Annotated in this window: 198 protein-coding genes, 5 tRNA genes, 1 other RNA gene and 2 pseudogenes (1 of these 206 cut by a window edge); 75 read left to right on the top strand and 131 right to left on the bottom strand. The window is 51.4% G+C overall.

What is annotated here, in order from left to right:
* The 4 genes from OGV75_RS08560 to OGV75_RS08545 form a co-directional block, all read left to right on the top strand.
* Positions 1-360, top strand: the 3' portion of a protein-coding gene (locus OGV75_RS08560) for a fimbrial protein (RefSeq protein WP_094168806.1). It extends 141 nt beyond the left edge of the window; 360 of the gene's 501 nt are visible here — the last part of the coding sequence; its start codon lies off the left edge, out of view; the stop codon is at positions 358-360.
* Positions 361-440: 80 nt separating this feature from the next.
* A complete protein-coding gene (locus OGV75_RS08555; protein WP_052951267.1) occupies positions 441-1,466 on the top strand; it encodes a fimbrial protein in 1,026 nt (341 codons plus the stop codon).
* Between the two features lie 39 nt (positions 1,467-1,505).
* A complete protein-coding gene (locus OGV75_RS08550; protein WP_286480545.1) occupies positions 1,506-2,021 on the top strand; it encodes a fimbrial protein in 516 nt (171 codons plus the stop codon).
* Between the two features lie 253 nt (positions 2,022-2,274).
* Positions 2,275-2,910: a helix-turn-helix transcriptional regulator gene (locus OGV75_RS08545; RefSeq protein WP_046276147.1), complete on the top strand. Its 636-nt coding sequence runs from the start codon at positions 2,275-2,277 to the stop codon at positions 2,908-2,910.
* Between the two features lie 47 nt (positions 2,911-2,957).
* On the opposite strand, the gene eno is transcribed toward OGV75_RS08545, so the two are convergent.
* From eno to rlmD, 5 genes are all read right to left on the bottom strand, one after another.
* Positions 2,958-4,256, bottom strand: a complete 1,299-nt coding sequence (gene eno, locus OGV75_RS08540; RefSeq protein ID WP_003034129.1) for a phosphopyruvate hydratase — start codon at positions 4,254-4,256, stop codon at positions 2,958-2,960.
* 87 nt (positions 4,257-4,343) lie between these two features.
* Complete coding sequence (gene pyrG, locus OGV75_RS08535) at positions 4,344-5,981, bottom strand: glutamine hydrolyzing CTP synthase (RefSeq protein ID WP_016154233.1); 1,638 nt, start codon at positions 5,979-5,981, stop codon at positions 4,344-4,346.
* 224 nt (positions 5,982-6,205) lie between these two features.
* Entirely contained in the window at positions 6,206-6,997 is a 792-nt protein-coding gene (gene mazG, locus OGV75_RS08530; protein ID WP_016154234.1) for a nucleoside triphosphate pyrophosphohydrolase, read from the bottom strand.
* A gap of 130 nt (positions 6,998-7,127) precedes the next feature.
* Positions 7,128-9,362 carry a GTP diphosphokinase gene (gene relA, locus OGV75_RS08525; RefSeq protein WP_016154235.1) on the bottom strand — a complete coding sequence of 745 codons (2,235 nt, stop codon included), beginning with the start codon at positions 9,360-9,362 and terminating at the stop codon, positions 7,128-7,130.
* A gap of 100 nt (positions 9,363-9,462) precedes the next feature.
* Positions 9,463-10,761 carry a 23S rRNA (uracil(1939)-C(5))-methyltransferase RlmD gene (gene rlmD / locus OGV75_RS08520; RefSeq protein WP_047357899.1) on the bottom strand — a complete coding sequence of 433 codons (1,299 nt, stop codon included), beginning with the start codon at positions 10,759-10,761 and terminating at the stop codon, positions 9,463-9,465.
* Between the two features lie 57 nt (positions 10,762-10,818).
* Here rlmD and barA point away from each other — a divergent pair, with 57 nt between their 5' ends.
* Positions 10,819-13,566: a two-component sensor histidine kinase BarA gene (barA, locus tag OGV75_RS08515; RefSeq protein ID WP_286480544.1), complete on the top strand. Its 2,748-nt coding sequence runs from the start codon at positions 10,819-10,821 to the stop codon at positions 13,564-13,566.
* Positions 13,567-13,625: 59 nt separating this feature from the next.
* On the opposite strand, the gene OGV75_RS08510 is transcribed toward barA, so the two are convergent.
* From OGV75_RS08510 to syd, 8 genes are all read right to left on the bottom strand, one after another.
* A complete protein-coding gene (locus OGV75_RS08510; protein ID WP_094168804.1) occupies positions 13,626-14,768 on the bottom strand; it encodes a glycerate kinase in 1,143 nt (380 codons plus the stop codon).
* 82 nt (positions 14,769-14,850) lie between these two features.
* Positions 14,851-16,191, bottom strand: coding sequence for a glucarate dehydratase (gene gudD, locus OGV75_RS08505; RefSeq protein ID WP_016154239.1), 1,341 nt, complete (start codon positions 16,189-16,191; stop codon positions 14,851-14,853).
* Positions 16,192-16,211: 20 nt separating this feature from the next.
* Complete coding sequence (locus OGV75_RS08500) at positions 16,212-17,552, bottom strand: enolase C-terminal domain-like protein (RefSeq protein ID WP_286480543.1); 1,341 nt, start codon at positions 17,550-17,552, stop codon at positions 16,212-16,214.
* 2 nt (positions 17,553-17,554) lie between these two features.
* Positions 17,555-18,907: a galactarate/glucarate/glycerate transporter GudP gene (gene gudP, locus OGV75_RS08495; RefSeq protein ID WP_016154241.1), complete on the bottom strand. Its 1,353-nt coding sequence runs from the start codon at positions 18,905-18,907 to the stop codon at positions 17,555-17,557.
* A gap of 365 nt (positions 18,908-19,272) precedes the next feature.
* The gene (locus OGV75_RS08490) at positions 19,273-19,722 is read right to left on the bottom strand and encodes a flavodoxin (protein ID WP_047499385.1); all 450 of its coding nucleotides are present in this window, start codon (positions 19,720-19,722) and stop codon (positions 19,273-19,275) included.
* A 19-nt stretch (positions 19,723-19,741) separates the two neighbouring features.
* Positions 19,742-20,524 carry a tRNA pseudouridine(65) synthase TruC gene (truC, locus tag OGV75_RS08485; protein WP_003825671.1) on the bottom strand — a complete coding sequence of 261 codons (783 nt, stop codon included), beginning with the start codon at positions 20,522-20,524 and terminating at the stop codon, positions 19,742-19,744.
* Entirely contained in the window at positions 20,524-20,853 is a 330-nt protein-coding gene (locus tag OGV75_RS08480) for a YqcC family protein (RefSeq protein WP_016154244.1), read from the bottom strand. Before OGV75_RS08480 ends, truC begins: the two co-directional genes overlap by 1 nt.
* Before the next feature lie 631 nt (positions 20,854-21,484).
* Positions 21,485-22,030: a SecY-interacting protein gene (syd, locus tag OGV75_RS08475; RefSeq protein WP_094760831.1), complete on the bottom strand. Its 546-nt coding sequence runs from the start codon at positions 22,028-22,030 to the stop codon at positions 21,485-21,487.
* 68 nt (positions 22,031-22,098) lie between these two features.
* Between syd and queF the strand changes: the two genes are divergently transcribed.
* The 5 genes from queF to xni all read left to right on the top strand — a co-directional run bounded on the left by queF (position 22,099) and on the right by xni (position 28,591).
* Positions 22,099-22,947, top strand: coding sequence for an NADPH-dependent 7-cyano-7-deazaguanine reductase QueF (queF, locus tag OGV75_RS08470; RefSeq protein ID WP_016154246.1), 849 nt, complete (start codon positions 22,099-22,101; stop codon positions 22,945-22,947).
* 113 nt (positions 22,948-23,060) lie between these two features.
* Positions 23,061-24,425 (top strand): nucleotide 5'-monophosphate nucleosidase PpnN, encoded by a 1,365-nt coding sequence (ppnN, locus tag OGV75_RS08465; protein WP_003840366.1) that lies wholly within the window; start codon positions 23,061-23,063, stop codon positions 24,423-24,425.
* Positions 24,426-24,987: 562 nt separating this feature from the next.
* Positions 24,988-26,277 carry an HAAAP family serine/threonine permease gene (locus OGV75_RS08460; protein ID WP_016154247.1) on the top strand — a complete coding sequence of 430 codons (1,290 nt, stop codon included), beginning with the start codon at positions 24,988-24,990 and terminating at the stop codon, positions 26,275-26,277.
* A 53-nt stretch (positions 26,278-26,330) separates the two neighbouring features.
* Entirely contained in the window at positions 26,331-27,698 is a 1,368-nt protein-coding gene (locus OGV75_RS08455; RefSeq protein WP_016154248.1) for an L-serine ammonia-lyase, read from the top strand.
* Between the two features lie 137 nt (positions 27,699-27,835).
* Positions 27,836-28,591 carry a flap endonuclease Xni gene (gene xni, locus OGV75_RS08450; protein ID WP_181598923.1) on the top strand — a complete coding sequence of 252 codons (756 nt, stop codon included), beginning with the start codon at positions 27,836-27,838 and terminating at the stop codon, positions 28,589-28,591.
* A gap of 91 nt (positions 28,592-28,682) precedes the next feature.
* Here xni and fucO read toward each other — a convergent pair whose 3' ends face one another.
* The 7 genes from fucO to OGV75_RS08415 all read right to left on the bottom strand — a co-directional run bounded on the left by fucO (position 28,683) and on the right by OGV75_RS08415 (position 36,857).
* A complete protein-coding gene (fucO, locus tag OGV75_RS08445; protein ID WP_016154250.1) occupies positions 28,683-29,831 on the bottom strand; it encodes a lactaldehyde reductase in 1,149 nt (382 codons plus the stop codon).
* Between the two features lie 27 nt (positions 29,832-29,858).
* Positions 29,859-30,506 carry an L-fuculose-phosphate aldolase gene (fucA, locus tag OGV75_RS08440; protein WP_003034062.1) on the bottom strand — a complete coding sequence of 216 codons (648 nt, stop codon included), beginning with the start codon at positions 30,504-30,506 and terminating at the stop codon, positions 29,859-29,861.
* Between the two features lie 141 nt (positions 30,507-30,647).
* Entirely contained in the window at positions 30,648-31,646 is a 999-nt protein-coding gene (locus OGV75_RS08435) for a LacI family DNA-binding transcriptional regulator (protein ID WP_016154251.1), read from the bottom strand.
* Between the two features lie 66 nt (positions 31,647-31,712).
* Positions 31,713-33,293: an FGGY-family carbohydrate kinase gene (locus OGV75_RS08430; protein WP_286480541.1), complete on the bottom strand. Its 1,581-nt coding sequence runs from the start codon at positions 33,291-33,293 to the stop codon at positions 31,713-31,715.
* Positions 33,294-33,346: 53 nt separating this feature from the next.
* A complete protein-coding gene (locus OGV75_RS08425) occupies positions 33,347-34,297 on the bottom strand; it encodes an ABC transporter substrate-binding protein (protein WP_016157361.1) in 951 nt (316 codons plus the stop codon).
* 73 nt (positions 34,298-34,370) lie between these two features.
* Positions 34,371-35,354, bottom strand: a complete 984-nt coding sequence (locus OGV75_RS08420; RefSeq protein WP_003034055.1) for an ABC transporter permease — start codon at positions 35,352-35,354, stop codon at positions 34,371-34,373.
* Positions 35,355-35,357: 3 nt separating this feature from the next.
* Positions 35,358-36,857: a sugar ABC transporter ATP-binding protein gene (locus OGV75_RS08415; protein ID WP_016157362.1), complete on the bottom strand. Its 1,500-nt coding sequence runs from the start codon at positions 36,855-36,857 to the stop codon at positions 35,358-35,360.
* A gap of 463 nt (positions 36,858-37,320) precedes the next feature.
* Between OGV75_RS08415 and fucI the strand changes: the two genes are divergently transcribed.
* The 4 genes from fucI to fucR all read left to right on the top strand — a co-directional run bounded on the left by fucI (position 37,321) and on the right by fucR (position 41,824).
* Positions 37,321-39,096 carry an L-fucose isomerase gene (gene fucI, locus OGV75_RS08410; RefSeq protein ID WP_047357907.1) on the top strand — a complete coding sequence of 592 codons (1,776 nt, stop codon included), beginning with the start codon at positions 37,321-37,323 and terminating at the stop codon, positions 39,094-39,096.
* A 99-nt stretch (positions 39,097-39,195) separates the two neighbouring features.
* Positions 39,196-40,614 (top strand): L-fuculokinase, encoded by a 1,419-nt coding sequence (gene fucK, locus OGV75_RS08405; protein WP_286480540.1) that lies wholly within the window; start codon positions 39,196-39,198, stop codon positions 40,612-40,614.
* A 1-nt stretch (position 40,615) separates the two neighbouring features.
* Positions 40,616-41,038: an L-fucose mutarotase gene (gene fucU, locus OGV75_RS08400; protein ID WP_153646933.1), complete on the top strand. Its 423-nt coding sequence runs from the start codon at positions 40,616-40,618 to the stop codon at positions 41,036-41,038.
* A 57-nt stretch (positions 41,039-41,095) separates the two neighbouring features.
* Positions 41,096-41,824, top strand: a complete 729-nt coding sequence (fucR, locus tag OGV75_RS08395) for an L-fucose operon activator (RefSeq protein ID WP_094760837.1) — start codon at positions 41,096-41,098, stop codon at positions 41,822-41,824.
* Positions 41,825-41,859: 35 nt separating this feature from the next.
* Here fucR and rlmM read toward each other — a convergent pair whose 3' ends face one another.
* From rlmM to OGV75_RS08375, 4 genes are all read right to left on the bottom strand, one after another.
* Positions 41,860-42,960, bottom strand: coding sequence for a 23S rRNA (cytidine(2498)-2'-O)-methyltransferase RlmM (gene rlmM, locus OGV75_RS08390; protein ID WP_003034040.1), 1,101 nt, complete (start codon positions 42,958-42,960; stop codon positions 41,860-41,862).
* The gene (locus OGV75_RS08385) at positions 42,953-43,348 is read right to left on the bottom strand and encodes a DUF423 domain-containing protein (protein WP_003034037.1); all 396 of its coding nucleotides are present in this window, start codon (positions 43,346-43,348) and stop codon (positions 42,953-42,955) included. The genes rlmM and OGV75_RS08385 overlap by 8 nt, the downstream gene beginning before the upstream one ends.
* 18 nt (positions 43,349-43,366) lie before the next feature.
* Positions 43,367-44,284, bottom strand: coding sequence for a glycine cleavage system transcriptional regulator GcvA (gcvA, locus tag OGV75_RS08380; RefSeq protein ID WP_016154260.1), 918 nt, complete (start codon positions 44,282-44,284; stop codon positions 43,367-43,369).
* Between the two features lie 363 nt (positions 44,285-44,647).
* Complete coding sequence (locus tag OGV75_RS08375) at positions 44,648-44,875, bottom strand: YgdI/YgdR family lipoprotein (protein WP_016154261.1); 228 nt, start codon at positions 44,873-44,875, stop codon at positions 44,648-44,650.
* A 191-nt stretch (positions 44,876-45,066) separates the two neighbouring features.
* Here OGV75_RS08375 and csdA point away from each other — a divergent pair, with 191 nt between their 5' ends.
* Both csdA and csdE read left to right on the top strand, forming a co-directional pair.
* A complete protein-coding gene (gene csdA / locus OGV75_RS08370; RefSeq protein ID WP_200011415.1) occupies positions 45,067-46,272 on the top strand; it encodes a cysteine desulfurase CsdA in 1,206 nt (401 codons plus the stop codon).
* Positions 46,272-46,715 (top strand): cysteine desulfurase sulfur acceptor subunit CsdE, encoded by a 444-nt coding sequence (gene csdE, locus OGV75_RS08365; protein WP_047357912.1) that lies wholly within the window; start codon positions 46,272-46,274, stop codon positions 46,713-46,715. Before csdA ends, csdE begins: the two co-directional genes overlap by 1 nt.
* Positions 46,716-46,762: 47 nt before the next feature.
* On the opposite strand, the gene tcdA is transcribed toward csdE, so the two are convergent.
* Together tcdA and mltA are read right to left on the bottom strand one after the other, a co-directional pair.
* The gene (gene tcdA, locus OGV75_RS08360; protein WP_286480538.1) at positions 46,763-47,569 is read right to left on the bottom strand and encodes a tRNA cyclic N6-threonylcarbamoyladenosine(37) synthase TcdA; all 807 of its coding nucleotides are present in this window, start codon (positions 47,567-47,569) and stop codon (positions 46,763-46,765) included.
* Between the two features lie 39 nt (positions 47,570-47,608).
* Positions 47,609-48,706 (bottom strand): murein transglycosylase A, encoded by a 1,098-nt coding sequence (mltA, locus tag OGV75_RS08355; protein ID WP_019077597.1) that lies wholly within the window; start codon positions 48,704-48,706, stop codon positions 47,609-47,611.
* A 205-nt stretch (positions 48,707-48,911) separates the two neighbouring features.
* Here mltA and OGV75_RS08350 point away from each other — a divergent pair.
* The 3 genes from OGV75_RS08350 (at position 48,912) to OGV75_RS08340 (ending at position 49,210) form a co-directional block, all read left to right on the top strand.
* Positions 48,912-48,988 (top strand) — tRNA-Met (locus tag OGV75_RS08350).
* Between the two features lie 34 nt (positions 48,989-49,022).
* Positions 49,023-49,099: transfer RNA gene (locus OGV75_RS08345), tRNA-Met, on the top strand.
* Between the two features lie 34 nt (positions 49,100-49,133).
* A tRNA-Met gene (locus OGV75_RS08340) sits at positions 49,134-49,210 on the top strand.
* Positions 49,211-49,284: 74 nt separating this feature from the next.
* Here the strand turns inward: OGV75_RS08340 and amiC are convergent.
* The gene (gene amiC, locus OGV75_RS08335) at positions 49,285-50,538 is read right to left on the bottom strand and encodes an N-acetylmuramoyl-L-alanine amidase AmiC (protein WP_016154266.1); all 1,254 of its coding nucleotides are present in this window, start codon (positions 50,536-50,538) and stop codon (positions 49,285-49,287) included.
* Between the two features lie 235 nt (positions 50,539-50,773).
* On the opposite strand from amiC, the gene argA reads away from it, so the two are divergent.
* Positions 50,774-52,105 carry an amino-acid N-acetyltransferase gene (gene argA, locus OGV75_RS08330; protein ID WP_008785703.1) on the top strand — a complete coding sequence of 444 codons (1,332 nt, stop codon included), beginning with the start codon at positions 50,774-50,776 and terminating at the stop codon, positions 52,103-52,105.
* A 46-nt stretch (positions 52,106-52,151) separates the two neighbouring features.
* On the opposite strand, the gene recD is transcribed toward argA, so the two are convergent.
* The 12 genes from recD to rppH form a co-directional block, all read right to left on the bottom strand.
* Positions 52,152-53,972, bottom strand: a complete 1,821-nt coding sequence (gene recD, locus OGV75_RS08325) for an exodeoxyribonuclease V subunit alpha (RefSeq protein ID WP_210591866.1) — start codon at positions 53,970-53,972, stop codon at positions 52,152-52,154.
* A complete protein-coding gene (recB, locus tag OGV75_RS08320) occupies positions 53,969-57,514 on the bottom strand; it encodes an exodeoxyribonuclease V subunit beta (protein WP_210591864.1) in 3,546 nt (1,181 codons plus the stop codon). The genes recD and recB overlap by 4 nt, the downstream gene beginning before the upstream one ends.
* Entirely contained in the window at positions 57,507-60,395 is a 2,889-nt protein-coding gene (gene ptrA, locus OGV75_RS08315) for a pitrilysin (RefSeq protein WP_286480537.1), read from the bottom strand. The genes recB and ptrA overlap by 8 nt, the downstream gene beginning before the upstream one ends.
* Before the next feature lie 179 nt (positions 60,396-60,574).
* Positions 60,575-63,943 carry an exodeoxyribonuclease V subunit gamma gene (gene recC, locus OGV75_RS08310; RefSeq protein WP_286480536.1) on the bottom strand — a complete coding sequence of 1,123 codons (3,369 nt, stop codon included), beginning with the start codon at positions 63,941-63,943 and terminating at the stop codon, positions 60,575-60,577.
* Positions 63,944-63,955: 12 nt separating this feature from the next.
* Entirely contained in the window at positions 63,956-64,279 is a 324-nt protein-coding gene (locus OGV75_RS08305; RefSeq protein WP_047359086.1) for a prepilin-type N-terminal cleavage/methylation domain-containing protein, read from the bottom strand.
* A complete protein-coding gene (locus OGV75_RS08300) occupies positions 64,264-64,671 on the bottom strand; it encodes a DUF2509 family protein (RefSeq protein WP_047359085.1) in 408 nt (135 codons plus the stop codon). Before OGV75_RS08300 ends, OGV75_RS08305 begins: the two co-directional genes overlap by 16 nt.
* Entirely contained in the window at positions 64,668-65,231 is a 564-nt protein-coding gene (locus tag OGV75_RS08295) for a prepilin peptidase-dependent protein (protein ID WP_047359084.1), read from the bottom strand. The genes OGV75_RS08300 and OGV75_RS08295 overlap by 4 nt, the downstream gene beginning before the upstream one ends.
* Positions 65,222-65,692, bottom strand: a complete 471-nt coding sequence (locus OGV75_RS08290; protein ID WP_286480535.1) for a prepilin peptidase-dependent protein — start codon at positions 65,690-65,692, stop codon at positions 65,222-65,224. The genes OGV75_RS08295 and OGV75_RS08290 overlap by 10 nt, the downstream gene beginning before the upstream one ends.
* 183 nt (positions 65,693-65,875) lie before the next feature.
* Entirely contained in the window at positions 65,876-66,670 is a 795-nt protein-coding gene (gene thyA, locus OGV75_RS08285) for a thymidylate synthase (protein ID WP_003033990.1), read from the bottom strand.
* A 6-nt stretch (positions 66,671-66,676) separates the two neighbouring features.
* The gene (lgt, locus tag OGV75_RS08280) at positions 66,677-67,552 is read right to left on the bottom strand and encodes a prolipoprotein diacylglyceryl transferase (protein WP_016157378.1); all 876 of its coding nucleotides are present in this window, start codon (positions 67,550-67,552) and stop codon (positions 66,677-66,679) included.
* 164 nt (positions 67,553-67,716) lie between these two features.
* Positions 67,717-69,963: a phosphoenolpyruvate--protein phosphotransferase gene (gene ptsP / locus OGV75_RS08275; protein ID WP_016157379.1), complete on the bottom strand. Its 2,247-nt coding sequence runs from the start codon at positions 69,961-69,963 to the stop codon at positions 67,717-67,719.
* A 12-nt stretch (positions 69,964-69,975) separates the two neighbouring features.
* Positions 69,976-70,506 (bottom strand): RNA pyrophosphohydrolase, encoded by a 531-nt coding sequence (gene rppH / locus OGV75_RS08270; RefSeq protein ID WP_003825602.1) that lies wholly within the window; start codon positions 70,504-70,506, stop codon positions 69,976-69,978.
* A gap of 684 nt (positions 70,507-71,190) precedes the next feature.
* On the opposite strand from rppH, the gene mutH reads away from it, so the two are divergent.
* From mutH to OGV75_RS08250, 4 genes are all read left to right on the top strand, one after another.
* Positions 71,191-71,886, top strand: a complete 696-nt coding sequence (gene mutH / locus OGV75_RS08265) for a DNA mismatch repair endonuclease MutH (protein WP_286480534.1) — start codon at positions 71,191-71,193, stop codon at positions 71,884-71,886.
* Positions 71,887-71,962: 76 nt separating this feature from the next.
* On the top strand, positions 71,963-72,676 hold the full coding sequence (locus tag OGV75_RS08260) for a TerC family protein (RefSeq protein ID WP_016154277.1): 714 nt from the start codon (positions 71,963-71,965) through the stop codon (positions 72,674-72,676).
* Positions 72,677-72,820: 144 nt separating this feature from the next.
* Positions 72,821-73,039 (top strand): lipoprotein YgdR, encoded by a 219-nt coding sequence (gene ygdR / locus OGV75_RS08255; protein ID WP_000758660.1) that lies wholly within the window; start codon positions 72,821-72,823, stop codon positions 73,037-73,039.
* Between the two features lie 106 nt (positions 73,040-73,145).
* Positions 73,146-74,186, top strand: a complete 1,041-nt coding sequence (locus tag OGV75_RS08250) for an NADP(H)-dependent aldo-keto reductase (protein WP_185654455.1) — start codon at positions 73,146-73,148, stop codon at positions 74,184-74,186.
* Between the two features lie 100 nt (positions 74,187-74,286).
* Here the strand turns inward: OGV75_RS08250 and lplT are convergent, their stop codons facing one another.
* Together lplT and aas are read right to left on the bottom strand one after the other, a co-directional pair.
* On the bottom strand, positions 74,287-75,492 hold the full coding sequence (lplT, locus tag OGV75_RS08245; RefSeq protein WP_200011427.1) for a lysophospholipid transporter LplT: 1,206 nt from the start codon (positions 75,490-75,492) through the stop codon (positions 74,287-74,289).
* On the bottom strand, positions 75,485-77,644 hold the full coding sequence (aas, locus tag OGV75_RS08240) for a bifunctional acyl-ACP--phospholipid O-acyltransferase/long-chain-fatty-acid--ACP ligase (protein WP_049041916.1): 2,160 nt from the start codon (positions 77,642-77,644) through the stop codon (positions 75,485-75,487). The genes lplT and aas overlap by 8 nt, the downstream gene beginning before the upstream one ends.
* A gap of 599 nt (positions 77,645-78,243) precedes the next feature.
* Here aas and galR point away from each other — a divergent pair.
* Positions 78,244-79,272, top strand: a complete 1,029-nt coding sequence (gene galR / locus OGV75_RS08235; protein WP_016157382.1) for an HTH-type transcriptional regulator GalR — start codon at positions 78,244-78,246, stop codon at positions 79,270-79,272.
* Positions 79,273-79,285: 13 nt separating this feature from the next.
* Positions 79,286-80,296 (top strand): LacI family DNA-binding transcriptional regulator, encoded by a 1,011-nt coding sequence (locus OGV75_RS08230; RefSeq protein WP_008785715.1) that lies wholly within the window; start codon positions 79,286-79,288, stop codon positions 80,294-80,296.
* Between the two features lie 51 nt (positions 80,297-80,347).
* On the opposite strand, the gene lysA is transcribed toward OGV75_RS08230, so the two are convergent.
* On the bottom strand, positions 80,348-81,604 hold the full coding sequence (gene lysA / locus OGV75_RS08225) for a diaminopimelate decarboxylase (protein WP_200083907.1): 1,257 nt from the start codon (positions 81,602-81,604) through the stop codon (positions 80,348-80,350).
* A 118-nt stretch (positions 81,605-81,722) separates the two neighbouring features.
* On the opposite strand from lysA, the gene OGV75_RS08220 reads away from it, so the two are divergent.
* Entirely contained in the window at positions 81,723-82,658 is a 936-nt protein-coding gene (locus tag OGV75_RS08220; protein WP_016157385.1) for a LysR family transcriptional regulator, read from the top strand.
* Here the strand turns inward: OGV75_RS08220 and OGV75_RS08215 are convergent.
* Positions 82,630-83,337: an aspartate/glutamate racemase gene (locus OGV75_RS08215; protein WP_213239340.1), complete on the bottom strand. Its 708-nt coding sequence runs from the start codon at positions 83,335-83,337 to the stop codon at positions 82,630-82,632. The two genes, OGV75_RS08220 and OGV75_RS08215, sit on opposite strands and share 29 nt — an antisense overlap.
* 137 nt (positions 83,338-83,474) lie before the next feature.
* Here OGV75_RS08215 and OGV75_RS08210 point away from each other — a divergent pair, with 137 nt between their 5' ends.
* Positions 83,475-83,801 (top strand): cupin domain-containing protein, encoded by a 327-nt coding sequence (locus OGV75_RS08210; RefSeq protein ID WP_286480533.1) that lies wholly within the window; start codon positions 83,475-83,477, stop codon positions 83,799-83,801.
* A 144-nt stretch (positions 83,802-83,945) separates the two neighbouring features.
* Here OGV75_RS08210 and kduD read toward each other — a convergent pair whose 3' ends face one another.
* The 4 genes from kduD to OGV75_RS08190 all read right to left on the bottom strand — a co-directional run bounded on the left by kduD (position 83,946) and on the right by OGV75_RS08190 (position 88,251).
* Positions 83,946-84,707: a 2-dehydro-3-deoxy-D-gluconate 5-dehydrogenase KduD gene (gene kduD, locus OGV75_RS08205; RefSeq protein WP_016154286.1), complete on the bottom strand. Its 762-nt coding sequence runs from the start codon at positions 84,705-84,707 to the stop codon at positions 83,946-83,948.
* A gap of 57 nt (positions 84,708-84,764) precedes the next feature.
* A complete protein-coding gene (gene kduI, locus OGV75_RS08200; RefSeq protein WP_016154287.1) occupies positions 84,765-85,601 on the bottom strand; it encodes a 5-dehydro-4-deoxy-D-glucuronate isomerase in 837 nt (278 codons plus the stop codon).
* A gap of 484 nt (positions 85,602-86,085) precedes the next feature.
* A complete protein-coding gene (locus OGV75_RS08195) occupies positions 86,086-87,264 on the bottom strand; it encodes an acetyl-CoA C-acetyltransferase (protein ID WP_016154288.1) in 1,179 nt (392 codons plus the stop codon).
* A gap of 102 nt (positions 87,265-87,366) precedes the next feature.
* The gene (locus OGV75_RS08190) at positions 87,367-88,251 is read right to left on the bottom strand and encodes a LysR family transcriptional regulator (protein ID WP_047357807.1); all 885 of its coding nucleotides are present in this window, start codon (positions 88,249-88,251) and stop codon (positions 87,367-87,369) included.
* Positions 88,252-88,352: 101 nt separating this feature from the next.
* On the opposite strand from OGV75_RS08190, the gene OGV75_RS08185 reads away from it, so the two are divergent.
* Both OGV75_RS08185 and OGV75_RS08180 read left to right on the top strand, forming a co-directional pair.
* The gene (locus OGV75_RS08185) at positions 88,353-88,808 is read left to right on the top strand and encodes a multidrug/biocide efflux PACE transporter (RefSeq protein WP_016154290.1); all 456 of its coding nucleotides are present in this window, start codon (positions 88,353-88,355) and stop codon (positions 88,806-88,808) included.
* A 142-nt stretch (positions 88,809-88,950) separates the two neighbouring features.
* A complete protein-coding gene (locus OGV75_RS08180; protein WP_029139645.1) occupies positions 88,951-90,180 on the top strand; it encodes an amino acid permease in 1,230 nt (409 codons plus the stop codon).
* Positions 90,181-90,233: 53 nt separating this feature from the next.
* Here the strand turns inward: OGV75_RS08180 and rcnR are convergent, their stop codons facing one another.
* The gene (gene rcnR / locus OGV75_RS08175) at positions 90,234-90,506 is read right to left on the bottom strand and encodes a Ni(II)/Co(II)-binding transcriptional repressor RcnR (protein ID WP_016154292.1); all 273 of its coding nucleotides are present in this window, start codon (positions 90,504-90,506) and stop codon (positions 90,234-90,236) included.
* 120 nt (positions 90,507-90,626) lie between these two features.
* Between rcnR and OGV75_RS08170 the strand changes: the two genes are divergently transcribed.
* The gene (locus tag OGV75_RS08170) at positions 90,627-91,514 is read left to right on the top strand and encodes a nickel/cobalt efflux protein RcnA (RefSeq protein ID WP_200011429.1); all 888 of its coding nucleotides are present in this window, start codon (positions 90,627-90,629) and stop codon (positions 91,512-91,514) included.
* A gap of 45 nt (positions 91,515-91,559) precedes the next feature.
* Here OGV75_RS08170 and OGV75_RS08165 read toward each other — a convergent pair whose 3' ends face one another.
* The 7 genes from OGV75_RS08165 to OGV75_RS08135 form a co-directional block, all read right to left on the bottom strand.
* Entirely contained in the window at positions 91,560-92,942 is a 1,383-nt protein-coding gene (locus tag OGV75_RS08165) for an amidohydrolase family protein (protein ID WP_080859174.1), read from the bottom strand.
* Between the two features lie 12 nt (positions 92,943-92,954).
* Complete coding sequence (locus OGV75_RS08160; protein WP_047499340.1) at positions 92,955-93,905, bottom strand: carbamate kinase family protein; 951 nt, start codon at positions 93,903-93,905, stop codon at positions 92,955-92,957.
* Between the two features lie 26 nt (positions 93,906-93,931).
* Positions 93,932-95,482 carry a permease family protein gene (locus tag OGV75_RS08155; protein ID WP_172860673.1) on the bottom strand — a complete coding sequence of 517 codons (1,551 nt, stop codon included), beginning with the start codon at positions 95,480-95,482 and terminating at the stop codon, positions 93,932-93,934.
* Between the two features lie 116 nt (positions 95,483-95,598).
* Positions 95,599-97,017 carry a YlbE family protein gene (locus tag OGV75_RS08150; RefSeq protein WP_286480529.1) on the bottom strand — a complete coding sequence of 473 codons (1,419 nt, stop codon included), beginning with the start codon at positions 97,015-97,017 and terminating at the stop codon, positions 95,599-95,601.
* A complete protein-coding gene (gene fdrA, locus OGV75_RS08145; protein ID WP_016157393.1) occupies positions 97,017-98,564 on the bottom strand; it encodes an acyl-CoA synthetase FdrA in 1,548 nt (515 codons plus the stop codon). The genes OGV75_RS08150 and fdrA overlap by 1 nt, the downstream gene beginning before the upstream one ends.
* Positions 98,542-99,387 (bottom strand): oxamate carbamoyltransferase subunit AllH family protein, encoded by an 846-nt coding sequence (locus OGV75_RS08140; protein WP_502873970.1) that lies wholly within the window; start codon positions 99,385-99,387, stop codon positions 98,542-98,544. The genes fdrA and OGV75_RS08140 overlap by 23 nt, the downstream gene beginning before the upstream one ends.
* A 69-nt stretch (positions 99,388-99,456) precedes the next feature.
* Positions 99,457-100,062: an ankyrin repeat domain-containing protein gene (locus OGV75_RS08135; RefSeq protein ID WP_016157395.1), complete on the bottom strand. Its 606-nt coding sequence runs from the start codon at positions 100,060-100,062 to the stop codon at positions 99,457-99,459.
* 391 nt (positions 100,063-100,453) lie between these two features.
* On the opposite strand from OGV75_RS08135, the gene OGV75_RS08130 reads away from it, so the two are divergent.
* The gene (locus OGV75_RS08130) at positions 100,454-101,383 is read left to right on the top strand and encodes a LysR substrate-binding domain-containing protein (RefSeq protein WP_046276120.1); all 930 of its coding nucleotides are present in this window, start codon (positions 100,454-100,456) and stop codon (positions 101,381-101,383) included.
* A 42-nt stretch (positions 101,384-101,425) separates the two neighbouring features.
* Here the strand turns inward: OGV75_RS08130 and OGV75_RS08125 are convergent, their stop codons facing one another.
* From OGV75_RS08125 to pgaA, 6 genes are all read right to left on the bottom strand, one after another.
* Complete coding sequence (locus OGV75_RS08125) at positions 101,426-101,698, bottom strand: GNAT family N-acetyltransferase (RefSeq protein ID WP_016157396.1); 273 nt, start codon at positions 101,696-101,698, stop codon at positions 101,426-101,428.
* A gap of 11 nt (positions 101,699-101,709) precedes the next feature.
* Complete coding sequence (yjdI, locus tag OGV75_RS08120; protein ID WP_016154303.1) at positions 101,710-101,940, bottom strand: 4Fe-4S mono-cluster protein YjdI; 231 nt, start codon at positions 101,938-101,940, stop codon at positions 101,710-101,712.
* 82 nt (positions 101,941-102,022) lie between these two features.
* The gene (pgaD, locus tag OGV75_RS08115) at positions 102,023-102,529 is read right to left on the bottom strand and encodes a poly-beta-1,6-N-acetyl-D-glucosamine biosynthesis protein PgaD (RefSeq protein ID WP_016154304.1); all 507 of its coding nucleotides are present in this window, start codon (positions 102,527-102,529) and stop codon (positions 102,023-102,025) included.
* Complete coding sequence (gene pgaC / locus OGV75_RS08110; protein ID WP_016154305.1) at positions 102,526-103,860, bottom strand: poly-beta-1,6-N-acetyl-D-glucosamine synthase; 1,335 nt, start codon at positions 103,858-103,860, stop codon at positions 102,526-102,528. The genes pgaD and pgaC overlap by 4 nt, the downstream gene beginning before the upstream one ends.
* Positions 103,857-105,878, bottom strand: coding sequence for a poly-beta-1,6-N-acetyl-D-glucosamine N-deacetylase PgaB (pgaB, locus tag OGV75_RS08105; RefSeq protein ID WP_101700194.1), 2,022 nt, complete (start codon positions 105,876-105,878; stop codon positions 103,857-103,859). Before pgaB ends, pgaC begins: the two co-directional genes overlap by 4 nt.
* A gap of 9 nt (positions 105,879-105,887) precedes the next feature.
* Complete coding sequence (pgaA, locus tag OGV75_RS08100; RefSeq protein ID WP_353622579.1) at positions 105,888-108,350, bottom strand: poly-beta-1,6 N-acetyl-D-glucosamine export porin PgaA; 2,463 nt, start codon at positions 108,348-108,350, stop codon at positions 105,888-105,890.
* Positions 108,351-109,299: 949 nt separating this feature from the next.
* Here pgaA and OGV75_RS08095 point away from each other — a divergent pair.
* Positions 109,300-109,836, top strand: coding sequence for a GNAT family N-acetyltransferase (locus OGV75_RS08095; RefSeq protein WP_047414402.1), 537 nt, complete (start codon positions 109,300-109,302; stop codon positions 109,834-109,836).
* A 228-nt stretch (positions 109,837-110,064) separates the two neighbouring features.
* On the opposite strand, the gene vexE is transcribed toward OGV75_RS08095, so the two are convergent.
* From vexE to actS, 17 genes are all read right to left on the bottom strand, one after another.
* On the bottom strand, positions 110,065-112,047 hold the full coding sequence (gene vexE / locus OGV75_RS08090) for a Vi polysaccharide transport protein VexE (protein ID WP_286480528.1): 1,983 nt from the start codon (positions 112,045-112,047) through the stop codon (positions 110,065-110,067).
* Positions 112,048-112,066: 19 nt separating this feature from the next.
* On the bottom strand, positions 112,067-113,371 hold the full coding sequence (gene vexD / locus OGV75_RS08085) for a Vi polysaccharide ABC transporter inner membrane protein VexD (RefSeq protein WP_080859181.1): 1,305 nt from the start codon (positions 113,369-113,371) through the stop codon (positions 112,067-112,069).
* 22 nt (positions 113,372-113,393) lie between these two features.
* The gene (gene vexC, locus OGV75_RS08080) at positions 113,394-114,089 is read right to left on the bottom strand and encodes a Vi polysaccharide ABC transporter ATP-binding protein VexC (protein WP_046276114.1); all 696 of its coding nucleotides are present in this window, start codon (positions 114,087-114,089) and stop codon (positions 113,394-113,396) included.
* Positions 114,090-114,114: 25 nt separating this feature from the next.
* Positions 114,115-114,909 (bottom strand): Vi polysaccharide ABC transporter inner membrane protein VexB, encoded by a 795-nt coding sequence (gene vexB, locus OGV75_RS08075; protein WP_016157404.1) that lies wholly within the window; start codon positions 114,907-114,909, stop codon positions 114,115-114,117.
* Between the two features lie 9 nt (positions 114,910-114,918).
* Positions 114,919-115,986, bottom strand: a complete 1,068-nt coding sequence (gene vexA, locus OGV75_RS08070; protein ID WP_047414406.1) for a Vi polysaccharide ABC transporter protein VexA — start codon at positions 115,984-115,986, stop codon at positions 114,919-114,921.
* Positions 115,987-116,031: 45 nt separating this feature from the next.
* Positions 116,032-117,768 carry a Vi polysaccharide biosynthesis glycosyltransferase TviE gene (gene tviE, locus OGV75_RS08065; protein WP_016154314.1) on the bottom strand — a complete coding sequence of 579 codons (1,737 nt, stop codon included), beginning with the start codon at positions 117,766-117,768 and terminating at the stop codon, positions 116,032-116,034.
* Positions 117,768-120,263: a Vi polysaccharide biosynthesis protein TviD gene (gene tviD, locus OGV75_RS08060; RefSeq protein ID WP_095716010.1), complete on the bottom strand. Its 2,496-nt coding sequence runs from the start codon at positions 120,261-120,263 to the stop codon at positions 117,768-117,770. The genes tviE and tviD overlap by 1 nt, the downstream gene beginning before the upstream one ends.
* 29 nt (positions 120,264-120,292) lie before the next feature.
* Positions 120,293-121,333 carry a Vi polysaccharide biosynthesis UDP-N-acetylglucosaminuronic acid C-4 epimerase TviC gene (gene tviC / locus OGV75_RS08055; protein ID WP_080859185.1) on the bottom strand — a complete coding sequence of 347 codons (1,041 nt, stop codon included), beginning with the start codon at positions 121,331-121,333 and terminating at the stop codon, positions 120,293-120,295.
* Positions 121,334-121,335: 2 nt separating this feature from the next.
* On the bottom strand, positions 121,336-122,613 hold the full coding sequence (gene tviB / locus OGV75_RS08050; protein WP_286480527.1) for a Vi polysaccharide biosynthesis UDP-N-acetylglucosamine C-6 dehydrogenase TviB: 1,278 nt from the start codon (positions 122,611-122,613) through the stop codon (positions 121,336-121,338).
* Positions 122,614-122,870: 257 nt separating this feature from the next.
* A complete protein-coding gene (locus OGV75_RS08045; RefSeq protein WP_019077624.1) occupies positions 122,871-123,398 on the bottom strand; it encodes a hypothetical protein in 528 nt (175 codons plus the stop codon).
* 1,683 nt (positions 123,399-125,081) lie between these two features.
* Positions 125,082-126,059, bottom strand: a complete 978-nt coding sequence (locus OGV75_RS08040; RefSeq protein WP_053287154.1) for a hypothetical protein — start codon at positions 126,057-126,059, stop codon at positions 125,082-125,084.
* A gap of 75 nt (positions 126,060-126,134) precedes the next feature.
* On the bottom strand, positions 126,135-126,626 hold the full coding sequence (locus OGV75_RS08035) for a peptidase M16 family protein (RefSeq protein WP_000898380.1): 492 nt from the start codon (positions 126,624-126,626) through the stop codon (positions 126,135-126,137).
* 300 nt (positions 126,627-126,926) lie between these two features.
* Complete coding sequence (locus OGV75_RS08030) at positions 126,927-127,655, bottom strand: Rha family transcriptional regulator (RefSeq protein WP_000082601.1); 729 nt, start codon at positions 127,653-127,655, stop codon at positions 126,927-126,929.
* Between the two features lie 937 nt (positions 127,656-128,592).
* On the bottom strand, positions 128,593-129,246 hold the full coding sequence (locus OGV75_RS08025) for a DUF4145 domain-containing protein (protein WP_286480525.1): 654 nt from the start codon (positions 129,244-129,246) through the stop codon (positions 128,593-128,595).
* Positions 129,230-130,870 (bottom strand): site-specific integrase, encoded by a 1,641-nt coding sequence (locus OGV75_RS08020; RefSeq protein ID WP_286480523.1) that lies wholly within the window; start codon positions 130,868-130,870, stop codon positions 129,230-129,232. The genes OGV75_RS08025 and OGV75_RS08020 overlap by 17 nt, the downstream gene beginning before the upstream one ends.
* Before the next feature lie 134 nt (positions 130,871-131,004).
* Positions 131,005-131,078: transfer RNA gene (locus OGV75_RS08015), tRNA-Gly, on the bottom strand.
* Positions 131,079-131,157: 79 nt separating this feature from the next.
* Positions 131,158-131,916: an amidase activator ActS gene (gene actS / locus OGV75_RS08010; RefSeq protein ID WP_046274955.1), complete on the bottom strand. Its 759-nt coding sequence runs from the start codon at positions 131,914-131,916 to the stop codon at positions 131,158-131,160.
* A 166-nt stretch (positions 131,917-132,082) separates the two neighbouring features.
* Here actS and idi point away from each other — a divergent pair, with 166 nt between their 5' ends.
* Positions 132,083-132,631 carry an isopentenyl-diphosphate Delta-isomerase gene (gene idi, locus OGV75_RS08005; protein WP_047357819.1) on the top strand — a complete coding sequence of 183 codons (549 nt, stop codon included), beginning with the start codon at positions 132,083-132,085 and terminating at the stop codon, positions 132,629-132,631.
* A gap of 85 nt (positions 132,632-132,716) precedes the next feature.
* Here idi and lysS read toward each other — a convergent pair whose 3' ends face one another.
* The 5 genes from lysS to xerD form a co-directional block, all read right to left on the bottom strand.
* Complete coding sequence (gene lysS, locus OGV75_RS08000; protein WP_005123357.1) at positions 132,717-134,234, bottom strand: lysine--tRNA ligase; 1,518 nt, start codon at positions 134,232-134,234, stop codon at positions 132,717-132,719.
* Positions 134,235-134,243: 9 nt separating this feature from the next.
* Positions 134,244-135,342, bottom strand: a protein-coding gene (gene prfB / locus OGV75_RS07995) for a peptide chain release factor 2 (protein WP_100250065.1) whose coding sequence is annotated in 2 segments (ribosomal slippage) — positions 134,244-135,266 and positions 135,268-135,342 — 1,098 coding nt in all. Because the reading frame shifts where the segments join, the coding sequence is not laid out codon by codon here.
* A gap of 217 nt (positions 135,343-135,559) precedes the next feature.
* Positions 135,560-137,293 (bottom strand): single-stranded-DNA-specific exonuclease RecJ, encoded by a 1,734-nt coding sequence (gene recJ, locus OGV75_RS07990; protein ID WP_016157413.1) that lies wholly within the window; start codon positions 137,291-137,293, stop codon positions 135,560-135,562.
* Positions 137,294-137,298: 5 nt separating this feature from the next.
* Positions 137,299-138,012 (bottom strand): bifunctional protein-disulfide isomerase/oxidoreductase DsbC, encoded by a 714-nt coding sequence (gene dsbC, locus OGV75_RS07985; protein ID WP_016154345.1) that lies wholly within the window; start codon positions 138,010-138,012, stop codon positions 137,299-137,301.
* Between the two features lie 23 nt (positions 138,013-138,035).
* Positions 138,036-138,932, bottom strand: coding sequence for a site-specific tyrosine recombinase XerD (gene xerD, locus OGV75_RS07980; protein WP_046274931.1), 897 nt, complete (start codon positions 138,930-138,932; stop codon positions 138,036-138,038).
* A 113-nt stretch (positions 138,933-139,045) separates the two neighbouring features.
* Between xerD and fldB the strand changes: the two genes are divergently transcribed.
* A complete protein-coding gene (fldB, locus tag OGV75_RS07975) occupies positions 139,046-139,567 on the top strand; it encodes a flavodoxin FldB (protein ID WP_016154347.1) in 522 nt (173 codons plus the stop codon).
* Positions 139,568-139,667: 100 nt separating this feature from the next.
* Here fldB and OGV75_RS07970 read toward each other — a convergent pair whose 3' ends face one another.
* Together OGV75_RS07970 and sdhE are read right to left on the bottom strand one after the other, a co-directional pair.
* Entirely contained in the window at positions 139,668-140,075 is a 408-nt protein-coding gene (locus tag OGV75_RS07970; protein ID WP_016154348.1) for a protein YgfX, read from the bottom strand.
* Positions 140,056-140,322 (bottom strand): FAD assembly factor SdhE, encoded by a 267-nt coding sequence (gene sdhE, locus OGV75_RS07965; RefSeq protein ID WP_016154349.1) that lies wholly within the window; start codon positions 140,320-140,322, stop codon positions 140,056-140,058. The genes OGV75_RS07970 and sdhE overlap by 20 nt, the downstream gene beginning before the upstream one ends.
* A gap of 257 nt (positions 140,323-140,579) precedes the next feature.
* Between sdhE and ygfZ the strand changes: the two genes are divergently transcribed.
* Entirely contained in the window at positions 140,580-141,560 is a 981-nt protein-coding gene (gene ygfZ / locus OGV75_RS07960; RefSeq protein WP_213239308.1) for a tRNA-modifying protein YgfZ, read from the top strand.
* 79 nt (positions 141,561-141,639) lie between these two features.
* Here the strand turns inward: ygfZ and trhA are convergent, their stop codons facing one another.
* Complete coding sequence (gene trhA / locus OGV75_RS07955; RefSeq protein ID WP_016154351.1) at positions 141,640-142,299, bottom strand: PAQR family membrane homeostasis protein TrhA; 660 nt, start codon at positions 142,297-142,299, stop codon at positions 141,640-141,642.
* 163 nt (positions 142,300-142,462) lie between these two features.
* Positions 142,463-142,774, bottom strand: a complete 312-nt coding sequence (gene yqfB / locus OGV75_RS07950; protein ID WP_016154352.1) for a N(4)-acetylcytidine aminohydrolase — start codon at positions 142,772-142,774, stop codon at positions 142,463-142,465.
* Positions 142,775-142,826: 52 nt separating this feature from the next.
* Between yqfB and OGV75_RS07945 the strand changes: the two genes are divergently transcribed.
* A complete protein-coding gene (locus OGV75_RS07945) occupies positions 142,827-143,555 on the top strand; it encodes a MurR/RpiR family transcriptional regulator (protein ID WP_008785744.1) in 729 nt (242 codons plus the stop codon).
* A gap of 120 nt (positions 143,556-143,675) precedes the next feature.
* The gene (gene bglA / locus OGV75_RS07940) at positions 143,676-145,109 is read left to right on the top strand and encodes a 6-phospho-beta-glucosidase BglA (RefSeq protein WP_286480520.1); all 1,434 of its coding nucleotides are present in this window, start codon (positions 143,676-143,678) and stop codon (positions 145,107-145,109) included.
* 94 nt (positions 145,110-145,203) lie between these two features.
* On the opposite strand, the pseudogene OGV75_RS07935 reads toward bglA, so the two are convergent.
* The 8 genes and pseudogenes from OGV75_RS07935 to OGV75_RS07900 all read right to left on the bottom strand — a co-directional run bounded on the left by OGV75_RS07935 (position 145,204) and on the right by OGV75_RS07900 (position 155,467).
* A pseudogene (locus tag OGV75_RS07935) lies at positions 145,204-145,948 on the bottom strand (SDR family oxidoreductase).
* Between the two features lie 61 nt (positions 145,949-146,009).
* Positions 146,010-148,883 (bottom strand): aminomethyl-transferring glycine dehydrogenase, encoded by a 2,874-nt coding sequence (gene gcvP / locus OGV75_RS07930; RefSeq protein ID WP_019077632.1) that lies wholly within the window; start codon positions 148,881-148,883, stop codon positions 146,010-146,012.
* A gap of 176 nt (positions 148,884-149,059) precedes the next feature.
* On the bottom strand, positions 149,060-149,449 hold the full coding sequence (gene gcvH, locus OGV75_RS07925; RefSeq protein WP_003026965.1) for a glycine cleavage system protein GcvH: 390 nt from the start codon (positions 149,447-149,449) through the stop codon (positions 149,060-149,062).
* Positions 149,450-149,474: 25 nt separating this feature from the next.
* A complete protein-coding gene (gene gcvT / locus OGV75_RS07920; RefSeq protein WP_016157417.1) occupies positions 149,475-150,569 on the bottom strand; it encodes a glycine cleavage system aminomethyltransferase GcvT in 1,095 nt (364 codons plus the stop codon).
* 452 nt (positions 150,570-151,021) lie between these two features.
* Positions 151,022-152,224, bottom strand: a complete 1,203-nt coding sequence (gene ubiI / locus OGV75_RS07915) for an FAD-dependent 2-octaprenylphenol hydroxylase (RefSeq protein ID WP_286480518.1) — start codon at positions 152,222-152,224, stop codon at positions 151,022-151,024.
* A gap of 139 nt (positions 152,225-152,363) precedes the next feature.
* The gene (gene ubiH / locus OGV75_RS07910) at positions 152,364-153,542 is read right to left on the bottom strand and encodes a 2-octaprenyl-6-methoxyphenyl hydroxylase (protein WP_019077635.1); all 1,179 of its coding nucleotides are present in this window, start codon (positions 153,540-153,542) and stop codon (positions 152,364-152,366) included.
* Positions 153,539-154,864, bottom strand: a complete 1,326-nt coding sequence (gene pepP / locus OGV75_RS07905) for a Xaa-Pro aminopeptidase (protein WP_200100935.1) — start codon at positions 154,862-154,864, stop codon at positions 153,539-153,541. The genes ubiH and pepP overlap by 4 nt, the downstream gene beginning before the upstream one ends.
* A gap of 24 nt (positions 154,865-154,888) precedes the next feature.
* Entirely contained in the window at positions 154,889-155,467 is a 579-nt protein-coding gene (locus OGV75_RS07900) for a YecA/YgfB family protein (protein WP_181626961.1), read from the bottom strand.
* 167 nt (positions 155,468-155,634) lie between these two features.
* Between OGV75_RS07900 and zapA the strand changes: the two genes are divergently transcribed.
* The 3 genes from zapA (at position 155,635) to OGV75_RS07885 (ending at position 156,805) form a co-directional block, all read left to right on the top strand.
* Positions 155,635-155,964 carry a cell division protein ZapA gene (gene zapA, locus OGV75_RS07895; protein WP_003026980.1) on the top strand — a complete coding sequence of 110 codons (330 nt, stop codon included), beginning with the start codon at positions 155,635-155,637 and terminating at the stop codon, positions 155,962-155,964.
* A 41-nt stretch (positions 155,965-156,005) separates the two neighbouring features.
* Positions 156,006-156,189: non-coding RNA, 6S RNA (gene ssrS, locus OGV75_RS07890), on the top strand.
* Positions 156,190-156,208: 19 nt separating this feature from the next.
* On the top strand, positions 156,209-156,805 hold the full coding sequence (locus OGV75_RS07885; RefSeq protein ID WP_142418196.1) for a 5-formyltetrahydrofolate cyclo-ligase: 597 nt from the start codon (positions 156,209-156,211) through the stop codon (positions 156,803-156,805).
* Positions 156,806-157,186: 381 nt separating this feature from the next.
* Here OGV75_RS07885 and serA read toward each other — a convergent pair whose 3' ends face one another.
* Both serA and rpiA read right to left on the bottom strand, forming a co-directional pair.
* Entirely contained in the window at positions 157,187-158,419 is a 1,233-nt protein-coding gene (gene serA / locus OGV75_RS07880; RefSeq protein WP_016154363.1) for a phosphoglycerate dehydrogenase, read from the bottom strand.
* A 271-nt stretch (positions 158,420-158,690) separates the two neighbouring features.
* Entirely contained in the window at positions 158,691-159,350 is a 660-nt protein-coding gene (gene rpiA, locus OGV75_RS07875) for a ribose-5-phosphate isomerase RpiA (protein ID WP_016154364.1), read from the bottom strand.
* Between the two features lie 170 nt (positions 159,351-159,520).
* Between rpiA and argP the strand changes: the two genes are divergently transcribed.
* The 5 genes from argP (at position 159,521) to scpC (ending at position 166,060) form a co-directional block, all read left to right on the top strand.
* Positions 159,521-160,414, top strand: coding sequence for a DNA-binding transcriptional regulator ArgP (gene argP, locus OGV75_RS07870; protein ID WP_003825477.1), 894 nt, complete (start codon positions 159,521-159,523; stop codon positions 160,412-160,414).
* A gap of 226 nt (positions 160,415-160,640) precedes the next feature.
* Complete coding sequence (scpA, locus tag OGV75_RS07865) at positions 160,641-162,785, top strand: methylmalonyl-CoA mutase (protein WP_181629876.1); 2,145 nt, start codon at positions 160,641-160,643, stop codon at positions 162,783-162,785.
* Positions 162,778-163,770, top strand: a complete 993-nt coding sequence (gene meaB, locus OGV75_RS07860; protein WP_181629874.1) for a methylmalonyl Co-A mutase-associated GTPase MeaB — start codon at positions 162,778-162,780, stop codon at positions 163,768-163,770. The genes scpA and meaB overlap by 8 nt, the downstream gene beginning before the upstream one ends.
* A gap of 13 nt (positions 163,771-163,783) precedes the next feature.
* Positions 163,784-164,569: a methylmalonyl-CoA decarboxylase gene (gene scpB / locus OGV75_RS07855; RefSeq protein ID WP_016154367.1), complete on the top strand. Its 786-nt coding sequence runs from the start codon at positions 163,784-163,786 to the stop codon at positions 164,567-164,569.
* Between the two features lie 24 nt (positions 164,570-164,593).
* A complete protein-coding gene (gene scpC / locus OGV75_RS07850) occupies positions 164,594-166,060 on the top strand; it encodes a succinyl-CoA:acetate CoA-transferase ScpC (protein ID WP_046274940.1) in 1,467 nt (488 codons plus the stop codon).
* On the opposite strand, the gene srsR is transcribed toward scpC, so the two are convergent.
* From srsR to argO, 3 genes are all read right to left on the bottom strand, one after another.
* Entirely contained in the window at positions 166,057-166,953 is an 897-nt protein-coding gene (gene srsR, locus OGV75_RS07845) for a LysR family transcriptional regulator SrsR (protein WP_286480515.1), read from the bottom strand. The two genes, scpC and srsR, sit on opposite strands and share 4 nt — an antisense overlap.
* A gap of 186 nt (positions 166,954-167,139) precedes the next feature.
* Complete coding sequence (locus OGV75_RS07840; protein WP_029139653.1) at positions 167,140-167,862, bottom strand: oxidative stress defense protein; 723 nt, start codon at positions 167,860-167,862, stop codon at positions 167,140-167,142.
* Between the two features lie 93 nt (positions 167,863-167,955).
* Positions 167,956-168,591 (bottom strand): arginine exporter ArgO, encoded by a 636-nt coding sequence (gene argO, locus OGV75_RS07835; RefSeq protein WP_286480514.1) that lies wholly within the window; start codon positions 168,589-168,591, stop codon positions 167,956-167,958.
* A 200-nt stretch (positions 168,592-168,791) separates the two neighbouring features.
* Between argO and dctP the strand changes: the two genes are divergently transcribed.
* Entirely contained in the window at positions 168,792-169,838 is a 1,047-nt protein-coding gene (gene dctP, locus OGV75_RS07830) for a TRAP transporter substrate-binding protein DctP (RefSeq protein ID WP_286480513.1), read from the top strand.
* Positions 169,839-169,879: 41 nt separating this feature from the next.
* On the opposite strand, the gene OGV75_RS07825 is transcribed toward dctP, so the two are convergent.
* The 11 genes from OGV75_RS07825 to tkt form a co-directional block, all read right to left on the bottom strand.
* On the bottom strand, positions 169,880-170,740 hold the full coding sequence (locus OGV75_RS07825; protein WP_019077645.1) for a small-conductance mechanosensitive channel MscS: 861 nt from the start codon (positions 170,738-170,740) through the stop codon (positions 169,880-169,882).
* Positions 170,741-170,931: 191 nt separating this feature from the next.
* Positions 170,932-172,011 carry a class II fructose-bisphosphate aldolase gene (gene fbaA, locus OGV75_RS07820; RefSeq protein WP_003027029.1) on the bottom strand — a complete coding sequence of 360 codons (1,080 nt, stop codon included), beginning with the start codon at positions 172,009-172,011 and terminating at the stop codon, positions 170,932-170,934.
* Between the two features lie 88 nt (positions 172,012-172,099).
* Positions 172,100-173,263: a phosphoglycerate kinase gene (gene pgk / locus OGV75_RS07815; RefSeq protein WP_003027032.1), complete on the bottom strand. Its 1,164-nt coding sequence runs from the start codon at positions 173,261-173,263 to the stop codon at positions 172,100-172,102.
* A gap of 39 nt (positions 173,264-173,302) precedes the next feature.
* The gene (epd, locus tag OGV75_RS07810; RefSeq protein WP_016154379.1) at positions 173,303-174,331 is read right to left on the bottom strand and encodes an erythrose-4-phosphate dehydrogenase; all 1,029 of its coding nucleotides are present in this window, start codon (positions 174,329-174,331) and stop codon (positions 173,303-173,305) included.
* A gap of 287 nt (positions 174,332-174,618) precedes the next feature.
* Entirely contained in the window at positions 174,619-175,329 is a 711-nt protein-coding gene (locus tag OGV75_RS07805) for a nucleoside/nucleotide kinase family protein (protein ID WP_151222340.1), read from the bottom strand.
* Entirely contained in the window at positions 175,326-175,835 is a 510-nt protein-coding gene (locus OGV75_RS07800; RefSeq protein ID WP_016154381.1) for an MltR family transcriptional regulator, read from the bottom strand. The genes OGV75_RS07805 and OGV75_RS07800 overlap by 4 nt, the downstream gene beginning before the upstream one ends.
* Before the next feature lie 15 nt (positions 175,836-175,850).
* Complete coding sequence (gene glpX / locus OGV75_RS07795) at positions 175,851-176,822, bottom strand: class II fructose-bisphosphatase (RefSeq protein ID WP_286480512.1); 972 nt, start codon at positions 176,820-176,822, stop codon at positions 175,851-175,853.
* On the bottom strand, positions 176,819-178,096 hold the full coding sequence (locus tag OGV75_RS07790) for a zinc-binding dehydrogenase (RefSeq protein WP_286480511.1): 1,278 nt from the start codon (positions 178,094-178,096) through the stop codon (positions 176,819-176,821). Before OGV75_RS07790 ends, glpX begins: the two co-directional genes overlap by 4 nt.
* 24 nt (positions 178,097-178,120) lie before the next feature.
* Complete coding sequence (locus OGV75_RS07785) at positions 178,121-179,500, bottom strand: PTS mannitol transporter subunit IIBC (protein ID WP_016154384.1); 1,380 nt, start codon at positions 179,498-179,500, stop codon at positions 178,121-178,123.
* Between the two features lie 27 nt (positions 179,501-179,527).
* The gene (gene cmtB, locus OGV75_RS07780; protein ID WP_047414452.1) at positions 179,528-179,971 is read right to left on the bottom strand and encodes a PTS mannitol transporter subunit IIA; all 444 of its coding nucleotides are present in this window, start codon (positions 179,969-179,971) and stop codon (positions 179,528-179,530) included.
* A gap of 316 nt (positions 179,972-180,287) precedes the next feature.
* Positions 180,288-182,279, bottom strand: coding sequence for a transketolase (gene tkt / locus OGV75_RS07775; RefSeq protein ID WP_016154386.1), 1,992 nt, complete (start codon positions 182,277-182,279; stop codon positions 180,288-180,290).
* Positions 182,280-182,558: 279 nt separating this feature from the next.
* Here tkt and loiP point away from each other — a divergent pair, with 279 nt between their 5' ends.
* Positions 182,559-183,317 carry a metalloprotease LoiP gene (gene loiP / locus OGV75_RS07770; RefSeq protein WP_016154387.1) on the top strand — a complete coding sequence of 253 codons (759 nt, stop codon included), beginning with the start codon at positions 182,559-182,561 and terminating at the stop codon, positions 183,315-183,317.
* A 111-nt stretch (positions 183,318-183,428) separates the two neighbouring features.
* Here the strand turns inward: loiP and speB are convergent, their stop codons facing one another.
* The 4 genes from speB to yqgG form a co-directional block, all read right to left on the bottom strand.
* Positions 183,429-184,349: an agmatinase gene (gene speB, locus OGV75_RS07765; RefSeq protein ID WP_016154388.1), complete on the bottom strand. Its 921-nt coding sequence runs from the start codon at positions 184,347-184,349 to the stop codon at positions 183,429-183,431.
* Positions 184,350-184,491: 142 nt separating this feature from the next.
* Complete coding sequence (speA, locus tag OGV75_RS07760) at positions 184,492-186,468, bottom strand: biosynthetic arginine decarboxylase (RefSeq protein WP_016154389.1); 1,977 nt, start codon at positions 186,466-186,468, stop codon at positions 184,492-184,494.
* A gap of 8 nt (positions 186,469-186,476) precedes the next feature.
* Positions 186,477-186,608: an acid stress response protein YqgB gene (gene yqgB, locus OGV75_RS07755; protein ID WP_049041971.1), complete on the bottom strand. Its 132-nt coding sequence runs from the start codon at positions 186,606-186,608 to the stop codon at positions 186,477-186,479.
* Positions 186,609-186,699: 91 nt separating this feature from the next.
* Complete coding sequence (gene yqgG, locus OGV75_RS07750) at positions 186,700-186,837, bottom strand: small protein YqgG (protein WP_269149342.1); 138 nt, start codon at positions 186,835-186,837, stop codon at positions 186,700-186,702.
* Between the two features lie 538 nt (positions 186,838-187,375).
* Here yqgG and metK point away from each other — a divergent pair.
* The 8 genes from metK (at position 187,376) to ruvX (ending at position 194,622) form a co-directional block, all read left to right on the top strand.
* Positions 187,376-188,530, top strand: coding sequence for a methionine adenosyltransferase (gene metK / locus OGV75_RS07745; RefSeq protein WP_003027071.1), 1,155 nt, complete (start codon positions 187,376-187,378; stop codon positions 188,528-188,530).
* A gap of 397 nt (positions 188,531-188,927) precedes the next feature.
* The gene (gene galP / locus OGV75_RS07740) at positions 188,928-190,322 is read left to right on the top strand and encodes a galactose/proton symporter (protein ID WP_016154390.1); all 1,395 of its coding nucleotides are present in this window, start codon (positions 188,928-188,930) and stop codon (positions 190,320-190,322) included.
* Between the two features lie 77 nt (positions 190,323-190,399).
* Positions 190,400-190,897, top strand: a complete 498-nt coding sequence (locus tag OGV75_RS07735) for a SprT family zinc-dependent metalloprotease (RefSeq protein WP_286480510.1) — start codon at positions 190,400-190,402, stop codon at positions 190,895-190,897.
* 94 nt (positions 190,898-190,991) lie between these two features.
* Positions 190,992-191,699 (top strand): deoxyribonuclease I, encoded by a 708-nt coding sequence (gene endA / locus OGV75_RS07730; RefSeq protein WP_016154392.1) that lies wholly within the window; start codon positions 190,992-190,994, stop codon positions 191,697-191,699.
* A gap of 75 nt (positions 191,700-191,774) precedes the next feature.
* Complete coding sequence (gene rsmE, locus OGV75_RS07725; protein WP_080859198.1) at positions 191,775-192,506, top strand: 16S rRNA (uracil(1498)-N(3))-methyltransferase; 732 nt, start codon at positions 191,775-191,777, stop codon at positions 192,504-192,506.
* A 12-nt stretch (positions 192,507-192,518) separates the two neighbouring features.
* Positions 192,519-193,466: a glutathione synthase gene (gshB, locus tag OGV75_RS07720; protein WP_016154394.1), complete on the top strand. Its 948-nt coding sequence runs from the start codon at positions 192,519-192,521 to the stop codon at positions 193,464-193,466.
* A gap of 176 nt (positions 193,467-193,642) precedes the next feature.
* Positions 193,643-194,206, top strand: a complete 564-nt coding sequence (locus OGV75_RS07715) for a YqgE/AlgH family protein (RefSeq protein ID WP_016154395.1) — start codon at positions 193,643-193,645, stop codon at positions 194,204-194,206.
* Positions 194,206-194,622 (top strand): Holliday junction resolvase RuvX, encoded by a 417-nt coding sequence (ruvX, locus tag OGV75_RS07710; protein ID WP_016154396.1) that lies wholly within the window; start codon positions 194,206-194,208, stop codon positions 194,620-194,622. Before OGV75_RS07715 ends, ruvX begins: the two co-directional genes overlap by 1 nt.
* Here the strand turns inward: ruvX and OGV75_RS07705 are convergent.
* On the bottom strand, positions 194,619-195,599 hold the full coding sequence (locus tag OGV75_RS07705) for a type IV pilus twitching motility protein PilT (protein WP_047357838.1): 981 nt from the start codon (positions 195,597-195,599) through the stop codon (positions 194,619-194,621). The two genes, ruvX and OGV75_RS07705, sit on opposite strands and share 4 nt — an antisense overlap.
* Positions 195,600-195,616: 17 nt before the next feature.
* Here OGV75_RS07705 and OGV75_RS07700 point away from each other — a divergent pair, with 17 nt between their 5' ends.
* From OGV75_RS07700 to OGV75_RS07665, 8 genes are all read left to right on the top strand, one after another.
* On the top strand, positions 195,617-196,321 hold the full coding sequence (locus OGV75_RS07700; RefSeq protein ID WP_016154400.1) for a YggS family pyridoxal phosphate-dependent enzyme: 705 nt from the start codon (positions 195,617-195,619) through the stop codon (positions 196,319-196,321).
* An 18-nt stretch (positions 196,322-196,339) separates the two neighbouring features.
* On the top strand, positions 196,340-196,906 hold the full coding sequence (locus tag OGV75_RS07695; RefSeq protein WP_016154401.1) for a YggT family protein: 567 nt from the start codon (positions 196,340-196,342) through the stop codon (positions 196,904-196,906).
* Positions 196,903-197,193, top strand: a complete 291-nt coding sequence (gene yggU / locus OGV75_RS07690; RefSeq protein WP_005123286.1) for a DUF167 family protein YggU — start codon at positions 196,903-196,905, stop codon at positions 197,191-197,193. Before OGV75_RS07695 ends, yggU begins: the two co-directional genes overlap by 4 nt.
* A gap of 7 nt (positions 197,194-197,200) precedes the next feature.
* Positions 197,201-197,794, top strand: a complete 594-nt coding sequence (locus OGV75_RS07685; protein WP_016154402.1) for an XTP/dITP diphosphatase — start codon at positions 197,201-197,203, stop codon at positions 197,792-197,794.
* Positions 197,787-198,923: a radical SAM family heme chaperone HemW gene (gene hemW / locus OGV75_RS07680; RefSeq protein ID WP_286480508.1), complete on the top strand. Its 1,137-nt coding sequence runs from the start codon at positions 197,787-197,789 to the stop codon at positions 198,921-198,923. Before OGV75_RS07685 ends, hemW begins: the two co-directional genes overlap by 8 nt.
* A gap of 313 nt (positions 198,924-199,236) precedes the next feature.
* Positions 199,237-200,223: a TRAP transporter substrate-binding protein gene (locus OGV75_RS07675; protein WP_047357840.1), complete on the top strand. Its 987-nt coding sequence runs from the start codon at positions 199,237-199,239 to the stop codon at positions 200,221-200,223.
* Positions 200,224-200,267: 44 nt separating this feature from the next.
* Positions 200,268-200,771: a TRAP transporter small permease gene (locus OGV75_RS07670; protein ID WP_016157445.1), complete on the top strand. Its 504-nt coding sequence runs from the start codon at positions 200,268-200,270 to the stop codon at positions 200,769-200,771.
* On the top strand, positions 200,771-202,072 hold the full coding sequence (locus OGV75_RS07665) for a TRAP transporter large permease (RefSeq protein WP_016157446.1): 1,302 nt from the start codon (positions 200,771-200,773) through the stop codon (positions 202,070-202,072). Before OGV75_RS07670 ends, OGV75_RS07665 begins: the two co-directional genes overlap by 1 nt.
* A 63-nt stretch (positions 202,073-202,135) precedes the next feature.
* On the opposite strand, the gene ansB is transcribed toward OGV75_RS07665, so the two are convergent.
* From ansB to trmB, 4 genes are all read right to left on the bottom strand, one after another.
* On the bottom strand, positions 202,136-203,182 hold the full coding sequence (ansB, locus tag OGV75_RS07660; RefSeq protein ID WP_016154404.1) for an L-asparaginase 2: 1,047 nt from the start codon (positions 203,180-203,182) through the stop codon (positions 202,136-202,138).
* Between the two features lie 188 nt (positions 203,183-203,370).
* Complete coding sequence (locus OGV75_RS07655) at positions 203,371-204,090, bottom strand: YggN family protein (protein ID WP_016157447.1); 720 nt, start codon at positions 204,088-204,090, stop codon at positions 203,371-203,373.
* Positions 204,091-204,139: 49 nt separating this feature from the next.
* A complete protein-coding gene (locus OGV75_RS07650) occupies positions 204,140-204,466 on the bottom strand; it encodes a YggL family protein (protein ID WP_016154406.1) in 327 nt (108 codons plus the stop codon).
* The gene (trmB, locus tag OGV75_RS07645; RefSeq protein WP_016154407.1) at positions 204,466-205,185 is read right to left on the bottom strand and encodes a tRNA (guanosine(46)-N7)-methyltransferase TrmB; all 720 of its coding nucleotides are present in this window, start codon (positions 205,183-205,185) and stop codon (positions 204,466-204,468) included. Before trmB ends, OGV75_RS07650 begins: the two co-directional genes overlap by 1 nt.
* 160 nt (positions 205,186-205,345) lie before the next feature.
* On the opposite strand from trmB, the gene mutY reads away from it, so the two are divergent.
* The 4 genes from mutY to OGV75_RS07625 all read left to right on the top strand — a co-directional run bounded on the left by mutY (position 205,346) and on the right by OGV75_RS07625 (position 209,348).
* Positions 205,346-206,398: an A/G-specific adenine glycosylase gene (mutY, locus tag OGV75_RS07640; RefSeq protein ID WP_286480507.1), complete on the top strand. Its 1,053-nt coding sequence runs from the start codon at positions 205,346-205,348 to the stop codon at positions 206,396-206,398.
* A gap of 27 nt (positions 206,399-206,425) precedes the next feature.
* On the top strand, positions 206,426-206,701 hold the full coding sequence (locus tag OGV75_RS07635; RefSeq protein ID WP_016154409.1) for an oxidative damage protection protein: 276 nt from the start codon (positions 206,426-206,428) through the stop codon (positions 206,699-206,701).
* 94 nt (positions 206,702-206,795) lie between these two features.
* Complete coding sequence (gene mltC, locus OGV75_RS07630; protein WP_131346839.1) at positions 206,796-207,881, top strand: membrane-bound lytic murein transglycosylase MltC; 1,086 nt, start codon at positions 206,796-206,798, stop codon at positions 207,879-207,881.
* 210 nt (positions 207,882-208,091) lie between these two features.
* The gene (locus tag OGV75_RS07625) at positions 208,092-209,348 is read left to right on the top strand and encodes a nucleoside permease (RefSeq protein WP_016157449.1); all 1,257 of its coding nucleotides are present in this window, start codon (positions 208,092-208,094) and stop codon (positions 209,346-209,348) included.
* 55 nt (positions 209,349-209,403) lie between these two features.
* Here OGV75_RS07625 and OGV75_RS07620 read toward each other — a convergent pair whose 3' ends face one another.
* Complete coding sequence (locus OGV75_RS07620; protein ID WP_286480506.1) at positions 209,404-211,539, bottom strand: ornithine decarboxylase; 2,136 nt, start codon at positions 211,537-211,539, stop codon at positions 209,404-209,406.
* 468 nt (positions 211,540-212,007) lie between these two features.
* Here OGV75_RS07620 and OGV75_RS07615 point away from each other — a divergent pair, with 468 nt between their 5' ends.
* The 7 genes from OGV75_RS07615 to OGV75_RS07585 all read left to right on the top strand — a co-directional run bounded on the left by OGV75_RS07615 (position 212,008) and on the right by OGV75_RS07585 (position 219,235).
* Positions 212,008-212,715: a DUF554 domain-containing protein gene (locus OGV75_RS07615; protein ID WP_016157451.1), complete on the top strand. Its 708-nt coding sequence runs from the start codon at positions 212,008-212,010 to the stop codon at positions 212,713-212,715.
* Positions 212,716-212,820: 105 nt separating this feature from the next.
* Positions 212,821-212,896, top strand: a tRNA-Phe gene (locus tag OGV75_RS07610).
* 409 nt (positions 212,897-213,305) lie between these two features.
* Positions 213,306-215,078 (top strand): S-type pyocin domain-containing protein, encoded by a 1,773-nt coding sequence (locus OGV75_RS07605; protein ID WP_286480505.1) that lies wholly within the window; start codon positions 213,306-213,308, stop codon positions 215,076-215,078.
* The gene (locus tag OGV75_RS07600) at positions 215,078-215,545 is read left to right on the top strand and encodes a DUF6392 family protein (RefSeq protein WP_047358704.1); all 468 of its coding nucleotides are present in this window, start codon (positions 215,078-215,080) and stop codon (positions 215,543-215,545) included. Before OGV75_RS07605 ends, OGV75_RS07600 begins: the two co-directional genes overlap by 1 nt.
* Positions 215,546-215,706: 161 nt before the next feature.
* Positions 215,707-216,854, top strand: a protein-coding gene (locus tag OGV75_RS07595; RefSeq protein ID WP_286480503.1) for an IS3 family transposase whose coding sequence is annotated in 2 segments (ribosomal slippage) — positions 215,707-215,944 and positions 215,944-216,854 — 1,149 coding nt in all. Because the reading frame shifts where the segments join, the coding sequence is not laid out codon by codon here.
* Between the two features lie 924 nt (positions 216,855-217,778).
* Positions 217,779-218,042 (top strand): FaeA/PapI family transcriptional regulator, encoded by a 264-nt coding sequence (locus tag OGV75_RS07590; RefSeq protein WP_072058784.1) that lies wholly within the window; start codon positions 217,779-217,781, stop codon positions 218,040-218,042.
* A 254-nt stretch (positions 218,043-218,296) separates the two neighbouring features.
* On the top strand, positions 218,297-219,235 hold the full coding sequence (locus OGV75_RS07585; protein WP_181546946.1) for a hypothetical protein: 939 nt from the start codon (positions 218,297-218,299) through the stop codon (positions 219,233-219,235).
* A 238-nt stretch (positions 219,236-219,473) separates the two neighbouring features.
* On the opposite strand, the pseudogene OGV75_RS07580 reads toward OGV75_RS07585, so the two are convergent.
* The 10 genes and pseudogenes from OGV75_RS07580 to OGV75_RS07535 form a co-directional block, all read right to left on the bottom strand.
* A pseudogene (locus OGV75_RS07580) lies at positions 219,474-219,856 on the bottom strand (transposase); the annotation flags it as partial.
* Between the two features lie 374 nt (positions 219,857-220,230).
* A complete protein-coding gene (locus OGV75_RS07575; protein ID WP_286480502.1) occupies positions 220,231-221,736 on the bottom strand; it encodes a hypothetical protein in 1,506 nt (501 codons plus the stop codon).
* Positions 221,737-221,762: 26 nt separating this feature from the next.
* Positions 221,763-222,383 (bottom strand): C10 family peptidase, encoded by a 621-nt coding sequence (locus OGV75_RS07570; protein ID WP_286480501.1) that lies wholly within the window; start codon positions 222,381-222,383, stop codon positions 221,763-221,765.
* 846 nt (positions 222,384-223,229) lie between these two features.
* Positions 223,230-223,622: a FaeA/PapI family transcriptional regulator gene (locus OGV75_RS07565; protein WP_286480500.1), complete on the bottom strand. Its 393-nt coding sequence runs from the start codon at positions 223,620-223,622 to the stop codon at positions 223,230-223,232.
* A gap of 173 nt (positions 223,623-223,795) precedes the next feature.
* A complete protein-coding gene (locus OGV75_RS07560) occupies positions 223,796-224,272 on the bottom strand; it encodes a FidL-like protein (RefSeq protein ID WP_053389974.1) in 477 nt (158 codons plus the stop codon).
* A 323-nt stretch (positions 224,273-224,595) separates the two neighbouring features.
* Positions 224,596-225,153 (bottom strand): M949_RS01915 family surface polysaccharide biosynthesis protein, encoded by a 558-nt coding sequence (locus tag OGV75_RS07555; protein WP_200014494.1) that lies wholly within the window; start codon positions 225,151-225,153, stop codon positions 224,596-224,598.
* Positions 225,154-225,300: 147 nt separating this feature from the next.
* Positions 225,301-225,795 (bottom strand): hypothetical protein, encoded by a 495-nt coding sequence (locus tag OGV75_RS07550; RefSeq protein WP_200014487.1) that lies wholly within the window; start codon positions 225,793-225,795, stop codon positions 225,301-225,303.
* Positions 225,796-227,622, bottom strand: coding sequence for a TIGR02594 family protein (locus OGV75_RS07545; RefSeq protein ID WP_200014485.1), 1,827 nt, complete (start codon positions 227,620-227,622; stop codon positions 225,796-225,798).
* A 12-nt stretch (positions 227,623-227,634) separates the two neighbouring features.
* A complete protein-coding gene (locus OGV75_RS07540) occupies positions 227,635-228,048 on the bottom strand; it encodes a DUF4431 domain-containing protein (protein ID WP_233598424.1) in 414 nt (137 codons plus the stop codon).
* A 2-nt stretch (positions 228,049-228,050) separates the two neighbouring features.
* Positions 228,051-230,686 (bottom strand): type VI secretion system Vgr family protein (locus tag OGV75_RS07535; protein WP_286480497.1); only part of this gene is annotated, 2,636 nt, incomplete at its 5' end.

The following is a 230,686-nucleotide window of genomic DNA, read 5'->3' as shown; positions in this document are numbered from 1 at the left end:
GGCCAGCTCCGCTTAAATGAAATGCGCGCCGACGGAAATGCTTCCGCGTGGAAATCCTTTGAGGTGAGGCTTTTCAAATGCCCGGCAGGAACGACATCGGTGGACGTGACGTTCAACGGACAGCCGGCCGTAGAAGATCCCACGCTGTATGCCAGTACGGGGACCGCCGCCAACGCCGCCGTGCAAATGGCCCAGGACACAAACAAGGCGCAGGTGCAGGGAAACGGCAGCAGCATGAACGTCCTGGTTGACGCTCAGCGCAAGGCGACCTTTTTACTGGCTGGTCGGGTGATTGTCTCTGACACTACCCTCCCCGGTACGTTTAATTCCCTGGTACAAATGAATTTTACTTACCGATAAACAAAACCACCCTGCTTAGAGCCAGGCTCTGAATGGGTTGCTGAGAATAGTCACCTGAAATAGCGGCGAGGGTATGCGTTATGTTACAGATACAGAAGAATCATATATTCGTCCTGGTACTTGGGTTAACCGGTGCGTTTACTGCCTCTGTTGAAGCGGCCAGCTGTGTAAATTCCGGCGGGTATTATACGTTCTCAGGAGCGTTAAATTATCAACGTGACGACGCCACCATGAATGTTTTCAGTAATAAATTTGGATCTATTGGCAGCGAAGTATGGGGGCTGGGTTGCTTCGGGGATCCTGACGCCGACAGAGATGTGTACTTGCGTTTACAGGTTAATTCAGCCCCCGTTGCAGGTTATACCGATGTCTATCCCACGAATGTTGACGGAATTGGCGTTCGTTATAATTTTGCCCTGAATACAGGCTCATTGTCTTTTTGCCCGGTGCAATTTGACGATCATATTTCAAACTCAACCCGGACTTATACCTGCCATATACTTAAAAAGGACACGCAGGGTTTATCCATGGGTGCATCATTGCAATTTGTGAAAACCAGGCCCAATGTCTCCTCAGGAGCAATAACGACAATACCGTCTGTAACCTCAAGCTATTCGTTAAATAATCAAAGCGGACAGTGGGATTTAAATCCCATCTGGTCAGGTGCGGGGTCAGTGGTGGTGACGGTCCAGGCATGCGCAATAAATAACGCGAGTATCGCTGTCCCCCTGGATCCGGTATTAGCGGATAGTTTTAGCGGTGCAGGATCCACCAAAGGCGATCGGACTTTCACAATAGACCTTAACTGTGATGCGGGCACCCGGATTAACGCATCGTTAAGCGGGACGCAAAGTACTGAAACCGCCAATGACAGTATCCTGGCATTATCAGGAGCTGGGATGTCAGGGGTTGCGAGCGGAATCGGGATCCAGCTGCTTTATGGGGGCGCGCCCCTGAAGCTGAATAACAACATCGTGCTGAAAACCTCAGCAGGCGGGCAGGAATTCCCTCCGGGAGCCTTCACCGCACGCTATTTTCAGACGAAAGACAACGTGACCGCAGGCAGCGCTAACGCCACTGCGACGCTCAATATTACTTATCAGTAGGCGACTCGGCCATCAGAATTATACAAGGAGAGGCATAAAATGAATATTCAAAAAAGATTCATTCATCTGGCGCTGGCGGGGCTGTATCTGAGAGCGACAATCCATATTGCCGGGGCCGAACCGGTCAATATTAATATTACCGGGAAAGTTATTGCGTCCCCGTGTGTCGTAGCCAGTGGCAGCAATATCAATGTTAATTTGGGAGACATCCCGGCTGCAGATATTGCAGCGGCAGGTACAACCTCTACCCCGGTAAATTTTACCATTAACCTTGCCAGTTGCCCGGTGGGAACCACCAGCGTGGTCGTGACATTTACCGGAACGGAAGATCCCGACTTTCCGGTACGCTATAAAAATACCGGAACGGCGAACGTTGCGATAGAACTGATCCAGGTCAGCACCGGTTACCTGAAAGGAAATAATACGAATATTACTCAATCAGTCCTGGCCGATCGTACCGTTACATACAATTTACGTGCCCGGGCCTATTCCAAAGGCAATGTGATGCCGGGGACGATCGCTGGTATCGTTCAGGCCAACTTTACTTACAATTAAGTTACTATTTTGCAATTCACAATGACTTATCAGTAAACCGAACTATTTCTGTGTAAAGGATATTTATCATGGTGCAACAAATGAATTATTCTATCCTGGCGCTTTGTCCCCTGTATCCAGCGATCTTTTTACTGACTGGTATCTGCCCCCTTCCCAATACGTTTAATTCTTTGGTGCAAATGAATTTGAATTACTAAAAAAACCACCCTAATTATTATTAATAAATGCCTCTACTGGCTCTGGTATATTTAATATGAAAATACTCATACAGGACCCTTACGAATTTTATCGCGAAGGATTGAAACATTTTTTTATAGAGATATTCCTTGGAAGAACCGCCAATAAAATTGGCTTTTTAACATCCTACTCCCAACAAAACTTTGATAAGGCAGATATCGTCGTTATTTCTCTGGCTCCGGGAGAGCATCTCATGTGTTTTCCTGAACTGCAGAACAGGACAACAGGCATTATTATTGGCTTAACCGATGAAGTGATTGACTCCCCTTCCGATCTGCCCTTTTGCATTGCCCGGATCATTTTTATTCACCGACAGGACTCACTGTCGACAGTTAAAGAGAAAGTATTAACTGCCTGGCGGGAATCAAGAAAAAAGCAAATACAGCCAGGGAAAACATTATGTTTTCATTGTCCACATAAAGTCCTGACCAGACAGCAAAGGCGCATTATGTCCTTTATCTGTCAGGGCATAACGACATCTGAGATTGCCCGCAATATGTCAATCTCAGAGAAAACGCTCTATGTGCATAAATACATCATCCGCAAAAAGTTTAATCTGCGAACGAATCATGCGCTATTTTGCTTTCTTCAGAAACTTGCAGGTAAAAACAGCCAGCAGATTTATCTGCGTCAAATTCCGCTGAACGCATAAAAAAACCCGCCGCAGCGGGTTTTTACGTTAAGAGTTAAAGAACAGGATTACGCCTGACCTTTGATCTCTTTACGACCGTTGTACGGCGCTTGTTCACCCAGAGCTTCTTCGATACGAATCAGCTGGTTGTACTTAGCAACGCGGTCAGAACGGCTCATAGAACCGGTTTTGATCTGGCCTGCAGCGGTACCAACAGCCAGGTCAGCGATGGTAGCGTCTTCAGTTTCGCCAGAACGGTGAGAGATGACAGCGGTGTAGCCAGCGTCTTTCGCCATTTTGATCGCAGCCAGAGTTTCGGTCAGAGAACCGATCTGGTTGAATTTGATCAGGATGGAGTTAACGATGCCTTTTTCGATGCCTTCTTTCAGGATCTTGGTGTTGGTTACGAACAGATCGTCACCAACCAGCTGGATTTTGTCGCCCAGAACTTTAGTCTGGTATGCGAAACCGTCCCAGTCAGACTCGTCCAGACCATCTTCGATGGACACGATCGGGTACTGTTTGGTCAGTTCTTCCAGGAAGTGAGTGAATTCTTCGGAGGTGAATGCTTTGTTGCCTTCGCCAGCCAGAACGTATTTACCGTCTTTGTAGAATTCAGAAGCTGCACAGTCCATCGCCAGGGTGATGTCTTTGCCCAGCTCGTAGCCAGCTGCTTTAACCGCTTCAGCGATTACAGCCAGAGCTTCAGCGTTGGAACCCAGGTTCGGCGCGTAGCCGCCTTCGTCACCTACTGCAGTGTTCATACCTTTAGCTTTCAGAACTTTAGCCAGGTTATGGAACACTTCAGAACCCATACGTACGGCTTCTTTCAGGGTTTTAGCGCCAACCGGCTGAATCATGAACTCCTGGATGTCAACGTTGTTGTCAGCGTGCTCACCACCGTTGATGATGTTCATCATCGGAACCGGCATGGAGTATTTGCCCGGAGTACCGTTCAGTTCAGCGATGTGTGCATACAGCGGCAGGCCTTTAGCAGCAGCTGCTGCTTTGGCGTTCGCCAGGGACACAGCCAGGATGGCGTTTGCACCGAAGTTGGATTTGTTTTCAGTACCGTCCAGATCGATCATGATCTTGTCGATGCCAGCCTGATCTTTAGCATCTTTACCCAGCAGAGCCTGAGCAATTGGGCCGTTAACAGCTGCAACAGCTTTCAGTACGCCTTTACCCATGAAACGGGATTTGTCGCCGTCGCGCAGTTCCAGTGCTTCGCGGGAACCAGTAGAAGCACCTGACGGAGCTGCTGCCATACCAACGAAACCACCTTCCAGGTGTACTTCGGCTTCAACAGTCGGGTTACCACGGGAGTCGATGATTTCACGACCGATGATTTTAACGATTTTGGACATTAGATTTTCCTCAGTACAAGTTAAACTAAAACTCCAGACAAACAATGCACCCGGATGGGTGCATTGCCGTTCTAACTTTTTTACTTCTTACTTCGCCTGACGCTTCTGATGTTCACTGGCGGCTTTCACAAAGCCGGCAAACAGCGGGTGCCCATCACGTGGCGTGGAAGTAAATTCCGGGTGGAACTGACAGGCCACGAACCACGGATGATTCGGTACCTCAATGATCTCGACCAACTGATCATCACCGGAACGGCCTGCAATACGCAGACCCGCAGCTTCAATCTGTTTCAACAGCATATTGTTGACTTCGTAACGGTGGCGATGGCGTTCAACAATTGTCGGCGCGCCGTACAGCTGACGAACCAGGCTATCGTCGCTCAACTGACACTGCTGGGCGCCAAGGCGCATTGTGCCGCCCAGATCGCTCTTCTCGGTACGGACTTCAACGTTGCCGTCTTCATCGCGCCATTCGGTAATCAGGGCCACCACCGGGTACTTACAGTCTGGCACAAATTCCGTGGAGTTGGCGTTATCCATACCCACTACGTTACGTGCAAATTCAATCAACGCAACCTGCATACCCAGGCAAATACCCAGATAAGGAACATTGTTTTCACGCGCAAAGCGCGCTGTCGCGATCTTACCTTCAACACCACGGTAGCCGAAGCCGCCAGGGATCAGGATTGCATCAAGACCTTTCAGGATCTCAACGCCGCGCGTTTCGACATCTTGCGAATCAATCAGCTTAATGTTGACGGTGACACGATTCTTCAGACCACCGTGCTTCAATGCTTCGATAACTGACTTATAGGCATCCGGCAGTTCAATATACTTGCCGACCATACCGATAGTCACTTCGCCTGCCGGATTCGCTTCTTCGTAGATAACCTGTTCCCATTCTGACAGATTAGCTTCCGGACAGTTCAAGCTGAATCGTTTACAAATATAATCGTCAAGGCCCTGGGATTTCAACAGGCCTGGAATTTTATAGATGGAATCGACATCTTTCATTGAAATAACGGCTTTTTCTGGCACGTTACAGAACAATGCAATTTTTGCACGTTCGTTGGCCGGAACCGCGCGATCGGAACGACAGATCAGAATGTCAGGCTGGATACCAATAGACAGCAACTCTTTTACCGAGTGCTGAGTCGGTTTAGTTTTGACTTCACCGGCAGCGGCCAGGTAAGGAACCAGAGTCAGGTGCATGAACAGCGCGTGTTCACGACCGATATCTACCGCTAATTGGCGAATCGCTTCCAGGAATGGCAGGGATTCGATATCACCGACCGTACCGCCGATTTCAACCAGAACGACGTCATGACCTTCGCCACCGGCAAGGACACGCTCTTTAATCGCGTTGGTGATGTGCGGGATAACCTGTACGGTTGCACCCAGATAGTCACCACGGCGCTCTTTGCGCAGGACATCGGAGTAAATTCGACCGGTAGTGAAGTTATTGCGGCGAGTCATTTTGGTACGAATGAAACGCTCATAGTGACCCAGGTCCAGGTCGGTTTCAGCGCCGTCTTCAGTAACGAACACTTCCCCGTGTTGGATTGGACTCATAGTACCTGGATCGACGTTGATATACGGATCCAGTTTCATCATGGTCACGTTGAGGCCACGAGCCTCAAGAATGGCTGCCAGGGAGGCTGCGGCAATGCCTTTACCCAGAGAGGATACGACCCCGCCGGTCACAAAAATATAGTTCGTTGTCATGCTGGACCTGAGAAGTTAGGGTGAAACGATGGAATTACCAAGACGGGAAAGTAGTATACCCGAACATGACGAGCGCCACAAACTTTCATTATTCCTCCTCTTCACCAGGCTCACATAAACATCGGGAGTGAGAAAATAGCCCCTTTGGGGTAAATGTTTTTGACGTAAATCAAGCGCTTGTTATTTAAAAAATCACACAAATCGCCCTTGACCGACGAAATCCCTTAGAGATCAATTTCCTGCCGTTTTACCTGTTGCCAGACTTCTTCCATAGTTTCCAGATCAACACCAGTCATTTCCAGACCCCGGGCCGCTACAATTCGCTCAACCTCACGAAAACGGCGCTCAAATTTCTCGTTCGCTTTTTGCAATGCGGTCTCTGCTTTAGTGCCTAAATGCCGAGCCATATTGACCGTAGCAAACAGCAGGTCGCCCATTTCCTCCTCCAGTTTAGCCTGGTCGACAACAGCCTGCTTCGCCTCAAACATGACTTCATCGATCTCTTCGTAAACCTTGTCGACAACCGGTCCTAATGTTTTCCAGTCGAAGCCAACATTAGAGCAGCGTTTCTGGATTTTTTGGGCGCGCATTAACGCCGGTAAACTACGGGGAATATCGTCGAGTGCGGAATGCTGCGCCTTCTGGGCGCGTTCTTCGCTTTTGATCTGCTCCCAGCGGGTCAACACCTCAGTGCTGTTACTGGCAGAAACATCAGCAAAAACATGTGGGTGGCGACGCTCAAGCTTATCGCTGATGGCGGCGCAAATATCATTGAAATCGAAACGTCCTTCTTCCTGCGCCATCTGGGCGTAAAACACCACCTGGAACAGCAAGTCACCCAGCTCTCCACGCAGGTCGTCGAAGTCTTCCCGCGCAATTGCGTCCAGCACTTCATAGGTTTCTTCGAGGGTGTAAGGGGCAATAGTGGCGAATGTCTGCTCTTTGTCCCAGGGACAACCGTTTTCCGGGTCGCGCAGGCGCTGCATAATACCGAGCAGTCGGTCGATTTGGTTCATTGGAATATCCTGAAATTTCAATACGCGAAGCCCGATAAGACGACAGCCGATATCCGGCAACATGGCAATGCCTGATGGCAACGCTAACGCGCCTCACCAGGCATGCAAACTTATCTGGCCTATTAAATAATTAATTACCGTGCAGACGACGTGCGTCGATCACATCCGGCACCTGGTTCAACTTGCCGAGCACGCGCCCGAGCACCTGCAAGTTATAGATTTCGATGGTCATATCGATGGTAGCCAGCTGCTGTTTGGTATCACTCCGGCTGGCAACCCCCAGCACGTTCACCTTCTCGTTGGCAAGAATCGTGGTGATATCACGTAATAAGCCGCTGCGATCGTTAGCCTGGACGCGAACCACCAGCGAATATCCTGCCGAGTAGCTTTCGCCCCAAACCGCATCAACAATACGTTCCGGCGCATGGGAGCGCAGCTCGGTCAACTGTTCGCAATCCGCCCGGTGCACGGAAATACCGCGGCCCTGAGTGATAAACCCGACAATTTCATCGCCTGGAATCGGCTGGCAGCAGCGCGCGATGTGGTGCATCAGGTTACCCACCCCTTCCACCACCACGCGACCGTCGTCTTTACGGCGACTCTGCGGCGCCTGCGTTTTCTGCTGAAGCTGTTTCAGCGCGGCGGCATCCTGTTCGGCTGCGCTTGGCTTATTAAACTGCGCCTGCAGGAAGTTCACCATCTGGTTGAGGCGAATATCCCCCCCACCAATCGCCGCCAGCAGCTCATCCAGCTCATTGAAGCTGTAGCGCGGCAGCAGGTGCTTTTCCGCTTCTTTCAGGCTAATGCCTAAATGCGCCAGCTCATCGTCGAGGATCTGGCGGCCAGCAAGGATGTTTTTGTCGCGGTCCTGTTTACGGAACCAGGCGTGGATCTTCGAACGCCCCCGACTGGTGGTGACATAGCCGAGGTTAGGGTTCAGCCAGTCGCGGCTTGGGTTAGGCTGTTTCTGGGTGATAATTTCAATTTGATCGCCCATCTGCAACTGGTAGGTAAACGGTACGATGCGCCCGCCAATTTTCGCGCCAATGCAACGATGCCCCACATCACTGTGAATATGATAAGCAAAATCGAGCGGTGTGGAGCCTGCAGGTAAGTCCACAACGTCGCCTTTTGGCGTAAAGACGTACACTCGGTCATCAAAGACCTGGCTACGGACTTCATCCAGCATTTCACCAGAGTCCGCCATCTCTTCCTGCCAGGCGATCAGCTTACGCAGCCATGCAATACGATCTTCATGACCAGAACGCGCTACGCCTGAAGCGGTGCCCTCTTTGTACTTCCAGTGTGCCGCAACGCCCAGTTCGGCATCTTCGTGCATCTGTTTCGTACGGATCTGAATTTCAATGGTTTTCCCGCCCGGTCCCAGCACAACCGTATGAATTGACTGATAGCCGTTGGGTTTCGGGTTAGCGACATAGTCATCGAACTCATCCGGCAGATGGCGATAGTGAGTATGCACTATCCCGAGCGCGGCATAGCAGTCCTGTAAACGCTCCGCCACGATACGCACCGCGCGCACGTCGAAAAGTTCATCGAAGGCCAGCTGCTTTTTCTGCATTTTGCGCCAGATGCTGTAGATGTGTTTCGGACGTCCGTACACTTCGGCTTTGACGCCTTCCGTTTTCATCTCTGAGCGCAAATGACCGACGAACTCATCAATGTAATGCTCGCGATCGATGCGACGTTCGTGCAGCAGCTTGGCAATACGTTTGTATTCAGCCGGGTGCAGGTAACGGAAGCAGTAATCTTCCAGTTCCCATTTTAATTGCCCGATACCCAAACGGTTGGCCAGCGGCGCATAGATATTGGTGCACTCTTTTGCCGCCAGAACGCGTTCATCTTCCGGTGCGTCCTTCACTTCACGCAGATGTGCAATTCGTTCGGCCAGCTTGATGACCACACAGCGGAAATCATCCACCATAGCCAGCAGCATGCGGCGAACGTTATCGACCTGTTCGGAAGAGACTGAATCGGTATGAGTGGCCTTAAGCTGGCGTATTGCCGCCATATCCCGCACGCCGTGGATAAGATGAACAATGGATTTGCCCACGCTCTCGCGCAGGATGTCTTCACTGACCACGTTGGCATCTGCCAGAGGGAACAGCATTGCTGCGCGCAGCGTGTCGATATCCATGCTCAACATGGAGAGTATTTCAACCATCTCCACGCCACGCCATAACAGCAGATCCGCATCCGGATGCCCCTGTGTCTGCTGCTGGCAGTACGCCCAGGTTTCGGCTAAGCGTTCACACGACTGCTGGCTGGAGATCCCCAGACTCGCGATCCATTTCTTTGGATCAAACTCACCAGCTTTATTTATATGTGCACTTCTTACCGCAACCATTGTCCTCTCCTTAAGGGGCCTGGCCTGTCGAAGTCGACAAGCCATACCCATTGTCTTTCACGCTGCATTACCACCCGAAATCCAATGGGTACAAAATTTATTACATACGCTCAAACAGGACCATTGATTCCAGGTGTCCAGTGTGCGGGAACATATCGAGCATCGCCAGTCGCCGTATGACATATCCCGCGTCGAGCAAAGCATCGCTGTCACGAGCCAGCGTTGCCGGGTTACAGGATACATAAACAACGCGTATAGGTTCTAATTTTATAATATGTTGCATCACACCTGCAGCCCCCGCACGCGCAGGATCGAGCAATACTTTGTCGAATCCGTTTTTCGCCCACGGCTGCCGGGTAACATCTTCCTCAAGGTTTTCATGAAAGAATGTCACATTGTGTAATCCGTTATTCAGCGCGTTTTCCCGGCCTTTTTCCACCAGCGCCGGTACCCCTTCCACCCCCACCACGTTTGCAGCCCGGGTTGCCAACGGCAGGGTAAAATTACCCATTCCACAGAACAGATCGAGTACGCGATCTTCAGGTTGCACATCCAGCCATTCGAGCGCACGGGCCACCATTTGTTGGTTTACCCCTTCATTGACCTGAATAAAATCACGCGGGCTGAAGGTTAACCGTAGTCCATTTGAGTCATACCAGGGCGACTCTTCTGATATTGATTCCAGTATCTCGCTTTGCGGGGCCAGAAACAAAGACAGCCCCTGAGAATGCGAAAAGCATTCCAGTTTTTCTTTATCCTGAACACTTAATGGCGCCGTGTGGCGCAAAATCATCAGGGTTCCGCTCCCCGCCTGCACCAGCTCGACATGACCAAGATGGCGTAACCCTTGCAGACTTTCCAGACACGCCCGGATGTGGGGCAAGAGCGCTTCAAGCTGGGGCACCAAAATAGGGCATTGTTTAACATCGATAATGTCGCTGGATGCGGATTTGCGAAACCCCATCTGCAATTTTTGTTCTTTTGGCCGATAGTTCAGGCTCAACCTGGCGCGACGACGATAGCCCCACGGGGTATCAGCTATAACATCCGACACTTCACATTTCATTAAACGCGACAACGCCGCGCTTTTGCTACGCTGCTGCAACGAGATGCTGGCATGCTGCTGCTGGCAGCCGCCGCACACGCCAAAATGCGGGCAACGTGGCACTTCACGCTGCGGACTGTCGTTTAAACGTCGTTTTACTTGCGCGCGGGCGAACTGTTTTTTATCTTCGGTAATCACCACCTCGGCGCTTTCCTGAGGTAGCAATTCCGGTATAAACAACGCCTTTCCGTTATGGCGAGCAACGCCCTGGCCGAAAGGATCAAGGTCATTGACGGTAACGGTTATGATCTGACGCGTCGTCACGCGTCGTTTTGCAGAGTAGAATTGCGCCATCGACGAGATATATCTCTATTTAACAGTGTGACCCTAATTGTCCCATAACGGAACTCCATGACCAACTACAGCCTGCGCGCACGCATGATGATTCTGATCCTGGCCCCGACCGTCCTGATTGGTTTGCTGCTCAGTATCTTTTTTGTTGTGCATCGCTATAACGACTTGCAGCGTCAACTGGAAGATGCTGGCGCCAGCATCATTGAGCCACTCGCGGTCTCCAGCGAATATGGCATGAATCTGCAAAACAGAGAATCCATCGGCCAACTTATCAGCGTGCTGCATCGTCGCCATTCCGATATCGTGCGGGCAATTTCTGTCTATGACGAGAATAACCGGCTGTTTGTCACATCCAATTTTCATCTCGATCCGTCTGAAATGCAGCTGGCAACCGGTTCACCATTTCCCCGTAAGCTGAGCGTCACCCGGCTCGGGGATATCATGATCCTGCGAACGCCAATTATATCGGAAAGCTATTCGCCGGATGAATCTGCCGTCAGCGACGCCAAAAATACGGAAAATATGCTGGGGTATGTAGCGCTTGAGCTGGACCTCAAGTCAGTACGATTGCAGCAGTATAAAGAGATCTTTATCTCCAGCGTAATGATGCTGTTTTGTATCGGTATTGCGTTAATTTTTGGCTGGCGTCTGATGCGCGACGTGACTGGCCCGATTCGCAATATGGTGAATACCGTTGACCGAATACGTAGAGGCCAGCTCGACAGCCGCGTCGAAGGTTTCATGTTGGGCGAGCTGGATATGCTCAAAAATGGCATCAACTCGATGGCGATGTCACTTGCGGCCTACCATGAAGAGATGCAGCACAACATCGACCAGGCCACCTCTGACCTGCGCGAAACGTTGGAGCAGATGGAAATCCAGAACGTCGAACTGGATCTGGCGAAGAAACGCGCCCAGGAAGCGGCGCGTATTAAGTCTGAGTTTCTGGCTAACATGTCGCATGAGCTGCGTACGCCGCTGAATGGCGTGATTGGCTTCACCCGCCTGACGCTTAAAACCGAGCTCAACACGACGCAGCGCGATCACCTGAATACGATTGAACGCTCGGCCAACAATCTGTTGGCCATCATCAATGATGTGCTCGACTTCTCCAAACTTGAGGCGGGCAAACTGATTCTGGAAAGCATCCCATTCCCGCTACGTAGCACGCTGGATGACGTCGTCACGCTGTTAGCGCACTCATCCCATGATAAAGGGCTTGAGCTGACGCTAAATATTAAGAATGACGTGCCGGACAACGTCATCGGGGACCCGCTGCGCTTACAGCAGGTAATCACTAATCTGGTTGGCAATGCCATCAAATTTACCGAAGGCGGCAATATCGACATTCTGGTCGAGAAACGCGCCCTCAGTAACACGAAAGTGCAAATTGAAGTGCAAATCCGCGATACCGGAATTGGCATCCCTGAGCGCGATCAGTCACGCCTGTTCCAGGCCTTCCGCCAGGCCGATGCCAGTATTTCCCGCCGCCACGGCGGGACAGGACTGGGCCTGGTCATTACGCAAAAGCTGGTCAATGAAATGGGCGGGGATATCTCCTTCCACAGCCAGCCGAACCGGGGCTCCACGTTCTGGTTCCATATCAGCCTCGATCTCAACCCTAACGTTCTCGTGGATCGCTCAACCACGCACTGTCTGGCCGGAAAGCGGCTGGCCTACGTTGAACCTAACGCCACAGCCGCGCAATGCACGTTAGATATCTTGAGTGAAACGCCGCTGGAAGTGATTTACAGCCCTTCATTCTCCGGGCTGCCGAAGGATCACTACGATATTCTGCTGCTTGGCATACCGGTCACTTTACGCGAACCGCTCACTATGCAGCATGAGCGGCTGGCAAGCGCAGCGGCGATGACCGACTTTTTGTTACTGGCTCTGCCTTGCCATGCGCAGATCAACGCTGAGAAATTAAAGCAGGGCGGCGCGGCGGCGTGCCTGTTGAAACCTCTTACCTCAACCCGCTTACTGCCAGCGTTGACAGAGTATTGTCAACTGAACCACAGCGCGGCTCCGCTACTGTTAGACGAGAGCAAAATTGCGATGACCGTCATGGCGGTGGACGACAACCCGGCGAACCTCAAGCTGATTGGCGCACTGCTGGAAGATAAAGTGCAGCACGTCGTGCTCTGCGACAGCGGACATCAGGCAGTAGATCGCGCCAAACAGATGCAGTTTGATCTCATCCTGATGGATATTCAGATGCCAGACATGGACGGTATTCGCGCCTGCGAACTGATCCACCAGCTTCCTCATCAACAACAGACGCCGGTCATTGCGGTCACCGCGCATGCCATGGCTGGGCAAAAAGAGAAGCTGCTCAGCGCCGGGATGAACGATTACCTGGCGAAGCCTATCGAAGAAGATAAGCTGCATAATCTGCTGTTACGCTACAAACCCGGCGCGAGCTCATCGCTGAGGGCGCTCGCTGTTGAACCGGTCGTCAATCCGAATACCACACTCGACTGGCAACTGGCGTTAAGGCAAGCCGCCGGTAAAAACGATCTGGCGCGGGATATGCTGCAAATGCTGCTCGATTTTCTGCCCGAAGTGCGTAACAAAATTGAAGAACAGCTGGTAGGTGAAAACCATGAAGGACTGGTGGATATGATCCATAAACTGCATGGCAGTTGCGGTTATAGCGGCGTTCCCCGCATGAAAAACCTGTGTCAGCTGATTGAGCAGCAATTACGTAGCGGGAGCAAAGAAGAAGAGCTGGAGCCTGAGTTTTTAGAGCTTCTGGATGAAATGGATAACGTTGCGCGCGAAGCGAAGAGGTTGTTAGGGTAAAGATCTGATTGCCGGATGACGACGCTCACGCGTCTTATCCGGCCTTCATGCCACATCATTCAACGTAATTGCTGACCCGCTTTCAGGGTCGCGGCCACGTTTCGCGCCGTCATTCGTACGTTCTCACTCGCGTTCTTCAGCGCCTCTTCCAGTGTGCAAACGGTATAAATAACGCTAAAAACCGCATCCAGCCCATGTTCATGTACAACACCGACATCAGCCGTCAGGCTGCCGGCAATGCCAATAACCGGTTTGTTGTAACGCTTTGCCACCTTCGCCACGCCAACCGGAACCTTACCGTGAATGGTCTGGCTGTCGATACGTCCTTCACCCGTGACCACTAAATCCGCATCCGCAACGCAGTCGTCGAGGTGTAACGCATCCGTCACGACCTCAATACCGCAGCGTAACTGCGCACCGCAAAACGCATACAGTGCCGCCCCCATACCACCAGCCGCGCCACCACCCGCCAGTTCCAGCACGTTGACGTCCAGATCGCGGGCAATGAGTTGCGCATAATGCGTGAGCGCCCGATCAAGACGAAGAATCATCTCCGGCGTCGCCCCCTTTTGCGGACCGAAGACCGCAGAGGCCCCCTCTTCACCGGTCAACGGATTAGTCACATCGCAGGCCACTTCAATACGGCACGCGGCAAGACGCGGGTCTAGCTGAGAAATATCAATCCGGGCGAGTGATTCAAGGCCAGTCCCGCCATGAGCAATATCGTTATTTTGCGCATCCAGTAATTTTGCTCCCAGCGCTTGCACCATCCCGGCACCGCCATCATTGGTGGCGCTGCCGCCAATCCCGATAATGATATGTTCAACGCCCGCGTCCAGCGCATGACGGATTAGCTCCCCGGTTCCCCAGGAGGTCGTTTTCAGCGGATCGCGTAAACCTGCGGGAACCTGCTCCAGTCCGCTGGCGGCCGCCATTTCGATAAACGCCGAACGCTCATCCCCGGATAAACCATAAAATGCCTGAATCGTTTTACCCAGAGGGCCGGTAACATCAACATGCACAAGGTGGCCTTGCGTTGCGGCAACCATCGCTTCGACCGTTCCCTCACCGCCATCCGCGACCGGGATCTTCACGTAATTCGCCTCAGGCCAGATCTCACGAAATCCCAGCTCAATAGCCGTTGCCACTTCAAGCGCACTCAAACTTTCCTTATAGGAATCCGGTGCGATTACTATTTTCATAAAGCATCCTTACGCATGTTGACTGTGTTAAGCATACACCAGGAGAAAAACCGCCCCTTTTGTGGGAGCGGTCCCAGTTCGCTTAGCGTACCATGCACGGACGCTTATTATCAAACGTCCAGTTCGGGATCAGATACTGCATTCCCATGGCATCATCGCGCGCTCCCAGTCCATGTTGCTGATACAGCTCATGAGCTTTCATAACCTGATCCATATCCAGCTCCACGCCCAGACCCGGCTTCGCCGGTACCTGCACCATGCCGCCTTTGATTTCAAACGGCTCTTTGGTCAGGCGTTGATTGCCTTCCTGCCAGATCCAGTGGGTATCGATAGCGGTAATTTTGCCCGGCGCCGCCGCCGCAACATGAGTAAACATCGCCAGCGAAATATCAAAGTGGTTGTTAGAGTGCGAGCCCCAGGTCAGCCCAAACTCATGACACATCTGCGCAACGCGGACAGAACCCTGCATAGTCCAGAAGTGCGGATCCGCCAGCGGGATATCCACGGACTGCAACGACAGCGTATGTCCCATCTGACGCCAGTCGGTGGCGATCATATTAGTGGCGGTCGGCAGACCGGTAGCACGACGGAATTCCGCCATGACTTCACGGCCTGAGAACCCCTGCTCGGCACCGCACGGATCTTCCGCATAAGCCAGCGATCCTTTCAGGTACTTACCAATTTTAATCGCTTCATTCAGCGACCACGCACCATTGGGATCGAGCGTGACGCGTGCCTGTGGAAAGCGTTTCGCCAGCGCCACAATAGATTCCGCTTCTTCTTCCCCGGCCAACACCCCGCCTTTCAGTTTGAAATCGTTGAAACCATATTTCTCATATGCGGCTTCCGCCAGGCGCACCACTGCATCCGGGGTCATCGCCTCTTCATGACGCAGGCGATACCAGTCGCATTTCTCATCCGGCTGGCTCTGATACGGCAGCGGCGTCGCGTTACGGTTACCGACGAAGAACAGATAACCCAGCATTTCAACTTCGCTACGCTGCTGACCGTCGCCCAGCAGAGATGCGACGTTAACGCCCAGATGCTGACCCAGCAGATCCAACATGGCCGCTTCGATCCCGGTAACCACATGAATAGTGGTACGTAAATCGAAGGTCTGCAAACCACGGCCACCGGCATCACGATCGGCAAAGGTATTGCGGACCGCATTCAGTACGTTTTTGTATTCACCTAACGTTTTGCCCACCACCAGCGGAATGGCATCTTCCAGGGTCTGACGAATTTTTTCGCCGCCGGGAATCTCACCCACGCCGGTATGACCGGAGTTATCTTTGATAATCACAATATTACGTGTGAAGAACGGGGCATGTGCGCCGCTCAGATTCATCAGCATGCTGTCATGGCCCGCAACCGGGATCACCTGCATCGCGGTTACGACTGGGGTAGTAAATTGTGCGCTCATAATTAAGTCCTTATTCAAAATTAGTGGCGGCCGAAAACGGGACGTTTACGGTCAAAAGTCCATCCAGGGATCAGATACTGCATCGGGCCTGCGTCATTACGCGCGCCGCCGGGCAGCGCCTTATAGGCTTCATGCGCTTTCTGTACCTGATCCCAGTCCAGTTCCACGCCCAGGCCGGGCGAGTCGGGTACCGCAATTTTTCCGTGTTTAATCTCCAGCGGATTTTTGGTCAGGCGGCAATCGCCCTCCTGCCAGATCCAGTGGGTGTCGATCGCCGTTGGGTTGCCCGGCGCAGCGGCACCGACGTGGGTGAACATCGCCAGGGAAATATCAAAATGATTGTTAGAGTGGCAGCCCCAGGTCAGTCCCCAGTCATCGCATAGCTGTGCCACGCGTACCGCGCCGGAAAGGGTCCAGAAGTGCGGATCGGCCAGTGGAATATCTACCGAGTTGAGCATCACCGCATGGCCCATCTCACGCCAGTTGGTGGCTATCATATTCGTTGCTACCGGCAGACCGGTTGCACGGCGGAACTCGGCCATCACTTCGCGGCCAGAAAAGCCCTGTTCTGCGCCGCACGGATCTTCGGCGTAAGTCAGAACATCGTTCAGCCCTTTACACAAGGAGATAGCTTCATCCAGTAGCCAGGCACCGTTAGGGTCGACCGTAATACGCGCATCCGGGAAACATTGTTTCAACGCGCGAGCGGTGTCGATTTCCTGCTCGCCAGGCAGCACACCGCCTTTGAGTTTGAAATCTTTAAAGCCGTAGCGATCCTGCGAAGCCTGAGCCAGACGCACCACCGCCTCACTGTTCATCGCCTGCTGGTGACGCAGGTGATACCACTCATGGTTACCCGGCGTGCTGTCCAGATACGGCAGATCGGTTTTGCTGCGATCTCCCACGTAGAACAGATAGCCGAGCACGATGACCGCATCGCGCTGCTTGCCTGGCCCTAACAGTTCGCAGACCGGCACGTTCAGCGCCTTGCCCAGCAGGTCGAGCAGTGCGGCTTCCAGCGCGGCCACCGCATTAACCCGCAGTTCAAAGGTCCAGGCACCTTTACCAAAGGTGTCAAAATCAGCGGCCTGGTTGCCTTTATGCACCTGCTGAACCACTTTATTCAGGCGCGCGACTTCCTGGCCCAACACTTGTGGAATCGCGTCCACCAGCGTCTGATAAATCACTTCGCCGCCCGGTGCTTCACCGACGCCGGTATTTCCGGCGTTATCGGTGAGCACGACGATATTGCGGGTAAAGTATGCGTTATGCGCCCCGCCAATATTGAGCAGCATGCTGTCATGACCGGCCACCGGAATGACCTTCATATCGGTAATAATGGGACTCGATTGTGTTGTCATCATCATTGCCCTGCGACAGGTTTCAGTTCGATACGTTTAATATCACCCACCAGCACCAGATAGCTCACTACAGCAATCAGCGCATGCACCCCGACGTAAATCAACGCACCGTTAAACGAGCCAGTGGTACCTACGATGTAGCCGATAGCAATTGGCGTAACGATACCGGAGATGTTGCCAAACATATTGAACAGACCGCCGCTCAAACCGCTGATCTCTTTTGGCGCAGTATCGGCCATCACCGCCCATCCCAACGCACCGATGCCTTTGCCGAAGAAGGCCAGCGCCATAAAGCCGATGATCATCCACTCCACGTTGACGTAGTTACAGAACACCATCACCATCGACAACAGCATACCCAGTACGATTGGCGTTTTACGGGCGATATTCAGCGAACCGGTACGGCGCATCAGCCAGTCGGAAATAATGCCGCCGAGCACGCCGCCTGCAAATCCGCAAATGGCCGGGACCGAGGCAACAAAACCAGCTTTCAAAATCGACATACCGCGTGCCTGTACCAGATAAACCGGGAACCAGGTGATAAAGAAATAGGTCAGCGCGTTTATGCAGTATTGGCCGATATAAATACCGATCATCATCCGTGAGCCCAGCAGTTGCTTGATCTGCCCCCACTTCACGCTGAACGGCACTTTGGCTTTGGCTGCCGCCTGATCCATATTGATCAGCGCTCCGCCTTCGGCAATGTAGTCCAGCTCTTTTTGGTTTACGCCCGGATGCTGGTTCGGTTCATGAATCACCTTCAGCCAGATAAAGCTGATAACAATCCCGAGACCGCCCATAAAGAAGAACACATGCGACCAGCCCACTTCGTGGGTCAACCAGCCCATGATTGGCGCGAAGATCACGGTGGCAAAGTACTGCGCCGAGTTAAAAATAGCGACCGCCGTGCCCCTTTCCTGCGCCGGGAACCACGCCGCCACAATACGACTGTTGCCGGGGAAGGATGGCGCTTCGGCTAACCCCACGAGGAAGCGCAGGGTAAACAGCGCAACGATAATGCCGAAGCCGCTGAAGATATCGACGAAGCCCTGCAGCAGGGTAAACATGGACCAGATAAAAATGGACCAGAAGTAAACACGTTTTGAACCGAAGCGGTCGAGCAGCCAGCCGCCGGGGATCTGACCGATAACATAGGCCCATGAAAAAGCGGAGAATACATACCCCATCCCTACCGCATCCAGACCAATATCTTTGGCCATCTCCGAGCCGGCGATGGATAAGGTGGCGCGATCGCCGTAGTTGAAGGATGTGACGATAAACAGCATCACCACTATCCAGTAGCGAGCGTTAGTGCGTTTTTCCGCGCTGCTCGCCGCCTGACTTAATGAACTCATTGTTGCACTCCTGAATCTTGGCTTTCGCCAGTTCATTCTGTACAGCACCTGTAGGGTGATCAGAATGAGAGGTTAGTGTGTGGCAGTTTTGGTACAGCTCAGGGCCGTTTTATTCTGACTCGCTGCCTTTTCGGGAACTGACGGGAAAAGTATATGAAGGAGTGCCTCTTACCCTCACCGTGCAAAAACACAACATTGCGGGAGGTGAATGAGGTTGTTTATGGCATAAGCCTAAGGGAATGGAAGATGCTTCACGAAATTGGCGTTTGGTGGGCGATTTGTTGCCGGGTAGCAACGCCTTACCCGGCCTACGATCCAAAAGAGAGTAACAGGCCCGTGCAAGCAAAGTGCTGCCGGGCAAAAGGTTATTTAAGCAAGGTTCCCCAGTTTTCTACCCACGGATTGGATTCGCTTTCCGGTTCAGGATGCTCGCTGGCGTCTATCAGCAGCATTTCCCCAACACGGTGGGCGCTTTGTTCCTGCAACAGTGCATCGAACTGCTTGCCGCCATTGCAGAAATTAACATAGCTACTGTCACCCAGCGCAATTACCCCGTAATGCAGATTTGGCTGGAAACCGAGATTATCTTTGATCCCCTGAAACAGCGGCACGATGCTATCCGGCAGATCGCCCTGCCCGGTCGTTGAGGTCACCACCAGCACATATTTTTCCTGATATGCCTGCCAGTCGCTGAGCTCGGGATCTTCGAACACCGTGGCTTTATGACCCTGCGCCGTCAAAATAGCTTCGGCCTCTTCGGCAACCAGCAACGCGTTTCCGTACATCGTGCCGACAAAAATTCCAATTTCCGCCATAACCGTAATCTCCTGGGACTTAAGAATCTATCTGCTCATCCTGACCTGACAGCCCGCTGAACTCAACCCTTTCATTCTCAGGGAGAAGTCCACGCCAGCCAAACTGTGATAGCGCCTGCATCCAGACATCATCCAGCCCGGCGCGAATAACCAGCGGTTCGCCGGTAAAAGGATGAGTCAGCGCAAGCTGGCTGGCATGAAGCATCAAACGCTGACAGCCAAAGTGCTCAGCGGCGCTGCGGTTTTGCCGCAAATCACCGTGCTTACTGTCACCGATAATCGGATGGCGTAAGTGCGCCAGATGGCGTCTGAGCTGGTGTTTTCGACCGGTTTTAGGATCCAGTTCCACCAATCCGTAACGGGTCGTCGGATAACGTCCGGTCGCTACCGGCATCTCAACCGTCGCCAAACCGCGATAATGGGTGACGGCAGGCTGCGGGCCTTTATCATCACGGGCAAATTTATCGGCGATCTTATCCAGTTCTTCGACCAGCGGGTAATCCAGCACGGCATCATCCATCAGCCAACCACGCACAATCGCATGATAGCGTTTCTGAATTTGATGATGTTCAAATTGCTGGGACAGCAACCGCCCGGCTTCGCTGGACAGTCCCATAAGCAGTACTCCAGAAGTCGGTCTGTCGAGTCGGTGGGCGGTAAAAACGTGCTGACCAATCTGGTCGCGTACCGTTTGCATCACCACCACTTTCTCATCCCGGTCGAGCCAACTGCGGTGAACCAACCAGCCCGAAGGTTTGTTAACTGCGACCAGCCATTCGTCCTGATACAGAATCTCCAGCATCAGGCGTTATCACTTGTAAACAGTGCATCCAACTCCTGCAATGCCGTCAGGAGAATTTCGCGTTGCGGGTGATCGGCTGCCAACGCCATTTCGTAATACGGTGCGACGGCAAAAGCCTGCGGAAGCGGCTGAGCGTTATCAATCAGCGTATGCATGCGGGGAATCAATACCCATTGCAGCCACTCAACCGGCTCCATGGTATCCATACAAAAAGGCTGCGTGCTGGTAAACAGATGCTCTGCAGGTTCATCCAACCGCCAGTGATTATGTTCACGCAGTAGCGCTTCAAGCGCGTGTAACTGCTGGCGCACACGGTCATGAGTCGTCATGAAATTAACCTCAATGATGAAAAATCTGGCGCGAAGAATAGCACTAGTGAAGGGAAATAAAAAAAGGGAGCACTGTAAAAACAGTGCTCCCGGTTCGTTTCGCAGCGTTCCAGCTACTTTTAGTGCTCCCTGCTCATCCGTGACAACTTTTCCTGTGGTCTTGCGACCTTGTTCATCCTGAACTAGTGCATCCTGCTCACATCACCCCGATGTGAAAACTTCATCCTGAAGTGTCCTGGCCATCCTGACCCGCCGAACATCCTGACCGGCTCTCATTCTCCATCCTGGAGGTGTCCCTTAACGCATCCAGCGCTTTCCGCTTTGCTTCATCCTGAAGCCTGTCCATGTAACACCGTCCTGGTGTGTCCTGCCGAAGAGCCATCATCCTGATGTTCTCTTCGTTGTGCGACTCCTTGTCGACAGATATAGAATCGCCTGTTTCGCCTTGTCTTACAAGATGCTTACAGACACTCCCTTAAGATTATTTTCGTATGAAAGTTGACAATAAAACATTAACTTTATGAATAATAAGGGATAATTATTTTATCCGTTCATTAAGTCTTTACTTATTACCTGGCAATGTCCTACAGGGTTTGTAAGAGATCTCTCACAAGGCTCAGGGCAATCTGGATTACAGAACTGGCTTAAGCTGAGTGAGAAATTCCGCAAGTGAGTCCGCCAGCACCGTTCGTTTACGGGTTCCCAGCGTTTCTTTGCACACTTCACCGGAGAGATTGCACACCGAAATGACGTCAAGTTCATTGTCCTGGGTGGCAATAAAAAGCGTAGGCGACAGCTTGAGGCGCTTTTGCGTAACCAAGTGACCAATCAGGTTTTCCTGAACGCGCCTGAAGTCGTCTTCGCTCCAGGTTTGCAGCAGCGTTAGTTTTTCATCCGCAAACTGCGTGTGCATGTCCCCGGCAAACTGGGTGGTGTAAAAAGCGTGAACGGCTGGTTGTATCACGATATCAAAGGCGCGTTCAACCGCATTGAGGTTTTTTTCGCCGACAAAAGGCTGAGGTTGCCAGAATACCGCATCGTCTGTGGAAGAAATGATGCACGGAGAAGGTACGCCATACAGCTCTTCGCTGAGGGGCCAGCTGTTGTTTTTTTCGTACCATGCGTCGCAATAACGTGTCGTAAAGGCTGTCAACGCCTGCGCTGTCAATTCGTCCACTGATTTCTCTCTTCACAAAAGCCAGGATACACTTGTCGCATAGTGTATCTGGTTTATGACGGTGAAACATGTCCTCTTATGAAAATCATCAGGCGCTTGACGGCCTGACTCTTGGTAAATCAACAGATTACCGTGACAATTACGATGCCAGCCTGCTGCAGGGCGTTCCACGCAGCCTGAACCGCGACCCGCTGGATTTACAGGCCGATAATCTGCCTTTTCACGGTGCCGATATCTGGACGCTATATGAACTGTCATGGCTGAATGCCAACGGTTTACCGCAGGTAGCGGTCGGTCATGTAGAACTGGATTATACCAGCGTAAATCTGATCGAATCGAAAAGCTTTAAGCTTTACCTGAACAGTTTTAACCAGACGCGTTTTGATTCCTGGGATGCGGTACGCCAGACGCTGGAAAACGATCTGCGCGCTTGTGCTCAGGGTGATGTCAGCGTAGCGCTGTACCGTCTTGACGAACTGGAAGGACAACCGATAGCCCACTTTAACGGCACCTGTATCGACAATCAGGATATCGTCATCGATAACTACCAGTTCAGCACAGAGTATCTGGAAAATGCCGTTGGCGGTGAAAAAGCGGTGGAAGAGACGCTGGTCAGCCATCTGCTGAAGTCTAACTGCTTGATCACCCACCAGCCGGACTGGGGCTCCATACAGATTCAGTATCGCGGACGAAAAATCGATCGCGAGAAGCTGCTGCGTTATTTGGTCTCCTTCCGTCACCATAATGAGTTTCACGAGCAGTGCGTGGAACGCATTTTCAATGACATTCTGCGCTTCTGCCAACCGGAGAAACTGAGCGTTTACGCGCGCTACACGCGACGTGGCGGCCTGGACATTAACCCATGGCGCACCAACACAGATTTCACCCCAGCAACGGGGCGTCTGGTACGTCAGTAATCTTTTTTCTCAATTTTGCGTGCCGGATTCCGCGCGCAAGGTTGTGAAAGGTCATAAGCCAGGGCTATTGTAATCAACAGGGAATGACGTGTTGCGTCCCATAAGGAGTTTACTTGATTACACATATTAGCCCGCTTGGCTCAATGGACATGTTGTCGCAGCTGGAAGTCGATATGCTTAAACGCACGGCCAGCAGCGACCTGTATCAACTGTTTCGTAACTGTTCGCTTGCCGTTCTGAACTCCGGCAGTTTGACCGACAACAGCAAAGAGCTGCTGTCACGCTTTGAAAGTTTCGACATTAACGTGCTGCGCCGCGAACGGGGCGTGAAGCTGGAACTGATCAACCCGCCTGAAGATGCGTTTGTTGATGGACGCATTATTCGCGCACTGCAGGCCAACCTGTTTGCCGTGCTGCGCGACATTCTGTTCGTCAATGGCCAGATCCATAACGCCGGTCGCTTTCAGCATCTGGATCTCGAAAGCTCGGTGCATATTACCAACCTGGTATTCTCGATCCTGCGCAATGCCCGGGCGCTACACGTGGGTGAAGCGCCGAACATGGTCGTCTGCTGGGGGGGTCACTCCATCAACGAAAATGAGTACCTGTACGCCCGTCGCGTTGGTACCCAGTTGGGCCTGCGCGAACTGAACATCTGTACCGGCTGTGGTCCGGGGGCGATGGAAGCGCCAATGAAAGGCGCTGCGGTCGGTCACGCCCAGCAACGATACAAAGACAGCCGCTTTATCGGTATGACCGAACCGTCAATCATTGCCGCTGAGCCGCCTAACCCGCTGGTTAACGAACTGATCATCATGCCGGACATTGAAAAACGTCTGGAAGCGTTCGTGCGTATCGCCCACGGTATAATCATCTTCCCAGGCGGCGTAGGGACAGCAGAAGAGCTGCTGTATCTGCTGGGGATCCTGATGAACCCGGCCAACAAAGATCAGGTTTTACCGCTGATCCTGACTGGACCAAAAGAGAGCGCCGATTACTTCCGCGTGCTGGACGAATTTATCGTGCACACACTGGGGGAAGATGCGCGTCGCCACTATCGCATTATCATAGACGATGCAGCAGAAGTGGCTCGTCTGATGAAAAAAGCGATGCCGCTGGTGAAAGAGAACCGCCGTGACACCGGTGATGCCTACAGCTTTAACTGGTCTATTCGTATTGCGCCTGATTTACAGATGCCATTCGAGCCGTCCCATGAAAACATGGCTAACCTGAAGCTGTACCCGGATCAACCCGTGGAAGTACTGGCGGCAGACCTGCGCCGTGCGTTCTCAGGGATTGTAGCCGGTAACGTGAAGGAAGTCGGGATCCGCGCCATCGAAGAGTTTGGCCCGTACAAAATCCACGGTGACCGCGAAATGATGCGCCGCATGGACGATCTCCTGCAGGGCTTTGTTGCACAGCATCGTATGAAGTTACCTGGCTCCGCGTATATCCCTTGCTACGAGATTTGCGCCTAACCTCCAACAGCCGCCAGCAGACGCTATCGCGGTGACAGTTTTGTCCATATCAAAGCCGGGTTTGGCGCATCAGCCTCCCGGCTTTTTTTAGTGATACCAGTCACATAGCTCAGACAATCATATAAATACCGATGATGTTTCATTAAAAATAGCGCGCTACGCAAACGATTACCTTTAAAACCCAACCGTGATTTATCTTAGGAAATTATTATTAGTCGCCAAAATCCTCTAAAAACAACAGTTTTTACAGCGTAACGCTCGTATCTTCGCGCCTTCGCTTTCATGATATATGTCGTTAATGTTAGCCTTCGCGCCCGTAAATTCGCTTTGACTATTTTTTAACAGATTAATGGTCCAAATTTATCCACATAAAAGGTGGATTATTGCATTTGGGATCGCGATCACTGATACATTCATTACTAAAATGTATCTTTCCGCCCGCAAATTATTACGGCGAAAAATTATATAAAAAATCGCTCAACGAATTTCGATTTACAGTCGGGTATTTTCTCATTGGATTGATCCCAAACCCGACTTTTTAAGCTTCCTCCAGGAGAAATAGATGGAAAACACTCAAACCAGCACTATCGTTACGGGCCAGACCCGCAGCGCATGGCGCAAGACAGATACCATGTGGATGCTGGGCCTTTACGGCACGGCGATTGGCGCGGGTGTATTGTTCCTGCCGATTAACGCAGGCGTAGGCGGTATGATTCCGCTGATCATCATGGCGATCCTTGCTTTCCCAATGACCTTCTTTGCACACCGCGGCCTGACTCGCTTCGTGCTGTCCGGTAAAAATCCGGGTGAAGACATTACTGAAGTTGTAGAAGAACACTTTGGTGTAGGCGCAGGTAAACTGATTACCCTGCTCTACTTCTTCGCTATCTACCCAATTCTGTTGGTCTACAGCGTAGCAATCACCAACACCGTCGAAAGCTTCCTGACCCACCAGCTGGCAATTACGCCGCCGCCGCGCGCAATCCTGTCTCTGATCCTGATTGTCGGCATGATGACCATCGTGCGTTTCGGTGAGCAGATGATCGTGAAGGCGATGAGCATCCTGGTATTCCCGTTTGTTGCCGCCCTGATGCTGCTGGCGCTGTACCTGATCCCTCAGTGGAGCGGTGCAGTTCTGGAAACCCTGTCCTTTGACTCTGCAGCAACCACCGGCAACGGACTGCTGTTGACCCTGTGGCTGGCAATTCCGGTAATGGTGTTCTCCTTCAACCACTCACCGATCATCTCCTCCTTCGCCGTGGCGAAGCGTGAAGAATACGGTGATGAAGCTGAGAAGAAATGCTCTAAGATTCTGGCATTCGCTCACATCATGATGGTGCTGACCGTTATGTTCTTCGTCTTCAGCTGCGTATTTAGCCTGACCCCAGCGGATCTGGCCGCAGCGAAAGAGCAGAACATCTCTATCCTGTCTTACCTGGCAAACCACTTTAACGCGCCGATCATTGCCTGGATGGCACCGATCATCGCGATTATCGCTATCACCAAATCCTTCCTCGGCCACTACCTGGGCGCACGTGAAGGTTTCAACGGTATGGTGATTAAGTCTCTGCGCGGCAAAGGCAAAACCATCGAAATCAACAAACTGAACAAAATCACTGCGCTGTTCATGCTGGTAACCACCTGGATTGTGGCGACGCTGAACCCAAGTATCCTCGGTATGATTGAAACCCTGGGTGGCCCAATCATCGCGATGATTCTGTTCCTGATGCCGATGTATGCAATTCAGAAAGTACCGGCAATGCGTAAATACAGCGGCCATATCAGCAACGTCTTCGTTGTGATTATGGGCCTGATCGCTATCTCCGCTATTTTCTACTCTCTGTTCAGTTAATTCCCCTGCGCCGCTCCTCGGGGCGGCGCACCTCGATACACAATGGACGCCTCATGATTAGCGTATTCGATATTTTCAAAATCGGCATTGGCCCTTCCAGCTCCCACACTGTTGGCCCGATGAAAGCAGGCAAACAATTCACGGATGACCTGATTGCACGCGGAATTCTCACTGACGTAACCCGCGTAGTGGTTGATGTCTATGGCTCTTTGTCTCTGACGGGGAAAGGTCACCATACCGACATCGCTATTATTATGGGCCTGGCGGGTAATCTGCCGGATACCGTAGACATTGATGCCATCCCGGCCTTTATCCAGGATGTGAATACTCATGGACGTTTGCTGCTGGCGGACGGTCAACATGAGGTCGAGTTCCCGGTCGACAAGTGCATGAATTTCCATGCGGACAATCTGTCTCTGCACGAAAACGGGATGCGTATTACCGCACTGGCGGGCGAAAAAGCCATTTATAGCCAGACTTACTATTCCATTGGCGGTGGGTTCATCGTTGATGAAGAACATTTTGGTTTACCGAACAACTCTCCGGTAAACGTGCCGTATCCGTATAAATCTGCGGCTGATTTGCAACGTCATTGCCAGGAAACCGGCCTGTCGCTTTCCGGTCTGATGATGCAAAACGAACTGGCGCTGCACAGCAAAGAAGAGCTGGAACAACACTTCGCCAACGTCTGGGACGTCATGCGCAGCGGGATTGAGCGCGGCATCACCACCGAAGGTGTATTGCCGGGCAAACTGCGCGTTCCACGTCGCGCGGCGGCGCTGCGCCGTATGCTGGTCAGCAGCGACAAAACCACCACTGATCCGATGGCGGTTGTTGACTGGATCAACATGTTCGCGCTGGCCGTGAACGAAGAAAACGCTGCCGGTGGACGCGTGGTTACGGCGCCAACTAATGGCGCATGCGGGATTGTTCCTGCCGTGCTGGCGTACTACGACAAGTTTATCCGCGAAGTGAACGCTAACTCGCTGGCACGCTACATGCTGGTCGCGAGCGCCATTGGTTCACTGTACAAGATGAACGCCTCCATCTCTGGCGCCGAAGTGGGCTGTCAGGGTGAAGTCGGCGTTGCCTGCTCCATGGCTGCGGCCGGTCTGGCTGAACTGCTGGGCGGTAGCCCAATGCAGGTGTGCATCGCGGCGGAAATCGGTATGGAACATAACCTGGGTCTGACCTGCGATCCGGTTGCCGGCCAGGTGCAGGTACCGTGCATTGAGCGTAACGCCATTGCTTCGGTTAAAGCAGTGAACGCCGCACGTATGGCGCTGCGCCGTACCAGCGAACCGCGCGTGTGCCTTGATAAAGTCATCGAGACCATGTACGAAACCGGTAAAGACATGAACGCCAAATACCGTGAAACATCTCGCGGCGGTCTGGCGATGAAGATTGTCACCTGCGATTAAGTCCCACCACGTTTCAGGATCTGTAGGCCGGATGAGGCGCTCGCCGCCATCCGGTCTACGGATAACGCTATTTCGCAACACTCGCCTCCCCTCGCCGTGAATGTTACCCTACAAACTTATTTGTTAGGGAGAACACCGTGGCCGTCCACCTGCTCATTGTCGATGCACTGAACCTTATCCGCCGCATTCACGCCGTACAGGGCTCACCCTGCGTAGAGACGTGCCAGCACGCGCTCGATCAGTTGATTGTGCACAGTCAGCCTACGCACGCCGTGGCGGTATTCGATGATGAAGCGCGCAACAGCGGCTGGCGTCACCAACGGTTGCCTGACTACAAAGCAGGTCGCCCCCCGATGCCTGATGAATTGCACCGGGAAATGCCCGCCTTACGCGCCGCTTTTGAACAGCGCGGCGTCTGCTGTTGGGTCTCCAGCGGGAATGAAGCCGATGATTTAGCCGCAACCCTAGCGGTTAAAGTGAGCCAGGCGGGACATCAGGCTACCATCGTCTCAACCGATAAAGGCTATTGTCAGTTGCTCTCCCCGACGCTACGTATTCGTGACTACTTCCAGAAGCGCTGGCTGGATGCACCGTTTATTGAGAAAGAGTTTGGCGTGCTGCCGCAGCAGTTGCCTGATTACTGGGGACTGGCCGGGATCAGCAGTTCGAAAGTACCGGGGGTTGCAGGTATTGGTCCCAAAAGCGCCACGCAGCTGCTCGTACAGTTTCAACATCTGGAAGGCATTTACGCGCATCTTGATGAAGTACCAGACAAGTGGCGCAAGAAACTAGAGATGCACCAGGAGATGGCGTTTCTGTGTCGCGATATCGCACGGCTGCAAACGGACTTACATATCGACGGAAACCTGCAGCAATTACGGTTGGTGCGATAGCTCTGTTGCCGAATGGCGCTGTGCTTATCTGGCCTACACGTCGAACACCCCGGTAGGCCGGATAAGGCTTTCACGCCGTCACGCTGAAAAATTACCAGGCGGTGTGGTACAGCTCAACGATATCCCCAAGATTCGCTTCACGGGGATTTCCCCCGGTACAAACATCGTCCAATGCCGCCTGTGCCAGCGCAGGAATATCCTCTTTACGTACGCCAACATCGCGTAAATGCAGTGGGATCCCTACATCGCGGTTAAGGGCGAAGACGGCATCTACTGCCGCTTTACGTGCCTCTGCCAGCGTCAGTCCTTCAACCTTAACTCCCATCACCCGGGCGATATCGCGGAATTTTTCCCCGGTGAATTCGGCGTTATAGCGCATCACGTGCGGCAGCAAAATGGCATTTGCTACGCCGTGCGGCGTGTTATAAAACGCGCCTAACGGGTGTGCCATTCCATGCACTAATCCCAGACCAACGTTGGAAAAGCCCATCCCGGCCACGTACTGGCCCAGCGCCATCGCTTCCCCAGCCTGGGTATCGCCCGCAACGGAACCACGTAATGCCCCGGCTATCATTTCAATGGCTTTAATGTGCAGCGCATCGGTAAGCGCCCATGCCGCCCGCGTGATGTACCCCTCAATAGCATGGGTCAGGGCATCCACTCCGGTGGCGGCTTTTAGCGCCGCTGGCATGCCGTCCATCATGTCTGCATCGATGAACGCTACCTGTGGGATGTCATGGGGATCGACACAAACAAACTTACGCCGATTTTCTTCGTCAGTAATCACGTAGTTAATGGTCACTTCCGCTGCCGTTCCCGCGGTGGTGGGGATAGCCATAACCGGCACGCTCGGGTTGCGCGTTGGCGATAACCCTTCAAGGCTGCGTACATCCGCAAACTCAGGGTTATTATTGATAATGCCAATCGCTTTACAGGTATCCTGAGGGGAGCCTCCGCCGATGGCGATCAGATAGTCTGCGCCGCTTTGCTGAAAGACACCCAACCCTTCCTGCACCACCGCAATGGTTGGGTTAGGAATAACGCCTGAATAGATTTCCCATGCCAGACCTGCAGCATCCATTCGGGAAGTCACCTTATCGACAACGCCGCACTGCACCAGATTTTTATCAGTCACAATCAACGCCTTGCGATAACCACGACGGATGACTTCATCGGTTAATGCACCAACAGCTCCCCGGCCAAACCATGCCGTTTCGTTCAGAATCATTCTGTTCGCCATCGTATTTCTCCTTTTCGCTATGCGAAATTACTCTTCAATGCGTAATCCGTAAGATTTGAATTTCTCCAGCACAATGGCGATCTCCTCGTCATCCAGCACCGGCACCGGGTCGACAATCGCCAGCGTGCTCAGATAAAGGCGGGCCAGAACTTCCACTTCATGCGCCAACCACAGTGCTTTTTCCAAATTCGCTTCACAAGCAATCAACCCATGGTGCTGTAAAAGCGTTGCCTTACGGTTTTTCAGGGCGACGCTCACATGCTCTGACAGCTCTCGTGTACCAAACGTCGCATAAGGCGCACACGGAATAGAGTTCCCCCCTGCCGCCGCAATCATGTAGTGAATTGCCGGGATAGGGCGATTAAGAATAGAAACGGCCGTGCAATGTACGGCATGGTTATGGACAACCGCATTGGCATCCGGACGCGTCTGGTATGCCGCCAGGTGAAAACGCCATTCACTGGAGGGTAATTGTCCTTTATCATATTTCCCGTCGTTATCTACATACACGATCATATTTTCAGTAAGTCTTTCGTAAGGAATACCGCTGGGCGTGATCAGCATCCCATTTTCATAACGCGCACTCACATTTCCCGCCGTCCCCTGATTCAATCCAAGGCTGGTCATTTCAAGGCAGGTTTCAATGATTTCTCGTGACAAACGCATTCTTTCCATAATGATTCTCCGGGTACAGTTTCCCCTCGTCTTTATTGCGAAAAATGCAGCCGCAGAATAAGACGGGTCAGGTTTCAGATACTGGCAGCCACTGAACATATATATTCATGTTCAGTAGGCCGATTTATTTATAGCGGCGTATTAAGGTTGTCTTACGCGCTTAATAAGCTTCATCTCAACTTTTACAGTTTCTTTAATTGGCTGGTCATCAATAGCACTCATCATCATATCGAACGCTTTTTCCGCCCAAACATTTTCATCCTGCTGCATTGACCAGACATTATTGGCGAGGAATCCCAGCATTGGGTGTTCATCGAATGTCCCAATATTAATTTCAGGTGGAATTGTGCCAAAACGATTACGAATAGCGTTAATGGCCCCCTCCAGTACGGGTAATGATGAGGCAATAAATGCCTGTGGGCAGCCCTGTTCGCCGATCAACTCATCCATCAGTCGATAACCCCCCTCGGGCGTGTTGTCCGGCCCTTCGCGCACCCAATCGCTATGCAAAATACCATTATTGTTCAATGCATTAAGATAACCTTGCAAACGGTCGCCGATGCTGGGTAATCCGGTATCTCCCACCAAAAACCAGATCGGCGACTTTCCAGCGTCAAACAAACTTTGCGTCAATTTTTCGCCGCCCAAAATGTTATGGCTTTCTACCAGAGCGTTATCGGTATACTTAAAATCACGGTCAAGTAACACCATCGGTTTTCTGACCTGACGTAAATGGTGCTGCTGATTCTCTAATGTTGAGGGAACAATAAAAAGGCCATCGACATTGCGAGCTATTAACGCTTTGGTCAGTTTATTTTCGTAATCAACATCGTCATAGGTACAGCTAATCGTTAGCTGATAACCGGAACGACGACAGCGTTGCTCAAGTTTTTCTGCGAGTGTGGCAAAAAACACGTTGGAAATATTGGGCACAATCAATCCCAACGTATCCGTTTTATTCAATTTCAGGCTGCGTGCTGAATGGTTAATGACGTAACCATAGCGCTCGACATATTCATTTATACGCGTTTGGGTTTTGACACTGATTCGATATTGCTCTGCTTTCCCGTTCAGCACCAGTCGTACGGTCGTAACCGATAAATTCAGATCGCTGGCTATCTGTTCTACTGTTTTAGCCATTTATATGCCCCAGTTCACATCCAAAAACGTCAATCTACAATCATAAAAGTATTTTAAACTTTTGTCTTACTGCATAAGTTGGTTAATCGCCTGCTGCTGATCCCACATCATCAGATAAGCCTGATATTTGCGGTCATAGAAGTTCCGCCGTGCCGGGTTAGCCTTAATCACCTCGCCTGATCGAACCATCGCCTGGCATGCAGATGGAATATTTTCCCACGCGCCGCAGGCAACCGCGCCGGTGATGGCCGCACCTAACGTCACTGCATCCTCTTCCTGCATCAGATGAATATCGCATCCGGTGGCATCGGCATATTCTCGCAACCACAGTGGGTTATGCGTTGCGCCGCCGCACAGCGTCAGTCGGGAAATGGTGTGACCGTTTTCGCGCATCACTTCCATAATATGCCGCGTACCGCAGGCGATCGCCTGTAATGTCGCCAGGTACAGACGAGCAACCTGCATCTCGCCTCGCTCAAGAGTCAAACCGCAAACACTCCCCCGGGCATCGGGTCGCGCGCGCGGTGAACGATTACCGTGATGATCGGCCAGCACATGCAAATAACGACCTGGCTCTAACTCCAGCTCCTCAAGTGCGGCAACCCATTCATTAACTAAAACGATGGGATGGCAACCCCGCGCCTCAGCCTTGTGAAATAGCGCCGCGCTGGCTCCTGACTCCTGAAGCGTCCAGTCGACTAACGCCCCAGCAGCACTTTGCCCCCCTTCTGTCAGCCAGTAGCCTGGCAGCATGGCTGACCAGTACGGCCCCCATACACCAGGTGTATGAATCTCCTGCTCGCTGCACAGCATATGGCAATTTGACGTTCCGCTGATCAACGCCAACGTCCCCTCAGGCTCAACACCGGCAAGCGCTACTCCGCCCGCATGGGCATCAATCATTCCGCTGGCGACGACCACTGCAGTCGTCAGCCCCAGCGCCTGGGCCGCATCGGCGCTAAGCGTTCCAACGGCAGCGCCTGGCGGCAGGATCCGCGACGGGATTTTGCCCAACAAATCCGTTAACTCAACAGCGTCAAGCAGGGAGTGGCTAAAGCGTTGTTCATGTGCCAGATAGTTCCATTTACAGGTCAGCGTGCACAGACCAGCAACATCACAGGCGGTAGCTTTAGAGACCAGAAAGTCCGCCAGATCGTAGAAGCGATACGCACTCTGCCAGGTGGCTGGAAAATGGTTTTTCAACCACAGTACTTTAGGAAGCTCCATTTCGATGCTGACTTCACCGCCAACGTAGCGCAAAGCCGGATCCTGCGTGGCGTTTATACGTTGCGTCTCCTGCGCCGCACGATGATCCATCCACATGATGATGTTATGGTCTGATGGTTCGCCAGGTGAAACCGCCAGACCCCGCCCCTGCTCATCCAGTGCTACCAATGAACAGGTGGCATCAAATCCCAATGCGCGAATCTCCTCAATGCGAACCCCGGATGACGACACCGCCTCCTTCACTGCATGGCAAACCTGCTGCCAGATTTCTGCAGATGACTGCTCAACCCGCTCAGGACCGGGTCGAAACTGCGAGATGGCGTATGTCGCAAAAGCCAGCCGTTTGCCACTGGCATCAAAGACACCAGCCCTGACGCTGGCGGAACCGACATCCACACCGAGGAAATATCCACTGCCCATAGTAACTCCCTGACGCTGGCGAATGATGGGGCGAGCACTTCGCCCCAACGGGGTTATTTTTTACCGAATGGGTGTAACAGCTTGTCAATTTCCGGGGTGTCAATGTTCTTCGCATTAACGAATTTAACCGGAATATCAATTTCTTTCGGTACAGACTGACCCGATACCGCTGCATTTAGTGTCTTGATACCCTGGTAGCCAATCTGATAAGCGTCCTGCACGACAAAGCCCTGAATGACCCCAGACTTCAGGAAAGCAATGATTGCCTCGGTGCTATCAAAACCAATCACTTTCACTTTGCCTTTCAGGTTTTGACTATCAATGGCGTTTGCTACGCCCAGCGTTGAGCCTTCATTGGTGCCATAAATCCCTGCAATATCAGGGTTGGCCTGGATCATATCGATGGTTTTATCCATCGCTTTTTGCGGATCGCCATCGCTGTACTGGACCGGTAGCACCTGGATTTCCGGGTATTTCTCCTTCATGCGGGCAATAAACCCTTCCGAACGCTCAATCGCTGAGGAGGTCCCCGCTACGTGCGCAATAATGCCCACTTTACCTTTGCTGCCCACTTCCGCTGCCAGTGCATCCGCCGCTTCAGCACCGGCTTTACGGTTATTCGTGGCGACAAAGCTCACCGGGATATCGGAATTCACGCCGGAGTCAAACGTCACAACTTTAATGCCGCGTGAATTTGCGGTCTCAACTAATGGCGCCAGCGCATTGGCATCTAACGCTGCCAGCAATAGCCCATTGGGTTTTTGCGCCATCGCGTTTTCAACTAGCTGAATCTGCTCGGCAATCTGAGTTTCATCCGCCGGGCCAACATAGCTGGTTTTATCACCCGACTCTTTTGCTGCCGCTTCCGTCCCCATTTTTACGGTTTGCCAGAATTCATGCTGGAAACCTTTACTGACCACCGGAAGGTTCATATCTTTAGCCAATACGCTGGATGTCATACAGGCCAGCAGGGATAACGCATAGACAAAATTCCTGGTTCTCATTGTTTTACTCCGTTCTGAGTGAGTCACCCTAAACGTCAGGGTTATGATGCCCCGTGACTTCCGGGAGCGTAAATCAACGAATTTTTTTGCGTAATGTATCGAGATAAACCGCAGCAATGACCACCACGCCCATGGCCACCATTTGCCAGAACTGGGAAACCCCCATCAGGTTCAGACCGTTTTTCAACACGCTCATAATGAATGCGCCGATGATAGTCCCGCCGATGGTGCCAATTCCTCCCATCAGGCTCGTACCGCCAATAACAACCGCCGCGATGGCTTCCAGTTCATAACCCACACCAACCGTTGGCTGACCAGAGTTCAGACGTGAGGCCAGAATAACCCCGGCGATCCCGGTCAGCAGACCACAAAAGGCGTAGACGAAAATTTTGACGCGTTGAACTTTAATACCGGAAAGATGTGCGGCCACCTCATTGCTACCTACAGCGTAAACATAGCGACCAATCACCGTTTTCTTCAGGATGTAGGCGGCGATTAGCGCCACCACCACCAGGTAAAAAACGGGATAAGGCAACACATCGAACAAACGTCCCTGGGCCAGCATTTTGAAGGTGGGGTAATCAGCGAAATAAATCGCACGACCATCTGTCATCACCATATTGATGCCTCTGACGGACATCATCAGGCCCAGCGTGGCGATAAAAGGTGGGATAGTCATTTTGGTGACCAGCAGACCATTGATATAGCCGCATAATCCACCGGCCAGCACCCCGGCCAGAATACATACGGGCAGAGGCAATCCCAGCGTGGCGCTGATGCCTACCGCAACACCCGAAAAGGCCACCACCGAGCCAAGAGAAAGGTCGATTCCTGACGTGATAATGACGAAGGTAACGCCAATCGCCATAATGCCAATCACTGAAGTTTGCAGAGCGATTGTCATGATGTTTTCAGTGTTAAAGAAAAATGGCGAACCAAAGCTAAAAAATATTACTAAAATAATCAGACTCAAAAGCGGCGCAAGGCGCATTAAAAGCTCTTTGTTAATTTTTATTTTCTTATTATTGCTGTCTGAAGAGGTTACAGAGATAGTCATAAATTAGTCCTCTAACGTCGCATATTGCATGATTTTTTCTTGTGTGGCGTCATCAGAAGCTAACTCCCCGGTAATACGTCCATTACGCATCACTAAAATGCGATCGCACATACCCAGCACTTCCGGTAATTCAGAGGAGATCATGATAATTGACTTCCCTTTTGCCACCAGTCGATTCATTAATTCATAAATCTCAAGTTTGGCACCCACATCAATACCGCGAGTGGGTTCATCAAAGATGAGAATATCGGTGTCTTTACACACCCATCTGGCAATAATAATTTTCTGCTGATTACCACCACTTAAATTCAGAGCAGCCTGTTCTAAATGTGGTGTTTTAATACGTAGGGCTTTCACCTGTTCTTCGCTGGTTTTCTGACAACGTTTGCTGTCCACGTTGCCATAACGATCGGAATACTCAGGATAATTGCCCAACATAATATTGCGCTCAACGGACAGTCCTAATGCCAGCCCCTCTTTTTTCCTGTCCTCGGTTAAATAGCTGATACCCTGTTTGATAGCATCAGGAATATCTTTAATTACCGTCACGCTACCGTTCAGCTTGAGGGTTCCGCCATCAATGGGATCCGCACCAAAAATTGCCCGCGCCAGCTCAGTACGTCCTGCCCCCATCAGACCGGCGAAGCCCAAAATTTCGCCCTGATACAGAGTGAAATCAATATTGTTCAATACGCCATTGCGCGTCAGACCGCTTACTTCCAACACCGGTTTGCGTTGAGCCAAAGGTTCGCGGCGAGGATAGATATTGCCAAGATCGCGCCCAACCATCATGGCAATCAGATCGCTAATTTTAACCGCATCATAATCCACAGTGGCAATAAACTGACCATCCCGCATCACCGTCGCGCGATCGGCGATCAGCGCCAGTTCCTCTAATCTGTGCGAGATATAAACAATGCCCGTTCCCTGTTCTTTCAGCAAACGAGTTACCTGAAATAAGCTGTCAATTTCCGTTTCAGTCAGCGCTGCCGTCGGTTCATCCATAATAAGAATCTTGGCATTCACCGATATCGCTTTAGCAATCTCAACCATTTGTTGTTGCGCGACGGTCAGATCGGCCACCAGCGTTTCTGGAGAGATATTCAGGTTTAATTTTTGCAAAATATCGATAGCTGCCTGTCGCTGTTGTTTTTCATCCAGACGCCAGCGATTATTTTTGCAAAACTCCCTGCCAATAAATATATTATCTTCCACCGTGAGTTCAGGGAAAAGGTTAAACTCCTGGTGAATGATGGTGATACCTGCGCTTTGTGCACTCAACGGGTTCGCAAAAGTAACAGGTTGTCCCTCAAAAATAATATCCCCTTCATCAGGCTGATAAACACCGGATAAAATCTTCATCAACGTAGACTTTCCTGCGCCATTCTCACCCAGCAGCGCATGAACCTCTCCTTTGCGTAAAGCAAAATCCACATTACTCAACGCTAATACGCCGGGAAAACGTTTCGTAATATGACTCATCTGTAAAAATGTTTCAGACATTGCTGCTTTCCTCAATATACAGAAACTGCAATCAGTGAATCAGGCGCAAAACGTTGCCAGGAAGCCATCGTCACCGTTAATGCGAATACTACCTATAAGTTCATATGCGTTTTATCAATTATGCTAACTCGAGTTAGCGAAGTGCCTTTTAAAGCTATTTTAGCTACTCAAAATAGCCAAATCATTTGGTTTAAAACTGTGACGCTGAACAGACAATTTATTACAACCAATTAATTTAAAAAGGATTTATTGAAAATACCCGTCCTGGTTTATTTGACGCAGATCGAATTTTAACCACTTCTCGTGAAGCCTCTCACAGTTCCACAACAAAAAAGTTGTGCAAAAAACTCTCTAATACCTAAGCTAACTCGAGTTAGCAAAAATGGGTTATTCAGCCAACTGCGACGGTGGTGTTCAACATCCGCTTTTGCAGCACGGCATAAAGTGAGATGAGGAACCTCGAATGAACAAAAATAGCTTACCGAAAATTGGAATTCGTCCGGTGATTGATGGGCGCCGTATGGGTGTTCGTGAATCGCTCGAAGAGCAAACCATGAATATGGCAAAAGCCACTGCTGCGCTGATCACAGAGAAACTTCGTCACGCCTGTGGTGCACAAATTGAATGTGTGATTGCCGACACTTGCATTGCCGGGATGGCTGAATCTGCCGCCTGTGAAGAAAAATTCAGCAGCCTGAACGTAGGCGTGACGATTACTGTTACCCCATGCTGGTGCTACGGTAGCGAAACCATCGACATGGATCCGATGCGCCCGAAAGCTATCTGGGGCTTTAACGGAACAGAACGTCCCGGCGCAGTTTATCTGGCCGCAGCATTGGCTGCGCATAATCAAAAAGGACTTCCCGCCTTCTCTATTTACGGCCATGACGTACAGGATGCCGGTGACACCACGATCCCTGCCGATGTTGAAGAAAAATTGCTGCGCTTTGCCCGCGCGGGCCTGGCGGTTGCCAGTATGAAAGGCAAAAGCTACCTGTCCGTAGGCGGTGTTTCAATGGGCATTGCCGGCTCGATTGTCGATCATAACTTCTTTGAATCCTGGCTGGGAATGAAGGTTCAACCCGTTGATATGACCGAACTGCGTCGTCGCATCGACCAAAAAATCTATGACGAAGCTGAGCTGGAAATGGCGCTGGCGTGGGCGGATAAAAACTTCCGCTACGGTGAAGATCAGAACGCACAGCAATATAAGCGTAACGCAGAGCAGAGCCGTGCGGTGCTGAAAGAGAGCCTGCTGATGGCCATGTGCATTCGCGACATGATGCAGGGTAACCAAAAACTGGCAGACAAAGGTCGGGTTGAAGAGTCACTGGGGTACAACGCGATTGCCGCAGGCTTCCAGGGCCAGCGTCACTGGACCGATCAATACCCGAATGGCGATACCGCCGAAGCACTGCTCAACAGCTCCTTTGACTGGAACGGCATTCGCGAACCGTTCGTTGTCGCCACCGAAAACGACAGCCTGAACGGCGTGGCGATGCTGTTTGGTCATCAACTCACCGGCACAGCGCAGGTCTTTGCCGATGTGCGCACCTACTGGTCGCCAGAGGCGGTTGAACGCGTCACAGGTAAACCGCTAACCGGCCTTGCTGAGCACGGTATTATTCACCTGATTAACTCCGGCTCGGCAGCGCTGGATGGCTCCTGCAAACAGCGCGACGGCGAAGGGAAACCGACCATGAAGCCGCACTGGGAAATCTCACAGAAAGAGGCGGATGATTGCCTGGCGGCTACCGAATGGTGTCCGGCTATTCACGAATACTTCCGCGGCGGCGGCTATTCTTCTCGCTTCCTGACCGAGGGCGGCGTGCCGTTCACCATGACCCGCATCAACATCATCAAAGGCCTGGGCCCGGTGCTGCAAATCGCGGAAGGCTGGAGCGTGGAATTGCCGAAAGAGATGCACGACCAGCTTGATGCGCGCACCAACTCCACCTGGCCAACCACCTGGTTCGCTCCGCGCTTAACCGGTAAAGGCCCGTTCAGCGATGTCTATTCCGTCATGGCTAACTGGGGCGCAAACCACGGCGTACTGACGATTGGTCACGTGGGCGCGGACTTTATTACGCTCGCCGCCATGCTGCGTATCCCGGTTTGTATGCACAACGTGGAAGACGAAAAAATTTACCGCCCTTCAGCCTGGGCAGCCCATGGTATGGATATGGAAGGCCAGGATTATCGCGCCTGCCAGAACTACGGCCCGCTGTATAAGCGTTAATGCGACTCTGGCCCGGTGGCGCAAGCTTACCGGGCCTGCGCAGTGAATTTTGTAGGCCGGGTAAGCGCTGCGCCATCCGGCTACGTTTGGGGAGCGATTATGAAACAAGACGTTATCCTGGTTCTCGACTGTGGCGCGACCAACGTGCGGGCTATCGCCGTTGACCGACAGGGAAAGATTGTCGCCCGCGCAGCAACCCCGAACGCCAGTGACATCGCAACAGAAAACAGTACCTGGCATCAATGGTCGCTGGAGGCCATTCTGCAACGCTTCGCCGATTGCTGTCAGCGCCTCTGCACGCAACTGGCCGCCTGCCATGTCCGCGGGATCGCCGTCACCACTTTTGGCGTAGACGGCGCGCTGGTTGATAAGAACGGCAAGCAGCTGTATCCGGTGATTAGCTGGAAATGTCCACGCACCGCAGCGGTGATGGAGAATATTCACCGCTACATATCACCGCAGCAATTGCAGGAAATTTCCGGCGTCGGCGCATTTAGCTTCAACACGCTGTATAAACTGGTGTGGCTGAAAGAAAACCATCCGCAATTTCTGGAGCAGGCGCACGCCTGGTTGTTTATCTCGTCGCTTATCAACCACCGTTTAACCGGCGAGTTCACTACAGATATCACCATGGCGGGCACCAGTCAGCTGCTGGACATCCGGCAGCGCGATTTTAGTCATGACATTTTGCAGGCTACGGGCATACCGCGCCGTCTGTTCCCGCGCCTGGTTGAAGCAGGCGAACAGATTGGGGTTTTGCAACCAGAGGCTGCCAGCTTGCTCGGGCTTACGGCGGGAATTCCGGTCATTTCTGCCGGACACGACACGCAGTTTGCGCTATTTGGCGCTGGAGCCCAACCAGATGAACCGGTGCTCTCTTCCGGCACATGGGAAATTCTGATGGTGCGCAGTGCGCAGGTGGATACCTCCCAGCTCAGCCAATATGCGGGTTCCACTTGTGAGCTGGATAGCCAGGCTGGACTGAATAACCCCGGCATGCAGTGGCTGGCTTCCGGTGTACTCGAGTGGGTGCGTAAGCTGCTGTGGACTGCCGACACCCCCTGGCAGACGCTGATCGACGAAGCCAGGGTCATCCCGGCAGGCGCCGAAGGCGTGAAGATGCACTGCGACCTGCTGGCCTGTCAGAATGCGGGCTGGCAAGGGGTTACGCTCAATACCACCCGTGGTCACTTTTATCGCGCCGCGCTGGAAGGACTGACAGAACAGCTGCAGCGAAACCTCCATACGCTGGAAAAAATCGGTCATTTCCAGGCCACTGAACTGCTATTGGTAGGTGGGGGAAGCCGCAACGCGTTGTGGAATCAGATCAAAGCGAATGTTCTCGGGATACCTGTCAAAGTGCTGGATGACGCCGAAACCACCGTGGCAGGTGCCGCAATGTTTGCGTGGTCGGGCATTGGGGAATTTGCCTCACCGGAACAGGCACGCGGGCATGTACGCTACCAGTACCGTTACTTCTATCCGCAAACCGAATCCGAACTAACAGGAGTTGAGTAATATGCTCAAAACAATATCTCCCTTAATTTCGCCCGACCTGCTGAAGGTACTGGCTGAAATGGGGCACGGCGATGAGATTATATTTTCCGATGCCCACTTTCCGGCCCACAGCATGGGACCGCAGGTTATCCGCGCCGACGGTCTATTGGTCAGCGACCTGCTACAGGCGATTATTCCGCTCTTTGAACTGGACAGCTATGCCCCACCGCTGGTGATGATGGCGGCTGTTGAAGGCGATGCCCTCGATCCTGACGTCGAGGCCCGCTATCGTCAGGCGCTTTCACTGCAAACCCCCGGCCCGGACATCACGCGTATTGACCGCTATGCCTTCTATGAACGCGCGCAACAGGCGTTTGCGATCGTTATCACAGGAGAGCGGGCAAAGTACGGGAATATTCTATTAAAAAAAGGAGTAACCCCGTAATCTCTGATCTGAATGCCCGTCAGCTACGGGCATTCATCATAAGATGAGGATCAGAACATGAAAGCGGCGCGCCAGCAGGCGATCGTAGATCTGCTTACCAACCACAAAAATCTGACAACCGAAACCCTTGCTTTGCAACTTAAGGTCAGCAAAGAGACCATCCGCCGCGATCTCAGCGAGCTACAAGCCCAGGGAAAAGTGCTGCGCAATCACGGGCGGGCCAAAGTGATTCATCGGGAAAATCAGGACAGCGGCGACCCGTTTCATATGCGACTCAAAAGCCACTATGCCCACAAAGCGAATATTGCCCGCGAAGCGCTGGCATGGATCGAAGAAGGTATGGTGATAGCCCTGGACGCCAGCTCAACGTGCTGGTACCTGGCGCGACAGTTACCGGACATCAACATTCACGTCTTTACCAACAGCCAGCCCATTTGCCAGGAATTGGCTAAACGCGAACACCTTCAGCTCATCAGCTCCGGCGGTCGCCTTGAGCGTAAATACGGTTGCTATGTTAACCCCTCGCTCATCTCGCAGCTCAAACCACTCGAGATCGATCTGTTTATTTTTTCCTGCGTAGGGATCGACAGCGACGGCGCACTCTGGGACTCTAACGCGACCAATGCCGACTTCAAGTCCATTCTGCTTAAGCGCGCAGCGCAGTCATTATTGCTGATCGATAAAAGTAAATTTAATCGTTCGGGAGAGGCCCGGATTGGGCATCTGGATGATGTGACGCATATTATTTCAGATACGCCGCTGATTGAAACAATGCAGGCCGGATGAGGCATTTACGCCTTCATCCGGCCTGCAATTTTACCTTATCGCTCGTCGCGACGGCCACCAACAGCAGCCCACAGGCGACGGACGTGCACGGTGACTTCTTCACGGTCATGATACAGCTGACGCGCCTGAATCTGGGCATTTACGCCATGCTCGTCAAGCTGTGCCTGAATATAAGCCAGGTTTTGCGACACCTCTTCGTAGCGTTTTTTCATCGGCAGCTTGAGGTTGAAGATAGTCTCACGACACCAGCCGTTGACCAGCCACTGCGCCATCAGGGCGGCAACCTTCGCGGGCTTTTCCACCATGTCGCAAACCATCCACGAAATGTTATTGCGATTTGGTCGGTACTTAAATCCGTCTTCGCGCAGCCAGGTAACTTGTCCGGTATCCATCAGGCTTTGCGCCATCGGACCATTATCCACGGAGTAAACCCACATGTTGCGTTTAACCAGTTGATAGGTCCAACCGCCCGGGCATGCCCCTAAATCCACCGCATACATTCCGTTAGCCAGACGTTCATCCCACTCATCGGCAGGAATGAACACGTGCAGCGCTTCTTCCAGCTTCAGTGTTGAACGGCTCGGCGCATCGGCCGGGAACTTCAGACGCGGAATGCCCATGTAGAACGGGGAGTTATTGTCGGGCCAGGAATAGCCGGTATAGCAACAGCCTGGTGCGATAAAGAACACATGAACCACCGGACGTTTTGGCGTTTCATACTTTGCCAGCACGCCCGCTTCCCGCAGCGCCGCGCGCAGCGGTACGGTAAATTTACGGCAAAATTTAACCAACTCTTTGCTTTCATTGGTGTCAGCAACTTCAACGCGCAGATCGCCGCCTTTCTCTACCACGCCCTGCAACATGCCGACAATCGGCGTAATGCGGTCTTCCGGCGGTAAATATTGCAGCAGTTCGCCCACCACAAACATTTGACGGGCAAAAATCAGCGAGCTAAACGGCAACTCTTTCACTAACTTTTCGGCATCGTCCTGCTGATAGCATTCGAAGATGACGTAACCCGCATTGTCTTTCACGCGGGCAAAACCGAAGATTTCCCGGCGTCCTGCTTTATCCGTAATTTCTGCGGCGCACTCTTTCTCAAAACCTGGGCGACACAACAATACAACCTTATTCATGGCTAACGCCCTTACGTTTCAATCGAATAGCGCCCACTAACATCAGCGCCCAGCCCACAAGGAAGCTGAAACCGCCGACGGGGGTAACAAACGCCCACAGGCGTAAATGCGAGAGCGCGAGGCAATACAGGCTGCCGCTAAACAGCACGGTTCCTAATGCCAAAAACACGCTACTCCAGTAAAACCAAATGCTAATGCGCCGCTGCATGGCGACGGCCAGGCCAAATATAGCCAGCGTATGGAACGCCTGATACTCGAGGCCAGTCTGGATCCACCCCATCTCAACGACACCGAGGGTTTTACTCAGAACATGTGCCCCAAAGGCGCCCAACGCCACAAAGATAAAGCCACTTACGGCGGCAAAAATCAGCATAAAACGGCTGGTCATGTGAATACCCTACGTAAATTATTGTTCATAACGAAAGCGGAATTTTTCTTGTTCCGTGGCCGCTTTCGCCAGAATCCACTGACGGAAGGCGGCTATTTTACCCAGTTCTGCCTGACTGTCATGACAAACCAGATAAAATGCGTTTTTGCTGACCAGAACATCATTAAACGGACAGACCAGACGTCCGGCTTCTATTTCGGATTGCGCCATGACGTTATTAGCCAACGCAATTCCCTGTCCATGGATAGCAGCCTGGAGCACCATGGCGCTATGGCTGAAGATGGGTCCCTGCTGTACGTTGATATGATTCAGGCCAAGCTGGCGCGTATAGGCTTGCCAGTCACGGCGTGACGCATCGTGCAATAATGTGTGTTTCGCCAGATCTTCGGGCGTCTTTAGCGGTTTATCACCGGTGAGTAATAGCGGCGAGCAGACCGGCAATAAATATTCTGCGTACAATTTTTCAACGCGCAGACCCGGCCAGTTGCCACGTCCGTAGAAAATCGCCACATCAACATCGTCAGCCAGTTTGTCTTCCTGACGGTCCACCGCCTGGATCCTGACATCGATTCCCGGATAAGCTGAGTTAAAGCTAGAGAGTCTGGGAACCATCCATTGGATTGCAAAACTGGGCAATAAACTCACGGTGAGCGCACCTTTTGCACTGCGTGCCTGAAGTTTACGCGTCGCGTCGGTTAATTGCGAAAAAATCTCTTTGATGTCGAGAAAGTAGCTTTGGCCTTCTTCCGTTAACAGCAAAGATCGATTGCGTCGACGAAACAGCTTCAGCCCCAGGAAATCCTCAAGTGACTTGATTTGATGACTTACTGCGGCCTGCGTCACAAAAAGCTCTTCTGCTGCGCGAGTAAAGCTCAAATGACGCGCTGCAGCATCAAAAACACGCAACGCATTTAGGGGTGGTAATCGTTTTGACATGACTTTTAGGCTTTGATGTTAAATGAATTTAACAATTAACCAACAGGTTGTAACCTATTAGTTTTTTTTATCTGAGCCATTATAAATTGTCCGTTGAGGTTCTACCAGCAAATACCTATAGTGGCGGCACTTCCTGAAGCCGGAACGAAAAGTTTTATCGGAATGCGTGTTCTGGTGGGCTTTTGGCTTACGGTTGTGATGTTGTGTTGTTGTGTTTGCAATTGGTCTGCGATTCAGACCATGGTAGCAAAGCTACCCTTTTTCACTTCCTGTACATTTACCCTGTCTGTCCATAGTGATTAATGTAGCACCGCCAAATTGCGGTGCTTTTTTTTGTCCGACTCTTTGTCGATGGACGACCGGTTAGTTATCCAATTCTACCATCTCTTTCACATCGGTACGGTTAATCTGCTGTTTGTTGCCGTTAGCGTCTTTATACGAAATCATCCCCGTTTCATTGTCGGTCTGTGGCTTACCATCAGATACGATTGATCGACCATCATTGGTGTGCATCACGTAATTCGAACCAGAACAGGCGCTCAGGGCAAAAGTCAGCATACAAGCAGAGATAATTGCGGCAGTCTTTTTCATCTTTTTCTCCTTAAAGCGATTTATGCTATTAAAAACACACTCCGTAACAGGCTAAATTGCTCGCCTAACGGTATATAGCATAAGACACTGCGTGGACTTTGCCAGGATATCCAGAGTATTCCGATGGTTAGCCCCCCCTTGTATCAGCGCCCTTTTTGCGCCACGATCGGTTTACTGAACTGAGGAATACCATGAACGCTTTTAACCCCGCGCAGTTTCGCGCGCAATTTCCCGCACTCAACGATGCTGGCGTCTATCTCGACAGCGCTGCTACCGCACTGAAGCCGCAGGCAGTGATTGAGGCCACCCATCAGTTTTATAGCCTGAGCGCCGGGAACGTCCATCGCAGCCAGTTTGCCGAAGCCCAGCGCCTGACCGCACGCTATGAAGCCGCGCGGGAAAAAGTCGCAAGCCTGATTAATGCGCCGGATGACAAAACAATCGTCTGGACCCGCGGTACGACGGAAGCGATCAACATGGTTGCCCAAAGCTATGCGCGACCGCGCTTACAACCGGGTGATGAGATTATCGTTAGCGCAGCAGAGCATCATGCCAACCTCGTGCCCTGGCTGATGGTGGCGGAGCAAACGGGGGCGAAGGTCGTCAGGCTGCCGCTTAACGCCCATTTATTGCCAGACGTTGAAAGCCTCGCGCAACTCATCACTCCACACAGCCGCATTCTGGCGCTTGGGCAGATGTCGAACGTTACCGGCGGTTGCCCGGATTTAGCCCGCGCCATTACGCTCGCCCATGCGGCTGGAATGGTGGTGATGGTGGACGGCGCCCAGGGGATTGTCCATTTCCCCGCCGACGTACAGCAATTAGACATTGATTTCTATGCGTTCTCGGGCCACAAGCTGTATGGCCCCACCGGCATTGGCGTGCTGTACGGTAAACCGGAACTGCTGGATGCCATGTCTCCCTGGCTCGGTGGGGGTAAAATGATTAGCGAAGTCAGTTTTGACGGTTTCACCACCCAGGCTGCTCCATGGAAGCTGGAGGCCGGTACGCCTAACGTTGCTGGCGTTATCGGGCTAAGCGCGGCGCTCGAATGGCTGGCGGACGTTGACGTGGTGCAGGCCGAAAACTGGAGCCGGGGTCTGGCGACGTTGGCAGAAGATGCGCTGGCGAAACGCCCCGGCTTTCGCTCCTTCCGCTGCCAGGACTCCAGTCTGTTAGCCTTTGATTTCGCAGGCGTTCATCACAGCGACATGGTGACGCTGCTGGCCGAATATGGCATTGCACTGCGTGCAGGACAACACTGTGCGCAACCGCTGCTGGCAGAACTGGGCGTATCCGGGACGCTACGCGCCTCATTTGCACCTTATAATACGCAAAGTGATGTAGATGCGTTGGTCGCAGCCGTTGACCGCGCGCTGGAAATATTGGTGGATTAATGACAAGCCCTCTGTTCGCCGGACACCCGTTTGGCACAACCGTAACGGAAGAGACGTTACGCAATACCTTTACCTCGCTCACCCAGTGGGAAGATAAATATCGCCAGCTGATTCTGCTGGGTAAGCAGTTGCCAGCGCTTCCGGATTCGCTAAAGGCACAGGCCAAAGAGATCGCGGGCTGCGAAAACCGCGTTTGGCTGGGGCATACCCTTCATGAGAATGGTACTTTGCATTTCTTCGGCGACAGCGAAGGTCGCATTGTACGCGGGCTGCTGGCGGTATTACTCACGGCGGTCGAAGGTAAAACTGCAGCCGAGTTACTGGCGCATTCGCCTATGGCATTATTTGACGAGCTAGGTTTACGCGCGCAGCTCAGCGCCTCGCGTACCCAGGGGCTGCATGCTCTGAACGAGGCGATTCTTGAGGCTGCCCGACAGGTTTGATGGTTGCCGGATGGCGACGCGAACGCGCCTTATCCGGCACAACACACTCAACTCTGGCGCGCCGCTTTCGCCATCATCTTCTTCAGCGCATGTGAGACGGCAACAAAGCCAAAGGCGGCGGTCACCATAGTGGCCGCGCCAAAACCGGATGCGCAATCCATGCGCTTCGGCCCTTCCGCCGTCGCCTTCATCGCACATACCGAGCCATCTGCCTGCGGGTAAACCAGCGCTTCGGTCGAGAACACACAGTCCACGCCCAGCTTGCCTTTGCTGTTTTTCACCACACCAAAATCGCTTTTCAGTCGCTCGCGTAGCTTGGCTGCCAGCGGATCCTGGATAGTTTTTGCCAAATCAACGACCTGTATCTGCGTCGGGTCGATCTGCCCTCCCGCACCACCGGTGGTCACCAGCGGAATTTTGTTACGCCGACACCAGGCGATCAGTGCCGCTTTTGGGCGCACGCTATCAATCGCATCAATGACATACGAATAACCCGCACTCATATACTCAGCAACATTATCCGGCGTGACAAAATCATCGACTACGTTCACCCGGCACTCCGGGTTAATCTGGCGGATACGTTCAGCCATCACTTCAGCTTTTGCCAGGCCGACGTTATCGCGCAGAGCATGGATCTGGCGGTTAGTATTGGTGACGCACACATCATCCATATCGATGAGCGTGATGGCGCCAATACCGGTACGCGCCAGCGCTTCCGCCGCCCACGACCCTACCCCGCCAATCCCGACCACGCAAACGTGCGATTGGGCAAACAACTGCAGCGCATTTTCGCCATACAGACGCGCCGTACCGCCAAAACGCTGGCGCCAGGCATCACTGATAACCACAGACATAACACCTCAAATTCATTAATATCGAGCGCCATCCGGCTATTAACCGCTGAACACGTTACCCGTACCCGGCGCTGTTTTCAGTACCCAGACGCGACCGTAGTGATTATACCACCCCGCACGGTGTCCGGCGTCAGCACCAATGCCCTGATAGATATCGAAGTGTTGCCCTTTAATAGCGCCACCCACATCTAACGCCACCATCAGGCGCAGTTCGTACTGGCCGGTAAACTTGCCGTTATTGTCCAGTAACGGGACTTCCGCCAGCAATGTTGTGCCCGCCGGAATGATACTGCGGTCAGAAGCCACAGACGCGCGGCCAATCAACGGTACCGCGCTGGCCCCTTTGACCGGTGCAAAAGATTGCGGTTTAAAGAAGACAAACGATGGGTTCTGCTCCAACAGCTCACGCACTTCGGCTTCGCTGTGCGTTTCACCCCAATGGCGAATAGCCTGCATCGACATATCTTCTTTTTTCACTTCGCCACGGTCGATAAGCACTTTACCGATGCTGCGATAGGCGTGGCCGTTTTTCCCGGAATAGCTAAAGAAGTTAAGCGGACTGCCATCGCCAAAATCGATGTAACCACTGCCCTGCACATCCATAATGAAGTTATCCATTAGGGAGTTGCTGTACGCCAGAATGTAGTTGTCGCTCAGCGCGCCCGCGTAAATCTCGGCACGGCTTGGTAAGCGGCCACGTTTTGGCGGCATGCGATAGATAGGATACTGAAACTCGCCCTGGCGCGTATGGCGCGCCTGAATAACCGGCGTGTAGTAACCGGTAAACTGGACGTTACCGTAGTTGTCCGCCCCTTCCATTTGCCAGGCATCAATACCAAACTGGCGCATACTGCGCGTATCACCGCCCGCACGTAACCACTGCTGGATAGCGTTGTAAACGTTGCTCTGGTTGCCGTACAAACGTGGCGAAGCGCTGCGAATTTGATTAACCTGCTCGGCGAAATCACCGGCATTGATTGGTGCGCCAACCGCATCAGGCTGGTTCACCAGTGAGAAAGGCTGGGTAAATTTCCCGTCTTTATACTGCTGCCCACGATCGGTGGGTTTTGAGGAACACGCGGCGAGCATCGCGACGACTGCTCCCGCCAGAAGATATTTTGCCCAACGTCCTTTCATTGTTCTCGTCTTATGTTGCCTGAATGCGAGACGAAGATAACAAACCCCCGAACCTAATGAAATGCGTATACATACCCGAACGCAAATTTTGAGCAAAAAACAATCCAGAATGTGTTGTTTTTGTTCATTTTCACCTTAAAAACGTGATCAAGGTGAAAAAAGGGTTGCATGAAAATGCGAGCAGAGTATAGTGCGCATCCACGGACGCGGGGTGGAGCAGCTTGGTAGCTCGTCGGGCTCATAACCCGAAGGTCGTCAGTTCAAATCTGGCCCCCGCAACCAATTAAAATTTGATGAAATAAAAGCAGTACGGTGACGCGGGGTGGAGCAGCCTGGTAGCTCGTCGGGCTCATAACCCGAAGGTCGTCGGTTCAAATCCGGCCCCCGCAACCAATCAAATTTGATAAAATATAAAGCAGTACGGTGACGCGGGGTGGAGCAGCCTGGTAGCTCGTCGGGCTCATAACCCGAAGGTCGTCGGTTCAAATCCGGCCCCCGCAACCAACATTATAAACACCCTAAAGGGTGTTTTTTTGTATCTGTGGTCCATAAAAAAAGCGCTTTTCAGCGCTTTTTTGTTATCCCCTTCTCGCCAGCGTCGCACCATCGGCAAAGTAAGCTTTGATCCCCGCCAGAATCGACTCTGCAACTTCCTGCTGGAAGGTCGCAGTTTTGAGCTTGCGCTCTTCCTCAACGTTACTGATAAATGCGGTTTCCACCAGAATAGACGGAATATCCGGCGCTTTAAGTACCGCAAACCCGGCTTGTTCAACCTGGTTCTTATGCAGATTGTTGACTTTACCGAGCTTATTCAATACCGCTTTACCAAACTTCAGGCTGTCGGCGATGGTCAGCGATTGCACCATATCGAACATGGTATGGTCGACGTAGCGATCGCCGCTCTTGCTGACGCCGCCAATCAAATCCGAGGCGTTCTGAGTTTGCGCCAGATATTTCGCGGCGGTGCTGGTCGCCCCTTTGGTCGAGAGTGCAAACACCGACGAACCTCTGGGCTGTCGACTGGTAAATGCATCAGCGTGAATAGAGACAAACAGGTCTGCACGCTGCTTCTGCGCTTTCGCCACGCGGACTTTAAGCGGAATGAAGATATCTTCATTTCGCGTCATAAAGACCTTCATGTTGCCCTCTTTCTCTATGAGGGCTCGCAGGCGTCGGGCAATCTGCAGCACCACATCTTTTTCACGCGTCTTGTATTTCCCCACCGCACCGGAGTCCTCTCCGCCATGTCCTGGGTCGAGCATAATGACAATGGGACGATCGCGCCCCGCTTTACCCGGCTGCGGGCCACTTTGCGCAGGCGGCACCTGTTTGTCCAGATCGCCCTTGTTGTATTCTTCCAGCAACGCCAGCAGCGGATCCTGAACATCCTGGGCATTCGCGGGATAGAGATCCATCACCAGACGTTCTTTAAAGCCGGCCACCGGAGCCAGCGCAAAAAGTTGCGGCTTCACATTCTGTTTCAGCTCGAACACCATCCGCACGGTCTGTGGGTCAAACTGCCCGACGCGCGCCGATTTAATATACGGATCGTCAGGACGGATCTGCGCACCCATGCCCTTGAGCACCGAGTTCAAATTAACGCCTTCAATATCCACAACCACACGCTCAGGATTACTCAGGGCAAACTGTTTGTATTTCAGCAGACGGTTAGATTCTACCGTGACGCGGGTGTAGCTGGACGCTGGCCAGACACGTACGGCAACGACCTGACTCATGGCAGCCAGACCAACCTGGCTGACGCTCAAAAGCCACATAGCACCCGCACCTTTCAGTAAACGGCGGCGACTGATTGCTGAATTGGATCCCGACATGCTTCTCCCGAGCAAAAAGAAATCTTTATTGAGGTAATACGTAAAACGTCTGAATTGACCGGAAACTTTAGCGAATGACGCATAATCTGTCATCTATAAAAGGGTAAACATTCTTTTTATATTCACGGCATTACTGAGAAAAATCTTCGGCATGGGTAAAAATTACGCTTGCGCACAGCGCCAAAACAGAATAAAAATACACAAATTACGAATAATCATGCAATGAGGGTGTGCCGTGGTGAAGGAGCGTAGAACCGAACTGGTACAGGGATTCCGCCATTCTGTTCCCTATATCAATACCCATCGGGGAAAGACGTTTGTCATTATGCTGGGCGGCGAAGCCATCGAGCATGAAAACTTTTCCAGTATCGTCAATGACATTGGCCTTCTTCATAGCCTCGGCATCCGCCTTGTCGTGGTCTATGGCGCACGACCGCAGATTGATGCCAATCTTGCGGCGCATCATCATGAACCGGTGTACCACAAGAATACGCGCGTTACCGACGCTAAAACCCTGGAGCTGGTCAAACAGGCGGCAGGGTTACTTCAGCTTGATATTACCGCCCGCCTGTCAATGAGCCTGAATAATACGCCATTGCAGGGGGCGCACATCAATGTGGTCAGCGGTAATTTTATTATCTCCCAGCCGCTGGGCGTTGATGACGGCGTGGATTACTGCCATAGCGGACGTATTCGTCGTATTGATGAAGATGCCATTCACCGGCAGTTAGACAGTGGCGCGATTGTGCTGATGGGCCCGGTCGCCGTTTCCGTCACCGGTGAGAGCTTTAACCTGACTTCAGAAGAGGTCGCCACGCAGTTGGCTATCAAACTGAAGGCAGAGAAAATGATCGGCTTTTGCTCCTCTCAGGGCGTCACCAACGATGATGGCGATATTATTTCCGAGCTGTTTCCTAACGAAGCCCAGGCGCGCGTTGAGTTGCAGGAAGAGAAAGGCGATTACAGCTCCGGCACAGTGCGCTTCCTGCGTGGGGCAGTGAAAGCCTGTCGCAGTGGGGTACGGCGCTGCCATCTGATCAGCTATCAGGAAGATGGCGCATTGCTGCAGGAACTGTTCTCCCGTGACGGGATCGGTACGCAGATCGTAATGGAAAGCGCCGAGCAGATCCGCCGCGCTACCATTAACGATATCGGCGGGATTCTGGAGCTGATCCGCCCGCTGGAGCAACAAGGCATTCTGGTACGTCGCTCCCGCGAACAACTGGAAATGGAGATCGACAAATTCACGATTATTCAGCGCGATAACCTGACCATCGCCTGCGCCGCTCTGTACCCTTTCCCGGAGGAGAGAATTGGCGAAATGGCGTGCGTGGCGGTGCATCCGGACTACCGTAGCTCATCGCGCGGGGAAGTATTGCTGGAGCGGATCGCCGCGCAGGCCCGGCAAATGGGACTGAGCAAACTGTTCGTGCTGACCACGCGCAGCATTCACTGGTTCCAGGAACGTGGTTTCACGCCGGTGGATATCGACCTGCTGCCGGAAAGCAAGAAAGAGATGTACAACTATCAGCGGCGGTCAAAGGTGCTGATGGCGGATTTGGGGTAGTGGTCGTTGCCGGATGCGGTATAAATGCCTTATCCGGCAACGAATTTTATTGACTAAACAACGCCGACAATCCGCTGCGACGTTCGGTGCGGGTGGCAATGGCGTTACTTAATATCCGTTCATCGGCATACAGTGACAGACGCTGGCGCGCGCGGGTGACGGCGGTATAGACCAGCTCGCGGGTAACCACGGGTGAATGCTGGCTGGGTAAAATCAACGCCGCATGGTCAAACTCAGATCCCTGCGATTTGTGCACGGTCATCGCCCAGGTGGTTTCATGTTCAGGTAAGCGACTGGGCTGGACTGATTTGATAGAACCGTCCGGCAGCGCAAACCACACCCTCAGGCCCTGTCCACGATCGAGGGCAATGCCGATATCACCGTTAAATAATCCCAGCGAACTGTCATTGCGCGCGATCATCACCGGCCTTCCCTCATACCAGCGGCTATGCGTCGAACGATGAATTTTACGTTTTTGCGCCATCACCTGCTCAAGGCGTTCATTCAAACCACCCACGCCAAACGGGCCTTCACGCAGGGCACACAACAGCTGATACTCATTGAAGGCCTGAATGACGGCATCCGGCTCAGCGCCCTCGCGCAGTAAATCCAGATAGTGCCCATAACCCGCCAGCGCCTCATCCAACATCGCGGCGTAATCTTCGCTGCTATGTAGCGTGCGTTTTTCGATGTCGCTAAACCCCTGCTGGAAGACCGTTTTGAGCGCGGCTTTGTCACCACGATTAATCGCAGCAGCCAACTGACCGATTCCGGAATCGCTACCGAAACGGTAACTCTTTTGCAGCAGACACAAACTGTCGCGCAAAGCGGCGGCCTGAGTTCCCAGACCTGCCGGAATAGCGCTTCCGGTCAGACGACTGAGCTGGCGGGCGCGTTCCGGGGTAAACCCGTCACCGACGAAAGCACAGATATCCCCCAGCACCGCCCCCGCTTCGACGGAAGCGAGCTGGTCACGATCGCCAAGAAAAATCACCCGCCCGTGCGGCGGCAGCGCATCGATAAGGCGCGACATCATCGGCAAATCAATCATCGAGGCTTCATCCACCACCAGCACATCCAGATGCAGCGGGTTTCCCGCATGATGGCGCAGGCGCTGACTGCCTGGCTGAGCGCCTAATAATCGATGCAACGTACTGGCGTCATCGGGAATGCGTTTCTTTTGCTCTTCGGTTAACGGCAGTTCTCGTAGCGCTGCACCCAGCGAGGCAGTCAGGCGCGCTGCCGCCTTTCCAGTAGGAGCCGCCAGACGAATACGGCAGCGTTCTCCCTCCGCCATCTGAATCAACGCCGCCAGAAGCCTCGCAACTGTTGTCGTTTTTCCGGTCCCCGGCCCGCCGGAGATCACCGATATACGACGGGTCAACGCCACCGCAGCGGCCACTTTTTGCCAGTTAACACCTTCCGCTGGTGGAAACAACGCCGCCAGCGTGTGGGTAAGCCGTTGTTCATCCACCTCAATGGCGTGGTTAACTTCACTGAAAAAGCGAGCCACCGCCCGTTCGTTATGCCACATCCGGTTCAGATACAAGCGATCGCCGTGCAGCACCAGCGGCGTGGGTTGCTCACCACGGCTTACCGCCCCGGAGGCCAGCAGACATTCCGTCCAGTCTTCTGGCTCCCCTACTTCAGCGAGCCAGGCGCTTAAAAGGGGATGGGCATCCTCGCTCAGGGATAACCGTGAAAGTGGTAAGCAGACGTGCCCTTCTCCTGCTTCACGACTAAGCAACGCCGCCGCCAGCGCAACGGCAGGGTTATCATTTCCGGCAACCGCCAGCGCAAACTGGGCATCCAGAGGCCGGAGCTGTTTTTGCTCCACAGCTTCCAGTAATCGTTTCTGGATTGTCATGACATCTCCTCCAGTGGCGCACCGACAAACATCTCGTCCATCAAGGCGATTAACTCCCCGTCAGGTCGGGTCGCGTAAATTCCCTGTTGCGGATTTTCACTGTCAATGCCACGCAAGAAGAGATAGATAACACCGCCAAAATGGCGTTCATAATCATAATCAGCAATGCGATGGCGCAAGTAGCGATGCAGCGCCAGGGTATAAAGTTGATACTGCAGGTCGTAGCGATGCGCCTGCATGGCAGAGGCCATCGCCTGCTGCGTATACGCTGAGCTGTCTTCCCCAAGCCAGTTCGATTTGTAATCGAGAAGGTAATAACGCCCCTGGTGGCGGAAAACCAGGTCAATAAATCCTTTCAGCATGCCGCGTACCTGCATAAATTCCAACGCAGGGCACCCCGCGGAGAGCGGATCGTATTGGCGAATTAACGCATCAAGTTGGCTGGCCATCAGCGGCTGCGAAATCGGCAGGTAAAACTCCATCTCCACCTGTTTTTCACGCGCGGAAAGATGGCTCAAACTCACGCCCGTCTCGTTGAGAGGCGCCTGCAAAATGGCATCCAGCCATTCGGTCAAAACCGGCGTCCAGTGCGCGTCATAACCGCCCAACGCCAGTTTTTCCTCGACCCAACGCGGATCTACCGGTTGAGTAAAGTCGAGATCTTCAAACAGGCTATGCAAGAATGTACCTGGCGAAGCGCCGCGCGGGAACTGATGCGGTGTAAGCCCTGACTCTTCAATAACCTCACCAACGCCTGCGGCATCAATATCCAGTCGCGGGATCAGATCCTGCGCGATTCCATGCCCACGCTGTTGCAGACCGGAATAACTGGTCACGCACCAGCTATCGCCGGGCGTACGCTGCAGTATTTTCGCACTCAGTTCGCAGCTAACAGCCTGCGCAACTTGCCAGGGTTCACCGTCAGGCTGCGCAGGCGTCTGGCAGGCAATATCGTCGCTACACAGCGCTTCAATCGCACTACGCAGACCCGCGGCATCCATCGGCTCACCTTTTTGCAACAGGCGACCAAGGGCGCTGTGATGTACATCGGTATCCCCTTTTTTATCGCCCCGACGTCGCACCAACGGCGCCACGCCAAGGCTGCAGTGCCATACCGAACGGGTTAGCGCGACATAGAGCAAACGCAGGTCTTCCGCCAGACGTTCCGCTTCAGCCAGCTCAACGCTCTCCTCGGCATCGTTGAGATCCAGCACGGCTTCAAAAGAGCTGCGATCGTGGTAGAAAGCCTGATCCTGGACGCGGAAATTCGTGATAAACGGCAGCCAGACCAGCGGATACTCCAGCCCTTTAGATTTATGGATAGTGACGATTTTGACCAGATGCTTGTCGCTTTCCAGCCTGAGCTGCTGGCTGGACGCGTTGCTGTCGGGTTCAAGAATATGCTGGGACAGCCAGCGCACCAGCGCATGCTCGCTTTCCAGCTGCGAGCCCGCTTCCTGCAACAGTTCGCTGATATGTAAAATATCGGTCAGGCGGCGTTCGCCCCCCGCCGTCGCCAGCAGGTTTTCCGCAATCTGGCGGGTTGTCATCAGCGCGCGCAGCATCGGCATCACGCCGCGTTTATGCCAGATCTGACGATAGCCATCAAACTCTTCGACCACCGCATCCCAGGCATTTTCGTCGTTATTTAAGGCTTCAAGATCCTGCGCATTCAGCCCCATCATTGAGGTCGCCAGCGCGCTACGCAGCGTGTTCTCACGCTCCGGCGTCATCACCGCCTGCAGCACCCACAGCAACTCCCGCGCTTCCAGCGTTTCAAATACGCTGTCACGGTTGGAAAGGTAGACGGAGGGAATTGCCAGCTGCGTCAGCGCATCACGGACCAGTGCCGCCTCCTGGCGGCTACGAACCAGTACGCTGATGTCCGATGCACGTACCAGACTGGATGTTTTACCACTGACCAGTTGCGCAGCGCCTGACTGCCCGGCCTTAAGCCAGTCGCGAATTTGCGTGGCGCACACCTGGGCCATGTAGTTCTGATAATCGCCTACGCCGCAGCTTTCCCCTTCCATCAGCCACATGCTCATGGCTGGCTGTGTCTCACCATGTAAAACAAACCGAAACGACTGGTTTTTTTCTGCAAATTTTACCGGGCTAAAGGGGATTTCGCGGAACATAAAGGCGTCATCCATCTGGCTGAAAAGCGTATTTACGCTATTGACCATGCCGGGGGCCGAACGCCAGTTGGTATCGAGCGTATAGTGTGCGCTGACCTCGCTGCGCGCCTTCATATAGGTGAAGATATCCGCGCCGCGAAACGCGTAAATCGCCTGTTTTGGGTCGCCAATCAGCAGCAGTGCGGTATCCGGCTGATGCTGCCAGATCCGGCGAAAAATACGGTACTGCTGCGGATCGGTATCCTGAAATTCATCGATCATCGCGACCGGAAAACGGGTACGGATAGCCGTCGCCAGCGCATCGCCGCTTTCACTGCGCAACGCCCCATCCAGACGGCTGAGCATATCGTCAAAGCCTAGCTCACCGCGGCGTCGTTTCTCCTCGGCAACCGCTGAACGGATCTCCGCCAGCGCCCGGGTGATCACCAGATCGCGGAGAGTTAACGGTTCGCTAAGCAGTTCATCAATAGCGACAAACAGCGGGTGCTGAGGGGTTATTCCGCCCGCTTTAGTGCGCTCTTCCAGAAAACGCTGTGAGAATTTCTCCAGCGCGTCAGGAAGCTGATAACTTTGGGTTTCTTCTTGCGCCCATGCGCTGATCTTTTCGATCCACTTACCCTGGTTACCACGGTTAAATTTACGCCGGTCGATCCCGGAGGCTTCCAGCAGGCCATCCAGCTCATCAACGGAATCACGCCATTGCTGCTTGATCTGGTTAATGCGCGCGAGAATTTGTTCGTGTCGGGAAGCCAGCGTTTCGTCATCAGACGGCGGAGCCTTGATGACCGGCGCTTCCCCCTGCAGATAGCGATCGATGTCTCTCAGCAGAGCCTGCGGTCCTTTCCACGTTTCAAAAATCACCTGCGCAATGTCGCGGGGTAGTGGATAGCAGTGTCGACGCCAGAAGTCCGCACAGGCCTGATAGCGCAGCAGCGATTCATCTTCTATCAGTTGCTGTTCGAACAGCATGCCTGATTCAAAGGCGTTGAGACTGAGCATACGCTGACAAAAGCCGTGGATGGTAAACACCGCCGCTTCATCCATCTGTCTTTCAGCCAATAGCAGCCACTGAGCGGCCTGTTTTTTATCGGCGATTTCATCTAACAAACGGGCATATAGCGGGTTGTCGGTTGTTTCACGCAGGCAGGCAATTCGCAGTTCATGAATGTTGCTACGAATTCGTCCGCGCAACTCTTCGGTGGCCGCCTCGGTGAAGGTGACCACGAGCAGTTCTTCAACGGTCAGAGGACGAGGAAAGGCGGCAGAGCCGCCCAGTCCAAGCAGTAAACGTAAATACAGGGCGGCGATGGTAAAGGTTTTACCGGTGCCCGCAGAGGCTTCAATCAGGCGCTCGCCCGTCAGGGGCAAGCGCAGTGGATCAAGGGACTCAGCGGCATCATTCATTCTTATCACTCATCAGGGGTAAGGTTTGCTGCAACGCGCTGACGGTCTGCCACACTTTCCAGCCTTCCGGGTGTACATATTCTGCTTTCCCGTTCTGACTGCCGGAAACCTGTGACAGTATCGCCATGCCTTGCGGCTCAACCACCGCCTGATGGAAGAAGTCGGCAAGTTTTTGCGGCGTCAGCAGTTTAATCTGAGCCACTATTTTATCACGTGAATCGAAGCGCATATTGCCGCGATCAAAATCTTTGCTTAACTGTGAGGCTTCTTCCCCCAGCGTTTGCGGCGCCTGCAGCATTTGCGCAATAATCGCCTGCTGAATTTGCGCAAACTCTTCAGGTTTCATCGCCCGCAGCTTCGCTTCCGCCGTCGGGAAAAACGCTTTATAACGCTCCCAAAGATAAGACGGCTGCTTATCATTGCTTTGCAGCAGGAACCCCATTCCCCACTGACGGCCGATACTCATCGGGAACGCAAATACAGCGTAGCCTAACTGCTCTTCAGTACGCAGTTGATTGTAGAACCACGGCTGAACAATCTGCCCTAACATGGCGCTGTAGGCTGAACTGGCGTATTCATCGTATCCGGTTGGCACAAATACCGCCGCCAGCGCGGAGTCCGTGCTACTGCCTGCTTTTTCAAAGATGGCAGACTGCTTCTTGTCCACAACCACATCTTTATTGCGACACCACTGTGACCCGTTAGCGTCAAGCTGTTGTTGGATATCCCGCGCCATGGTCGTCGCCTGAGCGGCGCTCATATTACCAATTACCAGGAATTCAGGCCGCGCACCGGTTTTTAAGGCGTCGCGGTACGCCATCACCTCTTTCAGGGTGATGGAAGGCAGTAGCTTACGGCGCTCATCGCGTGAGAAGTACGGCACCTGAGAAAGCATCTGCACTGGCATAATTGCCTGATCGTAGGCTTTACCCTTCTCTGCAGAATCCATCATCTGAGCATACCAGGATTTCGCCTGTTCCAGCTGTTCATCCGTTGAGGTGTAGCTGAAATAGCCGCTCAGCAGCGCCTGAAAAAGCTGCGGCAGACGTTGGGTATAGCCGTTGGCGTTAAGCATCAACCCATTGTTAGCGTTGGTAGAGAAACCAATTCCACCTACCGACGCCTGATTGCTTAACTGATCGAGCGCAATCCCCGCCAGGTAATCGTTAAGTGCGAATAATACCTGGTTGCGGGCGCTGTCCATGGCCTTCGGGTTACGCAGGATCACGCTGACGTCAGCCTTCGGCTCACTGGCAAAATACTGGCTCGGCGCATACACCACGCGTAGATCCGGCTCATCAACGATCAGTTCCGGGTGAGCGTATTTTTTATCCGTTTTAATCAGCGTGAAATCATCCGGAATGTAGGGGTTCAACTCCGGTAACGACAGCGCAATGCCCTGCGCTTTTTGCTGCCAGTCGGCAAAGGTTTTGTCGCTGATTTTATCCACCTGGTAAGGCGCATCGACAAAATAAGCGGTTTTATTATGCGGTTCTTTCGCACTGATATACCAGATACGCGCATTCTGTGGCGTCATCATTGCCAGGCGTTGCTCAACGGCTTTCACATCGTACTGGTCGGCAATATTCACCGCATCCAGCGTATGTTCGACAGGAACGCGGATCATGGTATCAGCCAGCCATTCCACGTAGTCCATATCACGGGTGATGGAGGGATAACGGAAATCGAGATCCAGTACGTGCGCCAGTTCGTCAAAATAGCGTTTATCGACGCCTTTATCGCGTAACAGATTGAGATAACTGAAAATTGCCGCAACAACTTCATCGCGGTTCGCCAGCCCTTTGTCGGTTAACGTCGCGGAAATGGCTAACACGCCGCTGTTCCCATTGACCACCGGATCGGAATCCGCACGAATACCTTCAACCAGTCCCTGCTTTTGCAGCCAGTCAGACAACGTGCCAGGGCTACGATTACCAATCAGATAGGTCACCAGCTCATCGGTTTTACTGCGGAACTGCGCGCTGTTGTTATCGATACGAAACTCGACGCGCAGTACTTTACGCGGCATTGCCGGAACATAGTGGATGATGACGCCCTTTTGCGCCTCGGTGACTACCGGTACGGTAATTTCAGGCTTTGCGATATTTCTGTTCGGTACGCGTCCAAAGGTGTCAGCAGCTATCCGCGCCAGCTCTGGCAGCGGCTTATTGCTATAAATCACCGCCTTCATCAGGTTCGCGGAGTAGTACTTTTCATGAAATTTTTGTAATGCCTGCACCACCGGGTTTCCCGGTTTATCGCTTAATGTCTCGAGATTTCCGCCGGAGAAACGCGAACCAGGGTGCGCCGGGTTGATGGTCTCAGCACTCACCTGCGCCATACGCATCCCGTCTCGGGTACGCGCCAGCGTCAGCTCGGAGTTAACCGCGTTACGCTCACGATCGGCATATTTTTTATCCAGCAACGGATCGGCAATAGCGTCCGCCAGGCGATCCACCGCCCCCACCAACGCGTCGTTTTCGACTTCAAGATAGAAGGCCGTACGGTAAGGCGCGGTGCTGGCATTGTGGCTGCCGCCGTGCATTTTCAGGAATTCAGCCAGACTGTCCGGCTGTGGGTATTTTTTCGAGCCCATCAGACACATGTGTTCGAGATAATGCGCCAGCCCCTGATGCTCGTCCGGATCTTCCAGCGAGCCCACGGGAACCACCAGTGCAGAAAGGGATTTCACGGCCTGAGGATCGGATACCAGCAACACGACCATGCCGTTATCAAGGCGCACGGCCTGATACTGGCGGGTGTCTTTATCGCTTTTACGGATGGTTTCAGCTAAAGGCTGCCAACCGGTATCTGCCTGACTTACGGGAACCCAAAGGGCGACGAACAACAGTAATGCGCTGAACCAGGTGCTGCGGGGCATTCACAAACCTCATCATTAACGTATTCACCTGTTCACAGCAAAGCACGCATAAATACGTGGTCTGAACAGGGCAAGACTATGTGCTGAACGAGCCAGCATCCTCTCTTTGTAAGAATCAGTCCGTGACAGAATGCGCATCATAGTGGAAGCCATCGAACTGCGCAATTTTTATACAATCATCATGACTGATTAAAGCGAAAAATCGGTAACAGGTAGCGCTGAGACTGTAAAACAATGGTATCCAGCGTAGCCGCATCCAGCTGACGCCAAAGACGCTGATACCAGATATCATCACCTTCACCCCGTACCATCATGTTGCCTTCATAGGCCTGCAGAAACTTACTGCGCGCTTTTTGCAACGTTGCATCGTCATCTAACATGGCATCATTTACGGCGTCATAACAGGTTTTTATCCAGGCGCCGCCGCTTTCGGGCAATACCAGCAATGGTGACGACATGCCTTCCCGATACCCGTCAATGAGCTGCGACAGGTACAGCAGCGCCTGCTCTGCATCCAGTGGCGGAAAACGCCATTCCCCGTCTTTACGCAGGAACAACCGGCTCTCTCCCGTACCGCCACTGGCACAATAGACAAGATGTTCCAGCCAAAGTTGCACACCCTGCGCAATGCTTATCAAAGATGGGCGCCAGCGCAACAAACCGTCCTCTTGCACCTGTGGCAACCAACCGGTGATTTGCACGCCGTTACAGTTAAGATCGATTTCCATACTCTGACAGGGCTGACGACAGGCGATAATGCGTTCAGCCAGCGACTGCATCTCCTGACGCTGCGTATCCCACAGAATTTCGCCAAATGGCCCATAGGGAAGCGTGCCCGCCGCACGAAAACGGCGAAACAGTTGTTCAGCATCCTTCTCTTCAACCAGCGTGTTAAGCAATTGCTGATTAAGCTGATAGCGGGTTAATCCTTCAAGAGTGAACGGTTCCGTTTCCGGGATCTCACTTTCTTCAGAGCGGAAGTTGACCCTCAGCCGCATCTGGAAAAAAGCCCTTACCGGATGAGCCCAAAATCGCTGCAGCGTTTCCAGCGTCAGCGTTTCAGGCATCTCAAAGGGAAGCGTCTGGACAAAATCCGTGTGCGCTTTTCCTGACAGGCTCGCCGCAGGCAGCCATTCCCGGGCATAGCTTTGCTGTTCGCCCGGCAGATAGTTTTGTGCATCAAAGGGCATACGGGTATGCAAACGAGTAATGTGTGCTTTTACCCGGGCCTCGCTTTGATCGCAGGTCAACGATTCATCGCCCGGCAGATAGTGGCTTTGCCCGATGTAGTCCATCAGTTCCTGCACCAGTACCGACGGGAAGCGCTCGCTGTTGTCCTGAATGGAGCGGCCAATGTAGCTGATGTAGAGCGTTTGCTGTGCTGAAATCAATGCTTCAAGAAACAGGTAGCGGTCATCATCGCGACGGCTGCGATCGCCCCTCATCGGTTTTTGACTCATCAAATCAAAGCCCAACGGCGCAAGCTGACGCGGATAAACGCCATCGTTCATACCCAGCAGGCACACCACCTTGAAAGGAATAGAGCGCATCGGCATCAGCGTACAAATGTTAACTGGCCCCGCCAGGAAGCGCTGGCTAATGCGCTCCTGGTCAAGACGCTGGGCCAGCTCATCACGCAATAGAGAAAGCGGTATGGCATCACCATACTCAGCCCCCAGACCTTCAGTGATAATGGCCTGCCACTGCTGTTCAATCAGCGTCATCGCCGCTTCGGTATCTGCATCCGGCAGGAAGAAATCATTAAGCATGTCCCGACAAACGGGCAGCCACTCTTCCAGCGGCCGTTCCTGCGCTAACCCTCTACGCCAGAGATTGAGCTGCATCAGCAACGAGGCCAGATGCCCTACCAACTCGGCAATCAAACCGTTGGACTCATCGTATGGCAATACCGATTGCCACTCGCCCTGCGCGCTTTCCATCGCGTAGCCGAGCAGCATGCGCGTTAAACCAAATTGCCAGGTATGCTGACCTGTAGGCGGAAGTTCCAGTTCACGCACGTTATCGTCGTCAATTCCCCAGCGAATCCCGGATTCATTGACCCATAAACGAAGATAGCGCAGCCCTTCTTCATTGATATTGAAACGCGCCGCCAGCACGGGCACATCCAGTAATGCCAGCACATCCTCTGAGACAAAACGGCTATCCGGCAGCGACAGCAGGCTAATAAAGGCCTGTAAGACGGGATGAGACTGGCGCGCCCGACGGTCGGAAATCGCATATGGTAAGTAACGCTCAGTTGGCGCGCTGCCAAAGACCGACTGAATAAATGGGCTGTAGCTGTCGATATCCGCCACCATCACAATAATATCGCGCGGCGTCAGCGTAGGATCCGCTTCCAGCATTGCCAGCAGGCGGTCATGAAGAATTTCTACCTCGCGCTGTGGGCTATGACAAACATGGAAAGTCACGCTGGTGTCGTTCAGTTCAAGCCGTCGTTTATTGTCGCTACGCGAATACTCTTCCAGGGTAACGCCCGCCACGGCATGACTTTCAAGTTCCAGAATATCCGATTGAATATTATGCAAAAGATTGTCAGGTGTTATATCGACAAACGCATCCAGCTCCTGACTATTTTCCAGTTCTGAAAGCAAATAAATGTAATCGCGCCCCAGTTTGCCCCACGAGGCCAGCATCGGGTTGCCCACATCCTGTTCACCATCGCTGTTAAACAATCCTTCGGCTTTCTGACTATCGCGAAACAGCGGCAGATGGCGTTCTTCAAAGCTGTGCCGACGCTGACGCGCCATCAGCTTCGCCAGCCAGGCGGGATCTTTTATATCTCCCCAGTAGTAGCGACAAGGGTTGGTAAACAGCAGATGAATATCAATGTGCTTGCCCAGCGCCTGCAATGCCTGCAAATAAACCGGCGGCAGAGCCGAAATGCCGCAAATAAAGACGCGAGAAGGCAGTCCCTGCGGGCACTCGGACGCACTTTCCAGAGTCTGAATAAATCGTTGGTATAAATTGGCGCGATGCCAGCGCGGCTGGCCCAATTCCTCGGTGTGTTCCACCAACGCTTTCCACAACGGCGCCTGCCAGGCCTGAGATTCGCCGAGTCCCTCAACCAGTCGCCCGGCTTCCCACTGGGTCAACCACTCAGGGCGATAGACTAAATACTGGTCAAAGAGGTCAGCCGCGCGCGAGGAAAGCTGAAACAGCTTACGTTTATCGGTGTCGTCCGTCAGATAGTGGCGCAGCAATGCGAAGTCATCGCCATCCAGCAATTGCGGCAACAGCGTCATCAACTTCCAGCTCATGCTCTGTTTGCTGAACGCGCTCTCTTTCGGGATATCCGGCAGCACGCGCACAAACATATCCCAGATAAAACTCGCGGGCAGCGGAAAATCGATGTTGGCGGCAATACTAAACTTCTGTGCAAGGGTCATTTGTAGCCACTGCGCCATACCGGTACTTTGAACCAGGATCATCTCAGGTTCAAAGGGGTCGTCCAGCCGCTCGCGCTCAACGATAAATTCCATTAACGCTTCCAACACATCCAGACGATTGGAGTGGTAGACCCTTAACATAGCGACTCCTGACTACTGACGATTCGGGCAATGCAGACGCGTCATCTGACCCTGCCTGCCCAAGGGTGAAGAAATTTTAACGTTGATGCTGACACATCCCGCGCTCGTTGTCTGCATTCGGTTAACCTGCCAGTTCAAAGGCGATGAAAACTGATACAGCTGGGTTTGCTGCCAGGCGTGACGCCAGAGTTGCTGATACTGGTTTCTGATGATAAAGCTGTTCATCAGCGCCCGCTGGTATCCTGACAGCGCGGTCACAATCATGATCATCAGCACCATTGCCAGCATCACTTCCGGCAGGCTAAAGCCACGCTGTCTGTTCAGGGGATCTGACATAATGCCTGCTCCTTTAGCGGACAAAAATCGCTCCAGCCGTGCGCCGAGTATTCGATATTGTCATCAATAATCGCCCCCTGCCGCCATAACGATACCCCTTCATAATGGACTATAAGCAGCACGGAATTATTAGTGAGCTGTCGCAGACAAACCGCGGCATCCTGCGTGGTATAACGCCGACACTGTGCAGCGAGTTGTAAGCGCCAGGGCTGCATACGCCCCCATTCCATCGCAGATTGCACCACCACCTGGCGCTGCAGAGCCTGACTTTGCGTGACCACTCGCGAAGCAAAACGGGACTCCTGCCTGCTAACGCCTTGCAGCAGAAGGCTACCGAGCACCAGCAGTAACAGGACCATCGCTAAAGATGAAACGCCCCGCTCACGGTTCACAGGTTGAATCCTGTCACGCTGTAGACTGCTTCAATAACCTTTTGTGGTTCGACATTGTTCACTCCGCGCAAACGCAGCGTAAGGAGCGGGGAATATCCGCTGATATTCAGACGTTCAACCTGAAATGCCTCAATCTGTATCGTGGCTGGATCGGACATTTTCTCCCACCCTTTTCCATTGCAGTCCGTTACTCCCCGCAGGGTCTCCAGTACCTTGTCCTGTAAACGAAATCCAATCGTATCGGCCTCTTTCGCGGGACTGCTCTCCCAAATGCCGTTGCTATTGGCATCCCAGCGCGCAATGACACAGTCGCCCTTAGCCGATATCTCCAGCCCTTCTCCGACACAGTTTCCGCGGCAGTACCCTGCCCGCTGAAGATGCTTCGCCACGGTGTATACCCGCTGCCATATTTCATCTTCAAGCGCTAACTGGCGCGTGTTGCGCAGGATCTCTCGCTGCAGCGCGGGTAAAAATCGCGCTGAGCTAAGCAATAAAACGCTGCTAATCGCCATAGCAATCAGCACCTCCAGGAGTGAAAAGCCCCGTTCATTTACTGACATAACCTGGCCTCATCTTTCTCGCAAAGCCTGATTCGCCCCCAGCCTGACACCACCACGCGCCATTCCCCTGTCGTATTTTTCAGGCGAATATGTCCAGCCCATGCCGTATTGCGCAGACCAAAAAAGGCCAGTGAAGGTGTTATCTCTGCCATTTCGACATCGTCCCAGGGCGGTGTAAAAACCAAGGGCGAAACGGGTAGACACGTGGTTTGCACAGCAGCAGAGCTGACAAAACACCAGGATGTGCCATCCCGAATCACGCTGATGACGTGATCGCGGTTACGCCAGTTAGCATCTTCACGCAGTTGCAGCAGGTAATCTCGCACCTGAATGGCGGTTTGCCATAGCCGCTGTTGCTGTTGCCAGCGCTGCCAACCATACAGCCCCGAGGCGCCAAGCGCCGCGACGATCAACATCGCAATCAGGGTTTCGATAAGCGTGTAGCCGTGTTGTTCTTTCATGCCGCCAGTATGGCGTGAGGAAAATGAATAACGAGCGGGAAATTCGGTTTCTACGGCGAGCTACGAGGAATATTTGTCGCGTTGCAGGTCGTTGCAATATTTCAGGAACCCACGCCGAAGAACGCGATTTGAGACAAAAAAAACCGACGCGCACGGGCGTCGGTTGTGACAGCATGAAGCCGATTAGATAGCCACTGGCGCTTTAATACCAGGATGCGGATCGTAGCCTTCAATTTCGAAATCTTCGAAGCGATAGTCAAAGATAGATTCAGGCTTACGTTTGATGACCAGCTTCGGCAGCGCGCGCGGTTCGCGGCTAAGCTGCAGATGCGTTTGATCCATATGATTGCTGTACAGGTGCGTGTCGCCGCCGGTCCAGACAAAATCACCCACTTCCAGATCGCACTGCTGCGCCATCATGTGTACCAGCAAGGCGTAGCTGGCAATGTTAAACGGCAAACCGAGGAACACATCGCACGAACGCTGATACAGCTGGCAGGAGAGCTTGCCATCCGCCACGTAAAACTGGAAGAACGCGTGGCACGGCGCCAGCGCCATTTTATCCAGCTCACCGACGTTCCATGCAGAAACGATAATTCGGCGAGAGTCCGGGTCATTTTTGAGCTGGTTTAACACCGTGGTGATCTGGTCAATATGGCGACCATCTGGCGTAGGCCACGCACGCCACTGTTTGCCATAAACCGGCCCCAGATTACCGTTTTCATCCGCCCATTCGTCCCAGATTGAGACGTTGTTTTCATGCAGGTAGGCAACGTTGGTGTCGCCCTGCAAAAACCACAGCAGTTCATGAATGATCGAGCGTAAATGGCAGCGTTTAGTCGTAACCAGCGGGAACCCTTCCTGCAGATTAAAACGCATCTGATGACCAAAAATGGAAAGCGTTCCGGTTCCGGTACGGTCGTTTTTCTGTGTGCCTTCATCCAGCACTTTTTGCATCAGTTCTAAATACTGTTTCATGGTTCCTCAGGAAACGTGTTGCTGTGGGCTGCGGCGGTACGCCCAAACCATCATAATAATGCCTGCGACAATCATCGGGATTGAGAGGATCTGTCCCATGCTGATGTACTGTACCCAGGTGCCGGTAAACTGCGCATCCGGCTGGCGGAAGAATTCAACGATAATACGAAACGCGCCATAACCAATCAGGAACAGACCGGATACCGAGCCCATCGGGCGCGGTTTACGAATGTAAAGATTAAGAATGATAAACAGCACAACGCCTTCCAGCGCCATCTCATAAAGCTGTGAGGCGTGGCGCGGCAGCGAGCCGTAGGTATCAAAAATTGACTGCCATTGCGGGTTAGTTTGCAGCAGTAAAATATCTTCGGTACGGGAGCCCGGGAACAGCATGGTGTACTTGAAGTTCGGATCAACGCGTCCCCACAGCTCACCGTTGATAAAGTTGCCCAGACGCCCTGCGCCCAGACCAAACGGAATCAGCGGGGCAATGAAATCAGAAACCTGGAAGAACGAACGCTTGGTGCGTTTGGCGAAGATAATCATCACCAGGATCACACCAATCAGCCCACCGTGGAAGGACATCCCGCCGTCCCAAACGCGGAACAGATACAGCGGGTTATCGAGGAATAACGGGAAGTTATAGAACAGTACGTAACCAATACGCCCTCCAAGGAAAACCCCGAGGAAGCCCGCATACAGTAGATTTTCTACTTCATTTTTGGTCCAGCCACTGCCCGGACGATTAGCACGGCGCGTCGCCAGCCACATCGCAAAAATAAACCCCACCAAATACATTAAGCCGTACCAGTGAAGCGCGACGGGTCCGATTGAGAAAATGACCGGATCGAAATCCGGAAAATGCAGATAGCTACTGGTCATCTGTCACCACAAGTTCTTGTTATTTCGCTGAAGTCAGACAGCAATTGATAAGCGCGCCTGCATAATGCAGGCGCTCCAAAGGTGCGAATGATAGCACATGGGGATCGCAGCGGATGCCGATTACAGTTAAAAGATATGTATACCTACTGTTACCAGCCCTCGATTCACAATCCCCCGCGAATCAGTCCCCCCATGCCACGGCGTTCCATAAAAGCCGCCACCTGATGGCGTACTTCTGTCGCCATCTGCGCTTCCAGACTGCGTTGCGCCAGCGTTTGCGCCTCATCAAAATCGATATGGCGCAGCAGATATTTAACGCGAGCCACGGAACGACCGTTCATCGACAAATGGCGAAAACCCAGGCCGATCAGAATGGCCACGCACATCGGGTCGCCCGCCATTTCACCGCACAATCGCAAATCGATACCGCTTCTTTCGGCTTCCTGCGCAATCATCGCCAGCACACGTAACATACCCGGATGCAGGCTGTCATAAATGCTGGCCACCCGCGTATTGTTACGATCGACAGCCAGAATGTACTGGGTGAGATCGTTGGTTCCGACCGAGATAAAGTCTATCCGGTTTATCAGGTGCGGCAGCATAAACACCATCGACGGAACTTCCAGCATGATGCCAATGCGCGGTTTTGGGATCGCGTAGCCGATCATCTCTTCCACTTCGCGTCCGGCGCGTTCAATCAAACGTCGCGCTTCGTCCACTTCATCAATGCTGGTGACCATCGGCAGCAAAATGCTCAGGTTGCCGGTTGCCGCGTTGGCACGCAGCATGGCCCGAACCTGGATCAAAAAGATCTCCGGCTGATCGAGCGTTATGCGAATGCCACGCCAGCCAAGGCACGGGTTCTCTTCACTGATCGGCATGTAGGGCAGTTGTTTATCGGCACCGACATCCAGCGTACGCAGGGTCACCGGCTTGTCGTTAAACATTTGCAGCATGCCCTGATACTGCGCAACCTGTTCTTCTTCCGAAGGAAAACCGCTTTGCAGCATGAACGGGATTTCGGTGCGATACAGGCCAATGCCGTCGATCCGGCTCCCCAGCTTCTCTTCATGCTCCGGGCTGAGGCCCGCATTGAGCATCACCTTCACGCGCTCGCCACTTTTCAACTGTGCTGGCTGGTTGACGTCATCTTCCGCCAGGCGGCTCAGCTCAATTTCTTCACTGATAAGACGCTGATATTCCTGGATCAATACCGGTTCTGGATCGACCAGCAGTTCACCGCGATAACCGTCCACTACCAGCGTACGGCGGTGTAACACCGATGGCTGGATATCGGCCCCCATGACGGTAGGGATACCCAGCGCACGAACCATAATAGCCGCATGAGAGTTGGCCGCGCCGTCCCGAACAACCACACCGACTAAGCGGTCCTGAGGAAGTTCCGCCAGCGTGGTGGCGGAAAGCTCATCCGCCACCAGCACAAAACGTTCCGGCCAGGTATTCGGCCCCTGGATCGAGTCGTCAAGATGGAACAGTAGACGCTGGCCCAGCGCGCGTAAATCTCCGGCCCGCTCCTTGAGGTAGTTATCACTCAGCGCGGCAAACTGTTCGGCAAACTTTTCAATGATCGTTTTAACGGCCCACTCGGCCACCGAACCATTATCCACTTCCGCAAACAGCTCACGGCGCAGACGAGTATCGGAAAGCAAGTGTGAATAGAGATCAAAAATCGCCGCCGTTTCTTTCTGCGCCCCGGCGGTAAAGCGTTTGCTGTAGCGGCGGAATTCATTCGCCGCCTCTTCCAGCGCACCGGTGAGCCGCTCGCGCTCAAGCACCGGATCCAGCGTTGAAGCCTGATAGACCTGCTCCATCAGCGGCAGCGTCGCATCCTGCCAGCCTTCGGCTATTGCCACACCAGGGGCGGCGGGCAATGCGCGGATGCGCGTTTGCCGGTATTGGCCGAACAGCGCGTTAAGCTGCGACTGCGAAAGAATCGCCGCCATTTGCGTGGCGAGCGTGACGAGGAAAGACTCTTCACTTTCATCGTACTGCCGCAATTCGCGCTGCTGGACCACCAGCACACCTAACAGCTGACGGCGCTGAATAATCGGTACGCCTAAGAACGCACGAAAGCGCTCTTCTTTTACCGAAGGGATGTATTTAAAGCTGGGATGTTTTTGCGCATCGGCGAGGTTGATAGGTTCCGCCAGCCTGCCAACCAGGCCAACGATACCTTCATCAAACGCGAGTGCGACAGTACGACCACGCGGTTTCTTCAGTCCCCGGGTCGCCATGAGGTAATAACAACGTCGATCGTGATCGGCCAAGTAAACCGAACAGACCTCTGTATCCATCGCAAGACAGATGTCGGTAACCAGAATATTCAGCGCTTCATTCAGACGCGGAGCACTGGCCACCTTTTCGACTATTTCGCGCAGGCGGGTGAGCATAATTTGCGTAGCTTAACCTCTTTTACGTCTGTACGCAGGTGCGCTTTGCGGCTTAGGAGTGCTCTCCTGAAGCGCCATGACAACACTTGCGAATTCTTTCATCACCCTGCGATAGACATCGCGTTTAAATGACACCACCTGTCGAACCGGATACCAGTAACTCACCCAGCGCCAGCCGTCGAACTCAGGTGTACTGCTGGTTTGCATATTGATTTCAGCATCGCTGCTGACCAATTGCAGAAGAAACCATTTTTGTTTCTGGCCGATACAAACCGGCTTCGTGTCCCAACGCACCAAACGTTTCGGTAACTTGTAACGCAACCAGTTACGAGTAGAAGCAAGGATCCGTACATCTTTACGACTGAGACCCACTTCTTCAAAGAGTTCCCGGTACATCGCCTGCTCTGCTGTCTCTCCTGCATTTATCCCACCTTGCGGGAATTGCCAGGAGTGCTGACCAAATCGCCGGGCCCACATGACCTGCCCCTGGCGGTTACAAATTACTATCCCTACATTCGGGCGGTAGCCATCGTCATCAATCACCGGACTACCTCAATATAAACCTTATATACAAACGATTGTTTCACACTCCAGAGAGGCGGTAAACCACTCTGTTAAGGGCGCGATACTCTAATAACAATTGAATAACTCACAGCTAAGGGCGGAGTTATAAACAGAAGAAGGGCAAGCAAGGCGATTTTATTCACCTTTTCTGTGGATATAGTTGTGAAGAAGTACGGAATTACTATGGGAAAACCCAGAACAGTCCGAATAAGACATTCGTCACATATCAAAAATAGTCTTCTATATTCATAAAGTTAAAACCGTTCAGCGCAAATAAACCCATAGAAATGTGACGTATATCACGTACACGATCTTCAGGCTGATGAAAGATCGACCAGCGTTGGTTTTATCCACAGATTATGCCAATAAGTTAGGCACAATTTGTGTGAAAATTCGATTTTCGTCGCACGTCAAGGCTGTAAATTGAAACAGTAGTGGGGGTTTTTCACAGTTATCCCATCTTTCTGTGGATAACATGGTGTAAGATCCTGTTCATTGTCAGTGACCAGAATTGGAAAACCCGCTTCGCTGTTGCGCAACTCTGCGTATGTGAATCTAAAAACCAATATAAATCATAGAATTGAATAAAGCATGTGGAAAAAGATAAACTCTGTCCACACGGTATAAAATCTTTGCTCATTTTTTCACCTAAGGGTTAACCCGATGTCAGAACTCCATCCGCTGCTTTCTCCCCCTGAATCTGAAGCCCAGTTGTTGAGCCAGGCACAGCTGCTTTCGGGCTACGCGCTGGGAGAGTTGGCGGCAATGGCGGGACTCGTCGCCCCCAAGGATCTCAAGCGCGATAAAGGCTGGATTGGCGTGCTACTGGAAATCTGGCTCGGCGCCAGTGCGGGCAGCAAACCGGAGCAGGATTTTGCGGCGCTGGGCGTGGAGCTGAAAACAATCCCAGTGGATAGCCTTGGCAGACCGCTGGAAACCACCTTTGTGTGCGTGGCACCGTTAACCGGCAATACCGGCGTTACCTGGGAAACCAGCCATGTGCGGCACAAACTTAAACGCGTTCTGTGGATCCCGGTAGAAGGCGAACGCAGCATCCCGCTGGCAGAGCGCCGCGTCGGCTCTCCCCTGCTGTGGAGCCCGAATGAAGAAGAAGACCGGCAATTGCGTCTGGACTGGGAAGAGTTGATGGATATGATTGTGTTAGGCCACGTCGAACGCATCACTGCCCGCCATGGGGAAGTGCTACAGCTGCGTCCTAAAGCCGCCAACGCCCGAGCGCTTACCGAGGCCATTGGCGCCTATGGCGAACCCATCCTGACCCTACCACGCGGTTTTTACTTGAAAAAGAACTTCACGCGCGCATTGCTTGAGCGACATTTCTTGTTCCAGGCGCAATAGGCACCGTCCGGTCTTTCACCCGCCGCGTTACGGGCCTATAATTACCGCTTCTTTTTTTTTGGCAGGACTTTGTTCGATGTTATTTGCATGGATAACCGATCCTAACGCCTGGCTTGCGCTCGGTACGCTGACGCTGCTGGAGATCGTTCTTGGGATCGACAATATTATTTTCCTCTCTCTGGTTGTAGCCAAACTCCCGACAGCGCAACGCAATCATGCCCGACGTATTGGGCTTGCGGCGGCGATGATCATGCGTCTGGCACTGCTGGCCTCTATCGCCTGGGTAACGCGTCTGACAAACCCGCTATTCGAAGTGTTTGGCGAGGCAATATCAGCGCGCGACCTGATCCTTCTACTGGGGGGATTGTTCCTGATCTGGAAAGCCAGTAAGGAGATCCACGAATCCATTGAAGGTGAGGAAGAGGGGCTGAAAACCCGCGTTTCCTCTTTTCTGGGCGCGATTGTGCAGATCATGTTGTTAGACATTATCTTCAGCCTGGATTCCGTGATTACTGCGGTAGGCTTGTCCGATCATCTGTTTATCATGATGGCGGCAGTGGTGATTGCCGTGGGTGTGATGATGTTTGCTGCACGCCCGATTGGCGATTTTGTCGATCGCCATCCTTCGGTAAAAATGCTGGCGCTCTCGTTCCTGATTCTGGTCGGTTTCACGCTAATTCTGGAAAGTTTCGACGTCCACGTTCCGAAAGGATATATCTATTTCGCCATGTTCTTCTCTATTGCGGTAGAGACCCTGAACCTGTGGCGTAATAAAAAAAATCCGCTCTGATGAAATCCATCGCTCCCCGCACGGGGAGCGAATGCGCGCCACACCTACCTCTTCTCACAGTTTAAGATTTTACTGCTTTCGCCATGCACAACTTCGCGTTATTACTAAACTATTGTCAGATGCAGGCCATGTGAGGATAAGCAGATGAAAAAATGGGCAGTTTTGATTTCCGCCGTAGGACTGGCTTTTGCCGTTTCCGGATGCAGCAGTGATTATGTAATGGCGACAAAAGATGGTCGAATGATCCTGACCGATGGAAAACCAGAAATTGACGATGATACCGGTCTGGTGAGCTATCACGACCAGCAAGGCAATGCGATGCAGATTAATCGCGATGATGTGTCTCAAATCATTGAACGCTGATGGTTGAGGTCAGCAGCGCGCTGGCCTTAACAATTTTACTTCCCTTTTTCTCTTCCCTCAGCCATTTTTATAATCCTTATGTCGTGATTATAAAAAGGAAACGGCTATGCAATATCACCGTATACCCCACAGCTCGCTTGAAGTCAGTACACTGGGGCTGGGCACAATGACGTTTGGTGAACAAAACAGCGAAGCCGACGCACATGCACAGCTCGATTATGCCGTAGAACAAGGCATAAATTTGATCGACGTTGCCGAGATGTATCCGGTACCGCCGCGTCCTGAAACCCAGGGTCTCACCGAAACCTACGTAGGTAACTGGCTCGCCAAACACGGCAGCCGTGAAAAGCTAATCGTTGCTTCTAAGGTGAGTGGACCTTCACGTAACAACGACAGCGGTATTCGACCGAATCAGGCGCTGGACCGTAAAAATATCCGTGAAGCGCTGCACGACAGCCTGAAAAGACTGCAAACCGATTACCTGGATCTGTATCAGGTTCACTGGCCGCAGCGCCCGACCAACTGCTTTGGTAAGTTAGGCTACAGCTGGACGGACTCTTCGCCAGTCGTTTCGCTGCTGGATACGCTGGACGCGCTGGCAGAGTTTCAGCGCGCGGGGAAAATTCGCTACATCGGCGTGTCCAATGAAACCGCGTTTGGCGTGATGCGCTACCTGCACCTGGCGGACAAACACGATCTGCCGCGCATCGCCACCATCCAGAACCCCTACAGCCTGCTGAATCGCAGCTTTGAGGTTGGACTGGCGGAAGTGAGCCAGTATGAAGGCGTTGAACTGCTGGCCTACTCTTGCCTTGGCTTCGGTACATTAACCGGTAAATACCTGAACGGCGCGAAGCCTGCCGGTGCACGCAATACGCTGTTTAGCCGTTTCACGCGTTACAGCGGCGAGCAAACGCAAAAAGCCGTTGCGGCCTATGTGGATATCGCGAAACGCCATAATCTGGATCCTGCGCAAATGGCGTTGGCATTCGTGCGTCGTCAGCCGTTTGTCGCCAGCACCCTGCTGGGAGCCACGACGATGGAGCAGCTAAAAACCAACGTTGAAAGCCTGCATCTGGAGTTGAGCGAAGAAGTACTGGCAGAGATTGAAGCGGTGCATCAGGTGTATACCTATCCTGCACCGTGACGGTTAGTGCCTGATGGCGCTACGCTTATCAGACCTACAAATTGCTGCTCTCTGTAGGCCAGATAAGGCGACGCTGCCATCCGGCACATTCATTGTTCATTCATCTCGTACCAGGCTGGCGGCGCTGCCAAATCCACAGCGCCGCAATCGCCAGCGCAAACAGCGCGCCGAATCCAATACCAATCGCTACCGCCGGGATCCCCACCAGCACTGCCAGTGAGTAAATCCCAAGCATCAGCAGCATCGCGCTGTTCTCGCCCAGGTTTTGCACCGCGATCGCATTACCCGCACCGACGCTTTTCTTGCCCCGCTCCTGCAGCAACGCATTCAGCGGTACCACAAAGAAGCCACCTGACACGCCGATAAGCATCAGCAACGCGTAAGCCGGAAGCAGCACATGCTGAAGTGAGAAAATCAGCACCACGACGCCAATCAGGATCCCCGCAGGCATACAGCGCGACACGGTTTCCAGCGTCACCAGCTTCGCTGCCGCCCCCGCGCCTACGACAATCCCAATCGCTACCATAGCATTGAGGTAGGTCGGCGTAGCGTTATCGGTGATGCCGAGCGCTACCGGAACCCACAGCACCAGCAGAAAACGCAGCGTGACGCCCGCGCCCCAAAAAAGGCTGGTTCCGACCAACGAAAAACGTGTTTCACCGTTGCGCCACAGCGAAGAGGCGGCGCAGAAGAAACTGCGCGTCATTTTCCCCAGATGCCAGGATTGGCCAGGGCGAGCCGCGGCCAGTTTCGGGATGTACAGGTTAGCCACCACGGCGCCAGCATAGGCCAGCGCACAGACAGAAAGCGCGGCTATCACATGCCAGTCGGCCAGAACGCCGCCGGCGACAGAACCGAGCAAAATCGCGGCGATGGTGGAGGCTTCCATCAGGCCGTTGGCTTTCACCAGTTTGTCACCGGTGGTCAGTTCACCGAGAATGCCATACTTGGCCGGTGAATACGCGGCCGCGCCAATCCCCACCAGCGTATACCCGAGAAACGGATTAATGCCGAAGCAAATACTCGCCGCGCCCAGCAGTTTCAGGGCATTCGCGAACATCATCACTCTGCCTTTGGCAAAGCTATCCGCCACCTGTCCAACAAATGGCGCAAACAGGATGTAAGCGCCCACAAACACCATTTGCAGGATTGGCTGGCTCCAGTCCGGATAAAATTGTTCCTTCAGCAGCGCCAGCGTGGCGAACAGCAGTGCGTTATCGCCAAACGCCGACAGAAACTGCGCGGCGATGACAGACATCATCCCTTTGGACCAGATTGAAGTGTTAGTGTGCGCTGACTCAATCATGTTGTTTTTCCGGCTCATCGACCCAGCTTTTCAGCGTAACAAAATCCGGCTTACCGCTGCCGAGTAATGGGAGTTGCTTCAGGTGGCGAATATCACGCGGCACGGCAAGTTCAGGCACGCCATGCGCTCGCGCATACTGCTGTAGTTTTTCACGTGTGAGTTCGCTGTCGGTAGTGAACAGCACCAGGGCCTCACCTTTGCTGGCATCGCTCTTGATCGCCGTGGCGTGCATTTTGTCTGCAGATACCGCCAATGCCAGTTGCTCAACCATTTCCAGCGAGACCATCTCTCCGGCAATTTTAGCAAAACGCTTGGCGCGTCCCTGGATCTGTACAAAGCCGTTTTCATCAAAGCGGACGATGTCTCCGGTGTCATACCAGCCGCGATCAATCTCACCCTGCGCATTTTCTGCCGTCGGCACTTCCAGCACGCCAGGTTTTTCGACGCGCAAATAGCCGCTCATAATATTTGGGCCTTTCAGTTGTAAACGCCCACCGTCCTCAATACCCGGAACAGCCAGCAGTCGGGCATCCATGCCAGGCAAGATGCGCCCTACCGTTCCTGATTTTGCCGCCATCGGCACATTGATCGACACAACCGGCGCACATTCCGTCACGCCATAGCCTTCAAGGACGCGCAGGCCAAATTTCTCCTGCCATAGCTGCTTTGTGCTGTCTTGCAGTTTTTCCGCGCCTGCCACCACATAGCGCAAGCGGTGGAAATCGTACGGGTGCGCGAAACGCGCATAGTTACCGAGGAACGTTGAAGTACCAAACAACACGGTGCAGTTCCGGTCGTATACCAGCTCCGGCACAATGCGGTAATGAAGCGGGCTGGGATAAAGAAACACTTCCGCACCGGTCAGTAGCGGCGTGAATAATCCCACCGTCAGGCCAAAGGAGTGGAACAGCGGCAGTGCCGACATAAAGCGGTCATCGGCGGTGAAATCGGCAATTGTTTTAATCTGCTCAACGTTCGCCAGAATACTCTTGTGGCTGTGGACCACGCCTTTCGGATGGCCTTCCGAACCAGACGTAAAGAGGATCACAGCAGCCTCTTCCGGCTGCTGTTTCACCTGCGCCAGATGCGGTGCCAGCAGATGTGAGAAAATCCACAGCTTATCGCTCAACGTCACATCGGCTTTTAAATCTTCCAGATAAACCCAGCGTACCTGGGTGAGCTGTTCCGGTAGATGCCAGAGTTTGCCTTTATCGAGAAACTGTCGGGAAGTGAAGATCGTTTTGATTTCAGACGCAGTAATGGCGCTGGTTAACCCTTTCACGCCCGCCGTGTAGTTCATCATGGCCGGAATGCGTCGACGCGCAATGGCTCCAAAAATGACCGCCGCGCTGATCCCCGCATTTGGCAGCATCAGGCCGATTTTTTCACCTTCGGCGCTGTATTTTTCCAGAATACGGGCCACAAAGAGCGTCTTAGTCAGCAGTTTGCGGTAGCTGTCTGGCGTAAAGTTAACATCTTCAATGCAGTTTTTGCCCGCGCCAAAACGGTATTTTGCCGCCAGCAGCGACTCGTATAGCGTTTCACGCGGGCGTACCGCCATGCGTGCTTCCATCATAATTTGATGCAGCATTTCACCGGCGATTTTGCGGCGATCGCGCGCTCGCGGGGCTTCCGGCATTGGCATTTGAGTCGGCGGTAGAATGTGCAGTTGGATACGCGGGAAGAATCGCTGTTTAACCAGACCTTTCAGGCGGCTGAAGTGGGAAAGCTCTGCTCCCTCAATGCGGACAGGAACGACCGTCGCTCCCGACTTCGCGGCGACAAACCCGGCACCGTCATATATCTTCATCAACGAACCGGTGGTCGAAATGCGTCCTTCGGGAAAAATCACCACCGGACGGCCCTGCTCGACCAGACGGACCAGATGCTTAATCGACATCGGTTTGGTTGGGTCTAACGGCACGAAGTCAATCAGCGGGGTTAGCCAGCGCATATACCATTGCTGGCTGATCGAGGTGTAAACGGCGAAGACGGGACGAATCGGTAAAAATAGCGCCAGTAGGATGCCGTCTATAAATGAGACATGGTTGGGAGTGATTAGAACGCGTTCTCCCTGTAGCGCGCTGACATTGCCCGTGACGCGAACGCGGAAAAGCACGCGAAACAGATTACGAAAAAAGCCAAATAGCATCTCAACTCCCTGTGCCATTAATTATAGAAACATTAATGGTGGGAGAGTATACGAGTTGGGGAATGGGCGCGACAGGTAAACAGGTAAATACAGTCCGAAAAAAAACCTGCGCATCCGCGCAGGTCGGTGCAAGAGACAGGTACGAAGTGCGTACCGAATAATCTCACCAATCAATACCTCTGGGATCTTGATTGTGGTCGTCAGCAGCCAGATACGCCAGTACGAAAACGCAAAGGAATGAACCCAAATGCAACGAGTTGTGTAAATTATCGGTTACTGTTACAGATAGGCTGAAGGCAAAAAAAAACCTGCGCATCTGCGCAGGCTGGTGTAATTCTAGTGATCAACCCGAAAGTTGATTTCACCTATCAATACCTCTGGGATCCCAACTTTAGCAATCCGCTCAGTTCTCCCACCAGCGAACAATCGCAACAGCACATCGCAAAGTGTAAGCAAAAATTAGCATTTTCTATTTTCTGTCTTATCTTCGCTCGCGCGCGCTCACATTTGCGAGGTCCTGACGGGCAATCTGCTTGAACAGCCAGCCATTTTCCGTAACACTGACGGAATGTAAGCGTTTACCCACAACAGGTACTATCATGGCGACCATAAAGGATGTAGCCCGACTAGCTGGTGTATCAGTCGCCACCGTTTCTCGAGTGATCAATGATTCCCCCAAAGCCAGCGAAGCATCGCGTCTGGCCGTAACGAGTGCAATGGAATCACTCAGCTACCACCCCAATGCGAACGCGCGTGCACTGGCGCAACAATCCACTGAAACCATCGGTCTGGTCGTTGGTGATGTGTCCGATCCATTCTTTGGGGCAATGGTTAAAGCTGTCGAGCAGGTGGCCTATAACACCGGGAATTTTTTGCTGATTGGCAACGGCTACCATAATGAACAGAAGGAACGTCAGGCGATTGAACAGCTCATTCGCCACCGCTGCGCGGCCCTTGTTGTCCATGCCAAAATCATCCCGGATGCGGACTTGGCTTCATTAATGAAGCAAATCCCCGGCATGGTATTGATTAACCGAATTCTGCCGGGATTCGAACAACGCTGCGTTGCCCTCGATGACCGTTTCGGCGCGTGGCTCGCTACCCGACACCTTATTCAACAGGGCCATACGCGCATTGGCTACCTGTGTTCCAATCACAGTATTTCTGATGCGGAAGATCGTCTGCAAGGCTATTACGACGCGCTGGCGGAGAGCAATATACCGGTAAGCGATCGACTGGTGACGTTCGGCGAACCGGATGAAAGCGGCGGTGAACAGGCCATGACCGAGTTACTTGGTCGTGGCAAAAACTTCACTGCGGTAGCCTGCTACAACGACTCAATGGCGGCTGGCGCCATGGGCGTATTGAATGATAACGGCATTGATGTGCCGGGAGAAATCTCGCTGATTGGCTTTGATGATGTGCTGATTTCCCGCTATGTGCGCCCACGTCTGACCACGGTACGCTATCCCATCGTGACGATGGCAACCCAGGCCGCTGAACTGGCGCTCGCGCTGGCGGAGAAGCGACCCGCACCTGAAATTACCCACGTCTTTAACCCAACTCTGGTGCGTCGCCATTCCGTTTCGGCGCTGACAGAGCCGGGGAACTCATCGTCAAACGATTAACCAGGAATGCGTCATGACTACGATGTTGGACGTTTCACGACACGCAGGCGTCTCAAAAGCGACCGTTTCGCGCGTACTCAATGGAACGGGTCAGGTAAAAGAGAGCACGCGCCAGAAAGTGTTCAAGGCCATGCAGGCACTCGATTATCGGCCCAACTTTTTAGCGCGCTCTTTGGCGAATCGCACCAGCAACAGCATTGGCCTGGTGGTTTCCACATTTGATGGATTCTACTTTGGCCGCCTGCTGCAACAGGCCTCGCGCCAGACGGAGTCTCACGGCAAGCAGTTGATCGTCACCGATGGTCACGACACGCCGGAGCGTGAGCAGGAAGCCGTGCAAATGCTGGCCGACAGGCAGTGCGACGCCATTATTCTCTATACCCGCTATATGAGTGAAAAGGCGATTATGTCGCTGATGAACAGCATTGCGATGCCCTTGCTGGTCATCAACCGTGATGTCAGTCAGGCCCGCGATCGCGCGATTTTCTTTGAGCAGGAAGACGCGGCGTATCAGGCGGTCAATTATCTGATCTCGCAGGGGCACAGCGATATTGCTTGTATCACCGTGCCAGGCCATACGCCTACCGGTAAATCCCGCCTGATGGGGTATCGTAAGGCTCTGGAAAAAAACGGTATTCCCTGGGATCCTGATAAGGTTAAATACGGCGACTCCACGATGACGCGAGGCTATGAAGCCTGTCGAGAACTGCTGGAGGAAGGGGTGAAATTCAGCGCCCTGTTCGCCTGTAACGATGACATGGCATTAGGTGCATCAAAAGCGTTACATCAGGCCGGACTGAGGATCCCGACGGACGTCTCGCTGTTTGGTTTTGATGATGCGCCCAGCGCCAAATGGCTGGAACCGGGGTTATCTACCGTTTATCTGCCGATTGATACCATGATAACCACGGCAATCGACCAGGCTATACGTCTGGCCAACGGTGAGAGCGTGGAGCCGATCCCTCCGTTTACCGGCAAACTGGTATTACGTGACTCAGTAACGCTCGGACCGTACTTTAAGTAATATGAAAAAGAGCCGGATGGCGACGCAAGCACCTTATCCGGCCAGCTTTACTCAGATTAATTCCAGCGCTAACAGCTCATCAATGGTCTGGCGACGACGAATCAGTCGCGCCACGCCGTTATCAAACAAGACCTCCGGCAGCAGCGGGCGGCTATTGTAGTTTGACGACATTGACGCTCCGTACGCCCCGGTATCATGCAAAACCAGATAATCACCCGGCGCCACCGCAGGCAACAGACGGGTTTCCACATTTCCGCCTTCCTGCTGGGTAAACACGTCGCCTGATTCGCACAGCGGTCCGGCCACCACGGTCTCCCGTTGAGGAGTTTGTTCCAGAGAACGACCATCTCCCGCCAGCGCGGAGATATGGTGATAGCTACCGTACATGGCCGGGCGCATCAGATCGTTGAAGCCCGCATCGATCAGCACAAAGTGACGGCTGCCCATCTCTTTTACGCTGCGCACCTGCGCCACTAACACACCGGCTTCCGCGACCAGGAAACGCCCTGGTTCGATCTCCAGTTTGACGGCATGACCCAGATGACGCGCAATACTATCGCGCGCAGCGTTCCACAATCCAAAATAGTGATCGGTGTCGATCGCCTCTTCACCTTCGCGATACGGGATTGATAAACCGCCGCCTGCGGAGATCGCCTCCAGATCCTGACCAAATTCCACCACCTGACGCACCATCGCGCCGCACACCTGCTCCAGATGCGCGTAGTCCACGCCAGAGCCGATATGCATATGAATACCTACCAGCTTCAGCTTATAGCGCTGAATTACCTCCAGCGCCGCCGGAAGATCGCTGTACCAGATGCCGTGCTTGCTGTTCTCTCCCCCGGTATTGGTTTTCTGACTGTGTCCATGCCCAAAGCCAGGGTTTACGCGGAGCCAGACGCGATGGCCCGGCGAGAGCTGGCCCAGTTGTTCCAGCATATCGACCGACCCGGCATTTACCGGAATGCTCAATTCATGCACCCGGGCGAGCGTCGCTTCATCAATCATATCGGCGGTAAAGACAATCTCATCTTTGCCAGGTACAAAACCTGCCGCCAGCGCGCGTTCAATTTCGCCAAGCGAGACGGAATCGACCTTCACGCCCTGCTCGCGCATCAGGCGCAAAATATGAATATTCGAACATGCCTTCTGGGCAAAACGCACCACGTCAAACTGACTCAGTTTGGCAATCTGCGCGCGAATAATCTGCGCATCATAGACCCACACCGGGCAGCCGAATTCGGCAGGCAGGCGCAACAGGTTGTCGGCGGTCAGGTCAGTGTCTGTGTTGTTGAGTGGGCGTGGCATGGTGTGCTCCGGTATTGGCTTTTTTATGATTACGCCACAGCCCAAAAAGAATAAAAAATATCGTTTTATCGTGAGTCTATGCAAAAATGATATGGATTAGCTCATTCGAGGATTGCCTATGCCCGCGGTTAACCTGCGCCACATTGAAATTTTTCACGCCATCATGACCGCTGGTAATCTGACGGAAGCCGCGCGCATGCTACATACCTCGCAGCCCACCGTCAGTCGGGAACTGGCCCGATTCGAAAAAGTCCTGGGATTAACGCTGTTTGAACGCACGCGTGGCCGACTGCATCCAACCGTGCAAGGCTTACGTCTGTTTGAAGAGGTACAACGTTCGTGGTACGGCCTGGACAGAATTGTGAGCGCCGCCGAAAGCCTGCGCGAATTTCGTCAAGGTGAATTGTCGATTGTTTGCCTGCCGGTATTTTCGCAGTCCTTTTTACCACCGCTGCTGCAGCCATTTCTCGCGCGCTATCCGCAGGTCAACATTCAGATCGTGCCGCAGGAGTCACCACTGTTGGAAGAGTGGCTGTCGGCGCAGCGCCACGATCTGGGGTTAACGGAAACGCTGCATACGCCAGCCGGAACGAAACGCACCGAATTGCTGGCGCTGGATGAAGTGTGTGTACTGCCGCAGGGGCATCCGCTGACCGAGAAAGCGGTATTAACGCCGCAGGATTTTCAGGGAGAGAACTATATCAGCCTGTCGCGGACCGACAGTTACCGTCAGCTATTGGACACCCTGTTTAACGAACATCAGGTGAAGCGCCGCATGGTGATTGAAACCCACAGCGCCGCTTCAATTTGTGCAATGGTGCGGGCGGGCGTGGGGATCTCGGTGGTAAACCCACTGACCGCGCTGGATTATGCCAGCAGCGGAGTGGTTATCCGCCGCTTCAGTATTTCGGTACCCTTTACGGTCAGCCTGATCCACCCACTTCATCGCCCTGCCTCGGCGCTGGTCGATGCTTTTACGGCGCATCTGCAAGCCCATCTCCCGAGACTTATCGATCCGCTGGAGGCTATTTTGTATCCACAGACGAAAGCATAAACGCCACCGTATCTTGCGCATGGATTGCCGCGGTGTCGAAAACCGGTAATGGACTTAGCTCGGCTGGAACCAGCAGACCAATCTCGGTACAGCCAAAGATAACCCCTTGAGCGCCCTGTTTAGCCAACTGATCAATTACGCTCAGGTAGTAGTCGCGGGAAGCGTTGCTGAACTCACCGAGGCACAGCTCGTCGAAAATAATCTGGTTTATTTTCTGACGATCATCAGCCTCAGGAATAAGCGTGCTAATACCAAATGCAGTCTGTAGACGTCCGCGGTAAAAATCCTGCTCCATGGTGTAGCGCGTACCCAGTAGCGCCACGTTGCTCATCTGCTGTTTTTGTATGGCCCGACCCGTCGCATCGGCAATATGCAGGAACGGCACGTCACAGGCGGTTTCAATCGCCTCAGCAACTTTGTGCATGGTGTTGGTACACAGCACAATCCCTTCCGCTCCAGCTTGCTGAAGCCCTGCGGCGGCCTGCGCGAGGATCTCCCCAGCCCGCTGCCAGTCACCGCCAGACTGACAGGCTTCGATCTCGTGAAAATCTACGCTGTGCAACAGAATCTGTGCCGAGTGCAGGCCACCCAGACGCTGTTTTACCCCTTCATTAATGAGTCGATAATAAGGAATGGTGGATTCCCAGCTCATACCGCCTAACAGACCGATCGTTTTCATCATTTCCCCTGATTTGTTGTTATCTCTCCAGTGAACCAAAGATGTGATCAACTTTCCACATCTGTTGGCGTGCATTTCTTTTTTTAATTTTCTGATATAGGTTTAATGAAACATTGTTTTAATTACTGGAAGGCCAGATGTTTATTTTTCATAAAGAGACCACCCTTGAAAATCTGGGCAATGGCGTTACCCGACGCATTCTTGCTCACGACGGTAAAATGATGGCGGTTGAGGTGAACTTCGAGCAAGGCGCGATTGGCCCGATGCACAATCATCCGCATGAGCAGCTGACTTACGTTTTGTCTGGGGAGTTTGAATTTACCATCGGCGAAGAAAAGCATGTCGTTAGGGCAGGCGATACCCTATATAAACTGCCCAACATTATGCATGGCTGCGTCTGTTTAAAACCGGGAACGCTACTCGATACCTTTACGCCCATGCGCGAAGATTTTCTGCCCGCGTAATTTTATCTGTTCGTAATCTGCCTGGCGGCATAATGTTGTTCCAGAGGGAATGAATATGTCGCCTCCGGTGTATTGCTACATTCACCTTATGTTTAACCGACAAAACCTGCCAAAGGGCAGGGTTTGTCGGTTCTGGAAAGCGGATTAACGCGCCAGCCAGCCGCCGTCTACCGCAACGGTATAGCCGTTGATATAGTCAGATGCGCTGGATGCCAGGAACACAATCGGCCCCATCAGGTCACTCGGCAGACCCCAACGACCCGCCGGGATACGATCGAGAATTTCTGCGCTACGCTGCTCATCAGCGCGCAGCTGTTGAGTGTTGTTTGTCGCCATGTAACCCGGCGCAATTGCGTTGACGTTGATGTTATGTTTGGCCCACTCGTTCGCCATCAGGCGGGTGACGCCCATTACGCCGCTTTTAGACGCGGTGTAAGACGGCACGCGGATCCCGCCCTGGAAGGAAAGCATAGAGGCGATGTTGATAATTTTGCCGCCGTTACCCTGAGCGATAAAGTGCTTCGCCGCGGCCTGAGACATAAAGAACACGCTCTTAATGTTCAGGTTCATCACGTCGTCCCAGTCTTTTTCGCTGAAGTCGATCGCATCGTCACGACGGATAAGACCTGCGTTGTTGACCAGAATATCGATATGACCGAATTCTGCCACTGCGCGCTCCAGCAGCGCCGGAATGCCATCAATTTGACGCAGGTCGGCGGTCAGACTTAAAAAACGGCGCCCCAGCGCGGTCACGCGTTCGATAGTTTCCGTCGGTTCAACGATGTTGATCCCCACGATATCGCAGCCCGCTTCAGCCAAACCCAACGCCATACCCTGACCCAGGCCAGTGTCACAACCGGTCACAACGGCGACCTTACCTTCAAGAGAGAATGCATTCAAAATCATTGTAAATCCTTAATTTTTTATAATGCCCGCCGCAGCAGGCACGGCTATCGCCCGCAACTAGCGCAGATCTTTGACCGCTACATGGTCCATATCATCAAAGACCTGGTTTTCGCCGACCATGCCCCAAATGAACGTATAAGCTTTTGTGCCAACGCCGGAGTGAATTGACCAGCTCGGCGAAATCACCGCCTGCTCGTTGTGCATCACAATATGACGCGTTTCCTGAGGCTGCCCCATCATGTGGAAGACGCAGGTATCTTCTTCCATATTGAAATAGAAATAGACTTCCATACGACGTTCATGGGTATGACACGGCATGGTGTTCCACAGGTTACCCGGCGCCAGTTCGGTCAGACCCATACTCAACTGGCAGGTTTCCAGCACATCCGGCACAAAATATTTGTTGATGGTACGACGGTTACTGGTGAGGTCATCGCCCAGCGTTACTGGCGCAACGTCTGCTGGCGTGACTTTTTTGGTTGGATAAGTCGTGTGGGCCGGCGCGCAGTTATAGTAAAACTTCGCTGGTTTCGCCGTATCGATGCTGGCGAATACCACTTCTTTGGCCCCTTTCCCGACGTACAGCGCGTCACGATGACCAATTTCATAGCACTGGCCGTCAACGGTAATCGTGCCCGGGCCACCGATGTTAATCACACCCAGCTCACGACGCTCGAGGAAGTAGGTTACGCCCAGCTGTTTGCCGACTTCGCCACCCACAGAGACGGTTTTGGCCACTGGCATAATGCCGCCAACAATGATGCGGTCAATGTGGCTGTAGACCATGGTGTATTCATCTGCGACAAACACTTCTTCGACCAAAAACTCATTACGCAGCTCCTGAGTGTCCAGGGTTTTCGCATGCGCACTATGGATGCTTTGTCTTACGTCCACATTTACCTCCAGTGATAAATTGACCGTGAATGCTTAAACGAATAGCAAAACGCTGTTCCGTTTTATCTTATGCGCTCATGATATCCCTCCCGGAATGGGTTTTCAATTACAAATAAAACAACGTTTCACTTTTTCTGCATCTTATTATCAAAAGTGTAATTGCGATCACGCTAGCGCATATAAATCGCGGGAACGGTTTCAATAAAATTATTTAAAACAATTAGATAGATAAAAATAAACAAGAGTAGTTCATGAGGGGTAGGGATAAGACATTGAAAATACAGCCAGCCTCACATGCCGTTCACACACCTTTTCTAACAAAGTGCGCTGTTAATCACATGAAATGAAACACCGTTTTGATACGTTAGCAGAGTTTAGAGTGTATGTTTCTGTAACTGGCCTTGCCCTCCTGTTGGAGGGCTTTTTTATAGATGCAGGGGATATACAGCGGGAAAGGCGTTTAAGCAGAGAAAACTACGGGTGGTTAATCTCGTTCGATAGCGAGCGCCACGCCCTGACCACCGCCGATACATAACGTTGCCAGGCCCTTGTGCGCCCGACGCTTCACCATTTCATGCACCAGTGAAACCAGAATACGGCAGCCAGATGCGCCAATCGGATGACCGAGCGCAATAGCTCCGCCGTTCACATTCACCCGCCGTTCATCCCACTCCAGCATTTTTCCAACGGACAATGCCTGTGCGGCAAAGGCTTCGTTGGCCTCGATAAGATCAACATCAGCCAGTTGCCAGCCCACACGCTCAAGGCAACGGCGCGTCGCGTACACCGGCGCAATTCCCATGAGTGCGGGATCGACCCCGACGCTGGCAAAGGCACGAATGCGAGCCAGCACCGGCAAATTCAGCTCCTGGGCCTTGGCCTCGCTCATCATCATCACCGCAGCGGCGCCATCATTGATGGATGACGCGTTGCCCGCGGTTACTGAACCGAGCCTGTCGAAGGTAGGATCCAGGCGCGCCAGCCCTTCTGCGCTGGCATCGGTGCGCGGCTGTTCGTCGGTATCCACCACGAACGATTGCCCATTACGCTGCGTTACCACCGGCACGATTTCATCTTTAAAGCGCCCGGCGTCAATTGCCATCCGCGCCTTGTGCTGCGAATGCAGTGCGTAGGCATCCTGCAGTTCACGGCTGATGCCATATTCCCGCGCCAGATTTTCCGCAGTCACGCCCATATGGTAATCGTTGAAAGCGTCCCACAGGCCGTCATGCACCAGGCTGTCGACCAGTTGACTGTTGCCCAACTGTGCGCCGGTACGGCTATCAGTAAGGACATGCGGCGCACGGCTCATATTCTCTTGTCCGCCCGCAATCACAATGTCGGCTTCGCCGCACTGGATAGCCTGGGTCGCCAGATGCAGCGCTTTCAGACCCGAGCCGCAGACATCGTTAATGGTGATGGCGGAGACGGTATTGGGTAGCCCACCATTGATGGCGGACTGACGCGCCGGGTTTTGCCCGGCACCTGCGGTAAGCACTTGCCCGAGGATCACTTCATCCACAGCGTGAACGTCCACGCCCGTGCGATCCAGTAACGCCCTGACTACCATGCTACCTAATTCAACGGCAGAGTGGCGCGCCAGCGTCCCCTGGAAGCAGCCGATTGGTGTCCGTAACGCCCCGACTATCACAACCTCTTTCATCACCACCTCAGCGCAAAATAACACCGCAATAGTAGATGATTGTTAAAAAGAGTTATCAAGGTTGTTTAAAAACAGTGATTTTTATCACAAAGGAAATTCGTATCATTTATTGGTCATCTGAACGCCACTCTGCTGTAAATGGTCGCGCAGCCAACTTCCCGCCACGCCAGGCGGTGATTTCTTATTCCACAGCAGATCGATAGAGATAGCCTTTGGCCAGCCAGGCAGCATCAATTGAACCAGCGGTTTTTCTGCCGCAAACTCCTCCACCAGCGCACAAGGGAGCGCGCACCAGCCGAATCCCTGCACCGCCATACTCAGCAGCAACAAATAGTTAGGCGCCGACCAGACGGGGCCGCGCGCCACGTTGGTGCCGCTCTCCAGATAGGTATTCAGCCGCAGCTCTCGCCAGGTATGTAGCTGTTCCCACTGCATTTTTTCTTGAGTCGCCAGTGGATGTGATGCCGCAACGTATAATCCCATCCAGGTTTGCATCGGCAGACGCGTGACGCCCATGTCGGTCGGGTAATCCTCCCGCGCTTCGATCAACCCAACCTGAGCACGTCCTTTTTGCAGCAGATCGATCACGTCTTCATCTTCGCCAATCAGACATTCAAACTCGGTATGGGGAAACTTGTGGTCAAACTGCACCATCAATTCTTCCAGCACATCCGGATGCAGCGTGTCAGACAACACGAAGGTCAGACGCGCTTCCGTTTCACCCGACAGCGAAATCGCTGCCTCATCAAGACGTTCGCTGGCCGTCAAAATTGCCTGCACATAGCCCAGCACCCGCTTACCTTCTTCGGTTAGCGTCGGCTGACGTGATGAGCGGTCAAACAGCGCAAAACCGAGATCGGCTTCCAGATGCGCAATGGCCGTGCTGATGGTGGACTGACTTTTACGCAGCCGCCGGGCCGCAGCAGAAAATGAGCCGCAGGAAACGGTCTCCACAAATGCCGTTAACGCTTCAGGAGAGTAACGCATGAACTATCTACTTTATCGATGGATACTATCTTTTAGATATCACATAAAACGATAAAATTGCCACCATTCCGTTATCCGGGCATCAAAGAAGGTTTTAGATTATGCAACACGATACAGTCCAACGCCGCTCGTTACTGGAGCGAATTTTTCATGCCGTCTGCTTTGAAGGCATTGCCACCGCGATCCTCGCACCAACCACCGCATGGTTGATGCAGCGCTCGGTGCTGGAAATGGGCGGACTGACCATTCTTCTCGCCACGACGGCGATGATCTGGAATATCATTTATAACGCCCTGTTTGACCGACTGTGGCCGTCGCACCTGGTAAAACGTACGGCTAAAGTGCGGGCATTCCACGCCTTAGGCTTCGAGAGCGGTTTTATTGTCATCGGGGTGAGCATCGTGGCGTATGTGCTGAACGTCAGCCTGCTCCAGGCATTCACGCTGGAAATAGGTTTCTTCCTGTTCTTCCTGCCATACACCATGTTCTATAACTGGGCTTATGACACTTTACGCGAGCGCGTTATGAAGCGTCGCCAGCAGCGCGTTACTGCCTGATAATTCAAACAATAGCCGGAATCTTCTCGGTTCCGGCTTTTGATCCATTCACTCGCCCGCTTGTTGACACCTCCCCCAGCCCCTGCCATTTGTGGTAAATTGCGCTTCTTTTTGTTTATTTTATAGTTGATACGTTCAAATAATGTCGAAATTTTGGTCAAAAGAAGAGACTCTCTGGAGCTTCGCACTATATGGGACTGCCGTCGGCGCAGGAACCCTCTTCCTCCCCATACAGCTGGGTTCTGCAGGCGCGGTGGTACTGTTTATCACCGCACTCGTCGCCTGGCCTTTAACCTACTGGCCGCACAAGGCGCTGTGCCAGTTTATCCTGTCCTCAAAAACCTCGGCAGGTGAAGGGATCACTGGTGCAGTTACGCACTACTACGGCAAAAAGATAGGCAGCCTGATCACGACCCTCTATTTTATTGCCTTCTTTGTGGTGGTGCTGATCTACGCCGTGGCGATAACCAATTCACTCACTGAACAACTGGCAAAACATATCGCCATCGATCTGCGTGTTCGCATGCTGGTCAGTCTTGGCGTGGTGCTGGTGCTGAACCTGATTTTTCTGATGGGCCGACAAGCAACCATTCGGGTAATGGGCTTTCTGGTGTTCCCGCTCATCGCGTACTTTTTGTTCCTTTCGCTCTACCTGACCGGAAGCTGGCAGCCAACGCTACTCACCGGCCAGATGTCTTTCGATCAGCACACGCTTCATCAGGTTTGGATATCTATTCCCGTGATGGTTTTCGCTTTTAGCCATACGCCAATTATCTCGACGTTCGCCATCGACCGACGTGAGAAATATGGCGAGCAGGCCATGGGTAAATGCAAAAAAATCATGAAGGTAGCCTACGTCATCATCTGCCTGAGCGTGCTGTTTTTCGTCTTCAGCTGTTTGCTTTCGATTCCGACAAACTATATCGAGGACGCGAAAAATGAAGGCGTGACCATTCTGTCAGCGCTATCGATGATGCCAAACGCACCAGCATGGCTGTCGATTTCTGGGATCATTGTCGCCGTCGTGGCGATGTCAAAATCGTTCCTCGGCACCTACTTTGGCGTGATTGAAGGGGCAACCGAGGTGGTAAAAACATCGTTGCATCAGGTGGGAGTGAAGAAAAGCCGGGCCTTTAACCGCGCCCTGTCCATTATGCTGGTTTCGACCATTACGTTTATCATTTGCTGCATTAACCCTAATGCAATTTCAATGATTTACGCGATTAGCGGGCCGCTGATTGCCATGATTCTGTTTATCATGCCGACATTATCTACCTATCTGATCCCGGCGCTAAAGCCGTACCGTTCAGTGGGAAATCTGATCACCCTGATTGTCGGTCTGCTGTGCGTATCTGTGATGTTTTTTGGCTAGAACGTGTTTTTAACGGCTCATTCATCAGTATGTGGATGAGCCGTTAAACTGACTTATTTGATGTACGAATCGAGTACCTTCAAAACCACATCCAAATCTTCTTCGCGCTTAATTTCATCGCCCTGATGCACAATGTGCTCGGTCAGATGACCTTTAATCACCTCGCGCATTAACCCGTTTACCGCACCGCGGATCGCCGCTATTTGCTGCAATACCGCCGCGCATTCATGCGGTTCATCCAGCATGGTTTTCAACGCCGCTACCTGCCCCTGAATCTTACTGGCTCGGGCTTTCAGCTTTTGTTTGTCGCGGATCGTATGTGACATAGCAATACCTTTTCAACGTCTGGCTGGAGCGACAATACCATCGTCATTCTACTGGGGGGTAGTATTTAATACTGGGGGGGAGTAGAATCTGGCAAAATTAAACAACTAAGAATCATTCTCATGGGTGAGTTTTCTACGCTTCTTCAGCAAGGCAACGCCTGGTTTTTCATTCCCAGCGCGATTCTATTAGGAGTGTTACACGGTCTGGAACCGGGGCATTCCAAGACGATGATGGCGGCCTTTATTATTGCCATTAAGGGGACCATCAAACAGGCGGTGATGCTGGGGCTGGCGGCAACGCTGTCGCATACCGCAGTGGTATGGCTGATTGCGCTCGGCGGGATGTATATCAGCAAAGCGTTTACTGCCCAGACCGTTGAGCCGTGGCTGCAGTTTGTCTCGGCGATTATTATTCTCGGAACCGCATTCTGGATGTTCTGGCGAACCTGGCAGGGAGAACAGAACTGGCTGACCCAGACGCATCATGACCACGATCATGAGCATCACCATGATCATGATGACCATCACCACCATCATAACCACGGTGAAGCTCACCATCATCATCACGAACATGACCACGATCATAACCATGCTGCGTTAGCAGGGCTGAGCGAGGGTTCGAAAGCGTATCAGGACGCGCACGAGCGGGCACATGCTACCGATATTCAGCGCCGCTTTGCAGGCAAAGAGGTCACCAACGGCCAAATATTATTGTTTGGTCTGACCGGCGGGTTGATCCCCTGCCCTGCCGCCATTACGGTACTGCTGATTTGCATCCAGCTCAAAGCCTTCACGCTGGGTGCCACCATGGTGCTGTGCTTCAGCCTCGGGCTGGCGCTAACGCTGGTAACGGTGGGCGTGGGAGCGGCAATCAGCGTGCAGCAGGCGGCCAAACGCTGGAGCGGATTTAACACACTGGCACGCAAAGCGCCCTATTTTTCCAGCGCGCTTATCGCGATGGTCGGCTTATATATGGGGATTCACGGCTATATGGGGATCGTCGGGTAACGAGCAGAGAGCGCAGCAGCGATTGCCGCTGCGCATCAAACCAGGCTAGCTTGCGACGTTCCCCCACACCAGTTGGCCTTTATGGAAGGTCGCGGTGCGTGGGGAGATTCGCGCGACCGCTTCCGCTGAGCAGGAGGCATCCACCAGTACAAAGCTGGCTTCATCCTGCGCCTTCGGCCAGACGCGCTCACCTTTATCGTTAAGCGGCAGCACATCGCCGGTGGCGAGGAACAGCGCTCGCGACAGGTTGAGTTCATTGGGACGAATATACAGCTGCGCGTACAGGTTCGCCTTCTCCAGCATGTCTCCAAGCCCGTACGGCGACCAATGGTCAATCACACTGTCAGTCCCGGTAATCACTTCCACGCCTTTGTCACGCAGCTGCTTGAGCGGCATATGCAAGGTTCCGATCGGCACCGTCGAGGCAATGGTAATCTGCTGCGCCGCCATGCGGCTCGCCAGCGCATCCACCTGCTGTTCGTTCAGCGTTGCCAGCGCAAATGCGTGGCTGATGGTCAGTTTGCCCTTCAACTGCGGCGTTTTCTCCACCGTTTCCACCATGTAATTCACCGCCGCAACGCCCGCCGGGCTGGTTTCATGCAGATGGATATCCACGCCTTTATCGTAATCCAGCGCAATCTGGAACATGGTGTCGAGGGATTTTTCCATCGCCCCATCCACGCTGGTTGGGTCCAGACCGCCGACGTAATGCGCCCCCGCCTGCATTGCTTCACGCATCAACGGTTCAGACTTCGATAACAGCAGGCCATGCTGCGGAAACGCCACGATTTCACAGGCAAAACCCGGCTGGCGACGCGCCAGCACCGCCTGCAGATTTTCCAGGTTTTTCAGCCCGGAAACCGGTTCGATATTGCAGTGGCTGCGGGCGATCGAGGTGCCTTTTGATTGCAGCAGATCGATGAGCTTTTCCGCGCGCTCCTGCGTGTAAGGCTGGAGTTCAGGCAGCAGTTTTTGCTCAAGGCGGATCATATCCTGAATGGTGGTGCCAGCTGGGCGATTCAGCGAACGCCAGGGACCGCCGTAAAAGGTTTTATCCAGATGGATGTGCATGTCGCGCATGGCGGGCAGCATCAGCTTTCCACCCGCATCGTAGTGCGGCAGCGTCGCATCCGGATGCTGCTTATTCTCACGCAGTGCAACAATTTTCCCGTCCTGAATTTCAACGGTTTGCAGCGCGGTATGGGTATGCACCACCACCGAGTTTTCGTAATCAAACCCCGCTTCCAGCAGGACGTTATCCAGGTAATAGTGCTTATCGTTAATCGTCATTGTGCTCTTCGCCCCGCAGGTGTTCCCGACAGGATTAGCAGCATACGCGACCGGAGCCACTGCGCCAAACAGCGCGGCAGCGGTGACCATTTTTCCGCTCTGACTTAAAAACTCACGGCGGCTGTTACTTTCCTTCATTCACATTTCCTCTCAGGAATGGACAATATGGGTGCCCGTTTCGCCGCGCAGTGCGGCCGGCAGGCATTCCGGCGTGGTGATGATCACTCGCTTACCGCCACGCGCCAGGAACGCCAGACTGGCAACGATTTTGGGTAACATGCTCCCCGGCGGGAAATGTCCCTCCTGCATGTAACGGGTCATCGTTGCGACATCCACCGTATCCAGCGCCTGCTGGTTGGGTTTGCCAAAATGAATACAGACCTGTTCGACGCCGGTGGTGATCACCAGAATGTCAGCGCGGATCTCCTGCGCCAGCAGAGCCGTGGAGAGATCTTTATCAATCACCGCATCCACGCTCTGATAATCCCCCTGATCGCTACGCACCACCGGGATCCCACCGCCCCCCGCGCCAATCACCACAAAACCTTGCTGGGTCAGCGTTTTGATCGCCTCAGCCTCGACAATACGCTTCGGTTCCGGAGAGGCGACGACCCGGCGGTAGCCGCGTCCCGAATCTTCAACAAAGCGCCAGCCCGGATTGACCCGCTGCAGTTCATCGCGCTGCGCTTCGCTAAAGAACGCGCCGATAGGCTTGGTCGGGTTAGCGAAGCCCGGATCGTTTTTGTCGACCTCCACCTGCGTGACCACCGTAACCGCCTTCTGCTCACCGCGCCGCGCCAGGCGGTTGTTCAGCGCCTGTTGGATCAGATAGCCGATCCCGCCCTGCGTATCGGCGACGCAGTTTGCCAGCGGGGTGAGCGGCAACCCTTCACGCTCATGCGCGATTTCCGCACGCCGTAGATCCAGCCCCACCTGCGGCCCGTTTCCGTGCGTCAGCACAATGTTGTAGTCCGATGCCAACATCTCCAGCACCGTGTCCGCCACCGCTTTCACCGCTTCAGCCTGGTGCTCAATCGACTGGCTGGCGTTATCTTTGATAATGCTGTTGCCGCCAATGGCAACGACCACAAGTTCTTTCATAGTGTTATCTTCCGCTTACAGGCGATTCAGGTCGTTTTCGTCGGTTCCTGCTCAGGCGCAGTCACCGCTTCACGGCTATCAAGAACATGCTTGAGGACAAACATGCCGCTCATCATCAGGTAGGCCACAACAAACATCATCGAACTGCCTTCTGCAAAGCCAACCGTCGGAGAGTGGATCACACCAAACAGCGATAACAGCGCGCCAAAAGCTGCGGCAATCGCCCCACGCAGCGGCTTATTCATAATGGCGAAGATAGCGACGCAGCCCCACAGCATACTGGCCAGCGGCGCGCCGCTTCCCAGATGCACCAGCCCATCGTAATAGACACCTTTGCTGTGCAGCAGGTCGCTGCCCAGTTTCCCCGCGGATGTTCCGGCGGCGCCCATCACGCTGTTGACGATGGTCAACGCCCAGTTAGCGATCCACGGGAACAAGCAGATAAAGATAACGGGAACCTCGACTTTGGGCGTCTCTCGCACCACCTGGTTGGCGGTCACCACGCCGATAAACACCAGAATCGGCACTATCGCAGTCATCGGAATAATCGCGAGCATAAACGCCCCCAGCCCAAACAGCGGTACCAGGAACATGGTGATGCCTGAAGCGAGGGTATAACCGATGCTGGCCCCCATCGCTTTCCAGCCCGCATGCCCAACATATACGGTCACCGGGAATGGGTTGCCCAGCATGCAGCCGAGCATGGAGGCAAAACCGTTCGCCATCATGACTTTACGGGTGTTGTACTCATCACCCGCCGCATGCGCACTTTCAATATTCTCAAGGTCAAAAATGTAGTTCGCCAGACCCAGAGGAACCGCAGAAGCCAGGTACGGCAGCGCGTGCGGCAAACCCTGCAGGAAGCTGTCGACATGGATTTCCGGCGGGTTGAAGCCAAAGGAAGACATCGAAGATTTAATGGCTTCCGGGCTTTGCAAACCGGAGATCCACGCCAACGCTGTACCGGCAATCAGCAGCAGCAAACCGGTGGGGATGCGGGCAAAAATCGGCTTCTTACCGAACCAGTTAATGAAGATCAACAACAAGACGATGAAAGAGACGGTCGGCGCTTCAAATGCCTGCAGCATCGGGTTCATCGCCAGCAGCAACAGTCCCAGACCGGACAGACAAGAAAGTAATACCGTACGCGGGATCATCTTGCGGATGGTCTCGCCCAGGAAGGAGCCGCCGACCAGGATCAACGCTTCGACAAAGCACCACACCAGAGCTATCTGGATAGCAAAGTTGGCATCTTTGGTTTGCTGATATACCGGCATTAGCACCAGGAAGGTCACGGTAAAAATTGACGGTGCGCTCGGCCCGGATGGCAGCGCCGTCACGTCTTTACGCCCGGTGTGCTTTGCCATCTGCAGGCCAAACCAGGCGTAGCAGACGCTGGCCACCAGCACCGCCAGACCAAAGGCAGGCGCAATGCGACCATAGACAATTTCGGTAGGGATCCCGACGACAAAAATGAGCAGCCCCATCATTGTCAGCAGGTTAGTCAGGTTGTTGGTCATCAGCCCAAAGTAAGCAGCCCAGTCACCACGTTTCCATTCTAGTTTTATGCTGTTCATGGAATATCCTTAACAGGTTAAGCATCGTTTGCGATCCCGGGGATCGCCCAGCCCTGCAGGTAAGCAACGTTTTTGCTTCGCTACTGTGGGGCTAACAGCGTTAGCCCCGATTGTTGTTATTGGCAGTAGCGGTCGCGCCAGTTGAGGATCGCCTTTTCAAAACAGGCGAACGGCGGATGGACTATTCCGGCGCCGATCATGCCGATCCCCGCATCTTTGTGCGCAATTGCGGTGTTAATCACCGGCAGAATGCCGGTGCTACCCACGCGCGTAATGTCGATAGCGGTCGGTACGCCCATAAAACCAAGTAACGGAATGGTAACGTTGGGGTTTTCGCCGAGAGTGATTTCACGCATCTGGCGAGAGAAATCGACCGCCTCTTCAACCGTACCGCCCACCAGCGCCACGATGGCCGGTGCCGTGGCCATGGCAAAACCGCCGATGCCGTAGGTTTCGGTAATTGCGCTATCACCGATATCACGTCCGGAATCTTCGGGCTTATAGCCCGCAAACATTGGGCCAATCACCTGCTGCGCCGGACCGGTAAACCACTGACCCGGTAAGCCGCTGATGCGCAGACCGAATTCAACGCCGTTACGCGCCATCGTCGTGACTACGGTGCTGTATTCGATCCCGTGTGCGGCGTCCATTGCGGCTTTACACATCGCCATCCAGGTCGGTCCGGAGAAGTAATCGCTGCTGAGGACGAACTCGAATACCTCACGCTGCTGCTCAACCGGATAGCCGGTCTGAATAATCCACGGCGTCAGTGCCTGTATCAGTAGCGCCGTCCCGGCGTTATTGCGGTTATGACACTCATCGCCCATGTGCAGCGCCTGCGCCAGCATCAGGCGCAGATCGATTTCGCCCGCCAGCTTCATGGCGTCGCGCAGCATCGGTCCCATCACATCGCGCATCCAGTTCAGGCGATCGATAACGCTCTGATCGTTCGCGCCCATACGCAGGATCTTCGCCATCTGCTCGCTCATATTGGTATATGCGCGGTTGCCGTAGGTTTTGTTCTCGACGATGTGCATAAACATCGACGCCGACGTCACACCCGCCATCGAACCGACACAGTCATGCTCGTGGCACGGTGAGAAGATGATTTCACCCGAGGCGGCCAGTTCGGCGGCTTCATCCAGATCTTTCGCCAGCCCTTCAAACACCAAAGCCCCGGTGACCGCGCCCTTCATTGCGCCGCACATTTTTTCCCAGCAGATGGGCGGTCCGGCGTGCAGGATGGTGTTGCGGGTCATGCCCGGCACGACGTTGATCGCCTGGTCATAGCCAATCAGCACCGGATGCGACTGGATAATGCGTTCCAGCGCCTGATGGTTAGCGGCAGCGATTTTGTCAGCCAGCGGCGAATCGGCAATTTCGTCCAGTGCGGCCACGACCTGCATGTTGCCCTGGCCCGGCGGCGTCCAGTCGAGCTGGGTCACGGGAACATTCTGCTTTTTCAGGTCATCGCTGAACATCGCGATGCCGACGTTAATCACGTTCAGCGGCTGGTTAAACAGTGTCTGGCTCATCAGGCTTCCTCCCCTTTACAGATAAATTCACGTGCCAGCAATCCGGTATTGGTGCTACTGCTCGCCCAGATCACGCCTGCATCGGTCAGCATCTGGCACTGTTTTTCCAGCGACGGCGTATCGAGATCGGTTCCCAGCACGTAGCCGAGGATCTCAAGCGGACGCCCCTCTGCGGCGGCGATCGCTTTGGCTTCGACGATCGCCTCGATCATCACGCCAACCGGATCTTCATGTGATCCATATCCAAGAACAAAGTCCATAACGATCACGCCGACTTCAGGATCGCGTGCTTCCTGCAACAGACGACTAATGCGGTTGGTTGGATCGATCATCGGGTGCGGTTTACCGTTGGTAAAATCGTCATCTCCGAAATCAAGGAAGGTATGTCCCACGCTGCGGTTGAGATCTGTCAGGCGAAAAGCCGGATCCGGATGAATGTTGCTGTAAACTTCCGCATGTTTTTCCATGGCAGCAAACATCGCCTCATCGCACAGCGTGCCGCCGCAGAATAAGCCGCGAATGTACTTTTGCTGCGGGGTCAGGCGGGCGCGGACCTCTTCAATCAGCGGCCAGTTGAGCGGATGCAGATCGAGGCTCTCTTTTTTCACGCCAGTCAGCAGTACCGCTTTCAGCGCCGCCTCTTTAGTGCCGCGTGCAAACAGCAGACCGTTTTCATCCGCAGGCGCGGCTTCACGTCCGAGGAAACACACCACGACGGGCTTATGGCAGGCGCGCGCACGTTCCAGCACCTTGCGCGCCACTGTTGGCGCAGGAGGTTTGGAGATAAGCGCGATGATCTCGGTTTGCGGATCGGCCTCCAGCATGCCAATCGCGTCAAGCATCATCAGGCCGCCAATCTTTTCGCTCAGATCGCGTCCACCGGTGCCAATCAGTTGGGAAATCCCGCCGCCAAACTCGTGAATGCGTACGCTCAGCTCCTGGCTACCGGTACCGGAGGCGCCAACAATTCCGATGTTGCCGCGACGCACCGCATTGCCAAAACACAGCGCCGCGCCGTTAATAATGGCGGTTCCGCAATCGGGCCCCATCATCAGCAGCCCTTTTTCATGCGCCAGCTGCTTGAGCGCCAGTTCGTCTTCAAGAGAGACGTTGTCAGAGAACAGCATCACGTTGAGGTTATTTTGCAGCGCCTGACGCGCTTCACGCGCGGCAAACAGACCATTGACCGAGATCACCGCCAGGTTGCTGTCAGGAACATGCTTCTTCGCACTGGCAAGCGTGGCATAGCGCGCTTCATGCTGCCCCCCTTGCTCTTTATGCGTAAACAAGTCTTCAATCGCCACCAGCGTCTGATCGTTCGCCGCCTCGCTGGCACCTTTAATGACAATCATCAGGTCGCCACTTTTCGCCTCTTCAAGTTCAGGCGTGAGCAGACCGAGATTCTTCAGTACGCCCTTATTCATTTCTGTCGCCATAGCCACGAACGCCTGCTCAACGCCATCGAGCTTATTTGCGCGTGTGGAGATAGACATCAGTGAGACAGAATCAAAATACGTGTTCTTTTTAACAACTATCCTGATCGACATAATTCCCTCCGGACCTGTGGCTCAGGGCGCAGGCATCCGCCATGCCATACAGCATGTCGCAGCCAGAACTTGAGCCGATATTTTTAATGTCAGTAATATATTGCGTAGAAACGGGTTGTTGCTCAGTAATAATATGGTTCAGCAGCCGTCCGACGCTTTCCCGATAACGTTGATGAAAGGCTTCCTCTAGCGTTATTTTGCTGAGTAGCGTGGTATTATTTCCGGCACGTTGTAAGGCTGCTAAAAAATCATCACGATATTTCCCCAGCGGATGTCCAGGAATAAATAAAATAGTGCTTAAACCCACTAAATAATCATCAGATGAAGGCGTCAAACCAATCCCCAGACCAATTAAATGGCTGACCGCTGTAGAGATATTTTCTCCTGTCTGCAACGCCGCCAGTAATGTTTGCCGGCGACTCAGTAATTGGCGGGTGATTTCCAGATAAAACGGGTTATCACCCTGGTACAGAAATAATGTGTCAGCGCTTCTTAACTGTTGGCGGATAACCTCTTCCCAGCGCAGCCAGCGGATTGCAGCAAAGCTTATTGCATCAGGCCTCCACTGTGGTATGCGCCACGGCAGACAACCGGAAGTTTCTATCCATTTATCGTTGCCAACGGCTATCCCCGATTCGGTAAAACTGACTCTCTCACCGGGGTGAAACAGCTCTTCACAATGCGTCAGCGCCAGCCGACAGCTGTTAGGCGCGTTATCACTACCTTCACTCAGTAACGTCAGCAACCGCTGCTGTTCAGGTATCAACAGGTTTACCGCGCGGGAAAAAACCTGTTCAACCCGTCCCGTTCCCCGGAAAGCCAGAAACGCGCCGTCTGCGGTTAGCGCCCGTACGCATCGCCGTGATGGCGTAGCGATAGTAGCGCTCCTCTGTCAGGCTCCGGCCGCAATCAGCAGCTCGGCAATTTCGTGGTATCCTTTCTCCCGCGCCAGCTCCAGCGGGGTTTTACCGTATTTATCCGTCATGTGCGGGTTTGCGCCATGGTCGAGCAGCAGCTTGACGATTTCCTGCTGTTTCGCGCCGCCGTCATTAAGCACGATGGCTTCCAGTAACGGCGTCCAGCCGACAAAGTTGGTATGATTAACATTGATATCGGTACGCAGCAGCAGTTCGCGCACGATCTCTACATGACCTTTTTCGCTGGCTGGCGTAATACCGACGCCGCCAAAACGGCTCAGGCAATTAAGATCGGGGTTGGCCGGTAATACGGTACGCAGCAGCGTTAAATCGTTAGTCAGACAGCTAATCAGGAATGGATTAAAACAGGTTTGATCCTGTTTATTAATATCGGCACCGGCAGCAATCAATAAAGAAACACAGTCATAATGTTTATTCAGGCTGGCAATAATTATGGCAGTGCGCCCCTGGCGGTTAGTGGCATTAATATCCACATTTTTTGCCAGGCAGGATTTTAATCCATCGGCATCACCCTGCTCTGCCGCCAGCAGAAATTCAGTAATGAGTTCTTTCTCTGACATAATCGCTCTCCTGCAGTTTTTTAGACTTTTTAAATATCCGATAAGCTGAGAATAGCAACAGAGTGCAGAGAATAATATCCGCTTAAATTTCATTCATCGTAAGCGTGTCGATTATTGAATCAAATTTAACAATGAGAACAAAACGTGCTGTAGTGCAATCTTTTCCTTATGACAGAGCCGCTTTTAGCCATTAATCAGTTGTCAGGAAAATCAGGCGTGATGCTACACGGATAGCGGCCTGCAATTAATATACAGAAGTGTGATTGCCTTCAAATCAATTGTAAAACTAGTGTTAAATTCTGTTCAAAACTGATTGCTCTGCATAAGGATTACAAATACATTCAACAATCATCGCGTCGCGGATGTGCGTTTGTCGCCGGAGGGGAGGAAGATGAATTCAATTTTTACCGAGGAAAATCTGCTGGCATTTACGATGGCAGCCCGCTACAGCAGCTTCAGCAAGGCGGCTGAGGAACTTGGCTTAACCACATCAGCAATTAGTTACACCATTAAGCGCATGGAGGTGGGGCTCGACGTGGTGCTGTTTACCCGCAGTACCCGCAGCATTGAGCTGACCGAGTCCGGACGCTATCTGTTTCGCAAGGCGACCGACCTGCTCAACGATTTCCACGCCATCAAGCGCAGTATTGATACCATTGCTCAGGGCATTGAAGCCCGGGTACGCATCTGTATTAATCAACTGTTGTATACCCCTCAACATACGGCACGACTGCTGCAGGTACTCAAGAAACAGTTTCCAACCTGCCAGATAACCGTCACCACCGAGGTGTATAACGGCGTCTGGGATTCGATCATTAACAACCTCGCCAACATCGCTATCGGCGCGCCGGATACGTTACTGGACGGCGGGGGGATTGATTACACCGAGATCGGCGCGATCCGTTGGTCGTTTGCGATCGCCCCGGATCATCCGCTGGCTTTTATGCCTGAACCGATTTCTGAGAGCCAGCTGCGCCTGTACCCGAACATCATGGTGGAAGACACCGCCCACACCATCAACAAGAAGGTCGGCTGGCTGTTACACGGACAGGAGTCGATTCTGGTTCCTGATTTTAATACCAAATGCCAGTGCCAGATCCTGGGTGAGGGCATCGGTTTTCTGCCGGACTATATGGTGCGCGAGGCGATGGAAAAGTCGTTGCTGGTCACGCGGCAGATCCACAACCCGCGTCAGGATTCACGGATGCTGCTGGCGACCCAGCATTCGGCCACCGGTCGTGTAACCCAGTGGATTAAAAAAGAGTTTGGCCCACAAGGGGTATTGACGGGAATTTATCAGGATTTGCTGCATCGGGAGTGATGCGCCGGACGGCGGTCATGCCTTCCGGCGTACGTAAGATTATCAGGCGCGAATATCGTCATACTCGCGGGTTTTATCAAACTCATGTTTGGCAAAAGGGCACAGCGGAATAACTTTGCGGTTTTCGGCGCGCATTTTCTCCACCACCTTCGCCACCAGCAGTTTACCGACCCCCTGGCCTTTCAGACTGGGGTCGACATCGGTATGTTCAATGATGCTCAGATGCTCACCCGTCGGCACGAAGACAATCTCGGCAACCTGATTGCCTTCGGCATCGTTAACATAAAATTTGTTGTGGCCTGCAAGAATTTCCATGGTCCCCTCACTCATTTCTGGCGATATTTCAGCGCACCGCTCGGACAGGTATCAATCACTTTAATGACCGTCGCGACATCCACTTCATCCGGAATGATCCACGGTTTACGCTTCAGGTTAAAAAGCGCTGCGCTTCCCCGCACGCAGTTGCCCGAATGTTGACATATCGCCGTATTGAAGTAGACGTCAATCTTCTCGCCGGTATAGGCCCGGTAACCGGCATCCAGTAGTTCCTTATCCACGACATTGCCTCGCATTTTTTTATTGTCTGGGTCTAATCATAGACCTGTGCGAGGCTGAAGGAAGCAGCTGAAAGTAGAAATATCACTCAGGCCTTTTCTGCAACAACGGCTGCGGCTCTGGCGGCAAATACTCCAGCATCGCAGGCGTCGGCGGCGGTAGACGGTTATCGGCGATATCCCTGTCCACATCGATATGACTGATTTCACCACTTTCATGATGGTGAACCGTCAGCACCCGCGCTTTGTTCAGCTCTGTCACCAGTTCCCGGGTAATACGTAAACTTTCCGCCAGCTCATGATCTTCCAGTCCGGGCCTGCGACTGCGACGTTCCACCCGAAAACGAAACTGGTTGTACTTCGCCCAACCAATCAGCACCAGTCCGTTGACCAGCGCGACAAGGATGTAAAACGTGACCGTATCCAGCGTGGTGAAAAAGGGTCGCACGCCTATATAAGGTGAGTGCGCCAGAGCGGTGATCAGCCCTTTATAGATCAAATATAAAAAGCCAACCCAGGCAAAAAGCGTTAACAGCACGTCAATGATGCGCGGCAGCAAACGCTGCTCCGTAAAGATCAGCGGCTGGCTCATGATTCGATCCTCCCAATTCCACGATCGGGACTCACCCAACGCGCCCTGCCGCGTTTGCGTTTGAGCATTACTTTCGGGAAAGCGACCAGCGTGGTGAACAGGCTTAGCATCCAGTACACCACCGGGAACCAGATAATCCAGAACAACGACGCGCCAATGCCTTTTTCATAGCGCCGCTCAATCATCAGACTCACCGCAAACTGCAGCAAGCACACCACGCCGAGGATTAGCCCAGTAAAGGCCGGCGGGAACAGATGTTGTACATACAGCGAGTCCGGCATCGGGATCATCAGCCCTAACAGGAACAGCACGATACTGATCGCATAGGCAAACGCCCAGGTGGTAGAAAAACAGAACTCAAAAAACAGCGGCCACATACGGCGATATTCCCATGACCACAGGCGGCGCATGTTCACGATAAACACCTCCGCACCGCCTTGCGCCCAGCGCAGTCGCTGCTTCCATAGCCCTCTTAACGTTTCAGGCATCAGGATCCAGCACAGTGCGCGCGGTTCAAAGAATATCGACCAGTGGCGCAATTGCAGCTTCCAACTGATATCGATGTCTTCGGTGATCATGTCCGGGCTCCAGTAACCGACCTCGGCCAGCGCGCGACGACGAAACGCAGCAACCACGCCGGAAACGGTAAAGATCTGCCCATAAACTCGCTGAGTGCGCTTAATCAAGCCGATAATGGAAGAAAACTCCCCGACCTGCACCCGACCGATTAAGGTGGAGCGGGTTCGAATACGTGGGTTCCCGGTCACCGCACCGACGCGCGGGAACTGGATCAGCGGCGCCACAATATAGGCAACGGCATCACGGTCCAGTAACGCATCGCCATCAATACACACCAGGTAATCACTGCGCGCCGCTGCTGCCCCGGTCTTGAGCGCCAGCGCTTTGCCCTGGTTTTCAGCCAGATGAATCACCCGCAGACTGGGGTATTCCACCGCCAGTTGTTCCAGCACGTCGTGGGTGTCATCCGTTGAACCATCGTTGATGGCAATCACTTCAATATTTTTATATCGCTGCGCCAGCGCGGCCTCAATGGTTTCGCGCGCATTGATCCCTTCGTTAAAACAGGGGATCAGAATGGAAACCAGCGGATTCCCCTCCAGCGTCGGTGGCGGTGTGTCATCTCCCCATTTCCAGTGACGCTCACGGTAGAACCAGAAATAGACCCCGCCGCTTATCCACAAAGCAGACATAAACAAGGGCCAGAAGAAGACGAAGTTCAACATCACTTCACCTGTAAAGATGACCGCCACGCCAAACGGCAGGCTGAACATCAGGCAAAGTATCAGGAAAGCAATTATGCGATCGGTCATTTTTGCGGGTACCAGTATGAGGAGAACGTCGAGCGAATCTCTGACATCTCAGGTTTGTCGCTGATGAAATCATCCGGGTAATAGCCGTAGTTACCTGCACCGCTTAATTTCAGCTGGCGCATCCATTCGGCTATTTGTTTTCCGCTGATTTCAGCCTCGTCCCCGGATTTACGCCAGTCTCGTGCCTGTAGTTCAAACACGGTTTTGTCCAGCGCGCCGGGCGTTTGTGCAACGGCATTCACTAATCTGTCGAGCCAGGCGTTGGCATCATTAGCCGGGATCTGCTCCATGAAAGGCATCGCCATTGGTGCCGTCCAGTCATAAGTATTGAGGAAATCATTCAGGTTCTGCGCAAACCAGGCTTCACTCTCCGGCTCCAGTACCGGCATCGCGTAAATATTGCGCGCCGTTTGCACCTGCGGACCGCGAATATTACGCACCGCCTGAGTCAGTTGTTTGGTGAAGTCGATCAGCATCTTACTTTTCAGTCGCGTCCAGCGCTCGAACGCCTGTGGATTGCTACGGATTTGCTCAATGCTTCCGGGAAGCCCTGCGGCGCGGTAGGCAGCCAACGCCTCCGGTGACGCGTCTTCAAAGTCCGTCAGGAAAGCATCGTCATGGAACAAAATCCCTTTGAAGCTGGCGTGTTTGGCCAGGTCTTCATAGATTTCAGTGATGCGCTGACGCGCTTCGCTGCTCCAGGGGGACAGACGGACATAGTTCTCGCGGTTGATCGCTGTACGTCCCGTTTTCGGATCCCAGGCGGTTACGCGTGGGATGGAAGCGTCGAGATCGAAAGCCAGAACCGGCATCCAGGCATACACCGTCACCCCTGCCCGCGTTTGTAACTGCCAGGAGATATAGTTAAAGAGGTCGGCACGCATCGGCAGCCAGCGGTTAGGGAAATAGAGCTCGCGAATATTTCCGTCACCCTGCGGATCGGCGTAGGCCTGCAGGAAGACATGAGAAATACGCATGTCATAAACGCGCTGGATAAGTTTGTCGATGTTTCGCTTCTGCTGAGCAGGGTCCTTGTCATACACGTAATCCAGATCGACATGCATCACGCGCATCGTCTGCGGTTCACGTACCTGAGCGACCTGGCTGGCAAAGCGCTTAAGAGAGGGGTTATCAGAGATTAGCACGCGCGGGATGTCATCAAGAAACGCGGCATTCGCCAACCCTTCGTTGAGCGTGAAGGCCATCTTATAGCCATGCTCTTTAGCCAGGTTTAACGTTGTGCCATTGGCCGCACCGTAAGGCCAGACCCACGCGCGCGGTGATTTCCCGGTCACCGATTTGATCTTGTTGGTGATGAGAGAGATATCCGCGTTTATACGGCGCGTGTACTGTTCATCCGTTTCGTAAGTGCCGGTTTTCTTATCATACAGGCGGTTCGCCACCGCCGGTTCTTTACTTCCCTGCGGGTTGGCTTGTGCACCGAAATGCGAATTCCAGGTGTGCGCACCGACTTCCACCAACGGTGATTTGCCCATCTCTTCGACCATTTTCCAGGTGGCGAATTTATCTCGCGCCGTCATTAAGCCGCCAAAATCGACTTTTTTGTTGGCGGGAGCATCAACCCAACTCCCCACCGGCGCCCAAAGCGCAGGCCAGTTGTAGGCTTTCAGCAGCGGCCAGACGCGGGTATAAAAACTGCTATATCCGTCATCAAAGGTGAGTAAGACCGCTTTTTCTGGCAACACGATTTTACCGTCATGGGCGTCCAGGATTTGCTGCACGCTGATCGGGTTATAGCCATTATCACGCAGCCAGGCCATTTGGTCGCTCAACGCGCTGGTGCGCACAGAAAGATAGCGCTGGTCGGCGGCACCATCCTCGACATCGTGGTAGCCGAGCACCAGGAAGCTATTTTTCGGCCACGGATGATCCGCCGTCAGCGGCGTTCTCTCTGCGGGAGGAACGTAGCGAGGCGTTGTATTGTGCGCACTACTGCACGCGGTAATCATCAACCAGCCAGCGATTAATGCGCTAAGCCACAGGCATCTTTTCAGCATGAACAATCCTTAAAACCTGACATTTAAATCGAAAGCGAGGGAGATATTCCGCTCACGTTTACCGTCGTAGGGGCGTTTATCCCAAATCAGCATCACCCCGCCATCTACGACGTTGTTCCATTTGAGCCGTTGTCCGTATCCCACCTGAACGATGGCACCAGCGTCCTGGCCTTGCTGCCAATAGCCACCTACGCCAGCCAGACCTTGCTGCGTCCACACGGTGTCATAATGGCGGTAAAGAACCTGCTCCGCGCTCAGACCCGGTACCACGGAAAAATCACTCTTCGGGTTGTAATACGGCACATTCTCTTTGGTGTTGGTGCTCCCGCCGATACCCGGGGTAAAGTCCAGGGTGAAGCGCGGCGTTGTCCACATGCGCTCTTTTCCGCTGAGTCCGTATTCGATGCGATCGTTACCATCTGAGAAATGTGATGCGGCAAACGACAGTTGATATTCACGTCGTTCGTTTTGATACCAGCGAATAAACATATCGCCGCCGTTGGCATACACGCCGCTACGCAGCGCGCGCAGTGGCGTATTACGCGACAAGCGCTCGGCCGAACCGCCTACGCGCCAGTTGTCATTGAAGTCATGCCAGCCGGAAAGACGACCGCCAATTTTCTGACCATCGCCATAATTTCTGCCAGAGACTTCCATTTCTGCCCAGTAGTCGCGGGAAGTCCATTCCGCCCCCGCAGCCAGATCGCGGCTGATGCCTTTACCTTCCCCAAATTCGCCAGTAGCAAAGTTGAATCCAGTAAACAATCGCCAGTTGTCGTTAATTGGCGGACTGTAAATGGCAGTATTGATGTTGAAGTCATTCTTACCGCTGACCGGGCTATCGGACGAGATCCCTTGTGTGCCGCTAATGCGCACTTCCGACATTTTGTGGACATCACGAATACGCGCGAGGCGCAGCGTCGCTTCATCATCCGGGCTACGAGCGATGACATCATCCGTCAGTTCATCGGCCTGCCTCCATTCCTGGAGATCCAACGCAACATAAGCCTGCTGACGTTCCAGTTCCAGGTTACTTGGCTCAATCACTTCCGCCAGCTTCAGCTCTTTCTCCGCCGCATGCGGCAAGCCACGTGCTTCAAGAACGGAGGCATAAGATATGCGCAGCCCCTGGTTACCTGAACCTGTTCGCGCCAGATGCTCTGCGAGCTTTTCAGCCTCAGGTAGTTCATTGGCAGCAATATAATATTGCGTCAGCATCGACTGTCCGAGCAGCCAGTTATCGTTAGGCTGCGGCGTTGGCGAACCATAGATGCGTCGCAGGTACGGACTCTCTTTGATTAAGTTTTCGGCCTGTTTTTTAGCGGCATCAAAGTTTTCATTATCGATATGCGCGTAGAACAGATCCTGTTGATCCTCAGGGCCAAGCGGCGTAACGGGAATCGGTCCATTCGGGTAGTAGATGCTCATCAGCATCGCTTCGGTTTTTTCTGGCTGGCGTTCGCTTAACCATGCCGATGCTACCCAGCGTTTTGCGTAGTTTGGCACTTCGCCGCTCGCAGAAAGCGATTCGTATTCCTTAATCACTTCAGACGTTCGCTTACGAACCAGCAAAGCCCCCATGCGGTCAATTCTCGCCCGACGGACATCATTCTGCGCGGACGGCTCATCCTTCCAGGCAGCCAGCAACTGGTCATAGCGGGCCAGCGCTTTATCCGCCACGATAAACCGCTCTTCTTCATTACGTGCGGACGTATAGGAGGAACGTACCATTTCGGCGGCCGCATCAAGCTCAAGGCGGCGCTTCACAGGATCTGCCGTAGGCACTACCTCCGCCATATTTAAGGCGGGCCCGGAAACACGGTTTGCTGACAGAGCAGACAGCAGCGTAGATTTTGCATTTTTGTTGCCAGGATCAACGTCATCCGCCTGGCTGGCAACCAACAGCGCGTCCCAGTTTTTTCCCTGAGAATGATATACGTAGGCAAGTAGTGCATCGGAGTCAGCACCCGGATGTGCCTGTGCCCATTTATTCGCTTCAGTAAGGGCTTGCTGATTGTAGCGAGCATCTGCCAACGTCATTATCCAGCCGGTGCGTACGTCAACGTTGTCAGGCTCTTCCTGTAAAACGCTTTCCCATACCGCCAATGAATCATTCCAGTTTTTCTGGTTACGGTACGCACGTGCAGCGGCGACTTTGCCGCGTGCAGGCACATCCATCTGCCCACGATAGCGCTGCCAGATTTCAATAGTGGCTTTATCGTTGTTATCAACCCAACTGGAAACTTGCAGCCAGTCGGCAACCTGATTTGGCGTTAGCGCGCTTTGCTTTCCCTGATCCTCTAGATAACGCAATAACGGTGCACTATTACCACCCCGCGCTTCAATAACCAAAGCGTCATAATCTGATGTCGCTGCAGAGATTTGCATAGGGAAAAGAACGCTTGCCGTAAATAAACAGCTTAAAGACTTAAAACGTTTAATGAAGTTGGCATGTCGACGCATACTTAACATATCTGCCCTTATAACTTACATCAGAGTAAAAATAAGCGTTTTCAATATATTACAGTCGGTTACTAACGATACCCGACCATGTAAGATGCACTGCCGCTTATTTTGCAATAGGGTTATGAAGCAATTAACTCTTTCGTCTTATTGACTACCCGCGCCTCGCCCTCTAATCGTGGGAAAGCAGGCGTAAACTCGAAAATTTTATCACTCAGCGTAGTTCGTGGCTATGCGATACGAAAACTCTTAGACAAAAAAGTATTTTAGACTAAATAATCCTAATACTCTTGGGATTGAATTCTGGATTTAGATTAAGTTTGCATGACGAAACCTTGTGACGATGATAACTATTGCTGGTTGGCATAGCTACACCGCGCAACTGTTTGCATGGTAACTATTGTGTGCGGATAGAGAAAGTTCTGATAATAATGCCCCTGATAACAACAAAGATAACAATGTAAATAATATAACCTAATTTTAAGTTTCGAACAGGGTCGATAAAATGAAATTAAAGGTACAGTCATAAGCAGAACTAAGTACAGTAAAAACTCAATAAAATCAAATAACTTCTTGACCTATCCTTGAAATCTACCAAAATTGGTATTTTGGTATCCGCCATAATACGTGCGCGAAGAATTGTGCATTGCTCAACTCGCTAAAGTATTTACCAACCTTGCGTATTATTGACAGTATCAACCACACCCCCTTTACCCTTACAATTTGAAAGCTTATTTACATTGAAAATAATTTATATACCCTAAATAATTCGAGTTACATGAAGACGGCAAGTGAGTAAATCCCCAGGAGTTTAGCGAACCATGTGACTGAAGTGAGCTAGCGTAGCCAAGGTACATGCAGCTTAAAGAATGACGGGTATAGACGCATAATTTTTTGCACTTACCTTCTCTCCAGCCTTTGAGGTAATTTGGACAAAGATGCCAATGGGAGCTGGTCAATGAAAATCGTTAACGCTGAAAAAAAACACATCCCCGCCATACGCGATATCTACGCCCATCATGTTATTCACGGTACCGGCAGCTTTGAAACTGACCCGCCGGATACCCGCGAGATGCAGGATCGTCTGGAAAAAATCCGCAGTCTGGGACTGCCGTGGGTTGTCGCATTGCAAGAAGATAAGGTCATCGGGTATTGCTATCTCACCCGCTACCGCGAGCGTTATGCCTATCGCTATACCCTCGAAGATTCGATTTATATTGACCCGACGGCACAGCGTCAGGGGGTGGGAAAAGCGTTGCTACGCCATGTAATTGAGTGGGCTGAAACGCAGGGTTATCGGCAGTTGATCGCTATCGTCGGCGACAGCAATAATCAGGGATCGCTGAAAGTCCATCAGCAGGCCGGATTTACGAAAATAGGCACGCTGACGAACATTGGATTCAAGCATGGGCTCTGGCTTGATACGGTATTAATGCAACGCAGCCTGGGTACAGGTAACAGTACGCTACCAGCGGATTTCGATGCCGCTATTTAACATCGCTAAGGGATGACTTCAGGATACTGTCTTCTGGTAGCCCTCAGACAAACAGAACCACAATCAGGTATAACGTAGCTATTATATAATTCTCCGTTTTTCAGCTCGTTAGAACGAAAAAAGCACCCGAACGTTAATGAACGGATGCTTTCTAAATCGAATAACTCAGTTTTACTTAGCGGGCGGCCCCGCCTGGTGCGCCAAAGGCATCGCGGGGCAAACATCTTTTCAGCCCGAAGATGATTCATCCCTGCGCGTGATATTTCGCCAAATCCCCCCCGACAGTCTCAGATTTTCAGGCCCGCTATTCAGGATTTGGGTTACACATTTCAGGTAATTGTCTTTCCAGCGCTCAATAAAAGAAGACTGGCTTTCGAACCTCTGCGGATCGACCATTTTCTCCAAAACAAAATGGATGCGCCCGTCTCGCCACACCGGAACACCAAATACGGTGGGTAAGTGCATTTTCCAGGCAAGTCGAGAGCAAAAGGTGGAGTAGGTAATCTGCTGGCCGAAAAAGTCGATAGTCGGCGCGCTCAAATTCAGCGCGCCGTCGATCGCCACAACAAGCGACTGCCCACTATGCAAGGTCTGTATGCAGGCTCTGACCACGTCCGCTTCGCTTTTGTCACTAACCGAAATCAACCGCTCACCATAGCCCCCTTTGAGCACGCCAGGCGTGGAAGCCACCCATTTGCTGTTCATTTCCAGCAAGGAGAGGATCATCGGCCCGGCATACATTGCGCCCATATGAGCCGATACAACAATGCAACCACGCTTATCGAGCTGCAGCCGTTGGAAAAACTGCTCGACATGCGATATATCGGCCAACCGATACATCGGTTCGTCGGCCTGCTCTCCACGGCATTCAAGCCAGTCGAGGAGATAATTATCGGCAAGATACCCCCACTTCGCCCGGCGTTCCCATTCATCGCGCTCGATACCGGACTGTCTGCCGGCAACTTCCCATGCCCAGTCAAGGCGCTCAGGCGGTAGATTAACGGCAGATATTTGCCCATCAAGCGCCAGCAGCCCCTCTTCGAATGACTGAGGCAGATGGCTTGCTCTGGCCTGAATATAGTGCTCAAAGACGCTTTCCGCTTCGCTTGTTTTCCCCGCCTGTAACAACGCCGCCGCGGCATAACGGTTCCATTTACTGGTCGCCCCTTTTTCCCTTGCCAGTTGTACAAACTCATCGCTGGCAGCAGCGTATTGCCCAACCTGGCGCAGTGCTCGGGCATACATGGCTCTGACATAAGGAAGATCAGGATGAGTCGCGAGCGACTGCTGCAGTAACGGAATGGCTTTCTCATTCTGACCCGTTCTGATTAAGGCATCGGCATACAGGGTCACGATCCGTAAATTATCAGGGTTAAAATCCAGGGCATGACGCCAATGCTCAGCGGCTTGAAGCTTCGCTTCCCGGCTGCGGTCGGATTGATAGTAGGCAAGCCCCAGGCTACGACGCAGCGCCGCACCATCCAACCCACGGCCTAATGCGGACTCCCCAGTCTGAGTGGCTTCCTGATATTTACCGACAGCGCACAGCGTATCAACCGCCAGCCCCGCCGACTCCTGGCTTTCTAACACGAAGAAAGGGAGCAATGCGCGGGCCAGGTCATGATCTTCTGGTAGGCGGCTTTTATTTAAGAAACGGAGGCAGGTCTCAATCATATCTCCCCGCGGGGGAGCTTCCTGCGCCTGTGTTCTGGCCAACGAAATTGCCTGTAACTCTTTATCCACCAGCGTCAGGCTGCGCAGATGGAGGGCAAAAATTTTGCTATTGCCCGAAAAAGCGAGCCATGCCCGCTCGGCTAAGTCAGCAACAGTCGCATATTGTTTACTCTTAAGCAGCACGCTTGCGACCAGCAGGACATCCTCCGGCTGGCACACATTCACCGCCAGCAGTTTGTTAACCACCTGTAGTACAGCGTCCCGATGATGTGATGCCAGCGGCGAAATAACCCAGCGTCGCAATAAATCACGGCTATTCTTTGCTGTCAGCACACGGTCGGACAACAAAGTCAGCGCGGCATCTGTTTCATCTTTACGCAAACACGCGATAGCGAAGAGAATAATGTTTTGCTCATTTCCAGCACTATCTCGCACTTTTTCGGGATGCTGACCGAAATAGTGACATAGCCCCTCCCAATCCTCTTGTTTGAGCAGGGTGGTTGGCGATATTTTTTTACATGTAGAGTGCAAGCTCATCGTATTTCCTTACTCCGCCTTATTCACGCATCCGCCTGATGGTTATCAGGAGAGAAGTCACCAGGTACGCGATGCCCAGCAACACGAAGAACAGTAACCACTTTGTTCCATCGGCATAGCGAGTGGTGTCAGACACCACCATCGGTTGAGAAATGATCAGCAAATACCGTCTCTCACGTAGCGCTTGAAGCTTCCCTTGCTGTAAGGTCTGCAAGGCAGATTCCCAGCGTGTTTTGGCGATCTCACTCTGCAGGCGAAGATCTTCAAACAGGGACAGACTTTCTGAAGAACCTTGCGACCCTAACTTATTTGACAGGCGGTTACGTTGTTCGCCGATCTGCTTTTCCAGGACCTTGATTTTGGCCGACAGGCGAGGAATAAGGGGGTTCTGATCCAAACCATTAGCCATTAATTGCGCGTATTCCGCTTTCGCCTCCGCCAACTGCGTTTCAAAGCCAGCAATTAATTGATAAATCGCGGTCACGGTTTCCTGCGGTTCAATATCTTTTTGTATATGCTGTATTTTTAGCAATTCAAGCCGAGCGGCCCCCAGATTCTCCTGGGCCGATTTAACATCGTTTTCCAGCCATAAAATCCGTTCCTGCTGCATCCGCGCTGAAACGGTATTAACGTGCTGTTCAGCAAAAGCCAGAATGCGCTGGGCAAAAAACTCAGCCTGTTTCGCACTCCGCGCCTTGACGTTTAAACGCAGCATGCCCTGTTGAATATCGACAGCAACCGAGACTTTCGATAAATAGTAACGATAAGGATCATCATTAATACCCAGCGGCGCGTGGTAGCGGGAAAATAATGCGATATCGTCTTGCGCGAAATAAGATAAAAAACCGAGCTCTTTTTCCATCCGCTCCATCATTTCTTTCGAAAGTATAAACTCGCGAACCTGAAAGCCCTCCGACATCTCATTGCCTGCACCAAAGAAAGCTGTTCCAGAAAAATTATCCTGGCTGGCATCAGTTTGCACAATAAAGGTGGCATCCGCGCTATAAAAACGCGAAGTTAATAACCACGACATAAGCATAATAACCAGCAGCGGCAAAGCAATATAAAGAAAGAGCCGACGTAGCGATTGTTTGGCTTGCTGAACACGTCGCTCTTTAATAACCAATGACGCTCTACGGACAGAATCAGCATCCGTCGCGGACCACCCGGCGTCTGGGCGATGATGACTTTTCGCATCGGCCGTTTTTTCCGTCTGGCGAAGGGAGCGTTCATCCTCTTTTTGTTGTAGTCGCGAGGCTCGGCTTTCTTCTGCTACCTTCGCCCTTTCCTCTTTCCATTTTTTAATACGTTCTGAATTTTCCACACTCTATCCGTATATTTTCTAATTATATATCAAAGGAATAATCATCAGTTTGAATCGTCGCCTGATTTGACTGATATTGTTCAAAAAGCGCAGATGCCTGTGCTAAATCTTCACACATCGTAATTTTTCCATGCAGCAGTACGCCAAACGCATGACAGTGTTCTTTAATAAGCCGAGGGTTGCGCGTTAGCACAATCAACCCTTTCTGTTGCAGCTCATAAGCTAGTGCCGCCTGCATACGCAACTGTGTGGCATTATCCCCGGTGTACAGCTTGTCATCAGCAATATAAAGGCGACAGGGAAGCAGTAAATTAATGGCAAATGCCAGATGCGCTTTCATCGTGACAGAATATTCACTCACCCTGTCGGTATAGCGCTGTTCAAGCTGGGTCAATTGATAGCAGAAATGTGAAAACTCATCGCCATCCAGGCCATAAAGACTGGCCATCATGCGCGCATTCTCTTCGCCGGTTAACCCCGGCAGAACAAAAGCATTTGCCCCCAGTGGGAGCGCATCACCCCGTAGCCCAATAAAATCCCCTTCATCAGGAGCATCTATACCGCACAGCAATCGGGTTAGCGTCGTTTTGCCTGAACCAGGGGCCGCCAGAATACCGATATGCTCATGGTAATCCATGATAAAATCTGTTTTATCAAGGACCACCCGCGGGCCCTTATCAGACTCAAAATAGCGTGTACAACCTAATAAACCGAACACGAACGCGTCTCTCCTGAAGCTAAAGTCAGTGATTTTCAGTGTCACAAATCAGGTGAAAAATGATGCCCGCGAGGAATAACGTTGCGGAAAATGCCAGAGGGTAAAGAGGTTCAAGGTACAAGGAGTTATACCCCTCAAACATTCCTTCTCTGACTATCTCATTAGCATGAAGTAGAGGGTTCCAGCTGAATATGCTTAATAATGAATAGGGCAATTCATTCGCCGTATAAAAGACAGCTGAAATCAAAAACATCGGTCTTAGCACTACAGGAACGGCTTTGTAGACCAGCGGAAACCGTTCAGACAGTGCGTCACAAAAGTAACCAAACGATAATCCCAGAAGCCATGCGATAACCATCCCTTCAAAAATCAGGATCGGTTTCTGGGCTTCCCAACGGGAAAAGATAAGAAAGTTAATTAATGAAACAATAATATAAATGATAACCGCATTAACAAATTCGACTGCGGCAAGAGCAAAAATCACATGTCTTTTCTTAACCTGCGAGACAACCGCCAACGATGTAAAGAATGAACGGGTGCGCATGGTTGCGGTAATGGTATAACGAAATAACAGATACGGTAATATACCTGCAATAACAAAGCTGATATCGTCAGTGAATATTGGCACGATGCGATTTAAATATTGAAAAGAAATAACGGTAATGGTTATCCATACCAATGGTACGGCCAGCACCATCATATAGTTTAGCAAATTACCGTTATAGCGTGTTTTGATATCGCGTGACATTAACAAAATGATTAACTCACAGACGGTAATGAGTTTCATAAAATAATAAGTATTATTTTTCAAAATATTCATATGGCGACGTTAGAAAGAATTAGAGCCGCGGATCAAAAAGCTATCGAATGCGGCTTTCACCTTAGCGAAATCAGTCAAAGAGGCGTTCGAGATATAGATAACATCGCCGTCCTCCACCCGCATGGCCTGTGCTAAAAACACCGAGTCAGGTTGGCTCATATCGACATGATAGATATTCAGCTTACGCATCTGCTGTTTCGCCTGTTCCGCTTCGTCATGCTTGTACAGAAAAACCGCCTGCGGATCGGCAAGATTGTCGTTTAATCCTTTCGCCAGCGCCAAAGCATCCACTACGCTGGAATGACGCTGAACCAGAGCATGTTTTCCCTGAACACCCGCCGCGCCGAGCACATTAACATACTCGGTCACTTGACGCAGAGTGATACGGTCATCCGGCTGTAAGACAATATCCAGCCCGGGATACTGATAAATATCTGACAGTCGCGCATTGAAATAATGCTGCTGGCGCGTCACGTGAACTTCCATCATCTCTGCGCTGGTATTTTCTACTGCCGCCGCCGTTGCCAAAAAATGACTAAGACGATTCATACTCTGTTCGAGAGGGTAGCGACCCGTTTTCCCGCTACCCTCGACCGTCACCATGGCTCCGGTGCGGGCGGTAAGCGTCACCAGCACCTGAGGATTCAGGACAACGCGCGAAAGTCGCTTTCTGATCTCTTCAGCCAGTTGTGTCACATCCAGCCCGGTAACCGGAATGATCCCGGCATAAGGCACCTGAACGATATTACCGTCAGTCACAAGAATATTTTCAAAATCCGCCCGGTCGCCGCTCGCGTTATTGGATAAATACCCCGCTCCCCCCGAGGATAAAATAGTGATATGCAGCACATCGCCTTTAGCCAAAGATGTCCAGTGCCAGTTATTTTCGGCAAAGACCGGATCGACAATAGTTTTCGGCACAGTATCGGCATCACTCAGTTTTAATGTCGGCGTGACTTCGACCAGATGATAATGAGGATCGTCCTGATTAATCAGGCTGGATTTAAATACCGCCCTAGGAATAGTGCATCCCGAAAGCAGAAAAAACGTCGTTAATAATATAATAATTTTTTTCATAACTTATTTTATAAATGAAATAGCTGAAAAAATGCTGCCCATTAATTAACGAGGCTGAGAGGCAATGGTTTGTACAAACGTTCCCACCATATGTTCCACGGTGAAGCGTTCTTGTAAAAATGACTGCGTCTGTTGGCAAATACCGGTTCTGCTGCGCCATAAATTGACCAACTGTTCTGCATAGCGGCAAGCCTGGTCAAGATTGACCGTCTGTGCATCATCAAGAATGAAACCCGAAACACCCTCAATAAAGCATTCTGCCGATCCACCTGCAGGGGTTGAAATCACCGGCACCCCGACCATTTGTGCTTCAATGAGCACATTGGGTAGCCCTTCATAACGCGAAAACAAAATGAATACGTCCATTTTTTGCAGCCAATACCCCACGTCACGCGAGACGCCAACGAATAGTATTCTCTCCAGAATCCCCAACTGTTCGGCGCGTTTCTGCGCTTCAGCGCGCAAATCACCATCGCCTACCAGCACAAAGCGTGTGGCGGGGTGGTGCTGTAAATAGCGTGCTGCAAAATCAATCCATGCAAAAGGGTTCTTATCGCCTACAAAGCGGAAAACGCCACCAATAGTCGTGTCCGCATCCTGTGTTTTTTGCGTAAACTGCTGCCAGATTTTATGTGGCACCTCAGAAGAGGGTTCGGTAGATGGCGGTAAGACGCCGTTATATACAACCTGGAAGTGCTTCGCCTCCAACTTTAGCCAGTCGGCATAATGGCGGGTCACACAATGGTTGTTACTCATAAAATCAACGCCAGGCACGACCGCCAGCGCCTGGTAGAGAGGCTCATATTCCGGCTTGAACAGACGCTTTCTCACCACCGGCGGTAAGCCACGTAATCCCAGCTGAATTCTGGGCACGCCAGCAATCAGCGCTGCAAGCGCAATCATCAGACAAGCGCCATCCTGCCAAACGGAGAGATAATCCAGCTTGCGCTCGCATAAGTGGGGGACCAGATGCTTGATACCGTAGTTACACACCGGCGGCAGATGAGAGAGCAATAAGCGCAACTCCGGAGATTCTATTGTCGTATCGTCAAAGAAGTTTCCGGTAATCTTCGCGATTTCAAGCACCTCGACCTGTTCTTCCAGCACTTCTTTCAGGAAAAAGTCTTGCCTGAGTTCCGGTGCCAGGGAGCGAATAATGAGCTCTACCGGCTCTTCTACTTTCAGGCCGCCAATTTTCCCCTGTTGCCGATATTTTCTGGCGATCTCAATAGCCAGCCTGGAAATCTGACGCTCTGCACCGCCGCTACCTAGCGAGCCTGTACAGAGCGCAAGGCGACCAAAAGATCCGACGGGAAGCTGCCGCGGCTGACGATTTCGATAGAACAAGATGGCATGCTTCATTGCAATAATACGGGTGTTGGTTCCCACAGGGATCGCTTCCCCTTCAAGGCGTTCAAGCAAATCGCAGATCTTATTTATTTTGCCTAAATAATTGTTATATTTTTTCTGCACGCCGGTGCTAACCTTTTTAAGAATTAGCTGCGCATCTTTGGCTAGCCCCGTATTATATAAACGACGCGCATACTCATAACGAGCTTCATCATTGTTTTGTGCAATCAGCGTTTCGTAGAGCGCGTATGCACGCGCCGTTTCATTGAAATCATGAAGAAATTCTGCTTTTTTTAGCATCGCTAATGAAGTTAAAGCCTCAGCCGGTAATTCGCTGTCAATTAACGCAACAGCTTGCGCAAGCTTCTTCTCTTGTTTCAATGTTAAAAGCGTTTTCCCTAGCGCAGCTAACTTTTCTTCCTGCGTAATCATTACGACTTCCCTGATGTATTTTTTTGTAATGCGGTTATGCAGGTCGAGATCTGCCTTGTCACCGGCTCCGTTGGCCCATTCACTTTCTCCAGTCGCTGCCAATACTGCAAAGCCTGGGTGTAGTCGCGTAAATGCATTGCGTTTAATGCGGCATATTTCAAGGCATAGGCATTTTCGCTATCAAAAACGAGTAATTTTTTCGCATAATCTAGATGTTCATAAGACGCGATAGTGCTACCGCCATCCTTCAGTGACTCATTAAATAATCTGATAATTTGCTTATATTCACGCATCAGGCGAGAAACATCAGGATCAATTCGTTTCAGGCTAATCAATACAGACAATGCTTCATCCAGACGCCCTTCAGTTTTCTTCTGGCGTACATATTTAAGGGCTCTGGTTGCAACATTGCGACACTCTTTCTCAAACAACTCGTTCATCGAGGCATTCTGGAATGATGGAGAAATGCTCATGACGTTAGCAATCAAATCAATGAGGAACGGAATGTCGTTAATATGACGTATACTGCGTAACATAATCGACTGCAGGCTGGTAATATTCGAATTACGAATCAAGGTCATATGGGCCAACGTGCACGCGTCTTTCCAGGCACCAAGATTCACCAGCGTTCTTGCACAATATACGGTGCTAACGGGATCGAACTCCAGAAGTGGCCATACTATTTTCGCCCCTGCCAGGATATTTTCATAATCCTCACGCTCATACATTTCTCTTAATTTCTCGCGCCATGCCATTTTAACTTCATTATTAAAACGAGAAATACGTGCATGGGGATAAACCATAAATGCAGAGTAGCTGTAGACCAGCGAAGTACTCAGTGAGACAAAATCATCAACCGAATGTAGCGACAGCGCGGTATTGTTCCATGCCTCAAAAACGTCGTGGAGTTTATCTTTATACGAGGTGCTAAGCGCCTGATGATAGCTCATATTCTTGATGCAGAAAGCCGTGCGGATAACGAGACCGGTATCATGAATCGTCGACAATACCGTCAGCGCAAATTCTGACTCATGGCGGAGTAGCTGCTCGAGTGCATGCATGAAAATCAATTCATCACTGAATTTGATTGCCAAAGATAACGCTGTTTCCATAAACGCATCATTTAGGCGCTGCGATTGAATGCCGGCATGGAAAGCTTCGGAAAATGCGTTGCCATCATTGAAATATTGCGTGCTGCTCAGGAAATTAACCCATCCGCTTTGGGTTTCAGGATTCAATAACAGTACACGTTTCCAGTATTGATATGACTTATCAAACAGCTGTAAAGCATCGGCTGAGCCGGCGGCAACGGTAAGGACTTCTTCATCTTCAATTTCATTGGAAAGCATCATCTCGGCCGTCGATAAGGCTTCCCGCCAACGCGCTAATCCATGTAGAGACCTCAGCCGACAACGTAATGTACTGTCTGTCGTACCGATAATTTTCTCAACATCACTAATATCCTGATAAGCCTGTTCATAATAACCTAAACGGCTGAAGATTACGGACCGAAGTTGGATTAGAACAGGCTCTTGCTGCTGATTTCTTAATGCGGCAAAAAGTTGCTGTGATGCAGTAATAATGTCGCCATCGGCAAGCAGCTTAGTGATCGATAGGGTAATCTCACGTATTTGGTCCTGTTTCTCTTGTCGCCCCTCATCAAGATGATGATTAGTCTTATTGATCACTCCCTTAAAAATAGCCGCAACGATCGCGTCACCAAACATGTCGGTATAATGAGTAAGATCGTCGCCATTTTTTTCCAGGGCTCTTTTCTGTCCCCACTTTTCCATCAAATTTGTCGGATTAACGCAGGGAATATCCATCCTGGTGGCGATGGTCTCGACATTTTTAATCAATCGACTGCGGGACTGAATGACGGTTCCAGCACGAGTCACGGCATCAACATGGGTCATAAACATAACGCGATCGCGACCAAGCAGCTGAACGATTTCCATCATGTCCTGTTCGATAGCATGCTCATCCATCTGCTCAACATTGATATTGCTTAATAAGGCACGATCGTCTTCCGACATTCCGGCAAAACAGGGATCGTCTTTGAGATAGGCCAGCAGTTTGTGTTGATTTCCTTGCGTGGCCAGCGACCAGTACACACGCGCCCGCTCTGTTTGGCTAAAAAACTCATAGAAATGACGAGTTAAATAATTTATTTGTAAGCAGAACCCATAGGCCATAATCTTCTTCTGACTTGAAATCTCAACGATATAGAAATCAGAACGACTATGAACGTCGGTGTTTGAATAATTTACGGCAGGTCTAAAAATAAAAGGCCGGACCTTTTCAGGAATATCTATCAAGCCTAAAATAAAACGAACCTGCTGTAATGCCTCGCTGCTCGTATGCGTAAAACCATATATCCTTTTAAAATTAGCCTTGAAATTAAAATAAGGCTGAGCTCGTTTTACCGGACTCACAATACGGCAACTACCAATGGCTGTAAGCGTAAACATCCCTGACGATTTCATTAAATTCATCCACGTGAAAGGAAAGTGAGTAGTTTTACTCAGGAATACAAAGCAGTCTTTTTATCGATATACCATTTTAGAGTCTGCTTAAGTCCTTCTTTGATATCAAACTCAGGCTCATATGAAAGAAATGTTTTTATTCTGGTAATATCTGCCTGACTATGCTTAACGTCACCGTCACGAAAATCTTTATAAATTGGTTCAGCACTAATTTGTTCGTCCCGCCATAAATTCAACCCATCGCGGATGAGATAATAAAGCTCATTTAGCGAAGTTCTGTCTCCAACAGCCACATTATAGACTTTATTTTTTGAGGTTAAATCATTAGTCGTTGCTGATAATAAATTGGCCTGAATCACATTTTCTATATAGCAAAAATCGCGGCTTGTTGAACCATCGCCATTGATATAAATTGGTTCATCTTTAAGAAGCGATAGTATCCAGCGAGGAATGACTGCAGAGTATGCTCCGTTAGGGTTTTGACGGCGGCCAAATACATTAAAGTAGCGCAGGCCAATAGTGTTAAAATCATAGCTGCGAGCAAACACCTCGGCGTACAATTCATTGACGTATTTTGTAACCGCATACGGGCTTAATGGCCGGCCGATCCGGTCCTCAATTTTAGGTAAATCGGGATGGTCACCATAAGTACTACTGCTTGCGGCATAGGTGAAACCAGATACATGTGCATCTCTCGCCGCCGTCAACATATTTAAAAAACCATCAATGTTAGCGCTATTTGTCGTGATAGGATCCTGCAAGGAACGTGGTACGCTTCCCAGAGCGGCCTGATGTAAAACGTAATCGACATTCTCACAAACAGCCTGACAATCGGCAAACGACCGGATATCCCCATGAACAAAGGTAAACCGCGACCATTGTTCTTCACTGACAGCGGCACGCACATCCTCTAAATTATGTTGATAGCCAGTTGAAAAGTTATCCAACCCAATTACTGTTTGATTTAAATAGAGTAGTTCTTCTAATAATCCGGAGCCGATAAAACCTGCTACGCCAGTAATAAGCCAACGTTTTGGTTCAAGAACGAGTTGTATTTTTAATTCATCATAGGCTGTCATGATTATAACCTCACATCTGACTGCTCAGGCGAAAGGATATACTTCAAATCATAAAGCACATGTTTATCTTTTCCAAAGCCACGAATATCAGTACTCCCCATCTTCTTAAACTGCTCATGGCCAACGGCAACAATAATGGCATCATAAGAAGCAGCCTTGATTTCCGATACAGGTATAATCCCATATTCCTCTTCGACTTCCTCAGCATCCACCCAAGGGTCAAAAATATCAACATTACAGCTGTAATTGCCCAACTCTTTTACAACATCGATAATGCGGGTATTCCTGATATCCGGGCAGTTTTCTTTAAAGGTGAACCCCAGAATCAGAACGTTAGAACCCTCAACATTAATTCCTTTTTTGATCATGGCTTTGATCAACTGTCCCGAAACATAGTTACCCATATTATCGTTCAGTCGACGACCCGCGAGGATAATTTCCGGATAGTAACCGATGCCCTGAGATTTATGAGTCAGATAATAGGGATCGACGCCAATGCAGTGACCACCAACCAGTCCCGGACGGAATGGCAGGAAGTTCCATTTACTTCCCGCTGCTCGCAGCACGGCTTCAGTGTCAATCTCTAATCGGTTAAAGATAATCGCCAATTCATTTACCAGCGCGATATTGAGATCGCGTTGGGTATTTTCAATCACCTTTGCCGCTTCCGCGATCTTAATGCTTTCCGTTTTGTACGTTCCTGCCGTGATGATCTGTCGATAGATCTCATCAACCAGACAGGCCGTTTCTTCAGTTGAACCTGAGGTAATTTTCTTGATAGTTGTCAGACGATATTTTTTATCGCCGGGATTGATGCGCTCTGGGCTATATCCGACAAAGAAGTCTTTGTTAAATGTCATCGCTGACATACGCTCAAGGATCGGCACGCATTCTTCTTCAGTACACCCTGGATATACCGTAGATTCATACACCACGATATCCCCCGGCCTCAGTACTTTGCCAACAGTTTCACTTGCCATAATCAAAGGGGTGAGATCTGGTTGCTTATAATCGTTGATCGGCGTCGGGACGGTAATGATGTAAAAATTGCATTCTCTGATTTCATCAATTGATGAGGTAAACGTCAGATGGCGAGCATCACGTAGCTCTTCTTCTGTGGTTTCGAGATTGACATCGATCCCTTCTTTTAGCTCGAGTATACGTTTATGATTAACATCAAAACCAACCACCTGACGAATTTTCCCAAATTCAGCAGCCAATGGTAAGCCAACATACCCGAGTCCAATAATGGCAATTTTTACATCATCTTTGCTGATCATTACTGATAAGTCCCTTATTTAATAATTATTAACTTTAAATAAATCCCAGATGTTTTCTGGAACGCTACCGCCCCTGACGTTCTTAGCCAGCGTATCTATTCTTATCGAAATCACGACAGTTTCTAGTCTAAGCAAGGCTAGAAATTTTATATTTCCTAATTTTAGTTAAATGGAGGTCGTATGCAGTATCCGTTCTAAAACAACAATTAAAGATCGGATCTTTAATTGTAATTCTTAATGAGAAAACGCATAGTTTTTTATTCTGGCAATAGAAGATATCGAGGGTCTCGCACGCCAAATTTAAGGGCGATCTCTTTTCTCCAACGATACAATGTTGACGGCGAGTTCATAAATCTATCCTGAAGCTCCTCCATACCGCTTTCGGTTAAGAAGTACTTCATCTTCATGATATCTTTGTTGCTAATCTTAAAGTTACATTCCCTTCGCCCTGCCGTTATCTTGTCACCATTTCGTCGATATAGGCTTATTTTCTTAATCATCTCCGACACAGGTGTTGAGGTATCGAAAACAGCAATAACATTTTTGATATTATCCAGCCAAAAAAGAGCCAAAGGCATCAACCGTGAGCTGGAAATGATGATTATAATTTTATTGATATCTTTATTACGTGAGAAAAAAACCAAGGTACTACGTAAGCTGTATTGATTAAGATTCACGAATAAATAATTTCTTTCGTTTGTAATCAGTGACATTTCATCAATAACACTAGCGACGCCCCCCCCAAAATAAATATCATTAGGTGGCCAGAAATGTTGATACTTCATGAAGCCTCCATAACCTCAAAAAACTCTATTTCATCCATGGAAAGGTAAGTGCGTACTTTTAAGCACACCGACCCTCTAAAAAATACCTAACAATCGAGTAATTAATTTTATTAATATTGCTAAATACATGAGATGAACTTTTACACAACAAGGATGTGATATCAACCCCTCGGCATTCATAGCTAAAAACTATCAATTATTCATTCTTAGATTTGAATTACTAATGGATATCGGCATTTTAATGCGATTATTGGTTGTATTATTAGTACCACCTGTGAAATTGCACTTTCATCTTTTATTCAAAATGAGAAAATTCTCAAAACACAAGGAAACATTTTCTTACAAATTACCAGCATACATACTGGGGTTAAAGGTAGCCTGACTGAATTGTCACCCATGTCTCTACCTTTAAATTCTTAGCTATACCGTGTGAGATTTTAATCAGTACAACTGAAGTCTATCTAACTATATTTGCTATATTTTTCAACAACAATGACAGAATATACACAAGGCTAACGACCCCCCCGGCATAGCAAGCATTCAAAATGGTACAAAGTACTAAAGTAATTCGTATATTTTTGTGTATCTACATAATTTCGTGACCGGATAATGAGAACAAAACTAGTCACCTTAAGAAATTATTACTAATGATAAAACTCCTGAAGATATTTTTAACAAAATAGATGTCCACCATGTTTATCCAGGTAAAATCCTACCAAGTCTAAACCATTTAAAACCTGTTACTACCGATTAGAGAAAATTGACCTACGAAAAGGCCACATTACTTATTTATGAAGGATAACTAATCTTATATCGTATTCAAAAAAGATAACTATGGAATTATAATCTAACAATTAACTACGTGACCTGTATTAGCGTTGATATATTTTCAGACAGACAATCAAACATACTCCTTAAAATTTCTTAAATAAATTCAATTGATTGATAGTTGATTTTTTGTACCACGGGGGAAATGCGATATTTAAGACACCAGTATCGCGAATTGTAAGGATTAACCAGCATATACAAAGCTCTACTATCCGAGAGCGTCAAAGATTTCTCTTTGGCCCCTGTGGATAGTTAGTTTCATATGAGGTATCTCCCGAAAGGGAGGCCTATCGTCTCCCACAATCGCTTTAGCCTGCATAGTCGTGCATTGAGTCTGTCTGCCCGTTAAACAAAGAAACACATTGAGATTACGAAGGATAATTGAATCAGGAGAGTCTGTGAGAAGTAAGTCGTGGAGCGGGCGAAGGGAGCCGAGGACAACTAGCTAACTTCTTGTTTCTTAAAGACTGAGGAATCCAGTGGTTACAGTGATGGTTACACATCGAGAGGCTGACGGTCAAGACTTGAAGCACGTAATATTCCCTCTAAAGGAATAGAACACAGTCACGGACTACCCGGCCCTTTGGTCTGACTGAGGGTCGGGCTACGGGGTAAATCGTCAGGCTTATTGTATTAGATGGCCTCTCACATTTTTCAGTCAAAACTCATCAGTATCAGTCTTTGGGCCAGACCATAAGCACGACTACCAGAGCCAGCTTCAGCAGGAAGACCACGAGATAGACTTTGTGTAGGTCCATGTGTCCCTCCCTTGAATTGTTATGATATAACATAACATTAAATAAGGGCCAAGACCCGAAGGTCCTGACCAATAGTTGTTATTGTTAGTTAGTTAGCTCACTTGAAGCTCAGGCACTTAACCACTGGTAACACAGCAGTAGCACTTCCTGTCTTCATCTTCACAGTCGTAGCAGCCTCAGCGACCACGAATACCTTACCGAGAATCTCAAGGTCATGGGACTGGGAGTTGCCATCACGGGATAAGACCACAGTGATATGTTCGCCATCATGACGCAGACAGCCAAAGGACAGACAGGTGAAGTGCTTCGCCAACATGAATAGGCCACGGTCAGTCCCATTGTAGTAGGCGATGTCTGTACCCAGCATGTCCTTTACTGCATCCTCTCCACCAAAGCCGTTCTTCATAGCCAGACGGGAGAGAGCGGACATATGGGACTCATGAGCAAGGATGCCATAGCTGGACACCTCAGAGCCATAAGCGGACTCGGTACTCTCAAACAGCGCGTCTACGATAGCCTCCGCCTTAGGCAGGAGACTCCCGGTCAGCTTCGGGTAATCTACTGTCTTCAGCAGCTTAGAGGTCAGTAATACATCGACCATTTTAGCGTTGATTGTACGGACCACATTCTCACAGATGTTCAGAGCGTCTTGCTGGAGCGTACCAACAGTGAAACCAGTAGAGGACTTGGAGTCCCACAGCTTCGCCTGATGCGACACGAGAATAGCCTGCTCAATAGGTTCAACTGTGATTTCACTACCAGCGGCAGCAGTGACTACAGCGGGAGCCTTACCGCCACGGACAGGAACGACCACAGAGCGGTCAGCCAGAGTGTGAGCGATGATTGGAGTCGGTAAGCTGTTACGGGTCGGCAGCAGCTCAACAGGGAATGGGATATTCTCCTGAGCGTCCTTAAGTACTCCATTGAGCATCGTCTTAACCAGCTTAGCCAGCTCAAGGGCATAAACCTGCGGGTCTGCGTTAGTCGGCAAGCCTTCGTTAATCTGGAGGTTGTCGGTGTCGGTGATACGAACAGGCTCAATGCCGAACTGGAAAGCGTCTTTAGTCATAGTCATAATAATCAATCTCCTAAAATTAGGTTAATACTTTGGGTCCCAACATCAGGTCAGGACCATTTGTGTGTGGGCGTCTTACAAGCTGTCCATCCAGTTACCGCCTGACTCAAGGTCAGCGACGATAGCGGCACGTGAGCGACCAGCGGAATGAGTAGCGCTGCGGAGGTTCTCACCATAGGTCCGGCGTTCAGCTTTGACCTGCTCGCGACGCTGTAGCTCTTTCTGCCACTCTTCGTCGGTCATGTTCTCTTCACGCATACGGTCCGCCTGAATGCGCTGCTCTTTAGCGATACGCTCGGCTTCGACTCGCTTGTTCTGCTGGCGGCGACCATAGGCGGTCATCAGGTCATTACTGAAGAAGTTACCAATGGTCACGCCAGCTTCAGCCAGAGCCTCTAACAGCTCCATTGCCTCGCGGCTGGTAGACGGCAGGCCTGACAAGTAGCCCGGAATGAGGGTCTTGATAGCGAGCGACAACGGGTATGGCTGACCGTCCAGACTCACAGTATTCTCGTAGAGATTGATGTCGGTGACTGATAGTTTCCAGTCGTTGTTGTTGAATAACATAAGTTGGTACTCCTCTTGAGGGTTGAGACTATCGGTCGACCACAGGCGTGTTTAGTCCTGCGGCGTCTCCCCGCATCGGTCATCTCAAAAGGTTTAAAATTAGGTATTGAGTAGGTGAGCTACTAACGGTTAGGCGACAGTTTCATAGCGACCAGTTGGGCTATTAGCTCGTCCCGTGATTGGTGCTGGCGGGTCCCATCTTCCGGGTCTAGACCAAGCTCCTTCAGGATGACCTCAGTCCGGTAGCCACGGTAACGGAGAGTCATGCGCCCCTCAGGTGTGCGCGGGTCAATCATCATCTTAGATTCCCTCCACCTTACCGGATTGTGCCAGCTTCAGGAGGTGCTCTTGCTTCTGCTGGTCGGTGCCAGTGAATGCAATAAGGATGCCTCGCATCTTGTCAACCATCTCAGGCTTACCGAAGACCTCCAGCCCCTTAGCGTTGAACCGGAAGTTATACCCACCTGCTGAGAACTTCTGGTCTGACGGCTTAATGATACGAAAGCAGTCGGAATACTTCGGATTTACAGACCACTCGTTACTGATTGGGTTCTTACGAAAGAGGCCACGATGCTGGAGAAGTGCGGTCATTAGCTTCTGAGCGGGCAGACCATAGGTTTTGCAGTAGTCGCCCCAAGTCACGCCTCGGCGGTTAGCGGACTGAATGGCTGCTCGCTTCTTCTGGTCTTCCAGTTGAAGGACTCGACGCTCTAACGTCTGAATATGGTCGTAACACTTGGCGCGGAGGTGAACGGAATAGCCAGCGACCAGAATGAAAGTATGCTTACGGTCGAGACGATACAGCGGCTGCTGTTTCCCCTGCGCGTTTAGATAGACATCTTCAGTCACCCCGATATGACTGCTCAGTTTTGAGCACTGCTCAGTTTTGAGCGCGTTAAGCTCCTCAGCCATATTGCGAATATCACGCAGGACATTTCGGTGCTCCTTGCCTGTCAGCTCAGCAATTTCAACTGAGGTCATGGAGACAAGCTGGTCGAGGTTAATGACGCTGATTTCTTGTTGGGACATTTACGTGTACTCCTTTTGTTTGCACCCTGAAGTCGCACCCCACTGACCTACTCAAGCCCCCACGTAAAGGGAGACCAGCAGGCAACAGGACGCAAACAGAATGACTTGAGGTAATTGGGGTTAGTGGTCTGCGATGACCATAGAGATGAAGGTTCGACAGCATGTCCGAGCGTGTGTGGTGATAGACTTAAGTCACGAGACCAAAGAACACACAGGCTGACCAGAGGCTGTCTTGCCTTAGGCTGGTGGCTAGCAAGCTAGCGTGGACCACGGTTTCTCGCTTGCCGTCTCTCAGGAGGTCAGAGGCGAGATATGGTCCCTATAGTGATAGTTTAGTCAAACAGGAATGAACTTCGGAGAACTTGACGCGAAAGTGTTCAGTACTTCCAGTTAGACCCGAAGCATGGAGACCACATCATAGCGACCGTAGTATACTTCGGGCTGACAGGACTGGAGGCTGGACTTAAAGTTCTTCTTATTGGAATTGTGATAACACAATCCATAACAAGATGAACTCATGGTCTCCTCAAGCCTGCTGGTCAGGACTCAAAGCTCCAACCTCAGACACCACTGGTCTAACCTCTTTGAGTTTCCGCCTGTCCACAATGGATGGCAGACCTCAGCAATGATGTCTTGGTTCTTCACAATCTCGCACACCGATGGTCTCATAGACGGAAGTTCCGCTGAGGTCTGATGCTCTCCGCCTGTCAAAGGAGAAAGATTGCTACGTTAAAGGAGAATGGTCTCAGGCCAAGGTGATTTAACACTAGGCGTCTGCGGATGGTTTCCAATCGGTCCGCTACCGGAAGCCTGAGACTTAATGAATGTGTGTATGGGTCGTGACTGCTATTAAGGTGGGGACTTAGGGTCTCTCCCCTATAGCGATAGTTAAGCCCCCTTCCCTATAGTGAGGGTATATTCAATCTGACCTACAGCTTTACTCGTTAGCTGCCTGCTGCTGTTCCCTCGCCTTCTTATCCTGATTCTCAATACCTTGGCGTGGACCCTCAGGCATACTCTTGAACATATCATCAAGCTCTCTCGGTCTCGTGATTTGGTCATCAACAATAATGTTCAGTAACTTAAAGAGACCATGAGCTAACTTCGGGTCATCATCAAGGTTAATCTCTCCCGGATGGACTGCCTGATTACCGACGATTCGGCAAATGTCTGCGGCCTGCTGGATACGAACAGGGAGTCCTTTCTTAACGAGAGACCGAATGTCAGTGTTAATGTTTTCGCCCGGCTCCTTGAGATGGACCATTAGCTTCTGAAGACACAAGCGTAGAAGCGCAGCAGCGCCTTTAGGGGATAGATTAACGATGCTTCTGGCTTCCATATAGTCGGACTTGCAGTTTTCTGGCATATCTGGATTAGGAAGCTCAACTCCACTCGCTGCTGGAATGATTAACCTTTCCTCAAACCAGTAACTTTTATGTTGGCAATGATTGCACGTTGCCGTGTGCATGGGGACACTTGAGTGACTGCTATAATAATAAAGCTGTTGCCAGCGTTGTTGAGCAAAAGCATTACAATATGGACAGTTAAAAGCCTGATCTTCAAACTCAGGTGCCTTAAACGGTATCGCCATCTACTCCAGTCTCCTTATAAACATCAGCCATCACATTTACCAGTCTATCAACCTCGACTTCTTTCGCGTAACGGTCGTAAGTTATAGACCCTGAGCTATGACCCATAATCGCTTGAGCATACGCCAATTCGACCCCATGTTGTTTTAGCTGGGTCGCAACAGTATGTCGAAACGAGTGAAACGCTAAGCCGCTACGGTCAGCGAGGACTTTAGGTAGCAACGTTCTGTTAAACCATTTGCTCACCTGCTCACCGTAGCCATTCTTCATCAGCTTGAGGCCATCGAATACCATAGCATTATCACCCGCAGTCTTTCTACGGTCTTCCACAAGCGACATAAAGTCAGCCAATACAAAACCATAAGCGCCATCGACCAGCGGGACACAGCGGTCGCTATGAGCGTTCTTAATACTTTTACCCGGTAGGCTGCTATCGTCTTCGTTGATATGGATATATACGGTCCCGGCCTCAGTAGCCCTGACGTCTTTGACCTGAAGCTGGGCCACCTCGTTAAGTCTCGCACCTGTAATCGCAGCCAGAGCGGTGACGTAATAATGGTATGGCTTACCTGCGGTCTTCTGAGAGTACGCTTTAGCGGCGACCAGTAGTTGCCCTACCTGCTCAGGACTGAACGCATCACGAGCGTCGGAGGCTTTACGCTGCGGGACTTTCAGCTCAAGACCTTCTGTCAGGTTCTTAGCTATCAGGTCGTTGCGTACCGCCCACTTAAAGACAGCAGCCATCTTGATAAGATATTTATTGTTGATGGTAACGACATCAAGACAGTCAGTCTTAGACTCCCGGCTCAGCAGGTCAGACAGCGGCATATCCTTAAAGCGTTGCTTGCGATTCTTCGGTATCTGCTGAAGGACTTCACGGACCCTGAGCATATCTGCACGGGTCGCCTTGCCGACATCGTGAATAGCCAGATAGTCGAATATCTCGATTAACGTGGAGTGAGACGCTCGGTTTTCGCTTAGGGTCGCTGGCTTCCAGTTCTGGGCGTTCTCCTGCTCGTACTGCTCAATGAGAGACGCGAGGGTCAGTGCTTTAGTTACTCGTTCCAGAGTCACGAGAGGCTCAGGGACTTCAGGTTCTGCCAATACAGATAGGGAGACGGACGGTCTTAGACTACTGGTCTCAGGCTCAAGGTAAGACAACAGGCCAGAGCTATCACCCCTGAGTCTGTCCTGACAAGCCTTAAGCACACCGATAACGTCATTGATATAGCGATGCTGGTCTACAGTCAGACGCTCAGTCGCTACAGCTTCCCGAAGGTTGGACTTAATGTCATCGTACTGGTCAACGTAAAGCTGGTAGGACTCTGGGTCGTTCAGGTCATCACGACTGACACTAAGTTCCCACTCGACAATGGTCTTCAGGTGCTTCCTTAGCTCCTCATAAGAGGCGTTAGGGTTGTCTGCATGGATTGCTTTAAGTGCTGACTTGATGTGCCGGGAGTGAGCCATAGCGGTGCGTCTGTCCTTAGTCCGTAGTGATACTGACGCTAGTTTATAACGGTTATGAGAGGGAAGCGAAGCGGTCAGGCGACCAGTGCTCTTCATTCTAAGACGGATGTAAAAGACACCGTTACGCTGATAAAGGTAGGTTCTAGAGTTGAGCATGTACTGAGACCTTAGGTCTGCTCACTACTTCAACAAAGTTAGTCACAGTGTTGGTTACAGTGAGTAAAACTATCGGAAGGCTTTAAGCCGTATCCCTTAGGATTCAGTAAGTTATTGAACTTTAAGAAGTGTTATGGAGCGGGCGAAGGGAATCGAACCCTCGTATAGAGCTTGGGAAGCTCTCGTTCTACCATTGAACTACGCCCGCATTGGAGTGCGTAAGGGATTATAAACCTTACGCTCTTCTTGGCAAGGGACTAACTGACTGATTGGCGATTAATTCACCGTCAGCATTTTGGCTTACTGCCCTTTGGTGGCAAATAACGAAGCGGATCGATAGCCGTCGCCCGATAGCGGATCTGGAAATGCAGCCGCACCGTGGTCGCATCCGAGCTGCCCATCGTCGCGATTTTCTGCCCGGCTTTCACGTTTTGACCGTTGTTCACCAACATGGTGTCATTATGCGCATACGCAGTGATGTAGTCCTCACTGTGCTTAATCATAATGAGATTACCGTAACCCCGTAGCTGATTACCGACATAAACCACCTTCCCGGCTCCGGCGGCATAAATCGGCGTACCGCGCGCAGCTGAGATATCAATGCCTTTATTGCCGCCGTCCGCGGTTGAATAAGGCAGAATCACTTTACCGCTGGCAGGCCACTGCCAGCAACGCTGTCCGACCGGTGGCCAGGAGGACTGCGGTACGGACGAAGATGGTCTGACCGCCGCCGTTTTGGTTGAGGATTTCGTCGTTGTTTTGCCAGAGCCTGAACTGGTTTTCGCGCCGCCGCTGACCTTCAGCTTTTGCCCCACTTCAATGGTATAGGGCGGTGAAATATTATTCAGGCGTGCAAGCTCTTTTACGCTGGTCCCGGTGGCGCGCGAAATACGGTATAGCGTATCTCCCCGCTTCACGGTATACACGGAGCCGGAATAACTTCCTGTATCAGACGACTTGCTCCCGGAACAGCCTGCTAACAGCAGACCGACACACAGCAGCATCGCGATACTCAGGCCATTTTTCTTCAGGCGTCCTGCACTCAAAACAATACCTCGCAACATTTTCAGACGCTTTATCATAGCAGCCAGAAACCGGATGCCAAATCATATCGCGCAACGAAGCGTCGACTCTGGCATTTCACACCCTCTGTTAATCATTCTGACTTAATAGAGCATATAATGTGAATGCTTAAGATTGATGGTGGACGCTATGCGACAGGAACATGTCATTTTATTGAATGAGCAGGGCCAGCCCTGTGGAACACTGGAAAAGTATGCGGCGCATACCGCCACAACCCCCCTGCACTCTGCTTTCTCATGCTGGATATTTAACGAGCAGGGTCAACTGCTGGTCACCCGCCGTTCGCTGCACAAAAAAGCCTGGCCAGGCGTCTGGACCAACTCTGTCTGCGGTCACCCGCAATTGGGTGAAAGCACCGAAGCCGCTATTATCCGCCGGGCTTGCTTCGAGCTGGGTGCAGATATCGACTCGCTCAGCCCCGTGTATGCTGATTTTCGTTATTGCGCCACGGATCCGAGTGGAATAGTGGAAAACGAAGTATGCCCGGTTTATGCCGCACATATCGTCAGTGAGCTACAGCTAAACCCAGATGAAGTGATGGATTCCCAGTGGAGCAATCTTGAGGATGTTTTAAGCGGGATTGACGCGACGCCGTGGGCTTTTAGCCCGTGGATGGTAATGCAGGTTTCTGACGTTAAGGCGCGAGAGTTACTGCGCAAGTTTGCCAACGGGAATTGATTGCCTGACGGGGCTACGCCCATCAAGCCTACATAACGCATCGTAGGCCTGATAAGGCATCAGCCGCCATCCGGCATTTCACATCTTACTTAACCGGGCGCATTGCCGGGAACAGGATTACGTCGCGGATAGTATGGCTGTTTGTGAACAGCATAACCATACGGTCGATACCAATGCCCAGGCCCGCAGTCGGCGGCAGACCGTGTTCCAGAGCGGTAACATAGTCTTCGTCGTAGAACATCGCTTCGTCGTCACCTGCATCTTTGGCGTTAACCTGATCCTGGAAACGCTGCGCCTGATCTTCTGCATCGTTCAGCTCGCTGAAGCCGTTACCGATTTCACGTCCGCCAATGAAGAATTCGAAGCGATCGGTGATTTCCGGATTTTCATCATTACGACGCGCCAGCGGAGAAACTTCTGCCGGGTACTCGGTAATGAAGGTCGGTTGAATCAGGTGCGCTTCTGCAACTTCTTCAAAGATTTCGGTCACGATACGACCCAGACCCCAGCTCTTCTCAACTTTGATGCCGATAGATTCCGCAATCGCTTTTGCAGAATCGAAGTTATCCAGATCGGCCATGTTGGTTTCCGGACGGTATTTCTGAATCGCTTCGCGCATCGTCAGTTTTTCGAACGGCTTACCAAAGTCAAAGACTTCTTCGCCGTAAGGCACTTCAGTCGTTCCCAGAACGTTCTGCGCCAGCGTACGGAACAGCGATTCGGTCAGTTCGATCAGATCTTTGTAGTCCGCATAAGCCATGTAGAGTTCCATCATGGTGAACTCTGGATTATGGCGAACAGAGATGCCTTCGTTACGGAAGTTACGGTTAATTTCGAATACGCGTTCGAAGCCGCCAACCACCAGGCGCTTGAGGTACAGTTCCGGTGCGATACGCAGGTACATGTCCAGATCCAGCGCGTTATGATGGGTGATAAACGGACGCGCTGCCGCCCCGCCAGGGATCACCTGCATCATTGGGGTTTCGACTTCCATAAAGCCACGACCAACCATGAACTGGCGGATACCAGCCATAATCTGTGAACGCACTTTAAAGGTATTGCGTGATTCATCGTTAGAGATGAGGTCCAGGTAGCGTTGACGATAGCGCGCTTCCTGATCCTGCAGACCGTGGAATTTATCCGGCAATGGGCGCAACGCTTTCGTCAGCAGACGCAGCTCGGTGCAGTGGATAGACAGCTCACCGGTCTTGGTCTTGAACAACTTACCTTTCGCGCCGAGGATATCGCCCAGATCCCATTTTTTGAACTGCTCGTTGTAGACGCCTTCCGGCAGATCGTCGCGAGCAACGTACAGCTGAATACGGCCGCCAACATCCTGCAGCGTAACGAATGATGCTTTACCCATAATACGGCGGGTCATCATGCGGCCAGCAACGGATACCTCAATGTTCAGCGCTTCCAGCTCTTCGTTTTCTTTCGCGTCGAAGTCAGCATGCAGTTGGTCTGAGGTATGATCGCGACGGAAATCGTTCGGGAAGGGGATCCCCTGCTCGCGCAGGCTCGCCAGCTTCTCACGGCGCGTTTTCAGTTCATTGTTAAGGTCGGCTACCGCGTCAGCGCCCTGTACGTGTTGTTCAGACATGTTGGTTCCTCATAACCCTGCTTTCAAACTTGCTTCGATAAATTGATCCAGGCTGCCATCCAGCACCGCCTGCGTGTTGCGGGTTTCAACCCCAGTACGCAGATCTTTGATGCGGGAGTCATCAAGGACATAAGAACGAATCTGGCTACCCCAGCCGATATCTGATTTAGTATCTTCCATCGCCTGTTTCTCGGCATTCTTCTTCTGCATTTCCAGTTCATAAAGCTTCGCTTTCATCTGCTTCATGGCCTGGTCTTTGTTCTTGTGCTGGGAACGGTCGTTCTGACACTGCGTCACAATCCCGGTCGGGATGTGGGTGATACGCACCGCAGATTCGGTACGGTTAACGTGCTGACCGCCCGCACCAGAAGCGCGATAAACGTCAATACGCAGGTCCGCCGGGTTGATATCGATATCAATATCATCGTCAACTTCCGGGTAGACAAACGCAGAGCTGAACGACGTATGGCGACGACCGCCGGAGTCGAACGGGCTTTTACGCACCAGGCGGTGTACACCGGTTTCGGTACGCAGCCAACCGTAAGCATACTCGCCAGCAATTCTGATGGTCACGGATTTAATACCCGCCACTTCACCTTCAGATTCTTCAATAATTTCTGTCTTAAAGCCGCGCGCTTCGGCCCAACGCAGGTACATACGCATCAGCATGCTTGCCCAGTCCTGTGCTTCCGTACCGCCTGAGCCAGCCTGAATATCGAGATAGCAATCTGCGCTATCATATTCACCGGAGAACATACGACGGAATTCCAGCTGGGCCAGCTTATCTTCCAGCGTATCAAGTTCTGCTACGGCTTCGTTAAATGTTTCTTCGTCGTCGGCTTCTACAGCCAGTTCCAGCAGGCCGGAGACATCTTCCAGGCCCTGGCTCATCTGATCAAGCGTATCAACGATGGCCTCAAGGGAGGAACGCTCTTTACCCAGCGCCTGCGCGCGTTCGGGTTCGTTCCATACGTCCGGCTGTTCCAGCTCGGCGTTTACTTCTTCCAGACGCTCTTTCTTGGCATCATAGTCAAAGATACCCCCTAAGAACGTTAGAGCGCTCCGTGAGGTCCTGAATGCGGTTATTTACCGGATTAATTTCAAACATTGTCTGATTTCTTTTATTGGACTAGTCAAAATGCGGTTATAAGAGCGGGATTGTAACTAATCCACACCCTTTTTTATAGCGAATATACACATCATCCTTCAAGCTGCCTCTTTGTTGGCTGCGCGATTTCGCCCCAGTCACGTACTACTCATACGCTCATGGAGACTCATCCACTTGCCGCCTCAATGCAGCTTGAATGATTTTGTGTAAAGTGACGCTAAAGTGGCCAGATATTATCGATTATAATCTGCAGGCTGCGGTTGCCGCGAAACTCATTAATATCCAGTTTGTAGGCAAGCTGAACTTCGCGAACACCGTTATCCGGCCAGCAGGTGGTATCAACGTTAAACGCAATACCGTCCAGCAACGGTCCACCACCGACGGGCTCCACCATCACCTTCAGATGACGCTCACCGACCAGACGCTGCTGGAGCAGACGGAAATGACCGTCAAACAGCGGTTCCGGGAACATTTGTCCCCACGGTCCGGCATCACGCAGCATTTGCGCGACCTCCATGGTCATCTCCGCCGCGCTCAGAGCACCGTCTGACACCACTTCGCCCTGCAGTAAGGCAGGGTCCAGCCACTCGGTTACCAGTTCACCGAAACGCTGCTGGAAACGCTCAAACTGCGCCTCTTCCAGCGACAAACCCGCCGCCATAGCGTGACCGCCAAACTTGAGGATCATACCTGGATGAAGAGTGTCCAGGCGCTCCAGCGCATCGCGCATGTGCAGCCCCTGAATCGAGCGCCCGGAGCCTTTCAGCGTACCGTCACCGGCCGGGGCAAACGCAATTACCGGACGGTGAAAGCGCTCTTTAATACGCGATGCCAGAATCCCCACCACTCCTTGATGCCACTCGGGATGGTACATCGCCAGACCGCCCGGTAGCGTATCGCTACTGCGTTCCAGCTTTTCACACAGAGTCAGCGCTTCCGCCTGCATACCCTGCTCGATCTCTTTACGCGTCTGGTTGAGTGCGTCCAGCTCATTGGCCAGCACGCGTGCTTCACCAATGTTGTCGCACAGCAACAGCGCCACACCAACGGACATATCGTCCAGACGCCCCGCTGCATTCAGCCGTGGCCCGAGGGCAAAACCTAAATCACTGGCAGCCAATTTGAGTGGGTCGCGATTGGAGATCTCCAGCAGCGCTTTTATACCAGGACGGCACTTTCCGGCACGAATACGGCTTAAGCCTTGCCACGTCAGAATGCGGTTATTGGCATCCAGCGGGACCACGTCGGCCACCGTGCCAAGCGCAACCAGATCGAGCAAATCCGCCAGGTTCGGCGGCGCAATTCCTCGTTCATCAAACCAGCCTTTGTCACGCAGGAAGGTGCGCAGCGCCAGCATCAGATAGAAGGCCACGCCAACGCCAGCCAGCGATTTAGACGGGAATTCACAATCGTGCAGGTTAGGATTGATGATCGCTTCAGCACCCGGCAGCGTGTCCCCAGGCAGATGGTGATCGGTCACAACGACCGGGATCCCCAGCGTTCTGGCATGTTCAACACCCGCGTGTGACGAGATGCCGTTGTCGACGGTGACAATCAACTGAGCGCCCCGGGCATGGGCCTGATCAACGACTTCCGGGCTTAAGCCATAACCGTCTTCAAAACGATTAGGCACCAGGTAGTCCACGTTACTGCAGCCCAACGCGCGCATCGCCAGAATGCTGAGCGCGGTGCTGGTCGCGCCATCGGCGTCAAAATCGCCGACCACGATGATTCGGGTTCCTTCGCGAAAAGCGTTATAGAGGATTTCAACCGCTTTTTCGACACCGTTCAAATGCTGCCACGGCAGCATGCCTTTCACACTACGCTCAAGCTCCTGCGCGCTGCGCACGCCGCGGCTGGCGTATAAACGGCGCAGCAATGGCGGCAAGTCGGCAGGTAGCTCGGCGGTCTCGTCGGCTTCACGCCGACGAAGTTGTATCTGTTGTTTCACGCGAATTATTTACCGCTGGTTTGTTTTGCATGTGCGTCGAGGAATTCTTTCATCTCTTTCGGGCCCTGATAGCCAGGCACTACATAGCCATTGCTCAGCACAATCGCCGGCGTACCGCTGACGCCAAACTGTACGCCCAGCGCGTAGTGGTTAGCGATGTCCACATTACAGGTCGCAGGCTTCACATCTTTGCCAGCCATGGCGTCGTCAAAGGCTTTGTTTTTGTCCTTCGCACACCAGATAGATTTCATATCCTGCTCGGCCTGGCTTTCCAGTCCCTGACGAGGGAAGGCCAGATAGCGTACGGTAATCCCTAACGCATTGTAGTCTTTCATCTCTTCATGCAGCTTGTGGCAGTAGCCACAGGTGATGTCGGTGAAAACGGTAATGACGTGTTTTTCCTGCGGCGCTTTGTAGACGATCATCTCGTTTTCCAGCGCGTTCAAATGCTTCATCAGCAGTTGATTGGTGACGTTTACCGGGCTTGCACCGCTCACGTCATACATCGGTCCCTGAATAATATGTTTACCGTCTTCGGTAACGTACAACACGCCGCTATTGGTCAGTACAGTTTTCATGCCCGCAACCGGAGCAGACTGAATCTCGGTACTCTGAACCCCCAGCTTCGCTAATGACTGGCGAATCGCCGCATCGTCTGCATGTACCATGCCGGAAAACGCCGTCGCCAGCAGGGTGAACATCATAAAACGTTTTTTCATAACCTATCCTTTCCTGTCAGCACTCACGCTCGCGGGTGATGCTGTTGATGTAGTTGCCGCAAGCGCTCCGTTGCGACATGAGTATAAATCTGCGTTGTCGAGAGGTCGCTATGCCCCAGTAGCATCTGCACCACGCGCAGATCAGCGCCATGGTTGAGCAGATGCGTGGCAAACGCATGCCGCAGGACGTGCGGGGACAGCTTTTCGCTGTCGATTCCAGCCAACACAGCATAGTGTTTGATACGATGCCAGAAGGTTTGACGAGTCATCTGTTGCGCCCGCTGGCTGGGAAACAGCACATCTATTGATACACCGTTGAGCAACCACGGACGCCCATGCTCCAGGTACGTTTCCAGCCAGTACACCGCCTCCTCACCTAACGGGACAAGGCGCTCTTTATTACCTTTACCGATCACCCGAACCACGCCCTGACGCAGGCTGACGTCACTCATCGTCAGCCCCACCAGTTCAGACACGCGCAGGCCTGTGGCATACAATACTTCCAGCATGGCTTTGTCGCGAAGTTCCAGCGGTTGTTCTATCAGCGGCGCCTGCAGAAGTCGTTCGACCTGTGCTTCGCTGAGATCTTTGGGCAGACGCTGCGGAAGTTTAGGTGATGCAAGCGAGGCGCTGGGGTCATCTTCGCGATATTTTTCACGGTACAGATGCTGAAAAAAACGCCGCATTGCACTGAGCAAGCGTGCGGAACTGGTGGCTTTATATCCCCCATCCATCCGCTCAGCCAGCAATGCTTGCAGGTCATCACTCTGCGCGGTCGCAAGCGAGGCGCCGCGGTGATGTAGCCATTCGACAAGCATGATCAGATCGCGACGATACGCACTTAGCGTGTTTTCCGCCAGATTTCGTTCCAGCCACAGGGCATCAAGAAACTGCTCGATGCGTGCCAGATCCTGTTCCACTCGCGCCCCTTATTTCACTCTCATTTTTGATGCATTATGCCTCATTGTGCCGAGAATGCGGCGATTCTGTTACACTACCCGCAACGCTACAGCAGAATTGAGATGTTTACGTCATGAACATGGGTCTTTTTTACGGTTCCAGCACCTGCTATACCGAAATGGCAGCAGAAAAAATCCGCGATATCCTGGGTCCCGAACTGGTGACACTGCACAACCTCAAAGATGATTCCCCGACCTTAATGGAGCAGTATGACGTGCTCATTTTGGGTATCCCGACCTGGGATTTCGGTGAAATCCAAGAGGACTGGGAAGCGGTCTGGGAGCAACTGGACGACCTCAACCTGGAAGGCAAAATTGTTGCGCTTTACGGTATGGGCGATCAGTTGGGATACGGTGAATGGTTCCTGGACGCGCTGGGTATGCTGCACGATAAACTGGTCACCAAAGGCGTAAAATTTGTTGGTTACTGGCCAACCGAAGGGTATGAATTTACCAGCGATAAGCCCGTCATTGCCGATGGACAGCTGTTTGTTGGCCTGGCGCTGGATGAAACAAACCAGTACGATCTCAGCGATGAACGCATTCAGGCCTGGTGCGAGCAAATCCTTGGTGAAATGGCCGAACACTGGTCCTGATAACCATTTTGCCGGATGTAGGCGTAAACGCCATATCCGGCCTACATGTCGCACCGAACCGTAGACCTTAACGCTGCACGCCATCAGGCATTCATCAGCATTATCCCTGCTTCGCCTGTTGCAGTATTAACCGCCGCAAATCCCGCCACTCCGCGTCATCCATACTGTCTGCCGCCAGCCACAAATGCTGACGTTTTCCGGCATCGGAACGTAAACGCAACATCATGCCTGTTTTGACCATCCAGGGTGCGCTAGCAATAGTCCACTCTTGCCCTTGCCAGCGCAGACGACCGTCCATCAACAGCCGAATCTCGCCCTGACAGGCATTGATTCGGCGCTGGCTACGGACGCTATCGAACACCACCAGAGAGAGCAGAACCAGCCATAATGGGGTGTAGCTCAATGGCCAGGGCATCAATAAAATAAATACCGCGACCAGCCCATGAATGAGCAACGAAAGCCATTGCGCGCGCCATGAAACGCGTAAATCAGATTGCCACTGGACCACGTTCCCGATTCCGTGTCTGGATAAGTCGCACCATCTGCTCTAGCTGAGCATCAGCCGGTTTCCCATGATTCATCAACCAGTTAAATAAGTCTGGATCATCACATTCTAGCAGACGGATAAAGATACGTTTTTCTTCATCACTTAAGCTGTCATATTCATGTTCGAAAAACGGCATGATCGAGATGTCCAGCTCACGCATACCGCGACGGCATGCCCAATGAATACGTGCTTTGTTGTTAATATCCATGTTCTTCTTCCTGTCTCGCGAAAACGAAGTATCCCGCTATTGTAACGTGTTTTTCCCTCATATTTACGGGAATATCAGCAAACGGAAGCGTGCTCGCTAAATAAAACCACATTAAGTTAAAGGATTCAGCATTTTTGGATGTCTCCTCGCAAAGCTTAATATATGGCACAAATAGCCTGTTTAAACCGCTTGCAATGGGCCATAGCTCTTTTACCATTAGTCATTATCACTGCGTTAAGCAAATCAGGACATTAATTATGGCTTTTATATCTTTTCCTCCTCGCCAGCCTTTCGCGTCAACGCGCTTGCCTCTGACGCTAATGACGCTCGATGAATGGGCGCTCGCCACCATCACCGGTGTCGACAGTGAGAAGTATATTCAGGGTCAGGTCACAGCAGATGTCAGCCAGATGACCGAGCATCAGCACGTGTTGGCAGCACATTGTGACGCCAAAGGTAAAATGTGGAGCAACCTGCGTCTGTTCCGCCAGGGTGACGGTTTTGCATGGCTTGAGCGCCGTAGTCTGCGCGATGCGCAGCTCACCGAACTGAAAAAATATGCGGTCTTCTCGAAGGTGGCGATTGCCCCGGACGACGAGCGCGTACTGCTGGGCGTCGCGGGATTCCAGGCGCGCGCAGCGCTGGCCAATCTCTTTAGCGAATTACCAAACAGCGATAAGCAGGTCATTACTGAAGGTTCTTCCACCATATTGTGGTTCGAACATCCCTCTGAGCGTTTCCTGCTGATCGTTGATATTGCAACGGCGGAAACCCTGGTAGAGAAGCTGCGCGGTGAAGCGGAGTTAAATAACAGCCAACAGTGGCTGGCGCTGGATATCGAAGCAGGTATTCCGGTGATTGATACTGCCAACAGCGCACAGTTTATTCCGCAAGCCACCAATCTGCAGGCTCTGGGCGGGATCAGCTTTAAAAAAGGCTGTTATACCGGTCAGGAAATGGTTGCTCGCGCAAAATTCCGCGGAGCCAACAAACGTGCCATGTGGACGCTGGCAGGTGCGGCCAGTCGGGTACCGGAAGCAGGTGAAGACCTGGAGCTGAAAATGGGTGAGAACTGGCGTCGTACCGGCACCGTACTCGCCGCGGTGCAACTGGCGGATGGACAGGTACTGGTGCAGGTTGTGATGAATAACGACATGGAAGCCGACAGCGTGTTCCGCGTTCGTGACGACGCGAAAACGCTGCATATCGTACCGCTGCCTTATTCGCTGGAAGAGTAAATCGCCGGGTGGTGACTTTATCTTACCGGGTCACGAGTTTTAAAGACCCGGTAAGCACAGCACCGCTGGGTAATAATAATTACGCCTGCCCCACGTACAGGTAGATCGCCAGGAAATGGCAAACGCTGCCACCCAGCACAAAGCCGTGCCAGATCGCATGGTTGTATGGAATGCGCTTACAGACGTAGAAAATAACGCCCAGCGAATACACCACACCACCAACTGCCAGCAACGTCACACCACCCACCGCCAGCTTAACCGCCAGTTGATACACCACAATCAGCGATAGCCAGCCCATCGCCAGGTAGGTTACCAGCGACAGGACCTTAAACCGGTGCGCAATGGTCAGTTTGAATAAAATACCGAGCAGCGCCAGGCTCCAGATAACAATCATCAGTCCACGTGCCAGCGGCGAATCCAGCCCCACCAGCAGAAATGGCGTGTAGGTCCCGGCAATCAGCAGATAAATCGCGCAGTGGTCGAACTTTTTCAGCCAGACTTTCGCTCTTTGATGGGGGATCGCGTGATATAAAGTTGAGGCAAGGAACAGCAGGATCATGCTGCCGCCATACAGGCTATAGCTGGTTATCGCCATGGCGCTGGCGTTGGTATCCACTGCCTGAACCAGCAACAATACCAGTCCGACAATCCCAAACACCAGCCCGATACCGTGACTGATGCTATTGGCTATTTCCTCTGCCAGCGAATATCCCTGCGCAATTAATGGCTTCTGAACCATATTTTACTCCCGAGAAACGAACACTATCGTGATTGCTCCTCTAGCGTAACTGAGAATAGTTCCAGTGAACACCTGTTAGCTAAAATATTTGCCAACTAAATAACAATCCATAAAAATCATGACATTATATTTTAATATTCAGCTAACAGGCGTACCGTTAAAATCAAAGACATTTAAAATCAATCACATAAAATTGTGTTTGATCCGGGTAAATCTCGGCAATCACGTGTTTAAGTTCTTCTAGCGTCATGTTTTCCTGGCGAGCATGTTTCTCCGTCAGCGTATCCAGCGTGACGGTTGAGGTGCCAACAACCTCAATCGTGCAGAAGTACCCCTCATCTTCGAAGCGCCCAACCCGTAGAATGTCACCGGCTTTGAAGTGTGATTCGGACTCGTCACGAATCGTAATGGTTTTGCGTCCGGCCAGAATGTCATCCTGGAAACGCTGAAAAAAAGTGATGTCATTTGGCTGCATGTTATTATTCCCTGTAGATGAAGTCTGATGAGTGAGTTTTGCCATTGTGAGTATGTTCTCCCACGCTGCCATCGCCAGTCTCAACAATCTTGAGATGCTGGTCTACAACTATGTCATCAAAAACCGTGACAAAGTCATGTACATGACCATTCGCGAACTGGCGGATGCCGTGGGCGTTTCCACCACCACCGTACTGCGCTTTTGCCGCAAGCTTAAGTGTGAAGGTTACTCAGAATTTCGCGTACGCTTCAAATTATATTTAGAGCAGAATGAACCGCAACAGGCTAATTTCGGTGCCAGCGAAATTATCAGCTTCTTTAAAGGCGTCAATAACGACGAGTTCGACAATTTACTCGATCAGGCTGTTGATATTATATTATCTTCCGAGCGTATTATATTCGTCGGGGCGGGAACATCCGGAGCTCTGGCAAAATATGGCGCTCGTTTTTTCTCAAACGTCGGAAAATTTAGTAACCACATCGATGACCCTTATTTCCCGGTAACTAATGATATGGCCAGAAACGCGCTGGCGATCGTGCTTTCCGTTTCTGGAGAAACCGAAGAGATCCTACGCTTTGCCAGCCAGTTCAGTCTGCATAACTGTAAGGTTCTGTCGGTCACCAGCCATGAACATTCGCGCCTCGCGAAACTTGCCGACTTTAATCTCTCCTGGCACGTTCCACAGACACGCATTGCCGGGGTATACGATATAACTACGCAGATCCCCGTTATTTATATTCTGGAATCACTCGGTCGCAAGCTGGCGAAAAGAATAGCGTAAAAAAACAATATGTTTTTTTGATGTAACAAATCACATTAACGCTATTTTGTTATATCGTGACATTTATCTTTCCTTTGTTAGACTCAAAATCAGATTGTATTAATTTGAGACTGAGCGCAGATGAAAAAACTTACCTTACCAAACGATTTTTTATGGGGCGGCGCGGTTGCGGCGCATCAGGTTGAAGGCGGCTGGAATAAAGGTGGCAAAGGACCCAGCATTTGCGACGTACTGACCGGGGGGGCACACGGCGTTCCGCGAGAAATTACTCAAGACGTCGTGCCAGGTAAGTACTACCCCAACCACGAAGCCGTCGATTTTTACGGTCATTACAAAGAAGACATTAAGCTGTTTGCCGAGATGGGCTTCAAATGCTTCCGTACGTCAATTGCCTGGACCCGTATCTTCCCTAAAGGGGACGAAACCCAGCCAAACGAAGAAGGGCTAAAATTCTACGACGACATGTTTGATGAACTGCTGAAGTACAATATCGAACCGGTCATCACCCTTTCCCACTTCGAAATGCCGCTACACCTGGTTCAACAGTACGGTAGCTGGACCAATCGTAAAGTCGTCGATTTCTTTGTCCGTTTTGCTGAAGTGGTCTTTGAGCGCTACAAGCACAAGGTCAAATACTGGATGACCTTCAACGAGATTAACAACCAGCGTAACTGGCGTGCACCGCTGTTTGGCTATTGCTGCTCCGGCGTGGTGTATACCGAGCATGAAAATCCGGAAGAGACTATGTACCAGGTGCTGCACAACCAGTTCGTGGCCAGCGCTCTGGCGGTGAAAGCCGCACGTCGCATCAACCCTGAAATGAAAGTCGGCTGCATGCTGGCAATGGTCCCGCTATACCCGTACTCCTGTAAGCCTGAAGATGTGATGTTCGCGCAGGAATCGATGCGTGAACGCTATGTATTCACCGACGTTCAACTGCGCGGCTACTATCCATCTTATGTACTGAACGAGTGGGAGCGCCGCGAATTCAATATTCGAATGGAAGCTGGCGATGAAAAAATCCTGCGTGAAGGTACATGCGACTATCTCGGGTTTAGTTACTACATGACCAACGCGGTAAAAGCGGAAGGCGGTAGCGGCGATGCCATTTCCGGTTTTGAGGGCAGCGTGCCGAACCCGCACGTCAAAGCATCCGACTGGGGCTGGCAGATTGATCCGGTCGGCCTGCGTTACGCCTTATGCGAACTGTACGAGCGTTATCAGAAGCCATTGTTTATCGTTGAAAACGGATTTGGCGCTTACGACAAAGTGGAAGAAGACGGCAGCATCCACGATGACTACCGCATCGACTATCTGCGCGCCCACGTCGAAGAGATGATGAAAGCGGTAACGTATGACGGCGTAGATCTGATGGGCTACACGCCGTGGGGCTGCATCGACTGCGTCTCGTTCACCACCGGCCAGTACAGCAAACGCTACGGTTTTATCTACGTGAACAAACACGACGACGGCACCGGCGATATGTCGCGATCGCGTAAGAAAAGTTTTGAGTGGTATAAAGCGGTGATTGCCAGCAACGGCGAGAATCTGTAATTTTTTGCCGGATGGCGCTGCGCTTATCCGGTTTACGGGAACTGAACCTGTAGACCAGAGCAGACATTTACGCCGCCATCCGGCAAGCAACGCATTACTTCCCGCCGGCCAGCTCCAAAAAACTGCCCGTGACGTAAGACGCCTTCTCACTCAGCAGCCAGGTTATCGCCTGCGCGACCTCTTCCGGCTGTCCGCCGCGCTGCATAGGCAACATGGATTTCACGCGATCCACCCTTCCCGGCTCACCGCCTGACGCATGCATTTCCGTGTAGATAAGACCGGGTCGCACGCAGTTCACGCGTATCCCCTGCGCCGCAACCTCCAACGCGAGGCCGGTGGTAAGCGTGTCCACCGCACCTTTTGAGGCTGCATAATCAACGTATTCGAACGGGGCGCCAAGCCGTGACGCCGCCGAAGAGACATTCACAATCGCCCCGCCCTGACCGCCGTGCTTAAACGACATACGCTTTACCGCTTCCCGACAACACAGAAAATAGCCGGTAACATTAGTCGCCAGGACGCGATTAATACGCTCAGCGGTTAGGCTTTCCTACCGTGCTCTGTTCAAACAAAATCCCGGCATTGTTCACCAGAGCAGTCAGCGGCTCACCCTCGCGGTCAATGGACTCAAACATCGCCCCGACCTGGCTTTCATCGCTGATATCTGCCCGCAGAGCAAACGCCTTTCCTCCCGCAGCGGCGATATTGTTCACCACCTCCGTTGCCGCACGAATATTGTGATGAAAGTTAACGGCGACCGTGTAACCCTCTAGCGCTAACTGCAGCGCGGTTGCCCGGCCAATACCGCGACTGCCCCCCGTAACCAGTGCTATAGCCATCACTATTCTCCCCAAAAATAAAGGCGCCGAAGCGCCTTTAAAAGATAGCTGAATCAGTCGATTACTGATAATCGCTCAGCGGCACGCAGGAGCAGAACAGGTTACGGTCACCGTAAACGTCATCAAGGCGTTTCACGGTCGGCCAGTATTTGTTCGCTACGCCCGCCGGGAAGACGGCGATTTCGCGGCTGTAACCGTGATTCCACTCTGCGACCAGCTCATTTTGCGTGTGCGGGGAGTTAACCAGCGGGTTATCTGTAAGCGACCATTCACCGGCTTTCACGCGATCGATCTCAGCGCGGATTGCCAGCATCGCATTGATAAAGCGATCCAGTTCCACTTTGCTTTCCGATTCAGTCGGTTCCACCATCAGCGTACCCGCTACCGGGAACGACATGGTCGGCGCATGGAAACCGTAATCGATCAGACGCTTGGCAATATCCAGTTCGCTGATGCCGGTCTCTTCTTTCAGTGGGCGAATGTCGAGAATACATTCATGTGCCACGCGACCATCGCGACCGGTATACAGCACCGGATAGGCATCTTTCAGACGGCTGGCAATGTAGTTAGCGTTCAGGATCGCCACCTGGCTTGCCTGCTTCAGACCTTCTGCGCCCATCATACGGATGTACATCCAGCTGATCGGCAGAATGGATGCGCTACCGAACGGTGCCGCAGAAACCGCGCCCTGACGGGTGAGCATCCCTTCAATCTGTACTACGCTATGACCCGGCACGAACGGCGCCAGATGCGATTTAACACCGATTGGTCCCATACCTGGGCCACCGCCGCCGTGCGGAATGCAGAATGTTTTATGCAGGTTAAGGTGAGAGACATCGGCACCGATAAAGCCCGGTGTGGTGATCCCAACCTGAGCATTCATGTTCGCGCCATCAAGATAAACCTGGCCGCCAAACTGGTGCACAACGTCGCACACTTCACGGATCGTTTCTTCATACACGCCATGAGTAGAGGGATAGGTCACCATGATACAGGAGAGGTTTTCACCCGCCTGCGCCGCTTTTTCACGCAGATCGCCAAGATCGATGTTGCCGTTTTTATCACAGGCGACAACCACTACCTGCATACCCGCCATCTGTGCGGAGGCCGGGTTGGTACCGTGGGCAGAGGCCGGGATCAGACAGATATCGCGATGGCCTTCGTTACGGCTTTCGTGATAATGGCGAATCGCCAGCAGACCCGCATACTCGCCCTGCGCGCCGGAGTTCGGCTGCATGCAGACTGCGTCATAACCGGTCAGTTTTACCAGCCATTCGGAAAGCTGGCCGATCATCTGGTGATAACCTTCTGCCTGCTCTGGCGGGCAGAACGGATGCAGTTCAGCGAATTCCGGCCAAGTGATAGGGATCATCTCGGCGGCAGCGTTCAGCTTCATGGTGCAAGATCCCAGCGGGATCATTGCCTGGTTCAGGGCCAGATCTTTGCGCTCCAGCGAGTGCATGTAACGCATCATCTCGGTTTCGCTGTGATAGCGATTAAACACTGGATGGCTGAGGATCGCATCGTCACGCAGCATACTGTCCTGAATGGAACGGCTGTCGAGCGCCACGTCTTTGTCCAGCGTTTCGATGTTCAGACCGTGGCTGTCTCCCAGCAGAACATTGAACAACTGCACCACGTTTTCACGGGTGGTGGTTTCATCGAGCGTAATACCTACCGCGTTATGGATATCGCTACGCAGGTTGATTTCTGCCGCTTCAGCACGCGCCAGTACCGCAGCCTTATCGGCCACTTCAACACACAAAGTGTCAAAGTAGTGCGCATGACGCAGCTTCAATCCTTTCTGTTGCAGACCGGCTGCCAGAATATCGGTCAGACGATGGATGCGATTAGCGATGCGTTTCAGGCCAACCGGGCCATGATAAACGGCATACAGGCTGGCGATGTTGGCCAGCAGAACCTGCGAGGTACAAATGTTGGAGTTCGCTTTCTCGCGGCGGATATGCTGTTCGCGAGTCTGCATCGCCATGCGCAGGGCGGTATTACCCGCTGCATCTTTGGAGACGCCGATAATACGGCCTGGCATGGAGCGTTTGAATTCATCTTTGGCGGCAAAGAATGCCGCGTGCGGGCCGCCGTAGCCCATCGGTACGCCGAAGCGTTGCGCAGAGCCGAAAACGATATCCGCGCCCTGTTTGCCCGGTGCAGTCAGCAGTACCAGCGCCATAAAGTCGGCAGCGACGCTGACCACTATTTTACGGGATTTCAGCTCAGCCATAAGGGCGCTGTAGTCGTGCACTTCACCGGTGGTGCCAACCTGCTGCAACAGCACGCCGAACACATCCTGATGATCCAATGCTTTTGCCGCGTCATCAACAATGACGTCAAAACCAAAAGTTTGCGCACGAGTACGCACTACGTCCAGCGTTTGCGGATGAACATCAGCCGCCACAAAGAAACGGTTGGCGTTTTTCAGTTTGCTGACGCGTTTGGCCATCGCCATGGCTTCAGCTGCAGCAGTAGCTTCATCCAGAAGAGAAGCGGAAGCCATGTCCAGGCCGGTCAGATCCAGCGTCACCTGCTGGAAGTTCAGCAGTGCTTCCAGACGGCCCTGGGAGACTTCCGGTTGATACGGGGTGTAGGCGGTGTACCAACCCGGGTTTTCCAGCATGTTACGCAGGATAACCGGTGGCAGCTGCACGGCGGTGTAGCCCATGCCAATGTAGGACGTGAAGCGCTTGTTACGCCCGGCGATGGCTTTTAATTCAGCCAGCGCAGCGTATTCGGTCGCCGCCTCGCCCACCTGTGGCGGGGTTGCGAGCTGAATGTCTTTCGGCACAATCTGGCCGATCAGCGCGTTTAACGACTCTGCGCCAACCGCATTCAGCATCTCTTGCTGCTGCGCGGCGTCCGGTCCGATGTGGCGTTCAATGAAAGCGCCGCTATTTTCAAGCTGGCTTAACGTCTGTGTCATGGGCGATGGTTCCTGAAACGTGCAGTGAATCGTAGGTGTCTCTACTTACCTGAATACGCGAAAAATTCGCGTTGCAGGAAGGCGGCGACGCAGCACATCCCCAGGAGCTTACATCAGTAAGTGACTGAGGTGTGCAAGAAAGCCAACACACCTGCAACGTGAAGAATGAAGCGTATTTATTCGTCTTCTAACAAAGCTTCATATGCAGTCGCATCCAGCAGCGATTCAATTTCGCTTTCATCGCTGGCTTTGATTTTGAAGATCCAGCCCCCTGCATACGGCTCGCTGTTGACCAGTTCCGGGGAGTCGCTGAGCGCGTCGTTAACCGCAACAATCTCACCGCCTACTGGCGCATAAATATCGGATGCCGCTTTTACGGATTCCGCAACGGCGCAGTCATCGCCTGCGCTGACGGTTGCGCCAACTTCGGGCAGGTCAACGAAAACCATGTCACCTAACAGCTCCTGAGCATGTTCGGTGATCCCAACGGTGTAAGAGCCGTCAGCTTCTTTGCGCAGCCATTCGTGTTCTTTGCTGTATTTCAGTTCTGCAGGTACGTTGCTCATCAATCAATCTCCAAAAAAGGATGAATTACGCGACGGCTTTGCCGTTACGCACAAAAACAGGTTTAGTCACTTTTACCGGCATTTCGCGGTTACGGATCTGTACGATCGCGTTCTCACCAATACCCGCAGGGACACGCGCCAGCGCGATGCTGTAACCCAGGGTTGGGGAGAATGTCCCGCTGGTGATAATGCCTTCCTGCTGATTGCCGGAAGCATCGGTGAAACGCACCGGCAGTTCATTACGCAGTACGCCTTTCTCGGTCATCACCAGTCCGACCAACTGTTCGTGGCCTTTTTCACGCTGCATTTCCAGCGCTTCCCGACCGATAAAGTCGCGGTCAGTCGGTTCCCACGCAATGGTCCAGCCCATGTTGGCCGCCAGCGGGGAAATGCCTTCGTCCATCTCCTGACCGTACAGGTTCATGCCGGCTTCCAGACGCAGCGTGTCGCGCGCGCCAAGACCGCAAGGTTTGACACCTGCTTGTACCAGCGCACGCCAGAAGTCTGCCGCCTTTTCACTCGGCATGGCAATTTCATAGCCTGCTTCGCCGGTATAACCGGTGGTTGCGATAAACAAATCACCCGCCTGAACGCCGAAGAACGGCTTCATGCCTTCTACCGCCTGGCGCTGCTCGTCAGTAAACAATGTGGCTGCTTTTTCCTGCGCGTTTGGGCCCTGCACCGCAATCAGCGATAGATCGTCTCGAACGGTGATGTCGATGGCGTAAGGTTCAGCGTGTTGGGTAATCCAGGAGAGGTCTTTTTCGCGGGTGGCGGAGTTTACAACGAGGCGGAAGAAATCTTCAGTGAAGTAGTAGACAATCAGGTCATCTATCACGCCGCCCGAAGCGTTGAGCATACCGGAATAGAGGGCTTTACCCGTCTTCGTTAGCTTCGCGACGTCGTTTGCCAGCAGATAACGCAAGAACTCCCGGGTGCGGCTACCGCGCAGGTCGACGATGGTCATATGTGACACATCAAACATTCCGGCATCGGTGCGAACAGCATGGTGTTCATCAAGCTGAGAACCGTAATGCAGTGGCATCATCCAGCCATGGAAATCTACCATGCGCGCGCCACATAGCGTGTGTTGTTCGTACAAAGGAGTCTGTTGAGCCATCTTTTCCTCGTTGAATAAGCGGGGCTACCAACTCTTTCGCGGTGAAATTTTCGCCACGAAACCCAGCACCGCAGCCGCTCCAGGGGCCACGACGCAAACGTTCTCTTTGTCCTGAACTTACCACCGAAACAGACGCTAAACCATAAGGCAAAATTAACCATCACATTAGCTTATGGCCAAAAACAGCAAAATCACCGGCAGAACAAAACCCCACCCATACGGCAAATAATCAGAACAAAAAATAAATACAAGCTGGAATTAACAGCACCAACCAACATTAAATGTGGAAAAATTGTCAAAAATGGCGTTATGAAAAAAACGTAATATTAAAAAAACTAATGCGAAAAAAGGCGTGGAATTAGATTATTTCAAATGAGAGAAGCACCCCGGCGCGCAGGCCGGGAGTGGAAAGTGTGACGGGTCTCAAACTCTTAAGATTGTCCTTACGGACGCTAGCGTAACCACTCAGGAAGATCGTTCAGTCCCATCGCCTGGCGAATGAGCTGTGGTTTTACGCCTGGCAGGGTATCGGCCAGTTTCAGACCAATATCACGCAGCAGTTTTTTCGCCGGATTCTCGCCTGCAAACAGTTCACGAAAGCCCTGCATACCGGCCAGCATCATCGCTGCGCTGTGCTTACGGCTGCGCTCGTAGCGGCGCAAATAGAGATACTGACCAATATCTTTGCCCTGACGCTGTAGCCGCTTCAGCTCATCGATCAGCTCCGCCGCATCCATAAAGCCAAGGTTAACCCCCTGACCCGCCAGCGGGTGGATGGTATGCGCCGCATCCCCCACCAGCGCCAGACGATGAGCAGCGAACTGACGGGCATAGCGTCCCGTCAGCGGAAACGCCTGACGCTCGCTTTCAAGGCTGCACAGCCCCAGGCGATTATCAAAAGCGATATTCAGCGCCTGATTAAACTCGTCAACGCTTGCCTGCTGCATGCGTTCTGCTTCCTGCGGCGAAAGCGACCAGACGATAGAGCACAGGTGCGGGTCACTGAGAGGCAGGAACGCCAGGATCCCCTCACCGTGAAACGCCTGCCGCGCAACCGCGCCGTGAGCTTCCTGCGTACGGATAGTCGCCACCAGCGCATGATGACGGTAATCCCAGAAAGTGAGCGGAATATCCGCTTTGTTGCGCAGCCAGGAGTTAGCGCCATCGGCGCCGACCACCAGGCGAGCGGTCAGCATTGCGCCATCTTTCAGGGACAGAAATGCCTCATTCTCACCCCAGGCTACCTGCTGTAACTCTGCGGGCGCCATCAGCGTAATATCCGCTGAATGCTGCGCTTTTTGCCAGAGTGCGTAATGGATCTCTGAGTTTTCAACGATGTGGCCTAAATGGCTGTAACCCATGCTCTGGTCATCAAACGCAATACGCCCAAAGCTGTCTTTGTCCCAGACTTCCATGCCGTGGTAGCAACAAGCGCGACGGGCAACAATGTCGGACCAGACGCCCAGTCGGCTAAGCAGTTTTTCACTGGCGGCATTAATGGCCGATACGCGAAGCTGAGGAGGTGCATCCGCCGCCAAAGGCTGCGGAACATGTTGTTCTAACACTGCAACGCGCAACCCGCTGCCCTGCAAGCCGCAGGCAACCGCCAGTCCCACCATGCCGCCACCAACAATTGCTACATCAACACTTTGCACTGTTTGCTCCTGAAAATAGGACAATCAAAAACCGTAGGCCGGATAAGGCAAAGCCGCCATCCGACATTACTTCCGCGACATTGCCTGATGGCGCTGCGCTAATCAGGCCTGCTTTTTTAATTCGGCCTACAGGTTATATCTATCGCGCAACCCAACCGAGGGTCCGCTCCGCCAACGCATCGCGCGCAGGCGTGAATAATTCCATCGCCATCAGCCCGACATTACGCCCAACGACCAGCGGGGCCCAGCGATTGGCAAACAAATACACCAAATTGTTGGTCACACCAATCGTCGTTTCGCGATCGCGTTCGCGGCGCTGCTGATAGTGTGCCAGCACCGCATAATCACCGATATCTTCCGCGCAATTTTGCGCCTGCGTCAACGTCTCAGCCAGGCTCATCACGTCGCGCAGACCAAGGTTGAAACCTTGTCCTGCAATGGGATGCAGCGTCTGTGCTGCGTTCCCCACCAGCACAGTACGATGGGTAATGGCTTTTTGCGCCGAGGTTAATGAAAGCGGATAGGCGTTGCGTTTACCGGCCTGGGTAATACGCCCCAACCGCCAGCCAAACGCAGTTTGCAGTTCGCGGCAAAATTGTTCGTCGGACCAGGCCATAATCTCATCACGCCGCTCCAGCGGATGGCACCATACCAGCGAGCAGCGACCATCAGACATCGGTAGCATTGCCAGCGGACCATATTGCGTGAAACGTTCGAACGCTCGCCCGTCATGCGCAACGGAGGTCGTGACGTTGGCAATCACCGCCAGTTGTTCATAGGGTTGTTGCTGCCAGTCAACGCCGCAGGCGGTAGCCAGCGCGGAGCGCGTGCCATCGGCGGCCACCAACAGGCGACCATTAATCATCTCGCCATTTTCCAGCGTAACCTCAACGCGTTCCTGCGTGCGTGACACGCTGGCTACACGGTCGGGGCAGTGCAGCGTGATGCCCGGCGCTTTACGCAGCAGCGCAAACAAACGCAGCCCGACATCGTGCAGTTCCACCACCTGGCCCAGCGCCGGAATACGGTATTCCTGCGCATCCAGCGTCACAAATCCGGCATGGCCGCGATCGCTGACGTGAACCGTTTTGATCGCCGTTGCGCAATCGGCAATCGCCTGCCATACGCCAATTCGCGCCAGCTGTTGGCAGGTCCCTGCCGCAAGCGCGATCGCCCGGGCGTCAAACCCTGGATGGCGGTCAGTTTCAGGTTCGCTCGCTTCTATCAGGTGAACAGGCAGAGTCCCGTGGCTGAGCTGAGAAATGGCCAGCGCCAGCGTCGCACCGACCATACCACCACCAACGATAATCACGCTCATTGCAGTCGCGCCGCAGCCATTAAGGCTTCAATGTCATCCGCTTTCTTCACCACGCTGGCGGTCAGGTTCTCATTGCCGTCCTCGGTGATGAGGATGTCATCTTCAATACGAATGCCGATACCACGATAAGCAGGCGGCACATCGGCGTCCGGCGCGATATACAGCCCCGGTTCGACGGTGAGCACCATTCCTGGCTCGAGAGTACGTGAGCGGTCCTGACCATAAACGCCAACATCGTGCACATCCAGTCCCAGCCAATGGCTAAGACCATGCATAAAGAATGGGCGATGCGCATTTTCGGTAATCAGTTGGTCGATCTCGCCGTGCAAAATGCCAAGCTTCACCAGACCCGTAATCATGATGCGCACCACTTCGCCGGTGACTTCCTGGATGGACGTCCCCGGGCGATACAGGCGCAGACTGGTCTCTAATGACTCCAGTACGATGTCGTAGATTTCACGCTGAGCAGGGGAAAATTTGCCGTTTACCGGGAAGGTACGCGTAATGTCGCCCGCATAACCTTTGTATTCACACCCGGCGTCAATCAACACCAGATCGCCATCGCGCATTGCACTTTCATTTTCAGTGTAATGGAGAATACAGCCGTTTTCGCCGCTGCCGACAATCGTGTTATAGGATGGGTAACGCGCGCCATGGCGAGTAAACTCGTGGTGAATCTCCCCTTCCAACTGGTATTCAAACATTCCCGGACGGCATTTTTCCATCGCGCGGGTATGCGCCAGCGCACTGATCTCTCCGGCACGGCGCATGACCGCAATTTCTTCTGGTGATTTGAACAGGCGCATTTCATGGACCATTGGACGCCAGTCGATGATCGCGGCGGGTGCGTGCAGATTTTGTCTGGAGCCTTTACGCAGTTTATCCAACGCCGTGCACACAATCTCGTCTGCCCAGGCATATTCGCCCTGCGCGTGGTACACCGCGTCCAGGCCATTGAGCAACAGGTGCAGCTGTTGGTTGATTTCACTGAAGGCCAGCGCCCGGTCAACGCCGAGTTTTGCCGGTGCAGCATCCTGGCCCAGACGACGGCCAAACCAGATCTCCGCCGTCAGATCGCGAACCCGATTAAACAAAACGCTGTGGTTATGAGTGTCATCACTTTTAATCAGCACCAGCACGGCTTCCGGTTCGTTAAAACCGGTGAAGTACCAGAAATCACTGCTTTGGCGGTACGGGTATTCACTGTCCGCGCTGCGCGTCGCTTCAGGCGCGGCAAAAATCAGCGCGGCGCTGCCGGGCTGCATTTGTGCCAGTAAAGCCTGGCGACGACGCTGGAATTCTTGCTGAGATATCTCGCTCATCACACTCTCCTTTGCGTTTCGTTCTTAGTGCAGAGTCGGTTTACGGACTTCCGGCGCGGTCGGCTGCTGACGCGTAAACGTGTCATGACACAGCAAGGCGGCTACGCGCACGTATTCGATAATCTCTTCGAGCGACATTTCCAGCTCTTCCTGATCTTCGTCTTCGTCATATCCCAACTGAGCGATATTGCGCAGGTCGTCAATCGCTTCACCGGTTTCACCGGTCACTTTGTCGAGCTTTGGCTGCGTAACGCCAAGGCCCAGCAAAAAGTGGTTTACCCACCCCGCCAGCGCATCTGCACGCTCAAACACGCTAACGTCGTCGCCTTCAGGCAGATAAAGCTGAAAAAGGAAGCCGTCGTCCTCGAGGGCATCGCTGGTGGCAGAGTGCATTTTCATCAGTGCCTGAGCCAGCTCGTGACCGAAGGCCAGACCTTCGTTCGTCAGATCGTGCAGCAGCGGCTGCCATGAGCTGTCATTGTTGCCGCCGCAAATCATCCCGCTGATCAAGCCGTGCATTTCGGCCGGGGTTAATCCAGCCCCTTGTTGGTTCAAAAACTGGCTAACGTCGTTGTAGCCAGGCATTTCGTTCTGTATAGACATAAGCATTCGTCATCAAAGGGAGGAATATTCATGGTATGCTACCACTTTGGACCCTGGTGGACCAGAAAAGGGCTTGTATCTTGATACCAGGGTAGCTATAGTGTCGCCCCTTCGCGGACCCAAGGTCTGGAGACGAAGGCAGCGCAGTCAATCAGCAGGAAGGTGGCATGTCTGCACAACCCGTCGATATCCAAATATTTGGCCGTTCACTGCGAGTGAATTGCCCGCCTGAACAAAGGGATGCGTTGAATCAGGCTGCGGACGATCTTAATCAGCGATTGCAAGATCTGAAAGTTCGCACTAGAGTCACAAATACTGAGCAGTTGGTTTTCATCGCCGCGTTGAACATCAGCTATGAATTAACTCAGGAAAAAGCGAAGACGCGTGAGTACGCGGCGAGCATGGAACAACGTATTCGGATGCTACAACAGACCATCGAACAGGCGTTGCTTGATCAGGGTCGCATAACCGAAAAAACGGGCCAAAACTTTGAATAACACTTTTCGGTTTACTGTGGTAGAGTGACCGTGAAGACAAAATTTCTCTGAGATGTTTGCAAGCGGGCCAGTCCCCTGAGCCGATATTTCATACCACAAGAATGTGGCGCTCCATGGTTGGTGAGCATGCTCGGCCCGTCCGAGAAGCCTTAAAACTGTGACGACGCATTCACCTTGAACCAAGGGTTCAAGGGTTACAGCCTGCGGCGGCATCTCGGAGATTCCCTTCTACCTGGCAACAGCCATGACACTACTTTCTGAACTCCCTTTATCCCGGCAAGAAATTCGTCAACTGATTCGACAGCGTCGTCGCGCGCTGACCTCTGAACAGCAACGACACTACGGTCAGCAAGCCGCGACCCGAATGCTCAGTTTTCCCCCTGTTGTATTCGCGCATACTGTGGCGGTATTTCTCTCGTTCGATGGTGAACTCGATACCCAGCCGCTGATAGATCAGCTGTGGCGAGCGGGCAAGCGCGTTTACCTTCCGGTTCTTCATCCCTTCAGTCCCGGTAATTTACTGTTCCTGCACTATCATCCGCGCAGCGACCTGGTGACCAATCGCTTAAAGATCCAGGAACCACGGCTTGATGTACGCGACGTATTGCCACTGTCAAAGCTGGACGTACTGATTACGCCGTTAGTGGCATTTGATGAGGACGGGCAACGCCTGGGCATGGGCGGCGGATTTTACGACCGCACGCTACAAAACTGGCAGCAGCATAAGATCCAACCCGTGGGCTACGCGCATGACTGCCAGTTAGTAGAAAAATTGCCGGTTGAAGAGTGGGATATCCCGCTGCCAGCGGTGGTGACGCCGTCCAAAATCTGGGAGTGGTAGCCGTTTTTTGCCGATTGACAGCGCCGTTTTTTTGACCTAAATTCCTCGGTGAAGGGTGAGGGAGGCGAACCTCCCTCCTGCGTACTCTCTGTTAATATGCTGGCCAAGCGATGATTAACAGGATCAGCAGCATGATGACGTATCTCATCATCGTCCCTTTCCTTTTTAGAGCCCCTGCTTCGGTAGGGGCTTTCCCGTTTCAGCGCTATGCTGCGCCCCTATCGTAAATTCCTTTTATTGCTGTACAACACGCAATGCTGCCTTTAGTTGCCAACTGCGGCAAAGCTCGAAAACAGAATGTATGCGTTACAGAAAGAGATTTTGAGGCAGGGAAATCAGAGGAAAGATGGGCAGGTCAACCGCCTGCCCATGTAGAGGAAATCAGTACAGCAGACGAGCGCGAATGGTTCCCGGAAGGGCTTTCATCGCCAGCAGCGCTTTCTCCGCCACATCTTCATCCGCTTCAATATCAATAACCACATAACCTACCTGCGCTGAAGTCTGCAGATACTGCGCGGCAATGTTGACGCCCTGCTCGGCAAAAATCTGGTTCAGTGCCGTCAGTACGCCCGGACGGTTTTCGTGAATGTGCATCAGACGACGACCACCGTGCAGCGGCAGCGAAACTTCCGGGAAGTTTACCGCAGACAGCGTAGACCCGTTGTCGGAATACTTGGTCAGTTTCCCAGCTACTTCCAGACCGATGTTTTCCTGCGCTTCCAGCGTTGAACCACCAATGTGCGGCGTCAGGATCACGTTATCGAAATCACACAGCGGCGAAGTGAAAGGATCGCTGTTAGTTGCCGGCTCGGTTGGGAATACGTCGATTGCAGCCCCCGCCAGATGTTTAGTCGCTAATGCGTCGCACAACGCAGGAATATCAACAACCGTACCGCGTGCGGCGTTAATCAGCAGTGCACCCGGTTTCATCAGCGAAATCTCACGCGCGCCCATCAGGTTTTTGGTGGAGGCATTTTCCGGCACGTGCAGACTCACCACGTCGCTCATATTGAGCAGGTCGGAAAGATGCTGTACCTGCGTGGCATTGCCAAGCGGGAGTTTATTTTCAATATCATAGAAAAAGACATGCATCCCGAGCGATTCCGCCAGAATGCCCAACTGAGTACCAATGTGGCCGTAGCCGATGATCCCCAGTTTTTTACCACGCGCTTCAAAAGAGCCGGTAGCCAGTTTATTCCACACGCCGCGGTGCGCTTTGGCGTTCGCTTCGGGTACGCCACGTAGCAGTAGCAGCAGTTCACCAATCACCAGCTCAGCAACGGAACGTGTGTTAGAGAATGGTGCGTTAAACACAGGGATCCCGCGCTTTGCCGCTGCACTTAGATCAACCTGGTTGGTGCCAATGCAGAAGCAGCCAATCGCGACCAGTTTCTCTGCGGCGTCAATCACATCTTCAGTCAGATGGGTACGGGATCGCAGGCCAATGAAGTGGGCATCACGGATGGACTCTTTCAGTTGTTCAGTGTCCAAAGCACCTTTGTGAAACTCGATGTTGGTATAACCTGCTGCACGAAGGCTTTCGAGTGCTTTTTGGTGCACGCCTTCAACCAGCAGAAATTTAATCTTATCTTTCTCCAGTGATACCTTTGCCATTTCCCCGACCCTGTCTTTTTTTGTTCAAACTGATGTGTTGTGTGTGGGATTTTCATCCGTCTCTTCAACATATCAAAAAATAATATTGCGGCAATATGAACGTTTGCGTCGCCGTGCTGAAGAAATGTCATTCAACGGGAAATGTCAGAGGAAAATACTGGCGATAACTTTTTCTTTGGAGAGATCGGCAGGACAATATTATAAACGTGACACAAGTCACCAAATTTGCCCTGCCAAAATTTTTTTAACGGGAGAAGACGCTCCCGTCAGATCATTTTACGATAGTTTTCACGCCGTCAGGCGTACCGATCAGCGCGACATCCGCACCACGGTTGGCAAACAGGCCGACGGTTACCACACCTGGAATCGCATTGATGGCATTCTCCAGCGCGATGGCGTCGAGGATCTCCAGACCGTGCACATCGAGGATCACGTTGCCGTTGTCCGTCACGACGCCCTGACGATATTCAGGACGACCGCCCAGCTTCACCAACTGGCGAGCCACAGCGCTGCGCGCCATTGGGATCACTTCGACCGGCAGCGGGAAGTTACCGAGAATATCGACTTCTTTAGACGCATCCGCGATGCAGATAAATTTCTTCGCCACGGAAGCAATGATTTTTTCACGGGTCAACGCTGCGCCGCCGCCCTTGATCATCTGCATGTGACCGTTGATTTCATCCGCGCCGTCAACGTATACGCCGAGGCTGTCCACTTCGTTAAGATCGAACACGTGGATGCCAAGGCTTTTGAGTTTTTCAGTCGATGCGTCCGAACTGGATACCGCACCTTCAATCTGACCTTTCATTGTGCCCAGCGCATCAATAAAGTGTGCGGCTGTTGAACCTGTACCTACGCCCACAATGGTGCCGGGCTGTACATACTGAAGTGCCGCCCATCCTACTGCTTTTTTCAGTTCATCCTGCGTCATGATCGTTTCGCCTGTGGTGTGAATATGGTGGGAAAATTCACGCGCATTATAGAACATTGTGCAGAAAAATGTCCCCACACCCGCTCGCAAGCGGCGGATTTCGTCTTTACCCAATCAAAAATTGTGTCATAGTGCAGAACAAGCAAAAATTTCAGGAGTGCGTCAAAGCAATGAAACGTCCGGACTACAGAACACTACAAGCACTGGATGCGGTTATTCGTGAACGAGGATTTGAGCGCGCGGCGCAAAAGCTGTGCATCACGCAATCCGCGGTTTCACAGCGCATAAAACAGCTTGAGAATATGTTCGGACAACCGCTGCTGGTGCGCACCGTACCGCCGCGCCCAACGGAACAGGGACAGAAACTACTGGCGCTTCTGCGCCAGGTTGAACTGCTGGAAGACGAGTGGCTGGGCGATGAACAAACCGGCTCGACGCCGCTTCTGCTTTCGCTGGCGGTGAACGCCGACAGTCTGGCGACCTGGTTACTTCCGGCGCTGGCCCCGGTACTGGCTAATTCACCGATTCGACTGAACCTGCAGGTTGAAGATGAAACCCGAACCCAGGAACGTCTGCGTCGTGGTGAAGTAGTCGGTGCGGTGAGTATTCAACATCAGGCGCTGCCAAGCTGTCTGGTGGATAAACTGGGCGCGCTGGACTACCTGTTTGTTGGCTCTAAACCTTTCGCCGAGCGTTATTTCCCAAACGGCGTCACCCGTTCCGCCCTGCTGAAAGCCCCGGCGGTCGCGTTTGACCATCTTGATGATATGCACCAGGCGTTCTTGCAACAAAACTTCGACCTGCCGCCGGGCAGCGTACCGTGCCATATCGTTAACTCGTCTGAAGCCTTCGTCCAGCTAGCCCGTCAGGGAACAACCTGCTGCATGATCCCACACTTACAGATTGAGAAAGAGCTGGAAAGCGGTGAGCTTATCGACTTAACGCCAGGCCTGTTCCAGCGTCGGATGCTGTACTGGCACCGCTTTGCACCAGAAAGCCGCATGATGCGCAACGTCACCGACGCGCTGCTGGCCTATGGCCACAACGTACTGCGTCAGGATTAATTCCTCGAACAGAGGCCGGATAGCGGCGTAACGCCTTATCCGGCCTGCAAGCCTTTCCCCTCTTTTCATGCTATTCCCGCCACGTCTTTGAAATACATCACAAAATAAAACACGCCACGCGGCAAAAAAAGACGTCCTGTTGGCTATTTTTTGCTGGCGACAAGCCAAATGAAAAAGCACACCGTATTCGCAAAGATTCAACTTATTGCGTAATACGGAGCAAAAAATGGCTAATGTGCAGGAGTGGCAAACACTCGCCAATAAAGAACTCAGTCGACGGGAAAAAACCGTTGAGTCGCTGGAAAGACAAACGGCGGAAGGGATTGCCATCAAGCCGCTGTACACCGAAGCGGATCTCGATAATCTGGAAGTGACGGGCACCCTGCCCGGTCTGCCGCCTTACGTGCGTGGCCCGCGCGCCACTATGTATACCGCGCAGCCGTGGACGATTCGCCAATACGCCGGTTTCTCTACCGCCAAAGAGTCCAACGCCTTTTACCGCCGTAACCTCGCCGCTGGGCAAAAAGGGCTTTCCGTCGCCTTTGACCTTGCCACTCATCGTGGCTATGACTCAGACAACCCGCGCGTAGCGGGCGACGTCGGCAAAGCCGGCGTGGCGATCGATACCGTCGAAGATATGAAGGTGCTGTTCGACCAGATCCCGCTGGATAAGATGTCGGTATCGATGACCATGAACGGCGCGGTGCTGCCGGTACTGGCGTTTTATATCGTCGCGGCGCAGGAGCAAGGCGTGACGCCGGAACAGCTCACCGGGACCATTCAGAACGATATTCTGAAAGAGTACCTGTGCCGCAACACCTACATTTATCCGCCAAAACCCTCCATGCGCATTATCGCCGACATCATCGCCTGGTGCTCAGGCAACATGCCGCGCTTTAATACCATCAGCATCAGCGGCTATCACATGGGTGAAGCCGGGGCAAACTGCGTACAGCAGGTGGCGTTTACGCTGGCAGACGGTATTGAATACATCAAGGCCGCGCTTTCCGCCGGACTGAAAATTGATGACTTCGCCCCGCGCCTGTCATTCTTCTTCGGCATCGGCATGGATCTGTTTATGAACGTCGCCATGCTGCGCGCTGCACGGTATCTGTGGAGCGAAGCGGTCAGCAGTTTTGGCGCGACCAACCCGAAATCTCTCGCTCTGCGTACCCACTGCCAGACCTCAGGCTGGAGCCTGACCGAGCAGGACCCGTACAACAACGTGGTACGAACCACCATTGAGGCGCTCGGCGCTACGCTTGGCGGCACTCAGTCTCTGCATACCAACGCTTTTGATGAAGCGCTCGGTCTGCCCACCGATTTCTCAGCCCGTATTGCGCGTAATACGCAGATCATCATTCAGGAAGAATCAGAGATCTGCCGCACCGTCGATCCGCTGGCCGGATCGTATTACGTCGAATCACTCACCGATCAAATCGTGAAGCAGGCGCGCACGATCATCAAGCAGATTGATGAGGCAGGCGGCATGGCGAAGGCGATTGAAGCCGGGCTTCCTAAACGGATGATCGAAGAAGCGTCCGCGCGCGAACAGTCGCTGATCGACCAGGGTAAGCGCGTTATCGTCGGGGTGAACAAATACAAGCTGGATAAAGAAGACGACACGTCGGTGCTGGAGATCGACAACGTGAAGGTGCGCAACGAGCAGATTGCCTCACTGCAGCATATCCGCGCCACCCGCGACAATGATGCGGTTAAAACCGCGCTATCCGCGCTGACCCACGCCGCACAGCAGAATGAAAATCTGCTGGCAGCCGCCGTCAACGCCGCCCGCGTTCGCGCCACGCTCGGCGAAATATCCGATGCGCTCGAGGCCGCCTTTGACCGTTATCTGGTTCCCAGCCAGTGTGTTACTGGGGTGATTGCGCAAAGCTATCACCAGTCCGACAAATCCGCCGATGAGTTCGATGCCATTGTTGCGCAAACTGAACAGTTCCTCGCAGAAAATGGCCGCCGCCCGCGTATTCTGATCGCCAAGATGGGTCAGGACGGCCACGATCGCGGCGCAAAAGTGATCGCCAGCGCCTACTCCGATCTCGGCTTTGATGTCGATCTCAGCCCGATGTTCTCCACACCGGAGGAAATTGCCCGTCTGGCGGTAGAAAACGATGTGCATGTCATTGGCGCATCATCGCTGGCGGCGGGTCATAAGACATTGATCCCGGAGCTGGTCACCGCGCTCAAAGGCTGGGGACGCGAAGACATTTGCGTCGTCGCCGGCGGGGTTATTCCGCCACAGGATTACGCTTTCCTGCACGAGCATGGCGTGGCAGCCATTTATGGCCCAGGCACGCCAATGCTCGACAGCGTCCGCGATGTGTTAACCCGTATCAGTCAGCATCATGATTAACGCCGCCACGCTTGAGGATACCGTCCGCCGCTTGCGACTCGGTGAACGGGCTACGCTCGCCCAGGCGATGACGCTGGTCGAAAGCAATCACCCGCGCCACCAGCCGCTGAGTACGCAATTGCTGGACGCGATTATGCCGTTCACCGGTAACGCCCTGCGTCTGGGGCTCACCGGCACGCCGGGCGCGGGTAAAAGCACCTTTCTGGAAGCATTCGGCATGCTGTTAATTCGCCGCGGGTTACGGGTAGCGGTGATCGCCGTCGATCCCAGCAGCCCGGTCAGCGGCGGCAGCATTCTGGGTGATAAAACCCGCATGACGGAACTGGCTCGCGCAGAATCTGCGTTTATACGTCCGGTTCCTTCCAGCGGTCATTTAGGCGGCGCCAGCCAGCGCGCCCGCGAATTAATGCTGCTGTGCGAGGCGGCTGGCTTCAACGTGGTGATTGTGGAAACCGTCGGCGTTGGGCAGTCAGAAACCGAAGTCGCAGGCATGGTGGATTGCTTTCTCTCACTGCAAATCGCCGGCGGTGGCGACGATTTGCAGGGCATCAAAAAAGGCCTGATGGAGATGGCGGATCTGGTCGTCATCAACAAGGACGACGGTGATAACCGTACCAGTGTTGCCATCGCCCGCCATATGTACGAATCCGCCCTGCATATTCTGCGCCGCAAATATGACGAGTGGCAGCCGCAGGTTCTGACCTGTAGCGCCCTGGAAAAACGCGGCATTGAGGAGGTTTGGCAGGCGATAACCGACTTTAAAACGTGCCTTACCGCCAGCGGTCGACTGGAAAAAGTCCGCCAGCAGCAGGCGGTGGAATGGCTACACAAGCAGGCTGAAGAAGAAGCCCTGCATCTGCTGTTTGCCCGGGCTGATTTCGACCGGTATTTCCAGCAGACACTGCTGGCCGTCAAAAACAATGATCTTTCGCCGCGCACCGGCCTGCGGCACATCAGCGAATTTATCCAGCATCATTACTTTTAATAAAGAGAACATTATGTCTTATCAATACGTCAACGTGGTCATCATCCAGAAAGTCGCGGTCATTGAGTTCAATTACGCCCGCAAGCTCAATGCCCTAAGCAAAGTGTTTATTGACGATCTGATGCAGGCGCTGAACGACCTCAATCGTCCGGACATTCGCTGCATCATTCTGCGCGCCCCGAGCGGGGCCAAAGTGTTCTCTGCCGGGCATGATATTCATGAACTCCCCACCGGACGTCGCGATCCGCTCTCTTATGACGATCCGCTGCGTCAGATAACTCGTATGATCCAAAAATATCCGAAGCCGGTGATCTCCATGGTTGAAGGCAGCGTCTGGGGCGGCGCGTTTGAGATGATCATGAGTTCCGATCTGATCATCGCAGCCAGTACGTCTACCTTCTCCATGACCCCGGTCAACCTCGGCGTGCCCTATAACCTGGTGGGCATCCACAACCTGACCCGTGACGCTGGTTTTCACATCGTTAAGGAGCTGATTTTTACCGCCTCGCCCATCACCGCTCAACGCGCCATGGCGGTCGGGATCCTCAACCATGTCGTTCCAACCGAGGAACTGGAAGATTTCACCCTGCAAATGGCGCATCACATCTCGGAAAAAGCGCCGCTGGCAATCGCCGTCATCAAAGAAGAACTGCGCGTGTTGGGCGAAGCACACACCATGAACTCTGACGAATTCGAGCGCATTCAGGGCATGCGCCGCGCGGTGTATGACAGCGAGGATTATCAGGAAGGGATGAACGCGTTTATGGAAAAACGTAAACCTAATTTTGTTGGCCATTAATCACGTCCGACGAAGGAGACGGCCATGAAACGGATGAGCGCCGAACAGGCGGCAGAAATTATCCAGCACGATGATATGGTGGCGTTCAGCGGCTTTACCCCCGCGGGTTCGCCAAAAGCGTTACCCACCGCAATTGCCCAACGCGCCTGCGAACGGCATCAGGACGGGCAGCCTTTTCAGATCCGCCTGCTGACCGGGGCGTCAATTGGCGCCGCCGCTGATGATGCATTATCCGCGGCGGATGCCGTTTCCTGGCGTGCGCCTTATCAAACCTCATCTGGCCTGCGCGAGAAAATTAACCAAGGCCAGGTGAGGTTTGTCGATCTCCATTTGAGCGAAGTCGCGCAGATGGTTAATTACGGCTTTTTTGGCGATATCGATGTTGCCGTCATTGAAGCCTCCGCCATTGCGCCGGATGGCCGGATTTGGCTTTCCAGCGGTATTGGCAATGCGCCTACCTGGCTGCTGCGGGCGAAAAAGGTGATTATCGAGCTGAATCATTACCATAATCCACGCGTGGCTGAGTTTGCCGACATCGTAATACCCGGCGCACCGCCGCGGCGTAACAGCGTACCCATATTTCATACCATGGATCGCGTGGGCAGTCAGTGCGTGCAGATAGACCCCAGGAAAGTGGTAGCGGTGGTGGATACCGAGCTGCCCGATGCCGGGAATGCGTCGGATAAAACCAATCCGGTCAGCCAACAAATTGCCGATAACGTCGTCACTTTCCTACTGGCAGAAATGGCGCACAAACGCATTCCAGCAGAGTTTCTGCCCTTACAAAGCGGCGTGGGCAATATCAACAACGCGGTAATGGCGCGACTGGGGGAGAATCCGGATATTCCGCCCTTTATGATGTATTCAGAGGTGTTACAGGAATCGGTGGTGCATCTGCTGGAAACGGGCAAGATCACCGGTGCCAGCGCCTCCAGCCTGACCATCTCAGCCCCGTCGCTACAGAAGATTTACGACAATATGGACTTCTTCGCCAGCCGAATTGTGCTGCGCCCGCAGGAGATCTCCAATAACCCGGAAATCATCCGTCGGCTGGGGGTCATTGCACTCAACGTTGGGCTGGAGTTTGATATCTACGGCCATGCCAATTCCACGCACGTTGCGGGCGTGAACCTGATGAACGGGATCGGCGGCAGCGGGGATTTCGAGCGCAACGCCTACCTGTCTATCTTTATGGCGCCGTCGATTGCCAAAGGCGGGAAAATCTCAACCATCGTGCCGATGTGCAGCCATGTCGACCACAGCGAACATAGCGTTAAAGTGATCGTGACCGAACAAGGGATTGCCGATCTGCGTGGGTTATCTCCGATGCAGCGGGCGCACACGATTATCGATAACTGTGCGCATCCCCTTTACCGGGACTACCTGCACCGCTATCTGGAAAAAGCGCCCGGCGGGCATATCCATCACGATCTCAGCCATGCGTTCGATCTGCATCGCAACCTTCTCGAGACAGGATCGATGCTCGGTTAACTTGCCGTACCGTCACGATCTTCAGCAATATGCTGGAGCATGGTGCCGGTATAGCGATGATTTTTCAGAGAATAGAGAAACTCCTGCATATACATGGGGCTGCCGGGCGCGTCGAAATACTTTAGCGTCGACGGATTCACCAGCCGCCAGGCAAAATGAGGGATCACCGTCAAAAACTGCCCGCGCTCCACCGCGCTAATCTTGGCCATAAAGCTGTACGGACGGTAGATAATCGTCGGATTGATCCCACAGGGCCGCATATAAGCATCCAGCATCGCCTCAAAGTTGGCGCGATTCTGGAAGCGCATTTGCAGCCAGGGCAGCTCGCGCAGCAGATCCTGCGGCTGTTTCTCTTCGTAGCGCCGGGAAACGAGAAACCCCAGACGTAGCGGATGCAGTTCGCTGATCGCCAGATTTTCCAACTCCTGTACGCGGGGGGAAACGTGCTGTGGCGAGATAATGAAATCCAGTTTGCGGTCGAACAGATTATCAATCACCCCATTCTCACTGAATTCAACGGCCTGGGCCGTCACGCCGTCATATTTATCGCCAAGGCTAATCAACTGGTCAAAAATAATCGTTGGATAAGTATTATCGATACCGATGACGATTTCCCGCGAGCGACAAGAGGCGTTATGGATTTCGTTATCAATGGCAGAGAGGCGCTGATAGACGGGAAACAGCTTCTGATACAGCTCCTGTCCGGCTTTATTCAGGCTGATGTTGTTATCTTTACGGGTAAACAGCGTATAGCCGATTTGATCTTCCAGTGCAGCAATGCTTTTACCGAAAGGCGATGCGGTCATATGTATTTTTTCTGCCGCTCTGGCGATGTTATTGGTTTGCGCCAGCAGAATGAAATTACGCATCTTTTTCGAGATAAAAATATCCATAGCGTCCCCTTAAAAATCGCTATGGCCTATCCTCATTACCACGAAAAAAAAGACTGAATGTGAGGTCTCATTTTTACAGTTGCTCACAGAAAAACCGGCTGGAATATTTTGTCGGCCTGATGAGACGCGTAAGCATCGCCATCAGGCTAAAAACTTGCTGGATGGCGACTTACGCCTATATCAAGACTACTTATTGGTTACTGTAGGCTCAATCTGGAAGACGACATCAACCTGATCATCAAACTGAATAACCGGCTGTTCGTAGGTTTCCTGAGCGGAGGTTGCAGGCGCTGCATCTGCTTTCATCATCCGTACCATCGGGCTCGGTTGATAATTGGAAACGTGGTAACGCACACTGTAAACGGGACCCAGTTTGCTATTAAAGCCCGCGGCCAGCTGTTCAGCCTGATGAACAGCATCATCAATCGCCGCTTTACGCGCTTTGTCTTTGTAAGCATCCGGCTGGGCAACGCCCAGCGATACCGAACGAATCTCATTCAGACCGGCCTTCAGCGCGCCATCAAGCAGAGCGTTGAGTTTGTCCAACTGACGCAGCGTGACTTCAACGGTGCGCACTGCACGATAACCTTTGAGGATGCTTTTGCCGTTCTGGTAGTCGTAGTCCGGCTGCGTACGCAAGTTTGCAGCGCTAATGTCTTTCTTCGCTATCTGGTTCTGTTCAAGGAAAGACAGATATTGCGCCACGCGCTCATCGGCCTGCTTCTTCGCGGAAGCCGCATCCTTTGCAGCAACGTTCACTTCAATCGCCAGGGTGGCGATGTCTGGTGTTGCATCTACGCTTGCCGTTCCGGAAGTCACGATGTGCGGTCCATTTGGCAACTCATTTGCCTGTACCGATAGTGCGCTGAATCCGACTAATGCCGCCAGGGCCATTATTTTGAACTTCACGGTCGTTCCTCCATGTTTCATTAATTACCCCAAAACTCAGGGCACATGCAGGCAAGCTTAGCCGATCTCGCTGCGTTGTCCATCAGACAACACTTAGTTGAACAGCGCTTGAACGTGCGCAACACCTTCTTTTGCCAGCTGAAAAGCGATAAACCACATCACTAATCCTACCAGCGTATTGATGATGCGCTGTGCTTTCGCAGTTCGCAGACGCGGTGCCAGCCAGGCCGCCAGCAATGCCAGACCGAAGAACCACAGGAACGAAGCGCTGACGGTTCCCAGTGCAAACCAGCGTTTAGGCTCAACGTCCAGTTGTCCCCCCAGACTCCCGAGCACCACAAAGGTATCCAGGTAAACATGTGGGTTGAGCCATGTCACCGCCAGCATAGTGGCGATAATTTTCCAGCGCCCCTGCTTCATCACCTCGGCGCTGGCCAGTTCCAGATTACTGCTCATCGCCGTTTTTAGCGCACCGAATCCGTACCAGAGTAAAAATGCGACCCCGCCCCAGGTGACCAGCGCCATCAGCCATGGCGACTGCATCAGCAAGGCGCTACCGCCGAAGATACCCGCGCAAATCAGCACTAAATCGCTGATGGCGCAGAGTAAAGCAATCATGATGTGATACTGACGACGGATCCCCTGATTCATCACGAAGGCATTTTGTGGACCAAGCGGAAGTATCATGGCTGCACCAAGCGCAACCCCTTGAAAATAGTAGGATAACATGTAAAACATCTCACATAATTGTCTTGTGGGCAGACTATACTGCGCGGGATTCATTAGAGGAAATGGATAATATTAATCAGTAATTAGCATTATTAATAATACCGCGCACACTCCCCTCCATATTCAGTCTCTGACAATAGCGATTGTGCGTTACCCGAGGTATGCTGAAAGATAAATCTGTCTATACCAAAGGAATGGGTATGAAGCATAACGCGAACATTTTTCTCTTCTGTGCCTCGCTGATAGTTACCAGTTTGTGGCCCACTGTCGCCAGCGCAGACAGAACGCTGCGCTATACCGATCACGAGCCATATGGCAACATGCGTACCCGGCTCATAAAAGAGACTTTTTTTCGCGCGATCGAACAAGAGTCGCTTGGACGTTTGAAAATCGACGCTCACTGGAACGGCGAGCTGTCCACCAGCTATGACGCCTTAAAAACTATCGGCCAGGGCAGCGTGGCGGATATGGGGATCGTGGTCCCTGAGTACACGCCCGAACAACTGCCGCGACACCAGATTTTTAAGAGCTTCCCCCTCGGACCGGGTCGTGGTGAAGCGCAGGTTAACGCCTTTCAGCGGATTTTCCGCGAGTATCGCCAGTTTGGTCGCGAGCTGGAAAACAACAATCTGGTGAATCTTCAGTTTTTCCTCGGCTATCCGGTTGGATTTTTTACTACCAAGCCGAACGTCGATTTGGCGCAGCTGAATGCAAGCCAATGGCGGACCGCCAGCTTTTGGCATCAATCATTTTTACGCAACGCGGGCGGCGTGCCGGTCAGCATGCCATGGAATGAAAAAATTACCGATGCGCTTCAGACCGGACAGCTTGACGGCCTGATGGTTAACCTCGACAGCGGAGATGATATCCATGCCCAGCGGGCGGCCCCCTATATTCAGCTCTCCCCTTCGCTCTGGCTCGGACACGTTTATCTTCTGGTGATGAATAAAGACGTCTGGGATAGCCTGGACGTGAAAGATCGCGCAGCCATCAATCGGGCCGCCGCCATGACGCAAAAGCGTATTGGCGCAGTGCAGGACGCAAGCCTGACCGCAATAGCGAAAAAGATGGCAAAAGAGGGCGCACACGTTCACTACCTGAGCAACAGCGAGCTGAATGCGTGGCAAGCCGCTACCGGTTATCAGCACGTTCAGGCCGAATGGATTGCTCAACAGGAAAGTAAAGGAATAAGCGATGTTGGCGAGCTGATGCAGGGTGTCAGCGCAATTCTTAACAAGACGAGATAAATCAACGCCCGCCTCTCTCTGGCGGGCGTTTTTAGCTGAAGTTACTCGGTCGCGTTCTCTTTCACGCGTTTAAAGTTCACATCCATCTGCGGGTACGGGAAGCTGATACCGTTGGCGTCAAACTCGCGCTTAATGCGCTCCAGTACATCCCAGTAGACGCTTTGCAGATCGCTGCTGTTGCTCCAGACGCGTACGACGAAATTAATCGAGGAAGCGCCCAGCTCATTCAGGCGTACCGTCATTTCACGGTCTTTTAGGATGCGATCTTCAGACTGGATGATATCAGTGAGGATTTTTTTCACCTGATCGATATCGGAGTCGTAGGCCACGCCGATAATAAATTCGTTACGACGGACCGGCTCGCGAGAGAAGTTAATGATGTTCCCGGCAATGATTTTACCGTTTGGGATCACCACAATCTTACCGTCTACGGTACGCATAGTTGTGGAGAAAATCTGCACGTTAAGCACGGTTCCCGCAACGCCGCCAAGGTCTACATATTCACCCGCGCGGAACGGACGGAACATCACCAGCAGCACGCCTGCGGCGAGGTTGGACAGCGACCCTTGCAGCGCCAGACCGACAGCTAAACCTGCGGCACCGAGAACGGCGATCACGGAGGCAGTTTGCACCCCAACGCGACCCAGCGCGGCAATCAGCGTGAAAGCGATAATACCGTAGCGCACCAGTGCAGAAAGAAAGTCGGCAACGGTGGCATCAATTTTACGCGCCAGCATCAGGCGGTTAACGGTGTTTGATACGATACGCGCCACGATCATACCGATAATGACAATCGCGAGAGCCGCAACGATGTTGACGGCATAGCTCAACAGTAGCTCCTGATTGCGGACCAGCCAGGTGCCCGCACCGTTTATGCTGTCGACAACATTCAAATCTTCCATTCAATATTCCTTTTTTGCTTACCCAAACGGGAGAAATAAAGCCGCCCTAACGGGACTGGCAACCTGACAAGGGTAAACAATAAACTCAGATTTTGCCAAACAGATCACAGAATTCTCTGTCAGCAGCACATTGAAATGGCAATAAAAAAGGCCCGCATTTGCGGGCCTCATGTCACGTTGGACGGCGTAAATTACAGAACGTCAACCGCGTTCAGTTCTTTGAAAGCCTGTTCCAGACGGGTGATCATAGTTGCCTGACCAGCACGCAGCCATACGCGCGGATCGTAGTATTTCTTGTTCGGCTGATCTTCGCCTTTCGGGTTGCCCAACTGACCCTGCAGGTAAGCTTCGTTTGCTTTGTAGTAGTTCAGAACGCCTTCCCAGGTAGCCCATTGGGTATCGGTGTCGATGTTCATTTTCACTACGCCGTAGCTTACGGAGTCTTTGATTTCCTGAGCAGTAGAACCGGAACCACCGTGGAAGACGAAGTTCAGGCTGTTATGAGGCAGGTTATGTTTCTTAGAAACATAGTCCTGAGAGTCGCGCAGGATGGTCGGGGTCAGAACTACGTTACCCGGCTTGTAAACGCCGTGTACGTTACCGAAGGACGCTGCGATGGTGAAACGCGGGCTGATTTTGCTCAGCTCGGTGTATGCGTAGTCAACGTCTTCCGGTTGGGTGTACAGTGCAGAAGCGTCCATGTGGCTGTTGTCCACGCCGTCTTCTTCACCACCGGTGCAACCCAGTTCGATTTCCAGAGTCATGCCCATTTTGGACATGCGCGCCAGGTATTTGGAGCAGATTTCGATGTTCTCTTCCAGAGACTCTTCAGACAGGTCGATCATGTGAGAAGAGAACAGCGGTTTGCCCGTTGCTGCGAAGTGTTTTTCACCCGCGTCCAGCAGACCGTCGATCCACGGCAGCAGTTTCTTCGCGCAGTGGTCAGTGTGCAGGATAACCGGAACACCATAGTGTTCAGCCATCTGGTGAACGTGATGCGCACCAGAGATAGCACCCAGGATTGCAGCGCCCTGAGGAACATCAGACTTCACGCCTTTACCCGCGATGAAAGAAGCACCACCGTTGGAGAACTGGACGATTACCGGCGCTTTAACTTTTGCAGCGGTTTCCAGAACGGCGTTGATGGAGTCGGTACCAACGCAGTTAACAGCTGGCAGAGCAAAGTTGTTTTCTTTAGCTACCTGGAAAACTTTCTGTACGTCATCACCAGTAATTACGCCTGGTTTTACGAAATCAAAAATTTTAGACATGTTGCGAGTCCTGTATCTTCGGCCTTGGAAAGGGGGCGCGCTCGACAGCGCGCTAATAATTGGGCAGGTTTCCCTGCCCATCAATGTCTTACTTTTTAGCACGCTCTTCGAGCATGGCTACTGCTGGCAGTACTTTGCCTTCCACGAATTCGAGGAATGCGCCGCCGCCAGTAGAGATGTAGGAGATTTTGTCAGCAATGCCGAACAGGTCGATTGCTGCCAAGGTGTCACCGCCGCCTGCGATAGAGAATGCTTCGCTGTCTGCGATAGCATTAGCAACGATTTCAGTACCTTTGCGGAAGTTCGGGAATTCGAACACGCCAACCGGGCCGTTCCACAGAATGGTTTTCGCATTCTTCAGAATGTCAGCCAGCTGCTGTGCAGAAGCGTCGCCGATATCCAGGATCTGCTCGTCTTCTTTTACATCGCTAACGGATTTAAGCGTAGCCGGTGCAGTTTCAGAGAATTCAGTCGCTACGCGAACGTCAGTCGGGACCGGGATATCGCAAGTCGTCAGCAGACGCTTAGCTTCATCAACCAGGTCAGCTTCGTACAGGGATTTGCCGACGTTGTGGCCTTGAGCAGCAACGAAGGTGTTCGCGATACCACCACCAACGATCAGCTGGTCAGCGATTTTTGACAGAGAGTCCAGAACGGTCAGTTTGGTAGAAACTTTAGAACCACCAACGATAGCCACCATCGGACGAGCAGGTTCTTTCAGCGCTTTACCCAGCGCATCCAGCTCAGCAGCCAGCAGCGGACCAGCGCAAGCTACGTCGGCGAATTTACCGATACCGTGGGTAGAAGCCTGCGCACGGTGAGCGGTACCGAAAGCGTCCATTACGAATACGTCACACAGCGCAGCGTATTTTTTGGACAGTGCTTCGTCGTCTTTCTTCTCGCCTTTGTTGAAGCGAACGTTTTCCAGAACAACCAGTTCACCGGCAGCGACTTCAACGCCGTCCAGGTAATCTTTTACCAGGCGAACCGGAGCAGACAGTTTGTCTTTCAGGTAGTTAACAACCGGCAGCAGAGAGAATTCTTCGTTGTACTCGCCTTCGGTAGGACGACCCAGGTGGGAAGTTACCATCACTTTAGCACCCTGTTTCAGGGCCAGTTCGATGGTCGGCAGGGAAGCACGGATACGCGCATCGCTGGTTACTTTCCCTTCTTTAACTGGTACGTTCAGGTCCGCACGGATAAAAACGCGTTTACCAGCCAGATCCAGATCGGTCATCTTAATTACAGACATGGTGAATCCTCTCGTTGATTCATAAAGTTTTGTCGACGCTCAAGCGTCGAGCCTGAAACCAATAGCAGCCATCGCTAACGTTGTGTCGAGCATACGGTTAGCAAAGCCCCATTCATTATCACACCAGACCAGCGTTTTGATCAGGTGAGCGCCACTCACGCGCGTTTGCGTACCATCAACGATGGCGCTGTGCGGGTCGTGGTTAAAATCTACAGAGACCAACGGTAATTCCGTATAGTCAACTATACCATGAAATGCACCTTGTGCTGCTTTTTGCAGCAACTGGTTGACTTCACTGGCTTTTACTGGTTTTTTCACCGTCACGCTTAAGTCGATCGCCGTCACATTTATGGTCGGTACACGCACCGCAATCGCTTCAAAACGATCGTTAAACTGCGGGAAAATTCGCGTGATGCCCGCCGCCAGTTTGGTATCAACCGGAATAATAGACTGGCTGGCCGCTCGCGTGCGACGCAGGTCAGGATGATAGGCATCAATAACCTGCTGATCGTGCATCGCGGAGTGGATCGTGGTGACGGTACCAGACTCAATGCCGTAAGCATCATCCAGCAATTTAATGACGGGTATTATGCAATTCGTGGTGCAGGAGGCGTTGGAAACGATCCGGTGTTCAGCGCGCAGCTGATCCTGATTAACGCCATACACAACGGTTGCGTCGATGTCGTGACTACCAGGATGTGAAAAGAGCACTTTTTTTGCACCAGCGGCAATATGCGCCTCGCCGTGTTCGCGGTTGCCGAAGACCCCCGTACAATCCAGCACAACGTCGACACTCAGTTCGCGCCAGGGAAGCGCATCGAGCGTTCGCTCATGCAGAATGCGGATCGCGTCATCGCCAACGATGAGCTGGTCACGTTCCTGACGAACATCCCAGGCAAAACGTCCATGGCTGGTGTCATATTTCAACAAATGCGCCATGCCTGCAGCATCCGCCAGTTCGTTGATTGCCACCACGGTGATTTCCGCCCGACGCCCGGATTCATACAAAGCACGAACCACGTTGCGTCCGATGCGACCGAAACCATTAATCGCTACGCGTACGGTCATAGGTCTCCTGCAAGGATTTCTCAGAAACGATGTGGCAGACAGAGTAATGCAGCAAATCGCTCAGGGAAACCTTACCTGTCGCAAACTGCGACTAATTGGTTAATTGTCGAACATTTAATCGACTGAAACGCTTCAGCTAGAATAAGCGAAACGCGGAATAAAAGGAATGATTGTCCAGCCAAAGAAAACAGTTATCTGACGTACATCACATTTTTCCCGCTGAGACCGGGGGAAATTATTCCAGTAAACCGTAATAATCATTACGGCTTAACAGGAATAATTGGCCTTCACGCTATCCGATATTCACCAGATTCCAGCATCTCCAGCGTCAGGTCACCAGGCAGACTCGCTTCCAGTACCCGACGAACATTCGGTCCGTCGGTACGCTCATAAAACGCCTCAGCGTCAGCTTGTGATAGTCCGCCCGCCAGTTTACGGCCTACCAGTCGTGTACGGAGCGCGTTTGCAGGTGCACGAATAAACAGCGAGTAATCACAAAACTCAGCTAACGCCCGCCACCTTTCATCATCGCGTAATAACCAGTTTCCTTCCACAATCACAATCGGCGCGGTCACTGTTATGACCGCTTCTACCGGATCGTGTTTTTGCCGGTCGTACTGTGGCCAGGTGCCCTCCCCTTCCCTTATCAGACGTAGATTCTGCGCAAGCTTATCCACATCAAAGGTTTCCGGCGCACCTTTGTATGCTCGCAGGTTATGAGCATCCAGCCAGGTGTTGTAGTGATGGAAGCCATCCATCGGCAGCGTCTGGATCTCCGGCAGGCCAGGATCCTGACGGGAGAGATATTCCCAGAAGGTGGTCAGCGTCGATTTACCCGTACCAGGCGGTGCGCTGAGAAAAACGATCGTTCGTCGCTGCGGGTGAGGGGCGTGTATTTTTGCCAGCTGTTGTAATAACGGTTTGTGGACGTTCTCTATCTCATCATCACGGTAATGTGCTTCAACCTGTAGCCCATTCACCGTTAGTTTGATTTTCACGGCGTTAATTCCTTTAAAATCGCCGTCACTGCCAGCGTCATTGCCGTCTTGACCATTGCGCTAAAGCGCACTTCGGACCACGCAGCAAAGTCGGCAAATTTCATCGACTCCAGCGCACCGTAGAGCGTTGCGTTGCGGGTGATACTGTTCACGTTGCTGACAAAATCCCAGGTAATGTCATCGGCAAAACCAGGGATATTATCCTGCTCGTTCAGGTACTGATAAAACTGAGAGAAATGGGTGATGTCGGCATAAAGCCATTTATCCATTTTTCCCAACGCATAAATCAGACGTAACGCAACGTCGATATCGTCAAGCGGTCCACTCTGGGCGAGTAACGGCTTCACTGCATATTCCACGATCTCTTCATCGTTATTAACGAACAGCGACGGTAGAAAGCGCTTAATGCCCTGGAGCAAAATGTTATGTGCCGTCGTCATAAACGAGAGTAAATTATTTTGAGCATCCAGTTGCTCAAGCACATCGTCTTCTGTCAGCGTCGTCATTCGTTTCTCGATAAATCACCATGAATGCAGAGAGTCTATTATATTACACGTTCGATCCGCGCCGCCGATCAGTAAAGTTTGCGTGCGCACACCATTCGCAACCTGTTGGATCCCTTTCACAAGATCGCCGCCCGTGACCCCTGTCGCGCTGAAGAGGATCTTATTTCCTCCTACCAGTTCGTCCAGCGCGTAGATCCGGTTGATCTCAACGCCCATTTCCGCGCAGCGCTGATGTTCCTGTGCCGCAATCAGACGATTATCTGCGTTATTTCCTTTCGCTTCGCAAAAATCAATCAGTTCAGCCTGCATATCCCCCCCCAGCGCTTTAACCGCACAGGCTGAAATAACCCCTTCAGGCGCGCCGCCAATGGTATACATCAGATCATAAGGATTCTCCTGCATACAGGCCAGCACGCTGGCGGCCACGTCGCCGTCGGGTAGAGCAAAGACCTTGACGCCAAGCCGTGTCGCCTCGGCAATCGCTGGTTGAAGGCGCGGTTTATCCAGCGTCACCATCCGCAGTCGCTCCAGCGGTTTACCCAACGCCTCTGCCACATTACGCAGATTATCTGCCAACGGCAGCGCCAGATTAATCGCCCCTTTCGCAAACCGATTAACAACCAGTTTTTTCATGTACATATCAGGGGCGTGTAACAAACTACCGCGAGGGGCAAACGCCATGACGGCCAGCGCATTGCTTTGCCCCATAGCCACCATTCGGGTTCCTTCGATAGGATCAACGGCGATATCTACCTCAGGTCCGGTGCCGGTTCCCACTTCCTCACCAATCCACAGCATCGGGGCTTGATCAATCTCCCCTTCGCCAATAACGATGCATCCGCGAATGGCAATACTGTTCAATGCTTCCCGCATTGCCGTCACAGCCAGACCATCAATCTTGTTTTTATCGCCGCACCCGGTTTGCGGCCAGGCTGCCAGTGCAGCCTGCTCCGTGATACGAAATAGCGGCCATGCCAGCGACATCATATCGCCGCCTCCCCGATATCAACGCCAAAGTGTGCCAAAAGGTATTTTTCTGCCTTTTCATTCCAGATACCGTGCGTCTCCTCCACCAGTAGCGCCAGTTCTTTGAATAATGGGTCAGTTTTCCCTTTCTCGGCAAAATCAGCAATGGCGGTTAGTGGCATGGTAACGCCGTTATATATCAGCTTCTTACCGCCGGGGATCGCCGGTAAATTCAAAACAGTTTCCGGAACTGCATCAAGGCCGCCAATGTGCGTCACCATAAACGACGGTTGCAGTTGGCCGGTTGCACTGAGCGCAATGGCCTCTTTCATATCATCCGTTGAACCACCGGATGTTCCGACAACGTGAGTGCTGTTGTAGTGCACGTTATAAAAATTAAACGGCACTTTGAAGTTACTGTCCGTAGGACCGGCAAAAAAATTCAGGCAACCATCTTCCGCGAGTAAATCATCAGCCATCTCAACAACTGCAGGCACTGCCGCATACACAAAGACATCATCAAAACCTGCGTCATGAGTTAACGCTCGCAGCATCGCTGTCGGAGAATCCATGCCAGTAGTATTCACATAGATGAGCTCAATCCCCTTTTGTGCCGCCAGCTCAACGGGCAACAGTTTTTTAGCCTGCGCCAGTCGTGCTTCGTCAATGTCGACCACCACCACGCGCGACGGCTGAATATTCCCGTTAATGGCATAATCTATTGCACCAATACCCATCGGCCCGGCGCAGGCCAGAAGCGCAATGTTCCCCCCTGGCTTAATCCCCATGCGATGCTCATAAACGTAAGGCGTGGTGTGAAAATTCGCATTATACGCGCCAATAATGCAGCACATCGGTTCTGCCAATGAGGCGGCGGCAAAATAAGAGCCGTGGTAAGGCAAAACGCATCCCAGGTTAATCGCCACTTCCGGGATAATCATATATGTCGCATTGCCGCCAAAATATTCATAGCTGTATCCTGCTGAATATCCACTTGGCAATCCCATCGCGGGTTGCAACACAAAACGCTGACCTTTCTTATATTTATCCGTCAGGTTTTTTCCCACCTCAACAATAATACCTGCACATTCATGCCCGGTAATAACCGGATGATTTTCCAGATCGTCCGGTACGCGTTTATGATCGCTCCCCAATGCTGCTGCTTTCCAGGTGGACAAACAAACGCTATCGGATATTACGCTTACTAACAATTCATTATCTGTAATTGCAGGTAGTTCAAACTCACGGATACGAATATCCTGCTTGCCATATATGGCAGCAACTTTCGTTTTCATATTCACTCCAAAAATAGAAGAAGGCTAGTTCGCAGTAATGCGTTTAAATAAATCATCCAACAATGGGTCACCAATATAGTTCTTAATCAGCACTAATGGCTTTTCACTTACACGTTTAACACGACCTTCAAGACTGGCATGGGTGACAATAATATCGGCATCTTGCGGAACGTTTTCGATAGCATAATGCGTCACAGTAATATTCAATCCCGCTTTCTCCAGACGCTTACGAAACGTGGTTGCCCCCATAGCACTGGAACCCATTCCTGCATCACAGACAAAAGCGACGCGTTTAATGTTTTTATAAGAGAATTTCCCTTCCTGCTTCATCGCTTTGACGGTTCTGGCTGATTCAGCAAAGTCATCTTCACTTTCTGTTTCAACGTTCTTTTCCATTTTCAGGATGACAGAGGTAATAACAAAAGTAACAACGGTTCCCGCGGTAACTCCTGCAATGGTCGCGAGGAAAGAACCTTTCGGCGTTAATGCCAGATAGGCGAATATAGATCCTGGGCTTGGCCCCGCAACTAACCCACCGTCCAGCAGGTGGAATACCCACGTCCCGGTCATTCCCCCGGCAATCATCGCGATCAGGGTCAGAGGCTTCATCAGCACATACGGGAAATACAGTTCATGAATACCACCGAGGAAGTGGATAATCATGGCGCCTGGCGCAGACTTTTTACTCATCCCTTTGCCAAAGATAGCAAAGCCGAGTAACAAACCTAATCCCGGCCCTGGGTTAGATGCCACCATGAAGAAAATTGATTTTCCCGTTTCAGAAGCTTGCTGCATCCCCAGCGGATAATACACCCCCTGATCGATGGCATTGTTCAGAAAGAGGATTTTTGCCGGCTCATTGATTACGGATAGCAACGGCAGATAGCCCGCATGAACCAACGCTTCAATACACTCCTTCACGAAATTATTGGCAATGAGAACCGCCGGGCCGATAACTTCAAACCCCAGCAAGCATAAGAGCATTCCCGCAATACCAAGAGAGAAATTATTGATAACCATCTCGAAGCCTGCAGGAATGCGTTTTTCCAGCAGACGGTCGATATGCTTAATCACCCAACCGCCAAGCGGCCCCATTACCATCGCGCCAAGGAACATCGGGATATCCGCGCCCACAATAACGCCAATAGAACCAATGCCCCCCATTACCGCACCGCGTTTCCCGCCAACCAGATGTCCCCCTGTGGAGCCAATCATGACGGGCAGTAAATAGGTAATCATCGGACCGACAATTTTGGCGAAATGCTCATTCGGCATCCAACCAGTAGGAATAAATAATGCGGTAATAAAACCCCAGGCAATAAACGCGCCGATGTTGGGAATGACCATTGCAGTCAAAAACCCACCAAAAGCCTGGACTTTGGCACGAGCAGACTTGTTTTCCATAATAATGTCCTGAAAGGAAACCGTTAATTATGCTTGAGCGATAATATCCGCCAATTGTTTTTCTGATTTAGCCGCTAACAAAGCGGTTAGTGCTTCCTCTTCACATAATAATTCGCTTAAGGCCTGAATAGCGCCAATGTGTGAATCAGCATTAGCCGCCGACAATCCGATTAATAATCTGATACCTTCATCGTCTTCGGAAAATTTCACTTCCTGTTTGAGAAGCGTTAATGACATACCGGTTTTTAACGCACCACACTCCGGTCGAGCGTGCGGCATGGCGACGCCTGGCGCTAAAATATAATAAGGACCATTGTTAATCGTTGAGTCTTTAATGGCCTGAATATAATCTGAATTGACATAATGATTGGCAAGTAAGGATGACATAGAAAAGTCAATTGCCTCCTGCCAGTTCTTTGCTGAATTTTTTATTGAGATAGATGATTCGGGAAAGTAATCAATCAGCCGCATACATTTTCCTTATTTTATTTTTAGGGTACGAGTTAGCGTTAAAAATAAAATACGCGCACGGCGAAATGAAATCAATCGAGGAGAAAACTACATACAGCGCAGAATGTTTTTTGGTGATGCCTTTAAAAACAATGAATTGAGAAAAGAAATATAAAAGTCAACAGAAATAATGTGATTCAAGTTACAAATATAAAACATCGCTAAATATCATATTTGTGATGCAAATCTACATTTTCGGGTTGCACACGACCAAATAAATTTAATTACTTTAAAAAAACGGGCCGCATAAGCGACCCGTTTTCACCTGTAATCAAAATTACAGCAGTTCTTTTGCTTTCGCGACAACGTTGTCGACAGTGAAGCCAAACTCTTCAAACAGCAGCTCAGCCGGTGCAGACTCACCAAAGGTAGTCATACCAACGATAGCGCCGTTCAGGCCCACGTATTTGAACCAGTAGTCTGCGATACCCGCTTCCACTGCAACACGTGCGGAAACAGCTTTCGGCAGTACGGACTCGCGATAAGCGGCATCCTGTTTGTCGAACGCGTCGGTAGACGGCATGGAAACCACGCGCGCTTTAACGCCTTCAGCGGTCAGTTTGTCCCAGGCAGCCACAGCCAGCTCAACTTCAGAACCGGTAGCGATGAAGATCAGTTCCGGCTGACCGGCGCAATCTTTCAGCACGTAACCACCGCGCGCGATGTTCGCCAGCTGCTCTTCGGTACGTTCCTGCTGTGCCAGGTTCTGGCGGGAGAGGATCAGCGCGGTCGGACCGTCCTGACGCTCTACACCGTATTTCCATGCAACGGCAGATTCAACCTGGTCACACGGACGCCAGGTGCTCATGTTCGGGGTCACACGCAGCGAAGCTACCTGCTCTACCGGCTGGTGAGTCGGGCCATCTTCGCCCAGACCGATGGAGTCGTGGGTATAGACCATCACCTGACGCTGTTTCATCAGCGCAGCCATACGCACCGCGTTACGGGCATATTCCACAAACATCAGGAAGGTGGAGGTGTACGGCAGGAAGCCACCGTGCAGGGAGATACCGTTAGCGATAGCGGTCATACCGAATTCACGTACACCGTAATGGATGTAGTTACCGGCAGTATCTTCGTTGATAGCTTTAGAACCAGACCACAGAGTCAGGTTACTTGGTGCCAGGTCAGCGGAGCCACCGAGGAATTCAGGCAGCAGAGGACCAAACGCCTCAATCGCGTTCTGAGACGCTTTACGGCTGGCGATTTTCGCCGGGTTAGCCTGCAGCTTAGCGATGAACTCGTTCGCTTTTGCGTCGAAGTCAGACGGCATTTCACCTTTCATACGACGGGTGAATTCAGCGGCTTCCTGCGGGAAGGCTTTCGCATAAGCAGCGAACTTCTCGTTCCATGCAGCTTCTTTTGCCTGGCCTGCTTCTTTCGCATCCCACTGCGCGTAGATTTCAGACGGAATCTCAAACGGCGCGTATTTCCAGCCCAGCTGTTCGCGGGTCAGTGCGATTTCTGCATCACCCAGCGGCGCACCGTGAGAGTCGTGGGTACCGGCTTTATTCGGGGAACCGAAACCGATGATGGTTTTGCACATCAGCAGGGACGGTTTGTCGGTCACAGCGCGAGCTTCTTCAACTGCGCGCTTAATCGCGTCAGCATCGTGACCATCAACGCCACGAACCACGTGCCAGCCGTAAGCTTCGAAACGCTTAGCGGTGTCATCGGTGAACCAGCCTTCAACGTGGCCATCGATAGAGATGCCGTTGTCATCGTAGAACGCTACCAGTTTACCCAGCTTCAGCGTACCGGCCAGGGAACATACCTCGTGAGAGATACCTTCCATCATGCAGCCGTCGCCCATGAAAGCATAGGTGAAGTGGTCAACGATGTCGTGACCAGGACGGTTAAACTGCGCCGCCAGCGTTTTTTCGGCGATAGCCATACCCACAGCATTCGCAATGCCCTGACCCAGAGGACCGGTAGTGGTTTCAACACCCGCGGTGTAACCCACTTCCGGGTGACCCGGCGTTTTGGAATGCAGCTGACGGAAGTTCTGCAGCTCGGACATCGGCAGATCGTAGCCGGTGAGGTGCAGCAGGCTGTAAATCAGCATGGAGCCGTGGCCGTTGGACAGCACGAAGCGGTCACGGTCAGCCCAGGACGGGTTAGTCGGGTTGTGGTTCAGGAAATCACGCCACAGGACTTCGGCAATGTCAGCCATACCCATCGGGGCACCCGGGTGACCGGATTTGGCTTTCTGTACTGCGTCCATGCTCAGCGCACGAATAGCATTGGCAAGCTCTTTACGTGAGGACATTTTGACTCCAGATCGGATAATGAAGGCTGAGCCCTTAACGACTTGACGACAGCGCGTTTTGGGCTACGCCGGAAAAAAGTGCCAACAATGTAACCCAAGCCGCGTGTCATGTACATGGAGCATCCTTTTACCGCTTCAGAAATCTCTGGATCATGCGCGCAAGTTGCGCAATCTTCTCGCCCGCTGAATGTTCTTTTCTTTATACTAAGGCCGAGCGTCGGTTTACCTGCAAACGACGCATTTTTTAGAAAAATCCTGACTTTGTGCGGAAGAGAAAAAATGAAAATTCGCGCTTTACTGCTTGCTACGAGCATGGCGGCGGCATTGACCGGCTGCCAGAACATGGACTCAAACGGACTGCTTTCTTCTGGCGCAGAGGCTTTTCAGGCCTATAGTCTGAGCGATACTCAGGTAAAAGCGCTGAGCGATCAGGCCTGTAAAGATATGGACAGCAAGGCTACTATCGCCCCTGCCAGCAGCGAGTACGCAACGCGTCTTGGCAAAATCGCCGCCGCGCTTGGCGACAACATTAACGGCCAGCCGGTGAACTACAAAGTCTATATGGCGAAAGATGTGAATGCCTTTGCCATGGCGAACGGTTGTATCCGCGTGTACAGCGGCCTGATGGACATGATGACCGATAACGAAGTCGAAGCGGTGATCGGCCACGAAATGGGCCACGTCGCGCTGGGTCACGTGAAAAAAGGCATGCAGGTCGCGCTGGGCACTAACGCCGTACGTGCAGCAGCGGCTTCCGCTGGCGGCATTGTCGGCAGCCTGTCGCAGTCGCAATTGGGCGATCTTGGCGAGAAACTGGTGAACTCGCAGTTCTCCCAGCGTCAGGAATCCGAAGCGGATGATTACTCGTATGATTTGTTGCGCAAACGTGGGATCAATCCGGCAGGCCTGGCCACCAGCTTTGAGAAACTGGCTAAACTGGAAGCAGGACGCCAAAGCTCAATGTTTGACGATCACCCGGCATCTGCAGAACGTGCGCAACACATTCGCGATCGCATGAGCGCAGACGGGATAAAATAATCCTCGAACAGTGCCGGATGGCGGCGTGAACGCCTTATCTGGCCTACAAATTCAGCAATAATGTAGGCCGGACTAGCGTCAGCGACATCCGGCAAAATAGTCCGAAACCCGTTATTCGCCTTTCTTCGCCGCCTGGATATACAGCATTTCCAGTGCCAGCGTAGCCGCCGCCAGCGCGGTGATCTCTGACTGATCGTAGGCCGGAGCCACTTCCACCACATCCATCCCGACGATATTCAGATCTTTCAGACCACGTACCAGCTTGATCGCGCGATCGGAAGTCAGACCGCCAATCACGGGCGTACCGGTTCCTGGAGCAAACGCCGGATCGAGGCAGTCGATATCAAAGGTCAGATACACCGGCATATCACCAACAATCTGCTTAACCTGGGCGATGATGTCATCTACGCCGCGATCGTTCACCTGGCAAGCATCCAGCACGGTAAAGCCGTTATCTTTGTCGAACTCTGTACGAATACCGATCTGCACAGAGTGATTCGGATCGATCAGACCTTCGTTCGGCGCAGTGTAGAACATGGTACCGTGGTCGAATTCACAGCCGTTAGCGTAGGTGTCGGTGTGGGCATCAAAGTGTACCAGCGCCATTTTACCAAAGTGTTTAGCATGCGCGCGCAGGAGCGGCAGCGTGACGAAGTGGTCACCGCCGAAAGAGAGCATGCGCTTACCGGCAGAAAGCAACTTCTCAGCATGCGCCTGCAGTTTTTCACTCATTTCACGGGCATCACCGAACGCATAAACCAGATCGCCGCAGTCCACCACGTTCAGGCGCTCGCGCATATCGAAGTCCCACGGAAAGCGATTGTGTTCCCACGCCAGGTTAGTGGAAACCTGACGGATCGCAGCCGGACCATGACGACCGCCCGCGCGGCCAGACGTTGCCATATCAAACGGTACGCCGGTGATCACCCAATCGGCGTCGCTGTCGTACGGCATGAAGTTCATCGGCAGACGCAAAAAACCAAAGGCGTTAGAAACCAGGGAGTTGTCGTATTGATGACCTAAGGTGCTCATGTACTGACCTCTTTTAAAATCGGTGAAAAAAAATCCCCTCCGCGTCGTTAAGCCCGACGAGGAAGGGATTGATTTACGTGACTACTTGTATAGGCGAATTATCGCCGTTAATTTGCTCAGGTTCAAGCGAACCCCAACAGCATTACTCGTCTTCGAGATAGGTATATCCGTACAGACCTGCCTCAAACTCTTCGAGGAACTGCTGCTGCAACTCGGTATCCAGATCGGTGTTTTTCACCTGGTCACGGAACTGAGTTAGCAGGGTGTTCGGATCCAACTGCACGTATTGCAGCATATCCGCCACGGTATCCCCTTCGTCAGACAGCTCAACTTCCACGCTGCCGTCAGGGAAGACGAACACGTCAACCGCTTCAGTATCACCGAACAGGTTGTGCATGTTGCCAAGGATCTCCTGGTACGCACCCACCATAAAGAAGCCCAGCATCGGCGGGTTCTCCGGGTCGTATTCCGGCATCGGCATGGTGGTCGCAATGCCGTCACCATCAACATAGTGGTCGATAGCGCCATCAGAGTCACAGGTGATATCCAGCAGCACCGCACGGCGCTCAGGAGCCTTGTTCAGCCCTTCCAGCGGCATCACCGGGAACAGCTGATCGATCCCCCACGCATCCGGCATCGACTGGAACAGCGAGAAGTTGACGTAAATCTTATCCGCCATACGCTCCTGCAACTCGTCGATAATCGGACGGTGCGCGCGGTTGCTCGGGTCGAGTTGTTTTTGCACATCGTGACACATGTTCAGATAGAGCTGTTCTGCCCACGCGCGTTCCTGCAGGCTAAAGGTGCCTGAAGAATACCCAACGTGAATATCGTGCAGATCCATCTGGCTGTCGTGCAGCCATTCACGCAGCGAACGACGGGTTCCCGGCTCATGCATCTCTTGCCAGGTTTCCCACATGCTTTGCAGGGCACGCGGCGCATCGTCAGCCGGAGGCGTTGCTTCGGTATGCTCGCTACGCTCAACGCCGATAATGTTAGACACCAGCACGGTATGATGCGCGGTAACAGCGCGACCGGATTCGGTAATTACCGTCGGGTGCGGCAGACCGTGCTCTTCACAGGCGTCGCCAATGGCCCAGATGATGTTGTTCGCGTATTCGTTCAGGCCGTAGTTTACGGAGCAGTCAGACTGCGAACGGGTACCTTCGTAGTCCACGCCCAGGCCACCGCCCACGTCGAAGCACTGGATATTTACGCCAAGCTTGTGCAGCTCAACGTAGAAACGCGCCGACTCACGTACGCCGGTGGCAATATCACGAATGTTCGCCATCTGTGAGCCGAGGTGGAAGTGCAGCAACTGAATACTGTCCAGACGACCGCGCTCGCGCAGCATTTCTACCAGTTGCAGCACCTGGTTTGCCGCCAGGCCGAATTTCGATTTCTCTCCGCCGGAGGACTGCCATTTGCCGGACCCTTGCGACGCCAGACGCGCACGCACGCCCAGACGCGGAACAACATTCAGTCGTTCAGCTTCATCCAGCACGATAGCGATTTCAGACATCTTCTCGATGACCAGATAGATCTTATGGCCCATCTTTTCGCCAATTAGCGCCAGGCGGATGTATTCGCGGTCTTTATAGCCGTTACACACGATCACGCTGCGGGTCATTCCGGCATGAGCCAGAACGGCCATCAGTTCAGCTTTAGAACCGGCTTCCAGCCCCAGCGGTTCGCCGGAGTGGATCAGCGATTCAATCACGCGACGGTGCTGGTTAACCTTGATCGGGTAAACGAGGAAATAGTCACCGTTGTAGCCGTAAGACTCACGGGCGCGCTTAAACGCGGCGTTAATCGAACGCAGACGGTGTTGCAGGATCTGCGGGAAGCAGAACAATGCAGGCAAACGCTGGCCCTGCGCTTCACGGGCTTTCACCAACTCAGCAAGGTCAACGCGCGCTTCTGGTACGTCGGGATCCGGGCACACGCTGATGTGGCCCAGTTCATTGACGTCATAGTAGTTATTACCCCACCAGGCAATATTGTAAGTACGCAGCATCTTGCTGGCTTCCTGGGAACTCATTGCAACCTCCTGCATGGAGCGTAGTACACCGTGTTCGCCTGCTGACGAAGGCGAACCCAAAGAAATGTCGTCAGACATAGCGAACCTCAAATTTTATTAACAAGTGTAAAACAGTTGACTACTATCGCAATCCGAAGACGCGATAACAACCCAAATACAGGCAGAATTTCCAGCAGATAGTGCTGACGCTCCGACTGTGCGACCGGTTTCTTTTTCATATCAATGTAAACACGTAACCGAACTTAATGCTGACGGTTCGGCGAAACCACGAGAAAACTCTTGTTTACCAAGAGCGCCCTTGTTCAGTTCTTAGTGACCGTTGCCGGCCCTGGAGTCCTGAGAAGCGCCGAGATGGGTATAACATCGGCAGGTATGCAAGATGCAGATTGCGGGGGACATATGTACACCAGAACGGTGCGACAGATTCAGCAGAATACAACGGTTCATTATCTCGTATCACCTCCACGGTTGCTCCTGACGGAACGAACCCACAAGCCAAAGCTAAAGTTTTAACCCGGCTGGAAGTGGCAACACGATGAAAACGTCGTGTGCTTTTTTGTCTATCCTCAATAAATCGAGTTGCGGGAAGGCGGCAACGCAGTGAATCCCCGGGTGCTTACAGGAGTAAGTGACTGGGCGAGTATTGCCAACGCACATGCAACTTGAAGTATGACGGATATAAGCCGCGCGCCGCGTTTTATACCGACAACAGTACGAAAAAGCAAAAGATAAATACGCGCATTGCCAGCACCGTCAGGAAAAATTTCCAGTTACATTTTCAGTACAATGCGAGCTCAATCAAAAAAAGCTGGAAATCAGGCGCAGAACCGCCTTAAAATAGCCGTCCAGATGTTAATCCATCTATACCGATTAACACTCAGACTGCCAGTGTCCGTCATCTGCAGACTCATGGTAGAATCTTCTACACATGGCTATTCCACTCGACAGTTTGAGCTAACTACATTCTCCTTAGGTGAAATTAAATATGGCAAAACACCTTTTTACGTCCGAGTCCGTATCAGAAGGGCATCCTGACAAAATCGCTGACCAAATCTCTGATGCCGTGCTGGATGCAATCCTGGAGCAGGATCCGAAAGCACGCGTTGCCTGCGAAACCTACGTCAAAACCGGTATGGTTTTAGTTGGCGGTGAGATCACCACCAGCGCATGGGTTGATATCGAAGAGATCACCCGTAACACGGTTCGCGAAATTGGCTATGTGCATTCCGACATGGGCTTTGATGCCAACTCTTGTGCGGTACTGAGCGCGATTGGTAAACAGTCTCCGGACATCAACCAGGGTGTTGACCGTGCGGATCCGCTGGAACAGGGCGCAGGCGACCAGGGTCTGATGTTTGGTTATGCAACCAACGAAACCGACGTGCTGATGCCAGCCCCGATTACCTATGCTCACCGTCTGGTGCAGCGTCAGGCTGAAGTGCGTAAAAACGGCACCTTATCCTGGCTGCGCCCGGATGCAAAAAGCCAGGTAACCTTCCAGTATGACGACGGTAAAATCGTCGGTATCGATGCGGTTGTTCTGTCGACTCAGCACTCTGAAGATATCGATCAGAAATCGCTGCAAGAAGCCGTTATGGAAGAGATCATCAAACCGGTACTGCCGACTGAATGGCTGACAGCTTCAACCAAGTTCTTCATCAACCCAACTGGTCGTTTCGTTATCGGTGGTCCAATGGGTGACTGCGGTCTGACGGGTCGTAAAATCATCGTTGATACCTACGGCGGCATGGCCCGTCACGGCGGCGGCGCATTCTCTGGTAAGGATCCGTCTAAAGTTGACCGTTCCGCAGCTTATGCAGCCCGCTACGTAGCGAAAAACATCGTTGCCGCTGGCCTGGCTGACCGTTGTGAGATTCAGGTTTCCTACGCAATCGGCGTGGCTGAACCGACCTCTATCATGGTGGAAACGTTCGGTACTGAAAAAGTGCCTTCAGAACAGCTGACCCTGCTGGTGCGTGAGTTCTTCGACCTGCGCCCGTATGGCCTGATTCAGATGCTGGATCTGCTGCACCCGATTTACAAAGAAACCGCTGCTTACGGTCACTTTGGTCGCGAACATTTCCCATGGGAAAAAACCGACAAAGCCGCCCTGCTGCGTGAAGCTGCCGGTCTGAAGTAATACCCCTACGGCTCAACGCTTATGAAGACCAGCCTCGTGCTGGTCTTTTTTATGTCATTTGCTTTCCCATCCCCCATCGCTATAACCACGCTAATTTCATTTGCTTCAACAACAAATGAAAGCGATTACATAGCACAGTATTTCTATCTACCTTGAATTCACATCTCTTCGTTACCAGCATTGCATCACTGTTACATCATATTTCAGCATTGTCTTAAAATCAGCCAATCAACTTTACTCTATAATAATAAATAATGTTAACTTTCAATTCATTAAGCAATAATCCACATGAATGTTAGTGTAACCGATTACACTAATGTGATGTGATTCGCATTTTTTTACCCCGTACTCACCTACCCTTAACATCAACAAAACTAGCTACCCAACGGAGGGCATCATGCCTGACAATAAAAAAACGGGGCATTCCAACAAAGCCATGACATTTTTTGTCTGCTTCCTGGCAGCCCTGGCTGGATTACTTTTTGGCTTGGATATCGGTGTTATTGCCGGTGCTTTACCATTCATCACCGACGAGTTCCAAATTACCCCACACACTCAGGAATGGGTGGTGAGTTCCATGATGTTTGGTGCGGCAGTGGGCGCCGTCGGCAGCGGTTGGCTCTCCTTTAAGCTGGGGCGTAAAAAAAGCCTGATGATCGGCGCAATCCTGTTTGTTGCCGGTTCGCTGTTCTCCGCCGCAGCGCCAAACGTTGAAGTGCTGCTGGTTTCCCGCGTGCTGCTCGGCCTGGCAGTCGGCGTTGCGTCTTATACCGCACCGTTGTACTTGTCCGAAATCGCCCCGGAAAAAATTCGCGGCAGCATGATTTCTATGTATCAGTTAATGATCACTATCGGTATTTTAGGTGCGTATCTTTCCGATACGGCGTTTAGCTACAGCGGCGCATGGCGCTGGATGCTGGGCGTGATCATCATCCCTGCCCTGTTACTGCTGGTTGGCGTCATCTTCCTGCCGGACAGCCCGCGTTGGTTTGCGGCTAAACGTCGTTTTGTCGATGCCGAACGCGTTCTGTTGCGTCTGCGTGACACCAGCGCTGAAGCCAAACGCGAGCTGGATGAAATTCGTGAAAGCCTGCAAGTGAAGCAGAGCGGCTGGGCGCTGTTTAAAGAAAACAGCAACTTCCGCCGCGCAGTTTTCCTTGGCGTTCTGTTACAGGTGATGCAGCAGTTCACCGGGATGAACGTCATTATGTATTACGCGCCAAAAATCTTTGAGCTGGCGGGTTACACCAACACCACCGAACAGATGTGGGGGACCGTTATTGTCGGTCTGACCAACGTGCTGGCAACCTTTATCGCCATTGGCCTGGTTGACCGCTGGGGCCGAAAACCTACGCTGATCCTCGGCTTTATCGTCATGGCCGTCGGTATGGGCGTGCTGGGTACAATGATGCACGTGGGTATTCACTCGCCAGCCGCACAATACTTCGCAGTGCTGATGCTGCTAATGTTTATCGTTGGCTTTGCGATGAGCGCCGGCCCGCTGATTTGGGTACTGTGCTCTGAAATCCAGCCGCTGAAAGGCCGCGATTTCGGCATCACCTGCTCTACCGCAACTAACTGGATTGCCAACATGATTGTCGGCGCAACCTTCCTGACGATGCTGAACTCGCTGGGCAGCGCCAACACCTTCTGGGTCTACGGTGGCCTGAACGTACTGTTCATCTTCCTGACCCTGTGGCTGATCCCTGAAACTAAAAACGTCTCTCTGGAACACATTGAACGTAACCTGATGAAAGGTCGTAAACTGCGCGAAATTGGCGCACACGACTAATCTCGTTAGGCTTCCTCCCCCGTGGGAGGGAGCCTTCCTCTTGCAGTCCCTTCCCTGTCGCACTATCCTCTGGCGTTATGAAAACCTCCCGTCTCCCGATCGCCATCCAGCAAGCCGTTATGCGCAGCCTGCGGGAAAAACTCGCACAGGCCAATCTCAAGCTCGAACGCCAATACCCGGAACCAAAGCTGGTTTACCAACAGCGCGGAACTGCCGCGGGTACCGCGTGGCTACAAACCTACGAAATTCGTCTTAATCCAGTTTTGCTGATGGAGAATGTTGACGCGTTCGTTAACGAAGTGGTGCTCCATGAACTGGCGCATCTACTGGTGTGGAAACACTTTGGCCGCGTACCGCCGCACGGGAAAGAGTGGAAATGGATGATGGAGAGCGTGCTGGGCGTACCGGCCCGGCGCACGCATCAGTTTGAGCTGCAATCCGTGCAGCGTAAGACCTTTACATACCGCTGTAAGTGTCAGGAACACCAACTGACCGTCCGCCGCCATAACCGCGTTGTACGCGGCGAAGCCACCTACCGCTGCGTCCACTGCGGTGAACCGTTGGTTGCAGAATAATCTTCAGAATTATCAGGAACTTTTCTGATCTAACTGATTGCATACAGGAATGACTTTCGCTACGTTGCGGGCTCGTTTTGACACGGAGTTCGTGATGTACCGTAATCTTTCTTTTGCTGCGGCCCTGTTAGCCGCTGCGTTTTCAGGCTCGGTTTTAGCCGAAGGCATCAACAGTTTTTCTCAGGCAAAAGCAGCGGGCGTTAAAGTTAACGCCGATGCGCCAGGCGATTTCTATTGCGGATGTAAAATTAACTGGCAAGGAAAAAAAGGGGTCGTTGACCTCGAATCCTGCGGCTATAAAGTGCGAAAAAATGAAAACCGCGCCAGTCGAATTGAATGGGAACACGTGGTCCCCGCCTGGCAATTTGGTCATCAGCGCCAGTGCTGGCAGGACGGAGGGCGTAAAAACTGCGCTAAAGATCCGGTCTATCGCAAAATGGAAAGCGATATGCATAACCTGCAGCCCGCGGTGGGGGAGGTCAATGGCGATCGCGCAAACTTTATGTACAGCCAGTGGAACGGTGGTGAAGGCCAATATGGACAATGCACCATGAAGGTTGACTTCAAAGAGAAAGTTGCCGAGCCGCCAGCCCGCGCCCGTGGCGCCATCGCGCGTACCTATTTTTACATGCGCGACCAATACAACCTGACGCTCTCCCGCCAGCAAACTCAGCTTTTTAATGCCTGGAATAAGCAGTATCCGGTCACCGATTGGGAGTGTGAGCGCGACGAACGCATTGCGAAGGTACAGGGGAACCATAACCCCTATGTGCAACGCGCTTGCCAGGCGCAAAAGAGCTAACCTACACTAGCAGCAATATTTTTTAACCATGCCCTGGCCTTTTGCAGCCCAGGGCCATGACGCGGATGTTTAACTATGCGCATTCCTCGCATTTATCACCCTGAGCCACTCACTTCCGGCAGCCAAATTTCACTGTGTGAAGATGCAGCCAACCATATCGGCCGCGTACTGCGTATGGGGCCAGGCCAGGCGCTACAGCTGTTTGATGGCAGCAATCAGGTATTCTACGCCGAAATCACCCACGCCAGTAAGAAAAGCGTGGACGTGAAGGTGCTTAACGCTGAACTCGACGATCGAGAATCGCCGCTGCACATCCACCTGGGCCAGGTGATGTCGCGGGGTGAAAAAATGGAATTTACTATCCAAAAATCGATTGAACTGGGTGTAAGCCTCATTACGCCACTTTTTTCTGAGCGCTGCGGCGTTAAACTGGACAGCGAACGCCTGAACAAGAAGCTCCAGCAGTGGCAGAAAATCGCCATTGCCGCCTGCGAACAGTGCGGTCGTAATCGGGTGCCTGAAATTCGCCCGGCGATGGATCTGGAAGCGTGGTGCGCCGAACAGGATGAAGGTCTGAAACTGAACCTGCATCCCCGCGCCAGCGCCAGCATCAATACGCTGCCGCTCCCGGTGGAACGCATCCGCTTGCTGATTGGCCCCGAAGGTGGGCTGTCGGCAGATGAAATTGCCATGACCGCACGGTATCAGTTTACTGATATTCTGTTAGGACCTCGCGTTCTGCGTACTGAGACAACTGCGCTCACCGCCATCACCGCGCTACAGGTGCGTTTTGGCGATCTGGGCTAACGGAGAAGAACAATGATCAAGCTCGGCATCGTGATGGATCCCATCGCAAGCATCAACATCAAGAAAGATTCCAGCTTCGCTATGCTGCTGGAAGCGCAACGTCGCGGTTACGAAATTCATTATATGGAAATGGCCGATCTCTATCTGATCAACGGTGAAGCCCGCGCCCGTACGCGTACCCTGAGCGTAGAGCAGAACTACGACAAATGGTATGAGTTCAATAGCGAGCAGGATCTCCCGCTGGCAGATCTGGACGTCATTCTGATGCGTAAGGATCCGCCGTTTGATACCGAGTTCATCTACGCAACCTATATTCTGGAACGTGCAGAGGAGAAAGGGACGCTAATCGTTAACAAACCGCAGAGCCTGCGCGATTGTAACGAGAAGCTGTTCACCGCATGGTTTGCCGACCTGACGCCGGAAACGCTGGTCACGCGTAACAAAGCGCAGCTGAAAGCCTTCTGGCAAAAACACAGCGACATCATTCTCAAACCGCTGGACGGCATGGGCGGTGCATCTATTTTCCGCGTCAAGGAAGGCGATCCGAACCTTGGCGTTATTGCCGAAACGCTGACCGAGCACGGTACCCGTTATTGCATGGCGCAGAACTATCTACCGGCAATTAAAGACGGTGATAAACGCGTGCTGGTGGTCGATGGCGAACCCGTTCCGTACTGCCTGGCGCGTATTCCACAAGGCGGCGAAACCCGTGGCAACCTGGCAGCCGGCGGTCGTGGCGAGCCGCGTCCATTAACCGACAGCGACTGGGAAATTGCACGTCGCATTGGGCCAACGCTGAAAGCAAAAGGTTTGATTTTTGTCGGTCTGGATATCATTGGCGACCGTCTGACGGAAATTAACGTCACCAGCCCAACCTGTATTCGTGAAATTGAAGCGGAGTTCCCGGTTTCGATTACCGGTATGCTGATGGACGCCATCGAGGCACGTTTGCAGAAATAAATAAGTTGCCGGATGGCGATGCCTTCGCGTCTTATCCGGCCTACATTCGCACCCCGTAGGCCGGATAAGGCAAAGCCGCCATCCGGCAAAGCTATCTTCAGAGGGTGACATCTTCGCGCTTTGCCCACATACTGGGCTCTGTTGCTTTTTTGAACCAGGAAACAGAACCTCTGACAATGAATTTACAGCATCACTTTCTAATTGCCATGCCTGCTCTCCAGGATCCGATTTTCCGCCGTTCCGTGGTGTATATCTGTGAACACAATGAGAACGGAGCAATGGGGATTATCGTCAATAAGCCTCTGGAAAACTTACAAATTGAAGGGATTCTGGAAAAGCTAAAGATTACTCCAGAAGCACGCGATCCTGCCATTCGTCTGGACAAACCGGTGATGCTCGGCGGCCCGCTGGCGGAAGACCGTGGATTTATTCTACACACCCCGCCGTCACGCTTTGCCTCCAGTATTCGCATTTCAGATAACACTATCATCACCACCTCCCGCGATGTACTTGAAACCCTGGGTACGCAGGAGCAGCCATCCGAAGTGCTGGTTGCGCTGGGCTATTCATCATGGGAAAAAGGTCAACTGGAACAAGAGCTACTGGATAACGCCTGGCTCACTGCTCCCGCAGACCTCAACATCTTATTTAAAACGCCGATTGCCGACCGCTGGCGCGATGCGGCGAAGCTTATCGGGATTGATATTCAGACCATGCCTGGCGTGGCGGGACACGCCTGATGAGCGGAACATTACTCTCTTTTGATTTTGGTACGAAAAGTATCGGCGTCGCGGTTGGTCAACGCATTACCGGTACGGCGAGACCCTTGCCCGCCATCAAAGCACAGGACGGCACGCCAGACTGGAGTTTGATTGAACGCCTGCTAAAAGAGTGGCAGCCGGACGAAATCATTGTCGGCCTGCCGCTCAACATGGATGGCACCGAACAACCCCTTACTGCGCGCGCGCGCAAATTCGCTAACCGCATTCACGGTCGCTTTGGCGTAACCGTAACGCTACACGATGAACGTTTGAGCACCGTCGAAGCCCGCTCAGGCCTGTTTGAGCAAGGCGGATACCGGGCGTTGAGTAAAGGCAAAGTAGATTCCGCTTCTGCCGTTATTATCCTTGAAAGCTATTTCGAGCAGGGCTACTAAAGTCGCCCCTGCGCCTGGCGCTGCTGCTGACTTTGTGCAAACGTCTGCATACCTGTCTGCTGCCCGGTTTGAATCACACCGGGTAGCTGATGCGTTTTCCCTTCGCGGATCAAATTGCCCACGGCGGGAGTGTTGACGAGCAGTTCGAATAGCGCCACGCGTCCTCCCTGCTTATCTTCCTCCAGCTTTTGCGAAAGTACCGCCCGCAGGCTGTCTGCAAGCTGGTTACGCACCGGATCTTTCTCCTGTGCGGGAAAGGTGTCCACCAGCCGCGCGATGGCCTGCGCCGCCCCTCGCGTATGTAAGGTTGCCAACACCAGATGCCCGGTCTCCGCTGCCGTTAAGGCCAAACGAATAGTTTCCACGTCGCGCAGCTCGCCCAGCAAAATGACGTCGGGATCTTCGCGTAACGCGCCGCGTAAACCGGCAGCAAAAGAAGCGCAGTGTACGCCCACCTCCCGCTGTTGAATAAGACAACGCTGGCTGGTGTAGCGATATTCAATCGGATCTTCCAGCGTCAGAATATGCCCCGCAATATGTTGATTAAGGTACTCCACCATCGCCGCCAGGGTGGTTGATTTACCGCTGCCGGTGGCTCCAGTGACCAGAACTAATCCATTTTCACCGTGCAGCAGTTCAGGTATGGCCTCGGGGGTCTGAAGATCGTCTAAACGAGGACATTCAAGCGGTAGCAATCTTAGCGCCAGCGAGGTTCCCTGCTGATGAGCAAATGCGCTGGCGCGTAGACGCCGGGAGTCCGCCAGCGTAAGGGCAAAATCAATTTGCCCCTGTTCCCGCCACTGTACCTGTTGTTGCTCACTGAGCCAGCACATCAGCAGATTCTCCACGTCAGGGGGAGTAAATGGTGCTATTTCGACTTTTCCACCTATGCGCCAGCGCGCAGGCCATGCATTGCACAGGTGTAGATCCGACACGTTATGCTTTACACTAAGGGCCACTATTTCTTCCATATTCATATGAACATCCTCGGAAAATGAACGATATCGCGCATAACCTGGCACATGTCCGGGACAAAATCTCAGCCGCCGCGACGCGTTGCGGGCGGTCTTCAGAAGAAGTTATGTTGCTTGCAGTCAGCAAAACCAAACCTGCGAGCGCCATCGAAGAAGCCATGACCGCAGGGCAGCGTGCCTTCGGTGAAAACTATGTCCAGGAAGGGGTGGATAAGATCCGCTACTTTCAGGAAAAAGGCGTTAACGATCTGCAGTGGCACTTTATCGGTCCGCTGCAGTCGAACAAAAGTCGTCTGGTCGCTGAACATTTTGACTGGTGCCATACGATTGATCGTCTGCGTATCGCTGCCCGTCTGAGCGAACAGCGCCCTGCGGAACTGCCGCCGCTCAATGTGTTGATTCAGATTAATATCAGCGATGAGAACAGTAAGTCAGGTATTCCGCTTGCAGAGCTTGATGCACTGGCCGCTGAAGTCGCCGCGCTGCCACGCATTACCCTGCGTGGTCTGATGGCGATTCCGGCGCCAGAGTCAGATTATGTAAGGCAGTTTGAAGTTGCACAGCAAATGGCGGTAGCATTTGCCGGGTTGAAAACACGCTACCCAAGTATCGACACGCTCTCACTGGGGATGTCTGATGATATGGATGCCGCCATTGCGGCGGGTAGCACGATGGTGCGCATCGGCACTGCCATTTTTGGTGCTCGTGATTACACTAAAAAATAAGGAAAACTAAGGAACACCATGAATACGTTGACCTTCCTGCTCTCAACGGTAATTGAGCTGTATACCATGGCGCTGCTGCTGCGCGTGTGGATGCAATGGTCTCGCTGCGATTTCTACAACCCGTTCTCGCAGTTTATTGTGAAAATCACTCAGCCCATTATCGGGCCGTTACGCCGTATCATTCCGCCGATGGGGCCAATTGACAGCGCATCGGCATTAGTTGCGCTCGTTCTGAGCTTTATCAAGGCCATCGTGCTGTTTAAGGTGGTTACGTTCCAGCCGATCATCTGGATCGCCGCCGTGCTGATTGTCCTGAAGACTATCGGACTGCTGATTTTCTGGGTTCTGCTGGTGATGGCGATTATGAGCTGGGTCAGCCAGGGCCGCAGCCCTGTGGAGTACGTGCTAATTCAACTGGCAGATCCGCTGCTGCGTCCTATTCGTCGCTTACTTCCAGGCATGGGCGGGATCGATTTCTCGCCAATGATCCTGGTTCTGCTGCTGTATGTCATTAACATGGGCATCGCAGAAGTGTTACAGGCGACAGGTAACATGCTGCTGCCGGGGCTGTGGATGGCGCTATGAGTGCCGTTACCCCCTGCGATGACGGTCTGGTTTTACGGCTCTACATTCAGCCTAAAGCCAGCCGTGACAGTATTGTAGGTTTACATGGCGACGAACTAAAAGTCGCCATTACCGCCCCACCGGTTGATGGGCAAGCCAATAGTCATCTGGTGAAGTTTCTCGGCAAACAGTTCCGTGTGGCAAAAAGCCAGGTCGTCATTGAGAAGGGCGAGCTTGGTCGTCACAAACAGGTTAAAATCATTCATCCGCAACAGATCCCGCCCGAAATTGCGGCGCTAACTGATTAGGTATCCCATGCAAAAAGTTGTCCTCGCGACCGGCAACGCCGGTAAAGTGCGTGAACTCGCCTCTCTTCTGAGTGATTTCGGTCTTGATGTTGTTGCCCAAACGGATCTGGGTGTTGATTCTGCAGAAGAGACCGGGCTGACGTTTATTGAGAACGCCATTCTGAAGGCACGTCATGCCGCGCAAATTACCGGTTTACCCGCCATTGCTGATGACTCTGGTCTGGCGGTAAATGCCCTTGGCGGCGCGCCGGGCATCTATTCAGCCCGCTATTCCGGCGAAGATGCAACCGATCAGCAGAACCTGGAAAAACTGCTCCACACCCTGCAGGATGTTCCTGATGACAAGCGCCAGGCACAATTCCACTGCGTGCTGGTGTATATGCGCCATGCAGACGATCCAACACCTGTGGTTTGCCACGGACGCTGGCCGGGCGTTATTGCCCGTGAACCTGCCGGAAACGGTGGTTTTGGCTACGACCCAATCTTCTTTGTGCCCTCCGAAGGGAAAACCGCCGCCGAACTGACCCGCGAAGAAAAGAGTGCGATTTCTCACCGCGGACAAGCACTGAAGCTGCTGCTGGATGCCCTGCGTAATGGTTAAGCTTCCGCCGTTAAGTCTTTACATACACATCCCGTGGTGCGTGCAGAAATGCCCGTACTGCGACTTCAACTCGCATGCGCTTAAAGGCGAAGTCCCTCATGACGACTATGTGCAGCATCTGCTGAGCGATCTGGATTCTGAGGTGGCCCACGCCCAGGGCCGCGAGGTAAAGACGATTTTTATCGGTGGTGGTACGCCGAGCCTGCTTTCTGGCCCGGCAATGCAAACGCTGCTCGACGGCGTGCGCGCACGGCTGAATCTCGCCGCAAATGCAGAAATCACGATGGAGGCGAATCCCGGTACGGTGGAAGCCGATCGCTTTGTGGATTATCAACGTGCTGGCGTAAACCGTATCTCCATTGGTGTACAGAGCTTTAGCTCCACCAAACTCGAACGTCTGGGACGTATTCACGGACCGGAAGAAGCCAAACGTGCAGCGCACCTGGCGAGCGGACTGGGACTACGCAGCTTTAACCTCGACCTGATGCACGGTTTACCGGATCAGACGCTGGAAGAGGCGCTGAGCGATTTACAGCAGGCCATCGCGCTCAACCCGCCGCATCTTTCCTGGTATCAGTTGACCATCGAGCCGAATACGCTGTTCGGGTCCCGACCACCGCTATTACCGGACGACGACGCGCTGTGGGATATTTTTGAGCAAGGCCACCAGTTGCTGACCGCCGCGGGGTATCAGCAGTACGAAACCTCAGCCTACGCCAGACCGGGTTATCAGTGTCAGCACAACCTAAATTACTGGCGTTTTGGCGACTACTTAGGCATTGGTTGCGGCGCGCACGGCAAAGTCACTTTCCCAGACGGTCGCATCCTGCGCACTACCAAAACGCGACATCCGCGCGGATACATGCAAGGACGTTATCTGGAAAGCCAGCGAGATGTCGCCGAGGCCGATAAGCCGTTTGAGTTCTTTATGAACCGTTTCCGGCTGCTGGAAGCCGCGCCTCGCGCGGAGTTCACGCAATATACCGGGCTTACCGAAGACGTTATTCGTCGACAGATCGATGAGGCCATTGCCCAGGGCTATCTGAGTGAATGCGATGAATACTGGCAGATTACCCAACACGGTAAGCTATTTTTGAATTCTCTGCTGGAGCTGTTTCTGGCGGAGTAATCTCTGTGCGCCTGTCGGCGCATTTTCTTCTACAAATTCCTCTAAATATTGTACTCGGAAAAACCGAGTACAATACACGTCATTTATTGACAATAACCATATTAATTATTTTATTCATTTTAAATAGCCTCTTCACCAACATAAATATATTGAACACAGCGCACAAAATAAGATCAAACTGCTGCCATGCAAAAGGTATGTGATCTATATAGTGGATAGATGTCTGACAACTATATTAATTTATCATACAGAAAAAGGTGAACCATCATCAGATGTCAACCAATTACTGTACCTTAAAGCACGGAGCTTACTTATGAAAATCAAAACCTTTTCCCGCTCGCTAGTCTGTGCGTCCTTGTTGGCGCTACTTAGCACTGGCGCATATGCTGCTGAAAAAGTGACTCTCAAACTGGCACACAACCTTGAACGTAGCCATGTGGTTCACCAGGCTTTCGAAGAAATGGCCAAAGAGGTAAAACAACTCTCCGACGGTAAAATGATTGTACGTATATATCCCAGTAGCCAAATGGGTAATGCCAGAGAAACGATGGAGTTGTTACAAAATGGCGCGTTGGATATGACAAAAGGTTCTGCCAGTGATTTAGAGTCATTTGATAATATTTATGCCATTTATAATTTACCTTTCTTATTTAAAGATCAAAACCATTTCAATAACGTTGTATTTGGTGAGGTAGGTAAAGACATTATGGAATCCACAAAAGAAAAGGGATTCTTTGCGTTATCTGCTTACGTTGCCGGCACGCGTAGTTTTTATGCCAAAAAACCTATTACCAAACCAGAGGATCTGAAAGGTCTGAAAGTCCGCGTTCAACCCAGCCCCACAACCATTAAAATGGTTGAACTGATGGGCGGATCGCCGACCCCCATTTCCTTCGGTGAGGTTTATACCGCTATGCAACAAGGTGTAGTGGATGGCGCAGAGAATAACGTTCCATCGTGGGTGCAAACACGTCATATCGAAATAGCTAAAGTCTTCTCCGAAGATGAGCACGCCTCTATTCCAGATTTTCTCGTTATCTCAACCAAAACATGGAATAAGCTGACCCCGGGGCAACAACAGATCCTTCGTCAAGCGGCTAAAAATTCCGAGGCTTATCAACAAAAGTTGTGGGAAAAAATCGATGCTGATACCCGCGCTCAAGCAAAAGCTATGGGTGGCGAGATTATCAAAGTTGATAAAGCCCCTTTCCGCGCCGCTGTTCAACCGCTGTTTGATGACTTCAAAAAAGACCCAAAACATGCAGCCCTGCTGGCGAAGTTTGAAGACGCAGTACAATAACCCTTTGGGCCATTGATTGGCCCTGTTTCACCAGGAAACTCACCATGATATTTAACCGCCTTAAGCTTGCGGTAGACCGCGTCATTGCCGCATTTTCGGTCATCGTAATGATTGCGCTGGTCATGTGCGTAGTCTGGCAAGTTTTTAGCCGCTACGTGCTCAATCAGCCCAGCACCTTAACTGACGAACTGGCACGCTTCTTAATGATCTGGGTCGGATTATTAGGTGCAGCCTATACCGTAGGCGCCCAGCGCCACCTGTCTATCGATCTACTGTTCATGTCGATTAATAAACGTAAACAGGCGTTATTGAGCTTATTCATTAATCTGCTGATTTTTGGCTTTGCAGGTTCAGTCATCGTTACAGGCGGTATCAAGCTGATTAATAAAACGCTGGCAACGGTGCAAGTTTCTGCGGCCATGCAAATTCCAATGGGTTACGTGTATATCATCCTGCCGCTCAGCGGCGCAGTCATGATGTTCTATGCCCTGTGGTTTATTCACCAAAATATTCAGCAACTGAAACAATCTTCGCAGGGAGTAATTTGATGGAAGGCTATATCGCACTAACCCTGTTTGGCTGCTTCTTTGTCCTGGTGTTCATTGGCGTACCTATTTCGTTCTCCATCGGTATCGCCACTGTAGCCTCAATGCTGCTGATGTTTCCTTGGGATGTTGCCGTTATCACTGTCTCTCAACGTCTGGCAAACGGATTAGATAATTTTGCCCTATTGGCGATCCCGTTTTTCATTTTCGCAGGTACGCTGATGAACAGCGGTGGGATCGCCATCCGGCTAATTAACCTGGCGCAGGTGATGGTTGGGCGAGTTCCCGGCTCACTTGGTCATGTCAACGTGCTGGCAAACATGATGTTTGGTTCGATTTCCGGCTCTGCCGTTGCCGCAGCTGCAGCCGTTGGCGGTACGCTTAATCCTATTCAGACAAAGCAAGGATACGACCCAACCTTCTCGACAGCCGTTAACGTTTCCTCCTGTATTACCGGGCTGTTAATTCCACCATCAAATGTGTTAATTGTGTTTTCTCTTACTGCTGGCGGTGTTTCAGTTGCTTCGTTGTTTATGGCGGGTTATTTACCAGGGATCCTGATGGGGCTTTCGATCATGGTGGTATGCGCCATTATCGCCAAACGCCGTGGTTATCCCCTGTCGGAAAGGCCAACCTGCGCACAGGCAGTAAAAGCACTTCTGGATGCGCTACCGAGTCTGTTACTGGTCATCATTGTGATGGGGGGTATTTTAGGTGGGATCTTTACCGCAACAGAAGCCTCAGCGATTGCGGTCGTCTACACCTTCATTCTCTCGGTGCTGATTTACCGGGAAGTAAAATGGCGTGATTTACCAAAGCTGATCCTGGAATCAGTCGTGATGACCTCTATCGTACTGTTACTGATCGGCTTCTCTGTCGGCATGTCCTGGGCAATGACCAATGCCGATATTCCCTACATGATCAGTGACACATTAATGGGTATTTCCGATAATCCACTGATCATCCTACTGTTAATCAATATTGTACTACTGGTTGTTGGGATCTTTATGGATATGACACCGGCAGTCCTGATCTTTACCCCCATTTTCTTGCCAATCGCTCAAGAGTTAGGTATGGATCCGGTACATTTCGGCATCATGATGGTCGCCAACCTGTGCATTGGTCTGCTGACACCGCCGGTAGGAAGTGCATTGTTTGTAGGCTGTTCGATTTCTGGCGTGAAGATCCAGCAATTGATCAAACCCCTGCTGCCGTTTTACGCCGCATTGCTGGTCGCACTCATGATGATCGTATACATTCCACAGATCTCTCTGTTTATTCCACAGATGCTGGGGTTGATGTAAATACGAAGAGTAACTGCTTCTGGAGAATGCCCCAACGCTACGGTAGGGGCATTTTTTATGCCATTAATACTGATTAAACATTTCCTGGATCTGCTTAGGATCCTTGGTTTGGGTCAGAGCCAGTTGCAGCAGAACACGCGCTTTTTGCGGGTTCAGAGAGCCTGAAGCCACAAATCCGTATTTCGCATCATCAACTTCAGCATCCTGGGTGGTGGCGCCCGTTGGTACACGGGATGAGCGCACCACAACAGTACCTTTATGCGCGGCAGTTGCCAGCGTATCGAAAATAGTTTTATACAGGTTACCGTTACCTACACCCGCACTGACGATCCCGGCGTAACCCGCGTCTACCAATGCTTTGGCTGGCAGATCGGAGGCGTTAGCGTAGTTGTAAACAATCCCAACTTTCGGCAGCTCGGTCAGCTTAGATACATCGAACGGCGTGGATGTGGTGTGCTTACGCGCAGGCGTACGCTGGTAGTCGATTTTACCGTTATGGATATAACCCAGCGGACCATAGTTAACGGATTTGAAAGTAGCGACATCCGTGGTGTTAGTTTTGGTCACGTCGCGACCATCCATAACGGTGTCGTTCATCACCACCAGCACACCACGGTTGGCAGAGGCTTTGTCTGCGGCGGTTACCACGGCGTTATACAGGTTGAACGGGCCATCAGCGCTCATACCCGTAGACGGACGCATTGCGCCGACCAGCACTACCGGCTTGTTGCACTTGACTGTGAGATCGAGGAAATAGGCGGTTTCTTCCATGGTATCCGTACCATGTGTTACCACGAAGCCGTCAGTTTTATCACACTCGGTATTAATCTTTTTCGCCAGCGTTAGCCAGACTTCATCATTCATATCCTGGGAGCCGATGTTCACCACCTGCTCGCCTTTCACAACGGCGATATCTTTCAACTGAGGTACGGCATCAACCAAATTTTCTACGCCGACTTTGCCTGCCGTGTAGTTAGATTTTGTTGCGGAGTCACCACCGCCGGCAATCGTCCCGCCGGTAGCTAAAATAGTGATGTTTGGCAGTGCAAGCGCCGCGCCGCTGAAACCCATAACCAGTGCGGCAAGTGCCGTTCTCTTGAAAAACTCCATGTTATTTCTCCAGTTACTTGAATTTGCAGCATTATGTCTATCTTACAGATGAATAATGTGACGCCATCCAATTAACCAGATTTATATCTCCATCAAATTGTTATTCTTAGAGATGGATATCAAAAAAACAGAAAAATACAAAATAAAACGGCACAGAATGTTTCTGTGCCGTTAAAAAGAGGTGAAGATTATTTCAGAGTGCTAACCAGCGTTTTACGATCGTTTTCCAGCGTCACGACGCGGGCACAAACATCTTTGCCAAACTGCTGGAAGTCTTGTTCCTGATTCTTCCATTCGTTCTGAATTGAGGTTTGCAAACCTCCGAGGCTTCCGAGCACGCCCTGCAGCGGATTACCACCGCCTTTGAGCACGGCTTTCGCCCCCATCTCGTTGATGCTGTCCTGCAAAATACCGCCCATCGCCTGATTGACCAGCTGTTGTCCATCCGCGCGAACCTGATCAATCGCCTTATAATGGAAGGTCAGGCCGTCAGTGCGATGCTCAATAATGCGGTTCATCTGCTCTTTCAATTGCGCATCCAGCTTAGTTAAGCGGCCACGCATGTTGCTGCTTTCGCCGACCTCTTTGGCGATGATTTTATCCAGCGCCACGCGACCTTTCTCCACGCGCGCTCTGGCACCTTCATCAATCCACGGCAGACTGCTACGCAACGCCGCCTGATAATCTTTGGCCTGTTCACGCTGCGCGGCGTTCAGGTTGTACTGTTTACCGTTAAAGGTGACATCACCGGCCTGGGTTATGACCAGGTTGCCGTTCTCACCCTTCACCTGTACCGTTTGTGGACTCAAAATCACATCGTCACGCGGGGTGACGCTGCACTGATAATCAGCATGTGCGGCCATCGCCGTGAACGTTAGGACTGCCGCCAGCAGCGTTTTGCGCATCATATCTTTCCCTCAATACAAATTGGGCCGGCATTTGCCGACCCTTTGCTACTTAGTCCCACCAAATATCGAAAAGTTCGCTGGTGCGCACTTCTTCGAGTTTGTGCTCTTCCAGCCACTTACGCACGATAGCCTGATGTTCTTCGGTGCATTTGCCGATTTCCTGCAGACAGATCAGACCTTCCCAGGCCAGATAGCCGCTGCCGTCAAAGGCCAGCTTGTTCGGTTCGATAACTTCATTGATAAAATCATCAACGATTTGATCGACCTGCTCTCCAGATGTACCTTCCGGGAAACGCCATGCAACCGAAAATCCTACTTCCTGGAATTCGTCGATGTGCATTTTTTTACGCAGACGACGGCTACGGTTCTTTGCCATTATTTCACCCTCTCGAACATTAAGTCCCATACGCCGTGGCCAAGACGATGACCACGTTGTTCAAATTTGGTTACCGGGCGCGATTCCGGGCGCGGTACATAATCGTTACTCTCTGACTGGTTTTTATACCCGTCAATCGAGGACATCACTTCAAGCATGTGCTCTGCATAGGCTTCCCAGTCGGTTGCCATGTGGAACACGCCGCCCAGCTTCAGCTTGCTTAAGATATGCTCAGCAAACGGTACCTGAACGATACGGCGTTTATTATGACGTGCTTTATGCCACGGGTCAGGGAAAAACAGCTGAACCATAGATAAAGAATTGTCAGGAATCATTTTATGCAGGACTTCGACGGCATCATGGCACATGACACGCAGGTTCTCGACGCCCTCTTCATGAGCTGAAGCCAGACACGCGCCAACGCCCGGTGAGTGAACCTCAATGCCGAGGAAATTTTGCTCCGGACGCGCTTTCGCCATCGCCACCAGCGAAGCCCCCATACCAAAACCAATTTCAAGCGTGACTGGCGCATCGCGACCAAACAGCGCAGCGAAATCCACAGGTTCTTCGCTGAACTCAACGCCCATCACCGGCCAGTAGTTTTCCAGCGCGTGTTCCTGCCCTTTCGTCAGTCGCCCCTGGCGACGAACAAAACTACGAATCCGGCGCAGCGGGCGGCCGTTTTCATCAAATTCCGGTGAAATGACGTCGTTCTTCATAAAAGTTTAGTCTGCTGTGTTTGAGTTCTGAAAACGGGCATTATCCAAAGTTAGTTGCCGGATGCAAGTAAAGGAAGAAAGTGAGCAGCGGAAAGTTCCGGTTTACACCCCGTTGCCGCTGTGCTGCAATCTTGCCCCCGGCAATAATGAAACGGTAATCATGCAAGCGTCTCAATTCTCGGCTCAGGTTTTGAGCTGGTACGACAAATACGGGCGGAAAACGCTGCCCTGGCAAATTGATAAGACGCCTTACAAAGTATGGCTCTCTGAGGTGATGCTGCAACAAACTCAGGTTGCGACCGTTATCCCCTACTTTGAGCGCTTTATGGCGCGCTTCCCAACGGTAACGGATTTAGCCCATGCGCCGCTGGATGAAGTCCTGCATTTATGGACCGGGCTGGGCTATTACGCCCGAGCGCGTAATCTGCATAAAGCCGCGCAACAGGTTGTGACGCTGCACGGCGGCTCATTCCCGCAAACCTTTGATGAAGTGGCCGCCCTGCCAGGCGTCGGACGTTCAACTGCAGGCGCGATCCTTTCGCTCTCCCTGGGTCAGCATTTTCCGATTCTTGACGGTAACGTCAAACGAGTGCTGGCTCGCTGTTATGCTGTAAGCGGCTGGCCGGGTAAAAAAGAGGTCGAAAAGAAACTGTGGGAGTTGAGCGAGCAGGTTACGCCAGCCCATGGGGTTGAGCGGTTTAATCAGGCGATGATGGATTTAGGCGCCATGGTCTGTACGCGCTCAAAACCCAAATGTTCCCTGTGTCCGTTGGAAAATGGCTGTGTGGCGAGCGCCAATGCAAGCTGGGCGCTGTACCCGGGTAAAAAGCCCAAACAGACATTACCAGAACGGACGGGCTATTTTTTACTGATGCAGCATGAAAACGAGGTGTTGCTCGCGCAGCGACCACCCAGCGGCTTATGGGGTGGCTTATACTGTTTTCCGCAGTTTGATGATGAGGATGGGCTACGCGACTGGCTGGCGCAACGGCAAATTAACGCAGATAATCTGACCCAACTTAATGCGTTTCGCCATACCTTTAGCCATTTCCACTTAGATATTGTGCCTATGTGGCTTCCCGTGTCCTCATTCACCTCATGCATGGATGAAGGCAACGCGCTCTGGTATAACTTAGCGCAACCGCCGTCGGTCGGACTGGCGGCCCCCGTGGAGCGTTTGTTACAGCAATTACGTACCGGCACACAGGTTTAACGTACCGGTCGATAAAGAGGATTTTTTATGAGCAGAACGATTTTTTGCACTTTCCTGCAACGCGAAGCAGAAGGACAGGATTTTCAGCTGTACCCGGGCGATCTGGGAAAACGCATCTATAACGAGATTTCTAAAGAAGCATGGGCGCAATGGCAGCATAAACAAACCATGCTAATTAACGAGAAGAAACTCAATATGATGAACGTTGAACACCGTAAGTTACTGGAACAGGAGATGATTAACTTCCTGTTTGAAGGTAAGGATGTGCATATTGAAGGCTATACGCCTGAAGAAAAAAAATAAGCATCGCTTGCTGGCAATCTCGTAGGCCGGATAGGGTGCTTGCACCGCCATCCGGCAAAACGATACAACAACAAACACAACACGCACTCCCGGAATGATGAAAAAATTTCTCGCGCTTGCCGTTATCGCGCCGTTGCTCATCTCCTGTTCCAGTTCGACCAAAAAAGGCGACTCCTATAACGAAGCCTGGGTCAAGGATACCAACGGTTTTGATATTCTGATGGGGCAATTTGCCCATAACATTGAGAATCTGTGGGGATTTAAGGAAGTGCTGATTGCGGGTCCGAAGGACTACGTAAAGTATACCGATCAGTATCAAACCCGCAGCCATATCAATTTTGATGACGGTACGATAACCGTCGAGACCATTGCCGGGACAGATCCCGCCGGACATCTGCGTCGAGCGATTATCAAGACGTTGCTGATGGGTGATGATCCGGGTTCTATCGACCTCTATTCCGATGTCGACGACATTAAGATTTCCAAAGAGCCGTTCCTGTACGGGCAGGTAGTCGATAATACCGGCCAGCCTATTCGTTGGGAGGGACGTGCAACCAACTTTGCCAACTACCTGCTACAAACGCGACTGAAAAAGCGCAGCAATGGCTTGCGTATCATCTATAGCGTGACGATCAATCTGGTCCCGAACCACCTTGATAAGCGCGCGCATAAATACGTCGGCATGGTACGTCAGGCTTCACGTAAGTATGGCGTCGACGAGTCACTGATTCTGGCCATCATGCAAACCGAATCCTCGTTTAACCCGTATGCGGTCAGCCATGCCGATGCGCTGGGACTCATGCAGGTGGTACAACACAGCGCCGGAAAAGATGTGTTCCGTTCGCAGGGGCGCTCAGGCACGCCAAGCCGTAGCTTCTTGTTTGACCCGGCCAGCAACATTGATACCGGTACTGCCTATCTGGCAATGCTGAATAATGTCTATTTGGGCGGCATTGATAATCCGACCTCGCGTCGCTATGCGGTGATCACCGCGTATAACGGCGGTGCGGGCAGCGTGCTGCGCGTGTTCTCGAACGATAAAATTCAGGCCGCAAACATCATTAACAGCATGTCCCCTGGGGACGTTTATCAAACGCTGACCACCCGACACCCATCTGCTGAATCACGCCGATATCTTTACAAGGTCAATTCCGCACAAAAATCATATCGTCGCCGCTAATGTATCCCTCTCTTGCCCCCTAAAACGGGGGCCTGAAGAGGGAAAAACGTTAACTCCATCACTCTTTTGCTTTGCAATCCGAAATTGTTTGCAAATATTTGTCACAGGTAACAAAAAAAGAGTGCCTCTCGTTGATAGAATCACATCATATAGCCACGGCAAATGTGCCTTTTAAAACATTCATCCGCATTACGGTGTGAGGAAATTAACATGAATCTTAAGCTGCAGCTGAAAGTTCTCTCGTTTCTGCAGTTCTGCTTATGGGGTAGTTGGCTCACTACCCTCGGCTCCTATATGTTTGTCACCCTTAAATTTGATGGTGCATCCATTGGCGCGGTGTACAGCTCGCTGGGGATCGCCGCCGTGTTTATGCCTACGCTGTTAGGGATCGTGGCTGACAAATGGATCAGTGCAAAATGGGTGTACACCATTTGTCACCTGGTCGGCGCAGCAACGCTGTTCGCCGCAGCCGAAGTCACCACGCCAGGTGCCATGTTCTTTGTGATCTTGCTTAACTCCCTGGCCTATATGCCAACGTTGGGGTTAATCAACACCATCTCTTACTATCGCCTGCAATCAGCCGGGATGGATATTGTTACAGACTTCCCGCCAATCCGTATCTGGGGCACCATCGGCTTTATTCTGGCGATGTGGGCGGTAAGCTTCTCCGGCTTTGAACTGAGCCATATGCAGCTGTATATCGGCGCGACGCTGTCCGTCGTATTGGCGCTGTTTACCCTGACGCTGCCGCATATCCCGGTCGCCAATCAGCAGAAAAACCAGAGCTGGTCTTCCATGTTGGGCCTGGATGCCTTCGCGCTATTTAAAAACAAGCGTATGGCGATTTTCTTCATCTTCTCTATGATGCTGGGCGCAGAGCTGCAAATTACCAATATGTTCGGTAATACCTTCCTGCACAGCTTCGATAACAATCCGCTGTTCTCCGGCAGCTTCATCGTTGAACACGCGTCGGTGATGATGTCGATTTCGCAGATCTCCGAGACGCTGTTTATCCTGACCATCCCGTTCTTCTTAAGCCGTTACGGTATTAAGAACGTGATGCTTATCAGTATCGTGGCGTGGATGCTGCGCTTTGGCCTGTTTGCCTACGGCGATCCAACACCGTTTGGTACCGTGCTGCTGGTTCTGTCGATGATTGTTTACGGCTGCGCCTTCGACTTCTTCAACATCTCTGGCTCCGTGTTTGTAGAGAAAGAAGTTCGCCCTGAAATCCGCGCCAGCGCACAAGGCATGTTCCTGATGATGACCAACGGCTTCGGTTGTATTCTGGGCGGTCTGGTGAGCGGTAAAGTAGTTGAACACTATACGCTGAACGGTATTACCGATTGGCAGACCGTGTGGCTGATCTTCGCAGGTTACTCGCTGGTTCTGGCTTTTGCCTTCGTTGCGCTGTTTAAATACAAACACGTACGCGTTCCGGCAGGTGCCCAGACTATCGCGCACTAATCTTTATTGATTAAATAGGGTCACCTGATGGTGGCCCTATTTGGTCAGATGACGCTTACTTCAGAACATATCCATACAGACGTTTAATACCGTCTGCATCCGTTTCACTGTAAACCCCTTGCAGCTCCGGCGAGAAGCCCGGCAACAGGTTTATGCCCTCTTCCAATGCCAGGAAGTAACGTTGCACCGCCCCGCCCCATACTTCGCCCGGTACCACGCACAGTACGCCCGGAGGATAAGGCAGCGCGCCTTCTGCCGCAATGCGACCAGCGGCATCACAAATACGCACCAGTTCAACATCACCGCGGATAAAGGCGCTGTTAGCATCCTGCGGGTTCATCGCCACGGCAGGCAAACTCTCCTGACGGAACATCGCTTTTTGCAGATCTTTCACATCAAAGCTGACGTACAGTGAGTGCATCTCCTGACACAGTTCACGCAGCGTGTAATCCCGGTAACGTACCGGATACTTGTTGAAGACGGTGGGCAGCACGTTTGCCAGCGGCGTATCGTCCTCAATATGCTGTTCAAACTGCGCCAGCATCGCGACCAGTTGCGCCAGTTTCTCAGCGCTTTCTGCCGGGGTCAGCAGGAACAGAATCGAGTTAAGGTCGCATTTCTCCGGCACGATACCGTTTTCACGCAGATAATGCGCCAAAATCGTCGCCGGAATACCAAACTCAGTATATTGCCCGGTTTGCGCATCAATGCCCGGAGTGGTTAACAGCAGTTTGCAGGGATCGACAAAATACTGGTCGCGTGCATATCCAGAAAAACCATGCCATTTAGCACCAGGTTCAAAGCTAAAGAAGCGACGCTCGCTGGCAATCACCTGTGTCGGATAGCTTTCCCACGGTTTGCCATCTACTACCGGAGGAATAAACGGTTGAAGCAGCTTACAGCGGGTAATAATCGCTTTGCGGGCCTCGATCCCCAGCGTCACACATTCCGCCCATAGCCGACGGCCGCTCTCGCCTTCATGGATTTTGGCGTTAACGTCCAGCGCCGCAAACAGCGGGTAAAACGGGCTGGTGGAAGCATGCAGCATAAACGCATTGTTCAGACGCTTATGCGGGCAGAAGCGCGCCTGGCCGCGAATATGGTTATCCTTTTTATGGATCTGCGAGGTTTGCGAGAATCCGGCCTGCTGTTTGTGTACCGACTGAGTGACAAAGATCCCCGGATCGTTAGCATTGAGCTCCAGCAGCAGCGGCGACCCATCGGCCATCATCGGGATAAATTGCTCGTAACCGACCCATGCGGAATCAAACAGGATGTAATCGCACAGGTGACCGATCTTGTCGATCACCTGCCGGGCGTTGTAGATCGTACCGTCATAGGTACCCAACTGAATAATCGCCAGACGGAACGGGCGCGGTTGATCAGCCTTTTGCGGCGCAACTTCTCGAAGTTGCTGGCGCAGATACTCCTCATCAAAGCAGTGCTCATCAATGCCGCCAATAAAGCCAAACGGATTACGCGCCGCTTCCAGATAAACCGGCGTAGCACCCGCCTGGATCAGCGCCCCGTGGTGGTTCGATTTATGATTGTTGCGGTCAAACAGCACCAGATCGCCGCGCGTCAGCAGCGCATTGGTGACCACTTTATTGGCCGCAGAGGTCCCATTCAGCACAAAGTAGGTTTTATCCGCGTGGAAAACTTTCGCAGCAAATTTCTGCGCATGTTTCGCTGACCCTTCATGAATCAACAGATCGCCAAGCTTAACGTCAGCATTGCACATATCCGCGCGAAACAGATTCTCACCAAAGAACTCATAGAAATGTCGGCCCGCAGGATGCTTCTTAAAAAACTCACCGTGTTGGTGTCCCGGGCAGGCAAACGTGCTGTTCCCCATTTCGACATACTGGGTAAGCGTGTCATAGAACGGCGGCAGCAAATCTTCCTCATACTGACAGGCAGCAGATTCCAGCTCCAGCCAGTCCTGAGCCTGACCGCGAATTACCGCATTAACGCCCGCAGGCACATCAACATCAGACTCTGCGAACAGAAACACAGGTAGATGAAAACCGGTGCGTTTCAGCAAAGCCAGGATCCCACTGCGGCTGTCCGCAACGGTAATGACGACTGCCGCAACGTCAGTAAAATCGGTACTGTCCAGCGACACCACCTGACGATGGCTGGACAGACGAGAAACCAGTTCACTACTGGCGGCAATTTTCATTGATTTCATAAGCGCAATAACCCGTTTCGGGAAAATCAAAAGTCCCGGACAACGCCGCATGGCTTTGCCCACGAAATGACAGGTCAAACTGGTTACCAGCCCCGACCGCCAGACATCAGTAAAAGCAGATAGCCTCTGATTTTACTGTTATCCTGCAGTGAGCGTGCGCTGCCCTCACCGCATGGTGGGAGCGTAAAGATAAGTCGCGGGAAGGGGCAAACGTCGCGCAAAAAGGCGATGTTGAAGGCGATGTAGGGGGAGTAATATCATCCCAGGCAGCCCCATTCAGACAGGAGAAAATTCGCGCAATCATGGCACCTTTCAATTACAGGCGCAAGATAAAATCTTGCGCGAAAACCTTACAGATCAGCAAGCATTTCGTCTGAAAGTTGCGGCATAATAATGCAATCTGAAACATAATTTCACCCAGCTAATTGCCTTTAGTATCAAGACGATGATGGGTATGCAGGAGCAAATGTGGTAATCGGACCCTTTATTAATGCCAGCGCTATTTTATTTGGTGGCATTCTCGGCGCGCTGCTCAGCCAGCATATACCAGAACGCATTCGGGTCTCCATGACCTCTATTTTCGGGCTGGCCTCGTTAGGGATTGGTATCTTGCTGGTTATCAAATGCGCCAATCTACCGGTGATGGTTTTGGCAACGCTCGTCGGCGCATTAATTGGCGAGTTTTGTCATCTGGAAAAAGGGATCAATGCTGCGGTAGCCAAAGCGCAGCAGCTTTTCACCCGCTCGGACGCCAACGTAACGCACGAATCCTTTATTCAAAGCTATGTGGCTATCATTGTGCTGTTTTGCGCCAGCGGTACCGGGATCTTCGGTGCGATACATGAAGGGATGACCGGCGACCCGAATATTTTAATCGCCAAGTCATTTTTGGATTTCTTCACGGCCATCATTTTTGCCTGTTCGCTGGGAATCGCGGTATCCGCCATTTGCATGCCGATGCTGGCAATCCAGTTAACGCTTGCCACCTGTGCAGCACTGATTTTACCCCTGACGACGCCAGCTATGATGGCCGATTTCAGCGCCGTAGGCGGTCTATTGCTGCTGGCAACCGGTTTGCGTATTTGCGGCATCAAGATGTTTGCGGTTGTGAATATGCTTCCTGCCCTGCTGCTGGCAATGCCGCTTTCCGCCGCCTGGACGGCATTTTTTGGCTGAGAATGCGTGCATTAGCAGCAATGTGGTGATAGATTGTGCAGCCTGCATTGATTTGAAGAAATTTCGTTGACGAAGCGAAGCGAATCGGGTTTAATGCGCCTCGTTGCCCGGATAGCTCAGTCGGTAGAGCAGGGGATTGAAAATCCCCGTGTCCTTGGTTCGATTCCGAGTCCGGGCACCACTATTTAAAGAACCCAGCCTATGGCTGGGTTTTTGCTTTCTGGGGTTCCGGTAGATTTCAGGTCGCGCTGGCGGCAGATGTTACCACCCTGCATCTGCCATCCAACATGAACATTTCTCTTAAGTAGCTACCAATCCCTCTGGTTGCTGTAGGCCCATCTGTCAGAATTCAAATTCCCAATAGACACTATTTCCATCATGCGTCATGGCTAATGAATTCATTGAAACAAGTCTGTACCCGGTCTTTGTCCGGTCTGAAGTAAAGCGAGAACCACAAACCTTGAGCCTAATGCCCAACCTTTTCCAACAATCCCTCTATATCACACTGAACGCTTTTCACCCCAATTGATTTGGCTTTAGTCATCTTTTGGGTATTATGCCTGCGATATCAATATGATTCATGAGGGATTATGGCTACGGGATACTTTCTGTATCATCTGGATAAAACCACATGCGGGGGGCGAATTCTTTCCGGTGCGTCTGACACCGATTATGAAATCGGCGGCATTGTACGGCAGCAGGTCCGGGAGGGAGACCCGGTGACTTGCGGGAAGCATGAGGGGCTTTTCCGCGTCTGTGGCGGCATGGGAGACACCTACGAAGTCGGCGGTGTCCTGAAAGAGTGGGCGGGTTCGCTGGATAGTTACAGCTCCTGCCCCTGCCGGGCCCGGTTCGTTCCGACAGTATTTTCACACTATTATGAAAGTGATTGTAATGCCGGTCGCGTGGCCGAGCGGGAAGCCAAACAGGCTGAGGCTTCTGCTGCACTGGTCGGGAGCGGAGCACAGGGGGAAGGGTCTGATGGCGTGAAACTGGCCCCTGTACCAGTTTTTGCCAAATCTTGCCTGCGTGGGGCCGGATGTACCGATGCCGGAACCGAGGATGAGCCACAGGCAAACTTTGCTGCGATGAGCATTTACCAGTCACTGCCTGCTTCTCCGCCCCCAGAGTCATCCTCAACTGCAACCAGCAATGAGCCAGAACAGCACGCTCAGGCGGCGAAGAAGACAAAGACCACCTCCGGGCTGATTGATGCCGTGCCGGAGAGGAAAAAATCCCTGTTTGATAAAGTAACGGGATTCTTCTTTGGTGAAGCGGAAGCAATGCCACTTCCCCCGCCACCTGTTGTTATGGGCGGTTCAGCCGAAGCAGGAATGGCTGCTTCGGCAGGAGGGGCTACAACAAAAGCGAATCAGGACGCAGCTAAGGCATTAATGTACCAGATGAAACACCTGTCCGGGCCAGCGGTATGGGAAAACCGGTTTGAACTGAATTTACCGTTCGTGGTCATGGGGGCAGTACTGCACTCAATGCTGAAAGGCGAAAAGTCTGACCTGCTGACAGCGGAGAAACTGCTCGCGGTAGCCCAAAGCGGCGGTACGGTACCAACACGGGTACGCTATAACTGGGTGGAAGACCCGGAAACCGGGCGGCTGAAAGCCGTGGGCTATCACACCAGCCCGGAAAGTGGGCGTGATCAGGTGAAAGTCAGGCTAATGGAAAAGCGATTTGACGGGAAATACCGCTTTTGGGGTGATGGACTGGGCGGAAAGGTACAAATAACATGGACACCAGCCGATGCTCCGGGCAACACAGATGCCAGTGGGTGGAACACCGGGAACCAAAGCCCACAGGCAGGAACGGTAGCAATTCCGGGGCTTGAGCACCCTGACATTCAGAGCGTGACCATCACCACCACGCCACCGCCAGAGGAAAAGGACTTCCGGGACTATATTCTGGTGTTTCCGGGCAACGCCCATCCGCCGATTTACATCTATCTCAGCAAGCCTCCAGTAGAACTGCTAGAAGTTGACTTATATAGCAACTTCACAGGTAGAGCACGAAACGGTACTCATGCTGATCACATGCCCTCAGCCGCAGCAGTACGGGCCTACTTACGACGTGAATTCCCAGACGCAAAACCTGCCGAAATTGACCGTATGGCGAAAGACGTTGCGTCTATCATCATTCCTGCTGATATTCACCAAAAACTTAGTGCCACTTATGGCGGCAGAAATAGTCCTACGCAAATACAGCAAGACTCCAGAGATTTGCGAGCGGCTGTAGAACGCGACATTGAGACCATACGCACTGAGCTTAAACAGCGTGGCGTAACAGATAGCCAAATCGATGAAGCAAAAGCTAAGATGCATCAATTAAATCAGGAACAGGGATTATACTAATGACCGTTAATGTCGAAGCATTGATTCGCTACTTAGGTAAGCCATATCAGGAAATTTTTGATGCCGGATTGATTCCCTACAAGACCAAGCCGACAGGCTACCCGGGAGATCCTGATCTAACGTTAAGCATGATGAATGAAGGAATTTACTTAGCCTTTAAGCGAGAAGGTACAACGCTTTTTTCAATTGAGCTTTTTTTACAGAATGAGAAGAAAACGAACTATAAATTTCCTAATGAGCTGCCATCCCCACTACAACCTGAGATGGTGCGATCTTGGGTGCATTCACAATTCGGACCTCCTGACAGATTCTTGCCTCCCCGGAAACGGTTACGCCAAGAGATTGGCTACACAGATTTGTTCACAGTAACGGATTTTCATATTCCGATCAGTATGCAAGTCGATTACGACTTGCAGGAGCGAGTCAAAGAGGTGGCATTCATAGCAACATCTGAGCTCCGCTGGTAATGGTCATAACAGCACCTTTCGGGGTGCCGTTTCCAGCCTCACCCAGGAAAAGAAACGTTAAGGTCATCACAGAAAGCTGAATCATGCATGACAGAATCTGAATCGCCACAGGTTTAACAGACACCTCGGAGTCATTTAAAATGGCTTATAGAGAGGTGCACATGAGCGGTAAGCGTTATCCTGAAGAGTTTAAAATTGAAGCAGTCAAACAGGTTGTTGATCGTGGACATTCTGTTTCCAGTGTCGCAACACGTCTCGATATCACTACCCACAGTCTTTATGCCTGGATAAAGAAATACGGGCCGGACTCTTCCACCAACAGAGAGCAGTCAGATGCTCAGGTTGAGATCCGCCGACTCCAGAAGGAGCTGAAGCGGGTTACTGATGAACGGGACATATTAAAAAAAGCCGCGGCGTACTTCGCAAAGCTGTCCGACTGAGGTACGCCTTTATCCGTGACAACTCCTGTTGTTGGCCCGTTCGTCTACTCTGCCGGATTCTGAATGTTCATCCGAGTGGGTTTTACACCTGGCTTCAGCAGCCGCATTCACTACGGTTTCAGGCGGATCTCAGACTGACAGGACAAATCAAACAGTTCTGGCTGGAGTCCGGTTGCGTTTATGGCTATCGAAAAATCCATCTCGACCTGCGAGATAGCGGGCAACAATGTGGGATTAACCGGGTCTGGCGGCTGATGAAGTGTGCCGGGATAAAGGCTCAGGTCGGATATCGAAGCCCACAAGCGCATAAAGGTGAAGTCAGTATCGTGACACCCAACAGGCTCCAGCGACAGTTCAACCCGGAAGCTCCGGATGAACGTTGGGTAACGGACATAACTTACATCCGAACCCACGAAGGCTGGCTGTATCTGGCCGTAGTTGTTGACCTGTTCTCGCGCAAAGTTATCGGCTGGTCAATGCAACCCCGGATGACAAAAGATATTGTTCTGAATGCGCTTTTGATGGTCGTGTGGCGACGTAATCCCCAAAAACAGGTGCTGGTTCATTCTGACCAAGGTAGTCAGTACACAAGCCATGAGTGGCAGTCGTTCCTGAAATCACACGGTCTGGAGGGCAGTATGAGCCGTCGTGGTAACTGTCACGACAACGCAGTTGCAGAAAGCTTTTTCCAGCTACTGAAGCGTGAACGGATAAAGAAAAAGATCTACGGAACACGGGAAGAAGCACGCAGCGATATTTTTGATTACATCGAAATGTTTTATAACAGTAAGCGTCGGCATGGTTCGAGTGTTCAGATGCCACCGACGGAATATGAAAAACAATATTATCAACGGCTCGGAAGTGTCTAGATTATCCGTGGCGATTCATCCTGTATTCCGGGTTTCTTGTATGTATATCAGTCGGATGAACGTATTGCATTAGAGGAAGGGGGCAGAAATTTATTGGTCGCTGCATTATTTCCGCCCCCCAAAATAATTTTATTTCAGCCTGCAATAGAATTCATATTAATTAGAGTAATTATCAAATGCATCACTTATATATTTTTCATAGTGATTATTTTGGCTAATTTATTTTATAACCTTGATATACTAAGACAAGAAATGATTAATAGTGAGTCATCCGTGCTAATCCACACACCAAAAAGGAGTTCAATACAGCGGTATAATCGGTATGAATTTCAATCCCAACGGGAGTGGAATGGGTTCTTTTTCTGGTGAACTCACAGAGTTGGATACTAATACTACATTTGATGTGCTGAGAATAATCCATTTCAATTATTTGATTGAGTAATATAGTTATTTCACATTATCAAATTTTGTTATTATGAAAAATGTTAACGATTCGTCTGATGATCAGATGTTTAATCGACTGATGTCTGATTTGAACGCATCCGATCGTCGAATTCGAGTTGAAAGGGTGAAGGACAACGCTTTCCTTATCGAAAATACATTTAATCCGATTTCATTTGCACCGAAAGGTGATGAACTGGCAGTATAGGAACCGGAGGCATGAACAGAACTTCATGCTTAAAAACAAATAAATATTGGAATATAAACCTATATTTACATCACAACCCAACTAAATGTATTAATCGATAACCTTTTAGGGATATCGTTTGTATCAATCCTGAATTACTTAAGAGTTTTTTCCTTATGAGCATGAATGCTGATTATCTGGTGCCTGGTGAAACGTAATTCGGAATGAATATAATAAAAAAAGTTTACTAAAAAAGATGCAAAAGGCGAAATTAGTTTAGAAGTGAAAGCAATGAAATGGATGTTTCTTTAAATAACATTGAAAATCTTAATGAAACAATGCACCTTGCTAAAGGTCGTAAAGGACTTACTAACTTGAGTACCATATATCAAACGCTCAGCACATCTTCTGAAGCAGGATTGACAACAAGACAGATAGCAGATAATTGTGGACTATCCATTTACGTTACCCGGAACTGGTTAACAAAGCTAAATCAGGCTGGGTTGATATGTTGTCATCTTTTTGATGGAAAATCTTTATATTGGTCTATTGATTTGTAATGCTCTTTTCTATATCAATTGCGATAGTAGTTCGTACCTTTCATGAGAAAGGTATGCGTTCTAACATTTTCAATCCAGTTCTAATTAATTATTTTCCATCAACTCAATATATAACACCAATGATATATTTTAAATTTGATATAGATATTAGTTATATTACTAATGTATGTGTCTTATGCTTGAAAGTATATATATCTCAAAGTCGGATGTAATGTCAGAATAAATGTTATTCATGTACTAAATGGGTATAAGTTATGAAAATAGTAGTATCAATAATGATAATTTTATGTTGTGTGTTTCTTCTCGCATCTAACTCAAAGGCAGTGATTATGGGTATGCCTTTACCTGACAGGTGCCCGAGTGGTTCAATCGAAGTTGCGAACTACAATACTGTATGTAAGCCGAACACACAAAATAGCTATTTTGGTGGAGCTACAACATGGTCTGGAAACAATGATTCACAGGCGACCATGTATGATGGTTTTGACTCCTATGTTCCATTTACTGGCAAATGGAGAATGGTTACTCACTTTTGCCCAGGAAAGGCAATCTGCAATTTGCAAAATGCAATTAGCCATTATGTAAGTTCTAAAGAAGTTGAATTGAATACAAGCAAAGGTATTTCTTCGCAAAGTCCTAACTTTGGGGGAGGGGCAGGGCCCTCACAATCTCAGGCCGGTACTGTATGCTTTACTTTTCAAGATGTACAAGGCAAACAGTGGGGCACTTCCGCAGACAGAACATGCCAAGATGCTACCCCGCTGCCCGAGGAACCTTCAATATGTTACATAAATTACAATAATAGTGATTTAAATGTTAGCATGGGTGATATTGAGCGAAGTGATATTACATCAAATCCCATGCTCGGGGCTGTCGGGAATATTAAAAAACAGCTAATAATTCTATGTAATGGCGAAGAAGCAAGTGTAACGTCTAGCACACAATTTAAGTTTACTCCCCTGTCAGTTGGAGGTAATCAAGTGATTCAGTCATCTCGCTCAGGCCTGGGCATCGCTTTATTTTATAATGGTAAAGCGGCAAGTACCACGGATATTATTAATGAGACATTTATGACTGGGAATAATGAGCGTAACATTGAATTTCAGATAGTACGAGACCCAAACATGAAACCTGAGGATATTCCTGCCGACGCATTTACAGCAAACGCTGTAATGATAATAACGATAGAGTAATATCATTCATTGTATTAAGCATAATATTTCAAAAGCATTCACTTTCCCAAATGAATGCTTTTTTGGTTCGGCAGCAGGAATGGAATTTAACATCGCCATACTGTAAACACACCCGTTTTAGTTCCACGCACTTCTTGAGATTTCCGTGTTTTTGGCCATCAGCCTGTATTCTTCCGCCCACTGCGCCGGTGCAGCGACACCAGTTCTGGCCCATTATCCATCCGCATCTTCAGCGGATATCGGGCTGATAAAAACACACTGTCCTGCTCAGCGATAAAGTCCTGCATGTCTGACGTAAGCTCATGCCAAATTGCACCGTCAGATAGCTGACGGGCTTGCACTTTATAGCTGGTTTTAAAACTTATTTTCGATGACGTCTTTCAACGCGCGGCATTCCAGACTGAGGTCGGAAAATATCTGTTTGAGACGCCGGTTCTCATCCTCAAGATCCTTTATCTTTTTAATATCAGAAGCCTCCAGGCCGCCGTATCTGGACTTCCATTTGTAGTAAGTGGCTTCAGAGATACCGGCCTCCCGGCAGACATCCTTAACAGTTCGTCCGGCTTCAACCGACTTAATCACGGCAATGATCTGATGCTCAGTAAAACGGGCTTTACGCATAGCAATCTACTTTGTTGGCAGATTGATTATGCCGGAGGATCTCTAAATGTGAATGGCACGATTATGCGGGATACTTACACATCGGCCCGTTGAACTCACAGTGATTACCGGTCTACAAGAGTGACGAAATGAGAGTTGTTCCTGTACCTAAATCCCAGGCTGCATTTGCAATAGGCAGATGAAACAGAATTATGACATGTAATAACAGGTATTACTTGATGATGGTTGTATCTAAAAAAGGGGGCAGAACAAGCGCCCCCATGAATTGCTGAATAACCTGACACAAGAAGAGTACAGGCTGATGACTTAAAGCCCGAATGTGTCAGAATTAACACGAGCGCGCTACATTTATTATACCAACATAAAAGAGCTAGCTAAATAATAGTAATACTTATCCCATCTAAGACCTCATTCGTGTATCCATACACTTTCTCTGGCAATGGGTCATTATAATGATCACATACGATCTGGACATAGAGTGTATATTTACCACTTGGAATATGTTCACTAACCTTCGAACTGATGGTGTTGGAAAAACTTTCATTTAAATAGATAAGTCCTTTTTCAGACCCTATTAAGTACTCATTAAAATCCTCATCTTTTAATTTAACATTGAACGTTACAATTTCCACACTTGGAAGATGCGAATATTCAATCATATATTGCGATGAAAATGTAACATCAAACTGTTCTAAATGATTGAATTCATTCTTACTCACTTCAATACTTTTAGTCAGGAACATAAAATCATAAGGATTCCGGTAAAATATATTGACTAGTGCTGGATTACTAACGGAAATATCTTCAGGCTTAACAATATATCGATTCTCATTATCGTCGAAATCACTATGCGTCAACCGTATTGAATATTCTGCAACAGGGTGTGACTGATCAACATTGAGTTGACCAGGGTTTATATTAAGGTCAATCTTAATTTCCCCCAGTTCTGTAACCCCATAACTTTTTTTATTACTCCTGATAATACGTCCGTTTACATCCAAATATTCAATGTAAAAATCGTAAAGCTTATTACCTTCAAAAACTATAGGTTGAATAACAACCTCAGATGGTGGGTAAGTTGCACCTGAATATAAAACATCTGGTAGTGGTATATTCTTTGATAAGGAAAAAAATTCACTATAATTTTCTTCTGATAAAATATAAACATCAGATTCAAATAAATCTAACTTCTCGAAAACGGGGAACACCTCTTCACTTTTTGTAGCAATAATAACTCTATAATTTTGTTCTACAGATATTTCATTGAAGTCGCCTTTAATTACAAATGGTGAGTTTTCACCATTATCTAAACGTACAATAGTACTACCTAGAGTTTTAATAATGTTAGTATTGATATCAGTAAGCAATAGGAAAAATTCTTTTTCCTCATCAATCTCACTATGTATTTTTATTTCTACTTCTATTTGACTTCCATAAGGAATAGTAGTGGGAATCACTACATCATTTACTAAATGTAATGTCTCACATACATGCCGATTAATCGTAACCTTTTCTTTTAAGATATTATTGCTACTATCCTTAAGCTTTTGCATCATACCATCTTTGCTAAGATACATTACTTCCACATATCTTTCGCCAAAAGATATATCAATCGGCATTTCAATAGGAATTATTAAACTAGACTCCTCACCTGATGCGAGGGAAATATTAACATTTTTGCTTATAACATTTCTTTTAAAATTATTTTTATCACAGGAAACTAAGTTCAAATGTCCCTCAAAACTAGTATCTGTAATATTTTTTATAACGACCTCAACAGAACTCGAAGATAGCTGGGTTAAAACATTATTAGTTACTAATAATTTTTCTGCTACCAACAACGGTTCAGATGATGGCCTAATGCCAAATATAATACACACTGGTTTACAACCCTGCATATCATTAGTTAAGTTATAGTAATAGCTACTGCCCCCCCCCAGCCATAATTAAAAGAAAAAACACCATCCCCCATGTAACCATCACATACAGTTGAATGCCCTGGAATATCAACCAAAACAGGGAATCCCATTTGCAGGTTTTCTATAACGGCATCGTTTATAGTTGATTGTTGAATATAATCGGTATAGTTATTCGTCTCTTTGTATGAGATATATGATATGTCATCTTCATAGCTAAAGTTATCGACAAGCGCACTTATCTCTTCTAAAAAATCCAGTTGAGAGCTAGATGATAAACCAAAGCGCGTGTTGATTGCACATGCAACATGTCCAATCATAGTTGATATTGCATCTCGTGCTTCTTCTGATAGAGCCTTATCATCCATTAAATCCCAACGATACACATATCCATCAATATTAATTTGTGGATCTTCTGCCATAATACCATTAATCATCCCCTTACCTTTATCTGGATAGGAATTAGCTCTCATTAATTGAGCAATAGCCAGAGCAGTACAACCAACTAAGTACGGTTTTACAAAGTTATTATACGGTGCCGATTGAATCCATTGGCTTGTTGTTAATGGTCCTATAAGATACTCTCTTTCTTTCACAGTTGCGCGTTTCATTTTCCATCCTCAATTTCAAAACAATTAATTAACACTTTATAGATTATTTAAATTTCTGACAGCAAATAATAAAAACCATAGACCTACAATGAATATCATTTTGACTTTATATTCTAAAATCAGTATTGCCCTCCCATCCTGGACCATACACCGGTAAAAAAAACCTCTTTAATTAATAGAGAAAAGATAAAGTTTCGTCGCAAAGACAATACAACCACATGCCTTAAGGAGAAACATTTAGTTGAACACATCAAAAATATAGATTTAAAATTCAATGAAAGATATACATACAAGATGAAACACTAATGATACTTAATGCAACTGAATCGACACAGATTTAACGGACACATTAGAGTGATTTAAAATAGTTAAAAAAGATAATGACCATAAACTGTAAACGTCAACACAACAATTTTAAGTTAAAACGTTAAAACGAATAGTTGAATGAGGTCATCCTGTTCATCAGAGCAGCATCACATATTTATATCGCATCTCAGAATATCTACACTAGGATAAATAAGTATAGCCGGAATTGTCTGCTAACAACGCACAGTCAAATACTCAGGCCGCCCCCTACAAATCCCAAAAGAACTGTAGCAGGTTACTAATGAGTGGCATATTTTACTTTGAAAAACCGTCTGAATGACATACACCTATATCCGTGACAATTGAATGAGTATCGTCCACATCCAGCACTGAATCATGGGTCAACATAAATACCTATAATGCTAATTGACAGCTATATCTATAAACATAGGGAAACAGAAGCCAGAGATTACTACCACTGACAATACTTTTTTTAAAAAATTTGTTTAAAAGTCTTGCATCTCAAATAGAACGCAAGTATTACAAATCAATAGTCCAACCTAAAGATTTTCCATCAAAAAGATGACAACATATTACCCCAGCCTCATTCAGCTTTGTTAACCAATTTCGGGTAACGTAAATAGATAATCCACAAATATCTGCTATCTGTCTCGTTGTCAATCCTGCTTCAGAGGTGGTACTAAGCGCTTGATATATTAGACTCAAGCTAGCGTATCCTTTACGCCCTTTAGCAAGACGCATTGTTTCATTAAGCTTCCCAATTTTTCTTAAAGCAACATCTGTTTTAATAGATGAATCACCACTTAATTCTTCTTTTGCATCTTTTTCAGAAAGACTTTTTCCAATTATATTTCTTTCCGTTTCACCCAACAACAAATAATAAACATTATCATTTACCGCATTACTGCTCATAAGAAAAGCCAACCTCGGAGTCATTCAGAATTGTTGCAAATGATATCCTCAAAACCCATTAAAACGGCATATTTAGTTAAAATAGCATATTAATATAGGTTAAAATTCCGTTTTTTAAATAATTTACAGAATAAAAATCTTTTGAGCGTTCTGATTTTTACACCGATTATTAATCATCTTTCAATGCAAATGAAAATCGGATTAAATGTATTTTCGATAAGGAAAGCGGTGTCCTTCAATCTTTCAACTCGAATTCGACGACCAGCTGTACTTAAATCAAACATTAGTCGATTGAACATCTGATCATCAGTTGAATCATTAACATTTTTCTTGATAACGAAATTTGATAATGTGAAATAGCTATAGTATTCAATCGAGTAATCGAAATATATAATCCTCAGCACATCAAATGTAGTATTAGTATCTAACTCTGTGAGTTCACCAGAAAAAGAAGCCATTCCAGTCCCGTTGGGATTAAAAGTCATACCGATTATACCGCTGTATTGAAATCCTTTTTTTGGCATGGGGATCAGTACGGGTGACTCACAATTAATCATTTCTCGCCTGGACACATCAAAGTAATAATATATATTAGCCAGAATAATCACAATGAAAGATATAAGTATGGTTAACTTAATAATTGCGCGCATTGATATACACTCCATTGCAAGCTGAAATAATATTATCTTTCTCACCAGAAATATTGCAACGACTAATAAATTCCCGCCCCTTACCCTCTAGTGAAATACGAAAGCATGGCAACCAGAGCAATAATCCAACGAGAAAATTTCAGAGACTTAGGTCTTGGATAGCATTCTGGCAAATGTCTAAGTGTATATAACATTCATTCTCTCATATTACAGATTAACTAAATTGGCTTTGGGTAAAGATGATGTGGGGGAATAATTTACTTAAAACCACGTGAAAGGTCACAATCAAAAAAGGTTCATTATTTTAATGAAGGATAAAGACGTTAATTTAATTTGGTCGTTGAAATAGACTTCCATTTCTTCAGCATGTAATTTAGCAGTGGCTTATCGTTTTTTAGATTATAATCTGGAACCGGAGGGCTTTCTCCACCATACCCACCGTTTTCAACTATGATATGATCTTCCCCTCGTAGGGAATATTTTACTCCATTTTTATACGCGAAATACTTTACAGTAACTGGGTCTATCCCACCAATACATCCAATTTTATAAGCAAATAAAACAGTGCCTTCGCCATCGGCAAAACTATTGTTTACTTCAATTGATTCTTTTATCAAATTCAGATTAATATCCACTTCACAGTCATTAACATAATCATTTAGAATCCAATCATCCTTTCCCTTCGTCACCTGTTTTACAGATAAATGCTCTCCAGTATTATCTTTATTGACTTCCTTCTCCATCACCAACTCATGCTCGCCAGAATTATCTATCCACGTTGTATTGAAGATAAGTTCTTTAGCACAAGTAGGATTAACCGGAAAAATCATGAATATGCATGCCAACCTAAAAATCAGCTTAGCTTCTGAATAAAGTTTCATTAACGGCATCCTTCTTCAAATAAAAATACTCACCTAAATGAGCCACACATTATTTTCTCAAAATATATACATCTTCAATTCCTCGACAAAGGCTTCATATGTTCAGCACAAGAAACCCCATGCTCTCGATGCATACCATCCATGAAATCATGGAGCAAAATAATTATCAACGGCAAACAGAACCTTGCACAACCCTAAGTCCAATGACTGAAAATCACTTGAAATCACTTTCTCAGTCACTATTTTACCTTCAAGTGGTACTAAGGTTAAAATCGCATTATCATTATACTTTTCTATATTTATCATTGCATCAAACCCATGTGCTATCTGGTCATCATGAAATGATGAAAGTTTGTATCTCAAAATATTGAGGCTTGAGCTTTTGCCATTCATAGCACTATCAATTAATTGAGGCGTAATACCTGCAGGAACAGTTTTAACATAAGAGATGGAGATCTCTGACCCAGATCTTTTCTGCCAACACGATTGATTTTCTTCGTGTTTTTTATTTTCACCCCTATAGCTTTGGTACAATCCCTTCCCATCCTCATTGCCGCTTACAAACAAGTAATATCCTCTTTCCCCACAGTAGGCCTTAAAGCAAAATAAGGAAAGAAAAATCAACAGTAATTTATTACACATTTATCTATCCTTAACAGCAGGTTTATTTTTGCCTTTCGGCTTGCGTACATATGGTGTATTGATTGATTCATTTAATTCTACGACATTAAATACTTGAAGCGCCCCTCTACCCAACTCTGAATATGCAGCAGGAATATAGTAGCCAACAAAAACTTTCGTAGTGTCACTTTGAAGCATAAAGTTAATAGAATCATTCTGGTTCCCACCAAGAACAATTATCTCTCCACTTACTGAATCTCGCCCATAAACAAATGCCACATGTCCTTTCCCACCTCGGCGCCATACCATTAGACAGCCATAAATTGGTGATGATATTTTTTTAAAATTTTCATCGGCGACAAATGAATTAGACCCAGCAAATCCTTTGGATATTTTATAAGATGACACTTTAAAACAGTAGTTAACAAAAGAAGCACACCATGGAGTATTAGAAAGTGTGTAATTGCATTTAGGGCTAATCAGCTTATGAAAATTGTGTCCAATCTTATCTTCTTTAACCCCGCCCCACAGCTTGGCCTCTTCCATTGCTTTTTGCATCCACGGTGCCTCACGTTGTTCATGGGGAAGCAATGCTATCGGTTTATCCGATTTTTTAGATCCAACTGATTCCAGTGTTTTTTTATCTAAATTGACCGATTGCACATTGGATGAAGTTCTACTAACTGGGGGCTGAGGTTTGGGTGCCTGTTTGTCAGAGGCTGAGACAGAGCTACTCCATTTTGAATAGTTTGCATCATTTGAAATCAATATCGACTGACCTGGATAGATTTTGTTTATATCTGCGATATTGTTCCGACGAGCGAGTTCATCAACAGTTGTGCCATTTTGTGCTGCAATCTTCGCAAGAGTATCACCCGGTGCAACTATATAGGTTGAAGGACCATTAGTATTGGCACCATAAATCGTCAAGTTCTGACCTGGGAAGATCTTACTCACATCTTTTATATTATTGTTTTTGGCAATTTCATAAGTGCTTGTCTTATAACGTTCAGCAATTTTCGATAGAGAGTCTCCTGACATGACTATATACTCTATCGGCTTCTGAGCGCTCTTCTCACGTGGAAGTTTGGGGGTCTCGGCAAGAGTTTTTGCAGAGAATTGAGAAAAGTTTCGCGTAAGCAGTATATTCTTCGTTTCATCCCCAGCGACTGCTGAATAAACAATATCCTCTTTTCCAGCAGAATTAGTATATTTGACGACAATAGCCATTCCTTGTTTCGTATGGATGATTGTCTTGAGCTTGCCGTAAGCATCTGTTTTCCACTCGTAGCTAGTGCTTCCTATTGTCACTTTAAATGGCACATCAGCAACTGGTCGAGAGCCATCAGAAACAGTCACATTTGTCACATATACCCATTTTTCAGTACCGGCCTTCAGGCCACCTTCTTTTTTACTGATTGCATCCACAACTTTCCCGAATTCATTATCATCCAAGTCAGATATTTTTTTATCTTTTGCAACGCCACTCTCTGAACTTATAAAGTTGGCATACGCTACGGGATCATTGCCTGCGGTTTCAGGGGCATACTGCGACATCATCTCAGAGATGGTGTTATTTCGATATTTTCGCTTCAACAATGCACATTTTTCACGCTCCCCAGCTTCAATGCTGGAAAAAATCGCAAATGTATTTTCTTTCGGATTATATACAGTCCCGGCACCTATCCGCCCTTTTTGCTTACTTGCATCAGGCAATGCCATAATATTCCCGGGATTGTTAAATCTCCAGTTTAATGTCCCTGCAGTTTTTAGCAAACGAGTCCCATCACCAGCTTCGTACTCAACCGTTTTGGTTTCAAGATGGTATGTCGCTTTTACAAATCTCATACATCATCCTTTTTATTTTCCCGTTGGTTTAAAGCTGGTGTCGTTTAGTAAAACTGAAGTCATATGATAGCCTGTGACAGCAAGCATAACTTTTCCATCTACAGTGACATGGTGATTAAGTAAATTGCGTTTAGTTTTATAATCATCACCGCTAACAATGAGCTGAACATTGCTGTCCCAACCTTTTTGCTCAGTATTAGCATCAACCACGCACTGTAGCGGATTATTTAAATGCAGGATCCAATAGAGTAATTTTTCGTCATGCTCCCTATCTTCCCCCCAATTTTTGGGGCCGTAAAATAATTCCTCTTTCATTACTCCTGTGAGTACAATCTTATCCCCCTCTTTCAGGCATACAGCATATACACCGAAGTTATAAAATAAGATAGCCACACTCAACGTAAGTTTCATAAGCATACTTAACATTATCAACTAACCTTTGTTAAGTTTAATAAAGTTGCAATCATTGGTTCAGTCAATGATGATGTTCTATCATCTTCAGAATCCATTTCACTTAAATAAAGATCAGCATCAGGTGCTTCATCCTCAAAATATTCCATACTGTCGTCTTCAGTTGATGAAAAAGAAAGCTCCTCTTTACTCCAGGTTTCTCGCCCAATGATTAAATTTAATGTATCGCTTTCAGGAAGCACTATTTTCGGGAAGCGACCTGAACTGTCTACCGTGCCGGTCGACAGGATTTTGCCATTGCTGTCAGTAATGCTGTATGGCTGATTTGTCATCCAGTCCATACTTTGGCAGACACTATCGGCACCAGGGAAAGCAAAACGTAAGCTTTGTTCGCCAGGTTCCATTACAGGAAATACAGGCAGCGTGACCTTTTCTGATGCGCTTGCCTTACGCCCATAATGTCCTGCTTTCGTACGATATTCACCTGCAGTAGCAGATTCAATCGCACTCGCATCAATCCGGATATAGCTCCCACCACCATTCAGAGTCAGCTTCTTCTTCGCGATGATTTTGATTTCATCCTCCGTGCTGACAATGCTGATTTCTTTACGGGCCAGCAATTCCATCAGGTCGTTCTGCGCCTGTATCTGCACCGGCCCCTGATTCGCAATGAGCTTAATACCGAGCTTACGCACAAATACGCTCAGGGCATTACCCACCCCGATGAACAAATTTTTCACCACGCTGACATCAACATTTTTACCGGCAGTGGCTATCAGGTTCTGCCCGGCAGATACCTGCAGATGTTGTCCGCTGGTCAGTGCGATGCCGTCCGGAGCACTCAGCAGCAGCACCGATTTTTTGAGGTCTGTCAGCTGTTGTTCCAGCAACGCTATCTGCGCCTGCAGATCGGCCGGATTCGCGGTCGCCTTCTGCGCGTCACCAGAGATGGACGTCATCTGCTCCCGGGCATCGCCCAGATTGCTGACCGCTGGCTGCATCTCCAGCACCTGGCCCTGTGCTTTCGTCTGGCCATCAGCGCTGATGAACATCCCTTTCTGTGCCCGGATGGCTCCCCAGCTGTCGGTTCTGAGCTCAAAACCCTCACCGCGCTTCTGCTTCTCCGCATCCACTAAATGTCCGAGATTCAGCTGACTCTTGCCGCCGTACTCGGTGCTGACCTTGATATGCTCTTTCCCGCGCTCATCGTCGAGGCGGATTTTGTTGTTCGCCGGTGTGCGCAGCACGTTACGTTTGTAGTTGCGGATGGTGACGTGGTCGCTGTGGGCCGAGTCGTGCAGTACGCCAGAAATGTTCGGTCTGTCCGGGTTACCGTCCTCAAAGCCAATCGCCACTTCGGTGCCCGCCAGCAGCGGCAGGTGCAGGCCGTAGGTATCACCCGCATACGGGCGGGACTGCCGTACCCACAGGCTCTCGAATCCGGTTTCCCAGTTATCACGGTCAAACAGCATGTTGACGCGATAGCGGCCATCTTTATCGATATGGCCGTAGGTATCGTTCTCGGTAGTGCTGGTGACGCGGGCCGGCAAGGTGCCGGCCATCACCGGGCGTGAGCCAGGCTCAGGGCGGAAACTAAAATCAGTGCTGTCCGGGATACCGTCGAACCTGACGCCGAAGTCTTCATCACGGCGCGCATGGCTGTGCATCGCTGTGACGACCACGCCCTGAGCAAACACCTCTGCCACTTCGTACCCGCCGGTGACTTTCAGCACCTGCCCAGGAGAGAGGGTCGGGCAGCTGGTGATGGCGCGGGTCTGCGTCTGACCATTCAGGTAGCGCTCATGACGAATGCGGGCGTAGAACGCCCCCGATTCCGGCGCAGGATTGCGGTCGTATGCGCTGCCCGGCGTCAGATAATTGTCGGCATAGTGGTAGGCATCACCGTAGGTGGTGGCATCCCCGCGAGTCGCATCGACCCGGGTGTTCATGTCTTCCGTCGCCTGACGGTAGTTGTAATCACGGGTGCTGACCTGCTTCTGCACCACGTTATGATGGCTCTCCATGCCCCAGACCGAGTCCACGCCTTTTGAATGCTGTCCTGATGGCGGAACCGATGGCAGCGTCAGGCCTTTCTCATACCCCTGCTGGCCGTCATAAAATTCCACCACGTCGATGTTCAGGCGCGTATCAGTGGTAAACCGGAACCAGATGCCCACCTCACCCAACAGACGGGTAATAAAGTGCAGGTCATCCTCGCCGTACTGCATCACCTGCTCACGACGCGGGTACTCTTTTGCAAGCGAGAACAGAAAATCCTGACCGCGCATGTTGTGGCGCTCGCGCAGAATTTTTTCCACGATTTGTGGGACCGACATGTCCTGATAAATGGCGTTCTGATGCGAACGGTCAAGCAGCGCCAGGCGTGGCTGGAGCGTCAGGGCATAATGGGTTTCATCTTTGGAGGTACTGAGGCGCTCAAAGCCGCTCACCACTCCCTGAAGGGTGCGCACGGCCTGTTGCATTTTGATGCCGTAACCCTGGTCTACCGGGGCCTGCAGCGTCAGGGAGGCCGCTTTCATCAGCATCATTTCTTTGCTGATGGCATGATCAGCGCTGGTGAACTCAATCCGGTAGCTGAACGGCAAGCTCAGGGCTTCATCGCCTTCAAACGCCAGCACATCGAGCTCTGCTG

The organism is Citrobacter sp. Cb028 (genome assembly GCF_030336705.1).
Classification (GTDB): domain Bacteria; phylum Pseudomonadota; class Gammaproteobacteria; order Enterobacterales; family Enterobacteriaceae; genus Citrobacter; species Citrobacter braakii.
This window is presented reverse-complemented; position numbering and strand designations above follow the sequence as displayed.

Coding starts and splice junctions, on each gene's coding strand:
- OGV75_RS07670 (WP_016157445.1), top strand. CDS start 200,268: ATGATATTTAACCGCCTTAAGCTTGCGGTAGACCGCGTCATTGCCGCA.
- pgaC (WP_016154305.1), bottom strand. CDS start 103,860: ATGACCGATCGCATAATTGCTTTCCTGATACTTTGCCTGATGTTCAGC.
- queF (WP_016154246.1), top strand. CDS start 22,099: ATGTCCTCTTATGAAAATCATCAGGCGCTTGACGGCCTGACTCTTGGT.
- pgaD (WP_016154304.1), bottom strand. CDS start 102,529: ATGAGCCAGCCGCTGATCTTTACGGAGCAGCGTTTGCTGCCGCGCATC.
- scpB (WP_016154367.1), top strand. CDS start 163,784: ATGTCTTATCAATACGTCAACGTGGTCATCATCCAGAAAGTCGCGGTC.
- idi (WP_047357819.1), top strand. CDS start 132,083: ATGCGACAGGAACATGTCATTTTATTGAATGAGCAGGGCCAGCCCTGT.
- scpC (WP_046274940.1), top strand. CDS start 164,594: ATGAAACGGATGAGCGCCGAACAGGCGGCAGAAATTATCCAGCACGAT.
- OGV75_RS07790 (WP_286480511.1), bottom strand. CDS start 178,096: ATGAAAACGAAAGTTGCTGCCATATATGGCAAGCAGGATATTCGTATC.
- csdA (WP_200011415.1), top strand. CDS start 45,067: ATGAACGCTTTTAACCCCGCGCAGTTTCGCGCGCAATTTCCCGCACTC.
- yqfB (WP_016154352.1), bottom strand. CDS start 142,774: ATGCAGCCAAATGACATCACTTTTTTTCAGCGTTTCCAGGATGACATT.
- relA (WP_016154235.1), bottom strand. CDS start 9,362: ATGGTTGCGGTAAGAAGTGCACATATAAATAAAGCTGGTGAGTTTGAT.
- glpX (WP_286480512.1), bottom strand. CDS start 176,822: ATGATGTCGCTGGCATGGCCGCTATTTCGTATCACGGAGCAGGCTGCA.
- OGV75_RS08260 (WP_016154277.1), top strand. CDS start 71,963: ATGTTATTTGCATGGATAACCGATCCTAACGCCTGGCTTGCGCTCGGT.
- gudP (WP_016154241.1), bottom strand. CDS start 18,907: ATGAGTTCATTAAGTCAGGCGGCGAGCAGCGCGGAAAAACGCACTAAC.
- OGV75_RS08215 (WP_213239340.1), bottom strand. CDS start 83,337: ATGAAAACGATCGGTCTGTTAGGCGGTATGAGCTGGGAATCCACCATT.
- galR (WP_016157382.1), top strand. CDS start 78,244: ATGGCGACCATAAAGGATGTAGCCCGACTAGCTGGTGTATCAGTCGCC.
- OGV75_RS07945 (WP_008785744.1), top strand. CDS start 142,827: ATGTTCTCCCACGCTGCCATCGCCAGTCTCAACAATCTTGAGATGCTG.
- vexB (WP_016157404.1), bottom strand. CDS start 114,909: ATGAATATTTTGAAAAATAATACTTATTATTTTATGAAACTCATTACC.
- OGV75_RS08025 (WP_286480525.1), bottom strand. CDS start 129,246: ATGGCGATACCGTTTAAGGCACCTGAGTTTGAAGATCAGGCTTTTAAC.
- OGV75_RS07885 (WP_142418196.1), top strand. CDS start 156,209: ATGACACTACTTTCTGAACTCCCTTTATCCCGGCAAGAAATTCGTCAA.
- OGV75_RS07625 (WP_016157449.1), top strand. CDS start 208,092: ATGAATCTTAAGCTGCAGCTGAAAGTTCTCTCGTTTCTGCAGTTCTGC.
- tviD (WP_095716010.1), bottom strand. CDS start 120,263: ATGAATTTAATGAAATCGTCAGGGATGTTTACGCTTACAGCCATTGGT.
- bglA (WP_286480520.1), top strand. CDS start 143,676: ATGAAAAAACTTACCTTACCAAACGATTTTTTATGGGGCGGCGCGGTT.
- OGV75_RS08305 (WP_047359086.1), bottom strand. CDS start 64,279: ATGTCAGATCCCCTGAACAGACAGCGTGGCTTTAGCCTGCCGGAAGTG.
- OGV75_RS07585 (WP_181546946.1), top strand. CDS start 218,297: ATGAAAATAGTAGTATCAATAATGATAATTTTATGTTGTGTGTTTCTT.
- OGV75_RS08415 (WP_016157362.1), bottom strand. CDS start 36,857: ATGTCTGAAACATTTTTACAGATGAGTCATATTACGAAACGTTTTCCC.
- OGV75_RS08250 (WP_185654455.1), top strand. CDS start 73,146: ATGCAATATCACCGTATACCCCACAGCTCGCTTGAAGTCAGTACACTG.
- tviB (WP_286480527.1), bottom strand. CDS start 122,613: ATGATCAGCAAAGATGATGTAAAAATTGCCATTATTGGACTCGGGTAT.
- OGV75_RS08500 (WP_286480543.1), bottom strand. CDS start 17,552: ATGACAACACAATCGAGTCCCATTATTACCGATATGAAGGTCATTCCG.
- lplT (WP_200011427.1), bottom strand. CDS start 75,492: ATGATTGAGTCAGCGCACACTAACACTTCAATCTGGTCCAAAGGGATG.
- pyrG (WP_016154233.1), bottom strand. CDS start 5,981: ATGACAACGAACTATATTTTTGTGACCGGCGGGGTCGTATCCTCTCTG.
- gcvT (WP_016157417.1), bottom strand. CDS start 150,569: ATGGCTCAACAGACTCCTTTGTACGAACAACACACGCTATGTGGCGCG.
- OGV75_RS07785 (WP_016154384.1), bottom strand. CDS start 179,500: ATGGAAAACAAGTCTGCTCGTGCCAAAGTCCAGGCTTTTGGTGGGTTT.
- OGV75_RS07695 (WP_016154401.1), top strand. CDS start 196,340: ATGAATACGTTGACCTTCCTGCTCTCAACGGTAATTGAGCTGTATACC.
- OGV75_RS07700 (WP_016154400.1), top strand. CDS start 195,617: ATGAACGATATCGCGCATAACCTGGCACATGTCCGGGACAAAATCTCA.
- eno (WP_003034129.1), bottom strand. CDS start 4,256: ATGTCCAAAATCGTTAAAATCATCGGTCGTGAAATCATCGACTCCCGT.
- OGV75_RS08455 (WP_016154248.1), top strand. CDS start 26,331: ATGATTAGCGTATTCGATATTTTCAAAATCGGCATTGGCCCTTCCAGC.
- ubiH (WP_019077635.1), bottom strand. CDS start 153,542: ATGAGCGTGATTATCGTTGGTGGTGGTATGGTCGGTGCGACGCTGGCG.
- OGV75_RS08155 (WP_172860673.1), bottom strand. CDS start 95,482: ATGAACAGCATAAAACTAGAATGGAAACGTGGTGACTGGGCTGCTTAC.
- OGV75_RS08375 (WP_016154261.1), bottom strand. CDS start 44,875: ATGAAAAAGACTGCCGCAATTATCTCTGCTTGTATGCTGACTTTTGCC.
- OGV75_RS08170 (WP_200011429.1), top strand. CDS start 90,627: ATGGGTGAGTTTTCTACGCTTCTTCAGCAAGGCAACGCCTGGTTTTTC.
- tviC (WP_080859185.1), bottom strand. CDS start 121,333: ATGACAGCCTATGATGAATTAAAAATACAACTCGTTCTTGAACCAAAA.
- OGV75_RS07665 (WP_016157446.1), top strand. CDS start 200,771: ATGGAAGGCTATATCGCACTAACCCTGTTTGGCTGCTTCTTTGTCCTG.
- yggU (WP_005123286.1), top strand. CDS start 196,903: ATGAGTGCCGTTACCCCCTGCGATGACGGTCTGGTTTTACGGCTCTAC.
- meaB (WP_181629874.1), top strand. CDS start 162,778: ATGATTAACGCCGCCACGCTTGAGGATACCGTCCGCCGCTTGCGACTC.
- OGV75_RS08420 (WP_003034055.1), bottom strand. CDS start 35,354: ATGACTATCTCTGTAACCTCTTCAGACAGCAATAATAAGAAAATAAAA.
- zapA (WP_003026980.1), top strand. CDS start 155,635: ATGTCTGCACAACCCGTCGATATCCAAATATTTGGCCGTTCACTGCGA.
- barA (WP_286480544.1), top strand. CDS start 10,819: ATGACCAACTACAGCCTGCGCGCACGCATGATGATTCTGATCCTGGCC.
- fldB (WP_016154347.1), top strand. CDS start 139,046: ATGAACATGGGTCTTTTTTACGGTTCCAGCACCTGCTATACCGAAATG.
- mutY (WP_286480507.1), top strand. CDS start 205,346: ATGCAAGCGTCTCAATTCTCGGCTCAGGTTTTGAGCTGGTACGACAAA.
- serA (WP_016154363.1), bottom strand. CDS start 158,419: ATGGCAAAGGTATCACTGGAGAAAGATAAGATTAAATTTCTGCTGGTT.
- OGV75_RS08035 (WP_000898380.1), bottom strand. CDS start 126,626: ATGTTATTCAACAACAACGACTGGAAACTATCAGTCACCGACATCAAT.
- mltA (WP_019077597.1), bottom strand. CDS start 48,706: ATGAAAGGACGTTGGGCAAAATATCTTCTGGCGGGAGCAGTCGTCGCG.
- trmB (WP_016154407.1), bottom strand. CDS start 205,185: ATGAAGAACGACGTCATTTCACCGGAATTTGATGAAAACGGCCGCCCG.
- hemW (WP_286480508.1), top strand. CDS start 197,787: ATGGTTAAGCTTCCGCCGTTAAGTCTTTACATACACATCCCGTGGTGC.
- epd (WP_016154379.1), bottom strand. CDS start 174,331: ATGACCGTACGCGTAGCGATTAATGGTTTCGGTCGCATCGGACGCAAC.
- OGV75_RS07605 (WP_286480505.1), top strand. CDS start 213,306: ATGGCTACGGGATACTTTCTGTATCATCTGGATAAAACCACATGCGGG.
- OGV75_RS08185 (WP_016154290.1), top strand. CDS start 88,353: ATGCAACACGATACAGTCCAACGCCGCTCGTTACTGGAGCGAATTTTT.
- OGV75_RS08460 (WP_016154247.1), top strand. CDS start 24,988: ATGGAAAACACTCAAACCAGCACTATCGTTACGGGCCAGACCCGCAGC.
- ptsP (WP_016157379.1), bottom strand. CDS start 69,963: ATGCTCACCCGCCTGCGCGAAATAGTCGAAAAGGTGGCCAGTGCTCCG.
- OGV75_RS08210 (WP_286480533.1), top strand. CDS start 83,475: ATGTTTATTTTTCATAAAGAGACCACCCTTGAAAATCTGGGCAATGGC.
- mltC (WP_131346839.1), top strand. CDS start 206,796: ATGATGAAAAAATTTCTCGCGCTTGCCGTTATCGCGCCGTTGCTCATC.
- OGV75_RS08435 (WP_016154251.1), bottom strand. CDS start 31,646: ATGGCTAAAACAGTAGAACAGATAGCCAGCGATCTGAATTTATCGGTT.
- mutH (WP_286480534.1), top strand. CDS start 71,191: ATGTCAGAACTCCATCCGCTGCTTTCTCCCCCTGAATCTGAAGCCCAG.
- rcnR (WP_016154292.1), bottom strand. CDS start 90,506: ATGTCACATACGATCCGCGACAAACAAAAGCTGAAAGCCCGAGCCAGT.
- OGV75_RS07555 (WP_200014494.1), bottom strand. CDS start 225,153: ATGAAACTTTATTCAGAAGCTAAGCTGATTTTTAGGTTGGCATGCATA.
- fdrA (WP_016157393.1), bottom strand. CDS start 98,564: ATGTCGATCAGGATAGTTGTTAAAAAGAACACGTATTTTGATTCTGTC.
- ygfZ (WP_213239308.1), top strand. CDS start 140,580: ATGGCTTTTATATCTTTTCCTCCTCGCCAGCCTTTCGCGTCAACGCGC.
- recB (WP_210591864.1), bottom strand. CDS start 57,514: ATGAATGATGCCGCTGAGTCCCTTGATCCACTGCGCTTGCCCCTGACG.
- scpA (WP_181629876.1), top strand. CDS start 160,641: ATGGCTAATGTGCAGGAGTGGCAAACACTCGCCAATAAAGAACTCAGT.
- pgaB (WP_101700194.1), bottom strand. CDS start 105,878: ATGCTGAAAAGATGCCTGTGGCTTAGCGCATTAATCGCTGGCTGGTTG.
- OGV75_RS07550 (WP_200014487.1), bottom strand. CDS start 225,795: ATGTGTAATAAATTACTGTTGATTTTTCTTTCCTTATTTTGCTTTAAG.
- vexE (WP_286480528.1), bottom strand. CDS start 112,047: ATGAGCTTGCACTCTACATGTAAAAAAATATCGCCAACCACCCTGCTC.
- rlmD (WP_047357899.1), bottom strand. CDS start 10,761: ATGGCGCAATTCTACTCTGCAAAACGACGCGTGACGACGCGTCAGATC.
- OGV75_RS07540 (WP_233598424.1), bottom strand. CDS start 228,048: ATGTTAAGTATGCTTATGAAACTTACGTTGAGTGTGGCTATCTTATTT.
- OGV75_RS07675 (WP_047357840.1), top strand. CDS start 199,237: ATGAAAATCAAAACCTTTTCCCGCTCGCTAGTCTGTGCGTCCTTGTTG.
- tviE (WP_016154314.1), bottom strand. CDS start 117,768: ATGATTACGCAGGAAGAAAAGTTAGCTGCGCTAGGGAAAACGCTTTTA.
- rpiA (WP_016154364.1), bottom strand. CDS start 159,350: ATGACGCAGGATGAACTGAAAAAAGCAGTAGGATGGGCGGCACTTCAG.
- OGV75_RS07570 (WP_286480501.1), bottom strand. CDS start 222,383: ATGAAACGCGCAACTGTGAAAGAAAGAGAGTATCTTATAGGACCATTA.
- trhA (WP_016154351.1), bottom strand. CDS start 142,299: ATGGTTCAGAAGCCATTAATTGCGCAGGGATATTCGCTGGCAGAGGAA.
- lysA (WP_200083907.1), bottom strand. CDS start 81,604: ATGCCACGCCCACTCAACAACACAGACACTGACCTGACCGCCGACAAC.
- OGV75_RS07565 (WP_286480500.1), bottom strand. CDS start 223,622: ATGAGCAGTAATGCGGTAAATGATAATGTTTATTATTTGTTGTTGGGT.
- OGV75_RS08230 (WP_008785715.1), top strand. CDS start 79,286: ATGACTACGATGTTGGACGTTTCACGACACGCAGGCGTCTCAAAAGCG.
- OGV75_RS07825 (WP_019077645.1), bottom strand. CDS start 170,740: ATGGAAGATTTGAATGTTGTCGACAGCATAAACGGTGCGGGCACCTGG.
- fucA (WP_003034062.1), bottom strand. CDS start 30,506: ATGGAAAGAATGCGTTTGTCACGAGAAATCATTGAAACCTGCCTTGAA.
- OGV75_RS08425 (WP_016157361.1), bottom strand. CDS start 34,297: ATGAGAACCAGGAATTTTGTCTATGCGTTATCCCTGCTGGCCTGTATG.
- OGV75_RS08160 (WP_047499340.1), bottom strand. CDS start 93,905: ATGAAAGAACTTGTGGTCGTTGCCATTGGCGGCAACAGCATTATCAAA.
- mazG (WP_016154234.1), bottom strand. CDS start 6,997: ATGAACCAAATCGACCGACTGCTCGGTATTATGCAGCGCCTGCGCGAC.
- srsR (WP_286480515.1), bottom strand. CDS start 166,953: ATGGATATTTTTATCTCGAAAAAGATGCGTAATTTCATTCTGCTGGCG.
- OGV75_RS08180 (WP_029139645.1), top strand. CDS start 88,951: ATGTCGAAATTTTGGTCAAAAGAAGAGACTCTCTGGAGCTTCGCACTA.
- OGV75_RS08190 (WP_047357807.1), bottom strand. CDS start 88,251: ATGCGTTACTCTCCTGAAGCGTTAACGGCATTTGTGGAGACCGTTTCC.
- kduD (WP_016154286.1), bottom strand. CDS start 84,707: ATGATTTTGAATGCATTCTCTCTTGAAGGTAAGGTCGCCGTTGTGACC.
- fucI (WP_047357907.1), top strand. CDS start 37,321: ATGAACAAAAATAGCTTACCGAAAATTGGAATTCGTCCGGTGATTGAT.
- OGV75_RS08430 (WP_286480541.1), bottom strand. CDS start 33,293: ATGGGCAGTGGATATTTCCTCGGTGTGGATGTCGGTTCCGCCAGCGTC.
- OGV75_RS07705 (WP_047357838.1), bottom strand. CDS start 195,599: ATGAATATGGAAGAAATAGTGGCCCTTAGTGTAAAGCATAACGTGTCG.
- loiP (WP_016154387.1), top strand. CDS start 182,559: ATGAAAATTCGCGCTTTACTGCTTGCTACGAGCATGGCGGCGGCATTG.
- vexA (WP_047414406.1), bottom strand. CDS start 115,986: ATGAAAAAAATTATTATATTATTAACGACGTTTTTTCTGCTTTCGGGA.
- pgaA (WP_353622579.1), bottom strand. CDS start 108,350: ATGTTAAGTATGCGTCGACATGCCAACTTCATTAAACGTTTTAAGTCT.
- fucO (WP_016154250.1), bottom strand. CDS start 29,831: ATGGCGAACAGAATGATTCTGAACGAAACGGCATGGTTTGGCCGGGGA.
- OGV75_RS07600 (WP_047358704.1), top strand. CDS start 215,078: ATGACCGTTAATGTCGAAGCATTGATTCGCTACTTAGGTAAGCCATAT.
- OGV75_RS08220 (WP_016157385.1), top strand. CDS start 81,723: ATGCCCGCGGTTAACCTGCGCCACATTGAAATTTTTCACGCCATCATG.
- ansB (WP_016154404.1), bottom strand. CDS start 203,182: ATGGAGTTTTTCAAGAGAACGGCACTTGCCGCACTGGTTATGGGTTTC.
- OGV75_RS07685 (WP_016154402.1), top strand. CDS start 197,201: ATGCAAAAAGTTGTCCTCGCGACCGGCAACGCCGGTAAAGTGCGTGAA.
- speB (WP_016154388.1), bottom strand. CDS start 184,349: ATGAGCACCTTAGGTCATCAATACGACAACTCCCTGGTTTCTAACGCC.
- rlmM (WP_003034040.1), bottom strand. CDS start 42,960: ATGAATAAGGTTGTATTGTTGTGTCGCCCAGGTTTTGAGAAAGAGTGC.
- OGV75_RS07590 (WP_072058784.1), top strand. CDS start 217,779: ATGGATGTTTCTTTAAATAACATTGAAAATCTTAATGAAACAATGCAC.
- fucK (WP_286480540.1), top strand. CDS start 39,196: ATGAAACAAGACGTTATCCTGGTTCTCGACTGTGGCGCGACCAACGTG.
- pepP (WP_200100935.1), bottom strand. CDS start 154,864: ATGAGCGAGATATCTCAGCAAGAATTCCAGCGTCGTCGCCAGGCTTTA.
- OGV75_RS08130 (WP_046276120.1), top strand. CDS start 100,454: ATGAATTCAATTTTTACCGAGGAAAATCTGCTGGCATTTACGATGGCA.
- OGV75_RS08295 (WP_047359084.1), bottom strand. CDS start 65,231: ATGTCAGTAAATGAACGGGGCTTTTCACTCCTGGAGGTGCTGATTGCT.
- gshB (WP_016154394.1), top strand. CDS start 192,519: ATGATCAAGCTCGGCATCGTGATGGATCCCATCGCAAGCATCAACATC.
- OGV75_RS07650 (WP_016154406.1), bottom strand. CDS start 204,466: ATGGCAAAGAACCGTAGCCGTCGTCTGCGTAAAAAAATGCACATCGAC.
- ygdR (WP_000758660.1), top strand. CDS start 72,821: ATGAAAAAATGGGCAGTTTTGATTTCCGCCGTAGGACTGGCTTTTGCC.
- dsbC (WP_016154345.1), bottom strand. CDS start 138,012: ATGAAAAAACGTTTTATGATGTTCACCCTGCTGGCGACGGCGTTTTCC.
- OGV75_RS07560 (WP_053389974.1), bottom strand. CDS start 224,272: ATGCGCGCAATTATTAAGTTAACCATACTTATATCTTTCATTGTGATT.
- rsmE (WP_080859198.1), top strand. CDS start 191,775: ATGCGCATTCCTCGCATTTATCACCCTGAGCCACTCACTTCCGGCAGC.
- lgt (WP_016157378.1), bottom strand. CDS start 67,552: ATGACCAGTAGCTATCTGCATTTTCCGGATTTCGATCCGGTCATTTTC.
- OGV75_RS08165 (WP_080859174.1), bottom strand. CDS start 92,942: ATGAAGGAAAGTAACAGCCGCCGTGAGTTTTTAAGTCAGAGCGGAAAA.
- OGV75_RS08045 (WP_019077624.1), bottom strand. CDS start 123,398: ATGAAGTATCAACATTTCTGGCCACCTAATGATATTTATTTTGGGGGG.
- OGV75_RS08545 (WP_046276147.1), top strand. CDS start 2,275: ATGAAAATACTCATACAGGACCCTTACGAATTTTATCGCGAAGGATTG.
- OGV75_RS07900 (WP_181626961.1), bottom strand. CDS start 155,467: ATGTCTATACAGAACGAAATGCCTGGCTACAACGACGTTAGCCAGTTT.
- fucR (WP_094760837.1), top strand. CDS start 41,096: ATGAAAGCGGCGCGCCAGCAGGCGATCGTAGATCTGCTTACCAACCAC.
- OGV75_RS08020 (WP_286480523.1), bottom strand. CDS start 130,870: ATGCTCAACTCTAGAACCTACCTTTATCAGCGTAACGGTGTCTTTTAC.
- lysS (WP_005123357.1), bottom strand. CDS start 134,234: ATGTCTGAACAACACGTACAGGGCGCTGACGCGGTAGCCGACCTTAAC.
- cmtB (WP_047414452.1), bottom strand. CDS start 179,971: ATGCGGCTGATTGATTACTTTCCCGAATCATCTATCTCAATAAAAAAT.
- OGV75_RS08125 (WP_016157396.1), bottom strand. CDS start 101,698: ATGGAAATTCTTGCAGGCCACAACAAATTTTATGTTAACGATGCCGAA.
- OGV75_RS08195 (WP_016154288.1), bottom strand. CDS start 87,264: ATGAAAGAGGTTGTGATAGTCGGGGCGTTACGGACACCAATCGGCTGC.
- OGV75_RS07735 (WP_286480510.1), top strand. CDS start 190,400: ATGAAAACCTCCCGTCTCCCGATCGCCATCCAGCAAGCCGTTATGCGC.
- sdhE (WP_016154349.1), bottom strand. CDS start 140,322: ATGGATATTAACAACAAAGCACGTATTCATTGGGCATGCCGTCGCGGT.
- OGV75_RS08385 (WP_003034037.1), bottom strand. CDS start 43,348: ATGACCAGCCGTTTTATGCTGATTTTTGCCGCCGTAAGTGGCTTTATC.
- csdE (WP_047357912.1), top strand. CDS start 46,272: ATGACAAGCCCTCTGTTCGCCGGACACCCGTTTGGCACAACCGTAACG.
- yqgG (WP_269149342.1), bottom strand. CDS start 186,837: ATGAACCGTTGTATTCTGCTGAATCTGTCGCACCGTTCTGGTGTACAT.
- OGV75_RS08480 (WP_016154244.1), bottom strand. CDS start 20,853: ATGACGACTCATGACCGTGTGCGCCAGCAGTTACACGCGCTTGAAGCG.
- OGV75_RS08490 (WP_047499385.1), bottom strand. CDS start 19,722: ATGGCGGAAATTGGAATTTTTGTCGGCACGATGTACGGAAACGCGTTG.
- argO (WP_286480514.1), bottom strand. CDS start 168,591: ATGTTATCCTACTATTTTCAAGGGGTTGCGCTTGGTGCAGCCATGATA.
- OGV75_RS07800 (WP_016154381.1), bottom strand. CDS start 175,835: ATGACGACGCTGACAGAAGACGATGTGCTTGAGCAACTGGATGCTCAA.
- OGV75_RS08290 (WP_286480535.1), bottom strand. CDS start 65,692: ATGAAAGAACAACACGGCTACACGCTTATCGAAACCCTGATTGCGATG.
- argP (WP_003825477.1), top strand. CDS start 159,521: ATGAAACGTCCGGACTACAGAACACTACAAGCACTGGATGCGGTTATT.
- pgk (WP_003027032.1), bottom strand. CDS start 173,263: ATGTCTGTAATTAAGATGACCGATCTGGATCTGGCTGGTAAACGCGTT.
- OGV75_RS07715 (WP_016154395.1), top strand. CDS start 193,643: ATGAATTTACAGCATCACTTTCTAATTGCCATGCCTGCTCTCCAGGAT.
- OGV75_RS08550 (WP_286480545.1), top strand. CDS start 1,506: ATGAATATTCAAAAAAGATTCATTCATCTGGCGCTGGCGGGGCTGTAT.
- OGV75_RS07620 (WP_286480506.1), bottom strand. CDS start 211,539: ATGAAATCAATGAAAATTGCCGCCAGTAGTGAACTGGTTTCTCGTCTG.
- tcdA (WP_286480538.1), bottom strand. CDS start 47,569: ATGTCTGTGGTTATCAGTGATGCCTGGCGCCAGCGTTTTGGCGGTACG.
- speA (WP_016154389.1), bottom strand. CDS start 186,468: ATGTCTGACGACATTTCTTTGGGTTCGCCTTCGTCAGCAGGCGAACAC.
- amiC (WP_016154266.1), bottom strand. CDS start 50,538: ATGTCGGGATCCAATTCAGCAATCAGTCGCCGCCGTTTACTGAAAGGT.
- gudD (WP_016154239.1), bottom strand. CDS start 16,191: ATGAGCGCACAATTTACTACCCCAGTCGTAACCGCGATGCAGGTGATC.
- tkt (WP_016154386.1), bottom strand. CDS start 182,279: ATGTCCTCACGTAAAGAGCTTGCCAATGCTATTCGTGCGCTGAGCATG.
- dctP (WP_286480513.1), top strand. CDS start 168,792: ATGAAGCATAACGCGAACATTTTTCTCTTCTGTGCCTCGCTGATAGTT.
- OGV75_RS08040 (WP_053287154.1), bottom strand. CDS start 126,059: ATGACTATGACTAAAGACGCTTTCCAGTTCGGCATTGAGCCTGTTCGT.
- endA (WP_016154392.1), top strand. CDS start 190,992: ATGTACCGTAATCTTTCTTTTGCTGCGGCCCTGTTAGCCGCTGCGTTT.
- OGV75_RS08150 (WP_286480529.1), bottom strand. CDS start 97,017: ATGAGCCAGACACTGTTTAACCAGCCGCTGAACGTGATTAACGTCGGC.
- truC (WP_003825671.1), bottom strand. CDS start 20,524: ATGCTGGAGATTCTGTATCAGGACGAATGGCTGGTCGCAGTTAACAAA.
- OGV75_RS08030 (WP_000082601.1), bottom strand. CDS start 127,655: ATGTCCCAACAAGAAATCAGCGTCATTAACCTCGACCAGCTTGTCTCC.
- ruvX (WP_016154396.1), top strand. CDS start 194,206: ATGAGCGGAACATTACTCTCTTTTGATTTTGGTACGAAAAGTATCGGC.
- recD (WP_210591866.1), bottom strand. CDS start 53,972: ATGACAATCCAGAAACGATTACTGGAAGCTGTGGAGCAAAAACAGCTC.
- ptrA (WP_286480537.1), bottom strand. CDS start 60,395: ATGCCCCGCAGCACCTGGTTCAGCGCATTACTGTTGTTCGTCGCCCTT.
- OGV75_RS08510 (WP_094168804.1), bottom strand. CDS start 14,768: ATGAAAATAGTAATCGCACCGGATTCCTATAAGGAAAGTTTGAGTGCG.
- fbaA (WP_003027029.1), bottom strand. CDS start 172,011: ATGTCTAAAATTTTTGATTTCGTAAAACCAGGCGTAATTACTGGTGAT.
- gcvP (WP_019077632.1), bottom strand. CDS start 148,883: ATGACACAGACGTTAAGCCAGCTTGAAAATAGCGGCGCTTTCATTGAA.
- thyA (WP_003033990.1), bottom strand. CDS start 66,670: ATGAAACAGTATTTAGAACTGATGCAAAAAGTGCTGGATGAAGGCACA.
- gcvA (WP_016154260.1), bottom strand. CDS start 44,284: ATGTCAAAACGATTACCACCCCTAAATGCGTTGCGTGTTTTTGATGCT.
- OGV75_RS07545 (WP_200014485.1), bottom strand. CDS start 227,622: ATGAGATTTGTAAAAGCGACATACCATCTTGAAACCAAAACGGTTGAG.
- OGV75_RS08555 (WP_052951267.1), top strand. CDS start 441: ATGTTACAGATACAGAAGAATCATATATTCGTCCTGGTACTTGGGTTA.
- recC (WP_286480536.1), bottom strand. CDS start 63,943: ATGTTAAGGGTCTACCACTCCAATCGTCTGGATGTGTTGGAAGCGTTA.
- gcvH (WP_003026965.1), bottom strand. CDS start 149,449: ATGAGCAACGTACCTGCAGAACTGAAATACAGCAAAGAACACGAATGG.
- metK (WP_003027071.1), top strand. CDS start 187,376: ATGGCAAAACACCTTTTTACGTCCGAGTCCGTATCAGAAGGGCATCCT.
- yqgB (WP_049041971.1), bottom strand. CDS start 186,608: ATGAAAAAGAAACCGGTCGCACAGTCGGAGCGTCAGCACTATCTGCTG.
- fucU (WP_153646933.1), top strand. CDS start 40,616: ATGCTCAAAACAATATCTCCCTTAATTTCGCCCGACCTGCTGAAGGTA.
- OGV75_RS08095 (WP_047414402.1), top strand. CDS start 109,300: ATGAAAATCGTTAACGCTGAAAAAAAACACATCCCCGCCATACGCGAT.
- OGV75_RS08135 (WP_016157395.1), bottom strand. CDS start 100,062: ATGTCAGAGAAAGAACTCATTACTGAATTTCTGCTGGCGGCAGAGCAG.
- OGV75_RS07635 (WP_016154409.1), top strand. CDS start 206,426: ATGAGCAGAACGATTTTTTGCACTTTCCTGCAACGCGAAGCAGAAGGA.
- aas (WP_049041916.1), bottom strand. CDS start 77,644: ATGCTATTTGGCTTTTTTCGTAATCTGTTTCGCGTGCTTTTCCGCGTT.
- galP (WP_016154390.1), top strand. CDS start 188,928: ATGCCTGACAATAAAAAAACGGGGCATTCCAACAAAGCCATGACATTT.
- OGV75_RS07655 (WP_016157447.1), bottom strand. CDS start 204,090: ATGATGCGCAAAACGCTGCTGGCGGCAGTCCTAACGTTCACGGCGATG.